Source organism: Vibrio halioticoli NBRC 102217 (assembly GCF_000496695.1).
Classification (GTDB): Bacteria; Pseudomonadota; Gammaproteobacteria; order Enterobacterales; family Vibrionaceae; genus Vibrio; species Vibrio halioticoli.
Map to the genome: position 1 here is coordinate 1 of NZ_BAUJ01000004.1, position 214,035 is coordinate 214,035.

Sequence of the window (214,035 nt, forward strand, 5' to 3'; positions counted from 1 at the left end):
ACTAAATAACTGGTCATTCTAGCTTGTTAAAATGCTCGATAACGGCGTTAGAATTTTTGATTGTAGAATAACTACTTATCGAAAAATTCTGCCTTGTTCTCGAGTATTTTTCCTGCGCTAGCTCTGATCACTTACTTAGTGTGATTGGTATAAGGCTAGTGGATGAGTTTACGCAAAACACAAAACCGCCTTAAGTGAGGATCACTAGGCGTCATTGGGTTAAATCAATTGTGTCACTTCTTTCATCCGGACTATAACCGTCGGCTCTGGATTCACACCAGATCTGCTGTCCCTTAATCGCTACTTATAAAGGTAGAGACTAAGGCGCTCGTGGGCTCAAGCTAGGCTTTTACCACCGGTGGGGAGTTTCACCCCGCCCTGAAGTCCGTTTAAAGTATCAAATTTTGTGGATGAGGCAAATCTGTTTATTGAGATTGTGGGTATTTGTTGGTGGGGGGAAAACCAATCAGCCCCTCTTATTTAAAACCAATGCAGTGATAAACAAACACCTAACGCAAAAAAGGAGTTCAATAATGAACTCCTTTTATTCAGCACCACAAAGCCACGATGATTTGACCGTGAGGTTTAAATTGCGATCATTAACTAGACTAGAGCTTAAAGCTTCTTAGAAATCAGCGCCGTGCTACCGATAATAACCAAAGCCAAAATCATGATAGCGCCTTTGCCGCTTTCAAATCCGCTCAATATGCCCGCACAAGCTACCACGGCAACCGCAAATGGAATCACGTATTTAACTAGGTTGTACCAAAGGCCAAACAGAGGGAAAGAGACTTTGCCATTGTTGGTGATTTCTTTTTCCAAATCGATACGATTTAAACGCCAGCCCGCAAAGATACAGATAAACATGCCGCCAACCGCTAGGAATACTTTATCAGTCAGAAGGTCGAAAATATCAAACACGCCTGTATCGAACAGTTTTGGTCCAATGCCACCAAGAGAGAGTGACGCAAATACACACATCACAGCCATTACGCAACTTGCAGAAAGTACCGCTGTTACACGTTTCATGCCTTTTTCTTCAATAAGGTAAGAAACCACAACTTCAAGTAGTGAAACAGAAGAGGTCAGTGCCGCTACTGTTAGGCCGACAAAGAACATCAGGGCAAATAGCAAACCTACGTGTCCCATTTCAGCAAATAGCTGTGGCACAACAACGAATACTAGGCCTGGGCCTGCTGCCGGTTCCATGTTAAAGGCAAACATTGCAGGGAACATGGCGATACCTGCCAGTAATGCAACTGCGGTATCCATGCCAACAACCATACCTGTGGTTTGTACTAGGTTTTCTTTCTTCTTCAGGTAGCTACCATAAGTAATCATCGCGCCCATACCTAGAGATAGAGAGAAGAAGGCTTGACCAAGTGCGGCCAGTACAACATGGCTGTCTACTTTGCTGAAATCAGGTTTAAACAGGAACTCAAGACCGGCACTTGCGCCCGGTAGTGTAAGCCCTTTAACCGCAACTACGATAAGGATAAGGAACAGTAGAGGCATAAGGATCTTGCCTGCTTTTTCTATACCACCTGAAATGCCTTTACTCACAATCACAATGTTGAGGACTAGGTAAGCTGCCATCCATAGTAGTGGCTGCACAGGATCAGAAATAAATCCGCCGAAGCTGTCACCGATGGCTTCTGGAGTATCGAGTAAGCCAGTGGCTATCTTTGGTACGTAGGCCAGTGCCCAACCGCCGACAACTGGGTAAAACCCCATGATTAATAGACCACTAAGCACGCCGATAATACCGACAAAACTCCAACGTTTATCCGTAGATTTAAAAGAGCCTACGACAGAGCGACTTGTATGACGACCGATGGCAAATTCTGTTAGCATGACACTAAAACCAATCACAATAACAAAGGCAAGATAGATAAGTACAAAAGCACCGCCACCGTTTTCACCAGCTGTGTATGGGAATTTCCAAATATTACCAAGACCAACAGCCGAACCTGCTGCTGCCATTACAAATCCAAGTTTTGAACCCCAGTTATCACGAGGGGCTGCGGTTGTATTTCCAGTCGCCACAATGTCTCCAAATTATCTGTTATGTGTAGAACTAGGCGCTAAAAAAGAGAGTGTAAACAAAAGTGTACACTTATATAAAAATTAACTCACGCTCTAGGTGTGGCAAGTTAATCAGTTTGTAGGTAAAGTTGAAACCCTGAAAATTGTATTTATGAGCGCTTGATTTGAAAAATGTGATCAAGAGCTTATTTATTGTGTAAATCTTTGTTTATTCCCCTTCCTCCGCATTGTAAAAGCCTTTTCTAATTTCAGTAAGATATTGATATTTATAAAATGCGACTGAATATTCACTTTAACCTCATAAATATCCCGTTCAATTATTATTGTGATAAAACCCACCTTTCTATGGGCTAAGTCTGCACCATATACCATTCAAAATCATGGCTAAGCCTTTGTAATGTATCGAGCTCTTTCTTTGTCTCACTTTGTATCCATTGGCTTATGTCGGCGACGATAGTTGACGTGCTTCTGCAATGGCAAAAGTATTGCCAAGCGCTGGGCTGAATTTGTGCTTTGTTAGGGCAAACTAGATAGCCATGTTCTAGCTCTGGCAAGATGAGCAGTAAATCAGTCACGGTGACGCCTTGTCCTGATAAGCAGGCACTTAATGCCAGATCTAAGGTAAAGAAGGTGGTATTGCGCACCTTAATGGCATCTTGATGCCCAACAGTGCTGAGCCATGTTTTCCAATCGTGATGATCAAGGGTAGGGTGCAAGCGAGGCAAACGCAGTAGGGCATCAAAATTGGGGTCATGGGCATATAACTCTTGTGAGCATACTGGAGCCATATACTCATCTCTTAAAAAGAGCACATCGCTGCGATCTTTATAACGATGAGGCACGCGTGAATTTAAGATCAATAGGTCATAGTCGGTTGAGCTTAGCGCTTCGTCTTCTTCAATGGTTGGGATCACCACAATTTCATACTCAGGGTAACGCTCTTGTAACTGCTGGATCTTAGGCAATAAGGATCGCGTGGCATAACTTAACGCCGCTTTTATTACGATGCGCTTTTGTGTCTCAGGTCGCCACGACTCAAGTAGTGTCTGTATGTTTTGATAGTTTCTTTGCAATACAGCAAACAATTCACTGCCTTGCGCCGTCAACTCGATACTGCGATGTTTGCGGATAATAAGGTTAACCCCAATCCCTTGTTCCAACTGCTTTATTTGGCGACTGACGGCACTTTGCGTGACATTTTGCTCGTTGGCGGCTTCGGTAAAGCTTAAGTGCCTTGCCACACTTTCAAACATTTTTAGGCTGTTGTGAGAATAGGGAATGTCTGGATACGATTTCATTGTAACTTCACATGACTTCAAGTAATGCCAAGAGGCGTAAATGTTAATTGAATGCTAGCTCAATAATCATTACTTTGGCTAGCTATTCAATGAGGTCATTATGAAAAACATTTTAAAATTGGCGTTGCCACTTACATTATCCCAACTCATCGGTATGGCATTGGTGCTCACCGACGTATGGATGATGTCTCACATTAGTGTCGCTGATTTGGCTGCTGGTGGACTGGGTGCTTCGGTGTATTCGTTTGTTTTTCTTGTGGCAGGAAGCATTGTCGGTTGTGTCGCCAACCTAATTGCGATTGCTTATGGACAAAGTATTGCCCGTCCGGAGTTTGGTCATCAGCAGATACGTTTTGCAGTAAAAGGGGCGGTCATGCTTTCTGTACTATTAAGCATCGCCCTCACGTTCAGTTTTCATTTTGCGCCACAATTGTTAATCGAGGCGAAGCAATCACCTGAAGTAGTTGCCGTCGCAATGCAATATTTGAATGCGCTTAAATGGGCCATGTTGCCTACTTTATTGCTATTGGTACTCAGAGGATTAACCAGCACTTTTGGTGATGTACGCTCTGTGATGATCATGTCTATTATTACGGTGTTCATCAATGTACCCATTAGTTACTTCATGGCCTTTAATTTGCAGTGGGGCATTGCCGGGCTAGGTTATGGCACCGCGTTATCGGCTTGGATTGTGCTTTTAGGTTACGGATTTTGGGTATTTCGCCAACATAAATACCTGCGATTTTCTCCTTGGATAAATACCGATGAATACTCAGCAAAACTGCTATTACCTATGCTAGCCATGGGAAGCCCAATTGCGTTAGCCGCTTTACTAGAGCATGGGTTGATTTATGGCGGCACCTTGATGGCAGGAAGTATCAGCGTGGCATCTTTGGCGTTACACCAAATTATGTTGCAGTGCTTATCCTTTACTTGGAATGTGAATTTTGGCTTTGCTCAAGCATCAGCCATTTTGGTGGGTAAAGAATACGGCGCCAATAACTTTGCGGGCATCAAGAAAATAGCCAGTAAGAGCTTTATTGCAGTCACTATATTAAGCCTAGTGATTGCCAGTGCCTTTGCGATTTGGCCCGAAGTGATTGCTAATTTATTCCAACTCGATAGTGGCAGCAGTCACGAGCTTAGCGATATGCTGGTTTCTGTCATCTGGGTAGTGGCGTTGTGCTTTGTCGTAGATGCATGGCAATTGCTTGCCATTAACCTACTGCGCGGCATGAAGATAGTCGTGGTCCCTACCATTATAACGGCAATTGGCTACTGGGTATTTGGTCTTCCTGCTGCTTGGTTTTTGATGAAAAGTTACGGCCTAGCGGGCATTTGGGGCGGGATTGGCATTGGACTTGGCGTAACCGGTATATTGCTGTTACTTGTGCTTATTTTTGAAACTCGACGTATTGGATTAGTGAAATTAGTGCCGGCGCTATAATTTGTGTATGCATGACACTTTTGGGTGCTTTCCTAACTTGAGATCTAGATATACGTGTAAGCTTTCTGGTTTGGTATACTCATTCTTAAATCAATACAAAGGATGAGTTTACTATGTCAAAAACCGCTAAGATCCATAACGAAGACAAGCTAGTTAAAAAAGCAATAGAAGTCGGTTTTAAGATGGCAAAGATGCAAGGGTTTGATTTGCCAAGTTCGACACAGCCTTTAAAAGTACAATCTGTCTACCTATTCTTAGTCGGCGTAAAACAAATCGCCCCTCTCCCAGAAGACAAACAAGACGGCCCAAACATCAAAAAACGCCTAGCCCTATGGATGCACAAAGCACTCCCAGACAACGACCCCCTAAAATAACAGGCTCTCATTGCGGGGTCAGGTCTTGAAATTTGCACTTATCATACTTTTAAGGCTTGAATGGATGAACGATGTTTCTTACTTTTGAATTCGATAACTAAAGCAAGAAACATCGTTAAATAGGCAGATTTAATGAAGCTGAATCACCGAGTCACATCGTTTCGCAATAAGCTCGGGGTCATGACTGACCATCAATAATGCACAGCCTTGTTCTTTTGCTAGGTTGACCAATAACTCGGTCACTTCTTTGGCAATGATAGGATCAAGACGAGACGTGGGTTCATCGGCAAATAGAAACACGGGCTCTAGCAACAAAGCGCGTAAAATCGCAAAGCGTTGCAGTTCACCTCCTGAAACAGCGGTACTTTTCCTCTCTAATAATTCTGGATCTAATTTAAGCTTTTGCATGAGAGGTGAGATTTTTGCTCGGTCTAATTTATGCAGTTTGACCAGGTCGTCAAGCAATGTCCCCAAGGTGACACTGGCAGTAAAAGCCGAAGGTGGATCTTGAAATAGCTTTTGCCATTGGTAAGGTTTATCGCCACGTGTTAACTTGTGGATGTTGCCACTCAAAGCAGGTAAAAGCCCAAGTAAAGTATCGCCTAAGGTGCTTTTACCGCAGCCACTGTCTCCGACAACACCCATCACTTCACCGGCATGTAAAGTTAAGTTGATGCTGTGTGATAAAGGCTGGTGGTTGCGACCAATAGCCAGTTTGCTAACGTCTAATATCGGCTTACCTAAAGGCTGAGTGTGATTAAGTTTATCCCAATGACGAGGGTCAGCCGCAATCAATGCTTTGGTATATGGATGCTTTGCAGAAGTTAGAATTTGTTGAGCGCTACCTTGTTCAACTACCACACCCTCTTTCATGACTATAATATCGCCACCGAGTTGACGGGCAACTTCAATGTCATGAGTGATGGTCAGTAATCCCCCCCCTTGAGAGCTCTGTTGCAGCAATTGAATAATGTCATTTCGACGGCTGAAATCTAAACCTTTGGTCGGCTCATCCGCTAAAATAAGTCTAGCTCCGCCGGCGGTTGCAGCGGTAACCGCCAGACGTTGTGCCATACCGCCAGAAAGCTGGCCTGGACGCTTAAATGCACTCTCTTTTAATCCCACTTTTTCGAGGTCAGCAATCGAGGCATTAAACGCATCTTCCGCGCATTTTGTATGTATCTCTTCATACACTTCCGATACTTGTTGATAGCTAGGCATTAATGGATCTAAGGCTCGCCATGGCTCTTGTGGCAACATAATCATTTGTCGTCCCCACAATTTACTCAAGCTTGTTTTGCTGTGTTGCTGAGTAAAAACTTCAACTTGGCCAAATTGTTGTAACGACTCAGGAAGTAACCCAATAATCGCTTGTGCAAGAAGGCTTTTCCCTGAACCGGTTTGCCCAAGAATCGTTAATGGACGGTCTTGATACAACTCAAGCGATAGTGGTTGTAACAGTGTGACGTCGCCAATACTAATGGAGAGTTCAGTCAGACGAATTAATGGATTCACGGCGAGTACCTGCTAAAAGATGAAAACCTAAGACCAACAGCGCCACCACAATAAGAGGCTGGGCTAATACCCATGGAGCTTGTACATAATAAGGAAAGAGCTCAACACTCATTAATCCTAATTCGGCAAGGGGAGGCTGAATACCGACCGACACAAAACCTAAAGAGGCCATCATCAAAATGGCATTGGCTCCTCCAAATGCGGCCATGGTAAAGACCGAAGGTGACAGCGTTGGCCAAATATGACGTTTGAACTGATACCATTTTGCAAAGCCCATCATGGCTGAAAGTTGTCTTTCTGGGCTACTAATCAGAGTTTTGGTGATTGCTCTGGTGACGCGATAATATTCCACCCATTGTACTAGAGCAATGGCCAGAAAAAGCACCAGAAATGAACCTGGAGCAATGGCTGATAGCAGCAGAACGAGAACTAATCCTGGCAGCGCTAATAGAATATTCACTATAACGTCCAGACCTTGCTCAATTCGACCTCCAGACCAAGCCGAACAAACGCCAAGGGCAACCCCAAGAATGGATGATGTAAATACACACAACAAACTTAGCGAGAAAGAAAGTGCTATGGCACTGGCTACGCGCGTTGCCATATCACGACCAAAATGGTCCGTTCCTAGCCAATGTTCACTATTTGGCAGCATAAGACGCATGGATAAATTTTGTTCTTCAATGCTATAGGGTGATAGCCAGCCAGTCACAATAGAAAATGCAAATAAGCTCACTAAAATAAGCAAACCCATTTGTTGATTGAAGGTTATTTTTGTCATCATTGTTCTTGTTGCCCTCGCGGATCTATCCAGTAGCACATTAGGTCTATTACGCCGTTAAGCAGTACAAACAATATTCCCATAGTCAGAGCGCAGCCTTGAATTACCGGTATATCACGAGCAAAAATAGCGTGCGCTAAGCCATGACCGACTCCAGGCCAAGAAAATAACGACTCAATCATAACGATACCTTCAATGACGCCCACCAGTTGAATACCAATAAAGGCGATGACTGGAACCGCGATATTGCGTATGCCATGTCTGATAAAGGTTTGTAAGTTGGAGAGCCCTTTAACACGAGAAAACTGGTAAAAAGGGGACTGCAATACTTTTAATACACTGCTATGCACCACGCGGTTAGAAACGGCGGCTAAGCTAATCGCTAGGGTTAAACTCGGTAGTACCAAATGCTTCCATGAGCCAAAGCCGGCCACAGGAAATAGTTGAAAATTCATCGCAAAAATAACAATTAACACTAGCCCTAGCACAAATACCGGCAAAGCTTTAACAGCGGTGGAAATCCAGACTAACACCGTATTGATGAGCCCACCTTTTTGTGCCGACCAAATACCTAGAGGCAGTGCAATAAGGGCCGATAGTGAGATCCCAACGAGCGCCAATAAAAGAGAATGCCCCAGCTGATGTTGCACGGTTTCAATCACAGGCAAACCACTAACCAGCGAATGCCCTAGATTGAATTGCAATAGGTCGCCAAGCCAACTTAGATAGCTATGCACCCAACTTTCACCTAATTGCAGTTCTTGCCTTACTATTTCAGCGGCAGCGCTATCAACATTGTCTTGTCCGTAACGACTGGCCGCAATACGATAGGCCATATCACCGGGTAAACTGCGCATCAAGATGAAGGTGAGCGTACCCACCCCCCATGCCACAAGAATGAGCTGATAGACCCGCTTTTTAAGCAAGTTCCATATCATTAGTTAATTTCCATCTGATTGATAAAGTAACTGCGCTCAAACGGGTCAAAATGAAAGTTTTGAACTCGACTGTTTACCGACGTGTGCTGACTGTAGCTAGAAATAGGCAGTACTGGATAATCGTTATGGATAGCCAATGCTACTTTTTGGCTCAGCAGTCTGCTTTGCGCTGCATCGCTGGTTTGGAGCAGTTCGGACATTGCATTGTCCACCACAGGGTTATGCCAGTTCATTGTTCCCCAATCGCCACCACCGTTTGAGAAATCGCTGCTCATAATCGGCAGAGGATCAGCTATAAAACCGAAGTTGCGGGCAATAAGTGCCACTTCTAGTGAACCGTCAGAGTGCCCGGCGGGAATCATGCTTGAATTCGTGACGTTGATTTTAAGGGTAACGCCTAATTTAGCCCACTGAGCTTGAATAGCCGTCGCAACTGTTGTCAATTCAGGGCGATCGGCATAGGTAATTAAAGTCAGTTCGAAAGGTTTTCCATCGCGAGTAAGAACGCCGTTGTCGTTACTTTTCCAGCCCAATTGAGACAGTAAAGCTTTTGCTTGGCTCAGATTAAACTCATCTGATGGTAAGTCTTGGATATACCATTTAGACATAGATTTTGGCAATAACTGGGTGGTTTGAGAGCCAGGAGAGTGCAGGACATTGTTGGCAATTGAACTGCGATTGATCGCCATGCTAAGAGCTTGTCGAGCCTGCACTTCTTTTAGATACGGGTGCTGACTATTAAGCTTTACAAATAAGGTTCGAGGGATCAGGTTACTGTGCACCGTAACATTTTCGCCACCATCAAGTTGTCCAATCATCGAAGGGTCTAAGGTAAAGACAATATCCGCTTCTCCAGATTTAGCTTGAAGAATACGGCTCTCTGCTCGGTGACCCGTTAAGTAAGAAGCAAACGGAATCTGGCCTTTTTTACCCCAGTAATGCTCATAGTGTTTTACGACAAGTTTATGTGGAGGAGAGAACTGTTCGATTTGATACGGGCCTGTGCCATACAACGCAACAATATCCCCGTTTTCTGCATACGATGCGCTAGATAAAATAGCGGTAGAATAGTTAGTCAACAATGCGGTAAATGCTATGTATGGTTGGGCCAATTGAATGCGAATTTGATGCTCGCCAACCGTGTCTATTGTTTCGATTTCGGCTTTACTTAACGTGCCGTGTTTTTGCATCGCAAAGTGCAGGCTTTTTAGTACAGACTGAGTATCCATACTCGTACCATCTTGAAATTGCACGTTTTCTCTGAGGGTGAATAACCAATTAAGACCATCGTCACTCACTTGCCATTTGGTGGCTAACCCTGGAATTATCTCGCCTGTATCACTAACGTTCAACAAGGTTTCAATGACTTGCATTCGAGTCAAAATATAGCCTTGTTTAGCAGGATCTAAGCTTGAGATCTCCCATGGTCCACTAATCGATAGAGTATTGGATTTTTGTGGAGTGAGCTCTGCTTGCGGGCTAGATGAAAACCAGAAAATACCGCCGATTATAATGATGGCAATTAACAAACTAGCGCGAACAATACGCTTTTTTCTAGCAACTGATGAGTACGAAATATTGGTCATAACAATCCTATTGTATTTAGTTCAGTGGAATATCAGTGACCAGTGCCAACAAGTGTATTAAAAAGAAACAGCGATCACAGAAATTTCAGCTATGTTATAACATAACATTGGGGTCAGGTCTTGAAATTTGCAACTATGTAGGTGCAATAAGATGGTTAGGCGTGTTATTGAAGAAAGAAAGGAGCAGGTGTGGCTGGCGACACTATAATGTCTTATAAGATCAAGTTAATAGCGTATTTGTGCTGTTGTTAGCAGTTTTTTAAACCTAGGTATGCTCGTTAATCTAGATACTTGATTGACACTGATGTGACTTAAGCTCAAAATCCCTCCGAATTTACCTAGCTTAAACTTTGATATAGAGATTTATTTTGACAAAAAACCAACCTATTCTTGGTCATAAAGGCACATTGTTCTTTTTAGTTATTATCAGTGCTTTTCCTCCGTTAACGACCGATTTGTATCTACCTGCATTGCCACAAATGGTCGAAATTTTAAATACGACCCAAGTAATGGTAAACCTCACCCTCAGTGTTTACTTTGTCACTTATGCAGTCGGCTTACTCTTCTGGGGGCCATTGAGTGAAAAGTTTGGACGCAAACCTATATTGTTGATTGGGCTTGGCGTATATATGTTGGCAAGTGTACTTTGTGCTATTGCCTTTAATATCGATATTTTAATTGGTGCAAGGTCTCTACAAGCCTTTGGTGGCAGTGCTATCACTGTGGTGGCAACGGCAATCGTTAAAGATATGTTCAGCGGTCGCGAGCGCGAAAAAATCATGGCGACCATTATGTCTTTGGTGATTATTGCGCCTATGGTCGCGCCAGTCATAGGGGCACTATTATTGAAAGTCGCTTCTTGGCATATGATGTTTGTGTTTTTAGCCTCTTTTGGGCTTGTCGCAACGCTAGTGGCGCTTTGCTACACCGAGACGTTAGAGCATCGTTATGAAGGGTCGATGCTGCGTTCATGGAGTCGACTCATCACTGTGTTTAAAAATCCACACTTTGTGGCTCTACTTGCAATATTTTCTCTTACACCCATGGCGCTGATGGCGTTTTTAGCAGCCGGTTCTTATATTTACATTAATGGCTTTGGTTTGACTGAGCAGCAATTTAGTTACGCTTTTGCATTTAACGCGCTGTTTGCCTCGTTTGGCCCGACGATTTACATGAAAGTGTCCAAGCGTGTTCGTACGCAAAGCATCATCACGGCATGTTATGTCATGATTGCATTATTGGGTGTGTTAACACTTACCATTGGTCATCTATCGCCTTGGATATTCGCCTTTATTGCTGCGCCAATTACCATGGCAATTATTACAACGAGAATTCCTGGTACTAATTTAATGTTGGATCAGCAAGAGAAGGACACAGGTTCTGCCGTTGCGATTATTCAGTTTAGTAGCATGATGGCGGGTTCTTTAGGGATGGTGTTGGTTTCACTTCGTCAGCAAGCGCTTATCGAAGATCTTGGTTTGATTCAGATTGGAGTAGGGTGTTTGGGATTAGTCATGTGGCTATTAGTGAAAAACCGCGATTTTGTGACTCGCAATATCATTAATAGCAAAAAGTAGCTTCAGATATTTATAGAAAAAGACCTGATTTGTGACAATCAGGTCTTTTTTTATTGGCAATGCTTAATGAAGGGGCAGGCTGCAAATTTCAAGACCTGACCCCGCAAGTTTAGGCTATCGCGAGCTCTTTCTTTTGGTGAGCTAAGTACTCGTCGTAGGTGCCTTGGAAGTTAACTAGCTTTTTATCTTTTACGTCGATAATTGAGGTTGCCAATGATGAAACAAATTCACGGTCATGGCTGACAAAGATAAGTGTACCTTGGTACTCCTTCAATGCGTTGTTTAGCGCTTCGATGGCTTCCATATCCATGTGGTTGGTTGGTTCGTCCATGACCAGTACGTTGATGTCTTGCATCATTAACTTGCCAAATAACAGACGGTTTTTCTCACCACCCGAGCAGTTTTTTGCTTTTTTGTTGGCATCGTCAGCGGTGAACAGTAAACGACCTAGAATGCCTCGCACCATAAGATCATCGTGTTTGACGGTGCGCCATTGTGAAATCCAATCAAAGATAGACAGGTCATTGTCAAAATCTGCGGTACTGTCTTGCGGGCAATAGCCGATTGAGGCGTTTTCTGACCATTTCACCACGCCTTGGGTTTGTTCTAGTTCATTGACTAGGCAGCGTAATAATGTGGATTTACCGACGCCATTTTCTCCGATCACTGCTAGGCGAGTACCGGCTTCAAGCAGTAAATTACCTTGTTCAAATAGCAGTTCATCGTCAAATGCATGCCCTAGATCTTGCAGTTCTAGTGCAAGTCGATGCAGTTTTTTACCTTCACCAAAGTCGATAGAAGGACTGATGCGGCTAGAAGACTTAACCTCGTCTAGCTTGATTTTATCCATCTTTTTAGCTCGTGAACTGGCTTGTTTAGCTTTAGAAGCATTTGCGCCAAAACGGTTCACAAAGTCTTGCAGTTCGTTAATTTCAGCCGCTTTCTTGGCATTACTTGCTAACAACTGTTCACGAATAAGGCCCGATGCTTCAAGGAAGTATTCGTAGTTACCTGGATAAATACGAAGCTCGCCGTAATCGATATCAGCCATGTGGGTACAGACAGAGTTAAGGAAGTGACGGTCATGCGAGATAATTATCATGGTGCACTTACGTTGATTGAGCTCTTCACCTAGCCAGTTAATGGTGTGGATATCCAAGTTGTTGGTAGGTTCATCAAGTAGCAAAATATCTGGGTTAGCAAACAAGGCTTGCGCGAGTAACACACGCAGCTTCCAACCGGGCGCCACTTGCTGCATCAAGCCGAAGTGAAATTCTTCTTCAATGCCAGCTTGCAGTAATATGTCCCCAGCGCGGCTTTCTGCTGTGTAGCCATCCATTTCAGCAAATTCGCTTTCAAGCTCCGCAACTTTCATCCCATCTTCTTCGCTCATTTCTGGCAAAGAATAAATACGTTCACGCTCTTGTTTGATTTCCCAAAGCTTACGGTCACCCATGATCACAACGTCGATAACATTGTATTGCTCAAACGCAAACTGGTCTTGGCTTAATACGCCAAGTTTAAGCCCTGGAGTAATCGACACATTACCAGAGCTCGGTGTTAATGCACCACTTAGGATTTTCATAAAGGTTGATTTACCACACCCATTTGCGCCAATTAGGCCATAGCGGTTGCCGTTACCAAACTTAGCAGAGATGTTTTCAAATAACGGCTCTGCGCCAAATTGCATGGTGATGTTTGCGGTAGATATCAAAGAAGAATTCCTAGGTATTAAAGTTGGAAACTGCCAATCAAAGGCAATGAATTTAGAGGCGACGAATTATACAGACTTATCACACAAAAGACAGTTATGAGATGTAAGTCACAAGCGGGGTCAGGTCTTGAAATTTGCACGGAAGGGCTGTTTATGGAGGATATACCGTCAATAGGGTGGCAAATAAGTTACAGGGGTCAGGTCTTGAAATTTGCAAGAAAGGACTATTTATAAAAGATGTATTGCCAACGCTGATTTAAATGGTTGGTGTGTTGAACATAAAATAGAAGATAAGTCGGTGCAAATTTCAAGACCTGACCCCCTAAATAAAAAATGCCGCTCACAGGAGTGAACGGCATGGCTTTGTTGATGATTTACTTATTCAGCTTGTTGAGGTTTTTGGTCCATACGAGTTGCAGCACGTATTTCATCAAAACTTGCGGTTAAATCATCGCTTGCTTTGGCTTCGTAAGAAACGGCGAAGTTATCTAGACGCACTTCAAATTTATTTTTTTGATAGAAGCTATCGGTTTTAATTTGATCGTTGGTCAAACTGCCGTCTTTGTCGACTATCATGTTGGCAAAGAGTTCGATGCTAGTATTGTCACCAGTATTAAATGTAGTGGTGACTTTTTTGAAGCAATCTTTGTTCGAACCTTCTGGTGCGTTGGCTAGGTCTTTGTTATGCGCAAAATCTTCTTTTAGTAATGTTCCTTTAAGAGATTCAGCAGCTACTGTACGTGCGCCAAAGCCAAGGGTTGCAAGGGATTTATCCCCCATTTTGTCACAGTAGTACATAGAGAATGTCACATCTGTGTTGGTTGGTAATCCACTGACAACACGAGTTACACTAGGTTGTGCAGTAAAGTCATTTTTGGCATCGATATTGTTGCCATCCTCATCTGTACCATTAATGAAGCGTAAACGAATAGACCCTTCGCCAGAGAAGGCGCTGTCTTTAGAACCACCTACTTCACCTAGGCCTGCAACACTGTCTTCATGCTCGACCCAGTTTTCTCTATCGCCTTTGTAGTATTGAGTGAAGTCACCATCAACTAGAGGTGCATTTACGGTTACTGTTTCAGGAATACCTAGAGATACAGTCACTGTGTCATTTGAGCCAGTATCAAACGGTACTCTTACCCATTTGTATTGTTCGCCTTTCACATCACCTTTGGTGCTTGCAATGCCATCAACTGAAAGTTTGTAGTTACCTTTCACAAATGCACTTAATTCGTAGTGATGGTTTGGCATAACAGTAATATCCTGATGCATAAAACCATTGTCGCTAAGTGTAAGTGTTTGACCAGAAAAGGCTTCTGCACCTGTCACTGTGTAACCGCCTTGACCTTGCCAATCTTCTAACCAGTTGTCAAAGGTGCTATTTTTGATGTCTGCGGTGACAACTATTGGGCTTGGTTTGGTGACTCTATAAGTCACTGGACCTACATCTTTATAGGTTAATGGCGCAACAGTACGAGTGGTTGCATTTCTTTCATCGGCACCAATAGTGGTCATCGCACTACGCAACTGTCCATCCATGTCATAAGTAGGCGCTGTGAAGTTGCGGGTAACGTGCAATGTAGCATCTAAGTTTGGTGTGTTGGCTGTTGGACGATATAGGTGGTCGCCTTGTGTATTACGTTCAAGCTCAGCAGACGCAAAGCTATTTTGACTGGCGAGTTGAGACTGTTTTATACCATCGCTATCCGCGAATTGATTACCAGAGAATATATTGCCTAAGATTTCTGAGTTAGGTGGTAGGCCACGATCAGAGCTTTTGAAGATAGGGCCAATCGCTTTCTCAATAATATTGTTTTCGATGAACACATTTTGAGGCTGTGTTTTTTTACCGCCGCCATCTAAGTTCAAGCTGTTTACACTGTCGACGATAGTGTTGTGTGCGATATGAACATTTTCAACTTGTTGATAGCCGTTGTCACCATCACCTGCACCATCAGAGCCTAATAGAACAATACCACCATGGTGAGTTGTACTTAGGTAACGTGCGCCATCGATGTAGTTATTTTGGATAACATGTCCGTTATCAACGATACGAATACCACCGGCAAGAGGATAGCCTTCGCCTAAAATAAAGTTGTTTTCGATATTGTTATCGTGACCATGACGGTTAGTAAGTGAACCATTACTGTTTCTTATGGTATTGAAACTAATAGTGTTTTCACTGGCTTTGTTAGAGATAACTTCCGCTTCACCTTGGATATTTTCAAACAAGTTACCAACAACAAAAGAGTGACTGGCTTGTTCGTGAGTTTCACTTAAGCCGGTACGAATAGCTTCGTAGTTATTGTCTTGTGCACCAGCATAAATTTTGCCATCAGCGGGAGCACGGTTGGCAATGTAGTTTTTATAAACCACGATATTGTGCGCTCTTTGTTCGTCAGTCAGACCTTTTTCACGCACTAATGAAACCATAGGGTTAGCGGATGTTTTACCGCTTAGAATACTGTGATCAAACCAGTTACCATCACCATATAGTTTAACTAGGTTACCGGCTTTGCCTTGTCCTGTTCGTTTGTCTATTACAGTTTTTGGATCAATAACTGAAATCTCAGTAATACGACAATCTGTACAAGTAGTATTGTCATGACCACGAGTATTGATCATTGCACTTTTATAAGTGATGTCTTTAAATACTAAACCTTGAAGTCGACTATGTTCGCCATTTAACGAGATAGAAATAACACCATCTTTAATAATTGCTTTACCTGAGTGTTCAGCGGCAACAGTCATGCCTCTTACCACTCTTAGGTCAAGGTCATCACTATATTCCCCATCGGCTAAACATAGCGTAGAACCTGCTGCTAAAGTCTCTGGATGTCTTTCGGAATCCTTAGCAACCTTTTCTAAATCATCTAATGAGTTAAATACCTTGTCACATTTTACTTCAGGGATTTTAGTCACCCCTTCAGGAATACCGGTTGATCTAAAAGCCGCGTCATTTGCTTCAAATTTACTAATAGGCAGAGTCGGTGTTTGCACAATATCGGTTGCAGGTAAAATCTCGGCCATTTGTGGGACTTCTGTTGATGGTCCAATTTGTGCTGCGTCAACCACCTCAGTAGCCGGTGTAAGTTTGGTTGAATTAGTCTGTACAGCAGCAGTACTAGTTGGTGCTTTAACAGCTTGTTGAGTTTCGCCATTACACCCAACGAGTGCTAAGCCAATTAATATAGCTAATGTTTTTCTTTTCATATTCGTGACCTCTTGTAATATTTATTTACAATATATTACGCTTGGGTCTTCGCTAAACAGTGATATATATCTTATTTTTATTTCTGATAAAGTCTTTAATAACATGTGTTTACTGTGATTATCCTTTATTTTTCCTGTAAAAACAGATATTTAGATTATTACTGCCTGTCACTTCATTTCTTGTATTATTTTAATATATATGTGATAAAGATCTCTATTTTATAATTATCGAATATATTGAAATGGTAGAGGTTATTTTATCCATGATTTAGGATAAATATCCCTAATAATATTCTAATATTTATGCATGTTAAGAAATGTAATTTATTTAATTAAATAAAAGATATAAGGTTAGACTTAAAAATCCCAATAGATAAAAGCCTCTTCCTGCTTAACCCCTAAAGCATGCAAATTTCAAGACCTGACCCCGTTGAATAATTATCTCAAAGTGCGGGGTCAGGTCTTGAAATTTGCAGTGTCGTGATTAATGGGTCTTTGTAATTCCATTATCAATTAAAATTTGATAATAATTCAATCATTCGCGTGTTTACGTATTTTATTAGGGCTTCTATTCTATATGCATACCTTTGAGGCATGTCGCTTCATTTGCAGATAATTATAGAGAGACATCAAATGACTAAACTGACTATCATCGCCAACATCGTAGCGAACTCAGATAAAATTGAATTGGTAAAAGCAGAGTTATTAAAGCTGATTGAGGTGACTCGTGCAGAAGAAGGTTGCATCAACTACGACTTACACCAAGACAATGAAAATCCAGCTCATTTTACTTTCTATGAGAACTGGGCATCTCGTGAACTATGGCAAACACACATGGGTAACACTCACTTGGCTGAATATATGGCCGCAACGGAAGGCGCAGTTGCGAGCTTTACGTTAAATGAAATGACTCATATAGCGTAACTAATTGCAGTAAGTGTGGCTTGTCCTAGCGCGCTATAAAAATAAGCCTATCCTACTAAACGTATCTTGCGTTATTTGAGAATATTAATTGTGCTTGATAGTGTCACTTGCTGATCTGGGTGGAATTTTCCGCCCAGAAGATCGAGTCATTCCAAAACACTATTCAGCACGATAATCCACCGCAATATCCACCAGAGTGTATTTATGTCTAAACAAATCAAAATGGGGGTTACTGACCTCTCTTTTCATCGCATCACCGCTTCTATTGTTAGCCATGTGTTGAGTGATATGGGGTTTCAGGTGCAGCGTATTTATTCACCGCATCAACAGAACTTTGCTAAGTTAAAATCGGCTGAAGTGGGAATGATTGCATCGGCTTGGTTGCCATCAAGTCACGGCATTTATAAAGCTGATGTAGAGCAAGTCGAGCCTTTAGTTGAGCTAGGGTTACACTACGAACCTTACGCACATTGGGGTGTGCCTGATTATGTCCCTGAACAATCAGTCAAAGAAGTAGCAGATTTACTCAAGCCCGAAGTTTTAGCGCGTATGAATAAAGATATTCAAGGCATTAATGCAGGGGCAGGGATCACTCGTTTTTCCATTCAAATGATGGAAGAGTATGGTTTGAGTGCTGCGGGTTATCGTTTTCATACCGGCACAGAGCAAGATTGCTTTAGCGCGTTTGAACAAGCTGTGGCTGAGAAACAGTGGCTAATTGTGCCGTTATGGAAGCCGCAATTTTTACACCATAAATACGCGATCAGAGAAGTGATTGAGCCTAAAGGCTTGTTAGGAATTGTTGACCGCGCTGTATTGCTGCTGCGTGAAGACCAAGCGAAAGTCTTCTCTCAAGATCAGCTAGATATCTTAGATAGCTTAAGATTCTCAAATGAAATCATTGCTGAGCTTGATTATAAAGTCTCTCGCGAAGGGCGCGAAATTGATCAGGTGACGCGAGAGTGGTTAGACGCGCAGTCTTAAACTGAGATGAGTGGGGCAGGTGCAAATTTCAAGACCTGACCCCGCAAGTGCGGTGGGTGAGGTGCATGGTTAGGTAAGAGAGGCTGACGCTTGTTAGTGTGACGAGCGGGATATAAATTGCCACGTCTATGTATGCCAATAGCCAATTATCAAACATTGACGTTATAGATTTGATAAATAAAGGGTGTATTAGGTAGACCCCAAAACTATACGTTGCCAATTGTGCTAGTTTTAAATCTCTATTGAGATGCTGTTTTATTAAGAAAAATAGCGCAATTGAAGCAATAACAACGTTGATGCTCAAGTAAGAATAAAAATACAAATGGGTAATGAAATAGCTACCTAAGACCGTGATTAGCACACTAGTAATCAGGGCGATGGTTGCCCATTTCGAATTCAGCTTTATCTCATATCTCCCAATATAGCCTCCTAGACAGAAATAACCGATGTAGTTTAAAAACTCATGCGTAAATAAGCTAATTTTTGCATTCAAGTTAAAATACAGCAGCACAATGTCGGATACAGCGGATAGCATTGCTAATGCAAAGCAAAGGCTAATGAGGAGCAATAGTTCTTTTTGCGTGATTGAGTTGCTGATGATCCTTAATACAGGGGTGATGAGATATAAGAACGGTATCATGAACAAATACCAAAGATGATAGTAAGGCTCTCCCAATACCCAACCTTTTGCAACCGTAAAATAAGCACTGGATAGGTCGTCGTTTAGAGCGTGTTTTACTATCACCCACAGTGAGTAAAATACAGACCAAAAAATTAAAGGCGTTAAAATTCGTCGACAACGTTTTTTGAAGAAGAGACGGTGACTGTCTGTTTTATTTAATAAAAAATAACCACTGATCATCACAAATAGCGGGATACACCACAGGCTGATAGAGATGTAAATATTACCTGCCCACCAACTGGCGCTGCCATAGAGTGGGTTATGAACATCGATGTCACTGACAAACTCGGAAGCGACATGCAATAACACCACGGCAATGACACTTAAAGCGCGTAAGTTATCGGCCCATAGTAGGCGTGAGTGATGGGTTTTGTTCACTATTTTTATCTCGAAGTCATTTCGCTCAATCTAACATTATTTTGCGAAAATTCGCTCGTTCAGCGAACGCTAATGCGTCATAGCACATAAAAAAAGGGTCTGAATGTTATATTCAGACCCTTTACTATTATTGCTATAGCTCACCAAACGTTAGCTCACCAAACATTGGCAAGCACAGCTTGCTAATTACATACGCTCTAGAGTTTGGATACCCAGTAGAGATAGACCCTGTTTGATGGTCTTCGCTGTTAGAGCAGCAAGTTGTAGACGGCTCTGTTTAACCGCTTCGTTTTTTGCTACTAAGATAGGGCATGCTTCGTAGAAGCCAGAGAATTGACCTGCTAGTTCAAATAGGTAACTACACATGATGTGCGGTTGACCTTCACGAGCGACAGATTGTACCGCTTCTTCAAACTGTAGCAGTTTAGCGATAAGCGCTTTTTCTTTTTCATCAGTAACGATGATATCGCCTTGCAAGTCATCCATAGACACGCCCGCTTTAGCGAAGATAGAGGCAACACGAGTATAAGCATATTGCATGTAAGGCGCAGTATTGCCTTCAAATGCTAGCATGTTGTCCCAATCGAACACGTAATCTGTCGTGCGGTGTTTAGATAGATCAGCGTATTTCACAGCTGCCATTGCCACTGTGGTTGCGATGGATTTTTTCTCATCTTCCGCAAGGGTTGGGTTTTTAGACTCAATCAGTTTTTGTGCACGCTCTTCCGCTTCATCTAGAAGATCGACAAGGCGAACCGTACCGCCAGCACGGGTCTTAAATGGACGACCGTCTTTGCCTAGCATCATGCCAAATGCGTGGTGCTCTAGAGACACTTCTTCTGGCACATAACCTGCTTTACGCACGATAGTCCATGCTTGCATTAAATGCTGATGTTGACGTGAATCGATGAAGTAAAGTACGCGGTCTGCGCCCAGTTCTTCATAACGGTATTTCGCACATGCAATATCGGTGGTGGTGTATAGGAAGCTGCCGTCACGTTTTTGCACGATAACGCCCATTGGGTCGCCATCTTTGTTTTTGAACTCATCAAGGAATACAACTTGAGCGCCATCATCTTCTTGCGCCAAGCCTTTTTCTTTAAGGTCTGCTACAACGTTCGCCAACATGTGGTTGTATTGGCTTTCGCCCATCACATCGTCACGAGTTAGTGATACGTTTAGACGGTCGTAGTTAAGCTGGTTTTGTTGCATGGTGATGTCAACTAGCTTTCTCCACATGTCTACGCAGAATTTGTCGCCGCTTTGCAGCTTAACGACGTAGTTACGTGCTTTAACTGCAAACTCTTCGTCTTCGTCATACAGTTTTTTAGATTCGCGGTAGAAGCCTTCCAGATCAGACAGTTTCATTGAAACTTCGCCTTCTTGCTCTTGAACGCGTTCAAGGTTAGCAATTAGCATGCCGAACTGAGTACCCCAGTCACCGATGTGGTTAGCACGGATAACTTTATGGCCTAAGAACTCTAAAGTACGCACTACCGCATCACCAATGATGGTTGAGCGAAGGTGACCTACGTGCATTTCTTTCGCCACGTTAGGTGCTGAGTAATCTGCAACGATAGTTGTTGGCGCGTCAGTCGACACACCAAGGCGAGAGTCAGCCAGTGCCGCTTTGGCTGATTTGGCTAGGAAATCTTCGCTAAGGAAGATGTTGATAAAGCCAGGGCCGGCAATTTCAGTTTTGCTAGCAATACCGTCAAGGTCTAGGTGCTCAAGCACTTTTTGAGCAAATTCTCGTGGGTTTGTACCTAGTCGTTTTGCTACGCCCATTACGCCGTTAGCTTGGTAGTCACCAAACTGAGCTTTTGCAGATTGACGCACTGCTGCCGGGCTACCCGCTGGGGCGCCTGCCGCTTCTAGTGCTTGAGATACTTTGTCGTTAATAAGTGCTTGAATATTCACACGCAATTCCTTCAATTCAAGGAGTGTCAAGAAAGCTAATAAAGTGCTTTCGTGCCGTAGTTCACAAAAATGTAGGTAATAATAACAAGTTAATGCCCAATCTAAAAGCGCTCCAATGAGTGCAATCTCGAATAAATCTATAGTAAAACTCTGTGTTGCAGGTAAACTTTTGCAAAAGTGCTAAAAAATAAAGAAAAGGCTAAAAAATGACACCTTTAGTGGCAGCCGGTCTGCACCCACAACAGATGCTAGAACGAGTCGAAGCGTTTGCGCAAAAGATAGCAGCATTAGGGCAAGAGATTGGCTTAGATCTGACTCAATTTCAGGCCGATCATATTGCGCTACGCATTAATGATGCGCAGTTAGCCAAATTGGCACATCAAGCGTGGCTAGAGCAGGGACAGACACTGTCAGAAGCGCAGATTAATGGCAGACCAATAGTGGTGATTGCTTTTAATACGCCCATTCAGGTAGGCGCTTGGTCTATTGAGTGTTTGGAGCTTCCATATCCTGCGGCGGGCAAAATCTATCCGGCTCAAGATTGGGAACATATTGAATTTGTGGTGCCGTCAGATAAAGAACACGCCAGTGACTATTTAGCTGATTTGCAGCAGCGCTTTACTCGCTTTTTACCTAATGATGATGTGAAAATGAAATTATCGAGCCCGAAAGGCGACGGTGAGCGGTTATCTAATCCAACGGTGGCGTTTAAAAAAGACGGAATTTGCATCAAGTTGCACCCGCATTCTTTAAAGCAAATTGTTGAATCAGAACAAGGATAAGCAACTGCGAGTTATAGCGCAGTTGCTTACAGTCTATTGTTTATAGGGCGTCACTATTACGTGGCGTCTATAAAATAGCGTTCTTATAAAATCACCGTTTTATTGCCGTACACAAATACGTGGTCATTCACCACTTTATTGAGCGCTTTACTCAATACGTTTTTCTCAACATCACGACCGGCTTGCGCCATATCTTGTGCACTAAAGTTGTGATCCACCGGAATCACATCTTGTTTGATGATTGGGCCTTCATCTAAATCATTTGTCACAAAGTGCGCAGTGGCGCCGATGATTTTCACGCCGCGCTCATACGCTTGCAGATAAGGTTTTGCACCAATAAATGCTGGCAAGAAACTGTGGTGAATATTGATAATGCGATTTTGATAATGCTCAACGAAGCTCGGAGTTAAAATGCGCATGTATTTTGCTAGCACGATGTAATCGGCGTCAAAATCATCAATGGCTTCTTGAACTTTCAGCTCGTGTCCTTCGCGCGACAAGCCTTCATGGCTGACGTGACGAAATGGAATATCAAATTTTTCGACCAAGGGCTGCAAAATATCGTAGTTGCTGACCACTGCCGTAATGTCGACATTCAAACTGCCATCGAACGTCTTCATCAAAATATCACCCAAGCAGTGAGATTCTTTGGTCACTAATACAACAACTTTCTTTTTACTCGAATCAACCAGAGTCTTCTCTGCATTATTTGGCAGTGCAAAGTCGAGATCTTCTTTAAATACCGCATCGTTAAAGTTACCTTCAAGCTCGGTACGCATAAAAAAATGCCCGCTGGTATTATCAACAAATTCATTGTTGTGAATAATGTTCAGTTGATGTTTGTAACAGATATTGGTGATCTTTGCGATCAAGCCAGGCTCGTCTGAGCAATGCGTTAATAGGGTTTTTCTTTCCATGATAACTCTTTGATAACAGGTTGATAATGATTGATGATTTTTTCATCCTCTTCCTTGACAGTATCGAATTATCGTCTAGCTTGCAAATTGAACCGCTTATGCTGTCGGGTATCGCGCCTGCCTCCAAAAGCTGACATAATTATTTTTTGATGCACAAAACGGATCTAAAGGCTTTTTTTGAATATCAGCACGGTTTTTTCTCGCGATGGCGCTCTTGGTAAAGCAATCTCTGGTTTTCAGCCTAGGGATGAGCAAACGCGCATGGCGCAAAGTGTCGTGCAAGCCATCAAAGAGCAAAGTCAGCTGGTGGTGGAAGCGGGCACAGGTACGGGTAAAACCTTTGCTTACTTAGCGCCTGCGCTATTAAGTGGTAAAAAAACCATAGTCTCAACCGGTTCAAAAAACCTGCAAGAACAGTTGTATCACCGTGACCTGCCGCTAATGAAAGACGCACTGGGGTTTACGGGCCGCATTGCATTGCTAAAGGGGCGCTCCAATTACCTGTGTTTAGACAGATTAAGTCGTCAGTTGGTGGAAAGTCATAGCCATGACTCGGACCCGCAACTGTTGAGTCAGCTAGTTAAAGTGCGCTCTTGGTCGTCTTCGACACAAAGTGGCGATCTGGGTGAGTGTGAAGACTTGGCCGAAGACAGTAAGGTGATCCCAGATATCACCTCGACCAATGAAAACTGTTTAGGTAAAGACTGCCCAAGTTTTAACGAATGTTTTGTGTTTAAAGCCCGCGCCAAAGCCTTAGAGGCAGACTTAGTAGTGGTTAACCACCACCTATTTTTAGCGGATATGGCGGTTAAAGAAACCGGTTTTGGTGAATTATTGCCAGAGGCAGAAGTGTTTATTTTCGATGAAGCGCATCAAATTCCAGATATTGCCAGCCAATACTTTGGGCAGTCGATGAGCTCCAAGCAAATTGCCGATTTAGCTAAAGACATTGAAATTGGCTATCGCACCGAAGCCAAAGACATGCGTCAATTGCAAAAAGTGGCGGATAAATTAATCAGCTCAGCTTCTGAAATGCGCCTAGCATTAGGTGAACCGGGCTTTCGCGGCAATTGGCGTGACGCATTAAAAAATCCTAAAGTACAACGCGAAATCGAGCGTTTGCAAGATGCATTGTCCTTATGCCGAGAAGTATTGAAAGTGGCCTTGGGGCGAAGTCAGTTGCTCGACACTGCTTTTGATCGCACCACCCAGATCCAAAACAGGCTGACGCGAGTCTGTGATATCTCAATCATGGGTTATTCGTATTGGTTTGAGTGTACCCCTCGTCATTTTTCCCTCAACATCACTCCGTTATCGGTGGCGAACAAATTTCAAGAGCAAGTGGACAATCATGGCGGCACTTGGATATTTACCTCAGCAACTCTTTCGGTGTCGGGAGATTTTCATTATTTCACCTCTCGCTTAGGATTAAATACTGAGCACAGTTTAGCGCTAAATAGCCCTTTTGATTATCAGTCTCAAGCCAGATTATGCGTGCCACGATACTTACCTGAACCCAATAGCCCGCAAATGGCGCAGAAACTGGTGTCGATGTTAACGCCAGTGATTGAGGCAAACAAAGGTCGCTGTTTTTGCCTGTGTACCTCGCATGCGATGATGAAAGATCTCACTGAGCGCTTTCGTCAGCGCTTAGAGTTTCCAGTATTGATGCAAGGGGAAAGCAGTAAACAGGCACTGCTAAAAGAGTTTACTGAATTAGGCGATGCACTGCTGGTGGCAACGGGCGCATTTTGGGAAGGGATAGATGTTAGAGGTGATGCGTTAAGCTGTGTTATTATTGACAAATTACCCTTTACCGCTCCAGATGATCCATTATTAAAAGCGCGCATTGAAGATTGTAAGCTCAATGGCGGTGAACCCTTTTTTGATGTTCAACTTCCTGATGCGGTGATCGCCTTAAAACAGGGAGTGGGGCGTCTAATTCGAGATAAAAGTGACAAAGGTGCGTTGATTATCTGTGATAATCGTTTAGTCACTCGTGATTACGGCAAAATGTTTTTATCCAGTTTGCCGCCGATACCGCGCACGCGCAGTCTGTCAAATACGATACATTTTTTGCAGTCACGGAACGATGAAAGCGTTTCAGACTCATAATAAGCACAACGAATAACTGAGAAATAGATGAAAGCAAAAATTCTAGCACTAGATACTTCCACTGAATTTTGTTCAGCCGCTCTTATGATTGACGGCGAAGTATTGTTTAGCGGTGAAGTGGCTCCTAGAGAGCACACCACCAAGATCTTACCTATGGTTGATAAATTATTGGTGGATGCTGGCGTTAAATTGACGGATTTAGATGCGTTAGCATTTGGTCGCGGTCCGGGCAGCTTTACTGGGGTAAGAATTGGCATTGGTATCGCACAAGGGCTAGCGTTTGGCGCAGACTTACCTATGTTAGGTGTGTCTACCCTACAAGCTATGGCGCAAGGCGCGTATCGTGTACAAGGCGCCACTCATGTTGCTGCGGCAATTGATGCACGTATGAGTGAAGTGTACTGGGCGCGATACAGTCGTTTGGCGTCAGGCAAATGGCAAACTCAAGATGCTGAGTGTGTGGTGCCGCCACAACAACTTGCCGAGCAAGAACTTGAAAATAGCCAAGTTGAAAACAGCCAGATTTGGGCGCAAGTTGGTACAGGTTGGGATGCGTATGCTGATGAATTTAAAGCACTTAAATTGCAACGTAGCCAAACAGGCGTGCTTTATCCTGAATCACAAGATATTGTCGTACTTGCACAGCATGAACTTGAAGCCGGTCATCAAATGAGCGCAGAGCAAGCTTCTCCTGTGTATTTACGTGACAAGGTAGCTTGGAAAAAATTACCGGGTCGTGAGTAATTAGTAAAAAATGAATGGGTAAATACATGGAGGTATTATGGTTAGGATTTTAGGGATATTGATTTTGAGTGCGGTGATGGCTGGGTGCAGTTCTTTACCAGAACCTTTAGTGTCATCAAATAAGGCAGTTATTACCGATTACGATACTTGGCTTAATGATGAACAAGGTGATGCTGCTGAGATTCGTCTTGGCGGTGTGATTGCTAAGGTGACTAATTTAGAACAAAAAACGCGTTTAGAATTGGTCAATTTACCGATAGGTAAGAACGGCAAGCCTGACATTAACGTAGAGCCAAAAGGTCGATTTGTGGCTTACATTGATGGCTTTATCGACCCTACCACCTTTTCCGAAGGGCGCTTGGTGACTGTATTAGGTCAATCTGATGGCATCGAGCAAGGAAAAGTAGGCGAGTTTGATTATCGTTTTCCGGTGTTGAGTGCCAGCGGTTACCATTTGTGGCAAGTTCGCGAAAAAGTCATTGTGTATGATCAGCCATTAACTGGCTTCCCATGTCGTTCATTGCACTGTCGTCAATCTCGTTATGGCTATGGTCACAGCACTGGACAAGTTATTCAGAGCGTAGAGTAGTGCTAACAGAGCAAACCTTTCAGGTTCGACATTATGCGTTATCTGCATTGTGCTTCGAACCTGAGCAATTCACAAGATGCATTGTATTTTTGCATGGTTGGTTAGATAATGCCGCGTCCTTTCTCCCTCTGATAGAGGAGATGCAAAAGCAAAACTCTGCTATGAAGCTAGTGGCTTTGGATCTTCCCGGTCACGGTTTAAGCTCTCATGCTAGAGATGGCTTTTATCCCTTTCATGATTATATCGATACACTTAATCAAGTCATTATTCAGCTTAAACAGCAGTGCGCATGCCCTGTGGTATTAGTTGGACATTCCCTTGGCGCTTTGATTGCCAGTTGCTATAGCGCGGCATTTCCTGAGCACATTGATTATCTTGTACAAATAGAAGGTTACGGGCCTATTTCTGAGCCGGAACCCAATGCATTGCAGCGACTGAGAAAAGGCGTGCTTAGCCGTCAGCGTGTGATGCAAAAAACTGAGCGCTATTTTAATAGCCAGACTCAGATGAAAGAATTGCGTGCTATGCGCTACGGTTTGACGGTTTCACAAGTAGCAGCGCTGGTGGAACGAGACAGTCAACGTAATGATAAAGGGTGGCAATGGCGGCACGACAAAAAACTCAAAGCAAATTCGCTGTATCGTATGTCACCTAACCATGCTCAGCAGGTGATAGAGGCTTTACCTAGCTCCAACTTACTAGTGTTAGGAGATAAAGGTTTTAAGCATTTGGATGTAAATTGCGCATCAAACACAAAAATCATACAGGTTGCAGGGGGGCATCATTGTCATTTTACCTCGCCACAACCTATCGCTCTCGCAATCTTCGAGTTAATTTTGCCGTTATAGTGAGCTTTTGTGACTCAAGTTTGAGTGAATATCAAAATTCCTACTATCTTGTAATGGAATCGCAATAAAACAAATAAATTCAACCTGATAGTCGTATATAATGCGCTACTATTTTTTTCAGGAGTATTAACGTGAATAAACCTTGGCTCTCTCGATATCCTTCTGACGTTCCAGAGACGATCGACCCAGATTCTTATTCTTCTTTGATTGAGATGTTTGAAAGCAGTGTGCATAAATTTGCCGACCAACCCGCCTTCATCAATATGGGTTCGGTAATGACCTACCGTAAGCTCGAAGAAAGAAGTCGTGCATTTGCAGCTTACCTACAAAATGAATTAAAGCTGAAAAAAGGTGACCGAGTTGCCTTAATGATGCCAAACCTGCTGCAATACCCAATTGCTTTGTTTGGTGTATTGCGCGCAGGCTGTATTGCCGTAAACGTAAACCCGTTATACACCCCGCGTGAGCTTGAGCATCAACTCAATGATGCCCAAGTTGAAACCATTGTTATTGTGTCTAATTTTGCCAACACACTAGAGCAAATTGTTGATAACACATCGGTGAAAAACGTGGTTCTGACTAGCCTAGGACAAATGCTTCCTAGAGCAAAAGGCACCGTAGTCGACTTTGTGGTTAAATACGTAAAAGGCATGGTGCCTAAGTACGATTTGCCGGGCGCAATGTCATTTAGAAAAGCGTTATATAAAGGTCGTCGCCTACAGTATGTGAAACCATTTTTAAGCGGTGAAGATATTGCCTTTTTACAATACACCGGTGGCACTACAGGTGTAGCAAAAGGCGCGGTACTGACTCATCGCAATATGGTCGCCAATGTACTGCAAGCAAAAGGTGCGTACTTAGGTAAACTTGAAGTCGGTAAAGAATTAGTGGTTACCGCATTGCCGCTTTACCACATTTTTGCGCTGACAGTGAACGGTTTACTATTCTTAGAGTTGGGTGCTAACAACCTTCTTATTACTAACCCTCGCGATATTCCAACTTTTGTTAAAGAACTGAAAAAAGTCCCGTTTACCGCCATTACTGGGGTAAATACCTTATTTAATGCTTTGGTCAATAACGAAGATTTCCATGAGCTAGACTTTAGTCATATGCATTTAGCTGTGGGTGGCGGTATGGCCGTGCAAAAAGCGGTAGCGGAAAAATGGAAAAAGACCACTGGTGTCTTTTTGCTAGAAGGGTACGGTTTGACTGAGTGTTCACCATTGGTTTCTGGCTGTCCACACGACATGTCAGATTACAATGGCTCGATTGGTTTGCCTGTGCCTTCTACCGAAGTGCGTATTGTGAATGATGACGGTGAAGTACTGCCGAATACCGAAGTAGGTGAGCTGCAAGTTCGTGGTCCTCAAGTTATGCAAGGTTACTGGCAGCGCCCAGAAGCCACTCGCGAAGTGATTTCACAAGATGGTTGGTTATCGACAGGCGACGTGGTTAAGTTTGATGAAGAGGGCTTCTTACACATTGTCGATCGTAAGAAAGATATGATTCTGGTTTCAGGGTTTAATGTCTATCCAAACGAAATTGAAGATGTGGTTGCCTTGCACGGAAAAGTGTTAGAAGTGGCTGCCATTGGTGAGGCGCATGAAGTGTCAGGAGAAGTGGTTAAGATCTGCGTAGTGAAACGCGACCCTTCTTTAACCAAAGATGAGCTAATTAGCCATTGCCGTTTGCATCTAACTGGTTATAAGATACCTAAGATTGTTACCTTTATGGAAGATCTACCGAAAACAAACGTTGGTAAGATCTTGCGTCGCGAATTACGCACCGAGGTAACGGCAGAAAAATCGGCATAGCTGAACTCGCTTAGTTATAACCAGTAAAGTTATAACGAGTAAAGTTATAGTCTTAGCAAACCGATACGGAACGTAAGCCCTCACTAAGCAAGCGCAGTCGGCGCATGCGATGTGGGGGCGTTTTAATTAGGGTATAAGAGCATTTTGAATTATCAAATAGTGACAGACACTCAAACTCTGGCACAAGCGTGCAACCAAGCACGACAGAAAGCAGCCGTTATGTTGGATACAGAATTTGTTCGTACCCGCACCTTTTTTCCACAGCTTGGCTTGGTGCAAATGTATGATGGCGAACTTCTTAGCCTAGTTGATACCTCTGTTATTGACGATATCACGCCAATGGTGGAGTTACTTGAAGACCCAGACTTACTCAAAGTTCTGCATGCTTGTGGTGAAGATATTGAAGTATTCCAGCATCACTTCCACACCATACCAACGCCAATGGTTGATACTCAGGTAATGGCTGCGTTTTTAGGGCACGGGCTTTCTACAGGCTTTGCCAGCCTAGTGAATGAGTATTTGTCCGTCGAGTTGGATAAGAGTGAAGCGCGCACTGATTGGCTAGCAAGACCGTTGACCGCAAAGCAATTAGATTACGCCGCAGCCGATGTATTCTATCTGCAACCTTTATTTGACAAACTGCAAGCGTCATTGCAAGAGTCGGGATATTGGGACAATGCACTGCAAGAGTCTGAATTGCAGGTATCAAAACGCATTCGTCATCATGAGCCAGAAAAAGCATATTTAGATATTAAAGGCGCATGGCAGTTGTCACCAAAACAACTGAGTGTACTTAAGCCATTGGCAACTTGGCGTTATGAAACGGCACTGCGTAAAGATTTAGCACTTAACTTTGTGTTTAAAGAAGCTGACTTACTCACCGTCGCTCGCTTTAATCTAACCTCTAGTCGCGATATGGAGCGTGAGCAGTGCGACGTACGTTCAGTGCGCCGTTATAGCGCTGTGATAGCCAATATTGTGCGTAAAGCACAATCGACGCCAGAGTCAGAATGGCCACAAAAGGTGGACCGCTTAGTGGATTTACCCACGTATAAGCAAACATTTAAAGTGCTCAAAGATGAAGTGAATAAGGTGGTGAAACAATCACATCTTGCTCCGGAGTTTTTAGCCTCGAAGAAACAAGTGAATCAGTTAATTTCTTGGGTGTGGCGAAAAGATCAGGCGGTGGAATATACCCCTGATTTAATGCAAGGTTGGCGCAAGCCGTTACTGGGCGACAAATTGCTAGAAAAGCTAAAATAAGAAGCCAAATTAGCAGTAAAAATTTAAGACAAAAAAGAGGCGATGAATATTCATCGCCTTTCTCTTTATTATGCTGGTGGTTTGTCTACGCTATTCTTCTTCAGGAAGTTTAACGTTGAGCTCTAGCACGGAAATATCGTCGTCCTTTTGTTCAAAAGAGACGTTCACCATATCCGGTTCTACTTCCACATACTTACTGATCACCCGCAGAATATCTGCTTTAAGCTCTGGCAAGTAAGAGGGCGCCGGGTCGTCATGACTGCGGCGCTCAGCAACGATGATTTGTAAACGTTCTTTAGCAACGTTGGCCGTCGATTTTTTCTTAGGACGGAAAAATTCTAACAGAGACATAGATCAATTAACCCCCAAATAGACGCTTAAAGATACCTTTCTTCGGTTCGGTTAGGAATCGAAACTCAACTTCTTCACCAAGTAGACGTTGCACTGTGTCGTGGTAAGCCATACCTGCATCAGATTGATCGTCAAATATTACCGGAATACCTTTGTTAGAGGCGTTAAGCACTGCTTGGCTTTCTGGGATAACACCCAGTAGGTTGATGTGTAGGATTTCTTCTACATCTTCAACACTTAGCATTTCACCTTGTGTTACGCGAGCAGGGTGATAGCGAGTCAACAATAGGTGAGTTTTTACAGGTTCAAGATCTTGCTCAGCGCGGCGAGACTTAGAATCAAGAATCCCTAAAATGCGGTCTGAATCGCGAACAGAGGAGACTTCAGGGTTAGTGGTCACAACGGCTTCATCTGCAAAGTAAAGTGCCATTAGCGCGCCTTGCTCGATGCCTGCTGGCGAATCACAGATAACGAAGTCAAATTCCATTTCATCTAGCTCGTTAAGTACTCGTTGCACGCCTTCTTTTGAAAGGGCATCTTTGTCACGAGTTTGCGACGCAGGAAGAATAAATAGGTTTTCTGTACGCTTGTCTTTAATCAGTGCTTGATTAAGCGTTGCTTCTCCATTGATAACGTTAACGAAATCATAAACAACTCGACGCTCACAACCCATAATAAGGTCTAAGTTTCTCAGGCCTATATCAAAATCAATAACGGCGGTCTTCTTGCCTAGCAAGGCAAGACCCGATGCAATAGCAGCACTAGAGGTGGTTTTCCCTACGCCGCCTTTTCCTGAAGTGACAACAATGATACGTGCCATACTTTATCCTTTATCCTTTATTTAATGTTGAGAAAGTCACAGTGCAGAGTTTGATCCGTCAAACTTAAGATCACTTGCTCTCCCCAGTAGTGAGATTCGATTTGCTCGCTAAGCCAATAGTTTCCTGCGATAGAAACTAGTTCTGCTTGCATGTTATGGCAAATTATTGATGCGTCTTGCCCACTTGCTCCTGCTAGAGCGCGTCCGCGCAATGTACCATAAATATGAATGTTGCCATCAGCGATAACCTCTGCGCCAGCACTGACGTGATTGAGGATAATAAGATCGCTGTCTTTTGCGTAAATTTGTTGCCCAGATCGCACTGGATTACGCACTACTTTACTTGGTGTTATTTCAACAGGTGCTTTATCGGGACGATTGGTACCTGTCATAACAGCAAGCCCTGCTTCCCTGGCGCATTTTTCTAAATGCTTATCGGAACATTCAGTCACGCCAACGGGCACCATACCAATATTAATAATACCTTGTTTTAGCTGTACCAGATCTAACTCAGAACTGGCTTGCGATAAATTAATGACTAGTGGAGCCGATTTAAAAAAAGCTGGAGCTTTGGCTACTTTCTCATCCAAGTAACAAATTGCTGAAGCAGTGCTGTGTTCATACATATGAAGCACCGTAAGTGGAAAACTGGTTCCCTTTAAGTCTGGAGTTTGAGACATCGAAGCTAGCCTTGGCATATAATCAAACAATTACTTGTCATGTTATCCATCGAAGCGACACTCGACAAGTAAACTTGTTGTCAAATATTAGTTTTAGACTCAAAATCGACTTAAGTCTTTAAAAACTCCATTTTAACGACTTAAGATTAGATATGAACCCAATAGATCAAGGCCATGTATGATTTGCGCAATTTATAAAAGTACCAAAAAGCAAGGTATGTATCTTTACATTACCAAAAAAGATGACTTCTCTTCTGTCCCAGATCAATTGATGGAAATGTTTGGCAAACCCACTATGGTGATGGTGATTAACTTAGCAAAACGCGATCTTGCGACTGTAGATGTGGCGAAAGTTAAAGCGTCACTAATTGAAGATGGTTACTTCTTGCAATTGCCACCTCCAGTAGAAAACGAACTGGAAAATTACAAGCTACGTAAAAAACAGCAAGGTGACAACGCTGAATAGAGAAACTAAAAAAGAGGCAACACTATGATAAGGATATTTAAGTGTAAAAAGAGCCTTGGCTTAATGTTATTGGCGAACAGTTTGTTGGTGTCGGCCAATGATCAGGTTTCGGGGCGTGATATCAGTTTTGATAGCTATGTCGAAAGTTTAAAACATGCAGCAATAGAGCAGGGTATAACACCTAAAACGGTCGATAGTGCTTTTCAAAATGTGCAGTTTAAACCTAGAGCAATTTCTGCTGACCGTTCTCAACCTGAAAATAAAATCACACTTGATGAGTACCTCCCACGCGCGGTGCCACAATGGAAAGTAAAGCAAGCCAATCAAAAGTATCGTCAGTATAAAGCTGACTTACAGCGCATTGGTGAGCAATACGGTGTACAGCCTCGATTTATTGTGGCGCTGTGGGGCGTAGAAAGTAATTTTGGTGCACTCACTGGCGGATATAACGTGATTGATGCGTTATCCACCATGGCTTATGAAGGGCGTCGCGAATCCTTTTTCCGCAATGAATTAATGTCTGCGTTAACCATTTTAGATCAAGGGCATATTAGCGCCGCCAATATGAAAGGCTCATGGGCGGGAGCGATGGGACAACCTCAGTTTATGCCCAGTTCATTTTTGAAGTACGCAGCCGATGGTAATGGTGATGGCAGCAAAAATATCTGGGGCAACAAACAAGATGTATTTGCATCCGCCGCCAATTATTTACACACCTTTGGTTGGGATAATACCTACACTTGGGGCAGACAAGTCACTTTATCGGCATCTTTAGATAAGTCGCTGTTTGGCTTAAAGTCGCAACAAGGCAAAACATTGCAAGAGTGGCAAGCGTTAGGGGTGCGTAACCTGCAAGGGCATGCATTACCTAAACTCACTACGCCAATTAAGGCATGGCTCATTGCGCCAGACTCATCTTCTGGGCGCGTGTACTTGGTGTACAACAATTATCAGGTATTGATGAAGTGGAATCGGTCGTATTATTTTGGACTAGCAGTCAGCCATTTAGCCGATCAGATCAAATAGCTTAAATCGAAAAATTAAAAAGCAATGAGCGAGGAAAATTCCTCGCTCATTTTTATTGGTGTGCGTTAAATTAAGAGTGATTTACCAAGATTTTTCACAAGCAATCATAGTGTTCTCAATTAAGCTGGCCACTGTCATAGGGCCAACACCACCAGGGACAGGAGTAATGTAGGCAGCGCGCTGACTCGCAACGTCATATTCCACATCACCAATCAATTTACCGCTTTCTAAACGGTTGATGCCTACATCGATAACCACTGCGCCTTCTTTAATCCAATTACCCGGAATAAAGTTAGGTTTGCCCACTGCAACTACCAAAATATCTGCCTGACGAACATGACCTTCTAAATCTTTAGTAAAGCGGTGACAGGTAGTGGTGGTACAGCCAGCAATTAATAGCTCCAACGTCATCGGACGACCAACAATATTGGATGCGCCCACCACAACCGCATGCTTACCGTGCGTTGGCAGGTTATAGCGTTCTAAAAGAGTGATAATCCCTTTTGGCGTGCAAGAGCGAAGCTTAGGCATGCGCTGCGCTAGACGACCCACATTATAAGGATGGAAGCCATCCACGTCTTTTTCTGGAGTAATACGCTCAAGCACAGGCGTAGAATCAATGCCCGCAGGCAGCGGCAATTGAACCAAAATTCCATCTATTTCGTCATCAACATTCAGTTGATCAATCAGCGATAACAACTCTTCTTCAGTAGCCGTAGCAGGAAGATCAAAAGACTTAGACACAAAGCCCACTTCCTCACAAGCGCGACGCTTACTTCCCACATACACTTGCGATGCAGGATCTTGACCCACAAGCACCACAGCCAAGCCCGGAGCACGCAGTCCAGCGTCGGTACGAGACTTAACGCGAGCCTTTACTTCAGAACGAACAGTTTGAGAAATCAGTTTTCCATCAATATTTTGAGCAGTCATGACGATCCCTATATTAGGCAGTTCAATGTTTCGGCGCATTGTCGCAGAAAAGAAACACTTTTGCTACATAGCAAACGTTTGCTATGTCCGCTTTATATGCATTTTTAATGTTACTGCCCTTTTTTTCAGCACTTAGTTCTAAATGTTCAATAAACCCGTTGACCAATCACGCTCAACTCGTATAATCCTTTCCTGTAGCGCGCCCTTAGCTCAGCTGGATAGAGCACGTCCCTTCTAAGGATGTGGTCGTAGGTTCGAATCCTACAGGGCGCGCCATATTCTATAAGGCCTGACAGCTTTTCAAGTTGTCAGGCCTTTGTCGTTTTTGGTGGTTTTTCACTTTAGTGGTCAAGTAAGTGGTCAAGTAAGAGTGAGGTTTGGTGCTACCTGATGAGCCTTATTTATGCTCATAGATTTGCATACTGAGTGCTTTCTGAAGTAAAAAGATATTTGAACAGCAGTTCGGTATGTTTGTACTAAAAGGAGCATCTATGGAAAATAGTGATTTGAAATCCAAACGGAGAAATGGTGGAGAAGGTATTTATCCAAGAGAACTCCTTAAGTTTGATTTATCAGATCCCGATTTTTTAGAGTTAGTTCAGTCTGAGAGCGTAAATAAATTACATCAAATACAGAGTCTATTAACCCACAAGCCAGAGATATTCGAACCTTCGAATAATTTAGTGTGAGAAACAATTGTTACAATTGCGAATCAGGTAAGAATTCCTTTAGTAGAAAATACCCTAAACCATATGTATCCAGTGGAAAACGGAGAGGTGAGTGTCGATAACATATTGAGGCTTGAGGCTTACGACACAAATCTAGCGATATACAAGACCATAGGGGACGCTGTAAGCGTATACATTGATTTTTGCTATAAACACTTTATTGATTCATCATTATCCGATGATGATTATAAATTGATGATGGAAAGCTTTCTTTGCGGGGCTCAACTAACAACAGCAAACTATGAGCCATTAATGTCAGCCGCAAGTAAATTATCATTTCATGAAGCGAATGAAGAGAAAGCGAAAAGGGCTATAGAGCTACGAGATAACTTAAAACAAGCGCATCCAACTAAAAGTGACTCTTGGATTGCAGAGCGCGTAGCAATAAAGATCACTGATGAATTAAATGCTCAACTAGCGGATGACGAAAAGAAAAGGTCAGTTTCTAAGAAGACGATTCAAAGATACTTTACTGAGGCTAATAAAAGCCAGTTATGAGAGAGGCTGTTCTAAATTCTGTGTAACCTTGTCTGTGACTTCGACAGCGTTGAATATACTTAGTACAATTAAGTGATGTTGATTTCGATTTACCATAATTAGGTCGAGTATTCTTGATAAAAATCCCAGACTAACTGTTCTAGTTCTTTCAATCTTTCGGCAACTTGTTCTGGGTTGTCGTCTTGAGCTTTTTTGTAGTGCTCGCGAGCTTTAAGATAGTTTAAATCTACGCCCCAACCATTTTGATAACAACGGCCTAATTCATAGCAAGCGGACGATGAGCCTTTTTCTGTAGCTTTCTTTAACCACAATACAGCGGCAGAATCATACTCTTCGGTGTTGTGATGGTAGAGATAACAAAATCCCAATACATACATTGAATGTACATTTCCGCTTAGAGCACTTTTTTTAAACCAAAATTCAGCTTGATCTTTATCTTCGATACAAACTTCACCTTTGTACAGGTTCCAAGCTATTTGTTTGAAAGCTGCTTGTATGCCTCCTTTAGCTGCCTTGAGAAGATAGTGGTGAGCATCTTTAGGGTGTTGTTCTCGGATATTTAGTGCATGTTCATATGAAGCAGAAGGATGCCCTAGATTGGCTGCTATTTTGTAGTGAGAGTTAGCAATTTTAGTATCTTCGAGTAACTCATTTATTGCTTGAGCAAAGCTATAGTGAGCTTCAGCATTTTGTTCGTCGCATGATAAGGATAGAAGACAAAGTTTAACTCGCTCATATTCACTAATATCAAACTCGTCGTAGTATGACTCATAATAAAATAAGTCTATAACTTCGTCGATAGGTGGGTTTTCAGACTCTAGCATTTCAAATGCTCGAAATGCTGCTTCGGAGTTATCAAGAGACGCAGCTTTACAAAAATAATAAAAAGCAGAAGATCCAGACATTTTGGATACCCCAATGCCTTCATCAATTCTGACCGCTAGCTTAAGTGCCGCTTCTGCTATTTCGTCGTTATCTGCAAGAATCTGATACAGGCGATTAGCCTCGTTGTCATTGATTTGGCAACCGACACCTTCTTCATAACAACGAGCCATACCTAATAAGCCAAAGCTATCACTTTTTTCGACTGCTAGCTTATATATATTGAATGCTTTGTCCCTAATATATGACGATGGTGAGTTAAAATATTTGTCCGCGATATCGACTAATTCATCATATGGCGTTAATTCTATTTTTAAATTCTCAATTGCCTGATAAAAACTTGGTGTAAAATCATCAAAGTTGAGTATGTGCTCTTCAAGTTCAGCGATGTTTGTAATTAACTGTTCATTAACTGCTTGGATTACAAGCGCTTTTGCTTTTGGTTTGCTGGGGAACAGTTTGTGCCCTCGTAAGTAGCACTTTGAAAGGGAAATTAAGTCATCATTGATCCACAGAATTGCAGGCTCATATCCTAGTTCCGCTAATTTCTTTATTTTTCTATAATATTCAAGTGCTAAGTTAGAACTTGTAGCGGCTTCATAAGAGGTAAGTGCTAGTTCGAATGTGGCTGCTAAAACATTTTTTGATTCAGCGTCCTTTAAGTACTGTATCCCGACTTTTCTATCTAACTTAACAAGTTCACCATCTAAATGGAGGCGACCAAAAGCATATATAGCTTCAGGGTACTTCAGTGTACTTGATTGGAATAAGTACTTCACAGCTTCAGATTTTTCAGATGACGAAACAGCGTCACTTAGTAATTTGTAACCTTTATTGTAGAGAAATTTAGAATTCATACTTATAACGAAAAATAGACTAAATAGTAATGATGTATTGAATACTTTATGCACACTCAACTTTGTTGTGTCAGAACAATGTCAGGGCAGATAGCTATGGCGCGTAATGATAAGTGCAACGTAATAGGTTTTTTTATATTTGTTAAGCTAGCAGGTACCACAGAGAAATGAATGGTAATATCCTAGAAAAATTAAAGACCAATATAGAATATCTACTTTGCGAACTGCAAAAGATGACAACATGGGTTTAGTTGTATAGGTGAGTTTCGATGATGACATCATGGTTCTTCATGAGTGGTTCAGGTTATGTGGCGCTTGAATACTTTGAAGGCTACTGATGTTAGATTTCACCAAGTTATAGAGAGCAATATGTTAATAGATAATACCACGACAAAGGTGGCTGATCTTCTTGCTGAAAGCTTTGAAAAAGATGATAAGCTTTCGATTATGACGGGACTTTTTTCTATATATGCGTTTGACGCATTGCAGGATGAGTTGTCTAATCTTGATTCTGTCCGACTGCTTTTTTCTCAATTTAAAGGGTTTGGAAACCATAGTGAAATAAATAGCCCGTTTGGACCTTTGTTAGGTGGGGAGTACGAAACTCGCTTTCGAAACCAACTAAACCAAAAGGCAATAGCCAGAGAATTTGCTCAATGGGTGGAAGATAAAACTAGTGTGAAACTTGTCTCTCTAGTCGGTGCTGTCGGTAGGCATATTATTGCTTCCGAAGGGGAAGAGTTGACTGCAATCGATGGCGCTCAGTTTAATGGGGCTGGGCTGGGGCTTTCTGAGTCAGCCTCATTCGATATGATAACCAAAGTTCCAGCTCCTCAATCGCAAGATTTATTGTCTTATTTCAACATGGTTTGGAATGCAAAAGGGCAGGTCAAAGAAGCTAAGAAAGAGCTCCTATCTCAGCTCGATATGTTAACTAAAGATCAGCCAGCTAGCTTCATTTATTTTGTCACTCTCTACAACCTGTTCAAAGACTTTATTGGTGAGCTTCAAGAAGAGAACATCATCAATACTCGTACGGGCTTTAAAGATACAATCGTCTGGAACAAACTGTATAAATTCCAACGAGATGGAGTGCTCGGCGCGATCGATAAACTTAGCAAATATAACGGTTGTATCATTGCTGATAGTGTTGGTCTGGGTAAAACCTTTGAGGCTCTAGCAGTAATTAAATACTTCGAGTTACGCAATGACAAAGTACTAGTCCTATGTCCTAAGAAGCTTAGAGACAACTGGTTGGTGTACACACAGAATGATAAACGTAACCTGCTAGCTGATGACCGCTTTAACTACGATGTTCTCAATCATACCGACATGAGTCGCTTCAAAGGGCATTCAGGTGCTATTAACCTTGAGACGATAAACTGGGGTAACTACGATCTGGTTGTGATTGATGAAAGCCACAACTTCCGTAATAACAACCCTAAGAAAGATGGCAAGAACCGCTATCAAAGACTGCTCGACGACATCATTAAAGCGGGTGTCAAAACCAAAGTACTAATGTTGTCGGCAACCCCCGTTAACAATCGTCTTAACGATATGAAGAACCAGGTGGCCTTCATTACTGAAGCTAACGATTCAGCGCTTGCTGAACATGGCATCAATAGCATTGAAGGTACCTTGAGAACGGCACAGCAACACTTTAATGCTTGGTCTAAACGCCCAACGGACGAGAGAACCTCACAAGAGCTACTGGACACTATTAACTTTGATTATTTCAAGTTATTGGATATTTATACCATTGCCCGTTCCCGTAAACATATCGAGAAATATTACGGCACTGAAGATGTGGGTAAGTTCCCAACCCGTCTTTTGCCAAAGAACGTTAAGTCCGACATTGACCTGCAAAAAGAATTTCCACCATTAAAAGACGTTAACGACACAATTCGTCGCCTAACTCTGGCATGCTACTCACCAATGCAATATGTAATGCCCAACAAAATTGCCGAGTACGCAAGACGTTATGACCAAAAAATCAAAGGCGGCTCTACTTTCAAGCAAGTAGACCGTGAGGCGAGCTTGGTTCACTTAATGCGAATCAACTTATTGAAACGCATGGAAAGTTCTATCTTCTCGTTTAAGTTGACGTCAGAGAAACTACTCGCGCAAGTTGAGATGATTCTAAGACAAATTGAGCACTTCAGTCAGAATATAGCTCCCAACTTATCTGCTGGGCTGACGGATGAGTTCGTTGCACCGCCGATCGAAGAAATACATGATTTTGAAATGGAAAGCCCAGAGCTAGCGCCCTTTATGGTGGGTAAAAAGACTAAGGTTCGTCTGCAAGACATGGACTTGATTCGATATGCACAAGATCTGGATGCAGATTGTGCCTTCTTACGAGAAATTGTAAGAGAGGCTAGACAAGTTTCCGCGGTTCGGGATGCCAAGCTACAAGCGTTGAAAGAGACCATTATCAATAAGGTGCAAAACCCGATCAATGGAACAAACAAAAAAGTCATCATCTTTTCTGCTTTCGCGGATACCGCTGAATATTTGTATAACGACTTAGCCTCTTGGGCACAAAATCAATTTGGAATAAAAACGGCGCTTATCACAGGTCAGAGAACAGATACCACTTTGCTTGACCCAGCAGGCAAGCGAGTGAAAGCGGATTTGAACAGTATGCTGACGCACTTTTCACCCACCTCAAAAGAGCGTGAAAAAGTGTTCCCAGAGTTTTCGCAAGAGATTGATATCTTGATTGCGACCGACTGTATTTCAGAAGGTCAAAACCTGCAAGATTGTGACTATCTTGTGAACTATGATATTCACTGGAATCCCGTGCGTATTATTCAGCGCTTTGGTCGAATTGACCGATTAGGCTCAATTAATACTCAAATTCAGCTAGTCAATTTCTGGCCGAACATGGAGCTTGATGAATATATCAACCTAGAGGCAAGAGTCAGCGGTCGAATGGTATTGCTTGATATATCCGCTACGGGTGAAGAGAACGTTATTGAGCAAAACTCATCCGAAATGAATGACCTCGATTACCGCAGAAAGCAGTTAGAGCAACTGCAAGACCAAGTAGTTGACCTAGAGGAAATTTCGGGTGGGGTATCAATCACTGATCTTACCTTGAATGATTTCCGAATGGATCTGTCCGATTACCTCAAAGAGCATCTAGAGTTACTTGAATCGGCACCGACAGGACTCTTTGCACCAGTGCGAATCGACAGTTCAAATGCTGAGTTGGTTGCCATTGCGAATGAGCTAGAGCCTGGTGTTATCTTCTGCCTCAAGGACAAAACAGGTTCGGTGCAGGTAGATGAGAGCTATGCGCTTGCACCTTACTATCTCGTTTACGTTTCAGAGGATGAAGAAGTGGTGTATTCGTTTACCCAAGCGAAACATATTCTTGACCTAATTAAGAAGCTAGCAAGTGGCTCAAAAGAGCCCGATGCAGCGGCTTATGCAGCTGTTGAGCGTGAAACGAGAAGTTACACCAATATGGATGATCAAGTACATCTGTTACGCATTGCCGTTGAAGACATTGCGGGGAAGAGCGAAGAGAAAGGCGCAGCAAGTTTGTTCAACCCTGGCGGTACAACCTTAACAGGTAACTCAAGCCAGCAGATTAATGACTTTGAAGTTGTTAGTTATTTGGTCGTGGTTTAGAGGGTAATAACAGTGAACATTGAGAATAGTTTCACCGAAACCGTGATCCAGAACTTTGGTTTTCCAGCGAGTACAGAGTTAGGCGTAAAGGTGCCGAAGAAAACCATCACTGACAACACATCCTTGACCAGCAATGATAAGCAACTGATCAAAGATGTGCTTAAATCGCTAGTGTGGCGATTTACCATGAAGCCTGAGACGGTGAATATTCCAGTCTTTGAAGGTGGTGTACATCAATACAAAGAGATCGCGGTTCTGCATGTAAAAGTGAAGAGCAACAGTAAAACTAAGCAACTGTGTAAGCTACTGCATCAGCAGATCCCATACCCAACACTACTATTTGTGGATTGGGAGCAGGAGGTTGCCATCAGTTTGGCTGATAAGCTAGTGAACCAAGCGGACAGTACCAAGCTAACTATTGAGCACCAGTATGACACTGGCTGGCTAGACAAAAAGAACCAACAAACGTTTTATTCGGAATTCCTTTCAGATTTACGATTTGACCACTGCTCGGTGTTGTCGCTGTATGACTTTTATACCAGTGTCATCCAAAAGTTAAACTTCTTAGAAGCGGCTAAGACAACAGGAATTTACAGCGACAAAGCCGAAGAGGACTTGACGCCTCTATTAGCTGAGTTAAATGGATTAGAAACACAGCTAACGCAAATCCGAAATAAGATTAAAAAAGAGACGCAAATGAATACAAAAATGCGCCTCAATGTAGAAGCACGAAAAATTAAATTAGCGATTGAAGAGATTAAACGGCAGATAGCGTAATCCTACTTTTGATAATCTTAACATCAGCGACTAGAACATAAAATTAATCAAGGTAACAGCATGAGCCAACAAGAGAACTCAAAGCTAGAAAGAATCACGGGCACGAGCCCAGAAGCCAAAAGCCTAGACATTACTAACCAAAACATCGAACAGCTAAAACAGATTTTCCCTGATGTATTTTCTGAGGGAAAAATCGACTTTGAGGCACTAAAAGCGGTGCTAGGCGAAGCAATTGATGATTCCGCCGAGCGCTACAACTTCACTTGGAATGGCAAAAACAAAGCACGTCAAATAGCGCAGACACCATCAACAGGTACTCTACGCCCTTGCAAAGAAGAGAGTGTTAATTGGGATACCACGGAAAATTTGTTTATTGAGGGTGATAACCTTGAAGTGCTGAAGTTGCTTCAAAAGTCTTACCATAAAAAAGTGAAAATGATCTACATTGATCCGCCATACAACACAGGTAAAGACTTTGTTTATAAAGATAATTTTCATGACAACCTTCAAAACTATCTAGAGTTAACAGGTCAGCTTGATAGCGATGGTAATACGTTAAGTGCAAATTCAGACACGTCAGGGAGGTACCATTCTGATTGGCTCAACATGATTTATCCGAGACTTAAGTTGGCAAGAAACTTAATGGCTGAAAATGGTGTTATCTATATTTCTATTGATGAATCAGAGATAACAAACTTGCGAAGAGTATGTGATGAAGTCTTTGGTGAAGATAACTTTTTAGGTTCAATCCTTTGGAAGAAGAAAACCAATGGCAATAACATGGGATACATCCCACCTGTTCATGACTACATTGTCGCATATGGCAAAAGTGATTTAGAGGCTGCGATTCTTGGTTTTCCTCTGACGAAAGAATTTATTGAAAAAACGTACTCCAACCCAGATAGCGATCCAAGAGGCCCTTGGACAACTAGTGATCTATCAGCAAATCACAAAGGCCCCTATTTTGAGATAGTAAACGAACAAACGGGAGACACATTTTTACCCCCTAAAGGACGATATTGGGTCTTTAACGAAGAGGAAGTAAAGAGAAGAATAGCGGATGGCCGTATTATTTTCGGTAAGTCGGGAACTACTTCCCCTGTTCAGAAAAAATATCTAAATGAACGCCTATCAACCAGAACTAAGGCTGATAGTTGGTGGGATAGTCATGGTTATAATTCTGATGGGACTAAAGAAATTGCTAGTCTGTTGGGGCCGAAAGTATTTGATCATTCGAAACCTACAACTTTACTTAAGTCTCTGATGTCTATGACCCTATCTGATGGTGATATTTTAATTGACTTTTTTGCAGGTTCAGCAACTACAGCTCATGCAGCTTTGGATTTTCAGAAAGAGAAGGACATATCGTTGAAGGTGATTTCTGTTCAACTTCCTGAGCCTACAGCTATCAAGTCAGTAGCGTATGATCACGGCTATAAAACGATTTCCGAATTAAGTTTAGCTAGATTGAAAAAAGTAATTACGTCATTAGGTGATGGAGCTGGGGTCAGGTTATATAAGTTAGACTCAACTAATATCCGCCCTTGGGACGCTGATTTCGAAAGTTTAGAGCTTGATCTTCTACAAGCAGAAAAATCCATTAAAGATGGTCGCACAAGCGAAGACGTCTTATATGAGATCTTCCTAAAATATGGCTATGACCTGACCACCCCTATTGATACTGAATTAGTCAACGGAAAAACCGTTTTCGTTGTAGGTGCTGGTGCACTATTTGTGTGCCTAGATGATGACATTACCACTGACACGGTAGAAGGCATCGCCAAACTGAAAGAAGAGTATGACCCAGAAACGACTCAAGTGGTGTTTAAAGATGAAGGCTTTGCTGATGATTGCGTCAAGACCAATGCGATTCAAATCTTGAAGCAAGCGTCGATAGATGATGTTAAGAGCATTTAAAGGGGGAAATGATGTCTGAAATGAAGATCAAATTTAACCCCAACCTCGTTCATCAACGTGATGCCATTGAAGCGGTAGCGAGGGTATTTGAAGGTCAAGAAACCTTTCAATCAAACTTTTCGGTATCGTCTGCTGTGCAAGCGGACATGTTTGAGAAGAACGATGGCATTGGTGTAGCGAATGCGCTGACTTTGTTGCCAGAGGAGCTCTACGAGAACACACGCAAGGTACAACTAGAGAACGGCTTACCGCAAACGGAAACGTCAAAACAAGCGCTACCTAGCCTTGATTTTACCATAGAGATGGAAACGGGTACGGGTAAGACCTACGTATACTTGCGCAGTGCGTTTGAGCTGAATCAGCGATATGGACTGACTAAGTTCATAATCGTAGTACCATCTGTAGCCATCAAAGAAGGTGTGTATAAATCTCTGCAAATGACCGAAGAGCATTTCAGAAAAGAATACAAGAACGTTCAATATGACTACTTTGTTTATGATTCGTCGAAGCGTGAGCAGGTGAGAAACTTTGCCACTAATGATTATATTCAGATTATGGTCATCAACATTGACGCATTTAGTGAAGCTTTTGATGATAAATCAACGGCAAAGTCTAAGAAGGCTCGAAGATTAATTAACCAAGCTGATGATCGCTTAAGTGGAATGAAACCAATTGAGTTCATACAAGCGACAAGGCCAGTAGTGCTCATTGATGAACCTCAGACTTCTGTTTCGACGCCTACTCGTAAAAAGGCAATCGAGAACTTAAATCCGCTGTGTACGTTTCGCTATTCAGCAACGCTGACTGAAAACCTCAATATGCTCTACAAGCTAGATTCGATTGATGCTTATGAGCGTAAGTTGGTCAAGCAAATTGAAGTAGCTTCAATCGAAGTACAAAATAACCACAACCAGGCATATATCAAGCTGATTAGTGTCGATAACAAAAAGTCGCCAATTACGGCGAAGGTTGAGGTTGATTTACAAACTAAGACAGGAAAATTGCAGCCACGTAAGACTATTACCGTCAAAAGTGGTACAGACTTGTTTGAAGCCACTAATGGTCGCACGGTTTATGAAGGCTATGTGGTCAATGACATTTACTGTGAAGAGGGTAATGAGTATATCGACTTCACCAGTCGTGACGACATTATCGATTTAGGTCAGTCCATTGGTGAAGTTGACTTAGACACTTACAAGCGTTTGCAAGTTGCTAAAACTGTCGAAGAGCACCTAGAGAAAGAGCTTAAGTTCTTTAAAAAGATAACAACAGGTGTTGACCCAATGGATCATTCAAAAGTAATGAGTCAGAAAGGAATCAAAGTACTGAGTTTGTTCTTTATTGATAAAGTGGCTAATTACCGTGGCTACACTAAAGAGGGGGTACCTACACAAGGTAAGTTCGCATTATGGTTTGAAGAAGAGTTTGCTGCGCAACTTCGTAAACCAAAGTATCGTGTTTTGTACCCGTCAGTTTGGGATCAAGATAGTTCTGGTAAGTTTGTGCCAAATGAACAGGCAATGAAGGAGTTGGCAAGCTCAGTCCATAACGGTTACTTCGCTCAAGACAAGAAGAAAGACGCGTCTGGCAATGCTGTTTTAATTGATCTTAAAGAGACGGCTGCAAGCATGAACGGTAAGAACGCAGAATCAGCGTACAACCTGATCATGAAGGATAAAGAAAAGCTACTGTCAATTGATGAAAAACTTCGCTTTATTTTTAGCCACTCTGCTCTGAAAGAAGGTTGGGACAACCCGAATGTATTCCAGATCTGTACGCTGAACGAAACGGCATCAGTTATGAAGAAACGCCAAGAAATTGGGCGTGGTTTACGCTTGGCTGTTGACCAATCAGGCGAGCGTGTACCGTACGGTTTTGAAGTGAATACGCTAACTGTCATGGCGAATGAGTCGTACGAGCAGTTTGTTGCAGAATTACAGAAAGAGATCGAGCAAGAAGAAGGCATCAAATTTGGCGCGGTAGAGAAACACCAGTTTGCCAATATTGTTATCAATTCTGACGATTACGCCACAATGGGTGAGAAGGAGTTTCTTGGTGCTCAAAAATCGGAGGAGATCTTCACACATTTGCAAGACAAGGGCTACATAGATAAGAATGGTAAGATTCTAGATGCTTTGAAGACAGACTTAGCTGATAACTCTGTGAGTCTCCCTGATAGCGTGCAAGCGCATTCTGAGGCTATCATAGCGACCTTAGCCAAGGTTTCGAAAGGTCTTAGTATTAAGAAGCATGAAGAGAAGAAAACAGCGTCACTGCGTGAAGATAATGGTAAGCAAATTGTACTTGGCGAAGATTTCAAAGCGCTTTGGGATCGCATTAAGTACAAAACAACTTATCGCGTCGACTTTAATGTTGGTGAGCTAGTTGAAAAGTGCATCAAAGAAATCCGAGCGTCAGTTGCTGTTGCCAGTGCGAAGTTCGAGTATAAGAAAGCCAAGGTAGCTATTACCGAATCGGCACTTTCGCCCCATGATGAAGAGTCTAAAACTTACACCTATCAGAACAGAAACTACCAATTGCCTGACGTGGTGACTTACTTAGAGTCTCACACTAACTTGACGCGCAAGACGGTAGTGCAAATCTTGCTGGGGTTAGGTGATAAGCTTGAAGCGTTTAAGAACAACCCGCAGCGCTTTATTGAGCTAACAGGTGAGGTGATTCGCAAGCAAATGCGCTTGGCAATTGTAGATGGTATCTCTTATCAGCGTATCGGTGATGATGAATATTATGCGCAAGAGCTTTTCCAAGAGGAGGAGCTAACGGGCTATCTTAAGAATATGGTTGAGGCCAATAAGTCTGTTTATGATTACATCATTTGTGATTCGGATACAGAGTTCGAGTTTGCTGAAAAATTAGAAACGTCTTCTGATGTGAAGCTTTATGCGAAACTCCCGAGTTGGTTCAAAATTGATACGCCTCTGGGTAGCTACAACCCTGATTGGGCAGTCTTAATTGATAAAGAAGATGGCATGGGTGATCAGCTGTACTTTGTTGTAGAAACCAAGTCCAGTATTTTCTCTGACGACTTGCGAGCGTCAGAACAAGCCAAAATCAACTGCGGTATTGCCCACTTTGAGGCTTTGTCGAAAGATAAAGTAGGTCATAACCTTGAGAATCCCGCAAAGTTTATAAAGGCTGATTCATTTAATACCTTTTCAACTCACCTTCAAGACTAATTAACCAGCGGCGAGAAAGCTCGCCGTTTACCATCGAACTAGGGTTGAATAAAAGCTCATCTAGAGGGTAGTTCTGATAGAGTAGGAATCTATTTTTAAATTACCATCGTTCTTAACTACAATCTCCCTAACTCGCCACAACATCCCACTGCTTCAACGAATCCTCTGTTTTATCACATTCAGTCAACTTCAAAGTACGCTTAACCCAAGGACCAGCTTTAATGGTTTTGGTGTCTATAGATAGACAGCGGTTTTGATCCACATCTAATCTGATGGTTTTGTCTTCTTTATTGTAATCAAACTTTTGGTGTGGGTGGTCGCTACATTCTAGTAGGGCGAATTCTGATTTTCCGGTTGCTAGTAGCACTTGCATGCATTGGTTTTCGTAGGCGTAAGAACGGATTTGTTTGGTTTGGGTGTCGTATTCAAATCTAGCGTCGTTGCTTGAGTTGTTTCTTGGTGCGTCTTTATCTTTTGATGGCGGCTTACAGGTGTGGGTGTGCATCAGTTCTGAATAGCCGCGGCCGAATGTGTCTAAGCAAAAACCGTATCCGTTGGGTTCGTCTAAGTTTTGACTAAGTGCGATGTAAGGTGCGTGGGTTGGGATGTTGAGTGCTTTTGCCGATACTTGTCCGGCAAACAAGACAAATAAAGATAGGATTGAAACTTTTAAAACTGAAGTGTTCATATAATGCCCTTTAAACAGTAATGGGTTTCTGAAAAATACGTCAAATAATAGCTTGTTGAATACGATGTAATTCTAACTAAATGAGAGTGCTAAGCAGTTCGATTTGCAACTAGATTTTGCAAGCATATCAGAATATTTTAGGGCGACTAGTGATTAGTGATTTCCCTTTTAGTTGTGTGAGTGTTCGCGCAAATTTACGTTTCTCTACATTGTAACTTATTGTTATAAAAATAGTTTTCTTGCTCGTCGTTATCATTCAAATCGCGTTTTTGAACTCATTATTAAACTATTCTTCTTAAGGCATTTATTGTCGGTCTAAGCTACTTACTTAATCAATATGCAGTAGAGATCTGTGATTTATTCAAATACTGCAATCATTGGTTGATCTGTGTCACGTGGTTACAATTGTTTACAACTTAATTGAAAGTGATTATCATTCCCAAACTGTCACCCAAAGCGAATGCAAATCATTATGAAAAACTCTATTGTTAAGCGCCTATTACTTACTGGTTTGGCGTGCCTACTTTCTTCTCCAGTAGCTTTTGCTGATACGTTTCCTGTTACCGTCACTGATGTTGCAGGACGAACTATCACTATCGATCATGAACCGAAGAATATTGCTATTTCAACCGGTCGAGTTTTTCCGCTATTAGACATCGTTTACCAACAAGAAGCGGCTGCGCATTTAGTGGCGTGGCGTGATGATATGCGTACTTCTGCGCCGAGTATGTATGCTAGCTATGTTAAAGATTACCCAAAACTTAAAGATTTAACGCAACTCGGCAAAATTAAATCGGGTGAGTTTGATGCTGAGCGTTTTATCCAAATGAAGGACAAGCCTGATTTATTTATTGTTGATATCGTGAATGTGAAATTGGCAGAAGAAGAAGGTTTGTTTGATAAGTTAGAGCGAGCTGGCATTCAAGTGTTAGTGGTGGATTTTCGTGAAAACCCGCTTAAAAATACGGTGCAGTCTGTAACGAGTGTAGCGACAGCGGTAGGGCGTCATGAACAAGGTCAGAAGTTTGCAGCTTACTATCAGAAACACTTAGATAACTTGTTAGCCGGTCTTGCTAAAGTGCCCGCCAGCGAACTAAATAAAAAGGTGTTTATTGAGCGCTCTGCGGGTAAACGTGAATCATGTTGTGAAACATTTGCTGCCGGTAACATGGGTGATTACGTTCCATTTTTAAAGGCGGTCAATATTGCGGATAAGCCATTAAAAGGTGCGTTTTCTGGGAACATGTCAGCGGAAAGCCTCATCATTGCTCAGCCTGATATCTACATCATGCAAACAACAGGTTGGGTGGATAAAAATGGCGATCCTAAAGCGGGGATCCCACTTGGCTATAACCCAAATGAAGACGCCATCATATCGGCAACGAATAAGCTGTTGCAACGCACATGGATGAGACCGACTCCTGCGTATCAGAACAAACAGGTCTACTCTATCTATATGCCGTTTTATAACTCTCCATACAATCTTGTGGCTTTAGAGTATTTCGCAAAATGGTTTTATCCAGAGCAATTCAAGAATTTAGATCCTGAGCAGACGTTTGAAGAGATGAATCAAACATTAGCTAACCGCACCGTGACTGGCATCTTCGGCCAAGACAATTTTAAGGTTATACAATAGTGAACCCACGACAGAAAACGGCGCCGCCGAGTATAGGAAGTGAGGCGGAAAGTGCCTTGGCATTTCACCGCACTCGAGAGCGAAAGAAAGTCACCATGTTGGGCGTGTTTTTTATACTCAGCATCGTTTTTCTGGTGGCCGATATATTGATTGGCTCGCAGGGCCTAACGTTATCACAAGTGCTTAATGGTATTTTTTATCCAAAGAATAGCGATTTAGCCACACAAATCATCATCTGGGATATTCGCATGCCGATGTCTCTGATGGCGCCATTTGTTGGCGCAGCACTGGCACTTGCGGGCGCGCAGATGCAAACCACACTGAACAACTCACTGGCTGACCCATATACCTTTGGTGTTTCTGCGGCGGCAGGCTTTGGCGCGGCACTGGTGATCATGAATATTGTGGCGGTGCCGTTTATTCCCGTGGAATATCAAATTGCGACGATGGCATTCATTATGTGTTTATTAACAACGCTTTTGATTGCGGGCATTTCATCAATGAAACGTATTTCAATTGAAGGTGTGATGTTATTCGGGGTGGCCATCATGTTTGCATACGACGGTATGCTGACCATGATGCAGTACTCAGCGTCAGAGACTCAATTGCAAACATTGGTCTTTTGGCAAATGGGCTCGTTAGATAGAGGCAGTTGGCAAAAAATCATTGTGTTAGCCATTTTAATCCCAACTGTGCTAGTGATTATGATGAAAGATTCATGGAAGCTATCATCACTTAAAATTGGTCAAGAGCGCGCAGAGTCTATGGGTATCAATGTGAATCGCCTGCGCAACAAGACCTTGCTGTTAGTGTCATTAATCACCTCAATATCAGTGGCCTTTGTTGGTGCGGTGGGTTTTGTGGGTTTAGTCGCCCCGCATATTGCACGAATGATATTGGGCGAAGATCAACGCTATTTCTTGCCGGCATCCGCACTTCTTGGCGCGGTATTACTTGAAGTGGCTTCCATTGCCAGTAAATCGATTATGCCGGGGCAAATTCTTCCGTTAACGGTAATGATGTCAATCATTGGTGTTCCATTCTTTATTTACTTAATCATCAAAAAGGGCGGCAGATTTTAATGGGACTTAAAATTAGCAATATATCCGTATCTTTTGCTGGCAACACAATTTTAAATGATCTGAGTATTCCGGAAATTCATTCAGGAGAAATGGTTTCACTTATTGGTAAAAACGGGGCAGGCAAGTCAACGCTACTAAAGCAAATGACCAAGCTGATTCGCTTAAATCCCAAGTCTGTGACTCTTGATGATAAGCCGTTAGTTTTAGGCGATATTGGTTATTTACCGCAAGATCATAGGATCTCAGCCAGTATCACTGTGGTAGAGCTTTTAATTACGACCATGCATGTGGGTGTCAGCTCACTTTTTACCCGAGCGCACAGCGCCGAAAAAGCCTTAGCTTTGTTAGAGCAAGTGGGCATCATTCATCTTGCCAACAAACTGTGTACTGAACTCTCTGGCGGTGAAAGCCAAATGGTTGGCCTAGCGCAAGCGGTGATCAATCAGCCGAAAGTGCTGATTCTTGATGAGCCAACCTCAGCATTAGACATGAGTAACCAGTTAAAACTGCTGGAATACGTGAGAAGCTATACAGTAGATAATAACGCTTGCGTATTGATGGTGGTGCATGATTTAAACCTAGCTATTCAATACTCGCATAAAGTGGCGGCATTACATGATGGTCAGCTGTTTATTTATGGCGAACCGAAAAAAATCATCGACCAACAACTGATTCAAGATGTGTTTAATGTTAATTCGCAAGTTATCCAACTTGAAGATCATCCCGTTGTTGTGGTGCGTCACTAATCACAAGCTGAAATAGCCATACTTAGGTGTATTTGTTTTCTCTAAAACAGTAATCGCCAACTCTTCAATATAGTGCTCCGCTGAGTTTCTACCTGAAACTAGCCGGAGCAGAATCTACCCTCCCATATCTTATATATAATCTTGGATTCGCCTTGAGGCGCATGTTTTTTAGCCTTAACCTAGGATTAACCAGTTTAGAGTTAAGTTAATGCTATGTATGCTGGGATAAATTCCCTAGCAGTGCATTTCTCTACAAATTATAAAAGGTAAGCGGGTCACTATGGGTTTAGAACATTGTCAGTTGTTGTTAGTCGAGGACGATTTGGATCTGGCGACAGCAGTTATTGATTATTTAGAGTTGGACTCTATCTCTTGTGACTACGCGACCAATGGTTTATCTGGCCTGAATATGATTAAAGAGAATCATTATGATGCGGTCATTCTAGACTTAAATTTGCCCAAAATGGATGGCCTAGAAGTATGCTCAAACCTGCGAGCGCAAGGCTACGATATACCCATTCTAATGCTCACTGCTCGCGATACTCTGGATGACAAACTGAAAGGCTTTTCCAGTGGCGCGGATGATTATCTGGTGAAGCCGTTTGCGTTAGAAGAATTAGTGGCGCGCATACAAGTATTGTCACGTCGTCGCAGTGGCGAAGTCAATAAACTCACCGTGGACGACTTAGAGCTCGACCTTAAAGCAGAAACGGCGACTCGAGCAGGGAAGAGCTTAAAGTTGTCTCCAACCGGTTTTAAAATACTGGCCGCTTTAATGCGAAAAACACCGAATGTGATTAAGCGTGAAAAACTAATGCAAGTAGTGTGGGGTGATGATCAGCCAGACAGCAATAGCTTAAAAGTGCACATGTTTAATCTTAGAAAAGCGGTAGATAGCCAGTCGGACCATAAACTGATTCATACTGTCACTGGGCAAGGTTTTGCGCTTCGACGAGAGAGCAACTAACCTATGAAAATTCGTGCTAGCCTAAGATTGTATGTTGCCGTTGCCATGTTTTTATCCGGCACATTGCTGGTGGCGGGCATGTCTACGGTAGCGGTGAATTATTTCTTTTATGGATTGGATACTTCATTAACCACCTTCATGCGCTCGGAAGCGTTCGAATTTGATGCAGAAGATGGTAAGCCTTATCAAGTGCAAGAGATGACGATTGCAACACGCTGGCAAGATTTACCTGAATTAATACAAAACCGCTTTAAAGATGTCCATCTAGAAAACGGTAAGTTAGCTAAGAAAATTGATGGCATTCCTATCTTAAAAGTCCCCACTGTTCGAGATTTTTTAATGAAGTTGGAACGTGATGGTAAGCTTCGTTATATTTCTATCTCTTTTGATGATGGCGATGTAAAGCGTTCCTTAGCTGAAGAACGTCCTAAATTTCTTTATATCTTACTGTTTGCGTTAGCGGCAATTACCTTATTTGGTGTGATATTGCTTATCATGCTTAAGCAGGTGTCAGAGCCTGTTCGTCAGCTGCGTAACTGGGCAAAAAGGTTGGACAAAAAGCAGAAAAACGAACCCACGCCCAACTTTCAATACAGTGAGCTTAATGTGTTGGCAGAGATCATTGAATCTAGCTTGAATTCAGTACAAGAAAGCGTCACCCGCGAAAAAGAATTTTTAGGTTATGCCAGCCATGAACTGCGCACGCCCATTGCAGTAACTCGTAGTAATGCTGAATTGCTACAAAAAATGATTGAGCGAGGTATCAATACGGATAAACAGCTGCAAGTATTAGATAGAATCCGCCGTGCTTCCTTTACTATGACAGATCTAACTGAAACCTTGCTGTGGCTAAATCGTCAAGAACACAAACAGCTTGCTGAAGAATCGATTGTATTAGGTGATTTGGTGTTTCAAATTCAATCTGAGTTGCGCTATTTACTGGAAGGTAAGAGCGTTAACGTCAGCATAAGCCATGATTCTACAATGCTAAGTATACCGCCAGGCTTGGGACGAATCGTGATTACCAATATTATTCGTAATGCCTTTCAACATACTTATGAAGGTGATGTTGTTATTGAACAAAAACAACAAAGCTTACTTATTACCAATCATAATTATTCAGATAATGATAACCAACATGACTTAGGGTTTGGTCTTGGCTTGCAATTGACTGACCGATTGATCAAACAATATGGTTGGTATTATAAAAATGAAACGCTGTCAGATGGACGACGTGTAGAAATTCATTTTGATCATCAGCAAACTACATAAGTTTTCAAATCTAATGGTTATGCAATATTGAAGAATAAGAAACCGTGTCGGTTAAGGAATGCCGCTAGGATTTAATAATGTATTTTCTGTTTTGTCATAAGATATTCTAAAAAATTTGAACTCTTTTACTTTATTGTCAGATCAACTCTTATCCCTGCTTTATCCTATCTGTAATCAATTAGTTAGTCGATTTTACCTGTTATGCGCTACAAACAAAGAATAACTAATTCCTTGTTTCTGTAAGGGTATTTCTAAGTGTTAATAATAAGTATTATTTTTTGTGTGATTTTGTAAAACCTGCATATACTTCGTAGAGAAGTAAATCAAGTTTGCTCATAGAAGAGCGAGCATTTACATAATCATAGACAGATAAAATGCTCATTTAGATGCAGGGATGGATTAAATGATTAGGAAACTCCTCAGCGTAGTTACGCTTGGGGCTTTGGCCTCAAGTGTGAGTGCAGAGAACTTGCTTGATATGTACCAACAAGCGTTGGAACACGATCCTATTTATCGTGCAGGTATTGCCCAGCATGACGCAGATAGAGAAGTGTACGATCAAGCACTGGCTTTTCTACTTCCTACCTTAGATCTAGAGCTGAGTCATACTCAGACTTATCAAAAAATAATCAGCACAGATAATCCGATTCTCTCTTCGCGGGATTCAACGGATTACCCAACCAATGAGCTGAACCTCTCTCTTACTCAATCGATATACAGCTACAGCAATTGGGCTGCTTTTTCGCAAGCAAAACAAGATGTGAAAGGGGTAGCTGCTGAGCTAGAAGGGGTGCGACAAGAGTTAATGCTGCGAGTGGCTACTGCTTATTTTAGCGTGTTAAAAAGACGTGACACCTACTTAGGCATCAACGCCGAAGTGAAATCGTTAGAGCAAGTAAACGAATTTGTAAAAACCCAAGCTGCGAATGGTCTTGCTCGTAAAACAGATGCATTGGATGCCGAAGCTCGATTGCTGCAAGCGCAGGCGCGTAAAATTGAAGTAGGAAACTCACTGCGAGATTCGTTGCAAGGTTTGTATGAAATTACCGGCTATATTCCGCCAAATATGGCAACGCTTGGAGAAGAGCTGATATTAGTCAAGCCTGATCCTTTTCAAGTGGAAAGTTGGCTAACCAGCGCGCAAAAAAATAATCCTTCTATTATTGCAAAACAAAGTGCCCTTGAGGCGGCGCGTGAAGATATCCGCAGCCAAAAAGGTGGGCATTATCCTGAGCTTGATTTAGTGGCCAATTACAACATTACCGAAGTCAACGGCACCTTGTTTGATGGGAAAAGTGAGATAGAAACCGCTGACGTAATGCTACGTCTTAAAATCCCAATCTATGCCGGCGGCTCAGTGTCATCTCGAGTTCGAGAAACCGAGTCTCTTTACCATAAATCGCGTAACGAGCTAGAGCAAACTTGGCGTCAAACCTCACGTGAAACGCACGATGCCTTTACTGGTGTAACCAGCTCAATTAGTAAAGTTGAAGCACTGAAAAAATCAGTAGAAGCGTATGAATCGGCAGTGGATTTTAAAGAACAATCTTTTGAATCAGGTGTGGCGACCAGTATTACTGTGTTAGATGCGGTTCGCGATTTATTTATTGCCCGCACCGAATATTCCGCTGCTCGTTATGACTATCTTTATAACCACTTACGACTCAAACGAGCCGTAGGCACGCTGACAGAGTTTGATCTGCAGCAGATAAACAACACGCTGCAAGGAAAAGAGGTACCAACAGATTTAAGTGTTCTAGATGAGGACCTAGAGATTTCTAGGTTGATGTTGTACTAGGTTGAGCGGTCATTATTTAGCGTAAGTAAATCGCTTAAATAAGCAGTTTTAGCTCAACAAAATTTTCTTTCAACAGGCTATTTTCTCAACCTAGAGAAAGTGTTCGTTCATAACGGCAAGGCGTGCTGAGAGAAGAAGTATTTTACCGATGAAAAGGAGTTCAATGTGGCTACTCAATTATTGATTTATGGACAGGTCGAAGCGGTTAACAAAAAGCGTCATCAAGATTGGTCGATTAAGGCTGAAAATAACTATGATTTCGCAAAAAACGTCAACTCAGTACCACTGATGGCGGCTGAGTTTCCACATGCCGCGCAAGACTATGCCATTGTGTTTGCGGGAGAAGGCGATCAAGTACTCCCTGTGGTGATTATGGGGATCAAGCAAGATCAAAACTTATACGTCAACGATCAAGGGCAATGGGTGGCTAAATACGTCCCTGCGTTTGTTCGTCGTTATCCGTTTGTGTTTGCCAGCACTGATGAGGGCGAAACTCTTACTTTATGTTTGGACGAGTCTTACTCTGGCTGTAATAAAGAAAACCAAGGCGAACGTCTGTTTGATGGCGATGGCGAGCAGACTCAATACTTAACAAAAGTGCTGAGCTTCCTACAAGATTATCAAAGCCACTATCAACGTACACAAGCCTTTTGCAAGAAACTCGCAGAGCTTGATTTGTTTGAAGATATGGGCGCGAAATTTACTCTGCCGACAGGCGAAGAGCGCACCCTAACAGGCTTTAAAGTGATCAATAAAGAGAATCTAAAAGCGTTGCAGCAAGAAGACCTATCTCAGCTGTTTAATTCAGATGGTTTGGAGCTGGTTTACCTGCATCTGCACTCGCTACGTAACCTGAATAAGATGCTGCAAAACGCAGGGTCAGAACAAGTGAATATTGATGAACATGGAAGCGTTCATTAGTCGTCGATGGAAGGGGCAACCCGATTGCCCCTTAAAGAACAAATAGATAGCACAGCTCTTTGAGCTGTGCATTTTTGCTTTTAGAAACGCAATAACCGCATAAAGCATATGGGTATCTGCGGTGGCAGAGCTCAAGGAAGGTTAAAGTTATGGATAGACAAATGGGCGCAAATCAATCATCAAAGCAAAGCATTAAGGCCATTTCACAACCTCGCTTAACGAGTTTGATGAATGGAATTAATCGTGCCATTAAGTCATCTCGCTGGGGGTTAACTCCTGCACAAAATAATACTTTTGCCATTGAGCAGTTAGAGCCGAGATTGCTTTTATCTGCTGATCCTTTAGCAACCTTAGTCGCTGACTCCAATGACGTTACTTTGCAGGTAGTAGAGAATGCGTCGAGTGAGCAGTATATCCAGCTTATCAATAACAAAGACAATGGCGCTGTGTTGGGTGAGCGCAAGCTCGACAGTATTGGCGCGGCTAGCGTTATCACCATTACCGGTTCAGCTAGCGACGATACATTGACCGTAGATCAATCCTTCCTTGATCTGGGTGAAAGTAATTTTATTGTCCAATTTGATGGTGGTGAAGGGACTGATACTGTGGCGTTAGGCAGTACGGTCGTCACTAGTAACTGGCAAATTAACGGCGATAACGAGGGCAATCTTGGTGACAATGGCACGGTGGAGTTTTTAAATACCGAAGCCATTGAAGCGACGCAAAGTGATGACTCTATCCATGTTTTAGCCGCCTTAAACAACAGCTACAACTGGCAAATAGGTGCCGAAGGCGAAGGGGTTGTTTCTACCTTAGATGACCAAGTCGGCGGCATTTTAGACTCTGCTAGCACCACGAGCATTAGCTTTAAAGGCTTTGATGAACTCGGCGGTAGTGGCAGTGATTACTTAGACTACAGCCTTTACAGCCAAGGCGTCAGCGTTGACCTAGAAAATGAGTTGGTGAGCGGTTTTGATAGCGTAACGGGTATGAATACGGTTATTGGCTCTGATTACGCCGATAGTTTTGTCGGAGATACCAACGACAACGTTTTTGTGGTGGGCTTTGGCGATAGTGTCGATGGATTTGGCGGTTATGATACCGCTTTGTTTAGAGACACTGGTAGTACGGGCATCGATCTACAGGCTCAGCTTGATAGTGACAATGCCGATGTAGATTATATCTATCAAGGCGGCAGTTGGGACGGCGCCACCTTTACTGAGACCGAAAACCAAAGCATTCGCTTATTCGATTTAGCCCTGCTTTCCGCCGAGGGTGGTAGTGGTGACAACTATTTCGATTTTTCAGCCTCTGAGCTTGATGTGCATTTGCTTGGCGGGGCGGGTGATGACTACTTAATCGGTGGCATCGGCAACGATGTCTTTATTGGCGGCGCAGGTAGTGACGTTATAGACGGCGGTGAAGGTAGCAACGAACTGATTGCAGTACGCGCTGCCAATGTAGTGTTCGATGGCGACACGCTTAAAATAGGTGACACTGAAACGGACACCTTGACCGACATTGATAACATCTATGTTAAGGCATTATCCAATGACGATGATGTTAGCGGTTATACCCTAGATGCAAGGCTTGCCAATGATTACGACATCACTTTAGAAGGCACAGAACTTGCTGATAGCATTTATGCCTCAGCTTATGGCGATACCTTAATTGGTCTTGGCGGCGCAGACACCATTACCGCAGGCGCGGGCGTAGATACCGTGCAAGAAACCTTTGATGGCCGCGCGAGCGTAGCTGTGTCTGGTGTGGATTATGAGTTGGATCTGTCGCATGGCGAAAACGAAATCCTTTCTATTTCATTGCCGACCATCACCAGCGGCTCTGGCTACACCTTTACGACGCAAGTCGATGGACAAAGCATAGTCACTGATGAAATTGCTTGGGATGCTCGCGCCCGTGATGTGTCTCGCGCTATCGAAAAAGCACTGGATTTGGCCTACGGACAACTTATTGTCACCACCGAAACTGACGGCTTTAGCATAGAATTTGCCGGCCTTTATTCGGGCCAGCCAATGATTGAATCTATTACTTCGACAGGTAATGTTGTCACTTCAGTCTCTCAGACGGGCACTAAGGTTTTGGATACCTTAGTGGGCTTTGATGCCAATGATTATTTGGATATTGAAGGTAGCGTGGGCGCGGATGATGTCGATTTATCGGCATTTGCAGGTAACAGTAAAATTTCCACTCAGCAAGGCAGCGATACCATTGTTGGCGCACAAGGGATCAACCTGATTGATGCGGGCAGTGGTGACGACTTTATTTATGTCTCTGGTGAGTCAAACGACATTATTATCGGTGGCGAGGGTGAAGATACCCTGATTGCCGATATGAGTAGCAATACAGGCGCGGCGCATAGCTTTGATCTGGATAACAATATTCTGACCACAGACTTAGCCATCATCAATTTGTTGGGCATTGAAAGCACCGAACTCATTGGCTCAGATGGTGATGATACCTTTGATGCTACCGACTTTTCGGGGTTATCTGAAACTACAGAGATTAACTTACTCTCCGGTTGGAGTGATGTTAGTGATTTTTCGCTGTTATTTACTTTAGATGATGATAGCGCCGTTCTAGAAATAGACACCCAATCCGCGCAAACCCTTGAAGAGTTGATCGCCATGATCAACATCGCCGATGACCGAGAAACAGGGGCACTGTTTGCTTCGTTTGATCAGCAAAGTTCATCGCTGTCGATATCGGGTCTGTCTGGGTTAAATGTCTCAGGTGATGACACTTCAATTTTAACGGTATTAGGCTTAGACCCAGATATAATTTCAGGCTCTATGCTGACAGGGGTTAGCCTAAGTTTAATAGCCTCAGCGCAACTGAGCACACAACGTGGTAATGGCGGCAGTGATACCTTTGTCGGTTCGCAAGGGGTGGATTGGTTTGTTATTGATGATGACGATCTATCGGTTACAGGTTTAGGCGGTTATGATCGCGTTTCTGCCTCTAGCACCGCTACTCACACCCAAGTTGATGTCGCAGATGATGCTTTGCTGTGGAAGGGCGACGCACAAACCGATAAAAGCGTTAGCCTAGATAGTATTGAGCATGCCGAAGTGATTGCCACCACTGGCGCCACTGTATTGGATGCCAGCAGTGCCAGTATTGACGTGACATTAGATGCAGCGCAAACCACCGCCGAGTTAAAAGGCAGTAGCGGCATTAATGAATTTCGCATTGATGTGGGCGCGCGTACCGCACTTGATATTGTCAACGTGACTTTATCAGACAGTGCAACCAGTAATGATGTGGTCTTTCATGGTGGCAGCGATGTCTTTGATGTTAACGACTTTAGCTTTGTCGCTATTACTGGCGATAACTTCTCTTTCGTCAATGAATCCAGTGGCGATTTAAACATTGATTCAAATGTCTTTTTAGTCGGTCAATCTATCAAATTTGAAGCAGGCGGCACTATCACGGTCAGCGCTGATGTTGAAACTGATGATAGCAGTGATACCGCAGGGGATATCAGCTTTTATGCTCGCCATATTAAGGTTGAAGACGGGGTTAATATTTCCGCGAAAGGCCTGTCACTAAGTCAAAATGGCGACATCAACATCATAGCGTCTGACTCAAGAAACGAAATCAAAGGCATCGGTTTTTATAACTACGATAATGTCAGTGCCAGCGTCACCATTGGCGCAGCAACCATTGAAGGTCGTGACGTTACTATTCTCGCCTTTGCCGAAACAAACCCTGATAGCCCAGTTAACTACGGTGGCGACACCATAGAATCTGATGAGCTTAGCATTAAAGACTTTAAAGCTGAGTTAGAAGGTTCTTCATTGTTCGTTGGTTACTCTCGCTCTGAGGTCGATACCACCATTACCATTGATGAAAATGCCATCATCAAAGGGGATAATGTCACCATAGAATCTCGCTCTATTGCTCGGGTTAAGTCTGAGCCGTTAGCAATTTTGTTCTCGGTGGCGATCGGCAGTATTCGCTCTGACGCTAACGTAGAAATGAACGGCACCGTGATTGCCGAAGGTGATGTATTAATCACCTCAAAAGTTGAAAACTACATGAAGGTGGCTGCAGAACCTTACTTTGGGTTTAAAGGCTTTGCCGCCAGTATTGCGGTTGGCTTATTAGAAAGTGATTCCACTACTTTAGTCTCTGATTCTGCCACCATTATCGGCGAGGGGGATTTAGAGGTTTCTGCTTACACCTCTGATTTCACTTATGTTGGTGCGCTGAGTGATGCGGGTGCAAAAGGTAAGTTGGCCGCCAGTGTAGCTGTGCATATTGAACACGGTGATACCAATGCCACGCTAGCCGGTAATGTGATTGTAGCGGGTGATTTGACGGTTAGCGCTGAGCAAAAGCAAGGCCGAGTGGATGGCGTATGGGGCACCGAGGTTGAAGCGATTGTAGATCGCGTGCCAAGCATTCTGAATAACTTTACCGATAAATATAAACAAAAAGCCGCTAACGCACTGGCTAAGACCATAGTGCCAGAATTTATCACCAAGCGTGTTGCCCCAAGTGATCGTCTTAAAGCTACAAAATTCACCCTAGGTATTGCCTTTGGTTATGCCGATGATACCAACAATGCTAATGCGCTGCTTGGTTTAGCCGATAAGAGCTCAGATATCCAAGTAGGCGGCTCTCTGGCGCAAAATGCCAGCGTGGAAAGCCGACAGCTGACCAGTGTGTCTTCAACCTCAAGCTCAGTATCGCAAACCTCACAGCTTGCCGGTTCAACGGGTACTAAGAGTGAGTTCAGTCAGGTGCCGTTTGGCGGCGCTGTGTCGGTAATGATTGCCGATATGGATAACAATGCCAATGCATTGGTGCAAGGCAACACCAGTTTAGATGTGCTGGATAAATTTACCCTAGATGCTAAAACAGAAAATCTCACCGGCCTTATCAGCCCAGATACGACCTTTAAATACGTAAAACCTGACTACATTCAGCCAAGTGATATCGATACGGATTACACGGTTAACCCTGGTGACTTAGTTGGTTTTCATTACAAAGATTACGATTGGCAGCAAGCCAACGAATCTCAGCAACCGGATATCGGTTACTTAGGCGCAGTGTACAAATACATTGGTGATGAACAACAAACCTTACGTCTAGCGAGCACCGACTTTAGTGATGTCAGCAAGTGGGAGCTATTGGGTGACAAGGTCACTAGCTTGCCGAGTCAATTGCTAGGTGGTGATTCCGATCTTTATCTCATCGATAACACCGTTAAGTCAGAAGCGGCGGGGGCAAAAGTCTCTATCGGTCTTAACTTTGCTTATTTAGATGTGACGCAAAATGCTAATGCGAAAGTCTTGGGCACGGTGCAGATAAACCAAAGAACCGACCTTGAAAACACCTTTGATGAAGTGACCGAGGATACGTATCACCAGATAGTGGACGCATTTTTAGGTGACTTATCTGCGTCCAATCGTGATATCGCCATCAAATCAGATACCATCAATCAACAAGTCGATTATGTGGGGTTGATGACGGCGACTAACTCAAATATCCCCATTTTAAAAACCATTTACGAGAAAACCGGTCAGTCTGAATCCCTAAACGGTGCTGGTGTCAGCGTTTATATCAACAACGTGACCCTAAACAGTAAAGCGATTATTGAAGATGGTGCTGTGGTGTACGCCGATGATCTCAGCGTGGATGCAGATAGTAATGTGTTTGCCATTAACCTAGGTTATTCAGCCGGCTACGGTAAAGGCACCTTAGGTCTGTCAGGCTTGTTTATTAATAACATTGTCGATAGCAATGTGTACGCTCAAGTTGAGTCTGGCGTTGATCTTATGGTCGGCACGCTCATCACCAATGTTGGCAGTGTTGAGCGCTTGAGTGTTACCGCAGATAACCGAGTGGACATTATTACCATTGCCGGAGGCGGTGCTTCGGGCGGCGCCATTGGTGTGGGCGCATCATCGATTGTTAATATCGTGACTAAAGTAACCAAAGCGGAAATTGGCTCGCAAGACGCTAGCAGTCGCAGCGGTGATATCGATGTTAACGGCGATGTCAAAGTGGCGGCCAGTAGTGATGGTTTCATCATTGGTTCGGCAATTAGCGCTGCGTGGGCGACAGGTAAAGTGGCGCCATCGGGCGGTGATACCCCAGAAACCAATAACAGTGCATACGGGATTTCAGTCTCTGGTGCGTTCATTTTTAATATCGTTGATCACACCACTTCCGCTTCTATTTATAACTTGAACAGCTTAAATGCAGAGGCGTTAACTCTCGATGCGACTGATAATGCGGGTGTGTTTGCTTTCCCAATCGCTTACTCAAGCTCAGAGGCGCAAAAGTTTGCCTTGGCGGCAGCCGGTATTGGCCTGCGCAATGATGTCGATGTAGATATTGATGCCGGCATTTCCGGTGTTAACAGCCTTACTTTAAATAATCTATCCATTGATGCTATCAACAACACGACTGTGGTCAGTGCCTCGGTTTCAGCGGCGCTATCGGGCGTTGCCGATACGCCTCCTGGCTCGAACAGCAGTAGCATTGCCATTACCGGTAATGTGTCAGTGAACAATGTGATTAACGATATCGATGCCTTCCTAATTGATGTCGATTCAGCCTCAATTAACGGAAAAGATAGCAATAATTTCGCAGTAGATATTGAAGCAAAAGATACCTCAGAAGTGTACGCGGTAGCACTCGGCGTGGCTTATGCGGGCAATGGCACGGTGGCGGTGACTTACGCTGAAAACACCATTGATTCAGATATTGACGCCCTAATTAGCAACGTTGATATGGACGTTGCAACAGGTAAAGTGCGCAGCCAAGCCAACAGTGAAGCGGATATTTTGTCGGTAGCGATTGGCGCAGGTGTTAGCAAAGATACCTCGCCAAACTTTGATACCAAAGTGGGCTTATCGGTTGCGGCCGCAGTCAGTTACAACACAGTGCGCATGAATACTCGCTCTAAAGTGGTTGATAGCCTGATCACTTTACCAAGCGAAGATTTAGACACATCGAGAATGGACGTTAAAGCGCATAACGACAGCGATATTATCGCGGTAGCAGTTGCGCCTTCTATTGGTTTACAAAGTGGCAGTGAAACAACAATTACCTTATCGAGCAGTGGTGCTTCGGTAGAAAATGAAGTGTATGGCGACACGATTGCACTGGTTGATGGCACCACCATCGATCAATTTACAACGTTAAATGATGCATCTGTAGCAGAGAACGGATTGTTTGTGAGCGCCGATGCCTCAGGTGACATTAGCGCCACGGTAGTCTCTGCTTCTGTTGCATGGGCTGGCGCTACCACAGGTACGGGGGTCTCCGGCGGTATCGGAGTGGCATTAGCGGAAAACTCCATTGGTGGTGACAACGGCAATGCGAATGCGATTAGCGCCACTATTACCGATTCTAGTGTCGACCTAAGTGGCACGGTCGATACGTTTGCCAAAAGTAATCAAGAGATCACCGCCGTCGTGGTTGCAGCATCAGTGGCGCTAGCGAACTCAAACGATGGCGTGGCAGGCGCATTAAGTGGCGTGGGCGCCTCCACCGATAATACGGTAAAAATTGATACTACGTCAGGCATTACGGCTACCCAAGCGAATCATAGCGTGATAGCTGATTCGATTTCAGTAACAGCGCAAGACACTAGCACCATTACTAGTGCGGTGGTCGGCGCTTCTATTGCCGGCACTTTCTCGGCAACGTCAGGTGCGGTCAGCCTAAGCATTGGGGTTGCGCTGGCGGAAAATGACATTGAAAACAATACGGTTGCCTTAATTGATAATGTTGATATTGGTGCAAGCGATGATAGAGCAGGCAATGTCAGTGTGTTAGCGACCACTAATGCCACCATTACTGCAACCTCAGTAGCGGCATCGTTTGCGCTAGGTTGGGGCTCTGGCACCATCAGCGCCAGTGGCGCAGGGGCCAATGCGGTGAATACCATCACGGGCGGTACTAGCGCGACTCTTGCGAATAGTGATGTATGCAGCTCGGGTGACCTGTCAGTCACGGCCACCAACACTTCTAAAGTTAATGCAGAAATTGCCGCGGTATCGGTTGCCGGTGCGGTCGGCACCGATGGCGGTTTAGGCGTCTCTGTAGGCGGCGCAGAAACTGAAAATAATATTGGCACCTCAGGCAATCGCTTGGGCGTTATTGCCAATATTTTGGATTCAGATATTGATGCGACAGGCAATATTTCGGTGACTTCTACCGCCGATCTAGACATTGATGCGGGCGTTGGTGCAGGCTCAATGGCGATTGCCGCAGGTGGCAGTGGTTTTGGCGTAGCAGCATCGGGTACGGGTGTTAGCGCGGTTAACAACATTTATTCTAATGTAGATGCGTATGTAGATAACAGCTCTGCTGCCAATCAAACCCTGAAAGGTACATCACTGACCGTTAACGCAAGTAACGTCTCAGATATAGATTCTGTGGCAGCGGCGGCAACGGTGGCGGCAGGCTTTAGCTCTGGTGGCTCAGCGGCTATCACGATTGGCGTAGCATTGGCTCGTAACGAGATAGACAATAATACCCGTGCGTATGTAGCAGGTGCTGATGTTGATTTGGCAACGGGTGCATTAGATTTAGACGCTAGCACGGATAATACCATCGATACATTGTCAGTGGCGGCCTCATTAGGCATTGCCTTTGGCGCGGGTGGCGGCATTGCGGTCAGTGGCGCAGGTGCAAACTCTATTAACTCCATTAATGGCGAGACACTGGCCTACCTTGATGGAGCCGATGTAGAAAGTGCGGGTGCGGTAACCCTTGATGCTGAGAACGTTTCGGATATCACTGCAACGGTAGCGTCTGTGTCCGTGTCTGGCGGCGGCGGTTCTGGTGGTGGCGTTGGCGTATCCATTGGCGCTTCTGTTTCTGAAAATGAAATAGGGACCTCGGGCGATAAACTGGTTGTTGCATCCTATATTCACGACTCAAGCGTGGATGCCTCAGGCGCATTATCGGTGACTGCAAATGGTGAAATGACCATTACAGCAGGTGTTGGTGCAGGTGGTATGGCTGTGGCTGGCGGCTCTGGTGGCGGTCTTGCTGGTGCAGGTTCAGGCGTTGTGGCAACCAATGATGTTTATGCCCAAATTGACAGTTACATTGATAATTCAGGTGCAAGTAGCGCCAGTATAGACGCGGCAAGCATTGCCATTAGTGCAACCAGTGAGTCAACCATTACCGCAGAGCTCGGCTCCGCTTCATTAGGCATTGCGGGCGGTGCTGGTGGCGGCGGTACATTAACCATCGGTATCTCTATTGCTGACAATAGTGTGGATGTTGATACCTCTGCCTACATTAAAGGAGCGGGTTCGGTTGATAGCACTGGCTCAATTTCAGTCTCTTCTAATGCAACTAACGATATTGACGCCACTTCTGTAGCGGCTACAGCCTCCTTTGCCGCAGGTGCGGGTGGTGGCGTATCTATCAGTGGCGCAGGCGCAGAAGCGGTAAACAGCATTTTTGGCGAAACCCAGTCTTATATCGAAAATTCACAAATTGATAGTGCCAGTAAGGTAGATATCACCGCCTCAGATACTTCTGATATTGATGCTACGGTAGTCGCGGTTGCGGTTTCTGGCGCAGGTGGTGCTGGTGGCGGTATTGGTGTGGCGATTGGCGCGGCGCTTGCAAGCAATAATATTGGTAATAGCAGCTCGCGTCAGAGCGTACGTTCGTATGTGAAAAACAGCGGCATTAGCGCTACAGGTGCATTAAATCTAGATGCTGACGGTAACATGACGGTATTTTCCGGTGTTGGCGCAGGCAGTATGGCCATTTCAGGCGGTGCAGGTGGCGGTTTATCTGGCGCAGGCGCTGGAGTGAGCACAGTTAATGATATTTACGCTGATGTTGAAACCTATATCGACAATAGCTCAGCCTCTAGCAAGGTTATAGATACCGGCTCGGTCAGCTTAGATGCGGATAATACCACTTCAATTACCGCAGAAGCCGGAGCTGCATCATTGGCAGCTGCCTTTGGTGCGGGCGGCGGTGTTTCTTTAAGTGTCGGTGTAGCACTGGCGCAAAATACCGTTGATGCCAATACCTCAAGTTACATTACCGATGTGGGTGAGTTAAGCAGTGGCGATATTAGCGTTACTGCGACTACCGACAATACTATTACCGCGACCTCTGTAGCTGCTTCCATTGCCGCCGCAGGTGGCGTGGGTGGTGGCATTGCCATTAGTGGCGCAGGCGCTGAAACGGCCAATTATATTTATGGTGATACCAGCGCGTATATCGCAAATAGCACTATTGGCGCATCTAATGTCACAGTGGATGATGTGGACGTTACCGCGGAGAACACTTCTAAGATTACCTCAACCGTTGCGGCAGTGTCGGTCGCAGGTGCAGGCGGCGCAGGTGGCGGTGTCGGCGTTTCTCTTGGTGGCTCAGTGGCCATCAATGACATTGGTAAAGAGAGCGATCGCATAACGGTGCAAAGCTATGTCGATAACAGCCAAGTGTATGCCACTGGCGATATGAATATCGATTCTACGCTGGATATGACCATTAATTCAGGAGTTGGCTCTGGCAGTGCCGCTGTGGTTGGCGGCGCAGGTGGCGCGGCAGTTTCAGGCGCAGCAGTGCGCGTTGAAAATGAGATGTATGCCGATGTTGATAGCTACATTAAAGACAGCTCACAAGTGAATGCCGCTGATATTTCAGTGACCTCTTCAAGCACGTCAGACATTGACGCGACAGCCGCAGCAGCAACCATAGCTGGCGCTTTTGTCCCTGTCGGGTTTGCCATCTCGATTGGCGCATCACGCGTAATTAATGTTGTAGATATCGACCTAAACAGTGATATCGACAACTCTGATTTAGATGCCAGTGGCGATTTCACGCTCACGGCAAGTTCAACCGATGATGTGAATACCCTAGGGGTCGCAGCTTCGGTTTCTCTAGGGCTAGGTTTTTCTGGCGCTGGGGTCTTTGTTGAAAGTGAAGTCACGGGTGATATCAATGTTGGTATGACAGATTCGGATATCACGGTGGCAGGTGATGGTGAAGTGAAAGCCCTTGCCAATGCTAAACAAACATCGGAAGCCTACGGCATCTCGGCTGGGTTTATTTCTGCCGGAGTGGTATTTGCCGATAGTGAAACCGATGTGGATACCTTAATCAACATGTCGGCCACCGATTATCAGGGCGGTGATTTAACCGCGATTGCGAATGCTACTGAAAATAACTATGTGCTCGCGGTAGCAGGTAGCGGCGGTGTATTAGCCGGAGCAGGCGTTGGCGCAGAGACGAAATCAACCAGCAATACCAAGGTAACGGTCGATGATGAGTCATCGATTATCTTGGGTGAAAACTCAGGCACTGGCGTATTAGACATCAAGGCTGAACATATAGCGCAGTTTGATGCCAAGGTCGTAGTGGCATCTGGTGGCTTACTGTCTGGCTCAGGTGCTGAGATTGACCATGATATTACGGCCGATGTCGCCGTAGTATTGGGTGATGGTGCAAGCAGTAGTGATAATCTAGTGATTACCGCCTCTGACATTAATGTGGATGCTATTAACCGTGCTCAGAAAAATCAAAGTGGGCGAATCGATGTCGTCGCGGTAGGTCTTGCTAGCGCCGCTGGCGCAGACAGTCGCACTGTATTGGATATGGCAACCACCATTGATGTGGGTGACGATGCTGAGCTTACTGCTTGGGGCACTGGCGATGATGACGGCATTGCGTTAAATGCGTTAAATGATTTAGACATTACCGATAAAGTGGTTCTTAACGCCACTGGCGCTCTGGCCGGTACGGGCGCAACCCTGAAAATCAGTGATGATGAATTGCTGGCAAAAGTGCGCATTGGCGAGAACGCCGTGTTAGTTACTGAAGGTGATTTGCAGTTATCTGCCCGAGGTCAAGGCACGGCAGTAGGTAATGTTGAGGCAGACTCTAGTGGCGCGGTATCGGTGTCGGTCACCAACGCTACGGTTAACCTTACCCCAGTGAATACAGTATTGATTGATTTAGGCGCAGACATTACCTCTTATGGTGACGTTAATATCTCAGCCGGTACTGATACTGATTTCAATCGCGATGATTATAAAGTTCACGCGCTGATTGATAGCTTCTCCGATAGCGTTATTCCAATTGATGATGCGGGCGCGTTTGCCACTTTATCGCAAGCTAACAGCATTGCCATTGCTGCGGGCGCACATGTAAAAACCGCTCGTCAAATGAACCTGCACTCAGAGCGTTTTGGCTTTGCCGATATGGACGCGCAAACCAAAACCGTCAACTGGGCATCGGCCATTGGTGGCACTGCCGACCTTGGCGGTGAGGTCACTATTGGCACTACAGGTACGGTCAGTAATGCCGGTACGTTAGAAACGGGTATTCGCCGTAATCAATCTATTGAATTTACCAGTTTAAATGATGATGGTAGCGTTGATGAGGTCAGCAAAACCGATGGCATTAGCTTCTCAACCTCAATTGAAGCACTTAGCTCAAGCCTATTTACAGACCTTGAGTATGCCGAAGAGCAGCTCTCTATCTTTAATGATGGTGAAGCCACTGATACTGATATCGAAGCCTTCTACAAATCCGAAATTGACCGCCTACAACAAGAGTTGCTAGCAAAAGGCTTGATGGACGTTACGCCAAGCGGTGAATACTTCTCTATCGAGCTGTCGACTTCTGTGATTACCATTGACGACATTCATGCAGAAGCAGGACGCATTGATATTCGCTCTGGAGAATACGCCGATACCGGTACTGTGTTATCACCGGGCGATGCGTCAGTTTCAATTATCAACCACACTCTTGCCTCGCTAGTGGTGAATGACATCACGATTCCGCAGGAAAATGGCGGGGTGTATCTCAATGGCGAAAGACAAGATGTCGGCACAGACGATGAGCCGCTTATTAGCATCATCAACGATGTGGATCTAGCTAAAGAGCAAGCCGAATTGGCGCTTAGCCTGCCAGATAACAATGCGGTACTGACATGGCCATCAATCACCTTAAACGGCGAAGTCACCAACCGCAGTGGCAAGCTTGAACTGAAAAGTTTAAGTGGTGAAGATTCAACAGCACTAGGTAAAGGTGACATTAATATCTACGCTGATATTGATGTGAAAGAGCAAGTTGTGATGACAGGGGGCTCTACGGTAATAAGCCTTCCACCGGGTTCGGTGTATTCTGTGGATGGCGCTGAATACGCCAAATGGAATGCTGAGATTGGCAACAATGGTCTTGATGAAGCCTCTGATGCGGATATCGCCGATCTTATTGGCCGCTCAATTACAGGCCCTAGTATTTATGCAGATAATATTTCAATTACCGCTGAATACATCAATATCAATGGCAAAATTCAAAGTGGTAAAGAGAGCTTTAATCTCACCATTGATAAAGCGATGGAAGATACCATTGATGCACTAAAAGCGAAGGGAGCGACCGGTCTAGTGCGCCTTGATGTGGCGAGCGAAGATTTCTCGGTTTTCTATGACGCCACTAACGATCAAATTGTGGTGGGCGACATGCGTGTTAGCGGTGGTTACATTGAGCTTGAAGGGCACATTTTAAACACCAACAGCAACTCTGAAATTGAACTGTTGGGTGGCTACGCTGATATCGATGTGGTGAACAATACCGACCTTGATGTGAAGATCCTTGGACTGGATGCATCACAACGCGGAAAAGGCACATTGATCATTCGTGATAAAGCCAAAGGCACATCAGATAACCCATTAGAAACCACCTACATCAAAGATGAAAATGGCGTAACTGTCACCACCAATGGCGTTGCTAGCACAGGTTCGGATGATATGACTTACGATCCGAAATCAGGCTGGCGTTATTCTTGGACTATGGGCCAAGAGCAATTTGAACGTCGTTATACCACAGAGGCAACCTCATCATGGTTAGGCATTGATGCCTTTGCTAAAGATCCCGATGACGTGGTATTTGATGGTGAGCCAGAGCCATTAGGTTCGCCAACACTGCGTGGCGAAGGGGCTTATTTTGAATATGTACCGAGTGATTCTGATGAAGACTACACCTTTGATACCAACCATATTGAGTTGACGTCAGAAACCTCTTTAGTGCGTAAATGGACTAAGAGTACTTGGTGGGGTAAGAAAACCTATTACGCCAAATTCGTTAATGAAAGTAAGGTGCGTGATGAATCAACGCACTCCATAAAAGCCGATTACGGCGTTGCGATTACCTTTACCGGTAAAGAACAAGGCTCTATCGATATCGTGTCCAATCAAGGCGGTGATGTGATAGTGCAGGGTGCGATTAGTAACACGGAAGGTACCACTACAATTACCACCAATGCCGGTATTTACACCCAAGCGACTGGCTCGGTCGGCAGTAAAGATATTGAGCTCACCGCGTCTTATATTGGCGGCGTAGCGCAAACCAATGTCGATGGCAGTATTGATGCTGCGAGCACCGCATTGCGCACTAACCTTAATAATGACGGTAACGGTGGCATTACAGCGCGCACTTACGATGGGCGCATTAATATCGTAGAAACTGATGGCCCATTGGTGGTCAACAATATCACTTCTGCGGGCTCCTATGGTCTGGCTAATGATACTGGCGGCAACGTTTATCTTTCTGCTGTCGGTGGCATTGAAGCTGAGTCTGGCAGTAACGGCATTGTGCGCGGCGGGACGATCTTTATCAGCTCCGAAGCACATGTCGGTTCATCGAGCCAAGCCTTAGTGGTCGACAGTGGTGAAGGTAACAACGATAGCGTTACGGTATTGGCTATTAACGATATTTACCTCAGTGAACTTGATGGCGATTTTCTTGCTAAAGAGATCAGCAGTAGCGCAGGTGATGTCACTATCAATGTCTCTTACGGCTCTTTGGTGGATGCCAATAACACCACTGCCAGAGATGAGCGCACCTATGAAGAGTTGAGTACTGGCCTATGGGAAAACCTAGGGCTGATTGCAGGCAGTGACTCAGCGCAAGATAAAATTGATAATGTGATTGATGCCTATGTGACCGCGCGTGAGATGGAGTACAGCACCTACTGGAACATCCGCAATGGCCAATTTGATGGCACTTATACCGCAGATGAAGAAGTCAGCTTATCGGTGGATGAAGAGGCTTATTACCGCGAAGTGTATCAAGCAATTGGCACCGAAGACGGTCTGACGGGCGATGCACTACAAACCTTCGTTGATGATGCTATCCAAACCTTAGTCAATAAACGCACCGCAGAATATCATGCACTGCACGCCTCTTATGGCGGTGAAGCGTACGATTCTGAATATGAGTATCAGCTAAGTGATGAGAAATGCGCTGAACTTTCAGGCAGCGTGCATGTGTGGACGGAAGATGAACTGACCAACCTGATCAGCGGCAGTTTGCTAAAACCGATCACCAATACTCAAGCCACTATTGAAGATGCCAACATTTCAGCAGCCGGCGATATTACCATTGTCACTAAAGACGACATCGGTACTGCGGTAGGCTCAGTTGAAATCGACCTTGATGGCGATTACACCGACGATGAGCGAGTGCAATTGGCCGCCGCTGAACGAAACGATGTGTACTTCTTATTAGAAGAGCGCGCGCAAAACGTCGAAGTAAATGTGATTGAAGCCGATAGCGGTGATTCGCTAGTACGTACTAGCGGCAGTTGGATTGCTGATGGTTTTGTGAGTGGTATGCAAATCCGCATTGCAGGTGACAGTGGCAATGCGAACGATGAAGGCAGTTTTTATGAGATTGCTTCGGTCACAGCAAGCACTATGACGCTGACTTCAAATGCATTAAGTGTAGAAATTGCAGTGACCATGGATGTGGCGGCAATCAGTAGTACGCCAGATTTAACCACCTTAATTAATACGCAAAACGAAAGCTGGGTAAGCCTTGGCTTAGTGCAAGATAGCTTTGTTTCGATTGGCTCTGACATCTATCAAGTAAATCGCATTGCTGAGCAGGTGATAGATTTAGAAGAGGTTGACCCAAGTATTGCCTCATCGGTAGTGGCACTGGATGCGGGCGATTACCGCATTGCCAATGTGAACAAGATTGTGATTGACCAGCGTGAAGACATTGATGTGTTGGTCACGGGCGTGATTAGCGCCACAGCGAGCGGCAATGTGTATTTAGGCTCTGAGCAATCTATGGCGATTGGCTCAGTCTCTGGTGACAATGTTCGCATCAAGTCCAAACAATCGCTGACCGATACCACAGGTACAGCCGCTTCGATTTCTGCGAGCAGCACCTTAATTCTTGAGGCAGGCTCAGGCGCCATTGGTAGCGCCAGCAATCGCATCAATATCGATTTAGGTAATGATGCCACTTTGACCGCTCGCGCCGAGCAAGATATCTACATTACTGAGATCAACTCAGACCTCAATATTGCCACCATCTATTCAAGTGGCGGCAAGGTGGATCTGCAGGCGTTAAACGGCTCTATTTTAGATAGCTTTAACCATGAGTATGAGAATATTCGAGCGCAAGACATTACCCTGACCGCAGAGGCAGGCAGTATTGGCGCATTAGGTAATCTGCTGGATATTAATCTAACCGGCGGAGTATTAAATGCGACGGCGCAGAACGATATTCGCATCAATGAAACCGACCAGAACCTAGATGTTGACCATGTTGAGTCTGCGCAAGGCGATGTAGAGCTTGCCGCACATCTGGCTATTTTGGATGCGGTAGCCGACGATGCCTCCGAGATTGCTGATATTATTGGCGCGAGTATCTCGCTGACCTCTCGCTTTGATACCGTTGGGCAAATTGGTAACGACATTGAAGTGGACTCGGGTTCAACCCAAGGTGAAAACCTAACGGTATCCAGTGCCAATAACACGCACCTTACCGAAACTCGCGGTGACTTGTACTTAAATACCATTCAAACGGGCGCTGCGGCGATTGCCTTTATTGCCGCACCAGCTGGGCGCATCTTAAACGACAGTGCCAGTGGTAATAACGTCATTTCTGGCAAAACCTATCTGTTTGCTTCATTAGATATTGGTAGCAGTGACAAAGCACTCGCGACGCAAGTGGGCAATATCCAAGGCCAATCTACAACAGGCAGTACCTATATTGAAAATACCGGTGCACTGAATGTCGGCGGTGTAGTGGAAGGTATCTCTAGCGGCTTTAGCGCAGGCGGGGAGATCAATATGATCACTCGCAGCCCGCTGACGGTTACGCAGAGCATGACCGCCCAGCAGGATATCAACCTAACCTCTACCGATAACTCCGACTTTGATGACATTACCATTGTCTCAGGGGTAAGCTTGCAAACCTCGCAAAACATCAACATTAATTCAGGTGACGGCTTTACCTTACAATCAGGTGCAACCCTGCAAGCAGACCTTGATATTAATGTGCAGATAGACAGTGGCGACACCGGCGATCAAGATGCCAATGTCGGCGCAAGCATAGATATTCAAGGTGCAATGACCTCAGGTGGCGACATTAATCTATCAGCTGGTGATGACCAAGATAGCTTAGTTATTCAAGGCAGTTTGGATGCTACCAGTATTGTGGTGAACATGGGCGCAGGCAGTGATTCTGTATTAGTGGATACTCAAACATTGCTTGGCGACGCTCGCATTAACACTGGCAGTGGCGATGATGAGATTACCATCAATCAGCTGAACACTCGTGAAGATGCGCTAGTGCTTGATGGTGAAGGCGGTACTGATCACTACATTATCAATCGCAGTGGCAGCGACAAAGATTACGTTATCGATGTGCAAGATTCGGGCGCACAAAACGATGGCGCTGATGTACTGACCTTAAACGGTTTGGCAAGCGATGACATTTTCTTAATTCGCGCCAACTTTGTAGCCGCTCTAAATGATGACGGCAATGGCGGTTACAGTGATGCTGTTGAGCGCATTAACTACGATGGCAATATCAATGCGCGCTTGATCATCAATGGTCTAGACGGCGCAGACAACTTCTACAGTGACGATACTGGAACCATAGTCACCTTAGATGGCGGTGCTGGTAACGATTCATTCCAAGTCGGTCAGCTATTTGGTAGCGATCGTCAAGCCTCACTGGGCACAGTTGCCGCAGGCGATGAGATTGAGACCACCGAAACGACGCTAGGCTTCTTAAGCCGAGGTAATAGCCTACCGATGATCATTTACGGTGGCGATGGTGAAGACAGCATCAAGGTGTACTCAAACAAAGCGGTCACCAAGTTGTACGGTGAAGCGGGCGATGACAGCTTTGTGGTACGTGCTTTCCTACTTGCTGATAGCGGTTTAACCAACAACAGCGTGGATGTGGAACTGTTCGGTGGAGAAGGTGCTGACACTATCGAATACAGCATTAACGCGGCGCTGAAAATTGATGGCGGCGCAGGTAGCGATAAGGTCGTGGTGCTAGGTACAGAAGGTGATGACAACTTTATGATCACCGAAGATGGCATATTTGGCGCAGGTTTAAATATTGGTTATCAAGGGGTGGAATTTGCCGAGCTTGATGGTCTTGAAGGTGATGATACTTTCTATATTTTAAGCACTAATGCGGATGTAGAAACCACCATCATTGGCGGTCTAGGCGCAGATGTATTTAATGTTGCCAGCGATGTGACTCAGCCAATTGTCTCTTACTCTGTTGAAGGTCGTAGCAGCTTTATTAACCACAGTGTGTTTAGTGATGATGACGCCTATAACGGCATCTTTGTTGACGGCGTTTCACTCAATGTAGCCAGTGAAGAAAACGGCGCTATTGCGGTGAGTTCGCAACAGTTGACGGTAGATGAAGACAGCCTGACCGATAGCTATGATCTCTCTTTGAGCATTGCTGAGCCAAATGTAGCGACTGTCGCTTACGTGACAGTATCGGCGGCGCGCGCCTCTAGCAGTGATAAAGACAATACCAATGGTCAAGCAGCTAGCATATTGGTATCAACCGATAACATTAACTTCTATGAGTCGTTGGTTGTGACTTATGAAAGCGGCGTGAATTGGCAAGATAACACCACTATTTATGTGAAAGCCATCGACGATAGCGCGATGGAAGGCGAGAGCGAATATGTCATTAGCCATAGCGTGAGCAGTGATAATCCAGACTTTGATCGTCTTGATATTGCCAACGTGGTGGTGAACGTATTTGATAATGACCAAGCCGATATCATCCTAATGCCACAAGGTAGCGACCAAGTCACTGAAGGCGGCACAAGCGCCGTGTTTGATGTGCGCCTTGCCACTGAGCCAGAAGTGGGCGAATTGGTAACGGTTTCTCTAAGTGAGATACTTGGTGACAACCTGCTTTCTCAGCTATCACTGAGCGATACAGAGCTGGTGTTTGACCATAGCAATTGGTCACAAACACAGAGCTTTAGCGTCAGTGCTATTGATGATAGTGCGGTAGAAAATCTGTATCAAGGCAGCATTAAGCTCACCACAACCAGTACCGTGACTGATTCGCAATACAATCAATTAGACGATACTGAGCAAGTGCTGTTTGTGACAGATAACGACAGCGGCGCGGTGATTGTGACGCAAACTGATGGCTCAACCTTAGTCAGCCAAACTGAAACTGATGAGTACAGCTTAGTATTGAGTAAAGCGCCATCGGCTACAGTCACGGTCAATCTATTAAACGACGGTCAAACTCTGTTTAGCAGTGAAGACCCTAGATTTAATGCCGATGACAATACGGTGAGCTTTGATGCCAGCAATTGGGATCAGCCGATTAGCATTACCTTATCGGTAAATGAGGATTATCAAGAGCAAACTGGACAGCCAGTACAAAACCCGCCATTGCAACCGCATACGTTGACCGGCATTCAAGGCAAATTGATTATCGAAGGGGGCGTGCCGCAAGGTAAAGCTCGCGCTCTTAGTGTGGCAATTATGCTACCAAGTGAAACCGACAGCGAACTGCCAATTAAGAACATTGAAGTGAGCGAGGTTCTGCAAACGGATGTACTGAATATCTTTAACGATGGCAGTTTAGAAAATGACAGCGGTATCCTTTCTGATACTAGCCTTACCGGTTTAGGTATGGGCGTAGGCATTGAGTATGCCGATGTTGAAGTGGTGGAACTGCTATTAGGTCAAGGCGATGACAACCTAACGATTACCGATACAGCAGCGGACGTGATTACCGTAGTCCACGGCGGTGGCGGTAGCGATACTCTCAGCGTGACGGGTAGTGATGCGGATGGCGTGCTGATTTTATTGGGTGATACCACGCAAAACGGCTTTACCTACAATGCCACATCCGATGAAAAAACCGATAAGGCGCGCGAGTTCAGCAATCCGGGTAACGACATTTTGGATGCGTCAGGCGCTGGTGGCTCTGTCACTATCTTTGGCGGTCAAGGCAACGATACCATCACAGGTAGTGAATTTGGCGACCACCTTGCAGGCGGTTCTGGCAATGACCAGATCTTTGCACTCGGCGGCGATGATCATATCTATGGTGATGCTGGATTTAATATCGATATCACCACCAGACTGGATTTGAGCACGCAGATACTTAGTGTGGTAAATCTTGCCGATGTGGAAATGGATAATCTTGATACTTCCGATAGCCTAGCGGTGGGTAATGACCGCATAGATGCCGGCTTTGGTGATGATATCGTGATTGCTGATAAAGGCGTCATTAATCAATCCTCTGATATCAACCGTATTCTTTCCACATCCTTGAGCGATGTCACGAGTATAAGCAATAGTGGCTTTACGCTAGGTGGCGATGACAGTGTGCTAGGCAGTGCAGGCAATGACATTATTCTTGGCGGTAACGGTCAAGATACGTTATCGGGTGGAAATGGTGTTGAAGGCGCGGCAGTTGTTGGCGTAGACAGCGATATCATTTTAGGCGACATGGGTAGTGTGCTTATAGATGCAGGCTCGGTGAGCTTAATGAGCACCTCCGATACTAACCATGGCGCTGATGATGAGATTTACGGCGGTCAAGATGATGACATTATCCTAGCCGGCGCAGGCAGCGATTATGTTGACGCAGGCGCAGGTAATGATTGGGTGCTAGGCGACTTTGGTGAAGTCGATCTTAGAAATAGCGCCATTATCTTAAAAACGGAACAAGGTGATGAGCATGCCTTCGGTGACGATGAAATTCATTTAGGCACTGGCGCAGATAGCGTATTGGCAGGTTTAGGCAGTGACATCATCACTTCGACCTCGGATGACACCCATGTAATTGCTGACAACGGCACATTGACCTACAACGGTCAAGGCGTACTGCAAAGCGTTATTTCTACTGACGCACTTTTAGGTGGCAATGATTCAATCACACTTGGTGATGGACAAAACCTAGTTATCGCAGGCTTTGGTGACGATACCATTACTACAGGCAGTGGCGATGACGCCATTATCGGTGATAACGGCAGCGTACAGCTTATCGATGGCGTGATTCGCAGCATGCAAAGTAGTGATACTGACAACAGCACTGCGGGCGCTGATACCATTTCGGTTGGCGCAGGCTCGGATAGAGTCATTGCGGGTCTTGATAGCTTCTTGGAAGAGTATGTGGAAACGCCAAATGGCATCGAAATGATCACGAGCTTCAACAGTGACAGCGTAGAATCAGATTCTGGAAACACCCACGTTCTGGCGGATAATGGCATTCTTACCTACAACGCTGCTGGCATTTTAGTGAATGCAAAATCCACAGAGGAATCGATAGGTGGGGACGACACCATCACCTTGGGCGTTGGTGACAATCTAGTTATTGCCGGTCAAGGTTCTGATGACATCACTACCGCTGAAGGTAACAATATTATCGTGGCGGATAACGGTGAGGTGAGCTTTAACGACCTAGGCATTTTAATCCAGGCTAACTCGACGGCAGTAGAGCAAGGCGGTGATGATTCAATCGATGCAGGTAATGGCAACAATATTGTAATTGCAGGTCTAGGTAACGATGACGTTATAACAGGCACTGGCGCAGATACCATTGTCGGCGATAACGGCGAGCTTAACTTTAATGATGCAGGTGTATTACTAAGCGCAACATCGACTGCTGTAGAACTAGGCGGTGATGACTCAATCGATGCAGGCAATGGCAACAATGTTGTAATTGCAGGTCTAGGTAACGATGACGTTATAACAGGCACTGGTGCAGATACCATTATCAGTGACAACGGCGAGCTTAACTTCAATAATGCAGGTGTATTACTAAGCGCAACATCGACAGCTGTAGAACTAGGCGGTGATGACTTTATTAATGCTGGCGATGGTGACAACCGCGTGATTGCAGGTGTTGGCAACGATGAAGTGCTAACAGGCAGTGGCGCAGATACCATTATCGGTGACAACGGCGAGCTTAATTTCAATGATGTAGGTGTATTGCTACGCACAACATCTACAGCTGTAGAACTGGGCGGTGATGACTTTATCAATGCGGGCGAGGGTGATAACCGAGTCATTGCAGGTCATGGCAATGATGAAGTTATAACAGGCAATGGTGCGGATATCATTGTTGCTGATAACGGGGTAATGTCATTTGATGATGTGGGCACTTTGCTAAACGTTGAATCTACCGCGCTAGAGTTCGGTGGCAATGATGCGATTATGGCAGGCAATGGCGATAACATCGTGATTGCAGGCTTTGGCAGTGATGAGGTAGAAACAGGTAGCGGCGCTGATGTGGTGTTTGGTGACAACGGTCAGCTGGATCTTATCGATGGCGTGATTCGCAACATGCAAAGCACTGACCAAGATGAGAGCACAGCAGGCAACGATGTGATTGCGCTAGGCTCAGGAGATGACCGCGTAATTGCAGGCTTAGGTGATGACTCTGTTGTTTCAGCGTCTGGCAATACCGAGCTTATCGCTGATAACGGCGTACTTACTTACAACGCCAACGCGATTTTAACCTCAGCTCGTAGTACGACCGATGAGCTAGGCGGTAATGACAACGTCAGATTAGGTGAAGGCGATAATCTAGTGATTGCAGGTAATGGCTCTGATGTCATTACGACAGCAAACGGCGTAGACATCATTATTGGTGACAATGGGCAAGTGAGTTTTGATGAGCAAGGCGTCTTAGTACAAGCCAAAACCACGTCATTGGCACTGGGCGGTAAAGACACTATCGATGCCAGTAATGGCGTCAACTTAGTGCTTGGCGGCTTTGCTGATGACACCATTACTACCGGTGATGATAACGATATCGTGGTCGGTGATAACGGTGAAGTTGATTTTGTTGACGGCGTACGCAGACTAATTACCAGTAGCGATACTGAAAATATGACCGGTGGCGATGATGTGATTAGCCTTGGCGCAGGCCAAGACCACGCTATCGCGGGTGTCGGGCAAGATGAAGTCCGCAACGCATCAGGCGAAAGCATCATCATTGGTGACGACGGTTATATCAGCAATGATTCTAGCGGTCGTTATATCGAAGTTGCAACGGGTGACTCAGAGCTTGGCGGCGATGATATCCTGTTTGGCGGTAGCGATAGAGATATCATCTTTGGTGGCTACGGCGCAGATCTGATAAACGGCGGCGCAGGTAATGACATCTTAGGTGGCGACGGTTCAAAAGTTGCCCGAGAAGAAGACGGCACCATTGTCTTTGAAGCCATTGACCTATTTGAAGGTGGCGCAGATACCTTAATTGCAGGTGATGGACAAGATTACTTGCAAGGGCACAATGGCAGCGACTTCTTCTACGCTAACTTAAGTGATGATGTATTGGTCGGTGAATATGGCCGCTTTACCTTTGTCGAGCTAGACGGCGAGGCGAAACCTGAATCAATTGTCTCGTTAGCGAAAGGTCAGCTTGATTTAATCAGACACTTGCAAACAGGCTTGTTTAGCGGTTATGCCGATGAGGTTTACTCTCAATCAGCTTACAGCGACATAGCGAAAGAGCGAGCTTCTGAAGAGGCGCAAGTTGAGGCTCAATTCACTCTAGAGGCGGAATTAGCCTTTGCCGAAATGGGCACCATGTTCTTACCAACCAGTTCCGGTGGCGGCTCTACAACAGCGTCAACAGCGCAGACACAGCCAAGTGAAACGCAACCTCAAGCACCTGCTGAAGAAGCAATTGAAGAGGAAGCTATTGCAGAGCCTGAGCAAGAAGCGACACAGACACCAGAGGCAACAGAAGCCGCGGTTTCTGAGGCGATGATTGTTGAACCATTTATGAACGCGCAGTTTGCGCCAATAAACGGTGCAGCACAGTCAATCGATATTAGCGCTGAGCAAGAGACGCAACAATCTGATGAAGGCATTAATTTGGATGTGGCGGTAGCAAGCCTTGTGGGCGCATCGAGCTGGATTGTGGCTAAAGCGTCTAGTCCTCGTCAAAACAATACTCCGAAGATGCAAGCAGGCTTGCGCAAGGGGTAATTGTATAAAATGCTGCGGGTAAAAATACCCACAGCATCAATCGGTTATGTTATATGTTGTTAGTGTTATGTCATAATCAAATTGCTATATATGTTGGCGCAGCATTAGATGGTTATGTGTACCTGCGTGCTAATTAAACTTGAATATTTGTATATACAAAGTATATACTTTGCCTTATTGTATATATTCAAAGCCTTGAACGAAAACGGAGGTAGATTTGTCTTTAGAAGATACAGTTCCTCAGAGCATTAAAGCTAAGCTCAAGGTAAAACATGGCGTTAGTCTCTCTGAGGTTGAAGAGTGTTTTTCGAATCGAGAAAAAGGTTTCTTAGAAGATACTCGCGAGCAACATAAAACAAACCCAGCGACAAAGTGGTTTATTGCAGAAACAGATTATGCACGTAAACTTAAAGTCGTTTTTATAGAGTTTCCTGATCGTATTGAACTTAAGACGGCATATGCTCCGAATGAAAAAGAGATAGAAATTTATAATAAGTACGCCTAAAGGCATCTTCATCAAGAAGACAAAGATACTAGTTAAAAGTTAATAATATAATTAAAAAGGTAGATAAAATGAGGAGTCCCACTATGAGCTTGATGAAAGATACAGCTGAAATAGAAGCATGGGAGTCAGGCAAACTTGGTAGAAGCGAAGAGTTTGTAAGGAAGTCAAGCAATGATGGTGGAAAGCTTGATGACAAGTTAGGCTTGCAAATGATTTCAATTAGGTTACAGAAAAGTTTAATTGAAGACTTGAAAGATCTAGCAGAACTTAATGGAATAGGTTATCAGCCACTTATGAAGCAAATCTTGAAGCGTTTTGTAGACGCAGAAAAGAAGAAAATCTTAAGAGAAATGGCTGTTGAGCAAAGAAATATGGAAGTTGAATTAAAGAAAGAAGCTATGTAGTAAATAATCTGTAAAGCATTTATGAGTGACATCCCAACGTTTGGCATTTTGGTTCAGCGTTGGGTTTTTTGTTTATGGCATAACGGTTTTTAGAGGTTTGTGCTGATGTTAATATTTTGAGAGGACTGGATAAACAGTCTATATAAGGTATTTTCGTAGGTGTACTAGCCCCCAGCCCCTTAATAAAGCCAATACCTTTCACCATCCACCTAGACACTTTTAATAAACAAGACTAACTTTATCAATGGGTTGGCGTCTGTTGACGCGATATGTTTATTACCGTTTGAGCGAAGAGCACTGACTATCGGAAGGGTCGACGCTGTGTGCTGACAAGGATGTACTGTATGACGCAACAAGTCGAAGCTGCGCCAGAGCAAACGCTGCACGATGCGGCAACACAACAAAATGATTATTATCAGGAGTGGCTTGCCAAGCATAAAGCGGTGATTCCCGGTTTGCAGTCGGCAGTGATCTACTTGCCAATCAATGGCGAGTTAGTACCGATTGCGGACTTTGAGCCGCAGCAAGCGTCTTTTAATCAGCTTAATGAATTGCTCGATAATCATAAAACCATCACCCAACCTCAAGTCACTCGACTGGCCGCTATTTCTCCTGCGGGGGAAGCGTTTGGCCTGATTTATCCTATGTTAGATAAGCAGGGTGAGCTTATTGCACTGGCTGGATTTGCGGTGCAGGTGAAAACGCAAACCGAACTTACCCAAGCTTTAACTGTATTGCAGTGGAGCGCCGCAGGAATTGAAGTGGCGGAGCATCAACTGCGTGCTCAGCAAGCGTTGGATGAACAAGAATCTTATTCTACTCGGGTTGAGCTTTTGGCGCGAGTATTGTCTGAATCCAGTTATGGCGCATCCGCGACCCGCGCCGTCACCGAAATTGCAGTGTTGCTTAACTGTGACCGAGTCAGTCTTGGGCAGTATCAAAAAAATCGGTGCCGCCTAAAATACCTTTCGCACAGTGCCCAATTTGGCAAGAAAATGAACCATGTTCGCCAGATTGAAAGGGTGATGGATGAGTGTATTGATCAAGGTAAGATCATCCACTTCCCTGAAACTGATATCGATGAACACGCCATTACCCAAGCACACCAAACTTTATCTGAGTCGCAGGGCGATATTGGAGTGATGTCGGTGCCTTTGTATCTGCGCGGAGAAATTTATGGGGCTTTAGTGGTGGAAGGTAAGCCCGACCAAGTGTGGAGTAAATCAGAGTCGGAGTTTTGCCAAAGCATCTTTAGCCTGATTTTGCCCACGCTAGAAGATAAACGCCTTAACGATAGACCTTGGTATCGCAAATTATTTGATGGCACGCGACGTCAATTAGCTCGATTGCTTGGGCCTAATTACTTAGGCAGAAAATTGTTTATGATTGGCGCGCTGATCATCGGCTATCTGCTTGCCACTGTGACGGGCGAATATAAATTATCCGCCAATGCTCAAATAGAAAGTGCGGTGCAGCGCGCTATTGTTGCCCCTTATGACGGCTATATAAATCAAGCTTTAGTTAGGGCGGGCGATCAAGTGACCCAAGGCGAGTTGTTGGTGCAGATGGATGACCGAGATTTACGCCTAGAGCGTCTTAAATGGCTCAGTGAAGAGAGCAAATTAGTGCGCCAGCGTCTAGAGGCGTTATCAATTCGTGACCGCGCCAAAATCAATATCTTAAATGCCCAAGAAAAGCAGGTGCAAGTGCAGCTGTCCTTGGTTGAAAGTCAGCTTCAGCGCGGTCAATTACTGGCACCTTACGATGGTGTGGTGGTCAATGGCGATCTTAGCCAACGCTTGGGGAGTGCGGTCAGTAAAGGTGAATTATTACTTGAAGTTGCGCCCCTTGATAGTCATCGCATCAAACTGCAAGTGGCGGAAGACCAAATCGCGGAGCTTAAATTAGGACAGACAGGCACCTTGTATTTATCGGCGCTTCCAGAGCAAGGTTTTGAGTTTGTGATTAGCAAATTGACACCAGTGACCGAAGCGGTCGATGGCGCCAGTTATTTTATTGTAGAGGCGCAATTACAGACATTTTCTCAACAATTGCAACCGGGCATGGAAGGCATAGGTAAAGTCGCCATTAATGAGCAATTGCTGTTTCATATTTGGACTCGCGAAATGGCGCAGTGGTTAAGATTGCAGGCGTGGTCTTGGTGGGGGTAGCGGATTATGTCGCAAACGCTATTTAGCCCAGCTTGGTATAAAGTCGCTGATTTAAAGGTGCGCATTCGTAAACACGCCGATATTCATCGGCATGTGTACCGAGGCAAAGTGTGGTACGTGTTGCAAGACCATGTCACGGGGCAGTTTCAGCGCTTTACTCCGCAGGCGTATCAATTAATTGGTTTAATGAATGGCGAGCGCACCCTACAACAAATTTGGGATATTGCCTGTCAGCAGTTAAAAGAAGAGTTACCGAGCCAAGATGAAGTGATCAATCTGGTTGGGCAACTCAACAAAGCCAATGTCATGCAAACCGATGTATTGCCGAGCATCAAGCATTTGCATCGTCGCGGTGAAACCGAGCAAAAAAAGAAGCTCCTGCAACAGCTCAAATCACCACTAAGTGTGCGTATTCCTCTGCTCGACCCTGAGCGTTTTTTGTTTGCCACGCGCTTTATCGCTCGGGCTCTATTTTCCTTCGGCGGGGCCTTGCTTTGGCTGGCGATTGTCATTCTAGGCATTGTGTTAGCTACGCTGCATTGGACAGAGCTTACCAACAATTTAAGTGACCAAGTGTTAGGGCTTGAGAATCTCGTGCTGATGGCGCTGGTGTATCCCGTCATTAAATTGGCGCATGAATTGGGCCACGGCTGGGCGGTCAAACGTTGGGGCGGGGAAGTGCATGAAATGGGCGTGATGCTGCTTATTTTTATTCCTGTGCCTTATGTCGATGCGTCAGCGGCTTCCTCGTTTAGTAATAAATATCAGCGCATGATTGTTGGCGCAGTGGGCGTATTTGCGGAGCTGTTTATTGCCGCACTAGCAATGTTGGTGTGGGTGTTAGTTGAGCCGGGGGTGGTGCGTGCCCTTGCTTACAACGTCATGCTAATTGGCGGTGTATCGACGCTACTATTTAATGGTAATCCACTATTAAGATTTGATGCCTATTATGTGTTGGCAGATTTTCTGGAAATCCCTAATTTAGCCGCGCGAGGTAATGCGCAAGTTGGTTATTTAGTGAAACGTTATCTGTTTCGAATTAGCGCCGTGCGCAGTAATGCCTACAGCAAGTCAGAATCTTTTTGGTTGGCGCTGTATGCGGTCACTTCCTACATCTATCGCTTGTTTGTGATGGTGGCAATCTCGTTATTTGTCGCCAGTAAATACTTCTTCATCGGCATTATATTGGCCATTTGGTCGGTGATGAGCAGTTTGATCATTCCTATAGTTAAAGCCATAGCTAAACCACGACAAGACCCTCTTATGCGAAGAAAAAGTCCCTATATTTATCTCGGTGGCGCTGCGGTTATTACTGCTATCGCCTTTTTACTGTTTTATGTGCCTGCGCCCTATAAAACTTATGCGCAAGGGGTGATTTATGTGCCGCAAAATGCCTACATAAGAGCGCAAACCAATGGTTTTGTTCGACAAGTCTTCTTAGAAGGCGGTGCGCAGGTAGAGCAAGGTACGGCTCTATTACAACTTGATGCGCCGGATTTGCAGGCCAAAGCTGAAATTTTGAAAGGGCAATTTGCAGAAGCAAAGCTCAGATATGATGCGAGCGTGAATAATCGCACCGAATCTGAAATCTTACTGCAAGAGCTCAAATATTTAGGGCAGGAATACCAAGACGTGCAAAGACGTCTGCAACACCTTAGCGTCATCAGCCCAGCCAAAGGTCAGCTTATTTTTGCCCAAAGGCATTTACAAGAAGGGCACTATTTTCATCGCGGTGAAATCATTGGCTATGTGGTCGATGTTGAGCATTTGCCGATTGCGGCGATGATCTCTGAGGATGATATCGATAGAGTCAGCAACCAAACTCATGCGGTGTGGTTAAAACTGGCCTCACAGCCTGAGCCTGAATACGCTAGCGCCATTATTCGCCAAGCCCCTTCTTCTACACATCTATTACCAAGCTCAGTGCTGAGTACCGATGGCGGCGGTTTGATTGTATTAGACCCTAATCGCACCACAGAACTTGAAAGCTACAAAAGTTATTTTCGGGTAGAACTGGACAGTTCAAACGCGCGCATTCAGCGTTTTGATGAACGGGTGCATGTGCTGTTTGAGCATGACGCAGAGCCTATCGCTTATCGTTGGTATCGCTCTATAAGGCGCTTATTGTTGAGGCAGTTTGATGTATAAGCGCCCGCAAAGAAGACCAAGCTCGGTATTAGAGCGGCCGCAACGAGTGTTGGATACGCAAAAACGTATGCAGCGCTGGTGGCGCACGTTAACCGCGTTTGGCAGTCGTCCGCTGCGCGCATCTATCTGGTTATATAAGCCTTTGCTATGGCGCATTAAACGCCGTGATAAAGCCTACCGAAAACTCTCAGAAAGTGAGTTAGATCAGCAGATCAAAACCGTCCAACAATCACTACTGCGCTTTGGGCTGATCAATGCCCTGACCGTTGAGGTCTTTGCACTAGTACGAGAAGTCGCTGGACGTGAATTGGGCATGTGGCACTTTGATAGTCAGTTATTGGGCGGGCTAGCGATTTTGCATGGCAACATCGGACAGATGCAAACGGGCGAAGGTAAAACATTAACCGCAACTTTGCCGGTTGCCGCCGCCGCGCTTACGGGCATTCCTACCCACGTTGTGACGGTAAATGATTACTTAACTGAGCGAGATGCGCAGTTGATGCTGCCTGTTTATCAGCGTTTAGGCTTGAGCGTTGGGGTTGTGATACAAGGTTTGGACTTGAGTGAGCGTAAACAACAATACGCCCGCGATATCGTGTATTGCACGAATAACGAATTGGCTTTTGATTACCTCAAAGATGCGATTGCCCTTGAACAACATTCAGATGCTTTGCACTTGCACGCCCTGCGAAGTTTGCCATCACATCGCTCCGAGTTACTGGATAGCTTGATGTTAAGAGGGCTTCATTTTGCCGTGGTTGATGAAGCTGATGGCGTATTTATGGATGAAGCGATTACGCCATTGGTGATTTCGGGTGATAGCGCGCCTAATCCTGATCAGCAGCAGTTATATTTACAAGCCTTTGAAATAGGGCAAACGCTACAACTTGATGTGGATTTTATGATTCGCCTGCCTTCTAAGCAGATTGAGTTTACGCCACTGGGTGAGGAAAACATTGAGCGACAAACACAAGGGTTAGGGGCGTTGTGGCAAGCACGGCTAAGACGTTTAGAACTGGTGAAACAAGCGCTGACGGCGTTGCATTTGTTTATTCGAGATAAGCACTATTTAGTGGATGAGGGCAAAGTGGTCATCATTGATGAGCACACCGGACGACGCATGCCAGATAGAACGTGGGAGCAAGGGTTACATCAATTAATTGAAATTAAAGAGCAGTGCGAACTTAGCGATCCACGGGTGACGTTAGCCAGCATCAGTTTTCAAAACTTTTTCCGTTTTTATCATCACTTATCCGGCATGACAGGTACTGCCGATGAAGTGAAAAGCGAGTTCTGGCGCGTGTATGAACTGCCGGTGGTGGATGTGCCCACTCATAAAACTAATCAACGCCGTCAATTTCGGCCTACGATTTTGCGCACTGAACAGCAAAAGTGGCAGTGCGTAGTCAGCAAGATTAAACAATTTCGTGAGCAGGGAGAGCGCCCAATATTGGTCGGCACGCAATCGCTCAAGGATTCCGAATCCCTATCCCAATTATTGTTAGCCCGCGGTATTGAGCATCAAGTGCTTAACGCTAGGCAAGATGAGTCTGAGGCGGAAATTGTCAAACTGGCAGGGCTGGCATCGAAAATTACGATTGCGACAAGCATGGCAGGTAGGGGAACAGATATTAAATTAGACAGCCAAGTGGAAGCGCAAGGCGGGCTACATGTCATGGTGACAGGTCTGCATGATTCTTCACGAGTAGACAGGCAATTGGAAGGTCGCTGTGCTCGGCAAGGGGACAGAGGCAGCGTCGAATTTATTCTGTCATTAGAAGAAGAGCTGATTACCGCTAAGTGGGCCAAATTATTGGCGTTAATAAATCTAATTCCAATGCCCAACAGTTTGAAAAGTAAACTATTATTTAATGGCATTCGGCAGTGTCAAAAGCGCATTGAACGTCAGCAAGACCAGAGCCGAAAGCAATTGCTAAAACACGATGAACAACAACAGGAAGTGTTGTCTTTCTCTCAAAATCAGGTGTAAACATGACAAGCTGTAAAACATGGAAGTTCGAGCAAACATATTTTGGCAAATGGACACTAGCAAGCACATTGTTGCTGGCCTCTTTTACCTCTTATGCCAATAACGCAAACGATGCTAGCCATCCGCTGATTTCTCCTTTTAGCTGCTTACTCGAACCCAGTTCAGAGGTTGAGCTTAGCAGTGAAGTGCAAGGGGTTATCAAAGAGCTTAGGGTTAACCGAGGCGATAAAGTTAAGAAAGGGCAGGTAGTGATGAAACTGAACTCTACCGTTGAAATCGCCGCTGTGAATACGGTCAAAGCAAGGCTAGATTTTGCCAGTCGTAAGGTCGAGCGAAACGCTGATTTGTATCGTAAGAGTCTGATTTCTGACAATGAGCAAGACGAGATGCTGACCGAACAACGTTTGGCTGAGTTTCAGCTTAAAGAAGCTAAGGTTCGTTTAAGCCAAAGGCAAACTCGCAGTCCTATTTCTGGGGTGGTGATTGAGCGCATTAAAGATCCCGGTGAATTTGTCGATGAAGAACCGTTTTTGCGCATTGCGACCTTAAACCCTATCCATGCTGAAGTGGTGTTGCCTGCTGAGCTGTATGGCAAAATCAGTAAAGGACAACAGGTGAATCTGTCGGCGCTGGGTAAAGATGCCACCTATCAAGGTAAGGTCTCTATTATCGACCCGATTATTGATGCTGCCAGTAATACCTTTGCAGTGACTGTGTCACTGAATAATGACTCGCAGAGCTTGTTTGTAGGACAGCGCTGTGATGTTGAGTTTATCAGTGGTAGCTAGGCTCTAAAGCTCGACTAATACCGCCATGCGATAAAGCGGCTGATTTTTTGTCCTTGCGACATTTCGACGACTTTGATCTCTTTGACTTTCAAGCTAGTGAGTTTTTTCTTCATACTAGAAACGTTTTCTTTTTTAGAGATCAAAGTGCTAAACCAGCCCACTTGGTCTTTAAATAATGCGCTTTCATTGGCCATATTTTTGATGAAGGCTTCTTCTCCTCCGGGACACCATAGCTCGGCTTTTTGTCCGCCAAAGTTAAGTCCTTTTTGCTGAGGTTTTATTGTGGAGGCTTTAGTATTCATGCCTTGAGCGCCACGTTTCACTCGGTTTTTGGCAAGGTTACTGGCTTTTCTTTGCGTGCCTAACTGCGCCTCTTTTAGCGACTTATGAAAAGGAGGGTTACACATTGCTAGGTGGTAATACTCTCCCTCTTTAATGACACCTTGGAAAATATGTTTAGCGTCGGTTTGCAATCTGGGCGTGATCTTTTCTGATAGATGCGGATTCTGCGCCGCAATCTCACTGGCAACTTTAATTGATACTGGGTCGACATCACTGGCGGTAAAATGCCACTGGTAATCGGTCGCGCCAATAATTGGGTAGATACAGCTGGCACCGGTGCCAATATCAAGTACCTTGATGGTCTCAGTAGCCTCTGTGGTTTTTTCTAGCAGTTCGGCGAGGCGATGTACATAATCGGCGCGGCCAGGAATAGGCGGGCATAAATAGCCTTGCGGAATATCCCAAACACGCACTTGATAGTGTAATGCCAATAGCGCTTTATTGAGCATGAGCACCGAATCAGGATCGCTAAAGTTAACGGTTTTCTCACCCTTTGGATTTAAAATAATTTTGCTCTTTAGCGCAGGTAATGCCTTAACTAACGCATCAATATTGTATCGACCATGGTGTTTGTTTTTAGGGTGAAGCCCGGCTTTAACCGCATGCTTTGGTGGATGTGCTTTGTTTTTGTTCAAGGTGTCGATACTCAATATTAGGTGTTAGTCCAGCAGGGGCTACCTTAACATAATGAACCTATAGCATAAATGAGCCTCCGGCATAAATGAGCCCAGATTTTCGTTTGCGTACTTGTCATACAAATTGGATTTATTCGCTAAACACTGGTATCTTCGCGCGTCTTTTGTTGGTTGTTATCTGTTAAGGTTTTATGCGCATTAATAATGTCTCTCAGGCAATTTTACTCTTAGTATTTGCTAATTTTTTAGCCTCTTTGTCTGATGTCTCACTGAAAGTGCTCAATGGCGAAGTACCGACGTTTCAGTACGTCTTTATTCGTCAGGTGATGAGCTTGTTGATTATTGCGCCGTTATGGTGGCGATTGCCCAAAGCAGAGCGTATGCAAGGTTGTGGCAAGATTAACTTTTGGCGCGCACAGTTCATTTTAATTGGCAGTGGTTGCGCTATGGTAGCGATTACTCACTTAACCTTAGCCACCGCGAATGCGATGTTTTATGTCGCACCTTTGATGATGCTGCCTTTGTCGGTGGTGTTTTTACAAGAAGTACCACCGCTGAAAAAAATCATTGCTACGGGTATCGGCTTTTTAGGCGTGCTGGTGGTGCTAAGGCCTGAACACTTTCATTGGGCGGCGATTATTGCTTTAGGCAGTGCGCTAGCAATGGCGGTGGGTAATATTTTAATTAAACGTTTACCCAAGGAACAGTCGGTGGTTTCGACGCTGTTTTGGACTACGGCATTAACGATACCGGGCGCTTTGTTATTGGCGTTGCCACAATGGTCAGAAATTCATATGCGTCATATCTTTTGGATCACCGCCATTAATGTGTTTGTGCTCAGCTACCATGCATTAGTGGTGATTGGTTATCGAAAAGCGCCCGCAAGCCAAATTGCATTAGCTGAATACTCAGGCTTAGTGTTTGTGACTCTGTTTGGCATTATGTGGTTTGATGAGATCCCAGATACCCTTACCGCCATTGGCATCGCAATGATTGTGGTGCCTTTAATGCCGATTCGCTGGAAAAGAAAAGCCAAGCCATTGGATGTGGTTTCTGAAGCCTAGCTTGAGGCTATTGAGCGTAAAAAATAACAAGGGCCCTAATTTATAGGGCCCTAACTGTATCACTCTATCCGGTTATACCACTGAGATACGACGAATTAATCCCCAGTACAAATTCTTCAATAGCAACAAAAAGCCAATCGGTATCAAAATCGTTTTTAACACGAACATGGCAATTAGCTTCAATAGGTTGACCACTAAAGATTCTGTTTTGATTTTTAGTTCATCAAACTTGTGTTGCAGATCTTGCTTGGTATCAGAAAAGCCATTGGTTACGTTGTGCCAAGTGTGTTTCACGCTACTCATGAAACTGTCATCTTGTGTCTGCTCATCTGCATCTGCGGTGGTGCCATTCATTAAATCTTGATTGAACTGATGTAAATCAGTGGCGATAAAGTCCGTTTGTTGCGTGATTTGCTCGGTTTGTTCGTTGAGAAACAAGGTATCGGCCATGCTATTGAGGAGCAATGTGCCTACCAATAAAAAGCGCGTAAAACACAAAATAAAAAACGTTGGCTGGGTGTATTTAGTAAAGCGTGCCATTGGCACAACCCACAGCGTGACTAGGTAACTAATCGCACTTAACGCAATGGTGATGTTGACGATTTTATTGGTAAATACATCCAACAAAATACGTTGCAAGCCAAGGGAGGCAAGGGCCGTGGTGAGCACACTAGAAGTTGATTGCAGTATCTCTGTGGCTGGTGAGAGGATTTCACCGACGCTAAGCGTTACCACTGGCACATTAATTTCTGTGCCTTGTAGCACTGAAATAATGGCATGGATACTACGCACCGAAGCAAAGGCAATCAGCCCTTGGTCGATAGACTCATCAAGTTTGAGCAGGGTGTAGTGATCGGCAAGGTTAAAGATAGCGACCAGTGTCAGAGCCACGGCAATAATACTCAGTAAAATGCGATGTGATTTAGCAGAAATGGGCGCAGGTGGCGGTAGGCTGACAGCGTTACTCATGGATAAATCTCGTGTAAAGGCTGGGTGTACCCAGCCATTCGGGCTTTAATGGATAGGCGTTTAATAAGGTGCAGGGAACTGTTTAATAACCTGCGTAATACGCGTTAATGCTTGCTCATCAAGGATAATATCAAACGCAGCAATGTTCTCTTTTAGTTGAGGCAAGGTTGTCGCGCCAATGATGCTTGAAGTCACGCCTTGCACACTGTTACACCAAGCCAACGCCAACTGTGCTGGGGTGATATTTAGGTCGTGAGCAATCTGGCAATACTGCGCCACAGCTTCATGGGCAAGGGCAGTGCTTCGGTAAATACTTTTTGGATTCATCAAGCTCCAGCGAGTACCGTTAGGGCGAGCACCGTTAGCATACTTGCCCGCTAATAGTCCGGTAGCCAGTGGTGACCAAGGTAAATAGGCAACATCATTGTGATGACACTGCTCAATTAAATACGGCCAGTCTTTTTGGCATAGTAAGCTAAATTCATTTTGAATAGAGACCATTTTGGGCAGGCTGTGTTGTTTGGCTAGCTCCAAATAAGTGCTGATCCCCCAAGGGGTTTCATCGGATAGCCCGCAATGACGAATTTTACCCGCGCTGACGCATTCTTGCAGGGCTTGTAAAATCTCTAACATCTGCGACCGCTGCGCAGTTACGTCTACTTCATCAAAGCTAAAGGTATTTGGCCACTGCTTGCCAAAGTGCGGTGAGGTGCGATTTGGCCAGTGCAGTTGATAAAGGTCGATATAATCGGTTTGTAGGCGTTGTAGAGACTTTTCTACCGATTGAATCACCGCCTCTGCGGTGATTGGGCCGCCATCTCTCACCCAATGCATACCAGGGCCTGCCACTTTAGTGGCAATGATGGTGTTTTGGCGCTGCGCTTGATGACGTGAAATCCAGTCGCCAATAATAGTTTCTGTTTTACCGTAGGTGTCAGGGGTTGCAGGAATGGCATACATTTCTGCGGTATCGATAAAATTAATGCCTTGTTCTAGCGCATGGTTAATTTGCAGATCGGCGTCTTGTTGATTGTTCTGCACACCCCAAGTCATGCTGCCTAAGCAGACACGTGATACTTGCAGGTCACTATGGCCAAGTTTGGCATACTCCATTTCGAGCTCTCCTTATCCTGTTTATCTATTTAAGATACTCCATGAAACTCGCTGAAACCAGTAACTTGGGTTATCGTGAAGGTATGCGTTGTGCTTACCACATGGACAAAGACACTTTGGCATTACATCAGTTCAAGATCAGTACCTTTAATTTATTCAATTATCTTAGCCCGCCTGGGGCGTATTACGATTTTGAAAACATCTACAGCATAGATCAATGGCAGGACAAACAGCGTTGGACGTTTGATCAAATCAAACTCAGCGATGCTGACATTATTGGCTTTCAAGAGATCTTTAGCCCTTTGCCATTACAAGAGCAATTGCTGGATTTAGGCTACCGTCATTTCTCGGTTATCGATGAGCCAAAAATTGAAGATGAGTTTATCTATTCAGAGCCAGTTGTCGGCATAGCGTCACGTTACCCGATAGTGAGTGCTAACCCTGTTATCGCCGATACCCTTGCTAGCCAAGAGCTTGGTTTTGCATTTAGTCGCGCGCCTCTCCATGCGGTCATAGAACTGCCCATGATAGGCAAAGTGGATGTGTTCGTGGTGCACTTTAAGTCTCAAAGGCCCAAAGCATTAACTGTGCCCAATGAACACTTATTAGAAGTAGAGCGTTGGCGTTCAACCATGCAACGCGGGCTAGAAGCGCGTTTTTTAAGTGCGTTTATGGCAGAGCGCAAAGCTGAAATAGGTTATCCGCAGGTGTTGCTAGGCGATTTTAATCGAGATTTGCATAGCGCCGAATTTTCAACTCTCACCTTGGATGAACAGCAGTTACAGACTGGCGGCTATCAGAGTAGCGGCTATCTGCAAGATGCCAAAGGTTTATTAGCCACACCAATAGAGCCTATTCCCACTCACTATTATGGCGCTAAGGGCAACATATTAGATTATGTCTTGTTATCCGAAGAGTTTGATCGCGCTAGCGCCTCTTGCTTATATGAGGTAAGTGAGTACTTAGTCTCGGATAGCCATTTGATCAATCCTATCTATGCCATTGACCGAATGGCCAGTGATCACGGCATAGTCACAGTGACCCTCACGCAGCAATGATTTAAGTGCGCTATGTTAGGTGAATGATGTTAAGTGCGCCATTGTAAATCTAATAGCGGTTTGTTTTGAGCATTGAGTAACACCGCTTGCTGTCCATCTTTGAGCAGTTGAGTGTGAGTTGGCAATAGCGCAGGACGTTTAAATTGCACTGCAATTGAGGCTGGGTTGATTTCCAGCGACACCATAGAGCGAGCTAATAAATACATCCCATGTGCGATAGGGTGTTTGAAACCAAATGGCGCTGCGGTAATTCGATGCAAATGGATTGGATTATAGTCGCCGGATATTCTGGCATAGCCGCGTACATCCGGTTCGGAAAACGATAAGGTATCTATCATTTGATAGCTAGGGTATTGCTCTAGTATTGGCGCAGGTTTATTGGCGCGCTGCAGGTGAGTGATAGAAAAATAATGACTGTCAAAACCACACACTATCTTGCCTGAGTCTAAAAAGCGCACCTGTAACTCAAATTCAATGCCGCGATCTTTGTGTTCTACTTTGCCAATTGCGACTGTGATGTCTAACGGGGTGCTTGGCACTATGGCATCATTTTGGAAAAAATGGATGCGGGTATGAATAAGTCCCAATATTTTTAGAGGAAAGCGAGGGTCGCTTAATAAAGCCAGTTGTGCTTTTTGGCTGGCAACAAAAAGATAAGGCAGAGGGAAATGCTCTGCTGGAAAACCACAATATTGCTGATAGCGAGCAAGATGTGCCGGCTTAAAGTTAAATTCATGAAGGGTTAAATTGAGTAGAGGGATTTCAATATTGGTTTGAGATTTAAATAAAGTCTTGCTGATTAGAGAAAGGGAATTGGGTAATTCCTTATATTTGATGCTTGTCCGTGACATTATTTTTTATCTCGCATTGGCTAACTCGGTTAATTATGGACCAATTTGCGGATTTATCTGTTTTTTACCTATTATTTTCAATTTGTATCTAGTTGATCAATAAAGGGTTTAAAGAATAGTTTGTTTGAGCGCAAACTTTTGTGAATATCTTATTTCATCGCAGTAATGTTAGGTTTCATATGAATATGTTGTTATCAAATGTGTCATGACCTAAATTAGTTGCACAGGTGATGGGGTTCCACCTACTTAACCGCCAAATCTTTGGCTGATGACTCCTACTAAAATCGAAAGCAGTGACGTATTTATCTTAGGATAATTGTAGCTAGTACTATTATGGTACTCGGTTTGGTAGGGTGTATCTTCAATTCTCATTCTGCCCATTCTTCACTGTTTTCCCAAGCTTAATTCATTTGTTAGAGCGGAAAACACTATGCATTACACAAACGAAATTCAATCAATGTGCCCAATTCAACGTGGCGACCTACATGCTTCTTCTCCAATCCCAGTAGAAGGCCGCATGATTAACCCTAAAGAAGTTATTGCAATTTCTGGCCTAAGCCACGGTGTGGGCGGTTGTGCTCCACAACAAGGTGCTGCAAAACTAACTTTAAACGTTAAAGAAGGCATCATTGAAGAAGTGCTAATCGAAACTATCGGTTGTTCAGGCATGACTCAATCAGCAGCTATGGCGTCTGAAATTCTTACAGGCAAAACAATTCTTGAAGCAATGAACACTGACTTAGTGTGTGATGCAATTAACGTAGCAATGCGTGAAATCTTCCTTCAATTCACTTACGGTCGTACTCAATCTGCATTCTCTGATGGCGGTCTAGAAGTAGGTGAAGCACTAGAAGATCTAGGTCAAACACTACGTAGCCAAGTGGGTACAAGCTACTCAACTAAAGCTAAAGGCGTTCGTTACATGGAAATCGCTGAAGGCTACGTGACTAAAATGGGTCTTGATGAAAACGATGAAGTTATCGGTTATCAATACATGAACCTAGGCAAGTTCATGAAAGCACTTGATGCTGGCGTTGATGCAGAAACTGCACTAGCTCAAGCAAGTGGTCAATACGGCCGTTTTGCAGAAGCTGTTAAAACTATCAACCCACGTCAACAGTAAGCGAAGAGGACTGAATCATGAACAACGCAACTCAAGCTCTATTAGCAGAAATGAACTTAAAATCTTTAGAAGAAGCGGCTGCTTATTGTAAAGAATTCGGCATTGATACCCGTGAACAAGTCATGGAAACTCAGCCTATCGCTTTTGAAAGTGCAGTAGACGCGTACACACTAGGTACCGCTTACGCATTATTCACAGACAGCAAATCTTCTATCGAAGCGGCAAATGCTATCGGTAAAGGTCTACAAGCATCTTGTAAACCAGGTAGTGTTGCTGACCAACGTCAAGTTGGTATCGGTCACGGTGCTCTAGCGGCTCGTCTTCTTGACGAAAAAAGCACATGTTTTGCTTTCCTAGCTGGTCACGAATCATTTGCGGCAGCTGAAGGTGCAATCAAAATCGCACTTAACGTAAACAAAGCACGTACTACTCCATTAAAAGTTATTCTTAATGGTCTAGGTAAAGATGCGGCTTACCTTATCTCTCGTATCAACGGTTTCACTTACGTGAGAACTCAATTTGATTACGATACTGGCGAGCTAAAAGAAGTAGAACGTCGTCGTTTCTCTCAAGGTCCTCGTGGCGAGATTGATTGTTACGGTGCTGATGATGTACGTGAAGGTGTGGCTATCATGCGTAGCGCTGGTGTTGACGTAAGTATCACTGGTAACTCAACTAACCCTACACGTTTCCAACACCCAGTTGCTGGTATCTACAAATCAGAATGTAACCGTGAAGGCAAATCATACTTCTCTGTAGCTTCAGGTGGCGGTACTGGTCGTACTCTACACCCAGATAACGTAGCTGCAGGTCCTGCATCTTACGGTATGACAGATACTATGGGTCGTATGCACGCTGACGCTCAGTTTGCTGGTAGCTCTTCTGTACCTGCTCACGTTGCTATGATGGGCTTCATCGGCATGGGTAACAACCCAATGGTAGGTGCGTCAGTAGCACTTGCTGTAGCGGTAGATGAAGCACTTAAAGCGAAACGCGCTTAAGTACTAAAATTCTGGAGGCTAGCTACTCCATACCTCTTATTTGTGTCGTGGCATTGCGATGATACATGGCTAGCTTCCGGTCTAATGTCAATTTAGTTTATGAACTTACCTAAATTGATTATATGCCCAAATTTATAAGTGGATTTCTATCGCCGGATTGATATTTATAATAATGACTGGCTAATCACTATCCTCATACTGGGACAGTATTTAGTCAGTATTATGGATAAAAAGTGATACCGCTCATTACTTTTTACCTGTGGGCATTCAGAGCAAACTCATAGTCATGGGTTTGCTCTTTTTCTTTTCTAAAGACCACTTCCTCAAATTGCTATTTATGCAAGTGAACTGTAAAGTTATCCACCATTTTTATTGTTGTGGGTAATACTATGTCGCCTTTTTTTGCCGGACTTTCGATTGGGCTTTCTCTTATTTTGGCTATTGGCGCACAAAATGCTTTTGTGATTAAGCAAGGTTTAATGCGTCAGCATGTTTTTTGGGTGTGCTTAGTGTGTGCATGCTCGGATGCATTGTTGATTTTTGCTGGTGTTGCGGGCTTTTCAGTGGTGGTGAAAGCCTATCCGCAAGTCGAAGATATTGCCCGTTATGCCGGCGCCTTGTTTTTAATCGTGTATGGGCTGAGCAGCCTGTGGTCGGCATTTCGCAATAAACACACGCTTGACCCTACTGCGAAAGCACCATCCTCGTTAGCGAAAACATTAGCGGTGTGTTTGGCGTTCACTTGGTTAAACCCGCATGTTTACCTAGATACCTTAGTGTTCTTAGGTTCTGTGTCCACCCAATATGGCGCAGATAAATATGAATTTGGCTTAGGTGCTGTGTGCGCTTCGTTTATTTTCTTTTTTAGTTTGGGTTATGGCGCAAGATTATTAACCCCTTACTTCAAAAAAGCCCATACTTGGAAAGTGCTGGAAGGTTTAGTGGGGGTGACAATGCTGCTACTGGCCTTTGAATTACTGAGGAATTAATACTGAACGTGCTATTAACGAGGCATTCTATCGAGTAAACCTACTTGATGGTGGTAGTGCTTGCGAATGGTATTAGAAGATATCAAGGAGTGACGGTGGCAGAGCAGGAAGCGAAGTTCGTACAAGGTTCGACAATGAAACACATACTGACCATGTCAGGTGCGGGTTCCATTGGATTAATGTCATTATTTATTGTCGACCTGCTCGATATGATGTTTATCAGTATGCTCGGTCAGGTGGAACTGGCAGCAGCTGTGGGGTTTGCTGGAACCTTAATCTTTTTCTCAACCTCTATTTCCATTGGTACTTCAATTGCTATGGGAGCGTTGGTATCAAAAGAACTTGGCGCAAAACAGAGGAAAAGTGCTAAGCATCTAGTCATCAACATATTGGTGACAGCCTTTCTAGTCAATGCCGTCATTACCGGCATTATGACTTATTATATTCCTGAATTGCTGACATTAATCGGTGCTAAAGGTGCGGCCTTTGAGCACGCTAAAGATTACATGTACATTTTATTGCCTAGTACACCCATAGTTGCTCTAGGTATGGCAGCAGGAGCGGCGCTACGTGCCGCTGGGGATGCCAAACGTTCGATGATGGCCACTATTTGGGGTGGGGTAGTCAACGCCATTTTAGACCCCATTTTTATCTTCGTATTTATGTGGAATGTCGAAGGCGCCGCATTAGCATCGGTGATCTCCCGCGCGACCGTATTGACGTTTTCCTTAGCCCCTTTAATTAGACAGCACAACCTTGTTGGACGTTTTAACTATCGCCATTGGTTAATGAGCCAGCGAGCTATCTTCGCCATTGCATTCCCTGCCATTTGTACCAATATTGCGACACCCGTAGGCAACGCCATTGTGACAAGTGCCATTGCGCAATATGGTGAAGACTTTGTCGCTGGGTTTGCGGTGATGGGGAGATTAACGCCCGTAGTGTTTGCGGCTATTTTTGCATTGTCGGGGGCAGTGGGTCCTATTATCGGACAAAATTACGGTGCACTGCGCATAGATAGAGTGAAAGAAACGCTGCGTAATTCGTTGTTGGTGGTGACGGTTTACTGTCTATTGGTCAGTGTGGTGTTGTTCTTTTTGCAGTCGCAAATTGTGAATGCCTTTAACCTCACTGGCGATGCCGATGTGCTGGTTCGAACATTTTGCACTTACATTGCGATTACCTTTTTGTTTAATGGCGCGCAATTTGTCGCAAATACCTCGTTTAATAATCTCGGTAGACCTCTGTATTCCACTGCATTAAATGTGGGTAAAGCAACCTTGGGCACCATTCCTTTTGTCTATTTAGGTTCTGCACTATTTGGCGCACTTGGGGTTTTGTATGGCCAAGCGCTAGGGAATTTAGTGTTTGGTTTGATAGCGTTAGCGACTCTTAAATTTCATTTAAAACAACTAGATAACGAAGCCCCCGTTGAGCAAAAAGAGGCCGCCGATGATGAACTTGATGAAGGGTTGCATTGCGTTAATATGCAACCGTTTTGTACCCATGATGCGGTGGCAATGGAAGAGTTAATAAAAAGTGACGAATTATTAATGGAAAAGAAATGAGAATCATTAATATATTATTAATTAAATACGTCATTATTAATAATACAAAATGCTAAGTATTTAACTGTAAATAATTAAATAAACTTGGAAATATTAAAATTGATCAAAATCAATTTTAATATTATTAAACATTGGACATAATAATTGTGTGAAAAACAACTCAGTAACTATTTTTTTAATGAGATAGCTTAATAGCAAATATCTATTAAAGAATTAGGACATGACAATAAAAAAAAGATATATAGCACTTATGGTTATGATAGGTGTATTTATTGGCTGGTTGAGCTTAGGTGGTACTGCGGCCATCATGCACAAAACTTCAAGCACGGAGTTTTGTCTATCTTGTCATTCAATGGAAATTCCTTACGAGGAGTATCAAGGTTCCGTTCACTTTACCAATGCGAAAGGTATTCGAGCTGAGTGTTCCGATTGCCACATACCAAAAGAACCCTTGGATTACGTTGTTACTAAGATCCGAGCATCTAAAGATATTTATCATGAATTTGTGACTGGAAAAATTGATTCAGAAGATAAATATGAAGACCATCGTTTAGCTATGGCAGAGGCTGTTTGGGCCCAATTTAGAGAGAATGATTCTGCTACATGTCGTTCATGTCACTCCTTTGACGCAATGGACAGTTACGAGCAGTCTGATGACGCAGTGAAAATGCATAAATACGCTAAAGAGAACAATCAAACTTGTATTGATTGCCATAAAGGCGTTGCCCACTTTGCACCTGAACCAGAGCTCGATCGTGAAGCTTACGATCGTATTGTTGCGCTAACAGCAAATACCCCTTCTGATGTAAAACAAGTTTTCAGCGTTAATAAAATTAGTTTAGGTGATCTAGGTGTTATTAATCCTGCCGTTGAAATGGATGTCGTTAAATACGAAGACCAAAAACGAATGATTAAACTTTCTGGTTACCAAATGAAAGGTGCCGAACAAGTTTTATATATGAGTAAAGGTCAACGAAATATCATCGCAAGCCTTTCTGAAGCAGGACAAAAACAACTAGAAGTAGGACAGTTTGAAGAAGATCGATATGGTAACTCTTGGAGAACGGCTTCATTAACTACCACAATTGATGCGCCAGTATTAGATACCTTTGAACCTTTATGGGCGTACGCTGAAGAATTAGATAATGTTTATTGTGCAACTTGTCATGCCAAAATTCCTGCAAATCACTTTACCGTAAATGCATGGGGACCTGTTGCTAAAGGAATGGGAGATCGAACCGATATCTCAGAATTAGATCTTGAAATACTAACCAAATTCTTTCAAAACCACGCAAAAGATGTGGTCGGTCACTAACGTTGAAATAAAAGGCAATTTACTATGACAAACATCACCCGTAGGGGCTTTTTAAAAGGCTCTGGGATGGTTGCTGGAGCAGCCGCATTTACTTCATTTGCGCCATTATCTGTTAATGCAGCGTCGAAGAAGGGTTCTGGAATTCTTACTGCAGGTCGCATGGGACCAATGCTATGTAAAGTACAAGATGGGAAGTTGATCTCTTCTACTAACGCATTGGCACAGACAGTTGCAAATAGCTTGCAAACAACGGGTCCAGATCAGGTTCATACCCAAGCAAGAATTACACACCCAGTAGTGCGCAAAGGCTATCTAGAAAATCCGACTGCGCCAAAAGGGAGTCGCGGCAGTGATGAGTTTGTGAAGGTTTCGTGGGATGAAGCATATAAACTTATCCATGAACAACACATGCGTATTCGTAAAGAAAACAGCCCTGAAGCCATTTTTGCGGGTTCTTATGGTTGGCGTTCGTCTGGTGTGTTACACAAGGCTCAAACCTTGTTACAACGTTATATGAGCATGGCTGGTGGATACTCGGGTCACTTAGGTGATTACTCAACCGGTGCCGCTCAAGTTATCATGCCGCATGTTATGGGCTCTATTGAAGTGTATGAGCAACAAACAACTTATCCTGTTGTTATGGAACACAGTGACGTTGTGGTGCTTTGGGGTATGAACCCTTTAAACACACTTAAGATTGCATGGAGTTCAACGGATTGTTCAGGGCTAGAGTTTTTTAATCAGTTAAAAAGTTCAGGAAAAACCATTATTGCTATTGACCCAATGCGCTCAGAAACCATCGATTTCTTTGGTGATAAGGTGCAATGGATAGCTCCTCATCCATTGACTGACGTGGCGTTATTGATGGGTATTGCCCACACATTAGTGAAAAACAACAAACACGATAAGGCATTCCTAGATAAATACACCACAGGCTACGATAAGTTTGAGGCGTATTTACTTGGTAAAGAAGATGGTGAAGAAAAAACCGCTGAATGGGCGGCCAATATTTCTGGCGTACCAGCTAAGCAGATTGAAGTTCTAGCGGATATTTTCTCTAAAAATCGCACCATGTTAATGGCTGGATGGGGTATTCAACGTCAGCAATACGGCGAACAAAGACACTGGATGATTGCCACACTATCTGCAATGCTTGGCCAAATTGGCCTTCCAGGCGGTGGTTTTGGTTTCTCTTATCATTACTCAAATGGTGGTAATCCAACTCGTGATGCTGCCATTTTGCCAGCAATTTCGGCATCCATTGGTGGTGGCTCATCAGCAGGTAATGATTGGGCTGTATCGGGAGCGGTAAATTCATTCCCAGTTGCGAGAATTGTAGAAGCGTTAGAAAATCCAGGTGGCAAGTATCAACATAATGGCCATGATAAAACCTTCCCTGATATCAAGATGATTTGGTGGGCTGGTGGGGGCAACTTCACTCATCACCAAGATACTAATCGCTTGATCAAAGCGTGGAATAAGCCTGAACTTGTTGTTATTTCTGAAATCTATTGGACTGCTGCTGCGAAGCATGCAGACATTGTGTTGCCAATTACGACTTCGTTTGAACGCAACGATATGACGATGACTGGTGATTATTCGAATCAACATCTAGTACCAATGAAAAAAGTCGTAGAAGCGCAAGGTGAAGCGCGTAATGACTTTGATGTGTTTGCTGATATGGCTGAGTTACTTAAAGCGGGTGGCCGTGATGTCTACACCGAAGGTAAATCAGAAATGGATTGGCTGAAAGAGTTTTATGATACAGCGCAAAAAGCAGGACGTGCAGCACGTATACGTATGCCAAACTTTGGGCGCTTCTGGGACACTAATGAACTGATCGAAATGCGATTTAATAAAGATGCGGCAGGTTTTGTTCGTCATGCCGATTTCCGTAAAGATCCGATCATGAACCCATTAGGTACGCCAAGTGGTAAAATAGAAATATTCTCAAAAACCATTGAAGGTTATGGCTACGAGGATTGTCCTCCACATCCAACATGGATGGCACCTACTGAGTTTATCGGCTCAGCTAAGAAAGGCGAGCTTCAGCTAATGACTGCACACGCCGCTCATCGTCTACATAGTCAGTTTAACTACGCTAAATTGCGCGATGAATATGCCATTGCCAATCGTGAACCAATCTCTATTAACACCGAAGATGCAAAAGTTATGGGCATTAAAACAGGTGACTTAGTTAGAGCTTACAATGATAGAGGTGAAGTATTAGTAGGGGCGTTAGTCTCTGATGGTATTAAGCCAGGTTCAGTGTGTATTCACGAAGGTGGTTGGCCAGATCTTGATCCTGAAACAGGTATTTGTCGAAATGGTGGGGCTAACGTTCTAACTAGTGATATTCCGACATCACGCCTTGCAAACGGTTGTGCTGCGAACTCATCTTTAGTGCGTATTGAAAAATACAAAGGTAAGGTGTTAGGGCTTGATGCATTTGTGCCACCTAAAGGCGCTTAATCAAGCACAGATAAAACGCTAAATTGATAAACTAAAAATGCCACTCATTTAAAATGAGTGGCATTTTTTTGTCTTTATAACTTTAAATAAGACTAACCCGCAAGCACATCGGTGGCGACTTTGTAGCTAGGATCTTCCTTAACGTTAATTTCAACTAGGCTGCCTGCTTTGTCTAATAGTGCACGACAATCTTGGCTTAGGTGACGAAGGTGTAAGGTTTTACCTTCGGCGTTGTAGCGCTCGGCAAGGGTTTCGATAGCTTCGATAGCCGAGTGATCGGTCACGCGAGAATCCGCAAAATCGACAATCACATCCTCAGGGTCATTCTTAGCGTCAAATAGCTCTAGGAAGTTAGCTACCGAGCCAAAGAAGACAGGGCCGTGGATTTGGTAGACCTTAGAGCCTTCTTCGTTTAGCTGGCTGCTTGCGTAGATGTGCTTAGCGTGTTGCCATGCAAACATCAGTGCTGAGGCAATAACGCCCACCGCCACCGCAACTGCAAGGTCGGTCAGTACCGTCACTACAGTCACTAGGATAATGACAAAGAAATCTTGTTTTGGTACGCGACGAGCCAGTTTAAAGGTTGCCCATTCAAAAGTGCCAATAACTACCATGAACATGACTCCAACCAGTGCGGCGAGTGGGATCATTTCAATAAGACCCGAGGTAAACAAGATGAACATCAGTAGCGCAAGCGCCGCCACAATCCCAGACAGTCGTCCACGACCACCAGAGTTTATGTTGATCATAGATTGACCAATCATGGCGCAGCCACCCATAGCGCCAAATACCGAACAGCTTAGGTTAGCAATACCTTGACCGACACATTCACGGTTACTCTTACCGCGGGTGTTGGTCATTTCATCGAGTACTGTCAGAGTCAGTAGTGATTCAATTAATCCAATAGCCGCTAAAATAATCGCGTATGGCAGGATGATTTTTAACGTTTCAAGAGAGAGTGGCACTTGTGGAATGGAGAAGGTTGGTAATGACCCCGCTAAGGTGGCGTTTGAATCTCCCGACATGGCACGTAAGAAATCAACTACGGTGCGAGTGTCTAATCCGAAAAAGTGAACAATAAGAGTAACGGTGACAATAGCAACCAATGACGAGGGGATGGCCGTTGTAAACTTCGGCAGAAAATAGATGATAGCCATAGTCAGCGCAATCAGGGCAAACATAACGGCCATTTGGTCGCTAGGAAGCCAAGTCATTACTCCTGCAACATCAGGGGCTTTGAATTGCCCAAGCTGAGCAAGGAAGATAACAATCGCCAAACCGTTTACAAAGCCAATCATTACCGGATGCGGCACGATGCGAATAAACTTACCCAGCTTAAATACGCCAGCTAATATTTGCAGAATACCGGTCAACATAATGGTCGCAAACAGATATTGCACGCCATGTACGGCGACTAAACTGACCATAACCACAGCCATTGCGCCGGTTGCGCCAGAAATCATTCCCGGACGACCACCAAAAATAGAGGTAATTAAACCGACGATGAAGGCAGCGTATAGGCCGACCATAGGGTCAACTCCGGCAACAAAGGCAAACGCGACCGCTTCGGGAACCAAGGCCAGTGCAACGGTCAGTCCTGACAGAACGTCATTTTTGACGCTGGTGGTTGAAAATTGAGGAGATTCAAACATATGAATTCATTTCTTCTTACAATTATTGTTTAGTCGGCGAATCCTAACGGAAACACCGTTGAAGTGCAATCAAGAGATAAGGTGCAAGATGCATATCTTGTGTTATCTAGATATAAAAAAAGAGCCAACCTAATGGCTGGCTCTCGGTTTACATTTTACGTGGACTAGAAGCTAGGCTTAGTGGTACCAGCAGAAGCTTGATGCGTTGCTGCTTGACTACCCGCTGCACGACCTTCAAAGCGCTCGCTACGGAAGTTTGCGGCATTAACCGTAATTTCCTGTAGTTGCTGTGGGCCAGGTGCGCTAGTCATACCTGACTGAGCGTGGCCTTTAAAGCTTGCTTTTGCCGCTTGAGGCTCAACGGCCGCAACAGGTTCAGCTTTAGCCGGCGCAGGCTCTACAACTAGTGCTTCACTAACACTGCTTTCACTCACTGGCGTCTCGTTAGAAACAGCTTCAACCGCTTTAGCTTCAGCAACTTCATTAGTGGCTGGCGCAGGTTGTGGCTCAACAGCTTCGTTAACAACTGGTGGTACTGCAGGTGCTTCAACGTTTTGCGTTTCAACCGCTTTCACTTCAGCTTGTGGAGCTGTAACGGTTTCAGTCACTACCGCTTGTGCTACGACAACTTCTGGTGCTGCTACCGCTTCTGTTTTCGCAATAGGTTGTTCAATAACCGGTTGCTCAATAACAGGCTGCTCAGTAACCGTTGGCGCTGCTTTCATGATGATCACTTTACCCATCGACATTTCAGGGAAAGCAACACCACTGGTGATACCCGTAGCGATAACTTCTTCAGCTACACGTGGCTTTCTCTTAGGCTTAGGTAAGTCATATTTTGGCATAACTTTGCCCATTGCCATCTCAGGAGAGGCAACACCACCTTTACGTAGACGGAACGGATTAGGTCTGCGATCGCGACCGCGACGACGACGTTGTCCACTGGCACGTAGGTGACGAGGTGAGCGACGATTGCGACGTTGTTGTGGCGCTTCGTTTTGTTCAGACTTGTCAGCTTGTTCAGTTGCTGCTGTTTCAGTAGAAACTTGACCTTTCGGTTGTTGTTTCTTGGCTGGTTTTTCAGCTACAGGCTTAGGCGCTTTAGCGACATCAACGTTTTGTTGGTTTGCTTCAGCTTGTTGGTCTTTAACGCGCACTTGTTTTTTCATCTGACGACGTTGGCGACGTTGTTTAACCTGACTTGTCTTAGTTTCTTTTTCGCTCTTAGACGCAGCTTCAGGCTCTTTCTGAGCTTGCTCAGCGATTTTCTTGCCTTGTTCTTCAACCTTATTCGGTGTCTTTCTCTCTTTACGAGGTTTACGCTTGTTCTCTTTACGAGGCGCTTCTTGCTGAGTAGACGTTGAATTAGGCTTATCAGTCGCAGTTTCATCACGCTCTGTGTTGTTACGATTAGAGCGGTTGTTATTTCTGCGGCGATTATCACGATTGTTGCGACGACGGCTGTCGTTGCGATCGCGACGTTGTGGTTTCGGTTTTTCTTCTACTACTGGTTCTTCTTTTACTTCTTCTGAACTAAAGAATTTACCGATAGCAGCGAAGATACGAGAGAACAAACCAGGCGCTTTTGGTGCTGACGGAGTCGGCTTAGCCGCTGCTGCAACTGGAGCCGCTTGAGGTGCTGGCGCTGCAGATTGTGTTGGAGAAGCAAAACCTTGTAGTACAGGTTCTTCGATGCGTTTTGGCGCAACTTCTACTTCACCCGCTTCGCGAGCTTCCGCTTCTTTCATTGCATCTAGCTTTTTAGGCAATAGGTATGAAAGTAGGCTTTGTTCTTCACCTTCACGAACGCGAACGATTTCGTAGTGAGGCGTTTCCATATCTGAGTTAGGTACGATAAGCACCTTAACTTCTTGGCTACGCTCAATATGATTGACGCTGCGGCGTTTTTCGTTGAGTAAGTAAGAGGCGATAGGCACAGGCACAACCGCCAGTACTTGCGCGGTATTGTCTTTTAGTGCTTCTTCTTCGATTAGACGAAGAACAGATAGCGCTAGAGATTCGTTATCACGAACAACGCCGGTACCTGAACAGCGTGGACAAATATGGTGGCTAGCTTCAGCAAGAGACGGGCTCAAGCGTTGGCGAGACATTTCTAGCAGACCAAATCGTGAAATGCGACCAATTTGTACGCGGGCACGGTCTAAACGAGCGGCTTCACGGATGCGGTTTTCAACTTCACGTTGGTGACGAACTGGTGTCATATCGATAAAGTCGATAACCACTAGACCACCAAGGTCACGTAGACGTAGCTGACGAGCAATTTCATCGGCTGCTTCTAGGTTAGTATTAAGTGCGGTTTCTTCGATGTCACTGCCTTTTGTTGCACGAGCAGAGTTGATATCGATAGAAGTCAGTGCTTCTGTTGGGTCAATAACGATTGAGCCACCAGAAGGTAAGCGTACTTCGCGTTGGAACGCAGAGTCGATTTGAGTTTCAATTTGGTAGTGGCTAAATAGAGGCACTTCACCGTCGTATTTTTTAACACGATTAACGAAGTCTGGGCGTACCAATTGAATGTGTGCTTGAGCACGTTCAAAAATAGTGTTGCTGTCGATCAGGATCTCGCCAATATCGCGACGTAAGTAGTCACGAATAGCACGAACGATAACGTTACTTTCTTGATGGATAAGGAAAGGCGCTTGATTTGCATCAGCCGCTTCTTTTACTGCTCTCCAGTGATTAAGTAGAACATTTAAGTCCCACTCAAGTTCTTCAGCGCTTTTACCAACACCGGCTGTACGAACAATTAAACCCATACCTTGTGGTAGCTCTAAAGTGCTTAGTGCCGCTTTAAGTTGGGTGCGTTCATCACCTTCGATACGACGTGAAATACCGCCGGCTCTTGGGTTATTAGGCATTAATACTAGGTAGCTACCCGCAAGAGAGATAAAGGTAGTAAGAGCGGCGCCCTTATTACCACGTTCTTCTTTCTCAACTTGAACAATAACTTCTTGGCCTTCTTTAAGCACTTCTTTAATGCTTGGACGACCTTGGTATGTGTAGCCTGCAGGAAAGTAATCGCGTGCTACTTCTTTAAGAGGGAGGAATCCGTGTCGTTCTGCGCCATAGTCAACAAATGCTGCTTCTAAGCTTGGCTCAATGCGAGTGATACGTCCTTTGTAGATATTCGCCTTCTTTGATTCGTGGCCAGGACTTTCGATATCTAAATCAAACAGTTGCTGTCCATCAACGAGGGCGACGCGCAACTCTTCTTTTTGAGTTGCGTTAATTAACATTCTTTTCATTCGAATTCTCGTCGTTTTTTCTCTGATTATTTTATTTGTGATTGTCGCAATTGTTTCTATCGATGGTGCCTGATCCCATGGTCGATCGGTGCAGCCTCACGGCTGGAAGGGATGCTCGGGGACACTTTAGCCATCACATTTTACTCTTCAGTAAAAGGTGATCTGCGAAAAATTTGCAGTCGAACTCTGCATCGATAGGTAAAAGTTGTGCGACATGCTTGTTCAGAATCAATGTCTTATGCCTTACGCAGCACGGAGTAATGAACAATCAACTTTCATTTCTTGTCAATTTGCGCCTTAGTAAAGTGTAAAAAATAACCAAGGGAACATATTGATTGACGAACTATAACAGTGTCACTAATGCACAGCAATCGACAAACAGATAAAGGATAGAAAAAAAACTAAAAAACACCAAGCTGAAATAGCTAATCGTATGATTATATTAGATTTAATTAATGTGAGTAAAAATGACAAAACTGTGACGGTGTCATGTTGTACACAGGTTTTTCAATTATCTAACCGCGAATGCACGTCATAGCCAATTTATCCAGTGCAGAGTAGAAAGATGTGATTTAGAACACTTTAGAATGTTACACTAGGCAAATGAGTGAAATAAGAACCCCAGTCCAGTTTGTTGAGATAGATTCTGACATGGCCGGACAGCGCATCGATAATTTTCTGCGCAATCAATTAAAAGCAATCCCTAAGAGTATGGTTTACCGAATTATACGTAAGGGTGAAGTGCGCGTGAATAAAAAGCGTATCAAAGCCGAATACAAACTTCAGGCAGGCGATGTTGTGCGAATTCCGCCAGTGACGATTCCTGCCACTGAAGAGACGCCAGCCTTAAGTACTAAACTTAATAAAGTATCAGAGCTTGAGCACTGCATCTTATATGAAGATGATCATCTGCTTATTTTAAATAAACCCTCGGGTACTGCAGTGCACGGTGGCAGTGGTTTGAAGTTTGGCGCGATTGAAGCGTTACGAGCATTAAGACCGGATGCGAGATTTTTAGAACTGGTGCATCGCATTGATAGAGATACCTCCGGTATTTTATTAGTGGCCAAGAAACGCTCGGCACTGCGCCATCTACAAGCCCAGTTTCGCGAGAAAACCGTGCAAAAGTATTATTTTGCCTTGGTGATGGGTGAGTGGAAGAACAGCATTCGTAAAGTGACTGCGCCGCTTCTTAAAAATGAAGTAAACAGTATTGTGCGGGTAAATCCGAACGGTAAGCCGTCAGAAACGCGCTTTAAAGTGATTGAAAAGTTGAATAACTCGACTTTAATTCAAGCGAGCCCAATTACTGGCCGTACCCATCAAATTCGTGTGCACGTTCAATATACTGGCCACCCAATTGCTTGGGATGATCGTTATGGCGACCGCCGTTTTGATGCATTTACCGCTAAAGTAGGGCTAGATCGCTTATTCTTACATGCGGCTAACATTAAGTTTACCCACCCAGGTACAGAAGAAGAGATGGATATCTCGGCACCAATGGAAGGTAAACTAACGCGTGCGATCGAAAAACTGCGAGTGTCGTAATGTGTGTAAAGTCGCGATTAATTTAAATTAGCCGTTAACCTAACACCGTTATCCTAAAACAGAGACGCCTTCATTTTCTAGCAAGTCGATAAGCTCGATGAGTGGCAAACCAATGAGGGTGTTAGGGTCTTTACCCTCTAATGCACGAAATAGAGCGATACCTAAGCCTTCGCTTTTAAAGCTGCCGGCACAATTTAATGGTTGCTCTATTTCAACGTAACGTTTGATTTGAGTCTCTGACAACGTTTTAAAGTGCACGTTAAAAGTATCGACAATGACTTGAGTACGACTATTTTTAGTGTTGTACAGCGCAAGTCCAGTATAAAATGTAATGGTTTGGCCGCTTTGCTCTGTGAGCTGTTGTATCGCACCTGCTTTGGTATGCGGTTTACCTGCAATGCGACCATTAACCACACAAACTTGGTCAGAACCAATCACGAGGTGCTGACCATCAGGAAGAGAGCAAGATTTGGCTTTTCCTTCAGCCAGTCTTGCGACAAGCTGCTCAGGCAATTCATTGTCTAGAGCCGTTTCGTCAAAGTCAGGGCTGACTTGTATAAAAGAAACCGATAGTTTACGCAGAATCTCTGCTCGATAAGGGGATGTCGAGGCTAAGACAATTTGATATTCGTTCATGAATTCCAGTTCGATGTTTAGATTGTTTGGCATAGAATAATCGACGTACAAAAATTGAGTAAGTTTTTTCTGTTTTCCTTTGACTAAATTTGATTTGAGAGATAATATTCGCGCCCTATGCAAAAGGTAAAAATACCGCGAACGGTTGACCCGAGTAAAGCAGCTCAGAAACGACTAGACTATGATGGCATCATCCAAGTCAGTCTGCTCAAGCGCTTGGCCGAGTCGGTCGAAGGCGTAAAACGCAACGCAGAAGTCACATTGTCATTTGACTTAGATGAACAACGATTGGTCGTTATCTCTGGTAAAGCTAACGTCGAAGTCGATTTAGAGTGTCAACGCTGCAATGAGAACTTCACACATTATTGTGAAGTCCAATTCGTCTATACCCCTAATAAGGGCGAAAAGACCGAAGAGGAAGCCCCGGAAGAGTACGATTTGGTAGATCTGAACGAGTACGGTGAATGCGATCTCATACAGTTAGTTGAAGACGAGTTCCTTCTAAACTTACCTCAAGTAGCAATGCATGATGTATCTGAATGTAGCGTAAATACACATAACTTGGTTTTTGGTGACATTCCTGAAGAAATTGAGGAAGAGAAACCAAACCCGTTCGAAGTTTTAAAAAGCTTAAAAGCAAAGACAAAGGAGTAGGGTCAATGGCCGTACAAAAGAGCAAGAAATCACGTTCAATGCGTGGCATGCGTCGTTCACACGATGCGCTAACTACAGCTGCACTATCTGTAGACGCAACTTCAGGTGAAACTCACCTACGTCACAACGTGACTGCTGAAGGTTACTACCGTGGCAAAAAAGTAATCAACAAGTAAGGTTACTTTTTGCGAACGATTACCGTTGCACTGGATGCAATGGGTGGGGATTTCGGTCCCCATATTACAGTGCCTGCCGCCGTGCAGGCATTGTCTATTTTTCCAGAGCTAAAAGTTATTTTAGTGGGTGACGAATCCGTCCTCATTCCCCACCTCTCAACATTGGGATTTTACCCCAATGCACGCATTCACATCGAACATACCGATAAAGTGATTGCAGACACCGATAAACCCTCATCTGTAATGCGCCGTAGCGCAGGCACCTCTATGCGTCGCGCAATCGATCTGGTTGAAGAGCAGACCGCACAAGCCTGTGTCAGTGGCGGAAATACGGGTGCATTAATGGGATTATCTCGCTATCGCCTAAAACTTTTGCCGGGTATAGAACGACCTGCACTGGTTTCTGCATTGCCAACACGCAACGGCGAAAAAGTATGGCTACTTGATCTTGGGGCGAATGTCTCGGTCAACGCTAACACTTTGTTTCAGTTTGCAGTGATGGGTGCGGCTTTGGCCGAAGAGCATTTACATCGTTCACCGCGAGTGGCGATTTTAAATGTCGGTGAAGAAGATATTAAAGGGAATGATCTGGTAAAAGATTGCGCTGAATTACTGCAACAAACAGAATCTATTAATTACATTGGATTTATTGAAGCAGATCAGCTATTACAAGATGAAGCCGATGTTGTTGTCTGCGATGGATTTGTCGGCAATGTCTGTTTAAAAGCATCTGAAGGGGTAGCCAATCTATTCCTAGATAGGTTAAAACATCATATGCTGGCATCCAAGTTTAGAGCTTGGATATCAAAAATTATTTTCTCTGAACTGTTTTCTGAGCTAAAACAACTGAACCCCGACCAGTATAACGGGGCAAGTTTGTTAGGATTGCGCGGCATTGTCATTAAAAGTCACGGAAGTGCGGATAAAACTGCTATCATCAATGCAATCATAGAGGCAGTTCACGAGGTCAAACGTCAAGTACCCAGTCGTATAAGTGACCGTTTGGAAACCGTTTTACTCGAGAGGCAAAATTAGTCTTCATGTATAGCAAAATATTAGGCACAGGCAGCTATCTGCCTTCTCAAGTGCGCACCAATGCAGATCTAGAAAAAATGGTTGATACCGACGACGAGTGGATTGTAGCTCGTACTGGTATTAAAGAGCGTCGTATTTCAGCACCGGATGAATCCGTTGCTGATATGGGCTTTATTGCAGCAAAAAATGCGATTGAGATGGCAGGTATTGATAAAGCCGATCTTGATCTTATTATTGTTGCCACTACCAGTGGTAGCCATGCCTTCCCATCATCTGCGTGTCAAATTCAAGGAATGCTCGATGTTCCTGGCTGTGCTGCTTTTGATATAGCGGCAGCATGTACTGGCTTCGTGTATGCGTTGTCAGTAGCTGACCAGCATATCCGTTCTGGAATGTGTAAAAACATTTTGGTTATCGGTGCTGACGCTCTATCAAAATCAGTAGATGAAATTGATCGCTCAACCGTTATCTTATTTGGTGACGGTGCAGGTGCGGTAGTATTAGGTGCCAGTGAAGAACAAGGCATCCTATCTACGCATCTTGGCGCGGATGGTCGTTACGGTGAATTACTGAGCCTTGAAATGCCAGTTCGTGGTGGGGAAGTCGATAAATGGCTGCACATGACGGGCAACGAAGTATTTAAGGTGGCAGTCACTCAGCTTTCTCGTTTAGTTACCGATACGTTGAAAGCCAATAACCTTGAGAAACAAGATTTAGATTGGCTAGTGCCGCATCAGGCCAACCTAAGAATCATCTCTGCGACAGCCAAAAAACTGTCAATGCCGATGGATCAAGTGGTGGTAACCCTTGACCGTCATGGCAACACTTCAGCCGCTACGGTACCGACAGCACTCGATGAGGCTGTACGCGATGGCCGAATTAAGCGTGGCCAGTTGATGTTGCTAGAAGCCTTTGGTGGTGGTTTCACTTGGGGTTCAGCGCTAGTTAGGTTCTGATAAAAGCGCACATGATTAATTTAAAGAAGTGCAACTGCACTTCTTTTTCAATATTTAGGACGAATTATGAGCAAGTTTGCAATCGTATTTCCAGGTCAAGGCTCTCAAAGCCTTGGCATGTTGGCCGATCTTGGCGAGCAATTTGATGTTGTTAAACAAACCTTTGCTGAAGCATCAGAAGTCTTAGGTTACGACCTATGGGCACTGATTCAAGATGGCCCAGCAGAAGATTTAAACCAAACTCACCGCACTCAACCTGCATTGCTAGCCGCATCTGTTGCGATCTGGCGCGTATGGAATGAGCAAGGTCTTGCTACTCCTGAACTGGTTGCAGGCCACAGCTTAGGTGAATACTCAGCTTTAGTTTGTGCGGGCGTAATCGATTTCAAACAAGCGATTAAACTGGTTGAACTACGCGGTCAATTGATGCAAGAAGCAGTACCTGCTGGTACAGGCGCAATGTACGCGATTATCGGCCTAGCAGATGACGCTATCGCAAAAGCGTGTGAAGAAGCGGCGCAAGGCGAAGTGGTTTCTCCAGTAAACTTCAACTCACCAGGTCAAGTGGTTATCGCGGGTAATAAAGCGGCGGTAGAGCGTGCGGGCGCATTGTGTAAAGAAGCGGGCGCGAAACGTGCATTGCCTTTACCTGTGTCAGTACCTTCGCACTGTGCACTGATGAAGCCGGCGGCGGATCGTTTGGCTGAAGCGCTTAAAGATCTTGAATTTAATGCTCCAACACTACCTGTGATCAACAACGTTGATGTTGCTGCTGAAACGGATCCTGCAAAAATTAAAGACGCGCTTGTACGTCAACTCTATTGCCCAGTACGTTGGACTGAAGGCGTGGTGAGCATGCATGAGCAAGGCGTAGAGAAACTCTTTGAGTTGGGCCCAGGTAAAGTTCTAACGGGTTTGACTAAACGTATCGTGAAAAGCCTAACGGCTGCAGCAGTGAATGACACAGCATCACTAGAAGCTGCGAAATAAGATTCTTAACGGAGACAATAAATAATGAACCTTGAAGGAAAGATCGCATTAGTGACTGGTGCTAGCCGTGGTATTGGCCGCGCTATTGCTGAGACGCTAGTAGCTCGCGGTGCAACGGTTATCGGCACAGCAACGAGTGAAAACGGTGCGGCAGCTATCAGTGAGTACTTAGGTGAAAATGGTAAGGGATTGGCACTAAATGTAACAGACCCAGCCTCTATTGAAACAGTGCTAAAACAGATTACGACTGACTTTGGTCCTCTTGATATCCTAGTGAATAACGCAGGTATCACTCGTGACAATTTGCTAATGCGAATGAAAGATGATGAGTGGACTGATATCATGGATACCAATCTGACTTCAATCTTCCGTTTGTCTAAAGCCGTTCTACGTGGCATGATGAAGAAAAGATGCGGTAGAATCATAAACGTAGGTTCAGTTGTTGGCACTATGGGCAACGCTGGACAGACAAACTATGCAGCAGCTAAAGCTGGTGTAATTGGTTTTACTAAGTCTATGGCGCGTGAGGTTGCTTCTCGCGGAGTAACAGTCAATACTGTAGCACCAGGTTTTATCGAAACTGATATGACAAAAGCACTAAATGATGAGCAACGTGCGGCAACACTGTCGTCTGTTCCTGCTGGTCGTTTAGGTGATCCTCGTGAAATCGCAGCTGCTGTGGCATTTCTTGCCTCTCCAGACGCCGCGTATATAACAGGTGAAACATTACACGTCAATGGCGGCATGTACATGGTGTAATTTTGTGCATTATTTGACGTGATATAAGTCAAAAGTGCCATTAAAATCGGGTAAATTAAAAAATTGTGGTTCGACCAGCAAGGATGCCCTTGCAACTTTTTACCTTTTGAATAAACTACGCAAAACATCGCATTCAGCGACTTATGTATAGGAAATAAAAAATGAGCAATCTTGAAGAACGTGTAAAAAAAATCATCATTGAACAACTAGGTGTTGATGAAGCTGAAGTTAAGAACGAAGCATCTTTCGTTGACGATCTTGGTGCTGACTCTCTTGACACTGTTGAGCTAGTAATGGCTCTAGAAGAAGAATTCGACACAGAGATTCCTGACGAAGAAGCAGAGAAAATCACTACTGTTCAAGCTGCTATCGATTACGTAACTAGCGCTCAGTAATTCTCTTCTCAGGCGGTTAATTTCTTTGACCGCCTGATTCTTTACAGCTTCCTTATCGTTGTATTTCCATCTCTCATTAATCTAACCCCGGAGTAAAAATCGTGTCCAAGCGTCGTGTAGTTGTCACTGGCATGGGTATGTTGTCACCGGTCGGCAACACCGTAGAATCTTCTTGGAAAGCCCTGCTATCAGGTCAAAGCGGTATCTCGAATATCGAACACTTTGACACCACCGAATTTTCAACACGCTTTGCAGGTCTTATCAAAGACTTTAACTGCGAAGAGTACATGTCTAAAAAAGATGCTCGTAAAATGGATTTGTTTATCCAATACGGTATCGCAGCAGGTATCCAAGCTCTAGATGATTCTGGCCTAGAAATCACTGACGAAAATTGCAGTCGCGTAGGCGTAGCAATTGGTTCAGGTATCGGTGGTTTAGGTCTGATTGAAAACGGTATTCATACTATGAACGCAAAAGGTCCACGTCGAGTGAGTCCATTTTTCGTTCCGTCAACCATTGTAAATATGGTTGCAGGTAATCTTTCTATTATGCGTGGCCTTCGTGGTCCTAACATTGCTATCTCTACCGCCTGTACTACAGGTTTGCACAATATTGGCCATGCGGCTCGTATGATTGCATACGGTGATGCAGATGCAATGGTTGCAGGTGGCTCTGAAAAAGCGTCAACTCCAATGGGCATCGCAGGTTTTGGTGCAGCGAAAGCTCTATCAACTAACAATGAAAACCCTCAAGCCGCTTCTCGTCCTTGGGACAAAGATCGTGATGGTTTTGTATTAGGTGATGGCGCGGGCATCATGGTACTTGAAGAGTACGAATCAGCGAAAGCTCGTGGTGCTGATATCTATTGTGAACTTGTTGGCTTCGGCATGAGTGGTGATGCGTATCACATGACCTCTCCAAGTGAAGATGGCTCAGGTGGCGCTCTAGCAATGGAAGCCGCTATGCGTGATGCAGGTGTGACAGGTGAGCAAATTGGCTACATCAATGCACACGGCACATCGACACCAGCAGGTGACGTAGCAGAACTTAAAGGCGTGAAACGCGCGTTAGGTGATGCAGGTGCAGCTCAAGTACGTGTATCTTCTACTAAATCTATGATCGGTCACCTATTAGGTGCGGCAGGTTCAGTTGAAGCTATCATTACGGCATTGGCGCTTCGCGACCAGAAAGTTCCGCCTACAATCAACCTTGATGAGATTGACGAGCGCGCAGAAGCTCTGGGTATTAACTTAGTGCCAAACGTAGCTCAAGATGTAGAGATGGAATATGCTCTATGTAACTCATTCGGTTTTGGTGGCACTAACGGTTCATTGATCTTCAAAAAGATCTAATTAACCTAGCAACCTCAAAGTTGTGAGTTAAAATAGTTTGGGTCAGACTCAGTTTCAATCGAAACTGGCTCTGGCCTTTTTTATTGTCGGTCATCTTTGGAATCAAGCATGTATTGGATAAATGGCGTCGAAAAAGACACGATTTTGGCAAGTGATAGAAGCTTCAATTACGGTGATGGCGGTTTTACTACCATTCGAACCTTAGATGGAAAACCGCAACATTGGACGGCGCATGTCGACAGAATGCAAGCGTGTTTAACTTTGTTACAAATTACTCAGCCAGACTGGAACTTGGTCCGTCAATGGGTAGAAAATGCTGCAATTGATAAAGGTATTGCCGGAATAAAACTGCATGTAAGCCGTGGCTGTGGTGGGCGAGGTTATAGCCCAAAAGGTGTTGATGCGTCGCATGTGACCATTAGTGAATTTGTCTATCCTATGCATTATCAAAACTGGCAGCAGCAAGGCATTGAGTTAGGGCTTGCTCAACATAAACTTGGCCTGAATCCACTGCTTGCGGGTCACAAACACAATAATCGTTTGGAACAGGTCTTACTGAAAGCGGATATTGAAGCGCAAGGTTATGTTGATGGTATCGTGCTTGATCTCAATGAGCATGTTGTAGAAACTACTATGGCGAATCTGTTTTGGGTATCAAAAGGGGTTTTGTATACACCGAGTATCGAGCTTTGTGGTGTTGCGGGAGTAGCAAGACGCTGGATATTAGAAGATGCTGCGCAACGTGACATTCCTGTTGTCATAAAAAGCATGACTGTTGCACAACTATTAGACGCCGACGAGGTGTTTATGTGTAATTCTCTATTAGGTGTGGCTCCAATCATAAAAATCACCCATAAATGTTTTCCAATCGGTATAATGACTCGCGATTTCCAGGAGAGGATAAATAGTGCTTAAAAAAATTATAACCCTATGTGTATTGTTGGTTGTGTTAGCCGGTGGTGGTCTGTTTTATGTATGGAATCAACTGACTAGCTATATGAATCAGCCACTACAGATAGAGGAGCCAACGTTAATCACTATCAAACCTGGCACTTCATTTAATTCATTATTACGCCGATTAGAGAATAATGACTGGGTGCAGCCAAGTGAGTTTTCACGCTTAGCCAGTCGCGCTCATCCTGAACTGACCAAAGTAAAAGCAGGCACCTTTGAAATTGGGCCTAATCTAACCCTACAGCAAGCTCTGGTGAGTCTAGTCAATGGCTCACAAGCCGAATTTAGCATCACATTTGTTGAAGGTAGCACCTTTAAAGAGTGGAGAGGGCAGTTTGATCGAGCGCCGCACTTAGTTCACAGCACTAAAGATATGAGCGAGGCCGAGATTGCTCAGGCGTTAAATATTGATAGAGAAAAGCTCGAAGGGCTATTTTTAGCCGAGACTTATCGTTATACCGTGGGCATGTCTGATCTTGATGTGATGAGACGCGCGCATAACCAATTAAACAAAGTGTTAAATGAATATTGGGCGAAACGTCAAGATAACCTGCCATTAAAAACAGCGTATCAAGCGTTGACCTTGGCTTCTATTATCGAAAAAGAAACCGCAGTGCCTGAAGAGCGTCCATTAGTGTCGTCCGTGTTTGTTAATCGTCTAAAAATAGGCATGCGTTTACAAACCGACCCAACGGTAATTTATGGCATGGGTGATAAATACCAAGGCAATATTCGTAAGCGAGATTTACAACGACCAACCCCATACAACACTTATACCATTTACGGCCTGACGCCAACGCCTATTGCTATGGTTGGTGAAGAAGCGATTGCAGCAGCAGTTAACCCTGATGACAGTAAGTATCTTTATTTTGTAGCGAGTGGTCATGGCGGGCATGTGTTTTCCAAAAATCTCAGAGATCATAATCGCGCCGTACAAGCGTATTTAAGAAAATTAAGGGCTCGAAAATAATGAAGCAAGGTAAATTCATCGTGGTTGAGGGTTTAGAAGGCGCAGGTAAAAGCACCGCAATTTCTAAGATCATGTCTCAACTTGCAGCCTCAGGCATTCAAGATATTGTGTCTACTAGAGAGCCGGGCGGAACGCCTCTTGCTGAAAAAATGCGCGCTTTGGTAAAAGAAGAGCATGAGTCAGAGCAGTTGCAAGACATTACTGAATTGCTGCTTATTTATGGTGCGCGTGTGCAGTTAGTTGAAACGGTTATTAAACCTGCGTTATCACAAGGGCATTGGGTAGTCGGCGATCGTCACGATCTCTCTTCACAAGCCTATCAAGGTGGCGGTCGTCAAATTTCGGCTGACACCATGCAGTCACTCAAACAGATCAGTTTGGGTGAGTTTAAGCCCGATTTAACCTTGTACATGGATATTGAACCTAGCTTAGGTTTAGAGCGCGCACGAGGCCGTGGTGAGCTTGATCGCATTGAAAAAATGGACATTTCATTTTTTGAACGTGCCCGTGCTCGTTATTTAGAACTAGCGGCTAGCGACGATACAATTATCGTGATTAATGCAGGCCAAGACATTGAGCAAGTAGCCTCAGATATCGAATCAGCTCTTCAGCAGTGGTTAGGAAAATAGTAGCGATGAATAATGTTCAATACCCTTGGTTGCAAGCAACGTGGAATCAGCTGCAATCGAGTTTAGAACAAAGGGTATTGCCCGGCGCTTTGCTCTTTAGTGCAACTAAAGGTTTAGGTGAAGAGTCAATTATCAATGAACTCGTTAAAGTACAGTTGTGTAAAAACAGCGATGCCGAAGCGTGTGGTTTTTGTCACAGCTGTGAGCTTTTCCAAGCCGATACTCATCCTGACTTTCATCGAATTATGCCACTGGAAGGCAAAAGCTCTATTTCGGTAGACCAGATCCGAGAGGGGAATCGCTCTGCACTAGAGTCTTCGCAATTGGGAGGTAAAAGGGTCATTGTGATTCAACCTGCGGAAGCAATGACTGAACAAGCGATGAATGCTTTACTTAAAACGTTAGAAACGCCTCCTGAAAGTTGTGTATTTATTTTAAGAAGCCACGCGGCTCATCGATTGTTACCCACCATTAAAAGTCGTTGTCAGCTATGGCATATTCCCACACCCGATCTCAACAATTATCTGTCATGGTTAGCTGATAACAATATAAGTAAAGTTCCGGAACTTCATTATCAGGTCTGTTTAGGTGCGCCATTAACGTTAAAAGAATTTATCGAGAAAGGGCAGGATATCGAGTTTGATGCCACAATTGAGGCACTTGCCGATTTTTTAGAGCAAGAGTTTGCATTGCCTAAAGCGTTTGTAGATGCATGTGCAACCGAGACTTTAATTAAACTTAACCGTCTCTCTCTTGCGTTAATTGAGCTGCAGAAAAGCTTCTTTGTGACACAAGCGACAGTTGACAGTCACACAGGATTAAAGCGATTACAATCCATTGTGGATTATCAGAAAACCTTTGATATGTCTCGCCGCTTGGCAGAGCTTACTGAGCAATTGACCGTACACACAGGTTTAAATCAAGAGTTATTATTAAGTCAGTGGTTAATTGAAACCAAGATGTCATAGCTTCATCGAGCGGTTCGTTAATCAAGGTTTGTAGCGCGCTTAATGCGCGTTTTTTTATAGGTGTTATATGTTTGTAGATTCCCATTGTCATCTTGATAAATTGAATTATCAAGATTTGCATACCAGTGTTGCTGATGTGATAGCAAAAGCTGAACAAGCTAACGTTAAGCAATTACTCTCCGTTGGCGTGACGTTAGAAGCCTTCCCAAAAATGATGGAGCTTATTGCACCATTTTCGCAAGTACATGCTTCAGCTGGGGTTCATCCGTTAGATGTAGAGAGTGATTTTGATTACCAACAGCTGGCCTCATTTGCAAAACATGACAAAGTCGTCGCCATCGGTGAAACAGGCTTAGATTTCCACTACAAACCCGAGACCAAAGCGTTACAGATTGAACGATTTGAGCAGCAGGTAGAATTGGCTGTAGATGTAAATAAGCCATTGATTATTCACACTAGACTGGCTCGTTCTGAGACTTTGTCTATACTCAAACAGGGAAATGCGGAACGCTGTGGTGGAGTGATTCATTGCTTCACCGAAGATCGCGCTTTTGCCGAAGCTGCAATGGACTTGGGATTTTATATTTCTATCTCAGGCATCGTTACGTTTCGCCAAGCAACGGAACTAAAAGAAGTGGTAAAGGCTTTACCTCTCGAACGTTTGCTTATTGAAACTGACTCACCTTATTTGGCGCCCGTTCCACATAGGGGAAATGAAAATCAGCCTGCATATGTTGTTGAAGTGGCAAGCTACATTGCTCAGCTAAAAGGGATATCTTTGGGAGAAGTTGCTAGTGCAACAACACAGAATTTTGCAGATCTTTTTTTGAGTCGCTAAATTAGTTTTTATTGAATTCTACACCACGTGTTTATTTTTCTAGCGTGATTGGTACCTATTTACCAATTATGTTGTTAGTTATGTTTTGTGTTGAAAATCTATGTCACAGAGAAGGGATAGGTTAATTTCTATTTAAAAAATAAGTGATATTCAGCGGACAGAGAAAAGATTTTTAAGCGCAAATTAAGTTTTTATTCATTAATTCAATGTTTTACGTTAATTTTTATGACGAATTTACAATGGGGCTAAGTGTGATCTATAGCCACTTTTAGCAACTTGCATTTTGTGAGGTAAAGAAACTTAACAGGCATAGCTATATATTTAGAGACGAAAAATATAATCGGATTCGGTTACGTTTTTAATACAAGGTCTATCATGTTGGCTGCGGGGGTAAGTCGATAGACCTTAAAAATACTAATAAATTTCAGGAGCATAAACATGTTTAAAAACCTTTTTGCTAGCTTGCAGAAAGTCGGCAAGTCATTGATGCTGCCAGTATCAGTACTTCCAGTTGCAGGTATTCTACTTGGTGTAGGTGCAGCCGACTTGAGCTTCATCCCAGACGTTGTTTCTTCATTAATGGAGCAAGCGGGTGGCTCAGTATTTGGTCAAATGGCTTTACTGTTCGCAGTAGGCGTTGCACTTGGCTTTACAGATAATGACGGTGTTGCAGGTCTAGCTGCAATTGTTGGCTATGGCATCATGACAGCGACGTTAAGCGTAATGTCTGACGTTATGGGTGTTAGTAAAATCGATACCGGGGTACTGGGCGGCATCTTAGTGGGTGCAGTATCGGCTTGGGCATTTAATCGTTTTTACAGAATCCAACTTCCAGAATACCTTGGTTTCTTTGCCGGTAAACGTGCCGTGCCAATTATCACAGGCTTTACAGCCATTGGTATGGGTATTGTGCTTTCTTTCGTATGGCCTCCGATTGGTCACGGTATCTCATGGTTCTCACATTGGGCGGCTAACCAAAACCCACAATTGGCATTTGGTATCTACGGCGTTATCGAACGTTCATTAATTCCATTTGGTTTACACCACGTATGGAACGTTCCATTCTTCTTTGAAGCTGGTAACTGTGTGAATACATCGGGTGAAGTCCAACATGGTATTTTGACTTGTTACTTGGTAGCAGATGATGCTTCTCGTGCAGCGGGTAATGGCTTTGGTCAACTTGCTGGCGGTTACATGTTCAAAATGTTTGGTTTGCCAGCAGCAGCAATCGCTATGGCACATTGTGCTAAGCCAGAGAACAGAACTAAAGTAATGGGCATCATGTTGTCTGCGGCTTTAACTTCTTTCCTAACAGGTATTACTGAACCAATCGAGTTTTCATTCTTGTTTGTAGCGCCAGTATTGTACGGAATCCACGCTTTGCTAGCAGGTTCTGCATACGTAGTGTCTAACACTCTTGGCTTTGTTCACGGAACTTCGTTCTCTCATGGTTTGATTGATTTCATTGTTCTTTCTGGTAATGCTCAGAAAATGGGACTAATGGTTGCCGTTGGTATTGGTTATGCTGCTATTTACTACTTTGTATTCCGCACAGTAATTTTGGCTATGGACCTTAAAACTCCGGGCCGTGAAGACGAAACTGAAGAAGAAGGTACAACCTTCACTGGTAGTGAACTTGCTGGTGAGTTAGTTGCCGCGTTTGGTGGCAAAAACAACATTACAGGCTTAGACGCATGTATCACACGTTTACGTGTTGCTGTAGCTGATACTGATAATGTTGACCAAGAAAAACTGAAACATCTAGGTGCGGCGGGTGTAGTCGTAGTATCTGGTGGTGTTCAAGCTATCTTTGGTACTAAATCTGATAACTTGAAAACAGATATGGATGAGTGGATTCGTAACAACGGATAACCATTCTCTATAAATAGACACAAAGGAGGCTTTTTTAAGCCTCCTTTTTTATTGGGTTATCGCTAATTCTTGTCATGAAAACAATAAGACGTGGCTAAAAAATGTGTTACAAAACGCACTTCCATACATTTCATGTGTTTTTACTGACAAAAGGCGTAAAATTCAAGGTAATATAAGGCAAATTGCATACAAATAAGGAATGAAAAGTGAATATTGGGAAGTTAGCATTGGTTACTGTTGTTCTTACTGGGCTAGCAACTTATGTGGGAGCCGCCAAAGCCGCAACTTCTAACAGCAGTGCTGTAAAGTTAGGTATGGGATTAGATCAGGGTCTGAGTGTCGTCGTTAAGTTTGAAGATAAATACAACTTGTCAGTAGGTAACGACGGTATGGCGTTTGATTATCACTTTTCTCAAGGCAGCTTTACAGATGATATTCCTTTCAACTGGTTTGTAGGGGCGGGCGCTTGGTACGAGTGGAATGACGACTTTGGTTTGCGTGTTCCTCTTGGCTTAGATTGGAACTTTGCTCCAAACTGGAATGCTTACGGGCATATTAACCCTGAATGGCAATTGCAACAGAAAGCTAAATTACAGTTTGGCGCAGGTATTGGCGTTACTTATCGCTTTTAACCATGATTTAACGCGCTGTAAGAGGCTATAACCGACCTTAAGGTCGGTTTTTTATTATCTATCTAGCTAATGCTTATCGTCGCGGTATGCATAATACCTATCGAAAAATACTGCTTTGTTCTCGATCATTTTTCCTGCGCTACTTTTGATCATTGACTTAGTGTGATTAGTACAATCTAAAACCATTAATTTCAGGCAATAAAAAACCGAGCGCTAGGGCTCGGTTTTATACATAAGCGAAATATGCTTATTGTTGTTTTTTCATTGCCTTACGGATACAGATAGCAGCGCCACCCCAAGTAATCCCAAGACCAAGAATCATCATAATGATTGCACTAGTAGTCATAATTACGCTTCCTTTTTGCTTAATACGTTGATAGCAATACCGATTACCACAAGTAGAGCCAGTAGTCCCCAACCTAACATTAGAAGATCAGATTGTGCGTAACCGCCGTAGCCTTCTGTTAGTGTTGTTTTCAATGTATTGAAAAGAGTAATAGCAAGAATTGCTGGGCTTACTACTTTCAGACAAAGGTCATACCAAATGCCAATTTTGAAATCTGATACCGAGTTTACATAGTTACGAATAGTCGCCGCTTTAACAACCCATACAATAAGTAGTACTTCAATGAAGCAGCTTAGAACGATACCAATTTGGTTGGTAAAGTAATCGACTAAATCAAGCAGTAATAGACCGCCGTTGGTCGCAAATGCTAGAGAAACAAAAGCACCAATACCACACACTAAAGTTGCCGCTTTTTTACGACCCACTTTAAATTTATCAATGATGGCAGACGTTACCGCTTCAATGATTGAAATGTGAGAACTTAGACCGGCAATTGTTAGCGCAAGGAACAACAGTGGACCAAGGATGTATGGCGCTGGTAGTTCGTTAATTGCCGCTGGTAAGGTAACAAACGCAAGACCTACACCCGCTGAAACAACATCAGTCAGTTCTTTACCCTGTTGGTGTGCCATAAAGCCAAGTACAGAGAAGATCATGATACCCGCAAGGATTGAGAAACCACAGTTAATCAATACCGTCATGAAGGCGTTGTTGTTGATGTCTGATTTCTCAGGCAAGTAGCTTGAGTAAGCCAGCATGATGGCAAATCCGATACTTAGGGTAAAGAAGATCTGGCCGTATGCTGCTGCCCAAACTTTCATATCCATGATTTTGCTAAAGTCAGGTTCAAACAGGTAGTTCACACCGTTCAACGCACCTGGTAGGAAAACCATACGAACGATAAGCACAATCACCATGATAAACAGTACTGGCATCATGATTTTGGCTGCACGCTCAATACCAGACTTAACACCACCAACGATAGCGGCGTAAGTAATCGCCCAGGCTAGAAGCATAGTACCGGCAATTTTCCACTGGATAGAACCTAAGTTAGACGGTGAGTTGTCACCTAGATTTAGATACTGGCTAAAGAAAAATGCATTGGTGTCAGTGCCCCAACCTTGGTGGAATGACATACCTAGGTATGAAATAGACCAACCAATAACAGCCACGTAGTAAACCGCAATACATGCCGCAATACCGACTTGGAACCAACCTAACCACTCAAACTTAGGGTTAACGGCTTTTAGTGCTGCAGGTGCAGAACCACGGTATTTTTGACCTAATTTGAATTCCATAATCATAAATGGAATACCGGCTGTCAGCATGGCAAAAATGTAAGGGATAAAGAATGCGCCACCGCCGTTTTCATAAGCCATATATGGGAATCGCCATATATTGCCTAAACCGATTGCTGAGCCTACTGCGGCCAAAATAAATCCAGTACGGGAACCCCATTGTTCTCGTTTCATAACTACTCCTTGTAGTAATTGCATAAGAGCGGCTAGCTTAATTTTAGAGGCGAGAGTCTCTTTCTCTGCTTTTAGTGCTAGTTGTGAAGCAATAACCCTGTAACGGTACGTTAGGTTAGTGATTTGTTCCGGTTCTTATCTTTAAAAGTGGTTGATTGTGTTGTGTTTTTTGTTACTCAGAGTCTAAAAGTAGAAGATTATTCTGAGTGATAGGGGCAGATTACCGTGAGACATTCTGTCTGGCAAGATAAAATAAAGTTAAAATACTGCAATAAAGATCGCATTTTTACTGAAAATTACAGATTTTGTAAACTATAGTACTGGATATTACTGATAATTCATGTCATTTGTGCGGTTTTGAATGGATGGGCAGTTTATATAACTAAATGATATGTTAAGAGTGAAAAACCAGTAATCTTTCAGCTCTTAACATTTTGTGGTGATTATGTATGCTTTTCTGTGCATATATATGAATTTAGAAGCTGAAAGTAAAGCCTACGTTAGCTTGCAATTGATTCATCCAGTTGCCAGAAAATGCCACTTTACAATTACTGCCAGCAGCCGTCGAATCACAGAGCGTAATGGAGTCGCTATCTACTAGGGTTCCCATGTAACGCAATTGTCCTTGTAGTGCAAAGTAGTCTGTAATTTTGTATTCCACTCCACCATAGACACCCAGTGAGAATTTGTATTCAGTATTTGCGCCCTGAATATCAATTTGTGTACCACCCAAACTTAAACCAAGGTAAGAGTTCCAATTATCGGTTGGGTAGTAGACTGCACTTTGAAAATGCAAATAGCGTAAAGAGGTATCAACATCGAGATCTTCGATAGAAGAATGTTGCTCAGAATAAAGTAAACCTAATCGACCTTGATCGACATCCGTTTCAATCGCAAGGTTGTAATTGACGTTTCTTTCGATATCAAAGCTATCACCGCTATCAGAATCAAATGATCCTCCCATACCATAGCCAACCATCGGGGTGATATAGATGTCAGCTTGAGTAGCCGCAGAGTAGCTGCAGGCTAATACTAATAGGGATAGGGCTGTTTTATTCATGGTGTTGTCATCCTTGTCGATCAAGAGGCATCTAGTTCAGTCTGTTACTACTTCATAGAAGAGAAAATACGGCTTACCATTATTGTAGAGTAATTGTGACAGTAACTACATAATTCTGCACAGGTTTTTGTTAAGCCTTGAGAGTAGTATGTTACGGTGCTAATACTTAATATAGCGTCGGGAGTGTACTGCTAACGTGGGATAATTATCAACAAATAAAAAGGTGATGAATGAGTACAGAATTAAAATTTACCCTAGTAATAGTTTTAACTAGCCTTGCTTTGCTTATTGCCTATGGTTTAGTGGCAATATTTAGTTAATCGCACTTGGAAATTTAATGGATAATAGTGGATTTATTTGCAGTCACAATACGGCTTACAATCCTGAATTATTTACTCAATATATAGGAGGTAAAACTGCGCTAGTAGCACAGGGAGGAGGGCAGAGAGGGATATTTACCGCTGGCGTTCTCGATGCATTTTTATATTCAAATTTTGACCCCTTTGATGCTTTTTATGGTACTTCTGCCGGAGCGCTTAACCTTTGTGCTTACTTATGTCGGCAACCTACCTTAGGTAAGTCTTTTCTTTTGGATCTTACCACTGACGATCGTTTCTTTAATCTGTTTAGTTTCATTCGCCAAAAACACTATATCGGGCTTGATTGGGCGTTAAATCAAATCTGTTCGCCACCTTATAAACTTGATATTGATATGGGGAAAAAGGTACTGAGAGATAGAGGGGCGTTTGCCGCAGTCACACGCGCAGATACTTTTCATGATAATTATTTGCCTCTACTAGCGGAAGATTGGTTAGATGTGATTCGGGCGACCTGTGCAATCCCCAATTTAGTCTCAAGACCTATTTCATTATCGGGTAAAGAGTTTGTTGACGGAGGTGTTTCAGCCTCCATTCCAGTGCAAGAGGCGTGGCGTCGAGAGGCGAGAAATATCATAGTGATACGAACAGAGTTTCCTGAGTCGAGGGAAGCGAACAGCACTCAGAAGCCAGCGGATAAAGACGTTTGGTATAAAAGCCCAATCGATAATATTCAAAGCTTTTGGAGTGAGCAGATAGACAAAGGCAAAAAGAGCGTGGATGAGTTTATCGAAGAACGTCTTTTGCAAAGCCGAACCGATACCACTCATTCAAGTTTAGATTTACTTAATGGCGGACGTTGGTTATTTGGTGCAGATAGTGTGTATCGTTTATCGCACTTATTAGGTAATCGCTTAGATGCAGGCATAGCCGATATGTTGATGGTGCACTATCAAACTTATGCGTTGACACAAGAGTTTATCGCAGCGCCCCCCGAGGATTGTTTTGTCATGCAAATTGTCCCTGCAGAACCTCTGCACAGTTCGTCATTAATGAGCAGTCATGAAGCGTTACTTTTTGATTATCAACAGGGGTTAAATGCGGGTTATCGTTTTGTCGATGAGTATCAAAAAATATTAAGAATGAGAATTGCTACACAGCATTGCAATAATTGATTACAAATAAGTGAGGCACCTCACGACTACCATATACGGCGCTTCACATTTACTTCGACCTATAAAATAATAGAGTTTCTTGACTAGGGAGACTCGCATGTACACGGCACAACCAAGCCACATTGATCACATTAAACAGATAAACGCCGGTAAGGTGTACCAACTTATTGATCAATTTGGTCCTATCTCTCGAATCGATCTCTCTAAGCTTAGTGGTCTTGCTCCTGCGAGTATTACAAAAATTTCTCGTGAATTAATTGAAGCTCATTTAATTCATGAAACTGTGGTCCAAGAAGCAACCAGCCGTGGCCGCCCTGCTGTTGGCTTACAAACTAACAATGAAGGCTGGCAATTTCTGTCAATGAGACTGGGTCGTGGATACTTAACCATCGCGCTGCATGAGCTTGGTGGTGAAGTCATTTCTGAAAAATACATTGATATTGAAGAACGCAATCAAGACGCAATGCTAGCACGCCTTCTCAAAGAGATTTATCAATTCTTTGAAGAAAAATCCGATATATTGGAACGCATCACCAGCTTAGCGATAACGTTACCGGGCCTAGTACACTCGGAAAGTGGCTTAGTATTGCAGATGCCGCATTATGATGTGAAGTATTTAGAATTGGGCCCTGCTATTTATAAGGCGACAGGTCTACCAGTATTTATTGCCAATGACACGCGCGCTTGGGCATTAGCTGAAAAGCTATTTGGCAACTCTCAGCAAAACAAAAACTCAGTGCTTATCTCAGTACATAACGGTATTGGCGCGGGCATCATCTTAGAAGATAAAGTATTGCAAGGTCGTTTGGGTAATGTGGGTGAATTAGGTCATTTACAGGTCGAACCCGATGGGCATCTTTGTCATTGCGGAAATCGTGGCTGTTTAGAAACAGTGGCAAGCTCGCACGCACTATTATGTCAAGTGACCGAAGCTATCGAAGCGGGTGAAGAGACTTGTTTGAAACTTGAAACATTATCGGTCATTAATATTTGTATGGCCGCCAACCATGGCGATCCTTTGGCGTTGGATATAGTGAAAAAGCTAGGGCAACGTTTAGGCTATGCGGTATCACTGGTGGTGAATATGTTTAACCCAGAGAAGGTATTGATTGGCGGTGACATTAATGTTGCGAAAGGCATTATCATCCCTGAGATTGAGCGCAGTGTAGAAACTCAAACTTTGCCTATTTACCGTCAAGACTTGGAGATTGCGCCAAGTCGCTTTATCAAAAATGCCACCATGCCAGGTGCGGCTTTGATTAAGCAAGCCTTATATGACGGCATATTGCTGATGAAGTTGATTGAAGGCTGAACGCTAAATACTGCAATGACAGTAAGTGATATAAAAATCGATTAAAAATAAAAATACCGGCTAATTTTTTTAGCCGGTATTTTTTTGATAGTGCAATAACGGTAATCCGTTACATTACGCGCATGCCAGGTTGTGCACCTTCGTGTGGCTCAAGGATCCAAAGATCTTTTCCACCAGGGCCAGCCGCTAGCACCATACCTTCTGACATACCAAACTTCATTTTACGAGGTTTAAGGTTGGCAACCATTACAGTATGTTTGCCAATCAGGTCTTCAGGGTTATAAGCGGATTTAATGCCGGCAAATACCTGACGAGTTTCGCCGCCTAAGTCCAATACCAGTCTTAGTAGCTTGTTCGCTTTTGGTACAGACTCACATTCAACGATCTTCGCAATACGCAAATCGACTTTTGCAAAATCATCAAATTCGATTTCGTCAGCGATAGGCTCTTTGCTTAGTTCTGTTTGTGTTTTCGCTTGCTCTGCTTTTTCTTTGGCGGCTACTTCAGCTGCTGCGTCTTCTTTTGAGGCTTCTATCATAGCGTCCACTTTTTTCGGGTCGATACGATTAAATAGCGCTTTAAACTTAGTGATCTCGTGACCCGTTAATGGTGCTACAACGCCATCCCAAGTCAGTTCTTGGTTTAAGAAGGCTTCGGTGCGCGCCGCTAATTCAGGCATCACTGGTTTCAAGTAAGTCATCAGTACGCGGAACAAGTTAATGCCAACCGAACAAATGTCTTGCAGTGCTTGATCTTGACCTTCTTGTTTCGCAACAACCCAAGGGGCTTTTTCATCAACGTATTGGTTTGCTTTATCGGCAAGAGCGGTGATTTCACGAATCGCGCGGCTAAATTCACGAGTTTCGTAAAGCTCAGCAATACGATCGGCGGCATCAGCAAACTCTTTATATAGAGCAGGCTCAGCAAATTCTGTAGACAGTTGACCGGCAAAGCGCTTAGTAATGAAACCTGCGTTACGAGAGGCAAGGTTCACAATTTTGTTTACGACGTCAGAGTTTACGCGCTGAGTGAAGTCTTCAAGGTTTAAATCAAGATCATCAATACGGCTGTTGAGCTTCGCGGCGTAATAGTAGCGCAGACATTCTGGGTCTAAGTGATTTAGGTAAGTACTGGCTTTGATGAACGTGCCTTTCGATTTAGACATTTTCGCGCCATTAACAGTGACATAGCCGTGTACAAAAATGTTGTTAGGCTTACGGTAACCCGCACCTTCAAGCATTGCAGGCCAAAATAGGCTGTGGAAATAAACAATGTCTTTACCGATGAAGTGATAAAGCTCAGTGGTGCTGTCTTTTTTCCAGTATTCATCAAAATCAAGGTCGTCGCGTTTGCCACATAGGTTTTTGAACGACGCCATATAACCTACAGGTGCGTCTAGCCAAACGTAGAAGAATTTGTTTTTCTCGCCAGGGATTTCAAAACCAAAGTAAGGAGCATCGCGAGAGATATCCCATTGTTGCAGGCCAGATTCAAACCATTCTTGCATCTTGTTGGCGGTTTCACTTTGCAGTGAACCAGAGCGAGTCCACTCTTTTAACATGCTTTCAAGCTGAGGCAAGTCAAAGAAGAAGTGCTCAGAATCTTTCATTACCGGAGTTGCGCCAGAAACCGCAGATTTAGGGTTAATAAGCTCAGTTGGGCTGTACGTTTCTCCACAGTTATCGCAGTTATCACCGTATTGGTCTTCTGATTTACATTTAGGGCAAGTGCCTTTTACAAAGCGATCCGGTAAGAACATTTCTTTTTCAGGATCAAACAGCTGAGAAATAGTGCGGCTAGAGATAAAGCCATTTTTTTTCAGCTCTAAGTAGATGCTGGAAGCCAGTTCGCGGTTCTCTTCACTGTGAGTGCTGTGATAGTTATCAAAGCTAATGTCAAAACCGGCAAAATCTTTCTGATGTTCTTCACTCACACCAGCAATCATTTCTTCTGGTGTAATTCCCATCTGCTGAGATTTAAGCATGATTGGCGTACCGTGGGCATCATCAGCACAAACAAAGTTTACTGTGTTACCGCGTAGGCGTTGGTAACGCACCCAGATATCAGCTTGGATGTGCTCTAGCATATGACCGAGATGGATAGAACCATTGGCATAGGGTAGTGCACAAGTGACGAGCATTTTTCTTAATTCAGTAGTCATACTTAACTTTTCGCAGATAGGATAAATTTCTAACCGCTAATATTACCGTAAGCTAGCGTTAACGAAAAGGATCTCGCCGATAAATCGTTTCCAGTTTATAGCGGAAGCTTGGAATGAGCCCCTTTTGCGCCAGTTTTAAGGCATTTCTTGAACTTTATTTGTCGTCATCGAGCAATAACTTGTTAAATGGTACTCGTAATCAAGCTAATATGTATGCATATATGTAGAAAGGACGTATTGATGAAGAACAACATACAGACACTTCACGCTTGGTTAAATCAGTTTCAACATCCACTTTTGGCCAGCGAATGGGCTGCAACTCAAGGTGTGGTGACGGTAGGTAATGCAGAAAAAACCATTGATGTAGAGATCCCTTTTTTAGTGGATTCGTTAACCAAAGCCGTAGGGCATTGGATTTCCGAGCACGATGCGCCGCAAGGCTGGGAAGAGTTTACTTTTTACGTCTCGGCAAGAGTTCGTCCTTTACAAAGTAAAATACCAAGCACCTTAACCTCTATTAAAAATATTATTGCCGTGACATCGGCAAAAGGCGGGGTGGGTAAATCGACCACGACGGCAAATTTGGCATTAGCCATTGCTAAAGAAGGCGCAACGGTTGGGGTATTGGATGCTGATGTGTATGGCCCTTCTATTCCGTTGATGTTTGGCACTAAAGGACAGTCTTTAGAAGTGGTTGATAATAAATGGATGAAGCCGCTACAAGCGCATGGCGTATATACCCAGTCCATCGGTTACCTGATTTCCAGCGATGATGCGGCTGTATGGCGTGGCCCTATGGCGTCAAAAGCATTGATGCAACTGTTAAAAGAAACCCAATGGCCTGAATTGGATTACTTGATCATTGATATGCCACCGGGTACGGGAGATCTACAACTGACGTTATCGCAAGATATTCCATTAACGAGCGCTTTGGTGGTCACAACTCCGCAAGACTTGGCATTGGCCGATGCTATTAAAGGCATTGCTATGTTTGAGAAAGCCGATGTGGGCGTGCTGGGCATTATCGAAAACATGAGCTATCACATTTGTAGAAACTGTGGCTCGCATGAAGATATCTTTGGCAGTGGCGGGGCGGTGAAATTGGCCGCAGATAAAGGCATTTCAGTATTAGCGCAACTGCCTTTGCATGCCAACATCCGCCGTGATATTGATTTGGGCACTCCGTCAGTGGTGAATGCCGATTCTTCTGAACAAGCACAAGCGTATTTTGACTTAGCCGAGCAAGTTGTCAGCCGACTGTTTTGGCATGGAAAGCCACAAGCTGAGCGAATTAGTTTTGTTGAAGTAAAATAATTGTGGTTATCCTGTGCGATATTTGATGCATATTGCGCAAAATATATTCAACCTTTAGGGATTGTGAGCTTATTTCTGGTATCGAAGTTTATCAATCCCTATAATTTACTTAGTTTAATATCTGTTTTTATTAGGATCAGTGAATGTCTGAAAATAATCAATGTGTCATCATCGGTATCGCAGGTGCATCCGCATCGGGTAAGAGCCTGATTGCAAGTACTATATATAACGAACTGCGCGCCAAGGTTGGTCCAGATCAAATCGGTGTTATCACGGAAGACAGATACTATAAAGATCAAAGTCATTTGAGCATGGAAGAGCGTGTAAAAACCAACTATGACCATCCTCAGGCGTTAGATCATGATTTACTGTGTGAGCATTTAAGTCAGCTTGCGCAAGGCAACGCAGTGGAAGTACCAGAGTACAGTTACACTGAGCATACTCGTACTAGCACCACTAAAACGATGAACCCGAAAAAGGTCATCATTTTAGAAGGTATTTTATTGCTTACCGATCAGCGATTGCGCGATTTGATGCACGCCAGTGTCTTTATGGATACGCCGTTAGATATTTGTCTACTGCGCCGCGTGAAGCGTGATGTAGAAGAGCGCGGACGTACAATGGACTCTGTGCTTGCTCAATACCAAAAAACAGTACGCCCTATGTTTTTGCAATTTATTGAACCCTCTAAGCAGTATGCGGACATTATTGTCCCTCGCGGTGGTAAAAACCGAATTGCCATTGACGTATTAAAAGCGCATATTGCTAAATTACTGAAATCTTAGTAGTTTAGTTGTTAGCTGTTAGGTTTAAAAAATTATTATGGCTGCCTACATACAAGCGCCAAATTATGGTTAAGAATTAAATGGCACAGGCGTGCCATTTTTTGTGTTTAGCGTTTACGCAGTGGACAATGCTTAAAAAAATCAGGTTACAGGGAAGAGAAGATGAAGAAGTTTTCACTATTTATTATCACGCCCATTATTTTGGTTGTGTTAGCGGTCATAGCATTATTGGTGTTTGTCGACCCAAATCAGTTTAAACCTATGCTTGTTGACCAAGCCAAGAAACAAACCAACCTCGATTTGGTGATTGAAGGAGACATAGGTTGGCAATTTTTTCCTTCTATTGGCTTCTCTCTAGGCAAAACAACACTAAGCAACCCTGAAGGCTTTAGTTCGCAAAACATGGTTAAGGTTGACGAAGTAGGGCTAGATATTTCGGTTCTTCCTTTACTTAGCAAAGAGTTGCAAGTGGGGAATGTGACATTAAGTGGGGCGCACATCTATATCGAAACTCTCGCCGATGGTAGCAGCAACTTAGATGCTCTAACGGCAAGCTCCAACTCTGTTGAACCATCTCCTGAATCGACTCCCTCTCAAGACACTGTCACTGAAAACTCTTCACAACAAACACCTTCTAATCAAACAGCCGACAATACTGCAAACTCTTGGGCTATCTCGGTGAAAGGCGTCAATATTAAAGACGCGCTTCTTGAAATTAAAGACCAACGAAGCAACCTCTACACCAAGCTCGAAAATGTGAACCTGAAAGTGGCAAGCTTTAAGTTTGGGCAATGGACGCCAATTAGCTTTAGTTTTTCAGGGGTAAATAACCAACAGCAATTCTCAGTATCGGGTAAAGCCAATGCCAAAACGGATGCGGATTTTGTTGATTACCAAGTCAAAGATATTGAGGTTAACGGGAATTTCTCGCAACCTGATTTAAACGTGGCCAGTTTCAAGCTCAACGTGGATCAATTTAAACTCGATACTTGGTCTGATATTTCACTACTGGCCGAAGGTCAAGCAGCGGGTAATGAATTTGATATCACCAGCACCACCAAAGCACTGCTACAAAGCGACTTATCTACTTTTGCCATTAAGAGTTTTGCACTCGGCACGCCATTAAAAGGCAAAGATCTAAATTTAGCATCGATTAAGGTAGGTGTGTCCTCATTTAGATTAGGTGAGGTTGGCGCTTTCCAAGTGGCTGTTAAAGGACGTGCATCGGATTTAGACGCCAATTTAATGGTGATGGGGAACCTGCTGGTTGATAAAAATATTGGAAAAGTCAACGTAGATACATTGACAGTAAAAGGCAAAGTCGCCGGTGATGCACTACCTCAAAACCCAATTTTAGTGGCTATTGAATCGGATGTTGAATTTGATCTGATTAAAAATAAATTGTCTCTATTATGGCAAAAACTGGCGTTTAACCAATTGCAATTTGACGGTACTACCAGTGTTGAGCTGACCGCTATCCCTAAGGTGCGCTTTAAATTGCACAGCCCTGAGATTAATGTGGACGAGTGGACGGGTTCGGCAACAGATGATACGGCTGAGAGTAAAACAGCAGTAGCTTCATCATCTGCATCACAAAACGAGGCAGTAACGGATGCCAGTGAACCTGATCTGTCGGTATTAAAAACGTTAGACGTTGCCGGTAGTATCAAAATTGATAAGCTCCAAGCTAGCAATGCCAAACTGCAAAATGCTTTTGCTGATATTGCTATTAAAGAAGGCATCCTTAATTTACGCTCGCTAAAAGCGAATCTTTATCAAGGCAGTATTCAAGCTAAAGCGGTAGTGAATGCCAAGCAAGCGGTAGCCAGTTACGATATAGATGCGGCGGTTAAAAACGTCAAGGTAGGCCCATTGCTGGTGGATGTGGCAGATAATAATACCTTAGAAGGAACGGGTAATATTAATCTTGACCTTAATGGCAAAAGTTTAATTCCAGATGAGTTGAAAAAACACTTAGTGGGTACAGTGAAAGTGAAGTTTGCCGATGGTGCGATTAACGGTATTAACGTTGCACAAATCATCCGTACTAACTACGCAAAATTCAAAGGCGAAAAAGTACCGCCTGAAACTGAACCTAAAAAAACTGATTTTAGTTCAATGGACGCATCGGTGAAATTAAATAAAGGCGTCGCGACATTATCAAATGTAGCCGTAGCATCGCCATTATTGCGTATTAAGGCTACGGGTAATGCTAACTACCTAAGCGAAACTATGGACATCTTATCCAAAACTTCTATTGTCGGTTCATTAGAAGGGCAAGGTGGTGGCAGTATTGATGATCTTGCTGATGTGACGATTCCTTTGCGTCTGCAAGGCAGTTGGACCGATCCTAAAGTGAGCTTAGATTTAGCCGCGTTGCAAAAACAAGAATTGGAACGCAATAAGAAAAAACTGGAAGAGAAAGCGAAGAAAGAAGCTGAACGTGGTTTGAAAAAACTGTTTGGTGACAATGCTGATAACAATGAAACCAAGAAAATGGCAGATTCACTGCTGAAAAAATTATTCTAGGTGAGGCAAGCATGAGAACGTTAGGATTAATTGGTGGGATGAGTTGGGAGTCAACTCAAACCTACTACCAACGGCTTAACACTCAGGTAAAACAGCGTTTGGGTGGGCTCAACTCAGCCAAGTTGGTGTTGTTTAGTGTCAACTTTGCGCAAATAGAAGAATTGCAACGTCAAGGTGACTGGGATGCAGCGGCTAAGATACTGTCGCGAGCGGCGCTTTCTTTACAAGCTGCCGGGGCTGAGGCGATTGTCATTTGCACGAATACCATGCACAAAGTTGCTCCAGAGATAGAGCAGGTAGTCTCTATTCCAGTGCTACATATTGCTGATGCGACGGCTAAAGAGCTGCAAAGTCATCATATTCAGCAAGTGGCTTTGCTTGGTACGGCTTTTACCATGGAGCAAGATTTCTATAAACAGAGATTGATTGAGCAAGGCATTTCGGTATCCATACCTACACAGAGCCAACGAGCCGATGTGCACCGCATTATTTATGATGAATTATGCCAAGGTAAAATTTTGCCAGAGTCTCGACATGCCTTTGTCGATATTATTGCAGATTTAAAGGCTAAAGGTGCGCAAGGGGTGATTTTAGGGTGTACTGAAATTGGGTTATTGATCAATAGCGATGATACCGATGTTCCTTTATTTGATACGACGATAATTCATGCTCAATCGGCAGTTGATTGGGCGTTGTCCTAGAGATCTTACTCAAGCCAATACAAAAACAGAGGCTGCTCTTTAGCGGCCTCTATTTATATTTAGCGTCCTACCAATCAACACCTTTACGTGCTTTTATCCCAGATTCAAAAGCGTGTTTTACATTACGCACTTCTGACACGGTATCGGCAAGTTCAATAATCGAGCGATGTGCGGCGCGTCCGGTGACGATAACCGATTGGTGGCTCGGTCTTTCTTTAAATGCTGTGAGTACTTCTTCAAGGTCGATATAGTCATAGGTGACCATATAGGTCAGTTCGTCTAATAGAACCACATCTAGGCTAGGGTCTTGCAGCATCTTTTTGCATTCTTGCCAAACTTCTTGCGCTGCAATAGTGTCAGCTTGTTTATTTTGAGTTTCCCAAGTAAAGCCTGTAGCCATAACGTGGAAAGCCACTCCAAGCTTCTCTAGAAGGTTACGCTCACCATTGTCCCAAGTTCCCTTGATAAACTGCGCCACGCCACATTTAAAACCGTGACCCACAGCGCGCGCAACAGTGCCAAACCCTGAGGTTGATTTGCCTTTGCCATTCCCTGTAATGACCAGTAATAGTCCTTTTTCTTCTACCGCACTGGCGATTTTCTCATCCACTTTTTGTTTGAGCTTCTGTTGACGCTGCTGATGACGATCCTGTTCTTGAGTCATTGCCGTTCCCTTTATATCCCTGACAGAAGACTATGATAAACACAGTTTGCCTAAGACAGAAAGGATTGATTGCGTATCATCATTCATTTTACTGTACAAATAATAAACGGATTGAATCGTTAGCTGCTATGAAACTAATCTCTCTTAGTATTTAAAGCGAGACGCTTTAAATACTAACTGTCCCTTTTCATATCATAAGTATAAAGTTATTAAATCGTGATTGTTTTGAAGGGTGAATATTGATTAATTGTTTGTTAATGGTTTTGTTTGAGTTGCGTTTTCTGGGTATTTACTTATGCAAAACTAGAAACTAATCACGAACGTAACAAAATGTAATCTTATTCTGCATAAATGTGTCTAAGATTGATTTGAATCCCTATAAAAATAATCAAGCTCTGGTAATTTAATCGGCATAATTTCCATATTATATAGGGTTTACTAATATGCTAGAGCTCCTTATTGGGCTAATAATTACCATCATTGTTGGTTATTTTATCATCAAAGGTTATCGTGCAGCTGGGGTATTGCTCACTGCAGGGATATGCTTACTCTTACTTACTGGTTTCTTAGGGCACACAGTATTACCGGCTAAAGTCGCATCAACCGGAAATACATTTACTGATGCTCTTGAGTTCGTGAAATATATGCTTCAGTACCGTGGCGGCGGCTTAGGCTTACAAATTATGTTGTTATGTGGTTTTGCTTCTTACATGACTCATATTGGCGCCAACAATGTGGTAGTGAAACAATTTTCCAAACCTCTTTCAGTCATCAAATCACCTTATATTTTGTTGGTTGCCGCTTATATTGTGGCCTGTTTAATGTCGTTGGCAGTGAGCTCAGCAACAGGACTGGGCGTGCTATTAATGGCAACGCTATTTCCTATGATGACAGCAATGGGGATTTCACGCCCTGCGGCTGTAGCCGTGTGTGCTTCTCCTGCCGCTATTATCTTGTCGCCAACTTCAGGTGATGTGGTTGTGGCTGCCGCTAAATCGAACATGCCTTTAGATGTGTTTGCCTTTAACACGGTATTACCAGTTTCGTTTTGCGCCATTATCGTTATGGCAGCTGCGGCATTCTTCTGGAATAAATATCTGGATAAAAAAGAAAATACGCCAATGGAAAAAGTCGATCTTTCAGAAATGAAAGTAGATGCTCCAGCGTTTTATGCGTTATTGCCGTTCTTGCCTATCTTTGGCGTGTTTATATTTAACGGCCGCACTATCCCTGGCTTAACCCTTGATATTTACACTATCGTGGTATTGTCTATCTTCATTGGCGCTTTGGTTCACTACGTGACTAAACGCTTTGATGGCAAACAAGCTCTGGAAGATCTTGAATCATGTTATGCGGGTATGGCAGATGCATTCAAAGGCGTGGTTATGCTTTTGGTCGCGGCGGGCGTATTTGCGCAAGGCTTAATGTCTATCGGCGCTATTGACCACCTTATTCACCTAGCCGACCACGCAGGTGCCGGCGCAATTGCGTTGATGCTATTGCTTACTGGTCTAACTGTTGCGGCGGCTATCGCAACGGGTTCTGGTAACGCGCCTTTCTATGCGTTTGTTGAACTTGCACCAGCGTTAGCAGCAAAAATGGGCGTAAACCCTGCGTTTCTTATCATCCCAATGTTGCAAGCGTCTAACCTAGGTCGCACAATTTCACCAGTTTCTGGCGTTATCGTAGCCACTTCTGGTATGGGTAAAATCAGTCCGTTTGAAGTGGTAAAACGGACCAGTGTGCCTGTTTTATGTGGCTTAGCGACGGTGATTATCGGCACGATTTACCTAGTTCCAATGACGCTTTAATAAGCAAACTGAGTCATTAACAAAAGCTCTCATTCTGTGAGAGCTTTTTTGAGGTGTAACATGACAACTTCTGTAAATATAGAAACCTATATCGAGCAATTATCTAGCTTGGTGAACATTGATTGTGGCAGTCATAATCCGCAAGGCATCGCTAAGGTTGCTGATGTTTTAACGCCAATGTTTGAAAGCATTGGCTTTCATGTACAAAGACATACCGTACATAAAGATGCTGGTCCGTGCTTAGAAATTACCAATAAACCGAATGCACAGCATTATGACGTCATGCTGTGTGGACACATGGATACGGTCTTTCCTGATGGCACAGTCGCGAAGCGTCCTTTAACTCGTGATGATGAAAAGATTTATGGGCCGGGTGTGACGGACATGAAGTCAGGCATTTTGAGTGCATGGTACGCATTGCAGATGATGTCTGATGAGCAAAAACAAAAGCTTGCCATTGTGGTTGCATTGAACAGTGATGAGGAAATTGGTTCACGTTATTCGCGTTCTTGGGTGGAATCGTTAGCGGTTAAAAGCACTCGTGTATTAGTGTGTGAAGCTTCTCGCGCCAATGGCAACTTGATTCGTTCTCGTAAAGGGAATGCTAAGTACGAGTTGACCTTTAATGGTGTGGCTTCGCATGCCGGTTCTGCACTACAAGATGGCGTGTCGGCGATTTATGAACTCAGTCATTGGTCATTGGCGATTAAAGATATGGTCAATCTTGAGACAGGCACTACCATGAACGTTGGCACTATCAAAGGTGGTATTGCGGTAAATGTGGTGCCTGACTTTGCACAAGCCATTGTGGATTTGCGTTTTTGGAACAACGAAGAAGCGCAAGCGATTCATCATAAGCTAGAGCAAATGGCGCAATCGCCGTTTGAAGCGGGCGCTAGCGTAGAAGTGAAACGTCTAGGCTTTAAGCCGGCGATGATTCCAACCGAAGCTACGGAAGCGTTGATTGCTTTGGTTAGCGCTGAGGCCGATAAACTAGACCTAGTGTATGCGTGGGAAAATGCCGGCGGTGGATCAGACGGTAACTTTACCGCAAATATGGGCATCCCTACATTAGACGGTTTTGGGCCATCAGGCGCAGGGCTTCACTCTGATAAAGAATATCTATTGATCGACACCATTGTGCCACGTCTGCAATTATTGGTGAATGTGCTCAATCAGCTTTAACTACGTTTAAACTGCTAGCTAATAAAACAGCCTCTTACACTGTGCAAGTGTAAGAGGCTGTTGTGTTTTTATCGCGTTAAGGACGTTACTCGCTAAGAGTCCGGTAGTCCGTTAAGCCTTTCTCATCGCCGCCAAACAGGGTATTTGGATCGTGCTGAGCCCACTGCGCGCCAGCTTTGATACGTTGTGGAAGATCAGGGTTAGCAATAAATGGTCGACCAAAGCCAATCATATCGGCTAGACCTTCTTCAATGGCTGCGTCACCACTTTCTGCTTTGTAACGGCCCGCGTAAATTAAAGTATTTTTAAATGCTTTACGCAGCGCAATTTTAAATTCTTTCGGCGTGTCAGGAGCATCATCCCAATCCACTTCAGCAATATGTAGATAAGTAATATTGTGCGAGTCGAGCAGTTTTGCCGCTTCGGTATAAGTGTGCTCAGGGTTCGCATCTACAGTGCCGTTTAGAGTTGTTAGCGGTGCAAGACGTACACCAACGCGCTCTGCGCCAACAGCATCTACAAGAGTTGCGACTACTTCATCCAGAAAACGTAGACGATTTTCAAGGCTGCCACCGTATTCATCCGTGCGGTTATTGGATTCTGAATCGATGAACTGATTGATAAGGTAGCCATTTGCTGCGTGCAATTCAACGCCATCAAAGCCGGCTTCAAGTGCGTTTAACGCCGCTTGATGAAACTCTTTAACGACAGCTTTAATGTCGCTGGTGGTCATTTCACGAGGTTCAACTACATCGACAAAGCCCGGTTCGTCTGTACCGTTGTCGATAAATACTTTGACGTTTTCCGCTTTGATGGCAGAAGAAGAAACAGGTTGCTCGCCACCGATGTTGTCAGGGTGAGTAACACGACCTACATGCCAAAGCTGAGCGAACATAGCGCCGCCTTGTGCATGCACTGCATCCGTTACTTTTTTCCAGCCAGCGATTTGCTCAGGGCTGTAGATACCCGGCGTCCAAGCGTAGCCTTTGCCCATAGGTGAGATTTGCGTACCTTCAGAGATAATAAGACCTGCTTGCGCTCGCTGAGCGTAATAGGTTGCCATCATATCGTTTGCTACATCGCCCGGTTGTGAGGCTCTAGAGCGAGTCATAGGAGGCATAACAATGCGATTTTTTAGGGAGAGATTGCCAAGCTTGATCGGTTGGAATAGTGCTGAACTCATAGGAAACCCTTAACGGTATCTGGAAACTGAGTTCAGACTATCAGCCCTGCCTATTACGATAAAGTACAAAACAAACAAAATAGTTTTACGTGTTTGACAATAATCGTTAGTAGACAGGGGGTAGGTGACTATAAAGCGAATATTTAACCTAAATAGCTTTCGATGCCATTTAAGAACATTTGTACCGCAATCATAAGCAGTAACATACCCATTAAACGTTCTACCGCTTGCAAGCCTTTCTCGCCCACAATACGTTCAAACAGTTCAGAGAACATAAGAATAACCGCAGAAGCTAACCAAGCCGCAACCAAAGCTAATGACCAATCAAACATACGAGTTGGGTCTTTATGGGCCAGTAAGATTAAAGTCGCAATAATAGAAGGGCCGGCCATTAAAGGAATAGCCAAAGGCACGATAAGCGGCTCTTCGCCTGCACCTAAACTCGCGCCAAGTCCACCTTCTGGTGGGAAGATCATTTTCAAACTGATTAAAAATAAAATGATAGCCCCAGAAATAGACACCGCTTCTTTATTTAAACTTAAGAAGGTCAAAATATTGTCACCTGCAAACAGGAACAACAGCATGACCAATAAAGCAATGACCAACTCACGAATTAAAACAATGCGACGTCGTTTTTTATCAACGTGTTTTAATAAAGAGCTAAAAATAGGCAAGTTACCCATAGGGTCCATGATAAGAAAAAGCATGACCGCAGCAGATATAGTATCCATTCGATGTCCTGAAAAGTTAGGTGAACCCATGAGAGGTCGTGATTATGAAACAGGAAGTCACTCTCTGTACAGCACAATCAGTGACTATTTATCAATATGTCATCTAATTCTTGAAATTGAGTGAATATTGAAAATCAGGTATCTAATGAAATGAGATATTGAATAGACCGTTTTATGTATACTTCGCACAAAAATAAGCCAACTGGTTTACTAAAAGATTGTCGCTAACAACAAGCTATGATAAAAAGACTGCCCGCGTCCCCTTAGTTCAGCTGGATAGAACAAGGACCTCCTAAGTCTTAGACACAGGTTCGAATCCTGTAGGGGACGCCACTTCATATATATTTATCTTAAAATTCAATAACTTAGCTTTGGTCCGCTTTTTTTGGGGTGCTTCTGGGGTGCCTTTTTCGTTTCTTTTACGCTTTAGTCCTATTTTAGCCGTTTACTGTTGCGCCTAGTCTTTATGGTTTAGTTTGCCACTGAGTAATTAAAAGTATTATTTACTTTATGCGGGTGAGGGAATGGGTAAAGAAGGGACGGTTAAATCTTAGTATATGAAAATGTATGCTCTGTCCAATTATGGTCACTACAATTGAGTAATAACGGGGCAGAGCATACATTGGCGAAGCATTTATTATTGTTCTAAGTCCAGTTTATAAAAACTCGCTTTCGCATAATCGCCTGCAGCTATACCATTATTTTTACAACCAACAGGACCCACATTACATTGGTTATATACGCCGGCTTTGAAATGCAATACAGATTGCGCATAACCTTCGTCATAAGTGTTGCCAAGGTAGTGGCCTTTCGCAATATTCATGACAAATGTTTTCTTAATCGGTTTGGCTGAATCTAGATTTTTAGTAAACACTAAGTGCATTTCTTCACCCACTACATCAATGCTATAAGCAAATTTCTCGCCTAGTTTAATACCATCAATTGGCGCGGGTTGACCGTAACGAATTTTTGATTTGCCGAACACATCATGCGATATATCAAGACGTTTTGATTTATTTACACCAGTAGCATTGTTCTCGTAATTCCAATAAACCGAACCGTACTCTTGATCCGGTAATTTACGATAGAAAATTTTCAGTGGTTCGTTATCTTTTGAATGAATCTGACCAATTACTACACTAAATGAATCGTTGTTACGGTGGTCGCCACTGGTACTTACGTGGTCAACCGAAAGAACGGCACTTAGTTTTCCGCCCACTGCGCCATAGTTTTGTGCATTGTCATGGCTAGAAAGAACAAAGTTGGCACTAGGTTTAAATTCGTTAATGCCTTCGGTTGGATCTAGCATGGCATGTAATTCAGAGCGTGCGTTTTTTGAATTAGGCGTCGTCATTGCTTTGTTTGGCGCAACAAAAACCATAGCACCAGTTTTCTGGTCCGTATAAAACCAATCTGATTGCGTATAGCCTTTATTTAGCTGCTGCACAGAGACTTCCATCACCTGACCTTGACGCTCAGGTTTAGTATCTTCCATAGGAACGTTCAACATCCATTTTGATAAATCAAAATTTTCTGATGGTGGCTTGTGTGGATTTAACGCCGCTGATGCCAATGCTGAGCAAGATAAGCCAAGAATGAGAGTAAGTGCTTTTAATTTACAGTTGAACATTATGATCCCTCTAAGTTGTAATATTTTAATACAATAAAATAATACAAAATAAAGAAACGATGCCTTTGTCACAGTTTAAGCAAGGTATTGAAATTGATGGGTATTTTTAATTGTGAGTGTGCTATGCGCTAAGTTTCGCATGAGACGTTGTTATGATGGGGCATTCAAGCTAAATAATGATTAGCCAGTGATATGCAAGGTGTTACCTTGCCGAGATTGAAGAGTTATATGGCTGAAAATCAATGGTGGTTTGAGTAATTCCGTTGAAACTTAGGTTTATGACTTCATTTAGAGTGCTGAAATTGATCTGTAACTAATTGAAATGTAAGTTTTATTGAGGTTGCTTGCTTCATTTGTGTTCAACTGCGCAGATTTCAACTTTAGTTTTAGGATCTGTTTGGATTACGTATCATGATTATAAGTTAATCTATAAGGCACCATCGTAATTTTTATTGCAGATTACCGAATGAATTCTAAATAGACATGTTCTAGGAACAAGAATTGCGAGTCGTTGCCGAAGATCCCTGAAGAATCAAACATATTGGAAATAAGGATATTGGCTAAAATAATGAAAACAGAAAAAAGCACAGCTCTAAGGGCTTGGCATGGAATCAAAATCTTTTTTAAATGGTTATGGCTAATGAACATGTTTCTACTAGGTATTTACATATACGTAATGGTACCACTTGAAATGTTCGAATATTCGTTTTCACTGGGCGAGCTCGATTTAGTAGAGACGGGGTACATCGTATTCTTGGTTGTGATTACTTATAAATATATAAAGCTTTGCTCACGGGCTGATATATCAGTGATGAGAAAAGTCATTACTCCATTTGTTCACCAAGCTCACTTAATGTTGTTGTTATCCGCTTTATTTCTTTTTTGTATAAAAATAGACCCTCAGTTGGGGTGGGTTGATTTATCTAGGGTGCCACTTTTGGATTTAATCTCATATTTTTTGATAGCGGCGACATTTACCTATAGCTGTCACCGAATTGGCTCAAAAAACGATGAAATCACAGACACAGTAAGTACTAAAGGATCGGTAGAATGAAGCCCATATATTATCTGACTACGTTTCTGTTAATTTTTGCTCGCCCTAGCTATGCACTCGAACATTCGGATGCTAAACCGGGTAGTGTAGAGTTTCTTATTTCTGCATGTCAGGAATACACTGAGCTCTATAACAAAAAAGACAATTCACGATTTGGTGCTTTTTTTACTACTTCAAAAGAAGAAAGCTTTCGCGCAGGTTACTGCCTTGGCGCAATAATACATGCCAATAGTCAATGCTCTTACTCCCGTTCACCTTCGGTTTATCGTTCGGCAGTAATAATTGCCTCGGTCAACGTTAAACGTGCATTTTCGGAAGCTAGAGTGATAGAGAATGCTGTATGCCGCTAGTAACAACTAATCAAGCAGTGAAAGATCTATTTGGTATAGAAGGTAGTGAGTTGCTGCGCTCCAAAGCAAATAGTTTTTTACGCAACGAAGTTATTCCATCCTCATTGATAGTCAATGAGGGGTTTAGCGACGATAGCATGGGAAAGCGGGGTAAGAAGTTATTAAAATCTAAAGCGGTAGATTGCCTGTTTAACGCTTTAGTACTGGATGGTTTTTTTAATGATACGAAGTTTGTTAAAGCCATTTTTGAAAAAGCGGCAGTTAGAGTCGAATGTGTTGTTTTGTGTGAGGAGATCTTACTGAAAGCGCAAGCAGTAGAAGAGCCCATACTGTTATCGGGCGTAGCGCGAGGTTTTATTACTCAATTGAAAGATACGTCATTTAATTTAAGAGATGCACGCTTAACATGCCCATTTTCCGAACAGCGATTACCACAAATGGACATGACTTTACAAAATATGGGATTGCTGTATCAATTACTACGATCACAACGTTTATCACTCTCATACAAAGATAAGATTTTACTTTGTTGGTTGGAGCAAGATTTATCGACGGCTTTTCAACTGGTAGAACAGATAGATTCGGCATTGTTGCAAAATGACATATTGTTAGCCGGCTTGGCTCAGAAAGTTCGTCAAGAGTATCAAGAGGGAGAAAGCTTTAATATACTACTAAATTCATTGCCAGACTAAAAAACGCTTTTTTGTGCACTGCACAGATTAACACTATTCCTACAGACCTAAAGGAGTAGTGTTATGAAGCAAGCAAATCAATTAGTTATCAATTATCACATCACCGAAAAATGCAATTACGATTGTCATTATTGTTACGCAAAATGGGCTAAACCAAACGAACTCCATCGCAACTTAGATGACATGAAGGCGGTACTTAGGAAGTTAGCGCAATACTTCTTCTCACCTAACCCTATCTGGCAAGAACTGCGGTATGACAGTGTCAGGCTTAATTTTGCTGGTGGTGAACCTTTGCTTTTAAAACAGCGCTTTATTGATGCACTTGATTACGCTGTTGAACTTGGTTTCAAGACATCCATTATCACCAATGGTCACTTAATTGACGATCAATTTATTGCCGAACACAGCCAAAAACTCCAATTATTGGGGATTAGCTATGATTCATCTCATTTTGAGACGCAGCAGCAGATTGGTCGAGTTACCCCTAAGAGTAAAAACTTAACTTCAGAGCGTTTACAGTCCATCTTTCAAAAGGTTAGACATTATTCGCCCAATACTGAACTCAAAATTAATACGGTAGTAAATCAATTTAATCACCAGGAAAACTTCACGAGTTTAATTGGGGATCTTCATCCAAACAAGTGGAAGGTGTTGCGCGTTCTGCCTGTATTCGACTCTATCCAAACCATTAGTAATCAGGATTTTGATGCCTTTGTTACGCGTCATCAGTTGGTGGGGGATGTCATGTCAGTCGAAAATAATGATTCAATGACTAATTCGTATCTGATGCTAAGCCCTGACGGCGCGTTTTTCCAAAATGGAAATAATGAACAAGGTTATTTTAAAAGCCGTCTTTTGCTCAGTAGCGACGTTGAGGTGGCATTGACAGAGACAGGGTTTAACGCGACAAAATTTGCGCAACGTTATGAATTGGTGACGGTATGAATCGTCAAAAAATAATAACGGTTGACGGAGTGAAGATTCAAGTTCGTACGCCAAAGGGACACCCTAGAGTAGTCGCTGTCGCTAAGGGAATGATTTCGAAAATAAGAGCAAATGATATTCATCGTGGTATGCGGGCAAAGGTGTTGCAAAAAAATAAAAATTGGTTGAGCTACCGTATTAATCGAAAATATCGTCTATTGGTTGAGCGAACACGTAGGAACACTGGCCCTTATTACTGCATGAGTCGCCCTGAATTTGATTATTGGATCAGTACTTTGTGAGTTCTAATGAAAATGCTCAGGAGGTTTTAAAATACGTGTTCTCGTATGAAAAAATAAAGGAATAGTTCTTTATAGCTAAATTAATGAAATACTGATCTTCATACTTAGCCAGCTTCCATGCTGGCTAGTTTATTGGTGTTTTTTAGCTTTTGTAAGTTGATTTTGACTACACTTAACTTACTTATTTAATCAAGAGGTTAATATGCTAAGGATAGCATTGGTTGGATTACTTGTTATTGCATCTTCCGTGTTGGCGAGTGAGATGGTTGACCTTAAGTATCAATCTCCAAAAGGGAAGGATGAGCAAGCGGTTTACCAGATGATTGTAGAAAGTGGCATTAACCAACAATTTTCTGCGTTGGTGGAAGAGGTGCTTCCTTTTAATAATGCTATGACGTTGGTTTATGGTGGTGATGAAGGCCCGCTGTATGATCCCAGCATTCATACTTTATTTATCCCTTATAGCTTTATCCTTGAAGCGCAGCATTACTTTTCTCAAAACAGGCCAGCAGATGAAGTTAATCAAGGCGTGTTAGATACTTTGATGCATACCTTATTGCATGAAGCCGGACACGCTCTTGTTGCCGATGTTGAAATCCCTATTCTTGGGCGAGAAGAAGATGCGGTTGATAACCTTGCGACTATTATCATGCTTGAATATTTAGAGGACGGCGCACAAGTGGCAATTAATGCGGCGGATATGTTCAGCTATGAATCCGAAGAGGGGAGTGAATATTATGATTTTGGTGAGTATGTTGGTGATCACAGCTTTGATTTACAGCGTTATTTTGCCACGCTTTGTTTAGTTTATGGCAGTGATCCTAAAGCGCATGCAGATTTATTAAATGAGGTTGAAGGCGATTATCTTGCTGAGCAAAAAGAGATGTGTGAAGAAAATTATCAGAATCTGAGTTTTAATTGGCATCAGTATTTAAAGGAAGAGAACGAACAGTAGTTATTTAGTAGGTTATTAAGCGTTGTTTGTACCGGTATTTAAACTTTATAAAGAAGCAACGCTTATTTTGAAAATTTTGTTTTAGTTGTTCCTATTTTTTATAATAAATCACCACTCACTTTTATTTTTAATTAATGTTCGAATTATTTAAACGATTCCTAGCAGACCAACAAGGTGTAACTGCCATCGAATATGGAATGATGGGAGTTGCCCTCGCAGGTGCACTTGCGCTGATTATGGGCAATCAAGATAGTGGCTTTATTGCTGCTCTTTCTTCACTTTACAGTAGCATTCTCACCGCAATTCAATCTGCATAATAAATCATCTAAAAACGCATGTTATTTCATCACGAAAATTTACATATTGATTACACACTATTTCATTAAGATTAATGTCGCAAAATTTGAATTATCAGCGCTAGGTTAAGCTTTGTTGATAAAGAGTAAGGTTGTGATGTTTATCACCCTACAGGTATTCGAGAAATACCTTCTGTATCTTTATGTTTGCGTAATTGTTAATGAATTGTTTCTTTTGTTTGTTGTGGTGATTTAGTCTCTCTTGGGTGTTGCTGTTGCTCGAATTATTCTGGTTAAGACTTCTGGGGTTTCCCTAACATGATGATTTAATAAGGAACTTGAACATATTTAAAACTTTTCTGACTCGTTTTATTAAAGATGAGCGCGGTGTTACTGCGATTGAATATGGCATTATTGGTGTGGCATTGGCTGGTGTATTGATTGCAGTTATAGGTGGCGATGACGATAAAGGTTTACGTGCGGCTATTAATGGCGCGTTCACTGCTATGATAAATGCTATGTCATAAATATTTAATTATAAATGGTATATATATTCATATTGATATGCATCATCGTTTGTATTGACGATTTGAAAAGTCGCATAATAAGAAATATAAATACCTTATTATTATTAGTGATTGCTATGTTTATAACTACATCATCAATACATGACATTTTAATAAGCATGGCAATTACTATTATTTTAGGCTTTATTTTATTTTATTTTAAACTATGTGGTGCTGGTGATTGCAAACTAATAATCGGTTTTTCTCCTTTATTTATACCATCAATTATAAGTGATTTTTTTATTTTCACTTTAGCGTGCGGTGGGGTTGTTTCTCTATTTATTTACGTTAAATATAAATTACTTTTCAGCTGTTATATCAAGAGAGATGTTCCATATGGAGTAGCTATAGTTTTCGGTGCACACTTAACTCTCTACTTTTATCAAGGATTAGAAATTTATTCATGAACTCACGTCTGATCTTTATTCTATCTTTTATCTTTGTTGCTTTTGGTTTATTTGCCGTTATGCAAAACGTTAATGCAAGAGCGGAGGCCAGTGCCAAAAAAGAAGCATTGGAGAAAGTAGAAGGGAAAAAAGAAATTAAATTTGTATTGTGGCGTAGTAAACAGGAATTCACTCGTGGTGAAATCATTTCTACCAATGGATTAGAGCGCGTGATATTACCCGAAGCAGAAGCGAATACTTTAGGTGTCAATCGTGACGTTAAGCTCGATTTAGTAAAAGATAGCAGGACTAACCAACTTATAGCTAAGGGTGCTTATGTTTTCCCTGAAATGTTCACAGCGCCAGATCAACCGGGTTATCTCGACCTTCTCGCATCGGAAGGAATGATCTTATATCCACTCCCTATATCCACCATCAACCTAATTAATAATTATATTCGCCCAGGCGATATGATTGATATCGTTTCTGTGAGTTCACCGCTGACTAATTTAGCTGATACCGGCGCACGTATTACTCAGTTTCAAGGGGTAAAAGCACGTACTATCAAGCGTGGTGTCCGAGTTCTTGCTTTCGAACAAAAACCAGTTGATCCCAAAGAGCAAGGTACGCAAAGCGGTAATTCGCTAAGCCCTAGAGTATCAGCGTCTGGAAATTCAAAAACAACAGTCGTCATTGAAATAGAGCCTGACTTCGTTTCTCGCCTTTCATTAGCTCAGCGCACCATGCACTTGGAAATCTATCGTTCGCAATCAACAGGTGAAATTCCTCCTGCAAATATGAGCGATGTGATTGAAAACTATCAAGGTATTCGAGAGTTGCGCGGTGCAGAAACCCAGACCACCAATGTAGAGGTTTACTAATGCTTAATAAATGGTGTAGCAAACTGATATTGGTGCTTTGTTTTGTTTCAACACAAGTGTTTGCCTATTTGATTCCGCTAAATGACGCCCGCTCAGTGCGCACTAAACAGCAAATTGGCACAGTTTTTATGAGCCAGCCGACGATTGCCGATTATAAGGTAATTAACGAGCGCCAAATTGTAGTGTTTGGTAGCTCCATTGGTCAAACCCGCTTGATGATTTACGATATCGAAGGTCGTTTAGTGGTTTCTAGAGTAGTGGAGGTGACTCAACCTCTGAGTAAAGTTCGTGACGAGATAAAAAAACGTTTTCCAGAACTGGATATTGAAGTTGTTCCTATGGGCGCTAAAGTTGCGGTGAATGGCACGGTATTTACTGAAAGACAGCGCGATGGTATTTACGCACTAGTAGCCAGTATGCTTGACAAACAACCTGTGGCGCGTTATCCCACTGCAGATGCCCCTTTAACCTTGCCTTTTTCTTCAGATCCACAAACTGAGTTTTATCGAAATAATACTTATGAAGGCTTAATTGAAGGTTTAGAAATGAGCTTTCCGTTCCAAGTCAATGTTCGCACAACCATTGCAGCTGTAGGCAGTGAGTTTCGTGAAACGGTAGGTATTGATTGGACTTCTGGTGGTTCACCTGGCGTGTTTACGTTTCCTGATCTTACCGCTTCTGATATTTCAGCAACGATTACTGCCTTGGCTAACGATAATTTAGGTGAAGTGTTGGCTGAACCAAATCTTACGGTACTTTCTGGCCAAGAAGCCTCTTTTTTAGTCGGCGGTGAAATCCCTATGATTACCTCCGATACCAACGGCACCACGATCAGTTTCAAAGAGTTTGGTATTGGTTTAGATATTGCAGCAAAAGTACACAACGAACAAGAAATACGTTTAAGGCTAGAGCCGAGTGTGAGTGTGGTAGAGCAAATCTATAAAACCACAACAGCTGAAGTTCCACAGTTGGCGACCCGTAGGGCTGTAACCACAATTCAAATTGCTGACGGTCAAACATTTATGATTGGCGGTTTGATGAATACCGAAGATATTGAATCCTTACAGAAAATTCCACTGTTAGGTGATATTCCATTGTTTGGCGCTCTATTTAGTAAAGCAACGACTAACCGAAAAACTACCGAAGTTGTCATTATCGCGACGGTGAACTTGGTTAAACCGACCAAAGCGAATGAATTAGTGCTCCCTCGAATTCATAAAACCAACACGCTAAATCGTTGGGCGGGAATGAGCCGTGAATTTGTAGAGAAAGATCAACAAGACTCCGATCTCATAAAGCTACTTAGTAGTGGAGGTTTTGCCCAATGAAATCACTATTCGTCTTATCCATTTTATTGATTACAGGTTGTGCCGATCATGCTTTGCAACATCGAGGAACGGAAACCATTGCCTACCAAGAGCAGCACAAATTCGAACTCAGCTTTGAGTCTGCTGCACAACAAGTTGAACTAAAGCGTATTCAAGCTATTACCAATCAGTTTGATGAGCAACAGGCACGTTATGAGCTGTATGTACCTACACAGTTTCATCAACAAGGTGAGCAGATTGTGCAATTTTTAAAGTCCATTAAGGTTCGTCCTGATTGGATTGAACGTCATCCTCAGCAACAAGGGGAGTCCATTACTTTAATTATTTCTCAGTGGCAATCGGTCGTTGACTATTGTCGTCCGCTAACAATCACCAAACCTCACCCTCAAGCAGGTTGCGCTGCAGAAACTAATAGGACTATTCAACTTGTTAACCCTGGTACGAGAGTAAATTAATGGCCAATATGTTTGATCTCTCCGAAGAGCTCTCTCTTGATATAGATAAGAAAAAAACAGCCACACCCAAAAGTGTTGCGCCAAAGCAAAGTGGCGGGGCAACGCTATTTTTCTCAGATAACGAATGTAAAGAAGCGGTTATCGAAGCGTATGTTTTCGAAGGGTTAGAAGAACCCAAATGCGTGAAAGGCACTCCCCAACCAGAAAAAGATCAAGAGTTAGGTGATGTCGTACTAGTGCAGCTAACATCATCTGTTGATATAGAAGCTGATGCGCAACAAATTAATGCCACACTGCCGAACAGCAAAACAGTGATATTGCTAGGTCAGACTGATTCTATTCATGTATTACGTCGCTTGGAAAAATTAGGTTTTTATTATCTGCCGTGGCCGGTTGATAGATCGGAAGTGATTGAATGCCTAAAACAAGCCAGCTTAGATGAAAGAAAACGTTATGACAGTGGTTATTTTCGTAAAGCGAAGCGTGTGGCAATGATCGGCACGAAAGGTGGCATAGGTACTTCCGTCATTGCCACTGAACTTAGTGCATTACTCGCCAAAAAAGGCAGTCGAACTATCCTTGTGGATCATCACTATACGCTCAGCAATATCGACATCATTCTTAGTAAAAAAGATCTTGAGCAGGTCGATGTTAGCAGCATCACAGTTGAACCTAGCAAGCTTGATGAAGAATCAGCCACTAGTTATCTCAATGAAGTTGAGCATAATTTCTTTTATTTGGGATTTACCGGTAAAGACAAAGTTGAAGAGCTAGAAAAATACACCAATACCGTTAGTGACAAGTTAGCGCGTCAGGCAAATTTTATTGTTGGTGATTTTTCTGGTTCTCTTGATTTTCCATTAAATGCAGAGCGACTCGCTTCTGAAAATGATGTGTTGGTTTTCGTTACCGAACCATCGGTATCCGGAGTAAGGGCGACTCAAAGGTTATTAGATAAAATCAAAGATGTTGCGATTCCGCAAATTGTTCGTCCTAGAGTGATGGTAGTAGTTAACCATCATCGCCCAGAAGGTTCCTTTAATCTTAACCTTGAAGAAGTTGAACGCTTTTTGAAAGTTAAAGCTGACATGGTTATTCCATTTTATAAAACGGCGTCCAAACAACTGATTGATGGCAAAAAACTTCATCAATTAGAAAAAGGCAAACATACACCATTTACTCAATTATCTATGGCAATCAATGGGCAGAACCCAAATAAAAAGTCGGGTTTATTTGCCAAATTTTCAATGAAGCGAGGTAAGAAATGAGTCTAACTCGTGAGTTGTACGAACAGTTTAGAGCCAAAATTTTTGAAGTGATTGACGCGGGTATACTCAATGATATGACCCGCGAAGAGCTAACGGTTCAAATCGAAAGAGCCATTGGCAAGTTATGTGAAAACTATCCAACCCCTGTGCCTAATGTCACTCGTACAGAGCTAGCAAAAAATTTAGTGGATGAGCTGATAGGGCTAGGGCCATTACAGCAATTGATGGAAGACGAATCAATTTCCGACATTATGGTGAACGGTGTTGATGAGGTCTTTATTGAACGTAATGGCAAGACACAAAAAGCAGATATTTCCTTCATTAACCATAAGCAGTTGTTAGAAATTGCCAAACGGATTGCCAATAATGTTGGTCGTCGCGTGGATGAATCTAGTCCTTTATGTGATGCCCGTCTTGCCGATGGTAGTCGTGTGAACGTGGTGATTCCACCTATTGCATTAGATGGTGTCGCCATCTCTATTCGTAAGTTTAAAGAGCAAAAGCTAGGTTTACGAGAGTTGGTGGGCTTTGGCGCTATGTCTCCTGCTATGGCTCGTGTATTAATGATTGCAGCTAGGTGTCGCCTTAACATTATTATTTCTGGCGGTACAGGCTCAGGCAAAACCACTATGTTAAACGCGCTTTCCCAGTACATTGGTAATGATGAGCGTATTTTAACCATTGAAGATGCCGCCGAACTGCGTATTCAGCAGCCTCATGTTGTGCGCCTCGAAACTCGCCCTGCCAGTACAGAAGGTTCTGGTGCAATTACTCAGCGTGATTTAGTAATAAATGCCCTGCGTATGCGCCCAGAACGCATCATCCTTGGTGAGTGCCGTGGCGCGGAAGCTTTTGAAATGCTCCAGGCTATGAATACAGGTCATGATGGTTCGATGTCCACGTTGCATGCCAACACCCCTCGTGATGCATTATCTCGTATTGAATCCATGGTAATGATGGCAAACCTTGCTTTGCCTCTTGCGGCTATTCGTCGAACTATTGTATCTGCAGTGCATTTAATCATTCAGGTTAACCGTTTGCGTGATGGTAGCCGTAAAGTCACTAGTATTTCTGAGTTGTACGGATTGGAAGGTGAAGCGCCAGTAATGGAAGAGATTTTCCGCTTTGCTCCTGATGATGAACAAACCAAAGATAAAGTTAGTGGCCAATTTGTCACATCAGGCTTGCCGAGCCGCTCACAGATTCACATTAGTGCTTCTGAATACGGATTATCTCGTGAATTAGAAGCCGCCTTCGAGATGGAAGCGGAGCCTGCATGATGAGTTGGGCGTTTTTAACTATTGCTGTGTTGGGGTTGGGGTTAGCGCTATATTTTAAGCGTAAGCCTGATCCCCGCTATGTATTTTTAGAACACGCTGCACAGAAAAAAAACAAAGAACTATCAGCTGTAGATATTAAAGGGCTGACTAAATCGCAGTTTTTGCAGAACTTAACCAGTTTGTGGAATGTTATTTCAGCCGCTCTTGGCAAGTTTCCCATCCCCAAAATTATCACTTTTATCGTTGTGATTAACGCTGCTGCAGTGTTTGTCAACCAGAAGTGGCTTAGCTTTCCACAAACTGAAATCTGTATTGCCGTTACAATACTCGGCCTTTTCTTTGGCATTCGCTCTCTAGTTGATAAAAGACGTAAAGCGTTTGATACCGATTTTCCCGATGCGCTGAATATATTGATGAGTGCAGTAACTGCAGGGGAGAGTATTAACGCGGCTTTTGCTTACGTTTCTAAAGTGTCCGATAACGATGTAGGTCGAGAGTTTAAAGATATTTCTGATCGGATGCGTTTAGGGGAGGAAACAGAGACCATTTTTGAACGCTCTTGTAAGCGCTTCCCTTACCCTGCGTTTTTGTTTTTTGTTATTACTATTCGAGCCAACATGGAGCGTGGTGGACAGTTAAAAAGCGTCCTAGGAAAATTGATTCGAGTTCTGGTAGAAGCACGTAATTTAGAAAAGAAAAAAATGGCGATGACCTCAGAGGCGCGTATATCAGCCAAGATTGTTGCTGCGATCCCATTTTGTTTTATGTTGTTACTTAACTGGATCAATCCGAAAGATCTAGAGTTTGTGTTGTTTCACCCAGATGGACGTTGGATTCTGTATTACTTGCTAATTAGTGAAGGCACAGGAATGTTTATCGTGTGGTGGTTGGTTAAGAGTATTCGTTAATGATGATAATTGCTGCATTTTTCTTATTGGTTTCTGCAATGATTGCTTACGGTGTTACCTATTATCTTGAGCAAAAAGCAAAGCAACATAGAATAAAAACCTTTCTGGATGGAAAGAGGCAAATTAATTTTAACTTCTTTCACGAGGTATTAGGTGGTTTTGGGAAAGGGAAACAACGTGAAATTCGTGACAAGTTTGAAGATGCAGGAATTTATAATCGTGAACTACTTCGTTATTACACGCCGATTAAATTAGGATTACTCGCGGCTTCTATTATTGGAATACTGCTCTTGGTACATGAAAATAAAGATATGTTAATGAGTTTCATGATGGCAATTATAACTGTAATTATACTTCCTGATACATATCTAGCATGGCGAAAAAAAAAGTTAATCGAAAAAAATTCTCGTCAATTGCCTTATATTATCGACATGATGTCAGTATGTGTACAAACGGGGATGACATTAGAAGCTGCATTCCGATATCTAGGGGATGAACTTAAAAGTTTTGATAAAGACTTGTGTTATCAAATTCGTAAAACCTCTGATGCCGCTGAAGTTAAGGGTATGGAGGCCGCATTAGTTGATCTCACGAAGCGAGTACCAACTCCGCAAGTTCGAAGTTTTGCGTTAACCCTGACTCAAAATATTCAATACGGTACTTCTGTAGCACCGGTATTATCCGATTTAGCGGAAGATTTTCGAAATGAACAAATTTTGGTTATGGAAGAAAAAATTGGCAAACTAGCTGCAAAAATGAGTGCTCCATTAATTCTATTTATTATGTTCCCAATTGTTATTTTGATTTTAGCTCCAGGTATTACTCGTATGATGACAGGTAACTAGTATGAAGTATTTAATTATTGTTTTATCTCTGCTTGTAACTGGGTGTACGACTACAAATAAGGTCTCAGAACAGCAGGCGATTAATCAATTTACTGTAAGCCAAAATTATCCAGGCTTAATTGAGTTTTATAAAAAGAAAGTCATAGATGATAAAAATGACTGGCAAGCACAGCAAGATTTAGCGCAGGCATATTTAAGTTACGGCGACCTTGAATCTGCTGATTTTTATATTCAGCGAGTATTGTCATTAGCACCAAGTCCATCAGAAACGGCATATTTTATTAAAGGACAAGTTCTGGCGCGAAATCTGGATTTTAACAGTGCGCTAGTAAAATATAAGCAAGCTATCGATAACGGATTAAACAGTGCTGAGCTATATATGCAGCAAGGCATTGCTCTTGCGCAAACTAAACAGTATGCCATGGCAATTGATAGCTTCAATAAGGCGAGATTGCGCGGTTATGACGATGTAAGTATTAAGAATAATATCGCCATGGTGCACATTTATCAGCGAGATTATCAATCGGCTATCGATATTTTACTGCCGCTTTACGAAAAAGATTCGAGTAATGAAACGGTTAATGCCAATTTAGAAATTAGCATGCTGAAGCAAAAGAAAGAGAAGCAAGGTGAAAACTCTTCTTTAGTCACCGACACAGTTTCTGTTGATGAAAATGCGGATAGTTTTGTGGTGCCTTCAAAAAGTGATGTTGTCAGCGATGAAGTGGAAGTCACAACCATTTCTGCTGAAGAGTTTTTTACCGCTCAGTCTGTTGAACAAAAGCCTCAAACAGAGCCTGTAAAAAAGAGTGCTACAAAGTCTAAAAGAACCTATCACATTCAGTTAGGCGCTTACGACACTATGGCCGAGGCTCTGGAAAAAAGAAACGGCTTATTGAGCACTCAACTGCCTATTACGATTCGTCCTGTAGAGCTGAAAAATTCGGAGACTTGGTATCGATTGCTTAGTGGTAACTTTGCCTCTTATCGACAAGCGATGAGCTTTGCTAAGCAACACCAAGATGTATTAAATCCTCATGAATATTTTATTCAAGTAACTCGATAAGTGGTTAGCATTAATGAATAAGCAAAAAGGCGTGATATCGATTGAATTTGGCTTAGGAGGGTTCGCTCTTTTCTTTGTATTGTTCGCTGTGTTTGAAATGGCACGTTTTGGCTATTCCGTGAATATGACAGACACCACTTTGTCTGAAAGTACTCGAAAAGTTCGGATTTTCGATGGTCAAACATTGGAAGTGGCATATGGAGACCGTTTACAACAAATTTTTGAAGATGACGACTCTTTTTGGAATCAAATTGGCTTAGTTACCGCTGACAGCTTTGAATTTACTATTTTCCGCTACGCGTCTTTGCCTGATGTTGCTTCAGATACGGTGGAAAAAGGATGTAATGAACGCTGCCCTATTGTCATTTATGAATTGACTTATCGCTATAGCCCAGTGGTTTTCGATACCTTGCTTCCTTCGGCTGATATCACTCGCCGCATTATGACAGTGCAAGAGCACGAAGGCTGGGAAGATGAAGATGCATAATCAAGACAAACAAAAAGGTGGTTTTACCATCGAAGCAGTATTTGGCATGACGGTGCTGGTCATTATGATGTTTTTTATTGCAGATTTGACGCAACTGATTTCAGCCAAGACCCAAGCAAGCCGTGTCAGTTACTCATTAGCAACGGCAACTAAAGAGCGCTCTCGATTTTTTGATGCTAGGCATAGTCTTAGTCAAGCTGATTTTGACTTAATCAACGATATAGCGGCTGACTTGTTACGACGACAAGCTCCAGAGAAACAAGATGGATATGGGCTAACTGTAGAGGGTTATACCGACGGTAATCCCAATGTAGTCAGCTTTAGTAAGGATTTAGATAGTGGAGAGAAGTGTATGCCTCAAACTGCTATTTCAGATTTAAATCACTTGCGCCCAGTGCGTGAAGACGGTGTAACTTTTCCGATTTATCAAGTAACAGTGTGTTTGAAAATGGAAGGTTTCTCTCAATATTTCCCCGGTATGAGGTATGTCAATAGCTCATCGGTGTTGCCGGGAAGGTAAACAAGGAAGGTAGGGTATGAAGAATTTTAAGCGTCAAAAAGGTGTGGCGGTAATAATTGTTGCCTTGAGTATGGTGGCAATTGGCGGTATGGCGCAATTAACCATTGAAGGTGGCAGAATGATCCAAGAGCGAGATCGATTAGCTGATGCCACTGAAGCTGCCACACTAGCCGTTGCGATTGCCAACCGCAGTGATCAAAAAGTGTCTGATGAGCTTGCTCGTAAGTATCTTGAAAACTATCTGCCGAGTATAGAAATTGGTGATGTTAAGGTAACTCGCACTGAAGGGAAAGAAGAGATCGATGGCAACCAACTTTATTATGTACAGTATGAAGTGGGTGCCGATGTAGGCTTTGAACGACAAATGGGCTTTATTGATAGTTCATCTGATAGCTCGTCGTATCAAGTAGGTAATGATGCAATGGCACGGACTTATATGTTGCCGTCTGATTTGGATCTTGTGTTTGTGGCTGATTTTTCCGGGTCTATGGACAGTAAGTGGAGTGGTAGTAGTGATAGTAATAGAAACCAAACTAAGCTTGAATTATTAATAGATCAAGTAAATATAATATCTGATGATTTACTTTCCAGTAGTGCAACAAATGCTGGTTATGCGCATAGGATTGGTTTTGTACCGTATAATTTAAGGACGCAAGAGGTGATTGATGGCAATCTTCGTTGTGTAACTGAATTAAAATATAAATCTATTGAGGTGACCACTGGCCCCAGTGACGATAGAAAGCATCATACGATCGCATACGATAGTATTCGTTGGGTAGATTGGGCAAAGAAATCAAGTAGCCAAGTTGAAGATTGTGCTGATAAATCTAGTGATTGTGGCGTTAATATGACACAAAGAGAGGCAAAGGCGATAGAAAAGGTATTTTCTGGTTCTAGTTATAACTTCCCAGACCCTTATGACTCTGTAGATATACAGAGTACAGTAATTAATTGGAATACAACAAAAACATCAGTAACTCCGTGGATTCATCCAGTTTCTAATTCTAACGATACTAAACTTTTTTCCGATGGCATGTGTGGTGATGACGAGAAATTTAATACTATTCCTTTGTCACTTCAAAAGCCTGAAATTAGTCATATGAAAGCCGATGGAGGCACAGCTCTTTACCAAGGGCTTATTAGAGGCGCTCAAATTCTTGCGGAAGGAAGCTTCACATTAACTGATCCTGAAAAACGTGAAAAATACCATGAGCGAGCACAAATGCTTTTGATTTTAAGTGATGGTCAAGAAAACCCATTCACTGAAACATTTCCTGCTCTAGTCAAGAATGGGCTATGTTCCAGTATTCGTAGCCATTTTGTGAGTCACGACAGTCCACTTTATATTGGTGTAATTGGAATCGACTTTAAAGCTTCTGAAGCAACAGGGTTTGCAGACTGCGCAGATGAAATCATCGACGTAACAAAAAGCCAAGACTTACTCGATAAAATCCAAGAACTGATCCAAAAAGGTGCTGCTACCAATGGAGTTTCTCGTTTATATGATAAAAATCTCTAGGAGCACTATGAAACTTTCTTTCGCCTCTGTTATTGCGTGCTTAACTATCGCTTCGATGCCTGCTATTGCGGCCAATGACATGAATAACAAAATTGAGCAGCTTTGCGCAACAGAGCATATGTTGATTAAACATTCAGTGAGTATTGGTCAGGCAAACGCGGTTGCCGGAAATAGGGCGCAGTATTATCAAATTCAACCAGCGTTGACTGAGCAACAAAAAGCAAATTTAAGAACGACCCAGGTAAGCCTAGGTGATGATTGCTTAGAGTTTTTAAGTCAGCAAGATGTGCTTTCTGTTGATACAGAAGGCGTCATAGCCAGAGTGTATTTTAATTTTGATAATAGTGATTTAACACAAGCGTCTAAATTAACACTTACCGCTTTGGCAAAACGCATGCAGTCATTAAACGAAGTACCAAAACTTAATATCGTGGGGCATACCGATAATGTTGGATCTGAAAGCTATAATCAAGAGCTAGGTAAACATAGAGCAATGTCGAGCAAAGTGTTTCTTGTTGAATCTGGAGTGGAAAAAGAGGTGCTGAAACCACACTCGGAAGGATTCAATAAACCACTGCGAGACAATCAAACCGAGCAAGGGCGCGCAACCAATCGCCGCGTCGAAATTGTGGTGGCTGAATCATCTTAACCTGCATGTTTTCAATATATTAGTATAAACTGGAGTTAGGTTACGAGTCAGTCTATTATCGTTTTGTAAGGTATCCACTAATTATTAGTTTAAAGACGGTTAGTTGATCGTATGCCACAGTTTTTATTCAAACAAGTGTCTCTAGTTAACCTAGAGACACTTGTTTTTCTTTCTACTAAAGTAAATTTTATTCTATGCACTTTTTAAAACAACGATATGCTTTAAGCACCATTATTCTCGTTATCGTCGCTCTATTTAGCTTCAATTTGTATGTGCTACCTGATCAGCAGGTGCTTATGTACGATTATAAGCGCTTGTTTTTATGTGCCATTTTAGTCTTTGTTGCCTTGAATCTAGTATTTAGCCATACCTTGAGAGAGAGGTTGGTAGGGCGATTTGCAAGTAGTAGTTGTTTGGTAAAAAGTCTCGTAGTGGTATTTTTGGGTTTTGCGTTTTTTGCCGATCTGTTCGGGTTATTTCCGCACAAGGCGATTCCGCTTTATTTCTATATCGTCGGTTTGTTCTTTTTAATTCTTCGCTTTACCCTTGAGAAGCCTTCAGCCATAACGTTTAGACTTTTTTCATGGGTCATAGGTCTGTCTTTTGGCTCTGTATTTGTTGGCTATACCGTAGCTACTTTTTATGGTGAAGGTGCAACCATTTTTACAATTCTTAGTTATGTAAATCCAAGATTTCTTAATCAGGTTCAGATATGGCTAGTTATCCCATCGCTATACATTGTATTAGTGTCAAAAAAACGAGCTAGCTATTTAATGCCTATTTTGAATTTTGCCATGATGTTTGCGTTGGATGCTCGAGGACTAGCGATTGCTTCATTTATTGGCATTATGTTGTGGTTGATAATCGAGCGGCACCACAGAATACAACTAGTCAAAATTACCATTTTATCGCTATTTTTGGGATTCTTGGTATCGGTGTTATTTTTAACACCTCTTCCTAGCTATCTGATGCATGGTGAAATATCCAGTTCACTGTTAGATTTAAGGGCTACGAGTTCGGGTCGTATGGAAATATGGCGGAATGCTTTAGGCATGTATCAATTCTGGGGGTTAGGGGGTAACGGATATATATGTACATCCATACTTGAGATCAGACCGCACAATTCAATACTTACAGTGTTATTAAATTGGGGGGTAATACCTGCTATTTGTTATATCACGCTGGCTATGATCTTGCTGAAGCAAGTCGTTTTTGAAAAGAGTAAGCGATATAGAATTATAGGCCTTTCATTGATATCGGGCTTAGTACTTAGTTTAGTATCAAATGTCCTAGACTCACCCTTCAGCTTATTACTTGCCTGTATGTTTACAGGTTGGTTCTGTGGTCGAACCAAGTTGACTTCAACTAAAACACATAGTAAATGGGCTCATGCTTTATTAGCAATTACTTCTATAATTATTATTGTATGTATTTCATACAAGGTCTCAGATAGAGTCAAAAATAATTTCTATATTGATCTAAAGCAAGAAAAACTTGCTCCCCAATTCTGGCTAGCAAATAACTGCCCAGACATAAGAAGCGTCAAGAGCACAACCACAGATAAGCACTAAGTTGCAGTAAATACAATATCGCATTCGACAAGAATAATCATAACAATCTGTCACGTGTCAAATTATTGATTTTCTTAACAATCATGCAATAGAAATATGCATCAAAACACTGTATAACCGATGGATTATTTTAACCCATTAATAGTGCTGGTGCATATTTATACACCCAGTAAAAATAATAAAAGTCAGTCAAAAATCAATAGATACTCACTAGCGATATTTGAAGAATTATAAATATTTGGATATGGGAATATCATGATTGAAGCAATTGAAGCTTTCATATTAGCAGCCGAACATAATTCGTTCAGCATTGCTGCAAAAAAGCTGGGCAAGAGCCAGTCGGCGGTCAGCCAACTTATTCATAATTTAGAGATAGATCTTGGTTATGAGTTATTTGATCGTCGAGGACGCTTTATTTCCCTTAATGACAATGGTCATGCTTTGTTAAAACAAGCGCGTATGGTTAAAGCGCAATACTCACGCTTTGTGTTACACGCCGAACAACTGAAAACCAACCAAAAACAGAGAATCAATATTGGTATTGATCCTTTGCTTTGCCCTAAAAACACCACTCGATTGATTCAACAATTTGAAGTTACTTTTTCATCAGTCGAAGTGCATTTAGTTTATCGTGATAGTCAGTCGTTAAATGACTTATTACTGGCTAAAGATTTGGACATAGTGATTGGTGGCAACGATGCCTTTTTACCCGCATCTGAGTATCACACCGAAAGCATCGGCACGGTTGAGAATGTGTGGATTGCCAAAGAAGATGCGATTCAGCGTATTAACTCGGCAGAACAATTGTTTGAATTGAGTACTTATCGCTACTTGATACCACCTCAATTTGAAACAGAATCATTGAAGTCTATTACTGAGATAGCCTCGGTGTGGCGTATCGATGATATTAATACCTTGTTCAAAATGTGTGAGTCGGGTTCGAACATTGCTTGTATCCCTCACAATGCGTTAACCGTATTGCCTATGTACGATGAGTTGCGAGTGGTTTCTTCGCGTTTGTTGCCAAAGGTGAAAAAAGGACTGGTGTTGAGCTGGCATCTTGATATGCGTACAGCCCCTTTCTGTAAATGGATTAGCCAATCGCTACAACAGAAAACTCAAACTAATACCGTCACTAGAGTGTTAGAAACCGCGTAACTTGATTCATTTTTAGTGATTATTGAGCCAATATTGAACAAAGCCTAGTATTTACTAGGCTTTGCTACGTTTGAATACTTACAAATTATGATTTAGCAAGCGCATAGCAAGAGAATCTGCATTGCTGAGTCAGAAATTTGATGGGGTTCAAACCATTGCTAGCTTGTTACTGTAAATTGGCGATTTCGCTTATAACTTAATCGCTTAGGCTGTATGGGAGTTAACAGCTTGTGATAGTATATTGACTCTTTTTCATAGATGAATTTGTTGATGCTACAAGTTACGGAACTATCTGCAATTAGAGATGAAAGAATTTTGTTCGAAAACCTGTCTTTTTCTATGCAGGCGGGTGATCTTGTGCAAGTTGAAGGACGTAATGGTACGGGTAAGACAACGTTATTACGCATCATTGCAGGGCTTGGCGACAAAGAGGCCGGAGAGATTGAATGGAAACAGCAGTCCATTTTTTCAGATAGAGATAGCTTTCATCAAGACTTGTTATTTTTAGGTCATCAAACGGGTATTAAACGAGACCTTAGTGCGTTCGAAAACCTGTCTTTTTATCTTAACATTAGCGGGCAGTCCTATACCTATGATGAGGTTTGGCAAGCGTTAACTAAAGTCGGTTTGGCTGGACGAGAAGATGTGCCAGTGGCGCAATTGTCGGCAGGCCAACAAAGAAGGGTTGCTTTAGCACGATTGTGGTTGAGTAAACATCCGCTGTGGATTTTAGATGAACCATTAACCGCAATCGACAAGCAAGGCGTTAAAGTCCTTGAACAACTTTTTTTACAGCATACAGAGCAAGGAGGCATGGTGTTGTTAACTACCCATCAAGATATGTTCGAAAATTGCGCCACGCTTCGTAAAATAAGGTTGGGTCACTAATGCTGGGTCATATGTGGGCGATTATCCGTCGTGAGTTGCTCATTGCATTCAGACGCAGAGCAGACATCTTTAACCCGCTGTGGTTTTTCATCATAGTCATTACTTTATTTCCCTTAGGTATCGGGCCTGAGCCGAATCTTCTCGCGCGAATAGCCCCTGGGGTTGTATGGGTCGCCGCTTTGTTAGCCGCATTGTTGTCATTGGAGCGATTGTTCCGTGATGATTATCAAGATGGCGCGCTTGAGCAACTGATGCTGATGCCACTACCACTGCCTTTAGTGGTGATTTCAAAAGTCATCGCGCACTGGATTTTGACAGGCTTACCCCTGATTCTGATCAGCCCACTATTGGCAATACTTTTAAGCCTTAGCTGGGATTCTTGGACAGCGGTGGTCATTACCTTATTGCTTGGCACTCCAACGTTAAGTTTTCTTGGCGCTATTGGTGTCGCGCTTACAGTAGGCCTACAAAAAGGCGGCGTACTGCTGAGTCTTCTAATATTACCTTTGTATATTCCGGTACTTATCTTTGCCACATCAGCGATTGATGCGGCAGGTATGGGAGGTTCGTACAATGGTCAACTTGCCATTATGGCCTCTATTTTGGCGGGCTCGATAACATTAACGCCTTTTGCAACGAGCGCAGCATTGCGCGTGTCGGTAAATTAACTTTAATTTTCTCTGAGAGTAAAAAACATGTGGAAGTGGCTCCATCCTTACGCAAAATCTGAAGCAACTTACAATCTTTGTGGCAAGTTGCAACCATGGTTTACAGCATTAGCTTTAATTCTTCTTGCCTGTGGCAGTGTATGGGGTTTGGCATTTGCGCCAAGCGACTACCAACAAGGGGATAGCTTTAGAATCATTTATATTCATGTACCGTCGGCGATTTGGTCGATGGGAGCGTACATGGGGATGGCCATTGCCGCTTTTATTGGGTTGGTTTGGCAGTTAAGGTTGGCCAGTCTTGCCGCTCTTGCCATGGCACCCGTTGGCGCAGTGTTTACTTTTATTGCGCTAGTCACAGGCGCAGTATGGGGCAAACCTATGTGGGGCACTTGGTGGGTTTGGGATGCACGTTTAACGTCTGAGTTAGTCTTGTTGTTCCTCTATCTTGGCGTTATCGGCCTGTATCATGCTTTTGACGACCAAAAAACGGCGGCGAAAGCGGCGGGTATTTTGGCGGTTGTGGGTGTTATCAATTTACCAATTATTCATTTTTCTGTTGAATGGTGGAACACCCTTCATCAAGGCGCAACGATTACCAAGTTTGCTAAACCTTCTATTTCTAACGATATGTTGTGGCCTTTACTGCTTAATATTTTCGGCTTTGCCTTCTTCTTAGGCTCAGTGACCATGATTCGTTTTAGAACCGCGATTTTGCAAAAAGAGGGTCATAGACCTTGGGTGCAGGAACTCGCTAAACGTACTTTCAGCAAAGGGTAACGCATGCATTTTGATTCTTTTTCAGAGCTATTATTTATGGGGGGTTACGCCTCCTACGTTTGGGGCGCCTTTCTCATTACCTTTGGCGCTCTTGGATTGATTTTTGTATCAAGTTGCTTAAGTAGCAAAGCAACATTAAGAGAAGTGAAAAATAAAATGGACCGCCAAGCGCGAATTGATGCCGCTAAGAATATGGAGAACACGCTATGAACCCTAGACGTAAAAAAAGGATGGGCTTGATTGTTGCGCTGTTAGTCGGTTTAGGGTTAACCGTGGGATTAATGTTGTATGCACTCAATCAAAACATGGATCTCTTCTATACTCCTACTGAAATAGTGAACGGAAAACCTAACGGTGAGAAACCAGAAGTAGGGCAACGTCTTCGTATTGGAGGCATGGTGGTTGCAGGTACGGTTTCTCGTGATTCACAATCTTTGCGCGTGTCGTTTGATGTTGCCGATGTAGGGCCTTCAGTGACGGTGGTTTATGACGGCATTTTGCCTGACTTGTTCCGTGAGGGGCAGGGCATTGTTGCTCAAGGCGTATTGGTTGATAGTCACACCGTAGAAGCGTTTGAAGTCCTTGCAAAACACGATGAAGAATATATGCCACCAGAAATTGCCGAAGCAATGAAGGTGACTCATGAACCTCTTCAATATACTCAAGAACAAAAACAAGGAAGCGGTCAATGATTGCTGAGTTAGGGCACTTTGCTCTTATCGTCTCACTTGCGATGGCGGTGCTGTTAAGCGTATTGCCTCTGTGGGGGGCGTCAAAAAATAATGCTTTGTTGATGAACACGGCCAGACCTTTGTCTTGGGGCATGTTCATCCTACTTGGGATTTCTTTCTTTATCTTGTGTTGGTCGTTTTATCACAACGACTTTACCTTGCAGTATATTGCAAGCAACTCAAACAGCAATCTCCCTTGGTACTACCGAATTACGGCGGTATGGGGTGCGCACGAAGGCTCTTTACTACTTTGGGTATTAATCCAAGCGGGCTGGACAGTGGCGGTTGCAACCTTTAGCCGTGGTATGCCGCAAGAGTCTGTAGCGCGTGTTTTAGCGGTGATGGGCATGATAACGGTAGGATTCTTACTGTTTATCATAGTGACCTCAAATCCATTTGACAGAACCCTCCCATATTTCCCTATTGATGGGCGAGACTTAAACCCATTATTGCAAGATCCAGGTCTGATCATACACCCGCCAATGTTGTATATGGGCTATGTGGGCTTCTCAGTTGCGTTTGCGTTTGCAATTGCTTCATTGATGGCTGGCCGCTTAGATACGGCATGGGCTCGTTGGTCAAGACCTTGGACAATTGCCGCATGGTCATTTTTGACCGTTGGTATCGCACTAGGCTCTTGGTGGGCGTATTACGAACTTGGCTGGGGCGGCTGGTGGTTCTGGGATCCAGTAGAAAATGCCTCCTTCATGCCATGGCTTGCGGGCACGGCGTTGATGCACTCACTTGCTGTGACAGAAAAACGCGGCACATTTAAAGCGTGGACGGTATTGCTAGCTATCTCTGCATTCTCGTTAAGTTTGCTCGGTACCTTCTTAGTTCGTTCAGGCATTCTAGTGTCGGTACACGCCTTTGCCTCTGATCCGGCGCGCGGCATGTTCATTTTGGTATTTTTAGTGGTGGTCATTGGCGGTTCGTTACTGCTGTTCGCCCTGAAAGGTGCATCCGTACGAGTGCGTGGTAATTTCGATCTGATTTCTCGCGAGAACGCCTTACTCGCTAATAATGTGTTGTTGATAGCGGCGCTGGTTGTGGTATTAGTCGGGACGTTACTACCGCTAGTACATAAGCAGTTGGGGCTTGGTTCTGTGTCTATTGGCGCACCTTTCTTTAATATGCTGTTTACATGGTTGATGGTGCCATTTGCCTTCCTATTAGGTATAGGTCCATTGATGCGCTGGAAGCGCGATAGCATTAAACAATTTGCTAAACCGCTATTAATCAGTGGCGTAGTTTCTCTGACATTAGCAGCAGTAATGGTTTGGCTATTGAGCGAACGTTTCACCGGACTTGCTTTCCTTGGTTGGGTTATGGCGCTGTGGATTGTTTGTTTGCATATCTTTGAGCTTCATCAACGTGCCACGCATCGTCATTCATTTGCAGTGGGATTGACAAAACTTCCTCGCAGCCATTGGGCAATGATGAGTGCGCATATTGGTCTAGCAGTGACGGTTATCGGTATTGCTATGGTGCAAAATTACAGCATTGAACGTGATGTGCGACTTGCTCCGGGTGAGAATTTTAATATCGAAGGTTATAACTTCCACTTTGAGAACTTGCGAGACAATGACGGTCCAAACTACGACGGTTATATTGCTGATTTTAAAGTTACTAAAGACGGGAAATACATTAATACGCTGCACGCTGAAAAACGTTTTTACACTACAGCTCGCTCGATGATGACTGAGGCAGCGATTGATGCTGGTGTTACGCGCGACCTGTACATCGCGATGGGCGAAAAACTGGATGACGGCGTTTCATGGGCAGTGCGTATTTATTACAAACCGTTTGTACGTTGGATTTGGGCAGGTAGTTTGTTTATGGCGTTTGGTGGTGCTTTAGCCATCAGTGACAGACGTTACCGTTTTCGCAGTAAAGCGGTTAAGAAGGAAGCGTAATGAATAAGAAAGTATTATTTGTCCCTCTGCTGATGTTTATTGTGTTAGCTGCAGTGTTCGCCACTCAGTTAACTCGCAATGCCGATGGTGATGATCCTACTAAGTTGGAATCTGTGTTAATCGGTAAAAATGTGCCGGTGTTTAAGCTAGAAGATCTAGAAACTCCAGGGCTATTGCATGACCAAGCCATTTTTTCTGGACAGCCGCTGCTGTTAAACGTCTGGGCCACATGGTGTCCAACGTGTTATGCCGAACATCAATACCTCAATGAATTATCATCTCAGGGGGTAAAGATCATCGGTTTGAACTACAAAGACGAACGTGGCAAAGCCATTAAATGGCTACAAGAGTTGGGCAATCCTTACATGGTCAGTTTGTTCGATGGTAGAGGAATGCTAGGGCTAGATTTGGGCGTGTATGGCGCACCAGAAACCTTCTTAATTGATGCCAATGGTGTCATTCGTTATCGTCACGTTGGGGATGTTAACGTTAAAAACTGGCAAGAAAAACTAGGCCCTATGTATCAAAAAATGCTCGATGAGGTGAAATCATGAAGAAATGGTTTATCGCTATTATCGCCTCTATGATGTTCAGCTTTACCGCACACGCTGTAATTGAAGTGCATGAGTTTGATACCCCAGAGCAAGAGCTGCAATTTCAAGAGTTGAACCACACTTTGCGTTGCCCTAAGTGTCAGAACAACACTATCGGTGATTCTAATGCGGAATTGGCATTAGATCTTCGTGAAAAAGTGTACGAAATGACCAAAGAAGGCAAATCAAAACAAGAAATTGTGGATTATATGGTGGCGCGCTACGGCAATTTTGTGACCTATAAACCGCCGTTTACCTTAGGTACCGCTATTTTATGGTTGGGACCGGTGTTTGTCGTGCTGATTGGCTTTGGCTTTATCTTAACTCGAAGCCGACGTAAACCGGCTAAGGCTGCAGGTAATGCCACTTTAAGTGAAGAAGAGCAGCAACGCCTAAATGCTTTGCTAAAAGACGATAATGGAGACAACAAATAATGACGTTGTTTTGGATTTCTACCTTAGTTATTGTCCTGTTTGCAGCGGCCTTAATTATAATTCCACTAGTTAGAAAGCAAGTGGTTAACGATGCTGAGCGTCGTGATGAACTCAATAAAACCATTTTTAGAGAACGTGTTGCTGAGTTAGCCGTTGAAGATGAAGAAGGTATTGTGGTTGATAAAGAAGAGTTGATTGTTGATCTTAAACAGGCACTTCTTGACGACATTCCTGCTGAAAAACAATTGGCTTCTACCAAATTGAGCTCTCCTGTTTTAGTCGCGGTCGTTTCTGCGGTATTACTACTTGGAGTTTCATACGGCTTTTATGCTAAGTTTGGCGCAATCAATGAGGTTAAACACTGGCAAGATGTTAGTGCTAACTTACCCGCGCTAAGCAAGAAGTTAATGGATAGTAATGGTCAAACATTAACTGACCAAGAACTAAACGATTTAACGCTAGCACTGAGAACAAATCTTCATAAAAACAGCGATGATGCAACCGGTTGGTTATTGCTAGGACGTATTGGTCTTGCCAATCGTGATATGCAAACGGCGATTGGTGCAATGAAGCGAGCGCGTCAATTAGAGCCAAGTAACGTTGATATTCAGTTAGGACTTGCACAAGCATTGACCTTATCCAATGATGAAGTTGACCAACTTGAATCAGAACGCTTATTACATGACCTGTTGCGTCAAGACTATGTTGATTTAAGAGTCTTTTCTTTGTTAGCATTCAGCGCCTTTGAAAAACAAGATTATGCAGGTGCCATTCGTTACTGGCGTACCATGCAACAGTTAATTGGTGCTGATGATAGCCGTTACGAAATGTTAGAGCGCAGTATCAATAGTGCCCGTAGCAAAATGGGCGGTACTGAAGCCGCTATCCCTGGAGTGACCAGAATTGGTATTTCCCTCGCCGATAATGTTATTTTGCCAGAGCAAGGCGTGCTGATTGTGTCGGTCCATCGTGAAGATGGTTCACCAATGCCTATCGCTGCAGCCCGTTATGGTTTAGGTTCTTTCCCTCGTATGATCATGATGGACGATGGCAATAGCATGCTTGAAGGACTAAAATTATCGAGTTTAGATAAGTTTATCGTTCGTGCTCGCATAGATACTGATGGCGATGTATCTACTAAGGAAGGCGATTGGTTCGGCGAAAGTGCTGTTACTGCGAAGGGAGAAGATGTAACTTTAGTCATTAATAGTCAATACTAATACTATCAATGACAGGTGTAGTGGCAACGCCGCTACACCTCATTTAATCATTCGAAAGGGAACGGATATCCTACATGCGAAAAATCTGGATATTAATTGTTATATTAATGGCTGGCTGTGCCTCTCATTCTCAGCAAGATCAGTCTCAGCAAGATCAGCTGCAACAAGAGAGCGCAGAGTCTGACTCAGCCGACGTTAATGACCCTTTCGAAGGTTTTAACCGCATTATGTGGGATTTCAACTATGAAATCCTCGACCCTTATTTTGTACGCCCTGTATCGCTGACTTATACCGGTTATACCCCTCGTTTTATTCGTACCGGAATCAGCAACTTCTTAGCCAACCTCGATGAACCCGCAAGTGTGGTCAATAACTTATTGATGGGCAATGGTGGTCTTGCTTTAACTCATTTAAATCGTTTCTGGATAAATACCACGTTTGGTGTTGCGGGGCTATACGATGCTGCATCCCAAGGCGGTATTGCGAAGCAAGATGAGCGCGCATTTGGTGACGTATTAGGCAAATGGGGCGTTGGCAATGGTTGGTACTTTGTCTTTCCTGCCTATGGCCCTTGGACGCTGCGAGAGGGGGGAGACTTTGCCGATGGTCTTTACCCACCTCTATCTTACTTAAACTTCTGGGCAGGGCTTGGTAAGTGGGTATTTGAGGGGATGGAAACACGCTCGGCGTTAGTGTCTCAAGAAAGTACTCTTGAAAACTCCCCTGATCCTTATGTGTTGACTCGTGATGTGTTCTTACAGCGCAGAGCCTATAAAGCAGAGGTGACCGACGAAGAAGCAGTAGATGAAGATCAAGAAGATTATCTTGATAGTTATCTTGACGACGAAGACGACTTTTAAGCTGCATACATCATAAAATTTGCAGACAATCCTCTTTATACGTGTAATTCTTTTGTGCAGTTAACTGCTAGGTGAAGTTATTCACTGCTGTTGTTTATCAGACAGACACTAGGTTTCTTATGCATCTCGAAAAATTCTCCGATATTTATCGCCGTGCTTCTCATCGTAAAGGTGGCGACGCACAGCTTGAGTTTAGGCTCACTCATCCTTTAACTTCCGATGAAATTAAACAAATTCCCGATGATCGCTGGTTATCTGAATTCAGCATGAAGGTATTTCAATGCGGCATTTCATGGAAAGTCGTCAGAGACAAATGGCCTAATTTTGAGGAACTATTCTTTGAGTTTAAGCCCGAATTATTATTGATGCTTTCTGATGAGCATTGGGAAATGAAAGCTAAAGAGCCCAAAATCATCCGTCATTTAACTAAAGTAATGACCATCAAAACCAACGCTGAAATGTTGATGAACGCTCGCCTTGATCACGGTTCTTTTTCACAGATGGTGGCGAATTGGCCGGCAGAAAATATCACCGAATTGTGGGACTACTTAAAGAAAAATGGCAGTCGTTTAGGGGGTAATACTGGCGCTTATGCATTACGTGAGATGGGCGTAGATACCTTCATTTTATCTTCAGATGTAGAAAGTTACCTGCGTAGTTACGATATTATAGATGGCGGTCGTGATACCAAGAAATCACGTTTGGCGGCCAATAAAGCCTTTTGTCACTGGCAAAAAGAGTCAGGCAGAAGTATGAGTGAAATTAGTCAGATCATTGCATTTAGTTGCGGGGATAATCGGGTTTAGATTAATTACTGACGACAGATTGTTACTGACTTATCTATAAATAGAAAAGGTGTTGAGATTGCTCTCAACACCTTTTTTTAAACGCTAGCTAATATACTTAAACGTTTATATTAGAAGCTTTGGCTGTACTGTAGACCGACTAGGATTGCATCAGCACGAGTGGTTGCTGTAAGTACGGTTGTTTGACCTGTAGAATCAAGCTCTTGAACTTCTTGATCTGCACCGATTAGGTAAGTAATACCGAAGTCTAGTGTAGAGTCAGCAGTGAAGTGGTAACTTGCACCAGCAGAGATCCAGTTACGGTCAGAATCTGGTACAGCGATAGAGGTCAACTCATCTTGAGCACTGGTATCGTGCATGTAGCCTGTACGTAGCTCAACTTTGTCAGTAACGTACCAAGTACCACCGATAGCGAAGTGCCATCCGTCCTGCCATTGGTATTGCTTATTGTATGAGCCTTGTTGTACGCCACCACTTAGGTTCTCAAAATCAATCTCGTCAAATGCACTCCAACCAATCCATTGCACAGAGTAGTGCACTGCGAAATCAGTGTCTTTAATGCGGTTGTAACCTGAGAACTCAACCATGTCTGGTAGAGGTAGGTCAATTTTTTGACTCTTGTCATCTTCTACAGAGATGTCAGGGGAGTAACGGTAAGATAAACCCCAACGGTTGTTTTGATCCAATTCGTAAACAGTACCAACGTTGAAACCTACAGCCCAACCATCTGCATCTTCCACATCAACAAATTGCTGACCTGCAAATGAAGGTGGTAAAATTCCACCTGCGATTAGTTCGTTCGTGCCACGGCGGAAAGTGCCTTGACCATAGATAACATCAAGACCTGCACCAAGGCTCCACTGCTCGTTTAGACGGTATGAACCAGCCAGACCAATATTCATGCTCTTAATGTCTGTTTCGCCACCGTAGGCTGAGTTGTTATAAACAGTGCTACCAGAGAAATCAGTACTAGTGCCGAAGTTAGAGTAAGCATTGATACCCACAGCAAACTTCTCGTTGATAGGTACGATAAGGTGAATGTTAGGTGCAACTGAAGTTCCGCCTACATCATCATAATCTGGGTTGCCGACAGGGGAACCAGTATATTGTGAGTCTGTAACGGCAATATCAGTAACAATTGCTTCGAAACCAAGCGACAAAGATGTTTTATCAAAAAGGGCCATCGTTGCTGGGTTACGAGCCATAGAAGACGCGTTGTCTGCGATTACTGCGTCACCTGCGAATGCACGACCAATACCAGTAGCTGATTGTGCGTTAAGTTGGAAGCCAGCAGCATGTGCTTGTGAGGTAGCTGCAACTACTGCAACTGCAAGTAGGGAGCGTTTAAGAGTACGCATCTTATTCATTAATAATTTCCTTTTGTTTTACGCTAAAATCCTAGCGTATCAACCGGTCTTAAATTTCGAAGTCGGCTGATACTATTGCTAAATATAGTTTTAACAACTCAGACCACTACTAAAAATAGTGCGTTTGTTCATTTTTGCGACAAAAAAGGCTTAATTTTAGCTATTTATTGTGTTACTTAGAGTTATTGCTCTAAATCAATGATTGGTGCGATAAATTAGTAGAAATTGATAACCCCTTAACATATCTACATGTAAGGGGTTGAAATTATAGAGATAATTATTTAGGAGAGAGGTTTTATTATTTTAGATAACTGTTTTGCAATATCTGTAACATTTTCACCCTCTTCGCCGACCAAAATCATGGAGGCAGAGCCTATGGGCATTACAGCACCGGACAGCTTATTTTCATGAAAGTTCACTGACTGATCGGAGCTAACATCGGTAATAAACAGCGTAATTCGCCCTTTTTCACCCTGAAAAACCATGTGCAAGGCGTTATTTCCACCAAATCCACAGTGATTTAAGTAGTAGACATGGTAAGGGAAGGTTTCCGTAAACTGATAAGCAAAAGGCGTCAATTTGGTATTAATTTGACTGGACTGTACTTGCTCATCAAGTTTGTCGGTAAATGGGCGTTCATCAATCACATGTTTTACCGCAGTATCAGCCAAACTGGCATGAGCGCTAGAAACAATCTCAGGAGTCAAATTAAATTGACCCACTAATACGCCAACAGCAAAAGCAACGGATGCGGCAATCGCAAAACTGCGTTTGGCGAAAGTTGGTCGCACTACGTTAGTTTCACCGCTCTGGTTGAACAAAATCTTATCCGCCAAATTATCAGGTACATCGATACGCATTGCTTGCTCGATTCTGGCGTCTAAGCTCAGTATATCGTCAGTAAACTTGGCATTTTGTTCACTGCTGGCAATCGCATTGAGTAACTCTTCGTCTCTCGTTTTCGGATCCGACATAATACGGCGGCGAAATTCTAAATCATCCATTTTGCCTCCCCTGATTTGAAGTGGTTGAATCTAGTAATTCTTTTAGTTGGTTTCTGGCCCTAAATAGGCGGGTCATCACGGTGTTTTTATTCAGTTCTAAGATATCGCCAATTTCTTCACCACTGAATCCGCCAACAACTTGTAAAAACAACGGCTCACGATATTCCAAATCAAGACGCATAATTTGAGCTTGTAGCCACTCACTTTGATGAAATCCATCATCGCTAATATGTGCTTCATTCCCAGGATCGTCGATATCAACAAGATCTAACTGCTTTCTTTCAAAGCGTCGTGCGTTCTCACGCCTTAATATGGTGATAAGCCATGATTTAGCCGCTTTTTCGTCTAAAAGAGAATCTAACGCTTTCCATGCACGCAGGCAGGTTTCTTGTACAAGATCTTCTGCGATAGAACGATCTTTACATAACCAATAAGCGTAACGAAACAGGTCTCTGTGATAAGCGCGTACGAGCGCTTCGTATCTTCTTTGTTTATCCATATTAGAGTTGACCTGAGAGAGCGACTTTTTCTTTCGAGATTTCGCTTTCCTGTCGAAAATCTGCATAAGTCCCACACAAGCTCCTTTTTTATGTGTGTCTAGGTTCTTATGAACTGTACAAGAATATAAAATGGACGCAAACACAATATGTAGATGAATTGCGTCTTATCAATTAACTAATTTGGTGATGGCAGCCACATTTAAGATCTAATTCAATTACACACTTTGATTTTATTAACAATTTCATTACAATGTTGAGGTCTGACCTCTTAACTAAGGAAGTGTGATGGGATTACAGCAGTTAACTACTCGGCAGGGAGATAGGGTAGCAGTGGTGGCAGGGTTAAGAACCCCCTTTGCCAGACAAAGCACTGAACTAAAAGACATGCCTGCGTTAGATCTTGGCAAGATGGTGGTCAGCGAAATGCTTGCTCGTACCGATATTGATGCCTCATTAATTGAACAAGTGGTGTTTGGACAAGTGATTCAAATGCCGGCTGCGCCAAATATTGCTCGAGAAATCGTGCTAGGCACAGGAATGAACATCAATACCGATGCCTACAGTGTTACTCGTGCCTGCGCCACTAGCTTTCAGGCGACAGCCAATGTTGTTGAATCGATTCTCGCAGGTAACATCGAAGTGGGTATTGCTGGGGGGGCAGATTCCTCGTCCGTTTTACCAATTGGTGTGACTAAATCTTTAGCCGCAAACTTATTGGCGCTGAGTAAAGCGCGCACTTTGCCACAGAAGCTCAAAGTGATGAGCCGTCTTAAAATGAAAGATCTTATGCCTGTGCCTCCGGCGGTAGCAGAGTATTCAACCGGTTTGTCTATGGGGCAAACCGCAGAGCAGATGGCGAAGACTCACTCTATTTCTCGCGCAGACCAAGATGCACTGGCGCATCGCTCACACGCCTTTGCCGCTAACGCATGGAACGAAGGGAAAATTCGCGACGAAGTGATGACCGCCTATCCTGAACCTTATAAAAAATGGATTGATACGGACAACAACATCCGCTTTGATTCCACCATCGAAGGTTACGCGAAATTACGTCCCGCCTTTGATCGCCAATTTGGTTCAGTTACCGCCGCTAACTCAACGCCACTGACTGACGGCGCTGCGGCCATTATGCTAATGACGGAAAGTAAAGCCAAAGCGCTCGGGCTTGAGATTCTGGGTTATATTCGTTCTTATGCCTTTTCGGCAACGGGTGTTGAAAAAGATATGTTGATGGGGCCGTCGTACGCTACGCCGATTGCCCTCGATCGTGCGGGGCTAACCTTGAACGATCTGACTCTGATTGATATGCATGAAGCTTTTGCCGCGCAAGCACTGGCCAATGTGAAAATGTTTGCCAGTAACAAATTTGCTCAACAAAAACTCGGCAGAGACAAAGCGATTGGCGAGATTGATATGGATAAGTTCAATGTCTTGGGCGGCTCTATAGCCTACGGACATCCATTTGCCGCCACAGGCGCGCGTATGATCACTCAAACATTAAGAGAGCTTAAACGACAAGGCGGAGGCTTTGGTCTCAATACCGCCTGTGCCGCTGGTGGACTTGGCGCGGCAATGATTTTGGAGGTGGAATAATGACTGAGCTTAAAACCTTTAATTTAAGCATAGATGAAGAGCAACTCGCTTGGTTATCTATTGATGTGCAGGGTGAGAAAATGAATACCCTGCAAGCCGCATTCGCCGATGAAATGAGTGAGATTCTGTCGCAACTTGAACAGAAAAAATCAGAGATAAAAGGGCTGATCATTCATTCGTTAAAGCCAGATAATTTTATTGCAGGTGCGGATGTACGCATGTTAGACGCATGCAAAACCGCAACTCAGGCCACTGAGTTAGCCACCACTGGCCAAAAAATGTTTGCCAAGCTCGGCGAGTTTCCATTTTCAGTGGTTGCTGCCATTCACGGCCCATGCTTAGGGGGCGGTTTAGAGCTTGCCCTTGCCTGTGACTACCGTGTTTGTAGTGATGATGATATTACTCGCTTAGGCTTACCAGAAGTTCAACTTGGCTTGTTACCCGGCTCAGGGGGGACACAAAGGTTGCCTAGACTTATTGGACTTATGCAGTCTCTGGATTTGATTCTTACTGGCAAACAAGTGCGCGCGAAGAAAGCCAAAAAACTGGGATTGGTGGATGCAAGTGTGCCAAACAGTATTTTTCTGGATGTTGCGAAATCCTACGCACAAAAATCGAAACCTAAACGTAAATCTTCGACAAAGGAAAAACTGATCTCAAGTGTTGGCTTGAGCCGTAAAGTCATCTTTGATCAAGCCGCCAAGAAAACACAGCAGAAAACTCGTGGTAATTATCCCGCCACTGACAAAATTCTCGAGGTGATGCAATTTGGTTTAGAGAAGGGATTAAAGCGCGGTCTAGAAAAAGAGGCGTTAGAGTTCGGGCATCTGGTCATGACCTATGAATCAAAGGCATTACGCTCGCTATTTTTTGCCACCACAGAAATGAAAAAAGAACATTTTGGTAATGCCACCCCTGCTAAGGTCAACCATGTTGGCGTATTAGGTGGCGGATTGATGGGAGCGGGTATTGCTCACGTATCGCTCGCCAAAGGTAAATTTGCCGTTAACTTAAAAGATGTCGCACAAGATGGGGTATTAAATGCCCTGAGCTACAACTACAAACTGTTGGAAAAGCAGCGCAAGCGTCGCATCTTATCGAAAGCGCAAGTACAGTCAAAAATGTCACAGTTGCGTGGCGGTACTGACTATCTTGGTTTTAATAAGGCTGATGTTGTTATTGAAGCGGTATTTGAAGATTTATCATTAAAACAAGGCATGGTGCAAGATATTGAGCAGCAGTGTCCTGAAAATACAATTTTTGCTTCTAATACTTCGTCTTTACCTATTTATCAAATAGCGGAAGGCGCGAAAAGACCTGAAAATATTGTCGGTCTGCATTACTTTAGTCCAGCAGAGAAAATGCCGTTAGTTGAGGTGATTCCTCATGCCACCACTTCGGCAGAAACAGTGGCAACGGTAGTGGCTCTTGCTCGCAAACAAGGCAAAACGCCAATCGTAGTGAAAGACAGCGCCGGTTTCTATGTAAACCGAATTTTAGCGCCCTACATGAACGAAGCGGCTCAAGTGTTGATGGCAGAGCAAGAGATTGAGCATATTGATAGCGCACTGCTGAACTTTGGTTTCCCTGTTGGGCCTATTACCTTGCTCGATGAAGTGGGCGTGGATATTGGCGCTAAAATAATGCCGATTTTAGTGAGTGAACTTGGTGAGCGTTTCCAAGGTCCCAACTTATTTGATGTGCTTCTTAATGATGGGCGTATTGGGCGCAAAGCAGGTAAAGGCTTTTATCAGTACAAAGGCAAAGATAAGAAAGTCGATAAATCTGTGTATAAGTTACTGAAATTGACTCCTTCACGCAGCATTGCTGAAGAGGATATTGCGCTTCGTTGTGTGATTCCTTTGCTTAATGAAGCGGTGCGCTGTTTAGATGAAGGTATCATTGCCAGTGCTCGAGACGGAGATATTGGTGCCATCTTTGGTATCGGCTTCCCGCCGTTTAGCGGTGGACCATTTAGGTTTATGGATACTTATGGTCTAGACAAGTTAATCGAGAAAATGCGCCAGTTTGAGCTGACTTACGGCGAACGATTTGAGCCGTGCCAAGGGCTTATTGATAGGGCTGAGTCAGGGAAAACCTTCTACGGCTAAGTATTTCTAATTACTTAGTGAGATTGGTATTAAAAATAACTGCAAGGGAAGCCGATATCATTTCGTCTTCCCTTTTTGTTAGCTATCTTTCGATTTTTGGTGAATAGATAGAGTAGGCGGTAATTTGGCCTGCCATGATAGCGGCAAACATGAATAGCGCAGATAAGCCTATGCTTGGGATAGGCAAAATGGGTTGCTCAAATACCGATTGGCTAGCACTCACTAACACGCGGCTTCCGGGAACTAATATAATGATGCCTTGCAGTATATAGATAGAACCCGTTAGGTGCATTTTCTTGGCAATCCATGTGCCATATAAGGTGATGATCACCGTAGTTAGCCATGTGCCGACAATCCAGCCACTGCCAAGTCCTAGATAATAAGGGCCCCACATACCTAAGATAGCCACTGGAAAACCTAATAGCATGTCTTTTGGTCTGGCATTAAATATGATTCCAATAGCAAGGGATATCACGGGCAGTCCAGCAAAGTGCATCCACGTTGGCACGTCATTGGTATAAGTTAAATAGTCACTGACGCCCCAAATCGTTTCACCAATGTGCACGCCCATAAATATGCCAATGAAGAGCTTAATCAGCGTGAGCATACTTTGCCCTAATAAACTGGTGCCTGATACGAGATCATTAAATGCTAAACATTCCAACGCATTGGCAATGGATAAACCGGGGACAAACAGTATTACGGCGGCGATGCACAAGGCGTATATGGGCATGGGATAACCAAGGCTACTGATACCCGCTACGCAAATACCCGTTAGCAGTGCAGCAATAAACTCAACCGCAATAGTGCGACGTCCAGTCAGTACTTGCTGACATCCCCACACCAAAATCCCGAGCAGACTGGCAAAAGTAATGGCTTCAAGAGTGCTGCCGATAAGCATTAAGTATGCGGGTGGGATAGACATGTTAGCCAGTGCGACGCTCCATTTTGGATAATGGAGAGGTTTTTGCACCTTAGCACCGTTTCTATTGTCGAGCCGACCTATGGTGTGCGCAAGTAAACTAAGATCAATGGACGCGGGTGCTAAGCGCTTCATAATGACCTTATTGTTATCTTCGGGAAATTGATAATTAATGGATGTCGGGAGCGCTTGCACCATTGAAGGCATTCCTTGTTGCCTTGCATAATATTGTGTGAATTTTTCTACCTTATATGGAGGACACCCACTGCGATGCAGAGTGTTCCCAAATTCAACAATATCATTGATGGATTCTTGATTGGCCATTGTGAACTGTTTGGATGATTGAGGCTAAGTAGCGCGAATGTATCAGATAAAAACCCATCGCGCCAAACCCATGCATCAGCTTTGTAAGCGAGCTCAAGGGATTGCAAAAGAAGCATAAAAACAATCTCTCAAATCCATATCCATTTTTGAAACATAAGATTGCAATGCAAGCGCTACGTTATAACAAACGTATTAAATATTATATATACGGAGTCGCACTGGATGACTATCGCGTGTTTATCAATATTATTTCTGGTGTGGCATATGAAATTATCACATTTAATAATCAGAAATTATAATGAAAAAAATTCTATCAATAGTTCTTCTATTTTCTCTCGGTGGTTGTGCGTCATTATTGACCAATAAAATTGTGTTTAACCATCACAACAATCATGTGGATATTGCGGGCGTAGAGGCTTCCGTAGACTTACCTTCTAATTATGTTTTCGTCGAAGATTTCAAGATTAAGAGTTTTCAGGGATATAGTAATACTGTCGGTGGTGAAAAAGATTCGTTTGATATGTCTATTTTCAAAGATACAGAAAGCAACGGATTTGTAATGTTATTGAGGAGAAAATGCCACCATTGTTACTTTTCTAATATAGCAAGAGGTGATACTACTTATCGTCTTGGGGCATTTCGAACATTTCAGGTTGATAGATACCGCTCTATGTCCTTAACGCATCATGGCGTGTTGGATCAGAAAATATACGAAGCTTTGATGACCAACAATACTGAAAATAGAGACTATAGAGAACAGATGTGTGGAGAAAGTATTAGGACATCAAATCACAAATCTATATATGTAATGTCTGTATTCAAATCATGCTACCAAACACAACCAGATATATTGAATACCTTAAACTTAAAACCAATAACACATAGTTAACCCCAGACATTCTAATATTTGATTAATCAAAAAGACACTCAGCCTACGTTCAATATGATATTAAGCTGAGTGTCTTTTTTTAATTGAGGTTAACGTATTTTTATCCTATCACCCCAGTTCAATATCTTTCGGCATTAGCTGAAACTCTTCAATAGAGCCAATTTCTTGACCTAGATCCAGTGGCGGTGCGTCGTGATGTTGGTTGCCTTGGGTGTGCATGACCAATCTATTCGCCGTTCTAGGTTTTAGCTCGCTTACCACAAAGCGAATCATATCGGCGCGGGTTAAGGTGCGGATATGTTCAACCACCAATTCTCGGTTGTTAAACTCTTGGTCTTTATTGCCAATGGATACCCAAAGCCTTTGGCCTTTGGTTCTTAGGTTATTGTCGGGCGCCATGATTTGGTTTAATAGCCCTTGCTTACTGTTTTGCCATTGGGCTTCAGTCAGTTCAAGGAGCACCATATAAAAGGCATTCAGAAATTCATCGATAGAAGCGACTAAATCAATAGGCGCAGCCACAGGTGACTGCACATAAATGACAATTCCGGGAATACGGTTTAATGGCATATTCCCTGTGCCCACCATATAACCGAGTTGTTGTTTAGTCCGAATTTCATTGAAAAATGCTGATGACATCAAGTGGTTAGCAAGTGTAAAGGTAGCAATAGTGCCTGTGTTAGAGTCTTCACCTTGATAGTAAATTGCTACGGCTGAATCGTCTTGGTCGCAATGAATTTCATGTTGGAAGGTGCCGTTATTACCTAACTTCACCAAAGGTCTGAGTGATTCTTTGTACTTTTGATTTTCAACGCGCAGCGCATTTTTCAGCTCATTGGCAATGTCTTGTGCCGCTTGTTGAGTCCAATCACCAAAGACAAACATTTCTACATATAATTTGCCTAATAAGCTAGAGACAAACTCTGGCAGCTCTTCAATTTGTACTTTCTCTAAGGCTTTAACCAGCACGCCTGCGGGAGGGTTATTTGGTTGTAATATTCCGGATAAGTGGTTGAACAGTTGCGATAAGGGTCTGTCTTTACTGGCGTTACGCAGTTTTCTAAGCATTTGGGTTTTGATGCTATCAAAACGTTGCTGCTCAAAATGACGGGTGGCAAATTTTTCTAAAATCATTTGCAGTAGTTGCGGCTGCTTCTCACTAAATCCAGATATAGTTAAAGTGAGCCCGCCTTGATGGGCATAGATGTTGTAGCTCATGCCGGCAATTTCAGCTTGATAGGATTGCCTAGATAGTGACTCCATAAACAGTTCAACACACAAACGCAATTTGACAATATTTTGTGGGTTGTTGACTGAGCATGGGCTATCAATCGCAATGTAGAGCGAGCCTTTTGGTACGCGAAAATCAGGCTCTTGTAAGTGCCACAAACGAAAGCCCGGTAATTCTTCTATGACTTTAGGTAACGGCTGTACTTCTTGTAATGGCTTAGGGTCTAAGTCATAACAGATAAATGGGTTTTTGCTGGGTAGGGCAAAGTCAGCAAACTTGGCTGGATTTTTCCAACGCTCAATTTGTTCGGCGCTAAATTTCTTAGCGGAATATGGGGTGAAATACCACTTGGCTTGTGTGTCGTACTCAAGCTCTTTGGCGGTAACCCATACTCGAAGGTTCTCTACACAGAAGTAAGGAACAAAACTTTCAATTAGGGAATGGTCAAAATCACTCATGCGATAGTCGCCATACAAGACTTCACTCATAGGGAAGCGTTGTATGCTCATCACCAGATAGCTGGCAAGGTCGATAGCTTTAACCGATTCTTGAAAACGAAATGCGGATTCTAATACCGCTTGTTTTTCAGTGTAACGCCACTGTTCGATGCCTTGTTCAAAGACCAAGTTCATATAAGAAAAGATCGTTTCTACAATCTCATCTATATGTTTAAGCCCTTCTGCGGTAAGCAGGCAACCAATGCTAAATTCTCGAAAATTACTGCCACTGATGCCGCCACCTGCAGCAAGAGAAGTCACCCAGTGTTTATTTTTCAGTAACAAGGTCAAGCTACCCGGGCCTTCGTAACCGATAAGATGCGCAAAATAAGACAGAGGTTTAGTCGCGTAATGCTTTTCCATATTAGGGAAAGAAAAAGACAAGCTTAGCTTGCGCGCTTCTTTTTCTGGTTCTACTTGTACATACAGCTGTTGTTCATTTTGAGTGAGCAATGGGGTAGTGATGGTTTTGGCCTGTAGGTGATTGTTTTTTATATCACTAAACAAGCGAGTTGCCATCTGTTCGAGATCATCTAAAGGCTGCGGACCCACGAGCACCACACTCATGAGATCGGCAGAATAATGGCTTTGGTAAAACTGAATAATTTCATCACGAATAGAGCCGCTTTCTCTATCACAAAGCGTCTCTTCATTACCGACTGAAAATTTTGCAAAAGGGTGTAGCGGATTGACCAATTCTTTTTGCACTTGATAAAAACGGCGCGAATCATCGTGTATCTTCATTTGATATTCAGAGTTAACCGCTTGACGCTCTTTATCCAGTGCTTCTTGATTGAAGAGGGGAGAAATGAAGAACTGGCTAAAACGAGACAAGGCTTGTTCAAAGAAATCAGGCACGACATCAAAAAAGAAACAGGTATGTTCCGTGCCTGTCCACGCATTATTACTGCCACCGTGCTGGCTGATGAAAGTTTGAAACTCACCAACTTGTGGGTAATCCTTAGTACCTAGAAACAGCATGTGTTCAAGGTAGTGAGCAAGCCCTTCACGGTCAGCAGGGTCGTCAAAGTGTCCCACTCTTACCGCTAGCGAGGCAGCAGAGCGCTGCACGGTAATATCTTGAACCAATATGACTTTAATTTGGTTATCTAAGGTGATGTCACGATAGTGGTTTTTGTCATTCGGACTTTGATGCACTTAGATGCTCTCCTTGAATTACCTCAACCCTGATTCTTTAACACAGAAGATTTAAAAATGGGCTGAGATAAACTATTGTTTTATATGTTAAGTATGGCGGAGCAATGCCTTCTAGCAAACTTAAAAATAAAATTTTATTGAAATGCTGCCTCAATCAGAGAATACCAATAGTATTATGGTGTACTCTTTGAACAGACAGTCACAAGTTTAGGACAAAAATGAACGTATATATCATGCGCCATGGAGAAGCAGGAAGCTTTGCATCAAGTGATGCTGAACGCACATTGACCGCTCGCGGAGAGGCGCAATCATTGCAAGTGGCCGAAGCCGTAGTCGAGCAAGGTGTTTCACATTTTGATTTAGTCTTGGTTAGTCCTTACATCAGGGCGCAACAAACTTGGGATAAGATTAAAGGGCTTTTTTCTGCCGATAAAGTAGAAGAGTGTGCCGATATTACTCCTTACGGGCATTCTGAAGATGTTTACCAGTATGTGTGTGCTTTAGCTGAAGTTCAAAAACCGCAGTCAGTGTTACTGGTTTCTCATTTACCTTTAGTGGGCTACCTTACTGCTGAATTTGTCAATGATATGGCAGCACCAATGTTTCCAACCTCAGGTTTTGCCGCTATTGATTTTGAACTTGAGAGTAAAAACGGTGAATTGATGTGGCATATCGCGCCATAACTTAGAAGGCCAGCTTGGCCTAACCTAGAAGCGAATCAGCCTTAAAATCTAAAAGTAAAACGGCGACCCAAGAGGTCGCCGTTTTGTCTAAATGAGTTACCTTGAGCATAGTAGGTTACATTATTTAGGCATCAATACCGTGTCGATAACATGTATCACGCCGTTCGACGCTTTAATGTCGGTCCCCGTCACGGTGGCGTTATCTATCATTACCCTGCCATCCATTACTTTTATCATGGCGGTACCGCCTTGCACTGTTTCAGCTTGTGATAGTTTAACCACATCAGCCGCCATTACTTTCCCTGCGACTACGTGATAGGTCAAAATCGCTACAAGTTTATCTTTGTTTTCTGGTTTTAGTAGCATTTCGACAGTGCCTTCAGGAAGCTTTGCGAATGCGTCGTTTGTTGGTGCAAAAACTGTAAACGGTCCATCACCTTTCAAAGTATCAACTAGGCCGGCGGCTTTAACCGCTGCGACTAAGGTTGAGAAGTTTTCATTTCCTGCGGCCACATCCACAATGTCCTTTTTCATACCATGATGGCCTGCGTAGGCATTCAAGCTTAGAAAAAGTATTCCGATGAACCAAACTGATTTTTTAGTTAATTGCGACCACATATCCTATCCCTCGTGTTGTTTTTTGGATATTCAAATATTTGAACATCTGACATTGATTACGCAACGAAGGCAGAAAAGATCACTATTTTTCTGGAATAGACAGTAATACCAGCAGTGCACCACTACCACCAAACTCCAAAGGTGCTTGATGATAGGCCATCACATCAGGGTGCTGAGCCAGCCACAATGGCACTTTCTGCTTTAAGATATGTTTGCCGATGCCGTGCATGACGCTAGCACAATGCACATTTTGTTTGATGCAATGCGCAATCATGGCGCCAAGCTCACGTTTGGCTTCCATTTGCGTCATGCCATGCATGTCTAAATACACGTCTGGCACATACACGCCACGGCGCAGTCTTTTGACTTCATACTTAGAGACATCACTGCGAGCGTAACGGGTTGGACCGTCCTCATTGAGCAAAGGTTCAAATTCATCAGAGAAGTAAAATTCGTTATCTTTGGCTTCTCGATCAAACCTTTGCTGTTGTTTTTGTTTTGTTTCTCTTGTTGGCGGTTGGATTATGGTATCCTGTTGTAACTTTTTAACGCCTTGTACTGCTTCTTTAAACAAAGAAAAGTCATCAATATTTGGCTTATCTGATTTGTTCATGGAATAAAGTTTCTGATCTATCTTTAGATTAGGCAGTATTGTAGCGCTTTTTGGAGAAACTTTTGGATAAGATTTTTGTAGATGAAGCAGTGGCTGAACTTCACACACTGCAAGACATGATTCGTTGGACAGTAAGCCGATTCAACGCAGCGGGCTTATTTTACGGTCACGGCACGGATAATGCGTGGGATGAAGCGGTTCAATTAATTTTGCCTTCACTCTATTTGCCTCTCGACGTACCTGCGCACGTTTTAAATTCTCGCCTAACAAGCAGTGAGCGTTTGCGTTTGGTTGAGCGCGTAATTAAGCGTATTAACGAACGTACACCTACCGCTTACATCACCAATAAAGCTTGGTTCTGCGGTATGGAATTCTTCGTTGATGAACGTGTATTAGTGCCTCGTTCGCCAATTGGTGAATTAATTGAACATCAGTTTCAACCTTGGCTAGCGGGTGAACCTACTCGCATCATGGATATGTGTACCGGCAGTGGTTGTATTGCGATTGCCTGTGGTCACGCCTTCCCTGATGCTGAAGTCGATGCGATTGATATTTCAGGCGACGCGCTAGAAGTGGCGGAGCAAAATATCCAAGATCACGGTCTTGAAGCGCAAGTGACGCCAATTCGTTCGGATTTATTCCGTGATTTGGTGCAAGAGAAATACGATCTCATCGTGTCTAATCCGCCGTACGTGGATGAAGAAGACATGAACAGTCTACCTGACGAGTTTAAGCATGAGCCAGAGCTTGGTTTAGCCGCCGGTACTGACGGATTAAAATTAGTGCGCCGCATTTTGGCGAATGCGCCAAACTACCTAACAGACAACGGTATTTTGATCTGTGAAGTCGGCAATTCTATGGTGCACATGATTGAGCAGTATCCAAACATTCCATTTACTTGGATAGAGTTTGAAAACGGCGGTCACGGCGTATTCATGCTCACCAAAGAGCAGTTGCTAGCATGTGCTGACGAGTTTGCACTTTATATTGATTAATCCATACGGATAAAAAGAACATAACGGCATCCACTAGTTATCGATAGTAACTAAAAGGGTGCCGTTTTTTGTTTACACAGTACAAAGCACTTTACAATAGAGTGTGATAAAGCCAGTATGAAAGGCATTAGACCGTTTAAAACAGACTTACAATGAGGAAGTAATGGCAGGAAACAGCATTGGCCAGCATTTTCGCGTGACCACTTTTGGTGAAAGCCACGGTATCGCATTGGGTTGTATCATCGATGGATGCCCTCCAGGCTTAGCCTTAGAAGAGGCCGATCTTCAAAAAGATCTCGATCGTCGTCGTCCTGGTACATCGCGTTATACAACAGCACGTCGTGAACCGGATGAAGTTAAAATTCTTTCAGGCGTTTTTGAAGGTAAAACCACAGGTACTTCGATTGGGCTTTTGATTGAAAACACCGATCAACGTTCTAAAGATTACTCTGAAATCAAAGACAAGTTCCGTCCGGGTCATGCCGATTACACCTATCATCAAAAATACGGTGTGCGTGATTACCGAGGTGGTGGTCGCTCATCGGCTCGCGAAACCGCAATGCGAGTGGCTGCTGGCGCCGTGGCTAAAAAGTATTTAGCGCAAGAATTTGGCGTTGAAGTGCGCGCCTATTTGACGCAAATGGGCGATGTAAAAATCGATACTATCGATTTTGATGAAATTGAAAACAACCCATTTTTCTCTCCAGATGCTGCTGCAGTCGATAAATTTGACCAGCTAATCCGTGATCTTAAAAAAGATGGCGATTCTGTTGGCGCAAAATTACAGGTGGTGGCTACGCGTGTCCCTGTCGGTTTGGGCGAGCCTATTTTTGATCGTTTAGATGCCGATATTGCACACGCGTTAATGAGCATCAATGCGGTAAAAGGCGTTGAAATTGGCGATGGCTTTGCAGTGGCTGCACAAAAGGGCAGTCAACACCGAGATGAACTGACTCCAGACGGCTTTGCCTCTAACCACGCTGGTGGCATTTTAGGTGGCATTTCAACAGGTCAAGACATTGTGGCAAATATTGCACTAAAACCGACCTCAAGCATCACAGTGCCGGGCAATACGATTAACCGTCAAGGTGAGGCGACGCAACTTATCACTAAAGGTCGTCACGATCCTTGTGTGGGTATTCGCGCTGTGCCGATTGCCGAAGCGATGCTCGCGATTGTATTGCTGGATCATTTATTGCGTCACCGTGGTCAAAACCATGGCGTAGTAACCGAAACACCAAAAATTGTATAGATAAACTAAAGAGCTGTTGGATGCTTCCGATTGTAAAATCGGCATTCAGCGCTCTTAATTCTCCGCCCGTTTCTCTTTCCTTTCTGTAAGATTTTCCCATGCACGACTATAACGACCTTATTACTATCTTCGATAATACTTTCTTTGACTCTTTTAACACTCGATTGGTGTTAGGGGGAGACGAGCCCATTTATCTTCCTGCAGATGATGAGTTTGCGTACCATCGCATCATTTTTGCCCGTGGTTTTTATGCTTCAGCTCTGCATGAGATTGCGCATTGGTGTGTCGCTGGGCCAAAACGACGATTACTCGAAGATTTTGGTTATTGGTATGAACCTGATGGTCGTGATGCCAACACCCAAGCGCAATTTGAAGTGGTCGAGATCCGCCCGCAAGCGTATGAATGGATATTGGCACAAAGTGCAGGGTTTCGTTTTCAAGTCAGTTGTGACAACCTAAGCGGAGACTTTGAACCAGATAGATTAGGTTTTACACATAAGGTTCAGCAAGAGGTTATCGATATTTTAGAGAAAGGCTTGCCAACTAGGGTTGAGATGCTTTCTAATGCGCTTCGGGATTTTTATAGTGTCCCGCCACTTACTCAGGAAGATTTTAAGGTACTTTGAACCATGATTTTACAACTCGAAGAACAGTTACTTGACACGATTGACCAAACCGTTGCCACTGCGTCGGATGACGAGCTGTTTGCGGGTGGCTATTTACGTGGTCATATCTCTTTAGCCGCGGCTGATTGTGAATACGAAGCGGTATCCGATGTTGCCGTATTCAAGCAAAAAATCGAACAAAGCCTTGCGGACGCACAATCAGAGCTAACACCAGCGGATCGCGTTATTGTGGCCGACATGTGGAATGGTTTATCGAAAGCATTGGCTTAGTCTAATTTTTATTGCGTTAATGCTGACTCAACGCTGATTAATTAGTATGTTGGGAATGGACATGAATATGCTGTGATTCAGAGTTGAGTCACAGCATATTTTTTATGAGCCCGCTTTTAATTGCAAGACGTCATTGCAAGACAGAATGACACGATGGATTATCGAACAAGGAATCAGTTATGAAAATTATCGCCTTTGCCGCCAGTACCAGCTCAACTTCAATCAATAAAACGCTCGCGTCGTACGCTGCTCATCAGCTAGCCAATGCCGATGTTGAAGTGCTTGATCTTATTGATTATCCAGCGCCACTCTTCAGTGAAGACACTGAAAAAGAGCTTGGACACTCGGAATCAGCGAAAAAGCTGTTGGCTAAACTTGGCCGAGCTGATGCCATTATAGTCTCTTTTGCAGAGCACAATGGCAGTTATACCGCCGCCTATAAGAACTTATTCGATTGGGCGACTCGCATTGAGCGCAATGTATTCCAAAATAAACCCGCCTTGTACATGGCAACGTCACCGGGCCCAGGTGGTGCTAAATCGGTACTTGCCGCCGCCGTCGCTTCTGCGCCTTATTTTGGTGCGGATGTGAAAGCCTCGTTATCTGTGCCCAATTTTTATGATGCATTTGATGTGCAGAAGAATGAATTTAAAGACCTACAGGTACAGCAACAAGTGATGGATGCGCTAGGTAAGCTTATCGCTTAGTTTGGATATACCCAATTGGCACTATAAATAATGGGCTCTTTCTGAGCCCATATTGTTGCAGATTGCTTATTTAATTGGCTTAGCAAGAGGTCTACCTTTAATCAGCTTTCTTACCCACATGCGACTTGGATGCAATGCATTTAAGGTGGAAGCAGGCATAGGCAATGGATACCCTAGCATTTGTGAAGCCAAAATTTCGGCGCTTAACGGCGCTGAAGTTAAGCCTCTTGAGCCAAGACCAATTAAGCAAAATAGATTTGAATACTGGCTGACTACGGTTGCGGGCACTGTTTTCTGCGGGCTTAAATTCGCGTATTGAGTCACTATGTCTGCAAACTTACCGACATTACCGATAAAAGGCAGATGATCTCTAGAAACAGAGCGTATGCCTTGTCTCGCGTCTTTGGCACTCACATCAACCTCGGCTGGCCAACTTTGGTCGGGTAGGCACTGCTGCAATTTAGAGGCGTTTTGTTGTTGGTGCAGCTCATTGTAATCAGTGCTGTGATCGCGACTGTCATAACTTGCGCCAATGCAGTGCTGATCTAACGGGCTTTTCGGCGTTAAGTAGCCGTCGTAACACAATACAGTATTGAGTTTTTGCAGTTGAGTAGTCGTAGGAATATGGCTCACTTGCCCTTTTACTTTGCCAAGGGGAATAGATTGCGCTTGTGCAAACTCATCAAAACTGTGTCCATTCGCAATCACTACCGCGGTGTATTGCTGTTGATTTTTTTGCTCGCTTATATGTTCGTCCATTTGCTGACTGGTGACCAACCAACCTTGTTCGTTTTGCTCTAACTGGGTCACTTTACACGGCTGTTTTAGCGTTAATTGCTGCTGTTGCGCAAGAAACTCAATAATGCCTTGTGTGCATTGCGAGGGTGATAGCCAGCCGCCTTGTGGGTATAACACCGAGCCGTACGAGCAATCGAGCCCAATAGTGCGCGCGGTTTGTTCAGGGTTGAGTTGAGTGACTAACTCATGCGGATATTGCCCTTGCACAATGCGCGATAGCTTGGTTTGCTCCGCTTCATTCCAAAATAATTGGGTAACGCCACACCAGTCATGGTCAAAGCTCACTTTAGCCGCTACGTGATCATAGAATTGGCGCGCAAACACAAAGCCGTTAGAAAAAACTTGCGAAACGGCATTGTGATCGCCGTTTAACAACGGATAAAGTGCGCCTTGTCTATTGCCGGATGCGCCCTGGGCCAGTTGCTCATCTTGGCAATACAGTGTCACTTGTGCACCTTTTTGCACTAAAGAATAAGCAAGACAAGCACTGGCGACACCGCCACCAATAATGGCAATATTATCGACTGGCTTATCGGGTGTGTTTGAATCAAAAACAGAGGTTAGAGGCTCTCTGGCAAAGTGAGGCAAGATATTGCTGTACGGCTGTTTGTCGCGCATGCTACCGACAATCATATCGCGCTTATGCCCAAAGCCTTTGGCCTTACTCATATCAAAGCCTGCTTCAATCAACCCTCGGCGCACAAACCCTGCTGCGGTAAAGGTGGCAACGGTACAATCTTGCTTAGCCAGCTTAGCCATACCGTCGAACAAATCCTGATTCCACATCTCAGGGTTTTTACTCGGCGCAAAGCCATCTAAGAACCAAGCATCGACAATCCCATCACTATGAGTTGGTACATCGGGAAGATTATCTTTGATATCCCCCAGCCATAGGTCTAAAGTGATAGCGCCATCAGCAAGAATCAGGCGATGGCACCCAGAAAGCGCCATAGGGTAGTGCTGCTGTAATTCGGTCGCATATTTCTCTAACTCTGGCCACGCTTTATGCGCTTGTTGCAGATCATTTAATGTAACAGGGTATTTTTCAAAGCTGATAAAATGCAGTTGAGTGAGGGACGCTTGTGGATATTGCGCTCTAAATAGCTCAAACTCTTTCCAGACAGCGAGAAAGTTTAGCCCTGTGCCAAAGCCAGTTTCCGCAATAACAAAGCGGGATTGGTTGAAGATTGGCCAGCGAACAGGCAGTTGATTTTGGGTGAGAAACACATAACGAGTCTCAGCAAGACCATCGTTGTTCGAGAAGTAGACATCATCGAATTGCTCTGATACCGGGGTTCCGGCGTCGTTCCAATCGAGTTGAGCGTGTTTAATTTTTGGCATATAGATCATAGAATGAGACGTTAACTGAAGTGATTGTACAAATATCTAGGAAAGCTGACCACTTGATCCGCTCTTTCTAGGTATTATCTAGCGGAAAATTTGAATTATAGGAATGTCACATGAAACGAGTCGTGATCACTGGTATGGGTATTGTTTCCAGTATCGGTAACAACGTCGAAGAAGTACTAGAGTCTCTAAAAGCTGGCAAATCTGGTATCGAAGCCTCAGAACAATTTAAAGAAAAAGGGCTACGTTCACAGGTTTGGGGTAGCTTGAAGATCAATCCAGCGGAACACATTGATCGTAAACAAATGCGTTTCATGGGTGATGCTGCGGCGTATGCGTTCATTTCTATGGAGCAAGCAATTGCTGATTCTGGTTTGGCTCCTGAGCAGGTGTCTAACGAACGCACTGGTATCGTAGCCGGTTCTGGCGGCGCATCGTCTCTAAACCAAGTGGCAGCAGTTGATATTCTAAGAGAAAAAAGCGTTAAACGAGTGGGTCCATACATGGTCACTCGTACAATGGGTTCTACAGTATCAGCTTGTTTGGCAACGCCGTTTAAAATTAAAGGCGTGAACTACTCAATGAGTTCTGCATGTTCAACTTCAGCTCACTGTATCGGTCATGCGATGGAGCTTATCCAACTTGGCAAACAAGACGTTGTCTTTGCTGGTGGTGGTGAAGAACTGGACTACAGCATGTCTATGATGTTTGACGCTATGGGCGCTCTATCAACTAAATACAACGATGAGCCAACTCGCGCATCACGCACTTATGATGCAAACCGTGACGGTTTCGTTATCTCTGGTGGCGGCGGTATGATGGTTATCGAAGAGCTAGAGCACGCACTTGCTCGTGGCGCTAAGATTTACGGCGAACTTGTTGGCTACGGCGCAAACTCAGATGGTCACGACATGGTGGCTCCATCAGGCGAAGGCGCAGTACGTTGTATGAAGATGGCACTGCAAAACGTAGATTCAGTGGATTACGTGAACACACACGGCACATCAACTCCTGTAGGTGATGTGAAAGAGCTTGGTGCTATCCAAGAAGTGTTTGGCGGTAACAGCCCTGCAATTTCAGCCACTAAAGCGATGACAGGTCACGCTCTAGGTGCGGCAGGCGTACACGAAGCTATCTACACAGCATTAATGCTAGAGCACGGTTTTGTTGCACCAAGCATCAACATCGAAACGCTTGATGATGCAGCTGAAGGTCTTGACATCGTCACTGAGAAACGCGACCAAGAATTGAAAACAGTGATGTCAAATAGCTTCGGCTTTGGCGGCACTAATGCGACATTGGTATTTAAAAAGTACGAAGGTTAATCCTTTAAGCTCAATTAAATACAAAAAAGCACATAAATAATGAGACCCGACAGGCATTGCTTGTCGGGTCTTTTGTTTATGATTATTCTGTTACTTGTTCAAAACAGCTGAAGTATTACAAATGAAAATCGTAATTGATGAAAATATGCCGTATGCCAAAGAACTGTTTGGCAAATTAGGTGAGGTTGTGGCCTTATCTGGACGCACAATCAGTGCTGACGACTTAGTGGACGTAGATGCGTTAATGATTCGCTCCGTCACTAAGGTCAATCAAGCATTGCTGGAAAAAGCCAACAAACTGAAATTTGTCGGCACTGCTACCGCCGGTTATGACCACCTTGATCAACAAGCATTACAAGACAAAGCTGTGGCGTACACACATGCACCGGGCTGTAACAAGGTTGGCGTGGCGGAATACGTCATTTCATCGTTAATGGTACTGGCTCAGCAACAAGGCTTCTCAATTTTTGATAAAACCGTGGGTATTGTCGGTGCAGGGCAGGTAGGCAGTTATCTTGCGAAATGTCTACAAGGCATTGGCATTCAAGTGTTAATCAATGACCCTTTAAAAGAAGCAGAAGGCGATCCACGTCAATTTACGCCACTGAATGAATTGCTTGAACGCAGTGATGTGATTTCGCTACACACGCCAATTACACGAGACGGTGAATACCCAACTCATCACTTAATTGATAGCGAGCGCTTGCAGGCAATGCGACCTGAGCAGATTTTAATTAATGCCGCTCGTGGTCCTGTAGTGGATAACCAAGCCTTAAAACAGCGTTTACAGCGCAATGACGGCTTTACTGCGGTCTTGGACGTGTTTGAATTTGAGCCAGAAGTGGACTTGGAGTTATTACCACTGCTTGCATTTGCCACTCCGCATGTTGCAGGCTACGGTTTAGAGGGTAAGGCGCGCGGTACAACAATGATCTTTAATTCATTTTGCCAGCACATTAATAGCCCCTTAGCGGTTGGCGCCGATGAGTTATTGCCTACCGCTCCCGTGCCAAAAATGCATTTATCACGCCAGTGGGACGAAGCAACACTGCACAACCTCACACAATTGATTTATGATGTGCGCAAAGACGATGCACTGTTTCGCCGTGAAATCGGTAAAACAGGGGCATTTGATAAGATGCGTAAAGAGTATTGGGACCGCCGAGAATATGGCGCGGTGACGCTCACTGGCGATGCGTCTTGTAATTTGCAACCCTTGCAAGAGCTAGGATTTAAGGTAGAGGTAGGTTAATGAGTCAACAATTTAATGTCGCCATTTTAGGCGCAACTGGCGCTGTCGGTGAAACACTTTTAGACGTTCTAAAAGAAAGAGAGTTTCCGATTGGCGAACTGCATCTACTGGCCAGTGAACGCAGTAAGGGTAAAACTTACCGCTTTGACGGCAAAAGTATCGAAGTGCAAGATGTGGCTGAGTTTGATTGGTCTCAAGTACATATCGCACTATTTTCAGCGGGCAGTGAACTGTCTGAGAAATGGGCTCCTATTGCCGCAGATGAAGGCGTAGTGGTTATCGACAACACGTCGCAGTTCCGTTACGACTATGATGTACCTCTTGTTGTGCCTGAAGTAAACCCTGAAGCCATTGCAGAGTTTCGTAACCGCAACATCATTGCAAACCCAAACTGTTCTACTATTCAAATGCTGGTTGCCTTGAAGCCTATCCATGATGAAGTGGGTATTGAGCGCATTAACGTCTCGACTTATCAGTCAGTAGCAGGTGCGGGCAAAGCGGGCATTGATGAGCTTGCAGGCCAAACGGCAAAACTATTAAACGGTCAACCTGCAGAAGCGGAAGCGTTCTCTCAGCAAATCGCTTTTAACTGTATTCCACAAATCGATACCTTTATGGACAACGGTTACACCAAAGAAGAGATGAAGATGGTTTGGGAAACCCAGAAAATCTTTAACGACCCTTCTATCATGGTGAATCCAACTTGTGTTCGTGTGCCGGTTTTCTATGGTCATGCTGAAGCGGTGCACCTAGAAACGCGTGCGCCGATTGATGCTGAGCAAGCGGTGCAGTTACTTGAGCAAACCGACGGCATTGAAGTGTTCCACGGTCAAGATTTCCCAACCCAAGTTCGTGACGCGGGCGGTAAAGATCATGTCATGGTAGGGCGTATTCGTAACGATATTAGCCACCACAGCGGCCTAAACATGTGGGTTGTCGCGGATAACGTGCGTAAAGGCGCCGCTACTAACGCTGTACAAATTGCAGAGCTATTAATTCGTGACTACTTTTAAACTATAGAAGTATCTGATTTTTTTAGATTTTGCTGTAAACGTTTTTTGCTTTACAAGCATAAGTAAAAAAGGCCATTGGCGAGGTAACTTGCTGGTGGCTTTTCTATTTTTGGTAACTGAAGAACCACTACTTGACCCGTAATCGAATTTTAGGCACATTTTTGATGTAAATAATCATCCTATAGTTGTCTTTTGCGCAAAACTTTAGCAAATTAATACTATTCACCGCTTAAGGGAAATCTAGTTGCGAACTCAAATGGAATTGTATCGTCGTACTCTTATTGTAATTGCGTGTTTGTGTGTTTCTATCGTGGCACATGCAGAAGACATCCGTCTTGTAGGCCCAAGTGGTCATTTGCAAGCCGTTCCTACTTATATCGTTCCTGATTCACTAGATGGAACTAAGCTTAACCGAGATCAAAATAAACTCTCTAGCCAACGCACTTATGGCCCCACGGCTATCGATGAAACTTTATGGTCGATAGGACAAACCGTAAGAACCAGCGAGCAGCAATCGGTTTATAAAGTGATCTTGGCTATCTACAAAAATAACTTAGCGGATTTTGAAGATAGAAACATCCACTTGCTCAAACCGGGCAGTATCATCACTTTGCCAACTGATGCTGAAATTGATAAACAGAGTGTTGCTGAGGCAGTGCGCTTATTAAAAATTCATGCGAAAAAGCCCAGCTATTTAGCAAAAATCGCTCAAGACAATGCGCCGACTAAAATTAATGTAGAAGATTTGGGTGCGCGTCAAATACAGCAAAAGCAAATCGAGTTTTTGCAGCAGCAATTACAATCCTCACAGCAAGAGTTCAGCTCATTACGCCAAAATAACCAAGATCTTCTGCAAGCATTAGGCTCAATTCGTACGGATGTCGTGCAATTAAAAGGGCAACTCGATCTAGAAACCCAGCGCCGCGCCACCGCAGAGCAAACTTTAAAAGCAGAAAATGCCAATCTCCCTGCGCCTGCATCAAATTCAAGTTTATTGACAAATGTATGGGTGATTGTGGCGCTATCGGCCGCTGTGACAGCGCTTATCATGTTGCTTATCATCAAAATGACCTTATCCGTCAGACCGGTTCCGCAAATTGGTAAAGAGCCTACAGAGCCAAAAGCACTTAACCCCGTGCCAAGCGTGAAAGGCGATAACGACCCTGAAATTGAAAATGTAGAACCTATCGCAACCGTTGTGGCATCGTCAGAAGAAAATACCGAAGCGCAACACGTTCAAGAACAAAGCGATGACAGTCAAACACCAGACGCCGCAATTGAAGTGCCTGCTCGAGCGCAGATGGCGCAAAGTACGGTTAACCCATTGGATAAAGAGTTTGAGCAAGAGCTGGATAAAATCTTAGCGGTTAAAGTTACGGGTGAGGTGGCTACCTCAGACAACACGGATTCTGATAGCGATAGTGGTAGTAGCTATGGCGACAATAGCAAGGGCGAAGAGTCTACAGAGCAAGAATCTCATCTAGATGAGATCGTAAACGTCGCGGATTTGCCTGAATATGGCGAAAGAGAAGCGCTTGCGGATGCTAAAAAAGAAGCGTTAGCGCTGTTAGCAGAAGATGATCTAGATTTAGGTGATGCAGTAGCAGCGAGTGACTCAGTTATTGAACAAACAGTTATTGAAAAACCAGTTATCGCTACAGAAAATGATGCAACGATATCTAAACCAGCACCAGAAGAGACAGAGCCAACTACTGCCTATAAGTCTATCGATGAAGTGATCGCTGAGGCAGATGCAGAACCTGCAACCAACCCCGATGAAGAAGAGCTCGATCTTCGAGTCGGACTAGAAGAATTTCCTGATGTGATCGGCAATGTCGAGCTTAAAGACGTTGACGTAGAAGGGGAACTATCAAGTCAGATAGACTTAGCCTCTGTGTACATACAAATGAATGATTTGAATCATGCCGGTAAGTTACTGCGCGATGTCATTGATAAGGGTAATGAACATCAACAGCAACGCGCACAAAATCTACTAGATTCGATTCATTCATAATAAGAAATTGAGACCGTTAAACGCTTCGTTTATACTGCCGACCCTAATTTCTAACTGGATTGTTTCTGATGAGAATCGCACTTGGCATCGAATACGATGGTGCAAAATACTACGGCTGGCAAAGACAAAACGATTTTGACTCTGTTCAGGGGCGTTTAGAAAAAGCATTATCGATAGTAGCGAATCATCCAGTAGAGGTGCAATGTGCCGGTCGTACCGATGCCGGCGTACACGGCACCGGACAAGTAGTCCATTTTGATACTACCGCTTCTCGTAAAATGGTAGCGTGGCAAATGGGCGTCAATGCCAATATGCCAAGCGACATTGCGGTGCGCTGGGCAACTGAAGTCTCAGAAGATTTTCACGCTCGTTTTAGCGCGACCGCAAGACGATACCGCTACGTTATCTACAACCATTCATTACGCCCTGCAATTTTGGCAAAAGGCGTCAGTCATTATCACGGCGATCTTGATGTTGAAAAAATGCATCAAGCGGCGCAATCTCTACTCGGCGAAAATGATTTCAGTTCATTTAGAGCGGCTCACTGCCAATCACTAAGCCCATTTCGTAATATGATGCACATTGATGTTACTCGTCATAGCCAATATATCGTAGTGGATATTAAGGCGAATGCGTTTGTGCATCACATGGTGCGAAATATTGTCGGCAGTTTGCTGGTGGTAGGGCGCGGTGAACAGCCTGTTGAGTGGATTGCGTGGTTGTTAGCGCAGAAAAATCGCACATTGGCAGGTGCAACGGCAAAAGCACATGGATTATATTTGGTGAGAGTCGATTACCCAGATGAATTTGCGATACCAGAATATCCAATGGGTCCGTTGTTTCTACCTGAATAAATGTAACGAAAAGCAAATTTAGCATCAATTTGGCGTCATTTTATTGTCATAATTAAGTATTAAAGAATAGGTACAACCAGTTTTTTATCTACACTTGAGTAGATCTATGGTTTAATCCTTGCAAATTATCAACCTCTTGCCTTTGGGGCGAGAGCTTAATGAAAAAGGTCTTTCATGAGTTGGCTTGAGAAGATTTTCAATAAAAGCAGTATTTCACCGTCTCGCAAGGCGAATGTTCCAGAAGGTGTATGGACGAAATGTACCTCTTGTGAACAAGTTTTATACCAAGCTGAGCTGCAGCGTAACCTAGAAGTGTGTCCTAAATGTGACCATCACATGCGCATTTCTGCTCGTATGCGTCTTGACAGCTTTTTAGATGCGGACGGCCGTGAAGAACTAGGCGCAGAATTAGAGCCTAAAGATAAACTAAAATTTAAAGACACCAAGCGTTACAAAGATCGTATCGTTGCTTATCAAAAAAGCAGTGGCGAAAAAGATGCTTTGATCGCGATGAAAGGGACTTTAAACGACATGCCTATCGTGGCGTGTGCGATGGAATTTAAGTTCATGGGCGGATCTATGGGTTCGGTTGTGGGCGCACGTTTTGTTCGCGCCGTTGATGCTGCCATCGAAAACAACTGTGGCATGGTGTGTTTCTCTGCCAGTGGCGGTGCTCGCATGCAAGAGGCGTTAATGTCTTTGATGCAAATGGCTAAAACCAGTGCTGCACTAGAGCGTCTTTCTAAGAAAGGCCTACCGTTTATCTCAGTAATGACCGATCCGACTATGGGTGGCGTTTCAGCAAGTTTTGCTATGCTAGGTGACATCAACATCGGTGAGCCGCGTGCGGTTATCGGTTTTGCAGGTCGTCGCGTAATTGAGCAAACGGTTCGTGAAGACTTACCTGAAGGCTTCCAAACCAGTGAGTTCTTACTTGAGCATGGCGCAATCGATATGATTGTTGATCGCCGTGAAATGCGTCAGTGTGTAGGTAACTTAGTTGCAAAAATGACTAATTATCCAACACCTTTAGCGACTTCTGGGAATAAAGGCTCAAAAGAGGCTGAATACGAAGTACCCGTAGCGCCAGAAAAATAGTACAGTACTCATTATCTACAGTTTTAGCGTTTAATAGATTGATGAGTCCATATATCCCACAAGCCACATCATCCCTTAAGGTGTGGCTTGATTATTTACAATCCATTCATACCAGTGCTATTGACCTTGGTCTTGATCGCATTTCTCAAGTTGCTCAAAAAGCGACTCCAAGCTTAACTAAGCCTGCACCTAAAGTGATTACCGTTGCCGGAACAAATGGCAAAGGTTCTACGTGCGCCATCATGGAAGCCATATTGCTCGATGCCGGTTACAGCGTCGGTGTTTACAGCTCTCCACATTTGATTCGTTATAACGAACGCGTTCGCATTAACGGACAAGACCTCGATGATGCGCAACATGTCTCGGCATTTTGCGCCATTGAAGCACTGCGTGGTGAAATTAGCTTAAGTTTCTTTGAATACGCAACACTAGCGGCTTTGCACTTGTTCCAAGAACAAAAAGTGGACGTGGTACTGCTGGAAGTAGGGTTAGGCGGACGCTTAGATGCCACGAACATTGTTGATCATGACGTGAGTGTGATTACTAGCCTTGCCATTGATCACGTTGATTGGCTTGGGGATGACATCAATGTGATTGGTTTTGAGAAAGCGGGCATCTTCCGCCCTGGCAAACCTGCGATTTGTGGTCAACCTGATGCACCGATGACCGTTGCCGCGCACGCGGATGACATTGGCGCCAAGTTGTACCAAGTTGGCTATCAGTATTCATATCAAGAACACGGCACACTGTGGGATTGGCAATCAGGCAGTTTTGATGTCAAAGACCTACCTAAACCAAACTTGCCACTGGCTAATGCGGCCACGGCATTGATGGCATTGGGTGTCTCTGAATTAGATCTGACCGATGTGAATATCGTTAATGGGCTTAACAAGGCTCAATTAGCCGGAAGAATGCAGGTGTTATCACAACAGCCTACTGTGATTTTGGATGTCGCGCACAATCCGCATTCCGCGCAATATTTAGTGGCTCAACTGCAGCTGCGTTACCCACAAAAGACCATTCGCGCCGTGATTGGTATGTTGCATGACAAAGATGTGGCATCGACGCTGAATGCATTATCGGATTGCACTGAGCATTGGTACCCAGCCTCTCTAGAAGGCCCACGCGCGGCATCAGCCCAAGAGCTATGCCAATACCTTGCTCAAGGCACTAAAGCTTATGATAACCCTGTCGCAGCCTTTGAACAGGCGCTGAGCGATGCTGGCGAAGATGACGTTGTCGTCGTCATGGGTTCATTTTTTACTGTAGGGGCCGTGTTAGAGCACTGGCAAACAAGGAGAAACAATGGCGAGTAAATTTCAAAGTCGCTTAGTCGGTACCATAGTACTGGTTGCAGTAGGGGTAATTGTGCTTCCTGATATATTAGACGGTGAAAAATCGCACTATCAAGAAGAAACGGTCGCTATTCCTATTAAACCTCAACTTGAGTCAGAAGTAGAATCGTTTGAAGTTCTTGACCCTGTCGAAGAAGACGTTTCTTTACCACCTGAACCGGTTGAAGAAGTGATTCCTGATCACAGCGCGCCGAAAGCCCATAAAGTGGCTGAAGTGAAGCACGAAGCCAAAGCAGCGCCGAAGCACACAACTAAACATGTAACCAAACATAAACCAGAAGTGGTGAAAGTGAAGGAGCATAAAGTTGTAGAACGCAATCACTATCAAGACAGCGCATGGATTATTCAGCTGGTTTCATTAAGAAATGCTGAAAACGCCGAGAAGATGGCAAAAGATCTGCAAAAAAGCGGTTATCGAGCCAGTGTGGTGAAAGCGAACAACTTTTATCGCGTAATTGTAGGGCCAGATGTTTCCCGTTCAAAACTGGAAGCGGAACTACCAAAACTAAATAAACTGCTTGGCGCAAATGGTCAGATTCAGACATTTAAGCCACTAAAACCATAAAGAAAACGTTTGCGTCGCGCATTTTTCTGTTAGAATGCGCGCCAGCATGAGGAAGTAAAGCTCATGAATTGGATAGATTTTACTATTTTAGGTGTGATCGGCTTATCTGCGCTGATCAGCTTGGTACGAGGTTTTGTTAAGGAAGCCCTGTCTTTAGTGATTTGGTTTGGCGCCTTTTTTATTGCCAGTCAATATTACACAAAACTCGCGGTGTACTTTACAAACATCCAAGACAATATGATTCGAAATGGGGCCGCGGTAGCCGCTCTGTTTGTGGCAACATTGATTGTTGGTGCTGTTATCAATTACACCATCGCTCAATTAGTACAGAAGACCGGTTTGTCAGGTACAGATCGCGTGCTTGGAGTCGTATTTGGTACTTTACGTGGCGTACTCATCGTCGCTGCCGTACTGTTCTTTATGGATGCATTCACCAGTCTTTCAAATGCCGACTGGTGGCGCCAATCGCAGTTGATCCCAGAGTTTAGTCGTCTGATCGCACCGTTTTTCGAACATCTTAAAGAAACGTCAAGCTTTTTATCCGGCGTGGGTAAAGCTTAAATCAATACTGAGGGTTTAGACATGTGTGGTATTGTTGGAATTGTAGGCACAACTCCTGTTAATCAATCGATTTATGATGCGCTTACGGTTTTGCAGCATCGTGGGCAAGATGCAGCGGGTATTGTTACCATAAATAGCAATCGTTTTCGTCTACGTAAAGCGAACGGCTTGGTTAAGGATGTGTTTGAAGTAAAACACATGCAACGCTTACAAGGTAACGTGGGAATTGGGCATGTTCGCTACCCAACCGCAGGAAGCTCAAGTGCTTCAGAAGCTCAACCTTTCTACGTAAACTCACCTTTTGGTATTACGCTCGCGCACAATGGTAACCTTACCAACGCTGCCGAAGTACGTCAGAACCTGTTTGAGAAAGACCGTCGTCACGTAAACACCACTTCTGATTCAGAAGTACTATTGAACGTATTGGCTCATAACATTGATATGACCAAAACTTTTAATATTACTGAGAAAGACGTGTTTGATGCGGTAGAGCGTGTACACAAAACCATTCGTGGTGCATACGCGGTTACAGCAATGATCATCGGTCATGGCATGGTGGCTTTTCGCGATCCAAACGGCATTCGTCCTCTTTGCTTAGGCAAACGAGAAGTGGAAGGTGGCACTGAGTACATGGTGGCTTCTGAGTCTGTAGCACTAGATGCGGTAGGCTTTGACTTCATGCGTGATGTGGCTCCTGGTGAAGCGGTTTACATTACATTTGATGGTCAACTGTATACTCAGCAGTGTGCAGAGAATCCACAATTAAACCCATGTATCTTTGAATTCGTTTACTTTGCTCGTCCAGATTCATTTATCGACAAGATTTCTGTTTACAGTGCTCGTGTTGAAATGGGTAACAAATTGGGTGAGAAAATCAAACGCGAATGGGATGATTTGGATATCGATGTGGTTATTCCAATCCCAGAAACATCGTGTGATATCGCACTGCAAATTGCACAAATCATTGATAAACCATACCGCCAAGGTTTTGTGAAAAACCGCTACGTTGGCCGTACCTTTATCATGCCAGGTCAGCAACAACGTAAGAAATCAGTACGTCGTAAGCTGAATGCGATTCGCTCTGAGTTCAAAGGCAAAAACGTATTACTTGTTGATGACTCAATTGTTCGCGGTACGACCTCTGAGCAAATTATCGAAATGGCGCGTGATTCTGGTGCAAACAAGGTTTACATCGTATCAGCAGCTCCTGAAGTTCGTTTCCCGAACGTGTATGGCATCGACATGCCAAGTGCTAATGAATTAATTGCGCACGGACGTGAAGTTGACGAAATTGCCGCACTGATTGGCGCTGATGGCTTGATGTTCCAATCAATTGAAGATCTAGTATCGGCTGTTGGTCATGGTAACCCTGATATCAGTACTTTTGAAACATCGGTATTTAGTGGTCAATACGTGACTGGTGATGTGGATCAGAAGTATCTGGATTTCCTAGATTCACTTCGTTCAGATGATGCCAAACTTGAGCAAAACATTGCCCAAGATCTTGCGAACTTGGAAATGTATAACGAAGGCGCTTAAGCTCTTTTATTTTCTAAGATTAGTAAACAGAATCATAAACCAGTGGCTTAGGCTGCTGGTTTTTTTATGTTTGATAGAGAATGACTAATAACAAAAAGGCTCAGCAATTGTGCATTGCTGAGCCTTTTTATATCAGTGGTGATTCAATATCAGCTGTGATGAAGATGGAACTTCATCGTGGACAATTAATTGAAGTAATCTCTGATGTAATCGATGAACAAACGTGTTTTCTCAGGGATATGGTCTTTATGGTTGTACAGCATAAAGATATCACGAGGGTTCGCTGTCCATTCTGGAAGCACTTGTACAAGGCCGCCATTTGCGATGTGATGGTCAACCATAACATCAGGAACCAGAGCAATACCTACGCCACAAGAACAAGTGTGTCGTACCACGTTAAGATCGGAAGCTTCTAACTTGCCTTTCTCTTTGTTCACTACCGTTTCACCATGAACGTTCACAAGAGACCAATGAGTCAAAGGCAAGCCTTTTAGCAAAGAGTGACCAGAAAGATCTTCGGCGTGCTGCAAAGAAGCGGTGTTCGATTTTAGGTAGTCAGGGCTTGCTACTAAAATATCTTTTACTTCGGTTAGCTTTCTTGCGATTAGGTTTGAATCGCGCTGTGGACCTACTCGGAAAATCATGTCCCATTCTGTTGGGTCAAGCTCATCCGCTCTGTTGGTCATGTTAAGATCTATTTGAATATCAGGGTAAGTGGTCATGAACCCTTCAATAAGAGGCATTAACATACGCTTAGTTAAGTTTGCCGGAGAAGAAACACGTAGGCGACCTGCGGCTCCTCTGCACTCTTCACCAAGCTCTACAGCAGAACTAGAGAGTTGTTTGAGTAATGGACCACATTGCTCATAAAAGCGTTGTCCTGCTTCTGTTAGCGTCAATTTGCGAGCATGTCTGTTCAACAGTCGTAAGTCGATAGCATCTTCTAATGCTTGTATGCGTCTAGTGATAGTTGCAACCGGAATTCGAGTTGCGCGTGACGTAGCTGTATAGCTTCCATGCTCCACGACTTGGCGGAACAGATTGAGGTCATCAAGTTTCATTGTGTCTTTCATGATCTAGATATGCACTCACTTATATGAGGGGGTAAACCCAATGGGCCAGGTGATTAAGTGTTTATTATCAATCAGTTTACACAATTTGTCGTTAAAATAAGTCATTTATCTTTGTTATTATTTCAACGGACATCTAATGTTATAGCTAAATAGGTAGACTTAAAGAGCGTAAAGTGCACGTACAAAGCATAGTAGTGGAACCGCAAATGATTGAAAAACAAGCCGGAGATGTACTAATCCTAGATGACGACATCGTATTTAGGAAATTAGTAAGCTCGCTATTAAAGGCAAAAAATTATCGCGTCTTTGAAGCAGATAATGGTCTGGTTGGATTGCAACATCTGGCTAAAAAAGTTCCAGATCTAGTGATTTGTGACATAGAAATGCCTGTACTAGATGGAATTGAATTTGTCGAAGAGGTCAGTCACCAATACCCGTCTTTGCCAATGATCGTTATTTCCGGCACCGACAAAATATCAGTTGTTGCCAAAGCCCTCAAGTTTGGAATTAAAGATTTTGTTACTAAGCCGATAGTAAATCCTACTCATTTACTCAAAACGGTCGAAAGTACCCTGGTGGAAGCCAGAGATTCCGTGGATGTTGGTCGAGATTTCACTAGTCAATGGTTTCAGTTAAATCAGCAAGGCGAATTGCCTGAAGATCAAGAATTGCATTGGCATTTGGAATATCTGCACAATCATCCGGACATTTCTCGAGAATTATTGCAAGCACTGGTACCGGAAGCGAAAACTAGCCAAGGGGTATGGGATTGCCATTTTCGCGTGTTACAAAGCCTTGAAAGCATGCCTTTGGTCTACGATTATGCGTGGAGCATGAATGGTCAGTTCTTATTTTATATTTTAGATACCGATTCTAGTGAGCAATACGGAGTTTCAACCACTTTGTTAATCAGAGCCTTGTTTAATGATTATATCCGCAGTCAAGAAGGGCAGGTGTTCCATATTCAAGATCTGGTCAGCACATTAAATAAAGGCATTCGTTACGCGGAATACGGTGAACCAATTAATGCCATTATCGGATTGGCAAACTTTCCCAATCAAGAGCTGCAATTGCTTAATGCAGGACTGGATGGCGTATGGAGTGCGCCTGAAACTCAAGGCAAGCTGATGCCACTGTCTTCACAAATGAGCTTAGGAGAACAAGGCGCTTTTGTTCAGCAGTCTCTGTCACTATCGCGAACGGGGAAAAATGCATTCAGATTGAGCGGCTTACCTCACGCTAACTGTCAAATCGTTATCGAAGGAAAAGAGTCATAGGATCTGCTTCTTTTTTCCGGCGACTTCAGATACTCTTCCGCTTAATGCTTTGAGTTAACGCGGACATAAATTTGGTGAATAGTGCAGGGACCTCTATAAAAAGAGTTTTTTTAATCGTCTTTGGGGTACTGAGCCTATTATTGGGTATCCTAGGGATTATACTGCCTCTTTTGCCAACTACGCCGTTTGTGTTATTGGCGAGCGCCTGCTTTATGAGGGCCTCTCCGCGCCTCAATCGAAAGCTAAGGGCGCACCCAACCTTTGGACCTATGATTGACAATTGGCAGCAAAATAGAAGCATGCGACCTTCTATTAAGCGAAAAGCCTACTTAATGATGTTAATCAGCTTCTCCTTCTCTATTTATTTGGCACCTATCGTGTGGATTAAAGGGATGCTGCTAGTGCTTATGCTGGTATTATTCCTTATGATCAGGCGATTACCGAATGCCCCTGAGCCATCAAGCAATGAAAACTTGAGTTACCCCAAAGAGTAACTTGCTCAAAATTGATAAACTCACTAATATGACTTCCACTAATACCAATTACACTAAAGTAAGTGATCAGAGCTAGTGCGGGAAAAATGCTCGAGAACAAGGCAGAATTTTTCGATAAGTAGTTATTTTACAATCAAAAATTCTAATGCCGTTATCGAGCATTTTAACAAGCTAGAATGACCAGTTATTTAGTACGATTGGTATAATATCAATCTGATTGAGTAATAATTAACCTTGCATTGGATTGATATCAATTAACCCAACCTAATCGTAAATCTAAATCAACACAGCTAATTAATACGTTAGAGCATGACTGAATCGCAATAGGGTTTGGTTAATACTATGACTCGAACAAAATGTGAATTTAGATGATTGTTACGGTTAGGCACTGAGACAGACAGTAAGAATAACTATGAATATTGAAAAGCAAGCTTTGGTTAAAGCAAGTATTAAAAGCATCACTGATTACCCAAAACCAGGCATCTTGTTCCGTGATGTCACCAGTTTGATGGAAGACGCCACCGCTTATAAAGCCACTATTGAAATGTTCATCGAACGTTATCAAGGTATGGGTTTTACTAAAATTGTTGGTACAGAAGCCCGCGGCTTCTTGTTTGGTGCTCCTTTAGCGCTAGAACTAGGCATTGGTTTTGTGCCAGTGCGTAAGCCAGGTAAATTGCCAAGAGAAACGATTTCTCAATCTTATGAATTAGAATACGGCACAGACGTATTAGAAATTCATACCGATGCGATTGTTGAAGGCGACAAAGTGTTGGTGGTGGACGATTTACTTGCCACGGGTGGCACGATTGAAGCGACCACTAAGCTGATTCGTCAACTAGGCGGCGTGGTAGAACATGCGGCTTTTGTTATCAACCTTCCAGAAATTGGCGGTGATAAACGTATCGAAAAAAATGGGCATTGAAGTATTCAGCCTATGTGAGTTTGACGGACACTAATTTACAAGCCCTATCAGGATAATTAATGAGTTATTTAGCGTTAGCGCGTAAGTGGCGACCTAAGCAATTTAAGGAAGTTGTTGGACAAGAGCACGTTTTAACGGCGTTAGAAAATGCTCTTGATCAGAATCGGCTTCATCACGCTTATTTATTAAGCGGTACTCGCGGCGTAGGTAAAACGACCATAGGTCGCTTGCTTGCCAAAGGGTTGAATTGCGAAACAGGCATTACTTCTACGCCATGCGGTCAATGCCAGAGCTGTATCGAAATCGATCAGGGACGTTTTGTTGATTTGCTAGAGATAGATGCAGCGTCTCGAACTAAGGTTGAAGACACTCGCGATCTTTTGGATAACGTACAATACAAACCGGCTCGGGGGCGCTTTAAAGTGTACCTGATCGATGAAGTACACATGTTGTCTAAGCACAGTTTCAATGCGCTACTTAAAACGCTCGAAGAGCCACCTGAGTATGTGAAGTTCCTGTTAGCGACCACAGATCCACAAAAACTGCCGGTCACTATTTTATCCCGCTGTCTGCAGTTCCATTTGAAGCCGATTAGCGTTGAAAATATTCAGCAGCAATTGGATCATGTACTGGAACAAGAAGGCGTAGCGCGAGAAGAGCGTGCGCTGGGTATGCTTGCGCATGCCGCTGATGGCAGTATGCGTGATGCACTAAGTTTGTCGGATCAAGCGATTGCTCTTGGCAATGGTTCGGTGGTTACCGAGCAAGTATCAAGAATGCTCGGCACGCTAGACAGTGAACAAGCCCTGTACCTTATTGAAGCCATTATTAAGCGCCAAGCATCAGTAAGCCTAGATGCCCTAGAACAACTGGCAAACAATGGCGTTGACTGGGATGGGTTGCTACAAAAGCTTTCTATGCAGTTGCATCGCATTGCCATGTATCAAGCTCTACCGGCTACCTTGGATGCCTCTCATTTAGATGCAGAGCGAGTACAGCACCTAGCGGCAGAAATATCTCCGCAAGACGTTCAGCTGTATTACCAAATTGCTTTGAAGGGACGCAAAGAGTTATCCATTGCCCCAACAGAGCGTGCTGGCGTAGAAATGACCCTATTGCGCATGCTTGCGTTTAGTCCTGCGGGAAAACCAACGGCCAATACCATTTCCACAGTAAGTCATGCACCTGCTGCGCCGTTACAGTCACTGCCGATTGTTGATGTTGCTCCTGCAATGGAAAGACCTTCTCCAATACAACAAGCCAAAAAAGCGATGGAGCAAGCACCTGCGGTAACGCCTAAGCCTGCTACAAGCCCAATGGCTGACAGAGCGCCTCATGCGCCCAATACACACGAGCAAGCGTCTCATGTAGCGCGCAGTGTGCCTAATGAACAAACAAGCCCACAGGGCTTGCCTTCAACCAATATGGCTCCAGCGAATGTCGCACAAACTAACGCATCTAGCGCGAGTTACAATGAACCAAATCAGCCTGCTAGTGAAGGGACAAAAAACCCACTGGTTGGCCTTCGTCATCAACTTCGCTCTAAACGACAAAGCAAATCATCGACACAAGGTGATAGCAACGTAAAAAAGGGTGAAGCAACACCGACCAGCAAAAAAGAAAGTGTTTTACAGCGAGTGACACAACAACACCCGCCGAAAGCACCGTCACAGTCAGTGTTGCAGCCACAAGTGGATACCAGTAATCAGCCGTATCAATGGCAAGCATCAGAAACCTTTCAGCCAGAGGAAAAAAAGCCGAGCTTAACGCCTGCTTTACTCAAAAAAGCCTTAGAGCATGAAAAAACACCCGAAATGGTGGAGAAGCTGCTTAATGAGTCTGTAGAAAAAGACAGTTGGAGCGCACTGATTGCCAAATTGAACACCGCAAAACTGGTCGAACAATTGGCCTTAAATTCTCATTATGAAGAAAATGACAGTGGCATAGTGCTACATTTAAGAGCAAGTCAAAAACACCTTGATAGTGAGAAGTCACGCCACGAACTCGCGTCAGCACTAACTGCTGTGACAGGGCAACAGCGTGCTATTAGCGTTCAGGTAGACGAGCAAGGTCAAACACCACTTGAACTGCGTGAAATTTTGTATCATGCCAAGCTAGAAAAGGCGTTTGAAAGTTTAGAAAATGACGAGCACATCAAATTTATTGAAGCTCGCTTTTCAGCTGAGCTTGATAGAGAGAGTGTTCGCCCAATTTAGGGTTGAAATGGGGTAGAATAGCCCCCACTTTTAATAGTAATTATCAATACCGATATCAAAGAGAGATTCAGAATGTTTGGAAAAGGCGGTATGGGCAACCTAATGAAGCAAGCCCAACAAATGCAAGATCGTATGGCGAAACTTCAAGAAGAAATCGCGCAAATGGAAGTGACTGGTGAATCAGGCGCAGGTCTGGTAAAAGTAACCATTACAGGCAGCCATAACGTACGTCGTGTCGACATTGATGAAAGCTTGATGGAAGACGACAAAGAGATGCTTGAAGACTTGATTGCAGCAGCATTTAACGATGCAGCACGTCGTGTTGAAGAGACTCAAAAAGAAAAAATGGCGGGTGTGACTGGCGGTATGCAACTACCACCAGGCATGAAAATGCCGTTCTAACGCAGAATTTAATTCAATGCGTACCAGTAATATGCTGGAACAATTGATGGAGGCCTTACGTTGTCTACCTGGGGTAGGTCCCAAGTCGGCGCAGCGTATGGCCTTTCATTTATTGCAAAGAGACCGAAGCGGCGGGGTAAAGCTTGCCGATGCACTCAGTCAAGCAATGACTGAAGTGGGTCACTGTGGCGAATGCCGTACTTTTACTGAAAATGACGTTTGTCATATTTGTAGTAACCCTAAAAGACAGCAAACCGGACAAATATGTGTGGTAGAAAGTCCTGCGGATATTGCGGCAGTAGAGGCAACAGGTCAGTATTCAGGACTGTATTTTGTGCTGATGGGCCATCTTTCACCGCTTGACGGTATCGGCCCTAGTGATATTGGCCTAGATAAGCTGGATTTTAAGCTGCAAGAAGGCGAAATCAAAGAAGTGATTCTAGCTACTAACCCAACAGTCGAAGGCGAGGCCACGGCGCAATATATCGCCGAGCTTTGTCATATTCATCAAGTGGGTGCATCGCGCATCGCACACGGTGTCCCTGTTGGTGGAGAGCTAGATTTGGTGGATGGCACGACGCTTTCGCACTCTCTTTTAGGGCGACATAAGCTGTAACAGATGAACCAATAAAAAGGCCGTTTAGTTTTTAACTAAACGGCCTTTTTTATATCGATACGATTGAAATAATTATTCTTTTCCAACTACAGTTTTATATACCAGAGCACCGATAATGCCACCGATAATAGGCGCAACCCAGAATAGCCATAATTGGCTAAGGGCGTAATCACCTACATACACCGCAACCGCTGTACTACGAGCTGGGTTAACCGATGTGTTCGTTACTGGAATACTGATAAGGTGGATTAAGGTTAGGCAAAGACCAATGGCCAGTGGTGCAAAACCTGCTGCAGCACGTTTATCCGTTGCGCCCATAATGACAAACAAGAATACCGCCGTTAGGGTGATTTCAGTTACCAGTGCCGCTAGCATGCTATAGCCGTGCGGAGAGTGCTCTCCATAACCATTGGTTGCAAAGCTACCGATATCCGCGCCCGCTTTACCAGTGGCAATGATGTATAAAACGCCACCTGCAATGATGCCACCAATCACTTGAGCAACGATATAAGGAATCACCTCTTTAGCTTCATGACGACCGCCTGCCCAAAGCCCAATAGTAATTGCAGGGTTTAGGTGACAACCTGAAATATGGCCAATAGCAAACGCCATAGTCACCACAGTTAAACCGAATGCAAGAGCGACACCTAGGTATCCAATACCTAAATCTGGAATGCCAGCCGCTAACACTGCACTACCACAACCGCCTAGCACTAACCAAAATGTGCCAATGAGTTCGGCCATGTACTTATTCATAAAACGTCCTTTGAATCTAATTGAGTTCTGAAACTAAAAATATACGCTATTTGCCATATAGGCAAAGTTTCCGTGGATATTTATTCAGGCGGTAATGTATTCAAGTTCTGTAAGGATCTCAATAGCTTGTTTGGAGTCTTCACCGCAAACCCATTTTGCAGCCTTGAAATCATGGCAAACATCAGGACGCTCTTTTTTGCCAAATAGCTTGCATAGATTGTCATCGGTAAGCTGTTTACAACGCTCACCTGCTTTTTTCCCGTGTGGGTGTAGCGGGAAACTAGTAGAAATACTGGGTGCAATACAGCACGCCCCACAATACAGTCGACATTCCATACCGTTGTTCTCAAAAATTTAAAGGGAGGATTATCGCCATATTTACTAAGATTGAAAGAAGTTTTACTCAAACAGTGAAAACTATACTTGTAAGCCTTTGATTGTCGCTTTTGCTTGTATTTTAGGCGTCAAATAGGTATAAAACGGCTCCAAGTTCACGACGGTAAATTAATGATGACTTCTCCATTTTGGCAAACAAAAACCCTAGAACAAATGAGCGAACAAGAATGGGAAGCTCTTTGTGATGGTTGTGGTAAATGTTGTCTGCACAAATTAATGGATGAAGACAGCGATGAAGTGTATTACACCAACGTCGCCTGCAGCTGGCTCAACAGTAAAACCTGTGGCTGTAAAGATTACCCAAATCGTTTTGAATCTGGCGAAGAGTGTCTAAAACTGACCCGTGACAAGATCCATGAATTCCACTGGCTGCCAGAAACCTGCGCCTACCGCTTATTTTCTGAAGGTAAACCTCTGCCATCATGGCACCCATTAATCACAGGCTCAAAATCCGCCATGCACGCCGCAGGTGAAAGTGTGCGTAATAAAGTGGTGTACGAGATTGATGTTGTGAATTGGGAAGACCACATTTTGAATCATCCTAATCGCTAATCGCTAATCGCTAATCGCTAATCGCTAATCGCTAATCGCTAATCGCTAATCGCTACTGACAATTAGACTGACTGCTTGAGTGTGGATGGCTAAAACTGCCATGCTCATGGGGATTAACCACTTGTGTCGGCAAGGGTAATACCAGTAGGCGATACTCTGAGTATTGACTCATGCCCAATGGTTCATCCAACGATGCTACCGGAGTGATCAATACTATTTTCAGTTTAGGGGCGCGTTTATGCAGTGAATAGGCGATACCCATTCCATTTTCAACGTGAAATTTTCCGGCAATATGCAGTATTTGCTGGTGGGGGTATTGGGCGTGGTGCATGGCGATACTTTCGGCCATGGTTTCATCCCACGCTACCTGTGCGGCATACATTTTCTCCACACTTGCTTTCTCAACACCTTGCATAGCCTGTTTGAAATTGTCTTTATACGGCCTATCTGTGATATCTAAATTGGCGGCGACGTTTTGGCGCTGCTCTGCATTTAAACTCTCAAGATAACCGACACCGACTTGCCCAAGACATCGCACTATTTCTCGAGGGGCATTCGCCGCAATGACCGGCATACTTGCCGACTTAGCTTGTTCTACAAGAGCGCGATAGTCACTGCTGTAGTTAGGCCATGCTTTAGCATGCGCAATCAATGCTAATTCACCAATCTCTCCTTTAAGATATTGATCAAGTGTGTTTTGCACTGGTCGACTAAATTGCTCCATCGAAACAGCGACCTGAGTGTTGTGCTCCAGCAATTTCTGGTAAAGCTCGGCTTGAAATCTGTGTATTGCAGAATGACTGTGCCATTCACCCACTAACACAACATCAGCATTAATGATGTCACTGGGAAGGGCAGTTAATGGTTTTAGTGTTGTTTGTGGCGCTTCTTTGGAGATGGCGGAATACAGCTGATAATCGTAAAAGTTGAGAATTGGGGAGGCGGGGTTGCTGGCTGACGAGTTGGCCACTGATATGGGTAAAACGAAGAGCAGAAGTACACTTAACATTTGAATGCGCATTTCTACTCTCCCATAAATTAAATGACTCGATAGGTTTGAATATTAAAATCGGCTTCACAGTCAAAACTGGCACACTGTTTTAGCTCAGCTTGTAATTCGGGTGATGCTTTCCAAGCAAATGGCGTCATTTGCAGTAGTTCAAACGCTTGCCCTTCGACAAGTTGCATTGAATAATTGAGTTTAGCTTGTTCAATCAATTCTAGCCCTGCAAATTCATCCGCTTGTTCTTCGTGCAAGCGCACTTCTTGATAAATACGCTCTCTAAGCTGATACAGGTGTCTAGCGCCCGGAGTGACGGTCACTAAAACTCCGCCCGGCTTTAGACAACGCAATAGTTCTTCTTGCTTGCTTGGCGCATACACTTTGACGATGGCATCCAAGCTGTGATCGTTGAACGGCAGTTTATAGCTAGAGGCAACGCTAAAGTGGCAATTGGCATAACGTTTTGAGGCATAGCGCACCGCTACTTTTGCGATATCTAAGCCGTAAACTTGCGCACTCTCGCCTAAAACATTCGCTATTTCATTGGTGTAATATCCCTCACCGCAACCAATATCTAGGATAGTCGGCTGTTGGCTATTTTCTAAGGGATTTGCTATAGAATTTGCGATGGACTGCTGCACGGTATTCGCCAGTTGCTGTTGCAGTTTTTGGTAGTGCCCAGACTCTAGGAAAGCACGACGAGATTGCATCATCTCTTTGCTGTCACCGGGGTTTTTTGAATGCTTATGGTGCGCAGGCATTAGGTTTACGTAACCTTCTTTGGCTTTGTCGAACATGTGGTTGTTTGAGCACTTAAAGGTTCGAGAATCTAACGTTAAAGGCTGTGAGCAAAGAGGGCAGGCGTAAATCATAATCACTTGAGTCAAAAAATGTTAAGCAGATAGTAGTCGTAATTGGTGAGCGAGACAACGGTTATACAAAGTGTGCAGATAAAATAGAGAGGAAAGTGGCTCCAATTATAGAGCTGAAGCCACTTAATACCATATCGTACTAAATAACTGGTCATTCTAGCTTGTTAAAATGCTCGATAACGGCGTTAGAATTTTTGATTGTAGAATAACTACTTATCGAAAAATTCTGACTTGTTCTCGAGCA

The 214,035-nt window shown here is 43.5% G+C and carries 171 protein-coding genes, 2 tRNA genes, 1 pseudogene and 2 riboswitches; of the genes and pseudogenes, 129 read left to right on the forward strand and 45 right to left on the reverse strand.

The features are described from left to right. Window positions 1–230 precede the first annotated feature (230 nt). Window positions 231–390: riboswitch (FMN riboswitch) on the reverse strand. Window positions 391–615: 225 nt separating this feature from the next. After that, window positions 616–2,046 (reverse strand): sodium-dependent transporter, encoded by a 1,431-nt coding sequence (locus VHA01S_RS01700; protein ID WP_023402619.1) that lies wholly within the window; start codon window positions 2,044–2,046, stop codon window positions 616–618. A gap of 350 nt (window positions 2,047–2,396) precedes the next feature. Further along, window positions 2,397–3,344 carry a LysR family transcriptional regulator gene (locus tag VHA01S_RS01710; RefSeq protein WP_023402621.1) on the reverse strand — a complete coding sequence of 316 codons (948 nt, stop codon included), beginning with the start codon at window positions 3,342–3,344 and terminating at the stop codon, window positions 2,397–2,399. 100 nt (window positions 3,345–3,444) lie between these two features. Between VHA01S_RS01710 and VHA01S_RS01715 the strand changes: the two genes are divergently transcribed. Both VHA01S_RS01715 and VHA01S_RS01720 read left to right on the forward strand, forming a co-directional pair. After that, complete coding sequence (locus tag VHA01S_RS01715; RefSeq protein ID WP_023402622.1) at window positions 3,445–4,791, forward strand: MATE family efflux transporter; 1,347 nt, start codon at window positions 3,445–3,447, stop codon at window positions 4,789–4,791. 113 nt (window positions 4,792–4,904) lie between these two features. Beyond that, window positions 4,905–5,165 carry a DUF5062 family protein gene (locus VHA01S_RS01720; protein ID WP_021711953.1) on the forward strand — a complete coding sequence of 87 codons (261 nt, stop codon included), beginning with the start codon at window positions 4,905–4,907 and terminating at the stop codon, window positions 5,163–5,165. Window positions 5,166–5,294: 129 nt separating this feature from the next. On the opposite strand, the gene VHA01S_RS01725 is transcribed toward VHA01S_RS01720, so the two are convergent. The 4 genes from VHA01S_RS01725 to VHA01S_RS01740 are packed head-to-tail and all read right to left on the reverse strand — an operon-like array spanning window position 5,295 to window position 9,985. Further along, window positions 5,295–6,680, reverse strand: coding sequence for an ABC transporter ATP-binding protein (locus VHA01S_RS01725; RefSeq protein ID WP_023402623.1), 1,386 nt, complete (start codon window positions 6,678–6,680; stop codon window positions 5,295–5,297). After that, entirely contained in the window at window positions 6,655–7,461 is an 807-nt protein-coding gene (locus tag VHA01S_RS01730; RefSeq protein WP_023402624.1) for an ABC transporter permease, read from the reverse strand. Before VHA01S_RS01730 ends, VHA01S_RS01725 begins: the two co-directional genes overlap by 26 nt. After that, window positions 7,461–8,396: an ABC transporter permease gene (locus VHA01S_RS01735; protein WP_119006062.1), complete on the reverse strand. Its 936-nt coding sequence runs from the start codon at window positions 8,394–8,396 to the stop codon at window positions 7,461–7,463. The genes VHA01S_RS01730 and VHA01S_RS01735 overlap by 1 nt, the downstream gene beginning before the upstream one ends. A 2-nt stretch (window positions 8,397–8,398) precedes the next feature. Next, entirely contained in the window at window positions 8,399–9,985 is a 1,587-nt protein-coding gene (locus tag VHA01S_RS01740; protein ID WP_023402626.1) for an ABC transporter substrate-binding protein, read from the reverse strand. 368 nt (window positions 9,986–10,353) lie between these two features. Between VHA01S_RS01740 and VHA01S_RS01745 the strand changes: the two genes are divergently transcribed. After that, entirely contained in the window at window positions 10,354–11,562 is a 1,209-nt protein-coding gene (locus tag VHA01S_RS01745) for a multidrug effflux MFS transporter (RefSeq protein ID WP_023402627.1), read from the forward strand. 109 nt (window positions 11,563–11,671) lie between these two features. Here the strand turns inward: VHA01S_RS01745 and VHA01S_RS01750 are convergent, their stop codons facing one another. Together VHA01S_RS01750 and VHA01S_RS01755 are read right to left on the reverse strand one after the other, a co-directional pair. After that, a complete protein-coding gene (locus VHA01S_RS01750) occupies window positions 11,672–13,276 on the reverse strand; it encodes an ABC-F family ATPase (protein WP_023402628.1) in 1,605 nt (534 codons plus the stop codon). Window positions 13,277–13,654: 378 nt separating this feature from the next. Further along, window positions 13,655–16,492: a polysaccharide lyase 6 family protein gene (locus VHA01S_RS01755; protein WP_023402630.1), complete on the reverse strand. Its 2,838-nt coding sequence runs from the start codon at window positions 16,490–16,492 to the stop codon at window positions 13,655–13,657. Window positions 16,493–17,125: 633 nt separating this feature from the next. On the opposite strand from VHA01S_RS01755, the gene VHA01S_RS01760 reads away from it, so the two are divergent. Both VHA01S_RS01760 and VHA01S_RS01765 read left to right on the forward strand, forming a co-directional pair. Then, the gene (locus tag VHA01S_RS01760) at window positions 17,126–17,416 is read left to right on the forward strand and encodes a putative quinol monooxygenase (protein ID WP_023402631.1); all 291 of its coding nucleotides are present in this window, start codon (window positions 17,126–17,128) and stop codon (window positions 17,414–17,416) included. Window positions 17,417–17,620: 204 nt separating this feature from the next. Next, window positions 17,621–18,400 carry a glycine betaine ABC transporter substrate-binding protein gene (locus VHA01S_RS01765; protein WP_023402632.1) on the forward strand — a complete coding sequence of 260 codons (780 nt, stop codon included), beginning with the start codon at window positions 17,621–17,623 and terminating at the stop codon, window positions 18,398–18,400. A 28-nt stretch (window positions 18,401–18,428) separates the two neighbouring features. Here VHA01S_RS01765 and VHA01S_RS01770 read toward each other — a convergent pair whose 3' ends face one another. Further along, on the reverse strand, window positions 18,429–19,460 hold the full coding sequence (locus tag VHA01S_RS01770; RefSeq protein WP_023402633.1) for an acyltransferase: 1,032 nt from the start codon (window positions 19,458–19,460) through the stop codon (window positions 18,429–18,431). A 186-nt stretch (window positions 19,461–19,646) separates the two neighbouring features. After that, window positions 19,647–21,380 carry an arginine--tRNA ligase gene (argS, locus tag VHA01S_RS01775; protein ID WP_023402634.1) on the reverse strand — a complete coding sequence of 578 codons (1,734 nt, stop codon included), beginning with the start codon at window positions 21,378–21,380 and terminating at the stop codon, window positions 19,647–19,649. Window positions 21,381–21,586: 206 nt separating this feature from the next. Between argS and VHA01S_RS01780 the strand changes: the two genes are divergently transcribed. Beyond that, entirely contained in the window at window positions 21,587–22,162 is a 576-nt protein-coding gene (locus tag VHA01S_RS01780) for a VOC family protein (RefSeq protein ID WP_023402635.1), read from the forward strand. Between the two features lie 83 nt (window positions 22,163–22,245). On the opposite strand, the gene purU is transcribed toward VHA01S_RS01780, so the two are convergent. Continuing rightward, the gene (purU, locus tag VHA01S_RS01785) at window positions 22,246–23,079 is read right to left on the reverse strand and encodes a formyltetrahydrofolate deformylase (RefSeq protein WP_023402636.1); all 834 of its coding nucleotides are present in this window, start codon (window positions 23,077–23,079) and stop codon (window positions 22,246–22,248) included. A gap of 177 nt (window positions 23,080–23,256) precedes the next feature. Here purU and yoaA point away from each other — a divergent pair, with 177 nt between their 5' ends. The 6 genes from yoaA to rnd all read left to right on the forward strand — a co-directional run bounded on the left by yoaA (window position 23,257) and on the right by rnd (window position 30,452). Then, the gene (gene yoaA, locus VHA01S_RS01790) at window positions 23,257–25,194 is read left to right on the forward strand and encodes a DNA repair helicase YoaA (RefSeq protein WP_023402637.1); all 1,938 of its coding nucleotides are present in this window, start codon (window positions 23,257–23,259) and stop codon (window positions 25,192–25,194) included. Between the two features lie 27 nt (window positions 25,195–25,221). After that, entirely contained in the window at window positions 25,222–25,938 is a 717-nt protein-coding gene (gene tsaB / locus VHA01S_RS01795; protein ID WP_023402638.1) for a tRNA (adenosine(37)-N6)-threonylcarbamoyltransferase complex dimerization subunit type 1 TsaB, read from the forward strand. 37 nt (window positions 25,939–25,975) lie between these two features. Then, the gene (locus VHA01S_RS01800) at window positions 25,976–26,527 is read left to right on the forward strand and encodes a Slp family lipoprotein (protein WP_023402639.1); all 552 of its coding nucleotides are present in this window, start codon (window positions 25,976–25,978) and stop codon (window positions 26,525–26,527) included. Then, window positions 26,449–27,375, forward strand: a complete 927-nt coding sequence (locus VHA01S_RS01805) for an alpha/beta hydrolase (RefSeq protein ID WP_084309025.1) — start codon at window positions 26,449–26,451, stop codon at window positions 27,373–27,375. Before VHA01S_RS01800 ends, VHA01S_RS01805 begins: the two co-directional genes overlap by 79 nt. A 131-nt stretch (window positions 27,376–27,506) precedes the next feature. Beyond that, entirely contained in the window at window positions 27,507–29,189 is a 1,683-nt protein-coding gene (fadD, locus tag VHA01S_RS01810) for a long-chain-fatty-acid--CoA ligase FadD (RefSeq protein ID WP_023402641.1), read from the forward strand. A 144-nt stretch (window positions 29,190–29,333) separates the two neighbouring features. Further along, a complete protein-coding gene (gene rnd, locus VHA01S_RS01815) occupies window positions 29,334–30,452 on the forward strand; it encodes a ribonuclease D (protein ID WP_039969969.1) in 1,119 nt (372 codons plus the stop codon). Window positions 30,453–30,542: 90 nt separating this feature from the next. Here the strand turns inward: rnd and minE are convergent, their stop codons facing one another. The 3 genes from minE to minC are packed head-to-tail and all read right to left on the reverse strand — an operon-like array spanning window position 30,543 to window position 32,303. Next, complete coding sequence (gene minE, locus VHA01S_RS01820) at window positions 30,543–30,803, reverse strand: cell division topological specificity factor MinE (protein WP_021715003.1); 261 nt, start codon at window positions 30,801–30,803, stop codon at window positions 30,543–30,545. 7 nt (window positions 30,804–30,810) lie between these two features. Further along, a complete protein-coding gene (gene minD, locus VHA01S_RS01825; protein ID WP_023402643.1) occupies window positions 30,811–31,623 on the reverse strand; it encodes a septum site-determining protein MinD in 813 nt (270 codons plus the stop codon). A 17-nt stretch (window positions 31,624–31,640) separates the two neighbouring features. Then, window positions 31,641–32,303 carry a septum site-determining protein MinC gene (gene minC, locus VHA01S_RS01830; protein ID WP_023402644.1) on the reverse strand — a complete coding sequence of 221 codons (663 nt, stop codon included), beginning with the start codon at window positions 32,301–32,303 and terminating at the stop codon, window positions 31,641–31,643. A 178-nt stretch (window positions 32,304–32,481) separates the two neighbouring features. On the opposite strand from minC, the gene VHA01S_RS01835 reads away from it, so the two are divergent. Further along, window positions 32,482–32,769 carry a YcgL domain-containing protein gene (locus VHA01S_RS01835; protein ID WP_023402645.1) on the forward strand — a complete coding sequence of 96 codons (288 nt, stop codon included), beginning with the start codon at window positions 32,482–32,484 and terminating at the stop codon, window positions 32,767–32,769. A 24-nt stretch (window positions 32,770–32,793) separates the two neighbouring features. Next, window positions 32,794–33,795 carry a lytic murein transglycosylase gene (locus VHA01S_RS01840; RefSeq protein WP_039969970.1) on the forward strand — a complete coding sequence of 334 codons (1,002 nt, stop codon included), beginning with the start codon at window positions 32,794–32,796 and terminating at the stop codon, window positions 33,793–33,795. An 81-nt stretch (window positions 33,796–33,876) separates the two neighbouring features. On the opposite strand, the gene folD is transcribed toward VHA01S_RS01840, so the two are convergent. Then, window positions 33,877–34,728 (reverse strand): bifunctional methylenetetrahydrofolate dehydrogenase/methenyltetrahydrofolate cyclohydrolase FolD, encoded by an 852-nt coding sequence (gene folD / locus VHA01S_RS01845; RefSeq protein ID WP_021714998.1) that lies wholly within the window; start codon window positions 34,726–34,728, stop codon window positions 33,877–33,879. A 199-nt stretch (window positions 34,729–34,927) separates the two neighbouring features. Between folD and VHA01S_RS01850 the strand changes: the two genes are divergently transcribed. The 3 genes from VHA01S_RS01850 to VHA01S_RS01860 all read left to right on the forward strand — a co-directional run bounded on the left by VHA01S_RS01850 (window position 34,928) and on the right by VHA01S_RS01860 (window position 35,954). Then, window positions 34,928–35,004 (forward strand) — tRNA-Arg (locus tag VHA01S_RS01850). 215 nt (window positions 35,005–35,219) lie between these two features. After that, window positions 35,220–35,417: a hypothetical protein gene (locus tag VHA01S_RS01855; RefSeq protein ID WP_023402647.1), complete on the forward strand. Its 198-nt coding sequence runs from the start codon at window positions 35,220–35,222 to the stop codon at window positions 35,415–35,417. A 72-nt stretch (window positions 35,418–35,489) separates the two neighbouring features. Then, a complete protein-coding gene (locus tag VHA01S_RS01860) occupies window positions 35,490–35,954 on the forward strand; it encodes a hypothetical protein (RefSeq protein WP_156916956.1) in 465 nt (154 codons plus the stop codon). Window positions 35,955–36,052: 98 nt separating this feature from the next. On the opposite strand, the gene VHA01S_RS01865 is transcribed toward VHA01S_RS01860, so the two are convergent. Continuing rightward, window positions 36,053–37,693 carry a tetratricopeptide repeat protein gene (locus VHA01S_RS01865; protein WP_023402649.1) on the reverse strand — a complete coding sequence of 547 codons (1,641 nt, stop codon included), beginning with the start codon at window positions 37,691–37,693 and terminating at the stop codon, window positions 36,053–36,055. Window positions 37,694–38,062: 369 nt separating this feature from the next. Here VHA01S_RS01865 and VHA01S_RS01870 point away from each other — a divergent pair, with 369 nt between their 5' ends. The 4 genes from VHA01S_RS01870 to VHA01S_RS01885 are packed head-to-tail and all read left to right on the forward strand — an operon-like array spanning window position 38,063 to window position 47,223. Next, window positions 38,063–41,332, forward strand: a complete 3,270-nt coding sequence (locus VHA01S_RS01870; RefSeq protein WP_023402650.1) for a helicase-related protein — start codon at window positions 38,063–38,065, stop codon at window positions 41,330–41,332. 12 nt (window positions 41,333–41,344) lie between these two features. After that, window positions 41,345–42,109 (forward strand): DUF4391 domain-containing protein, encoded by a 765-nt coding sequence (locus VHA01S_RS01875; RefSeq protein WP_023402651.1) that lies wholly within the window; start codon window positions 41,345–41,347, stop codon window positions 42,107–42,109. A gap of 60 nt (window positions 42,110–42,169) precedes the next feature. Further along, window positions 42,170–44,026 carry a site-specific DNA-methyltransferase gene (locus VHA01S_RS01880; protein ID WP_023402652.1) on the forward strand — a complete coding sequence of 619 codons (1,857 nt, stop codon included), beginning with the start codon at window positions 42,170–42,172 and terminating at the stop codon, window positions 44,024–44,026. 20 nt (window positions 44,027–44,046) lie between these two features. Then, window positions 44,047–47,223 (forward strand): type III restriction-modification system endonuclease, encoded by a 3,177-nt coding sequence (locus tag VHA01S_RS01885; protein ID WP_039969991.1) that lies wholly within the window; start codon window positions 44,047–44,049, stop codon window positions 47,221–47,223. 127 nt (window positions 47,224–47,350) lie between these two features. On the opposite strand, the gene VHA01S_RS01890 is transcribed toward VHA01S_RS01885, so the two are convergent. Further along, entirely contained in the window at window positions 47,351–47,911 is a 561-nt protein-coding gene (locus VHA01S_RS01890; RefSeq protein ID WP_023402654.1) for a ricin-type beta-trefoil lectin domain protein, read from the reverse strand. A gap of 472 nt (window positions 47,912–48,383) precedes the next feature. On the opposite strand from VHA01S_RS01890, the gene VHA01S_RS01895 reads away from it, so the two are divergent. The 14 genes from VHA01S_RS01895 (at window position 48,384) to VHA01S_RS01960 (ending at window position 88,617) form a co-directional block, all read left to right on the forward strand. Further along, complete coding sequence (locus tag VHA01S_RS01895; protein WP_039969992.1) at window positions 48,384–49,547, forward strand: TroA family protein; 1,164 nt, start codon at window positions 48,384–48,386, stop codon at window positions 49,545–49,547. Then, window positions 49,547–50,629, forward strand: a complete 1,083-nt coding sequence (locus VHA01S_RS01900) for a FecCD family ABC transporter permease (RefSeq protein WP_240432730.1) — start codon at window positions 49,547–49,549, stop codon at window positions 50,627–50,629. Before VHA01S_RS01895 ends, VHA01S_RS01900 begins: the two co-directional genes overlap by 1 nt. Next, window positions 50,629–51,375 (forward strand): ABC transporter ATP-binding protein, encoded by a 747-nt coding sequence (locus VHA01S_RS01905; RefSeq protein WP_023402657.1) that lies wholly within the window; start codon window positions 50,629–50,631, stop codon window positions 51,373–51,375. The genes VHA01S_RS01900 and VHA01S_RS01905 overlap by 1 nt, the downstream gene beginning before the upstream one ends. Before the next feature lie 280 nt (window positions 51,376–51,655). After that, window positions 51,656–52,342: a response regulator transcription factor gene (locus tag VHA01S_RS01910; protein WP_023402658.1), complete on the forward strand. Its 687-nt coding sequence runs from the start codon at window positions 51,656–51,658 to the stop codon at window positions 52,340–52,342. A gap of 3 nt (window positions 52,343–52,345) precedes the next feature. Next, entirely contained in the window at window positions 52,346–53,614 is a 1,269-nt protein-coding gene (locus VHA01S_RS01915) for a sensor histidine kinase (RefSeq protein WP_023402659.1), read from the forward strand. 403 nt (window positions 53,615–54,017) lie between these two features. Continuing rightward, window positions 54,018–55,412, forward strand: a complete 1,395-nt coding sequence (locus tag VHA01S_RS01920) for a TolC family outer membrane protein (RefSeq protein ID WP_023402660.1) — start codon at window positions 54,018–54,020, stop codon at window positions 55,410–55,412. A 165-nt stretch (window positions 55,413–55,577) separates the two neighbouring features. Then, window positions 55,578–56,333 carry a SapC family protein gene (locus VHA01S_RS01925; protein ID WP_023402661.1) on the forward strand — a complete coding sequence of 252 codons (756 nt, stop codon included), beginning with the start codon at window positions 55,578–55,580 and terminating at the stop codon, window positions 56,331–56,333. Between the two features lie 149 nt (window positions 56,334–56,482). Beyond that, complete coding sequence (locus tag VHA01S_RS01930; protein WP_023402662.1) at window positions 56,483–80,611, forward strand: LEPR-XLL domain-containing protein; 24,129 nt, start codon at window positions 56,483–56,485, stop codon at window positions 80,609–80,611. A 217-nt stretch (window positions 80,612–80,828) separates the two neighbouring features. Continuing rightward, the gene (locus VHA01S_RS01935; RefSeq protein ID WP_023402663.1) at window positions 80,829–81,116 is read left to right on the forward strand and encodes a BrnT family toxin; all 288 of its coding nucleotides are present in this window, start codon (window positions 80,829–80,831) and stop codon (window positions 81,114–81,116) included. Between the two features lie 83 nt (window positions 81,117–81,199). Next, the gene (locus VHA01S_RS01940) at window positions 81,200–81,520 is read left to right on the forward strand and encodes a hypothetical protein (RefSeq protein ID WP_023402664.1); all 321 of its coding nucleotides are present in this window, start codon (window positions 81,200–81,202) and stop codon (window positions 81,518–81,520) included. A 344-nt stretch (window positions 81,521–81,864) separates the two neighbouring features. Next, entirely contained in the window at window positions 81,865–83,691 is a 1,827-nt protein-coding gene (locus VHA01S_RS01945; protein WP_023402665.1) for a GAF domain-containing protein, read from the forward strand. 6 nt (window positions 83,692–83,697) lie between these two features. Continuing rightward, window positions 83,698–85,839 carry a site-2 protease family protein gene (locus VHA01S_RS01950; protein ID WP_023402666.1) on the forward strand — a complete coding sequence of 714 codons (2,142 nt, stop codon included), beginning with the start codon at window positions 83,698–83,700 and terminating at the stop codon, window positions 85,837–85,839. Further along, on the forward strand, window positions 85,832–87,829 hold the full coding sequence (locus VHA01S_RS01955) for a preprotein translocase subunit SecA (protein WP_023402667.1): 1,998 nt from the start codon (window positions 85,832–85,834) through the stop codon (window positions 87,827–87,829). The genes VHA01S_RS01950 and VHA01S_RS01955 overlap by 8 nt, the downstream gene beginning before the upstream one ends. A 2-nt stretch (window positions 87,830–87,831) precedes the next feature. Then, window positions 87,832–88,617 carry an efflux RND transporter periplasmic adaptor subunit gene (locus VHA01S_RS01960; protein ID WP_023402668.1) on the forward strand — a complete coding sequence of 262 codons (786 nt, stop codon included), beginning with the start codon at window positions 87,832–87,834 and terminating at the stop codon, window positions 88,615–88,617. A 14-nt stretch (window positions 88,618–88,631) separates the two neighbouring features. On the opposite strand, the gene rlmF is transcribed toward VHA01S_RS01960, so the two are convergent. After that, window positions 88,632–89,594, reverse strand: coding sequence for a 23S rRNA (adenine(1618)-N(6))-methyltransferase RlmF (rlmF, locus tag VHA01S_RS01965; RefSeq protein ID WP_023402669.1), 963 nt, complete (start codon window positions 89,592–89,594; stop codon window positions 88,632–88,634). 191 nt (window positions 89,595–89,785) lie between these two features. Here rlmF and VHA01S_RS01970 point away from each other — a divergent pair, with 191 nt between their 5' ends. Next, window positions 89,786–90,658 carry a DMT family transporter gene (locus VHA01S_RS01970; protein WP_023402670.1) on the forward strand — a complete coding sequence of 291 codons (873 nt, stop codon included), beginning with the start codon at window positions 89,786–89,788 and terminating at the stop codon, window positions 90,656–90,658. A gap of 72 nt (window positions 90,659–90,730) precedes the next feature. Here VHA01S_RS01970 and VHA01S_RS01975 read toward each other — a convergent pair whose 3' ends face one another. Beyond that, window positions 90,731–91,627, reverse strand: a complete 897-nt coding sequence (locus VHA01S_RS01975; protein ID WP_023402671.1) for a hypothetical protein — start codon at window positions 91,625–91,627, stop codon at window positions 90,731–90,733. Window positions 91,628–91,687: 60 nt separating this feature from the next. Further along, window positions 91,688–92,740 carry an aldo/keto reductase gene (locus tag VHA01S_RS01980; protein WP_023402672.1) on the reverse strand — a complete coding sequence of 351 codons (1,053 nt, stop codon included), beginning with the start codon at window positions 92,738–92,740 and terminating at the stop codon, window positions 91,688–91,690. Window positions 92,741–92,781: 41 nt separating this feature from the next. On the opposite strand from VHA01S_RS01980, the gene VHA01S_RS01985 reads away from it, so the two are divergent. Next, entirely contained in the window at window positions 92,782–93,798 is a 1,017-nt protein-coding gene (locus VHA01S_RS01985) for an endonuclease/exonuclease/phosphatase family protein (RefSeq protein ID WP_023402673.1), read from the forward strand. A gap of 29 nt (window positions 93,799–93,827) precedes the next feature. Here the strand turns inward: VHA01S_RS01985 and VHA01S_RS18730 are convergent, their stop codons facing one another. Then, window positions 93,828–94,649: a MaoC family dehydratase gene (locus VHA01S_RS18730; protein WP_023402674.1), complete on the reverse strand. Its 822-nt coding sequence runs from the start codon at window positions 94,647–94,649 to the stop codon at window positions 93,828–93,830. Window positions 94,650–94,866: 217 nt separating this feature from the next. Further along, a riboswitch (Fluoride riboswitch) is annotated at window positions 94,867–94,934 on the forward strand. Window positions 94,935–95,079: 145 nt separating this feature from the next. Between VHA01S_RS18730 and VHA01S_RS01995 the strand changes: the two genes are divergently transcribed. The 6 genes from VHA01S_RS01995 to VHA01S_RS02020 all read left to right on the forward strand — a co-directional run bounded on the left by VHA01S_RS01995 (window position 95,080) and on the right by VHA01S_RS02020 (window position 103,117). Further along, the gene (locus VHA01S_RS01995; protein WP_021712549.1) at window positions 95,080–95,772 is read left to right on the forward strand and encodes an iron-sulfur cluster assembly scaffold protein; all 693 of its coding nucleotides are present in this window, start codon (window positions 95,080–95,082) and stop codon (window positions 95,770–95,772) included. A gap of 17 nt (window positions 95,773–95,789) precedes the next feature. Continuing rightward, the gene (locus tag VHA01S_RS02000) at window positions 95,790–96,773 is read left to right on the forward strand and encodes a GGGtGRT protein (RefSeq protein ID WP_023402675.1); all 984 of its coding nucleotides are present in this window, start codon (window positions 95,790–95,792) and stop codon (window positions 96,771–96,773) included. A 389-nt stretch (window positions 96,774–97,162) separates the two neighbouring features. Further along, window positions 97,163–97,762 (forward strand): LysE/ArgO family amino acid transporter, encoded by a 600-nt coding sequence (locus VHA01S_RS02005; protein ID WP_023402676.1) that lies wholly within the window; start codon window positions 97,163–97,165, stop codon window positions 97,760–97,762. Window positions 97,763–97,857: 95 nt separating this feature from the next. Then, window positions 97,858–99,330 (forward strand): MATE family efflux transporter, encoded by a 1,473-nt coding sequence (locus VHA01S_RS02010; RefSeq protein ID WP_023402677.1) that lies wholly within the window; start codon window positions 97,858–97,860, stop codon window positions 99,328–99,330. 220 nt (window positions 99,331–99,550) lie between these two features. Continuing rightward, window positions 99,551–100,645 (forward strand): NapC/NirT family cytochrome c, encoded by a 1,095-nt coding sequence (locus tag VHA01S_RS02015; protein WP_023402678.1) that lies wholly within the window; start codon window positions 99,551–99,553, stop codon window positions 100,643–100,645. Between the two features lie 24 nt (window positions 100,646–100,669). Beyond that, window positions 100,670–103,117, forward strand: coding sequence for a molybdopterin guanine dinucleotide-containing S/N-oxide reductase (locus VHA01S_RS02020; protein ID WP_039969972.1), 2,448 nt, complete (start codon window positions 100,670–100,672; stop codon window positions 103,115–103,117). A 92-nt stretch (window positions 103,118–103,209) separates the two neighbouring features. On the opposite strand, the gene VHA01S_RS02025 is transcribed toward VHA01S_RS02020, so the two are convergent. Both VHA01S_RS02025 and rne read right to left on the reverse strand, forming a co-directional pair. Next, on the reverse strand, window positions 103,210–104,769 hold the full coding sequence (locus VHA01S_RS02025) for a SulP family inorganic anion transporter (RefSeq protein ID WP_023402680.1): 1,560 nt from the start codon (window positions 104,767–104,769) through the stop codon (window positions 103,210–103,212). A 164-nt stretch (window positions 104,770–104,933) separates the two neighbouring features. Then, the gene (rne, locus tag VHA01S_RS02030; protein WP_023402681.1) at window positions 104,934–108,035 is read right to left on the reverse strand and encodes a ribonuclease E; all 3,102 of its coding nucleotides are present in this window, start codon (window positions 108,033–108,035) and stop codon (window positions 104,934–104,936) included. A gap of 603 nt (window positions 108,036–108,638) precedes the next feature. Between rne and rluC the strand changes: the two genes are divergently transcribed. After that, the gene (rluC, locus tag VHA01S_RS02035) at window positions 108,639–109,583 is read left to right on the forward strand and encodes a 23S rRNA pseudouridine(955/2504/2580) synthase RluC (RefSeq protein ID WP_023402682.1); all 945 of its coding nucleotides are present in this window, start codon (window positions 108,639–108,641) and stop codon (window positions 109,581–109,583) included. Between the two features lie 48 nt (window positions 109,584–109,631). Here rluC and VHA01S_RS02040 read toward each other — a convergent pair whose 3' ends face one another. Then, window positions 109,632–110,219, reverse strand: a complete 588-nt coding sequence (locus VHA01S_RS02040) for a Maf family protein (RefSeq protein WP_039970001.1) — start codon at window positions 110,217–110,219, stop codon at window positions 109,632–109,634. A 117-nt stretch (window positions 110,220–110,336) separates the two neighbouring features. On the opposite strand from VHA01S_RS02040, the gene yceD reads away from it, so the two are divergent. From yceD to VHA01S_RS02115, 15 genes are all read left to right on the forward strand, one after another. Further along, entirely contained in the window at window positions 110,337–110,873 is a 537-nt protein-coding gene (yceD, locus tag VHA01S_RS02045) for a 23S rRNA accumulation protein YceD (RefSeq protein WP_023402684.1), read from the forward strand. A gap of 5 nt (window positions 110,874–110,878) precedes the next feature. After that, the gene (gene rpmF / locus VHA01S_RS02050; protein ID WP_004414666.1) at window positions 110,879–111,049 is read left to right on the forward strand and encodes a 50S ribosomal protein L32; all 171 of its coding nucleotides are present in this window, start codon (window positions 110,879–110,881) and stop codon (window positions 111,047–111,049) included. Window positions 111,050–111,058: 9 nt separating this feature from the next. Next, a complete protein-coding gene (gene plsX, locus VHA01S_RS02055; RefSeq protein WP_023402685.1) occupies window positions 111,059–112,084 on the forward strand; it encodes a phosphate acyltransferase PlsX in 1,026 nt (341 codons plus the stop codon). A gap of 5 nt (window positions 112,085–112,089) precedes the next feature. After that, window positions 112,090–113,040 (forward strand): beta-ketoacyl-ACP synthase III, encoded by a 951-nt coding sequence (locus tag VHA01S_RS02060; RefSeq protein ID WP_023402686.1) that lies wholly within the window; start codon window positions 112,090–112,092, stop codon window positions 113,038–113,040. Window positions 113,041–113,106: 66 nt separating this feature from the next. Beyond that, on the forward strand, window positions 113,107–114,030 hold the full coding sequence (fabD, locus tag VHA01S_RS02065) for an ACP S-malonyltransferase (protein ID WP_023402687.1): 924 nt from the start codon (window positions 113,107–113,109) through the stop codon (window positions 114,028–114,030). Window positions 114,031–114,054: 24 nt separating this feature from the next. Next, window positions 114,055–114,789 (forward strand): 3-oxoacyl-ACP reductase FabG, encoded by a 735-nt coding sequence (gene fabG, locus VHA01S_RS02070; RefSeq protein ID WP_023402688.1) that lies wholly within the window; start codon window positions 114,055–114,057, stop codon window positions 114,787–114,789. A 161-nt stretch (window positions 114,790–114,950) separates the two neighbouring features. After that, window positions 114,951–115,184, forward strand: coding sequence for an acyl carrier protein (gene acpP, locus VHA01S_RS02075; protein ID WP_017051317.1), 234 nt, complete (start codon window positions 114,951–114,953; stop codon window positions 115,182–115,184). Between the two features lie 101 nt (window positions 115,185–115,285). Then, window positions 115,286–116,536: a beta-ketoacyl-ACP synthase II gene (fabF, locus tag VHA01S_RS02080; RefSeq protein WP_023402689.1), complete on the forward strand. Its 1,251-nt coding sequence runs from the start codon at window positions 115,286–115,288 to the stop codon at window positions 116,534–116,536. A gap of 108 nt (window positions 116,537–116,644) precedes the next feature. Continuing rightward, a complete protein-coding gene (gene pabC, locus VHA01S_RS02085; RefSeq protein ID WP_023402690.1) occupies window positions 116,645–117,451 on the forward strand; it encodes an aminodeoxychorismate lyase in 807 nt (268 codons plus the stop codon). Beyond that, window positions 117,444–118,460 (forward strand): endolytic transglycosylase MltG, encoded by a 1,017-nt coding sequence (gene mltG, locus VHA01S_RS02090; protein WP_023402691.1) that lies wholly within the window; start codon window positions 117,444–117,446, stop codon window positions 118,458–118,460. Before pabC ends, mltG begins: the two co-directional genes overlap by 8 nt. Next, window positions 118,460–119,089, forward strand: a complete 630-nt coding sequence (gene tmk, locus VHA01S_RS02095; protein ID WP_023402692.1) for a dTMP kinase — start codon at window positions 118,460–118,462, stop codon at window positions 119,087–119,089. Before mltG ends, tmk begins: the two co-directional genes overlap by 1 nt. A 5-nt stretch (window positions 119,090–119,094) precedes the next feature. After that, window positions 119,095–120,057, forward strand: a complete 963-nt coding sequence (holB, locus tag VHA01S_RS02100; protein ID WP_023402693.1) for a DNA polymerase III subunit delta' — start codon at window positions 119,095–119,097, stop codon at window positions 120,055–120,057. A 67-nt stretch (window positions 120,058–120,124) separates the two neighbouring features. Continuing rightward, window positions 120,125–120,895 (forward strand): TatD family hydrolase, encoded by a 771-nt coding sequence (locus VHA01S_RS02105; protein ID WP_023402694.1) that lies wholly within the window; start codon window positions 120,125–120,127, stop codon window positions 120,893–120,895. 438 nt (window positions 120,896–121,333) lie between these two features. Then, complete coding sequence (gene ptsG, locus VHA01S_RS02110; RefSeq protein WP_023402695.1) at window positions 121,334–122,767, forward strand: PTS glucose transporter subunit IIBC; 1,434 nt, start codon at window positions 121,334–121,336, stop codon at window positions 122,765–122,767. Window positions 122,768–122,973: 206 nt separating this feature from the next. Then, a complete protein-coding gene (locus VHA01S_RS02115) occupies window positions 122,974–123,399 on the forward strand; it encodes a hypothetical protein (protein ID WP_023402696.1) in 426 nt (141 codons plus the stop codon). 247 nt (window positions 123,400–123,646) lie between these two features. Here VHA01S_RS02115 and VHA01S_RS18275 read toward each other — a convergent pair whose 3' ends face one another. From VHA01S_RS18275 to VHA01S_RS02125, 3 genes are all read right to left on the reverse strand, one after another. After that, window positions 123,647–123,745: a MetS family NSS transporter small subunit gene (locus tag VHA01S_RS18275; protein WP_023402697.1), complete on the reverse strand. Its 99-nt coding sequence runs from the start codon at window positions 123,743–123,745 to the stop codon at window positions 123,647–123,649. A 2-nt stretch (window positions 123,746–123,747) separates the two neighbouring features. Continuing rightward, the gene (locus VHA01S_RS02120; RefSeq protein ID WP_023402698.1) at window positions 123,748–125,217 is read right to left on the reverse strand and encodes a sodium-dependent transporter; all 1,470 of its coding nucleotides are present in this window, start codon (window positions 125,215–125,217) and stop codon (window positions 123,748–123,750) included. A gap of 475 nt (window positions 125,218–125,692) precedes the next feature. Next, window positions 125,693–126,277, reverse strand: a complete 585-nt coding sequence (locus VHA01S_RS02125; RefSeq protein WP_023402699.1) for an outer membrane beta-barrel protein — start codon at window positions 126,275–126,277, stop codon at window positions 125,693–125,695. A gap of 230 nt (window positions 126,278–126,507) precedes the next feature. Here VHA01S_RS02125 and cydH point away from each other — a divergent pair, with 230 nt between their 5' ends. The 3 genes from cydH (at window position 126,508) to mlc (ending at window position 129,081) form a co-directional block, all read left to right on the forward strand. Continuing rightward, the gene (gene cydH, locus VHA01S_RS18770) at window positions 126,508–126,597 is read left to right on the forward strand and encodes a cytochrome bd-I oxidase subunit CydH (RefSeq protein ID WP_119006009.1); all 90 of its coding nucleotides are present in this window, start codon (window positions 126,508–126,510) and stop codon (window positions 126,595–126,597) included. A gap of 17 nt (window positions 126,598–126,614) precedes the next feature. Next, window positions 126,615–127,769, forward strand: coding sequence for a patatin-like phospholipase family protein (locus VHA01S_RS02130; RefSeq protein ID WP_023402700.1), 1,155 nt, complete (start codon window positions 126,615–126,617; stop codon window positions 127,767–127,769). A gap of 97 nt (window positions 127,770–127,866) precedes the next feature. Beyond that, window positions 127,867–129,081 carry a sugar metabolism global transcriptional regulator Mlc gene (gene mlc / locus VHA01S_RS02135; RefSeq protein ID WP_023402701.1) on the forward strand — a complete coding sequence of 405 codons (1,215 nt, stop codon included), beginning with the start codon at window positions 127,867–127,869 and terminating at the stop codon, window positions 129,079–129,081. A 109-nt stretch (window positions 129,082–129,190) separates the two neighbouring features. Here the strand turns inward: mlc and metG are convergent, their stop codons facing one another. Further along, on the reverse strand, window positions 129,191–131,242 hold the full coding sequence (gene metG / locus VHA01S_RS02140; RefSeq protein ID WP_023402702.1) for a methionine--tRNA ligase: 2,052 nt from the start codon (window positions 131,240–131,242) through the stop codon (window positions 129,191–129,193). A 240-nt stretch (window positions 131,243–131,482) separates the two neighbouring features. Here metG and apbC point away from each other — a divergent pair, with 240 nt between their 5' ends. The 4 genes from apbC (at window position 131,483) to VHA01S_RS02160 (ending at window position 136,571) form a co-directional block, all read left to right on the forward strand. Beyond that, on the forward strand, window positions 131,483–132,556 hold the full coding sequence (gene apbC / locus VHA01S_RS02145) for an iron-sulfur cluster carrier protein ApbC (protein ID WP_023402703.1): 1,074 nt from the start codon (window positions 131,483–131,485) through the stop codon (window positions 132,554–132,556). Between the two features lie 143 nt (window positions 132,557–132,699). Continuing rightward, on the forward strand, window positions 132,700–133,341 hold the full coding sequence (gene udk / locus VHA01S_RS02150; RefSeq protein WP_023402704.1) for a uridine kinase: 642 nt from the start codon (window positions 132,700–132,702) through the stop codon (window positions 133,339–133,341). A 162-nt stretch (window positions 133,342–133,503) separates the two neighbouring features. Then, complete coding sequence (locus tag VHA01S_RS02155) at window positions 133,504–135,870, forward strand: AsmA family protein (protein ID WP_023402705.1); 2,367 nt, start codon at window positions 133,504–133,506, stop codon at window positions 135,868–135,870. 11 nt (window positions 135,871–135,881) lie between these two features. Beyond that, window positions 135,882–136,571, forward strand: a complete 690-nt coding sequence (locus tag VHA01S_RS02160; RefSeq protein WP_023402706.1) for an aspartate/glutamate racemase family protein — start codon at window positions 135,882–135,884, stop codon at window positions 136,569–136,571. Between the two features lie 67 nt (window positions 136,572–136,638). Here VHA01S_RS02160 and cobO read toward each other — a convergent pair whose 3' ends face one another. Next, window positions 136,639–137,235 carry a cob(I)yrinic acid a,c-diamide adenosyltransferase gene (cobO, locus tag VHA01S_RS02165; protein WP_023402707.1) on the reverse strand — a complete coding sequence of 199 codons (597 nt, stop codon included), beginning with the start codon at window positions 137,233–137,235 and terminating at the stop codon, window positions 136,639–136,641. Between the two features lie 443 nt (window positions 137,236–137,678). On the opposite strand from cobO, the gene dcuC reads away from it, so the two are divergent. After that, a complete protein-coding gene (gene dcuC, locus VHA01S_RS02170; RefSeq protein ID WP_023402708.1) occupies window positions 137,679–139,046 on the forward strand; it encodes an anaerobic C4-dicarboxylate transporter DcuC in 1,368 nt (455 codons plus the stop codon). A gap of 60 nt (window positions 139,047–139,106) precedes the next feature. Further along, window positions 139,107–140,231, forward strand: a complete 1,125-nt coding sequence (locus VHA01S_RS02175) for a M20 family metallopeptidase (RefSeq protein WP_023402709.1) — start codon at window positions 139,107–139,109, stop codon at window positions 140,229–140,231. An 85-nt stretch (window positions 140,232–140,316) separates the two neighbouring features. Here VHA01S_RS02175 and VHA01S_RS02180 read toward each other — a convergent pair whose 3' ends face one another. Both VHA01S_RS02180 and VHA01S_RS02185 read right to left on the reverse strand, forming a co-directional pair. Beyond that, window positions 140,317–141,414, reverse strand: a complete 1,098-nt coding sequence (locus VHA01S_RS02180) for an alkene reductase (RefSeq protein WP_023402710.1) — start codon at window positions 141,412–141,414, stop codon at window positions 140,317–140,319. A 143-nt stretch (window positions 141,415–141,557) separates the two neighbouring features. After that, window positions 141,558–142,145 carry a YhgN family NAAT transporter gene (locus VHA01S_RS02185; protein ID WP_023402711.1) on the reverse strand — a complete coding sequence of 196 codons (588 nt, stop codon included), beginning with the start codon at window positions 142,143–142,145 and terminating at the stop codon, window positions 141,558–141,560. A gap of 257 nt (window positions 142,146–142,402) precedes the next feature. Between VHA01S_RS02185 and VHA01S_RS02190 the strand changes: the two genes are divergently transcribed. Beyond that, window positions 142,403–142,478: transfer RNA gene (locus VHA01S_RS02190), tRNA-Arg, on the forward strand. 304 nt (window positions 142,479–142,782) lie between these two features. Here the strand turns inward: VHA01S_RS02190 and VHA01S_RS02195 are convergent. Beyond that, the gene (locus tag VHA01S_RS02195; protein ID WP_023402712.1) at window positions 142,783–143,775 is read right to left on the reverse strand and encodes a polysaccharide lyase family 7 protein; all 993 of its coding nucleotides are present in this window, start codon (window positions 143,773–143,775) and stop codon (window positions 142,783–142,785) included. A gap of 568 nt (window positions 143,776–144,343) precedes the next feature. Between VHA01S_RS02195 and VHA01S_RS02200 the strand changes: the two genes are divergently transcribed. From VHA01S_RS02200 to VHA01S_RS02365, 34 genes are all read left to right on the forward strand, one after another. After that, complete coding sequence (locus VHA01S_RS02200; RefSeq protein ID WP_039969973.1) at window positions 144,344–144,829, forward strand: hypothetical protein; 486 nt, start codon at window positions 144,344–144,346, stop codon at window positions 144,827–144,829. Further along, on the forward strand, window positions 144,826–145,179 hold the full coding sequence (locus VHA01S_RS02205; protein ID WP_023402714.1) for a hypothetical protein: 354 nt from the start codon (window positions 144,826–144,828) through the stop codon (window positions 145,177–145,179). Before VHA01S_RS02200 ends, VHA01S_RS02205 begins: the two co-directional genes overlap by 4 nt. Beyond that, a complete protein-coding gene (locus VHA01S_RS02210) occupies window positions 145,170–145,871 on the forward strand; it encodes a hypothetical protein (protein WP_023402715.1) in 702 nt (233 codons plus the stop codon). Before VHA01S_RS02205 ends, VHA01S_RS02210 begins: the two co-directional genes overlap by 10 nt. Before the next feature lie 63 nt (window positions 145,872–145,934). Beyond that, window positions 145,935–146,816 carry a viperin family antiviral radical SAM protein gene (locus VHA01S_RS02215; RefSeq protein ID WP_023402716.1) on the forward strand — a complete coding sequence of 294 codons (882 nt, stop codon included), beginning with the start codon at window positions 145,935–145,937 and terminating at the stop codon, window positions 146,814–146,816. Then, entirely contained in the window at window positions 146,813–147,097 is a 285-nt protein-coding gene (locus VHA01S_RS02220; RefSeq protein WP_023402717.1) for a ParE family toxin-like protein, read from the forward strand. The genes VHA01S_RS02215 and VHA01S_RS02220 overlap by 4 nt, the downstream gene beginning before the upstream one ends. Before the next feature lie 202 nt (window positions 147,098–147,299). After that, window positions 147,300–148,052, forward strand: coding sequence for a DUF4344 domain-containing metallopeptidase (locus VHA01S_RS02225; RefSeq protein ID WP_023402718.1), 753 nt, complete (start codon window positions 147,300–147,302; stop codon window positions 148,050–148,052). 134 nt (window positions 148,053–148,186) lie between these two features. Continuing rightward, complete coding sequence (locus VHA01S_RS02230; RefSeq protein ID WP_023402719.1) at window positions 148,187–148,369, forward strand: Flp family type IVb pilin; 183 nt, start codon at window positions 148,187–148,189, stop codon at window positions 148,367–148,369. A 323-nt stretch (window positions 148,370–148,692) separates the two neighbouring features. Continuing rightward, entirely contained in the window at window positions 148,693–148,875 is a 183-nt protein-coding gene (locus VHA01S_RS02235) for a Flp family type IVb pilin (RefSeq protein WP_039970005.1), read from the forward strand. A 14-nt stretch (window positions 148,876–148,889) separates the two neighbouring features. Continuing rightward, complete coding sequence (locus tag VHA01S_RS18775; RefSeq protein WP_039969974.1) at window positions 148,890–149,321, forward strand: A24 family peptidase; 432 nt, start codon at window positions 148,890–148,892, stop codon at window positions 149,319–149,321. Further along, window positions 149,318–150,181 carry an RcpC/CpaB family pilus assembly protein gene (locus tag VHA01S_RS02245; RefSeq protein WP_023402722.1) on the forward strand — a complete coding sequence of 288 codons (864 nt, stop codon included), beginning with the start codon at window positions 149,318–149,320 and terminating at the stop codon, window positions 150,179–150,181. Before VHA01S_RS18775 ends, VHA01S_RS02245 begins: the two co-directional genes overlap by 4 nt. Continuing rightward, the gene (locus VHA01S_RS02250) at window positions 150,181–151,509 is read left to right on the forward strand and encodes a type II and III secretion system protein family protein (RefSeq protein WP_023402723.1); all 1,329 of its coding nucleotides are present in this window, start codon (window positions 150,181–150,183) and stop codon (window positions 151,507–151,509) included. Before VHA01S_RS02245 ends, VHA01S_RS02250 begins: the two co-directional genes overlap by 1 nt. Next, entirely contained in the window at window positions 151,506–151,964 is a 459-nt protein-coding gene (locus VHA01S_RS02255) for a hypothetical protein (RefSeq protein WP_023402724.1), read from the forward strand. Before VHA01S_RS02250 ends, VHA01S_RS02255 begins: the two co-directional genes overlap by 4 nt. Next, window positions 151,964–153,232 carry a CpaE/TadZ family protein gene (locus VHA01S_RS02260; protein WP_023402725.1) on the forward strand — a complete coding sequence of 423 codons (1,269 nt, stop codon included), beginning with the start codon at window positions 151,964–151,966 and terminating at the stop codon, window positions 153,230–153,232. The genes VHA01S_RS02255 and VHA01S_RS02260 overlap by 1 nt, the downstream gene beginning before the upstream one ends. Further along, window positions 153,229–154,512: a TadA family conjugal transfer-associated ATPase gene (locus tag VHA01S_RS02265; RefSeq protein ID WP_023402726.1), complete on the forward strand. Its 1,284-nt coding sequence runs from the start codon at window positions 153,229–153,231 to the stop codon at window positions 154,510–154,512. Before VHA01S_RS02260 ends, VHA01S_RS02265 begins: the two co-directional genes overlap by 4 nt. Further along, complete coding sequence (locus tag VHA01S_RS02270) at window positions 154,509–155,420, forward strand: type II secretion system F family protein (protein ID WP_023402727.1); 912 nt, start codon at window positions 154,509–154,511, stop codon at window positions 155,418–155,420. Before VHA01S_RS02265 ends, VHA01S_RS02270 begins: the two co-directional genes overlap by 4 nt. A gap of 2 nt (window positions 155,421–155,422) precedes the next feature. After that, window positions 155,423–156,265: a type II secretion system F family protein gene (locus VHA01S_RS02275; protein WP_084309030.1), complete on the forward strand. Its 843-nt coding sequence runs from the start codon at window positions 155,423–155,425 to the stop codon at window positions 156,263–156,265. A gap of 1 nt (window position 156,266) precedes the next feature. Beyond that, window positions 156,267–157,331 (forward strand): SPOR domain-containing protein, encoded by a 1,065-nt coding sequence (locus tag VHA01S_RS02280; RefSeq protein ID WP_023402729.1) that lies wholly within the window; start codon window positions 156,267–156,269, stop codon window positions 157,329–157,331. 13 nt (window positions 157,332–157,344) lie between these two features. Beyond that, entirely contained in the window at window positions 157,345–157,818 is a 474-nt protein-coding gene (locus VHA01S_RS02285) for a TadE/TadG family type IV pilus assembly protein (protein ID WP_023402730.1), read from the forward strand. After that, window positions 157,805–158,338 carry a tight adherence pilus pseudopilin TadF gene (gene tadF, locus VHA01S_RS02290; RefSeq protein ID WP_240432731.1) on the forward strand — a complete coding sequence of 178 codons (534 nt, stop codon included), beginning with the start codon at window positions 157,805–157,807 and terminating at the stop codon, window positions 158,336–158,338. The genes VHA01S_RS02285 and tadF overlap by 14 nt, the downstream gene beginning before the upstream one ends. 16 nt (window positions 158,339–158,354) lie before the next feature. After that, complete coding sequence (locus VHA01S_RS02295) at window positions 158,355–159,857, forward strand: TadE/TadG family type IV pilus assembly protein (protein ID WP_023402732.1); 1,503 nt, start codon at window positions 158,355–158,357, stop codon at window positions 159,855–159,857. A gap of 7 nt (window positions 159,858–159,864) precedes the next feature. Further along, window positions 159,865–160,506, forward strand: a complete 642-nt coding sequence (locus VHA01S_RS02300) for an OmpA family protein (RefSeq protein WP_023402733.1) — start codon at window positions 159,865–159,867, stop codon at window positions 160,504–160,506. Window positions 160,507–160,700: 194 nt separating this feature from the next. Continuing rightward, window positions 160,701–162,077, forward strand: coding sequence for an O-antigen ligase family protein (locus tag VHA01S_RS02305; protein ID WP_023402734.1), 1,377 nt, complete (start codon window positions 160,701–160,703; stop codon window positions 162,075–162,077). Between the two features lie 255 nt (window positions 162,078–162,332). Beyond that, window positions 162,333–163,235, forward strand: a complete 903-nt coding sequence (locus tag VHA01S_RS02310) for a LysR family transcriptional regulator (RefSeq protein WP_023402735.1) — start codon at window positions 162,333–162,335, stop codon at window positions 163,233–163,235. A gap of 270 nt (window positions 163,236–163,505) precedes the next feature. Further along, window positions 163,506–164,123 (forward strand): cytochrome c biogenesis heme-transporting ATPase CcmA, encoded by a 618-nt coding sequence (gene ccmA / locus VHA01S_RS02315; RefSeq protein ID WP_023402736.1) that lies wholly within the window; start codon window positions 163,506–163,508, stop codon window positions 164,121–164,123. Then, entirely contained in the window at window positions 164,123–164,791 is a 669-nt protein-coding gene (ccmB, locus tag VHA01S_RS02320; RefSeq protein WP_023402737.1) for a heme exporter protein CcmB, read from the forward strand. Before ccmA ends, ccmB begins: the two co-directional genes overlap by 1 nt. A 27-nt stretch (window positions 164,792–164,818) precedes the next feature. Further along, window positions 164,819–165,568 (forward strand): heme ABC transporter permease, encoded by a 750-nt coding sequence (locus tag VHA01S_RS02325; protein ID WP_023402738.1) that lies wholly within the window; start codon window positions 164,819–164,821, stop codon window positions 165,566–165,568. Between the two features lie 3 nt (window positions 165,569–165,571). Then, a complete protein-coding gene (gene ccmD, locus VHA01S_RS02330; protein WP_023402739.1) occupies window positions 165,572–165,778 on the forward strand; it encodes a heme exporter protein CcmD in 207 nt (68 codons plus the stop codon). Continuing rightward, window positions 165,775–166,260, forward strand: coding sequence for a cytochrome c maturation protein CcmE (ccmE, locus tag VHA01S_RS02335; protein ID WP_023402740.1), 486 nt, complete (start codon window positions 165,775–165,777; stop codon window positions 166,258–166,260). Before ccmD ends, ccmE begins: the two co-directional genes overlap by 4 nt. Next, a complete protein-coding gene (locus VHA01S_RS02340) occupies window positions 166,257–168,215 on the forward strand; it encodes a heme lyase CcmF/NrfE family subunit (RefSeq protein ID WP_023402741.1) in 1,959 nt (652 codons plus the stop codon). The genes ccmE and VHA01S_RS02340 overlap by 4 nt, the downstream gene beginning before the upstream one ends. Continuing rightward, complete coding sequence (locus tag VHA01S_RS02345) at window positions 168,215–168,769, forward strand: DsbE family thiol:disulfide interchange protein (RefSeq protein WP_023402742.1); 555 nt, start codon at window positions 168,215–168,217, stop codon at window positions 168,767–168,769. The genes VHA01S_RS02340 and VHA01S_RS02345 overlap by 1 nt, the downstream gene beginning before the upstream one ends. After that, window positions 168,766–169,242: a cytochrome c-type biogenesis protein gene (locus tag VHA01S_RS02350; RefSeq protein ID WP_023402743.1), complete on the forward strand. Its 477-nt coding sequence runs from the start codon at window positions 168,766–168,768 to the stop codon at window positions 169,240–169,242. Before VHA01S_RS02345 ends, VHA01S_RS02350 begins: the two co-directional genes overlap by 4 nt. Continuing rightward, window positions 169,242–170,462, forward strand: coding sequence for a c-type cytochrome biogenesis protein CcmI (ccmI, locus tag VHA01S_RS02355; RefSeq protein WP_023402744.1), 1,221 nt, complete (start codon window positions 169,242–169,244; stop codon window positions 170,460–170,462). Before VHA01S_RS02350 ends, ccmI begins: the two co-directional genes overlap by 1 nt. A gap of 74 nt (window positions 170,463–170,536) precedes the next feature. Continuing rightward, window positions 170,537–171,322: an MlaA family lipoprotein gene (locus VHA01S_RS02360; protein WP_023402745.1), complete on the forward strand. Its 786-nt coding sequence runs from the start codon at window positions 170,537–170,539 to the stop codon at window positions 171,320–171,322. 119 nt (window positions 171,323–171,441) lie between these two features. Next, entirely contained in the window at window positions 171,442–172,128 is a 687-nt protein-coding gene (locus VHA01S_RS02365) for a DNA-3-methyladenine glycosylase I (protein ID WP_023402746.1), read from the forward strand. A gap of 110 nt (window positions 172,129–172,238) precedes the next feature. Here VHA01S_RS02365 and VHA01S_RS02370 read toward each other — a convergent pair whose 3' ends face one another. The 3 genes from VHA01S_RS02370 to VHA01S_RS02380 form a co-directional block, all read right to left on the reverse strand. Continuing rightward, window positions 172,239–173,495, reverse strand: coding sequence for an outer membrane protein transport protein (locus VHA01S_RS02370; RefSeq protein WP_023402747.1), 1,257 nt, complete (start codon window positions 173,493–173,495; stop codon window positions 172,239–172,241). Between the two features lie 281 nt (window positions 173,496–173,776). After that, a complete protein-coding gene (locus VHA01S_RS02375) occupies window positions 173,777–174,499 on the reverse strand; it encodes a DUF3379 domain-containing protein (protein ID WP_023402748.1) in 723 nt (240 codons plus the stop codon). Beyond that, window positions 174,492–175,064 carry a sigma-70 family RNA polymerase sigma factor gene (locus tag VHA01S_RS02380; protein ID WP_039970010.1) on the reverse strand — a complete coding sequence of 191 codons (573 nt, stop codon included), beginning with the start codon at window positions 175,062–175,064 and terminating at the stop codon, window positions 174,492–174,494. Before VHA01S_RS02380 ends, VHA01S_RS02375 begins: the two co-directional genes overlap by 8 nt. Before the next feature lie 220 nt (window positions 175,065–175,284). On the opposite strand from VHA01S_RS02380, the gene fadI reads away from it, so the two are divergent. Together fadI and fadJ are read left to right on the forward strand one after the other, a co-directional pair. Continuing rightward, on the forward strand, window positions 175,285–176,592 hold the full coding sequence (gene fadI, locus VHA01S_RS02385) for an acetyl-CoA C-acyltransferase FadI (protein WP_023402750.1): 1,308 nt from the start codon (window positions 175,285–175,287) through the stop codon (window positions 176,590–176,592). Beyond that, the gene (gene fadJ / locus VHA01S_RS02390) at window positions 176,592–178,703 is read left to right on the forward strand and encodes a fatty acid oxidation complex subunit alpha FadJ (RefSeq protein WP_023402751.1); all 2,112 of its coding nucleotides are present in this window, start codon (window positions 176,592–176,594) and stop codon (window positions 178,701–178,703) included. Before fadI ends, fadJ begins: the two co-directional genes overlap by 1 nt. A gap of 82 nt (window positions 178,704–178,785) precedes the next feature. On the opposite strand, the gene VHA01S_RS02395 is transcribed toward fadJ, so the two are convergent. Beyond that, complete coding sequence (locus tag VHA01S_RS02395) at window positions 178,786–179,949, reverse strand: threonine/serine exporter family protein (RefSeq protein WP_023402752.1); 1,164 nt, start codon at window positions 179,947–179,949, stop codon at window positions 178,786–178,788. Window positions 179,950–180,247: 298 nt separating this feature from the next. On the opposite strand from VHA01S_RS02395, the gene VHA01S_RS02400 reads away from it, so the two are divergent. Then, window positions 180,248–180,838, forward strand: coding sequence for a hypothetical protein (locus VHA01S_RS02400; RefSeq protein WP_023402754.1), 591 nt, complete (start codon window positions 180,248–180,250; stop codon window positions 180,836–180,838). 108 nt (window positions 180,839–180,946) lie between these two features. Here VHA01S_RS02400 and VHA01S_RS02405 read toward each other — a convergent pair whose 3' ends face one another. Further along, complete coding sequence (locus VHA01S_RS02405; protein WP_023402755.1) at window positions 180,947–183,724, reverse strand: insulinase family protein; 2,778 nt, start codon at window positions 183,722–183,724, stop codon at window positions 180,947–180,949. A 218-nt stretch (window positions 183,725–183,942) separates the two neighbouring features. Between VHA01S_RS02405 and sixA the strand changes: the two genes are divergently transcribed. Further along, the gene (sixA, locus tag VHA01S_RS02410) at window positions 183,943–184,407 is read left to right on the forward strand and encodes a phosphohistidine phosphatase SixA (protein WP_023402756.1); all 465 of its coding nucleotides are present in this window, start codon (window positions 183,943–183,945) and stop codon (window positions 184,405–184,407) included. Window positions 184,408–184,527: 120 nt separating this feature from the next. On the opposite strand, the gene VHA01S_RS02415 is transcribed toward sixA, so the two are convergent. Together VHA01S_RS02415 and smrB are read right to left on the reverse strand one after the other, a co-directional pair. After that, window positions 184,528–185,025 carry a fasciclin domain-containing protein gene (locus tag VHA01S_RS02415; protein ID WP_023402757.1) on the reverse strand — a complete coding sequence of 166 codons (498 nt, stop codon included), beginning with the start codon at window positions 185,023–185,025 and terminating at the stop codon, window positions 184,528–184,530. 82 nt (window positions 185,026–185,107) lie between these two features. Beyond that, window positions 185,108–185,638: an endonuclease SmrB gene (smrB, locus tag VHA01S_RS02420; protein WP_023402758.1), complete on the reverse strand. Its 531-nt coding sequence runs from the start codon at window positions 185,636–185,638 to the stop codon at window positions 185,108–185,110. Between the two features lie 62 nt (window positions 185,639–185,700). Here smrB and prmB point away from each other — a divergent pair, with 62 nt between their 5' ends. The 5 genes from prmB to VHA01S_RS02445 all read left to right on the forward strand — a co-directional run bounded on the left by prmB (window position 185,701) and on the right by VHA01S_RS02445 (window position 189,488). Next, the gene (gene prmB / locus VHA01S_RS02425) at window positions 185,701–186,633 is read left to right on the forward strand and encodes a 50S ribosomal protein L3 N(5)-glutamine methyltransferase (protein ID WP_023402759.1); all 933 of its coding nucleotides are present in this window, start codon (window positions 185,701–185,703) and stop codon (window positions 186,631–186,633) included. A gap of 163 nt (window positions 186,634–186,796) precedes the next feature. Further along, the gene (gene aroC / locus VHA01S_RS02430) at window positions 186,797–187,885 is read left to right on the forward strand and encodes a chorismate synthase (RefSeq protein ID WP_023402760.1); all 1,089 of its coding nucleotides are present in this window, start codon (window positions 186,797–186,799) and stop codon (window positions 187,883–187,885) included. Between the two features lie 98 nt (window positions 187,886–187,983). Then, window positions 187,984–188,511, forward strand: coding sequence for an elongation factor P hydroxylase (locus VHA01S_RS02435; protein WP_023402761.1), 528 nt, complete (start codon window positions 187,984–187,986; stop codon window positions 188,509–188,511). A 3-nt stretch (window positions 188,512–188,514) separates the two neighbouring features. After that, window positions 188,515–188,781: a YfcL family protein gene (locus VHA01S_RS02440; protein WP_023402762.1), complete on the forward strand. Its 267-nt coding sequence runs from the start codon at window positions 188,515–188,517 to the stop codon at window positions 188,779–188,781. 179 nt (window positions 188,782–188,960) lie between these two features. Further along, a complete protein-coding gene (locus tag VHA01S_RS02445; RefSeq protein WP_023402763.1) occupies window positions 188,961–189,488 on the forward strand; it encodes an NADPH-dependent FMN reductase in 528 nt (175 codons plus the stop codon). Window positions 189,489–189,554: 66 nt separating this feature from the next. On the opposite strand, the gene mnmC is transcribed toward VHA01S_RS02445, so the two are convergent. After that, window positions 189,555–191,627, reverse strand: coding sequence for a bifunctional tRNA (5-methylaminomethyl-2-thiouridine)(34)-methyltransferase MnmC2/FAD-dependent 5-carboxymethylaminomethyl-2-thiouridine(34) oxidoreductase MnmC1 (gene mnmC, locus VHA01S_RS02450; RefSeq protein WP_039969976.1), 2,073 nt, complete (start codon window positions 191,625–191,627; stop codon window positions 189,555–189,557). 119 nt (window positions 191,628–191,746) lie between these two features. Between mnmC and fabB the strand changes: the two genes are divergently transcribed. The 10 genes from fabB to purF all read left to right on the forward strand — a co-directional run bounded on the left by fabB (window position 191,747) and on the right by purF (window position 203,209). Further along, window positions 191,747–192,958, forward strand: coding sequence for a beta-ketoacyl-ACP synthase I (gene fabB, locus VHA01S_RS02455; RefSeq protein WP_023402765.1), 1,212 nt, complete (start codon window positions 191,747–191,749; stop codon window positions 192,956–192,958). Between the two features lie 121 nt (window positions 192,959–193,079). Then, window positions 193,080–194,210 carry a 4-phosphoerythronate dehydrogenase gene (locus VHA01S_RS02460; RefSeq protein ID WP_023402766.1) on the forward strand — a complete coding sequence of 377 codons (1,131 nt, stop codon included), beginning with the start codon at window positions 193,080–193,082 and terminating at the stop codon, window positions 194,208–194,210. Further along, window positions 194,210–195,223, forward strand: coding sequence for an aspartate-semialdehyde dehydrogenase (locus tag VHA01S_RS02465; RefSeq protein ID WP_023402767.1), 1,014 nt, complete (start codon window positions 194,210–194,212; stop codon window positions 195,221–195,223). Before VHA01S_RS02460 ends, VHA01S_RS02465 begins: the two co-directional genes overlap by 1 nt. A gap of 256 nt (window positions 195,224–195,479) precedes the next feature. Next, window positions 195,480–197,237 (forward strand): FimV/HubP family polar landmark protein, encoded by a 1,758-nt coding sequence (locus VHA01S_RS02470; protein WP_039969977.1) that lies wholly within the window; start codon window positions 195,480–195,482, stop codon window positions 197,235–197,237. 68 nt (window positions 197,238–197,305) lie between these two features. Continuing rightward, window positions 197,306–198,091 (forward strand): tRNA pseudouridine(38-40) synthase TruA, encoded by a 786-nt coding sequence (gene truA / locus VHA01S_RS02475; RefSeq protein WP_023402769.1) that lies wholly within the window; start codon window positions 197,306–197,308, stop codon window positions 198,089–198,091. A 174-nt stretch (window positions 198,092–198,265) separates the two neighbouring features. Next, window positions 198,266–199,189 carry an acetyl-CoA carboxylase, carboxyltransferase subunit beta gene (gene accD, locus VHA01S_RS02480; protein WP_023402770.1) on the forward strand — a complete coding sequence of 308 codons (924 nt, stop codon included), beginning with the start codon at window positions 198,266–198,268 and terminating at the stop codon, window positions 199,187–199,189. 41 nt (window positions 199,190–199,230) lie between these two features. Further along, window positions 199,231–200,505: a bifunctional tetrahydrofolate synthase/dihydrofolate synthase gene (gene folC, locus VHA01S_RS02485; RefSeq protein ID WP_023402771.1), complete on the forward strand. Its 1,275-nt coding sequence runs from the start codon at window positions 199,231–199,233 to the stop codon at window positions 200,503–200,505. Beyond that, window positions 200,495–201,109, forward strand: a complete 615-nt coding sequence (locus VHA01S_RS02490) for an SPOR domain-containing protein (protein ID WP_023402772.1) — start codon at window positions 200,495–200,497, stop codon at window positions 201,107–201,109. The genes folC and VHA01S_RS02490 overlap by 11 nt, the downstream gene beginning before the upstream one ends. A 63-nt stretch (window positions 201,110–201,172) precedes the next feature. Beyond that, window positions 201,173–201,670 (forward strand): CvpA family protein, encoded by a 498-nt coding sequence (locus tag VHA01S_RS02495; RefSeq protein WP_023402773.1) that lies wholly within the window; start codon window positions 201,173–201,175, stop codon window positions 201,668–201,670. Between the two features lie 21 nt (window positions 201,671–201,691). Next, window positions 201,692–203,209, forward strand: a complete 1,518-nt coding sequence (gene purF, locus VHA01S_RS02500) for an amidophosphoribosyltransferase (RefSeq protein WP_023402774.1) — start codon at window positions 201,692–201,694, stop codon at window positions 203,207–203,209. Window positions 203,210–203,394: 185 nt separating this feature from the next. Here the strand turns inward: purF and VHA01S_RS02505 are convergent, their stop codons facing one another. Next, a complete protein-coding gene (locus VHA01S_RS02505) occupies window positions 203,395–204,270 on the reverse strand; it encodes a LysR family transcriptional regulator (RefSeq protein WP_039969978.1) in 876 nt (291 codons plus the stop codon). Window positions 204,271–204,488: 218 nt separating this feature from the next. Between VHA01S_RS02505 and VHA01S_RS02510 the strand changes: the two genes are divergently transcribed. The 6 genes and pseudogenes from VHA01S_RS02510 to recR all read left to right on the forward strand — a co-directional run bounded on the left by VHA01S_RS02510 (window position 204,489) and on the right by recR (window position 210,212). After that, complete coding sequence (locus VHA01S_RS02510; protein WP_240432732.1) at window positions 204,489–205,559, forward strand: response regulator; 1,071 nt, start codon at window positions 204,489–204,491, stop codon at window positions 205,557–205,559. Window positions 205,560–205,633: 74 nt separating this feature from the next. Further along, window positions 205,634–206,053, forward strand: coding sequence for a YbaN family protein (locus tag VHA01S_RS02515; protein ID WP_084309028.1), 420 nt, complete (start codon window positions 205,634–205,636; stop codon window positions 206,051–206,053). Window positions 206,054–206,465: 412 nt separating this feature from the next. Next, a pseudogene (gene apt / locus VHA01S_RS02520) lies at window positions 206,466–207,012 on the forward strand (adenine phosphoribosyltransferase). A 25-nt stretch (window positions 207,013–207,037) separates the two neighbouring features. After that, the gene (gene dnaX / locus VHA01S_RS02525) at window positions 207,038–209,194 is read left to right on the forward strand and encodes a DNA polymerase III subunit gamma/tau (protein WP_023402779.1); all 2,157 of its coding nucleotides are present in this window, start codon (window positions 207,038–207,040) and stop codon (window positions 209,192–209,194) included. A 72-nt stretch (window positions 209,195–209,266) separates the two neighbouring features. Continuing rightward, the gene (locus tag VHA01S_RS02530; protein WP_021712651.1) at window positions 209,267–209,596 is read left to right on the forward strand and encodes a YbaB/EbfC family nucleoid-associated protein; all 330 of its coding nucleotides are present in this window, start codon (window positions 209,267–209,269) and stop codon (window positions 209,594–209,596) included. 16 nt (window positions 209,597–209,612) lie between these two features. Then, window positions 209,613–210,212: a recombination mediator RecR gene (recR, locus tag VHA01S_RS02535; protein ID WP_023402780.1), complete on the forward strand. Its 600-nt coding sequence runs from the start codon at window positions 209,613–209,615 to the stop codon at window positions 210,210–210,212. A 72-nt stretch (window positions 210,213–210,284) separates the two neighbouring features. Here the strand turns inward: recR and aqpZ are convergent, their stop codons facing one another. Beyond that, window positions 210,285–210,968: an aquaporin Z gene (aqpZ, locus tag VHA01S_RS02540; protein WP_023402781.1), complete on the reverse strand. Its 684-nt coding sequence runs from the start codon at window positions 210,966–210,968 to the stop codon at window positions 210,285–210,287. An 84-nt stretch (window positions 210,969–211,052) separates the two neighbouring features. After that, window positions 211,053–211,304 (reverse strand): hypothetical protein, encoded by a 252-nt coding sequence (locus VHA01S_RS02545; protein ID WP_023402782.1) that lies wholly within the window; start codon window positions 211,302–211,304, stop codon window positions 211,053–211,055. A gap of 174 nt (window positions 211,305–211,478) precedes the next feature. Between VHA01S_RS02545 and VHA01S_RS02550 the strand changes: the two genes are divergently transcribed. Next, window positions 211,479–211,916: a YcgN family cysteine cluster protein gene (locus tag VHA01S_RS02550; RefSeq protein WP_039970013.1), complete on the forward strand. Its 438-nt coding sequence runs from the start codon at window positions 211,479–211,481 to the stop codon at window positions 211,914–211,916. Window positions 211,917–211,968: 52 nt separating this feature from the next. Here the strand turns inward: VHA01S_RS02550 and VHA01S_RS02555 are convergent, their stop codons facing one another. Together VHA01S_RS02555 and rlmA are read right to left on the reverse strand one after the other, a co-directional pair. Continuing rightward, complete coding sequence (locus VHA01S_RS02555) at window positions 211,969–212,937, reverse strand: ChaN family lipoprotein (RefSeq protein WP_023402784.1); 969 nt, start codon at window positions 212,935–212,937, stop codon at window positions 211,969–211,971. Between the two features lie 17 nt (window positions 212,938–212,954). Next, window positions 212,955–213,791: a 23S rRNA (guanine(745)-N(1))-methyltransferase gene (rlmA, locus tag VHA01S_RS02560; RefSeq protein ID WP_039969981.1), complete on the reverse strand. Its 837-nt coding sequence runs from the start codon at window positions 213,789–213,791 to the stop codon at window positions 212,955–212,957. Window positions 213,792–214,035: the final 244 nt, after the last annotated feature.

Excerpts from the sequence above, each read along its gene's own strand:
- VHA01S_RS01710 (WP_023402621.1), bottom strand. The coding sequence starts at position 3,344 with ATGAAATCGTATCCAGACATTCCCTATTCTCACAACAGCCTAAAAATG.
- VHA01S_RS01715 (WP_023402622.1), top strand. The coding sequence starts at position 3,445 with ATGAAAAACATTTTAAAATTGGCGTTGCCACTTACATTATCCCAACTC.
- VHA01S_RS01720 (WP_021711953.1), top strand. The coding sequence starts at position 4,905 with ATGTCAAAAACCGCTAAGATCCATAACGAAGACAAGCTAGTTAAAAAA.
- VHA01S_RS01730 (WP_023402624.1), bottom strand. The coding sequence starts at position 7,461 with ATGACAAAAATAACCTTCAATCAACAAATGGGTTTGCTTATTTTAGTG.
- VHA01S_RS01740 (WP_023402626.1), bottom strand. The coding sequence starts at position 9,985 with ATGACCAATATTTCGTACTCATCAGTTGCTAGAAAAAAGCGTATTGTT.
- VHA01S_RS01755 (WP_023402630.1), bottom strand. The coding sequence starts at position 16,492 with ATGAAAAGAAAAACATTAGCTATATTAATTGGCTTAGCACTCGTTGGG.
- VHA01S_RS01760 (WP_023402631.1), top strand. The coding sequence starts at position 17,126 with ATGACTAAACTGACTATCATCGCCAACATCGTAGCGAACTCAGATAAA.
- VHA01S_RS01765 (WP_023402632.1), top strand. The coding sequence starts at position 17,621 with ATGTCTAAACAAATCAAAATGGGGGTTACTGACCTCTCTTTTCATCGC.
- VHA01S_RS01780 (WP_023402635.1), top strand. The coding sequence starts at position 21,587 with ATGACACCTTTAGTGGCAGCCGGTCTGCACCCACAACAGATGCTAGAA.
- purU (WP_023402636.1), bottom strand. The coding sequence starts at position 23,079 with ATGGAAAGAAAAACCCTATTAACGCATTGCTCAGACGAGCCTGGCTTG.
- tsaB (WP_023402638.1), top strand. The coding sequence starts at position 25,222 with ATGAAAGCAAAAATTCTAGCACTAGATACTTCCACTGAATTTTGTTCA.
- VHA01S_RS01800 (WP_023402639.1), top strand. The coding sequence starts at position 25,976 with ATGGTTAGGATTTTAGGGATATTGATTTTGAGTGCGGTGATGGCTGGG.
- VHA01S_RS01805 (WP_084309025.1), top strand. The coding sequence starts at position 26,449 with ATGTCGTTCATTGCACTGTCGTCAATCTCGTTATGGCTATGGTCACAG.
- minE (WP_021715003.1), bottom strand. The coding sequence starts at position 30,803 with ATGTCTCTGTTAGAATTTTTCCGTCCTAAGAAAAAATCGACGGCCAAC.
- minD (WP_023402643.1), bottom strand. The coding sequence starts at position 31,623 with ATGGCACGTATCATTGTTGTCACTTCAGGAAAAGGCGGCGTAGGGAAA.
- minC (WP_023402644.1), bottom strand. The coding sequence starts at position 32,303 with ATGTCTCAAACTCCAGACTTAAAGGGAACCAGTTTTCCACTTACGGTG.
- VHA01S_RS01835 (WP_023402645.1), top strand. The coding sequence starts at position 32,482 with ATGATTTGCGCAATTTATAAAAGTACCAAAAAGCAAGGTATGTATCTT.
- VHA01S_RS01840 (WP_039969970.1), top strand. The coding sequence starts at position 32,794 with ATGATAAGGATATTTAAGTGTAAAAAGAGCCTTGGCTTAATGTTATTG.
- folD (WP_021714998.1), bottom strand. The coding sequence starts at position 34,728 with ATGACTGCTCAAAATATTGATGGAAAACTGATTTCTCAAACTGTTCGT.
- VHA01S_RS01855 (WP_023402647.1), top strand. The coding sequence starts at position 35,220 with ATGGAAAATAGTGATTTGAAATCCAAACGGAGAAATGGTGGAGAAGGT.
- VHA01S_RS01865 (WP_023402649.1), bottom strand. The coding sequence starts at position 37,693 with ATGAATTCTAAATTTCTCTACAATAAAGGTTACAAATTACTAAGTGAC.
- VHA01S_RS01870 (WP_023402650.1), top strand. The coding sequence starts at position 38,063 with ATGTTAATAGATAATACCACGACAAAGGTGGCTGATCTTCTTGCTGAA.
- VHA01S_RS01880 (WP_023402652.1), top strand. The coding sequence starts at position 42,170 with ATGAGCCAACAAGAGAACTCAAAGCTAGAAAGAATCACGGGCACGAGC.
- VHA01S_RS01885 (WP_039969991.1), top strand. The coding sequence starts at position 44,047 with ATGAAGATCAAATTTAACCCCAACCTCGTTCATCAACGTGATGCCATT.
- VHA01S_RS01890 (WP_023402654.1), bottom strand. The coding sequence starts at position 47,911 with ATGAACACTTCAGTTTTAAAAGTTTCAATCCTATCTTTATTTGTCTTG.
- VHA01S_RS01895 (WP_039969992.1), top strand. The coding sequence starts at position 48,384 with ATGAAAAACTCTATTGTTAAGCGCCTATTACTTACTGGTTTGGCGTGC.
- VHA01S_RS01905 (WP_023402657.1), top strand. The coding sequence starts at position 50,629 with ATGGGACTTAAAATTAGCAATATATCCGTATCTTTTGCTGGCAACACA.
- VHA01S_RS01910 (WP_023402658.1), top strand. The coding sequence starts at position 51,656 with ATGGGTTTAGAACATTGTCAGTTGTTGTTAGTCGAGGACGATTTGGAT.
- VHA01S_RS01915 (WP_023402659.1), top strand. The coding sequence starts at position 52,346 with ATGAAAATTCGTGCTAGCCTAAGATTGTATGTTGCCGTTGCCATGTTT.
- VHA01S_RS01920 (WP_023402660.1), top strand. The coding sequence starts at position 54,018 with ATGATTAGGAAACTCCTCAGCGTAGTTACGCTTGGGGCTTTGGCCTCA.
- VHA01S_RS01930 (WP_023402662.1), top strand. The coding sequence starts at position 56,483 with ATGGATAGACAAATGGGCGCAAATCAATCATCAAAGCAAAGCATTAAG.
- VHA01S_RS01940 (WP_023402664.1), top strand. The coding sequence starts at position 81,200 with ATGAGCTTGATGAAAGATACAGCTGAAATAGAAGCATGGGAGTCAGGC.
- VHA01S_RS01945 (WP_023402665.1), top strand. The coding sequence starts at position 81,865 with ATGACGCAACAAGTCGAAGCTGCGCCAGAGCAAACGCTGCACGATGCG.
- VHA01S_RS01950 (WP_023402666.1), top strand. The coding sequence starts at position 83,698 with ATGTCGCAAACGCTATTTAGCCCAGCTTGGTATAAAGTCGCTGATTTA.
- VHA01S_RS01955 (WP_023402667.1), top strand. The coding sequence starts at position 85,832 with ATGTATAAGCGCCCGCAAAGAAGACCAAGCTCGGTATTAGAGCGGCCG.
- VHA01S_RS01960 (WP_023402668.1), top strand. The coding sequence starts at position 87,832 with ATGACAAGCTGTAAAACATGGAAGTTCGAGCAAACATATTTTGGCAAA.
- VHA01S_RS01970 (WP_023402670.1), top strand. The coding sequence starts at position 89,786 with ATGCGCATTAATAATGTCTCTCAGGCAATTTTACTCTTAGTATTTGCT.
- VHA01S_RS01975 (WP_023402671.1), bottom strand. The coding sequence starts at position 91,627 with ATGAGTAACGCTGTCAGCCTACCGCCACCTGCGCCCATTTCTGCTAAA.
- VHA01S_RS01980 (WP_023402672.1), bottom strand. The coding sequence starts at position 92,740 with ATGGAGTATGCCAAACTTGGCCATAGTGACCTGCAAGTATCACGTGTC.
- VHA01S_RS01985 (WP_023402673.1), top strand. The coding sequence starts at position 92,782 with ATGAAACTCGCTGAAACCAGTAACTTGGGTTATCGTGAAGGTATGCGT.
- VHA01S_RS18730 (WP_023402674.1), bottom strand. The coding sequence starts at position 94,649 with ATGTCACGGACAAGCATCAAATATAAGGAATTACCCAATTCCCTTTCT.
- VHA01S_RS01995 (WP_021712549.1), top strand. The coding sequence starts at position 95,080 with ATGCATTACACAAACGAAATTCAATCAATGTGCCCAATTCAACGTGGC.
- VHA01S_RS02000 (WP_023402675.1), top strand. The coding sequence starts at position 95,790 with ATGAACAACGCAACTCAAGCTCTATTAGCAGAAATGAACTTAAAATCT.
- VHA01S_RS02005 (WP_023402676.1), top strand. The coding sequence starts at position 97,163 with ATGTCGCCTTTTTTTGCCGGACTTTCGATTGGGCTTTCTCTTATTTTG.
- VHA01S_RS02015 (WP_023402678.1), top strand. The coding sequence starts at position 99,551 with ATGACAATAAAAAAAAGATATATAGCACTTATGGTTATGATAGGTGTA.
- VHA01S_RS02020 (WP_039969972.1), top strand. The coding sequence starts at position 100,670 with ATGACAAACATCACCCGTAGGGGCTTTTTAAAAGGCTCTGGGATGGTT.
- VHA01S_RS02025 (WP_023402680.1), bottom strand. The coding sequence starts at position 104,769 with ATGTTTGAATCTCCTCAATTTTCAACCACCAGCGTCAAAAATGACGTT.
- rne (WP_023402681.1), bottom strand. The coding sequence starts at position 108,035 with ATGAAAAGAATGTTAATTAACGCAACTCAAAAAGAAGAGTTGCGCGTC.
- rluC (WP_023402682.1), top strand. The coding sequence starts at position 108,639 with ATGAGTGAAATAAGAACCCCAGTCCAGTTTGTTGAGATAGATTCTGAC.
- VHA01S_RS02040 (WP_039970001.1), bottom strand. The coding sequence starts at position 110,219 with ATGAACGAATATCAAATTGTCTTAGCCTCGACATCCCCTTATCGAGCA.
- yceD (WP_023402684.1), top strand. The coding sequence starts at position 110,337 with ATGCAAAAGGTAAAAATACCGCGAACGGTTGACCCGAGTAAAGCAGCT.
- rpmF (WP_004414666.1), top strand. The coding sequence starts at position 110,879 with ATGGCCGTACAAAAGAGCAAGAAATCACGTTCAATGCGTGGCATGCGT.
- VHA01S_RS02060 (WP_023402686.1), top strand. The coding sequence starts at position 112,090 with ATGTATAGCAAAATATTAGGCACAGGCAGCTATCTGCCTTCTCAAGTG.
- fabD (WP_023402687.1), top strand. The coding sequence starts at position 113,107 with ATGAGCAAGTTTGCAATCGTATTTCCAGGTCAAGGCTCTCAAAGCCTT.
- fabG (WP_023402688.1), top strand. The coding sequence starts at position 114,055 with ATGAACCTTGAAGGAAAGATCGCATTAGTGACTGGTGCTAGCCGTGGT.
- acpP (WP_017051317.1), top strand. The coding sequence starts at position 114,951 with ATGAGCAATCTTGAAGAACGTGTAAAAAAAATCATCATTGAACAACTA.
- pabC (WP_023402690.1), top strand. The coding sequence starts at position 116,645 with ATGTATTGGATAAATGGCGTCGAAAAAGACACGATTTTGGCAAGTGAT.
- tmk (WP_023402692.1), top strand. The coding sequence starts at position 118,460 with ATGAAGCAAGGTAAATTCATCGTGGTTGAGGGTTTAGAAGGCGCAGGT.
- holB (WP_023402693.1), top strand. The coding sequence starts at position 119,095 with ATGAATAATGTTCAATACCCTTGGTTGCAAGCAACGTGGAATCAGCTG.
- VHA01S_RS02105 (WP_023402694.1), top strand. The coding sequence starts at position 120,125 with ATGTTTGTAGATTCCCATTGTCATCTTGATAAATTGAATTATCAAGAT.
- ptsG (WP_023402695.1), top strand. The coding sequence starts at position 121,334 with ATGTTTAAAAACCTTTTTGCTAGCTTGCAGAAAGTCGGCAAGTCATTG.
- VHA01S_RS18275 (WP_023402697.1), bottom strand. The coding sequence starts at position 123,745 with ATGACTACTAGTGCAATCATTATGATGATTCTTGGTCTTGGGATTACT.
- VHA01S_RS02120 (WP_023402698.1), bottom strand. The coding sequence starts at position 125,217 with ATGAAACGAGAACAATGGGGTTCCCGTACTGGATTTATTTTGGCCGCA.
- VHA01S_RS02125 (WP_023402699.1), bottom strand. The coding sequence starts at position 126,277 with ATGAATAAAACAGCCCTATCCCTATTAGTATTAGCCTGCAGCTACTCT.
- cydH (WP_119006009.1), top strand. The coding sequence starts at position 126,508 with ATGAGTACAGAATTAAAATTTACCCTAGTAATAGTTTTAACTAGCCTT.
- VHA01S_RS02130 (WP_023402700.1), top strand. The coding sequence starts at position 126,615 with ATGGATAATAGTGGATTTATTTGCAGTCACAATACGGCTTACAATCCT.
- mlc (WP_023402701.1), top strand. The coding sequence starts at position 127,867 with ATGTACACGGCACAACCAAGCCACATTGATCACATTAAACAGATAAAC.
- metG (WP_023402702.1), bottom strand. The coding sequence starts at position 131,242 with ATGACTACTGAATTAAGAAAAATGCTCGTCACTTGTGCACTACCCTAT.
- apbC (WP_023402703.1), top strand. The coding sequence starts at position 131,483 with ATGAAGAACAACATACAGACACTTCACGCTTGGTTAAATCAGTTTCAA.
- udk (WP_023402704.1), top strand. The coding sequence starts at position 132,700 with ATGTCTGAAAATAATCAATGTGTCATCATCGGTATCGCAGGTGCATCC.
- VHA01S_RS02155 (WP_023402705.1), top strand. The coding sequence starts at position 133,504 with ATGAAGAAGTTTTCACTATTTATTATCACGCCCATTATTTTGGTTGTG.
- VHA01S_RS02160 (WP_023402706.1), top strand. The coding sequence starts at position 135,882 with ATGAGAACGTTAGGATTAATTGGTGGGATGAGTTGGGAGTCAACTCAA.
- cobO (WP_023402707.1), bottom strand. The coding sequence starts at position 137,235 with ATGACTCAAGAACAGGATCGTCATCAGCAGCGTCAACAGAAGCTCAAA.
- dcuC (WP_023402708.1), top strand. The coding sequence starts at position 137,679 with ATGCTAGAGCTCCTTATTGGGCTAATAATTACCATCATTGTTGGTTAT.
- VHA01S_RS02175 (WP_023402709.1), top strand. The coding sequence starts at position 139,107 with ATGACAACTTCTGTAAATATAGAAACCTATATCGAGCAATTATCTAGC.
- VHA01S_RS02180 (WP_023402710.1), bottom strand. The coding sequence starts at position 141,414 with ATGAGTTCAGCACTATTCCAACCGATCAAGCTTGGCAATCTCTCCCTA.
- VHA01S_RS02185 (WP_023402711.1), bottom strand. The coding sequence starts at position 142,145 with ATGGATACTATATCTGCTGCGGTCATGCTTTTTCTTATCATGGACCCT.
- VHA01S_RS02195 (WP_023402712.1), bottom strand. The coding sequence starts at position 143,775 with ATGTTCAACTGTAAATTAAAAGCACTTACTCTCATTCTTGGCTTATCT.
- VHA01S_RS02200 (WP_039969973.1), top strand. The coding sequence starts at position 144,344 with ATGAAAACAGAAAAAAGCACAGCTCTAAGGGCTTGGCATGGAATCAAA.
- VHA01S_RS02205 (WP_023402714.1), top strand. The coding sequence starts at position 144,826 with ATGAAGCCCATATATTATCTGACTACGTTTCTGTTAATTTTTGCTCGC.
- VHA01S_RS02210 (WP_023402715.1), top strand. The coding sequence starts at position 145,170 with ATGCCGCTAGTAACAACTAATCAAGCAGTGAAAGATCTATTTGGTATA.
- VHA01S_RS02215 (WP_023402716.1), top strand. The coding sequence starts at position 145,935 with ATGAAGCAAGCAAATCAATTAGTTATCAATTATCACATCACCGAAAAA.
- VHA01S_RS02220 (WP_023402717.1), top strand. The coding sequence starts at position 146,813 with ATGAATCGTCAAAAAATAATAACGGTTGACGGAGTGAAGATTCAAGTT.
- VHA01S_RS02225 (WP_023402718.1), top strand. The coding sequence starts at position 147,300 with ATGCTAAGGATAGCATTGGTTGGATTACTTGTTATTGCATCTTCCGTG.
- VHA01S_RS02230 (WP_023402719.1), top strand. The coding sequence starts at position 148,187 with ATGTTCGAATTATTTAAACGATTCCTAGCAGACCAACAAGGTGTAACT.
- VHA01S_RS18775 (WP_039969974.1), top strand. The coding sequence starts at position 148,890 with ATGGTATATATATTCATATTGATATGCATCATCGTTTGTATTGACGAT.
- VHA01S_RS02245 (WP_023402722.1), top strand. The coding sequence starts at position 149,318 with ATGAACTCACGTCTGATCTTTATTCTATCTTTTATCTTTGTTGCTTTT.
- VHA01S_RS02250 (WP_023402723.1), top strand. The coding sequence starts at position 150,181 with ATGCTTAATAAATGGTGTAGCAAACTGATATTGGTGCTTTGTTTTGTT.
- VHA01S_RS02255 (WP_023402724.1), top strand. The coding sequence starts at position 151,506 with ATGAAATCACTATTCGTCTTATCCATTTTATTGATTACAGGTTGTGCC.
- VHA01S_RS02260 (WP_023402725.1), top strand. The coding sequence starts at position 151,964 with ATGGCCAATATGTTTGATCTCTCCGAAGAGCTCTCTCTTGATATAGAT.
- VHA01S_RS02265 (WP_023402726.1), top strand. The coding sequence starts at position 153,229 with ATGAGTCTAACTCGTGAGTTGTACGAACAGTTTAGAGCCAAAATTTTT.
- VHA01S_RS02270 (WP_023402727.1), top strand. The coding sequence starts at position 154,509 with ATGATGAGTTGGGCGTTTTTAACTATTGCTGTGTTGGGGTTGGGGTTA.
- VHA01S_RS02275 (WP_084309030.1), top strand. The coding sequence starts at position 155,423 with ATGATAATTGCTGCATTTTTCTTATTGGTTTCTGCAATGATTGCTTAC.
- VHA01S_RS02280 (WP_023402729.1), top strand. The coding sequence starts at position 156,267 with ATGAAGTATTTAATTATTGTTTTATCTCTGCTTGTAACTGGGTGTACG.
- VHA01S_RS02285 (WP_023402730.1), top strand. The coding sequence starts at position 157,345 with ATGAATAAGCAAAAAGGCGTGATATCGATTGAATTTGGCTTAGGAGGG.
- tadF (WP_240432731.1), top strand. The coding sequence starts at position 157,805 with ATGAAGATGCATAATCAAGACAAACAAAAAGGTGGTTTTACCATCGAA.
- VHA01S_RS02295 (WP_023402732.1), top strand. The coding sequence starts at position 158,355 with ATGAAGAATTTTAAGCGTCAAAAAGGTGTGGCGGTAATAATTGTTGCC.
- VHA01S_RS02300 (WP_023402733.1), top strand. The coding sequence starts at position 159,865 with ATGAAACTTTCTTTCGCCTCTGTTATTGCGTGCTTAACTATCGCTTCG.
- VHA01S_RS02305 (WP_023402734.1), top strand. The coding sequence starts at position 160,701 with ATGCACTTTTTAAAACAACGATATGCTTTAAGCACCATTATTCTCGTT.
- VHA01S_RS02310 (WP_023402735.1), top strand. The coding sequence starts at position 162,333 with ATGATTGAAGCAATTGAAGCTTTCATATTAGCAGCCGAACATAATTCG.
- ccmA (WP_023402736.1), top strand. The coding sequence starts at position 163,506 with ATGCTACAAGTTACGGAACTATCTGCAATTAGAGATGAAAGAATTTTG.
- ccmB (WP_023402737.1), top strand. The coding sequence starts at position 164,123 with ATGCTGGGTCATATGTGGGCGATTATCCGTCGTGAGTTGCTCATTGCA.
- VHA01S_RS02325 (WP_023402738.1), top strand. The coding sequence starts at position 164,819 with ATGTGGAAGTGGCTCCATCCTTACGCAAAATCTGAAGCAACTTACAAT.
- ccmD (WP_023402739.1), top strand. The coding sequence starts at position 165,572 with ATGCATTTTGATTCTTTTTCAGAGCTATTATTTATGGGGGGTTACGCC.
- ccmE (WP_023402740.1), top strand. The coding sequence starts at position 165,775 with ATGAACCCTAGACGTAAAAAAAGGATGGGCTTGATTGTTGCGCTGTTA.
- VHA01S_RS02340 (WP_023402741.1), top strand. The coding sequence starts at position 166,257 with ATGATTGCTGAGTTAGGGCACTTTGCTCTTATCGTCTCACTTGCGATG.
- VHA01S_RS02345 (WP_023402742.1), top strand. The coding sequence starts at position 168,215 with ATGAATAAGAAAGTATTATTTGTCCCTCTGCTGATGTTTATTGTGTTA.
- VHA01S_RS02350 (WP_023402743.1), top strand. The coding sequence starts at position 168,766 with ATGAAGAAATGGTTTATCGCTATTATCGCCTCTATGATGTTCAGCTTT.
- ccmI (WP_023402744.1), top strand. The coding sequence starts at position 169,242 with ATGACGTTGTTTTGGATTTCTACCTTAGTTATTGTCCTGTTTGCAGCG.
- VHA01S_RS02360 (WP_023402745.1), top strand. The coding sequence starts at position 170,537 with ATGCGAAAAATCTGGATATTAATTGTTATATTAATGGCTGGCTGTGCC.
- VHA01S_RS02365 (WP_023402746.1), top strand. The coding sequence starts at position 171,442 with ATGCATCTCGAAAAATTCTCCGATATTTATCGCCGTGCTTCTCATCGT.
- VHA01S_RS02370 (WP_023402747.1), bottom strand. The coding sequence starts at position 173,495 with ATGAATAAGATGCGTACTCTTAAACGCTCCCTACTTGCAGTTGCAGTA.
- VHA01S_RS02375 (WP_023402748.1), bottom strand. The coding sequence starts at position 174,499 with ATGGATGATTTAGAATTTCGCCGCCGTATTATGTCGGATCCGAAAACG.
- VHA01S_RS02380 (WP_039970010.1), bottom strand. The coding sequence starts at position 175,064 with ATGCAGATTTTCGACAGGAAAGCGAAATCTCGAAAGAAAAAGTCGCTC.
- fadI (WP_023402750.1), top strand. The coding sequence starts at position 175,285 with ATGGGATTACAGCAGTTAACTACTCGGCAGGGAGATAGGGTAGCAGTG.
- fadJ (WP_023402751.1), top strand. The coding sequence starts at position 176,592 with ATGACTGAGCTTAAAACCTTTAATTTAAGCATAGATGAAGAGCAACTC.
- VHA01S_RS02395 (WP_023402752.1), bottom strand. The coding sequence starts at position 179,949 with ATGGCCAATCAAGAATCCATCAATGATATTGTTGAATTTGGGAACACT.
- VHA01S_RS02400 (WP_023402754.1), top strand. The coding sequence starts at position 180,248 with ATGAAAAAAATTCTATCAATAGTTCTTCTATTTTCTCTCGGTGGTTGT.
- sixA (WP_023402756.1), top strand. The coding sequence starts at position 183,943 with ATGAACGTATATATCATGCGCCATGGAGAAGCAGGAAGCTTTGCATCA.
- VHA01S_RS02415 (WP_023402757.1), bottom strand. The coding sequence starts at position 185,025 with ATGTGGTCGCAATTAACTAAAAAATCAGTTTGGTTCATCGGAATACTT.
- smrB (WP_023402758.1), bottom strand. The coding sequence starts at position 185,638 with ATGAACAAATCAGATAAGCCAAATATTGATGACTTTTCTTTGTTTAAA.
- aroC (WP_023402760.1), top strand. The coding sequence starts at position 186,797 with ATGGCAGGAAACAGCATTGGCCAGCATTTTCGCGTGACCACTTTTGGT.
- VHA01S_RS02435 (WP_023402761.1), top strand. The coding sequence starts at position 187,984 with ATGCACGACTATAACGACCTTATTACTATCTTCGATAATACTTTCTTT.
- VHA01S_RS02440 (WP_023402762.1), top strand. The coding sequence starts at position 188,515 with ATGATTTTACAACTCGAAGAACAGTTACTTGACACGATTGACCAAACC.
- VHA01S_RS02445 (WP_023402763.1), top strand. The coding sequence starts at position 188,961 with ATGAAAATTATCGCCTTTGCCGCCAGTACCAGCTCAACTTCAATCAAT.
- mnmC (WP_039969976.1), bottom strand. The coding sequence starts at position 191,627 with ATGCCAAAAATTAAACACGCTCAACTCGATTGGAACGACGCCGGAACC.
- fabB (WP_023402765.1), top strand. The coding sequence starts at position 191,747 with ATGAAACGAGTCGTGATCACTGGTATGGGTATTGTTTCCAGTATCGGT.
- VHA01S_RS02460 (WP_023402766.1), top strand. The coding sequence starts at position 193,080 with ATGAAAATCGTAATTGATGAAAATATGCCGTATGCCAAAGAACTGTTT.
- VHA01S_RS02465 (WP_023402767.1), top strand. The coding sequence starts at position 194,210 with ATGAGTCAACAATTTAATGTCGCCATTTTAGGCGCAACTGGCGCTGTC.
- VHA01S_RS02470 (WP_039969977.1), top strand. The coding sequence starts at position 195,480 with ATGGAATTGTATCGTCGTACTCTTATTGTAATTGCGTGTTTGTGTGTT.
- truA (WP_023402769.1), top strand. The coding sequence starts at position 197,306 with ATGAGAATCGCACTTGGCATCGAATACGATGGTGCAAAATACTACGGC.
- accD (WP_023402770.1), top strand. The coding sequence starts at position 198,266 with ATGAGTTGGCTTGAGAAGATTTTCAATAAAAGCAGTATTTCACCGTCT.
- folC (WP_023402771.1), top strand. The coding sequence starts at position 199,231 with ATGAGTCCATATATCCCACAAGCCACATCATCCCTTAAGGTGTGGCTT.
- VHA01S_RS02490 (WP_023402772.1), top strand. The coding sequence starts at position 200,495 with ATGGCGAGTAAATTTCAAAGTCGCTTAGTCGGTACCATAGTACTGGTT.
- VHA01S_RS02495 (WP_023402773.1), top strand. The coding sequence starts at position 201,173 with ATGAATTGGATAGATTTTACTATTTTAGGTGTGATCGGCTTATCTGCG.
- purF (WP_023402774.1), top strand. The coding sequence starts at position 201,692 with ATGTGTGGTATTGTTGGAATTGTAGGCACAACTCCTGTTAATCAATCG.
- VHA01S_RS02505 (WP_039969978.1), bottom strand. The coding sequence starts at position 204,270 with ATGAAACTTGATGACCTCAATCTGTTCCGCCAAGTCGTGGAGCATGGA.
- VHA01S_RS02510 (WP_240432732.1), top strand. The coding sequence starts at position 204,489 with ATGATTGAAAAACAAGCCGGAGATGTACTAATCCTAGATGACGACATC.
- dnaX (WP_023402779.1), top strand. The coding sequence starts at position 207,038 with ATGAGTTATTTAGCGTTAGCGCGTAAGTGGCGACCTAAGCAATTTAAG.
- VHA01S_RS02530 (WP_021712651.1), top strand. The coding sequence starts at position 209,267 with ATGTTTGGAAAAGGCGGTATGGGCAACCTAATGAAGCAAGCCCAACAA.
- recR (WP_023402780.1), top strand. The coding sequence starts at position 209,613 with ATGCGTACCAGTAATATGCTGGAACAATTGATGGAGGCCTTACGTTGT.
- aqpZ (WP_023402781.1), bottom strand. The coding sequence starts at position 210,968 with ATGAATAAGTACATGGCCGAACTCATTGGCACATTTTGGTTAGTGCTA.
- VHA01S_RS02545 (WP_023402782.1), bottom strand. The coding sequence starts at position 211,304 with ATGGAATGTCGACTGTATTGTGGGGCGTGCTGTATTGCACCCAGTATT.
- VHA01S_RS02550 (WP_039970013.1), top strand. The coding sequence starts at position 211,479 with ATGACTTCTCCATTTTGGCAAACAAAAACCCTAGAACAAATGAGCGAA.
- VHA01S_RS02555 (WP_023402784.1), bottom strand. The coding sequence starts at position 212,937 with ATGCGCATTCAAATGTTAAGTGTACTTCTGCTCTTCGTTTTACCCATA.
- rlmA (WP_039969981.1), bottom strand. The coding sequence starts at position 213,791 with ATGATTTACGCCTGCCCTCTTTGCTCACAGCCTTTAACGTTAGATTCT.